The sequence below is a fragment of the Mycobacterium haemophilum DSM 44634 genome (assembly GCF_000340435.2).
GTDB lineage: Bacteria > Actinomycetota > Actinomycetes > Mycobacteriales > Mycobacteriaceae > Mycobacterium > Mycobacterium haemophilum.
This window is the reverse complement of sequence record NZ_CP011883.2, coordinates 1,958,877-2,189,562: the sequence shown is the minus strand read 5'-3', so window position 1 is coordinate 2,189,562 and position 230,686 is coordinate 1,958,877. Positions and strand designations below refer to the sequence as shown.

Below are 230,686 nucleotides of genomic sequence, written 5' to 3'. Positions count from 1 at the left end.
GTACTGAGCGATGAATCGCCGGATCTCACCGTCAACGCCCGCGAGAATGCGCAACACTTCGCCGCGGATGGACTTAGACGACACGTTGACAGTGATATCGGACGGCCGCGGCTTCGCGACGTCGACGATGAGCAGCAGCGGGTTGGCGGCGCGTGCGGTTGCCCGCAATGCGATGTCACCGGCAACGACAAACCGCTGCTTATCGAGCCGAAGGTCGACGAGTAGATCGATCGAAAGCGGAATGTGAATGACGAACGTGATGCTGTCGCCGAGGCGCCGCGTGACCCGAGGTTCTTTGATCTTGACATTGGCGCTGACCTTGGCGATTTTGCCAGGCCCCTGAGCAATCGGCTCCATCGCGAACTCGCTGCCCGCGATATCGGCGAATGCGGCGGCAACCCGGTCCGGTGTGACAGCGACCTCGAAGAATTTACGGCCGAACTCTTCGTAGGTGAGATAGTCGTAATTTTGCATAGGCTCCTACCGTACGTCACCTGCCAAAACGACCGTTGATCTGCTCGCATCGCAGAAAATCGCGGTATCAGGGCCCCAGCACGCGCCGGGTGTAGTCGTTAAGAAAGACGCGGTCGGGATCGAGGCGGTCGCGGACGGCGGCGAAACGATCCCATCGGGGATACCGCTCGCGAAGCGTACCGGCGCTCTGATAGTGGCGCTTGCCCCAATGTGGGCGGCCGGCATACTCATCCATGATTGCCTCGACGGCACGAAAGTAGGTCTCGAATTCCATCCCGGTGTACTGATGGACGGCGATGTAGCAGCTGTCACGCCCATGCGCAGTAGATAGGAAGGCGTCATCGGACGCCGCGAAGCGCACCTCGAGCGGGAACATGATCGGCAAGTTGCGACGGCGCACGAGGTCGATGACCCGCTGGATCGCGACACGTGCGTGCTCGCGAGGGATCGCATACTCCATCTCGGTGAACTTGACCTTGCGCTCGGTCGCGTACACCTTGTAGGCGCGGTCGGAGACCGTGGAATTCGAGATCACCTTCGTCATCAAGCGATTGAGGGTCGGTGCGGCAGGTGGAAACCGTCGGCCGGTCCGGCAAATCACGCCGAATCCCCCGTTTTCCACCTGCTCGTGAAGCCTGCGCTTCCACCTCGGCGTCGGCGTAGGTTCCTCGTCGCTGCGGCGGGTGGTGCGCGTCAAAGCCGTATCCGCGTAAGGAAATACGAAGAACTCGAAGTGGTCGTTGCCGTCGACATAGTCGTCGAGGTTTTCCAGGGTCTCAGTCAGTGCACGTCGTTCGTCGCGGCGATTTAGCGTGTACAGCGGCACCGTTTGGATCGTGACCTGCGAGATCACCCCTAGCGCACCCAGCGACACCCGCGCCGCCAGGTAGGCGTCATCGTTGCAGTCTTCCGTCAAAGTCAGCACGTCACCGGTTGCGGTGACGAGCCGCATCGCTACGATCCGCGCCGACAGGTTCGGAAAGCGCGCACCGGTCCCATGCGTCGCGGTGGCGGTGGCGCCGGTGATCGACTGCGCGTCGATATCACCCTGGTTCTCCAACCCGAGTCCGCGCTCGGCCAGCTGCGGGCCGAGGGCATGTAACTTCGCGCCACCCTCGATCGTCACCAAACCGGTTGCGGGATCTGCGCTTATGACCCGCTGGAGGCCGGTCATGTCGATCATCACTCCGTCGGTACACGCGCAGTCGGTGAACGAATGCCCGGTGCCCACCGCCCGTACTGGTTCGCCACGCTGCGCTGCCCGCGTGACCGCCTCAACCAGTTCTGCCTCCGAGGTGGGCCGGACGATCGCCGACGGTGCGCAGAATTGTTCACCAGCCCAGTTGCCCCACTTGATGCTCACCGCGTCAACTCCCGCACCACCGCTTCAGCGACAGTGACCGCGTGCATTACCGTCTCGTAGACCAGGTTCTCGGGTGTGTCGGACATCTGGTGATAGTTCGAGAGTGCCTTATGGCGGTCGATGGACGAGAAGCACGCGGTCGGATAGCCCGCGCGACTCATCAGCACGGCGTCGGTACTGTTGCGCGCCCGCATGCCTCGACGTAGCGGCGCGTCGGCATGCTCGGCGGCCCGTACCACCTGATCGCGAAATGGTCGGTGGTAGTAGTCCTCCATAATCGTGGTGCCCTCGCCCTCGAGCATGATCAGCTCGGGCGAGCCGATCGTGTCGAAATTCAGAAAGTATGTTTGGTCGCGGTCGAGCTCGGATTTGTGACGCGCCATGAAGCCGTAGATACCGCCCTGCAGCTGTTCCTCGGCGCCAAGAGAAACCAGCAGCACCCGCACACCCTGCACCGGCCGATTACGCAGCCGCTCGGCCAACGCGACGAGCAGGGCGACGGCAGAGAGGTTATCGTTGGCCCCCGGAACGATCGGGCTGCGAGCGATGTCGGCGAACAACGCGGTTGCGATCGCGCTCATTACGGCGCCGGTAACCATCATTTTGCGACTGCCGCGCAGCGTGCCGACGCCGGCGATTACGGGTGCAAAAATCGCTGGCCACCAGTTCGGCAGCGAAGTGTCGATGCGCTCAACGATCCCGGGAAATCGATCCACTATTGCCTCGTGAAAGCCGGCCTCAAAGAACTTGCCGCTATGCGCGGCATCGTGATGAGCACACACCACAACCGTCTGCTTGCCGGCGAGATCGCCGGCCTCGGCCACTACGTTCCACGTCGTCCGGGGCTTCTGCACTGTCCTGCGTACCACCCGCGCACCGTTCGAACAGTCGTCGGCGATCGCCAGTCCCGCACTCAGCCCCGCCACGGCGGCTGGGCCCCGCAAGCGGCGGCTAACCAAGCCCGCGACGCCGGCCACAACCCCGACCGCGGTCAGCTTTGCGTGCAGCCGCGGGTAGCCGTCGTAGAACTGCTCCTCTTCGACGCGGGCATTGTGCGCGCCCGCAGCACCCAAGCGCTCAACGATCCATCTGGCCGCCTGCTGCTCGCCCGGCTGACCGGCGGCACGTTCGATCGGCGCGAGCGCCTCGACGACCTCGCGCATCGTGTCCAGCTCAGTCGGCAACGCGGTGATTGCGGTCATGGCAGCTCCTTTTGTGTGCCTTGGATTGTGCTCGCAAAGTTCCACAAGTTCCGCATCACAGAAATGTGCGGCCCTCACCGCGGTACGTCGGCACGGTGTCAACGATCTGCGCGCCCCGGACCAAATGCAGACGATCGAACCGCTCACACATCTCGCCGGCCTTCGTGTGGCGGAAATAGACCTTGTCACCAACCTTTAGCCGACGGGCCGCGTCGCCGTGCAACGGCGTTTGAACCTCGCCGGTGCCCTCCATCGGGTCGAGTCGCAGCCCCGCCGGCAGGTACGGCGTCGGCATACGGTCCTTCGCACCGACTCCGCTAGCCAGGTAGCCGCCTCCAAGCGCGGTGACGGTCTTCGCGCCGGGCCGGCGCGACACGGGTAGGGCGAACATTGCCGCCGGCTGCAAGGAAAAGGTGGAGTACGAGTCGAACAGCGTCGGCGCGTAGAACCCCGAGCCAGCGGTCGCCTCGGTGATTGCCGGCTCCTGGGCGACGAGTTGGAGGTCGCCAGTGCCGCCGGCGTTGACGATCTTGAGGTCGGCGACCTCGCGTACGAGCTCAACAGTGCGTGCACGACGTTCACGCAGCTCCGCGATCGACTGGCGCTGCATGCACCTGACGACGGCGTTTTGGATGCGCTTGCCGGCCACCTTGTCGCCGAAGCCCGCGATGTGGCCCTCGTAGGACATCAGCGCCACCAGCTTGAGCGTCGGCCGTCGCGCGATCTCCACCGCCAGCGCGCGCACCTGCTCCGGTGTGTGCAGTGGCGAACGCTTCGGGCCGATCTTCACGCACCCCTTGGCGCGCCAATACCCAGCATCAAGGTCCAGACACAGTCGCACTGGGTTACCGGTCGCATTCTCGATCACGTCGAGGTGCTCAACGCTGTCGACCATCACGATTGGCGCCCTGTCTGGGTCGTCGGCGGTGATCGCACCGAGCTCGCGCAGTGCCGCCCGGTCGGTCGTCGGGTAGGCGAGCAGCAGATTCGAAAAACCGTGCCCCGCAAGCCAGAGTGTTTCGGGGAGGGTGAACGTCATCAGGCCATCGAACCGCTCACTGGCATCGAGGATTTCCCGTTGCAGCGGCCGACAACGCAACGATTTCGACGCCACCCGGATCGGCTTGTCGCCTGCACGCGTGAGCATTTGCTTGGCGTTGCCCCACATCGCTTCGAGGTCGATAAACGCGAATGGCGCATCGTGGTCGGCGAATGCCTCCTCATAGCGGCGCAGTCGGCTGTCGGGGTCCAGCCCGACCGCACTGCCCGAACGTCGCGCGTGACCGGCCAACTCGTGCACGCCGTCACCTTACTCAACACGACTCAATACGGGCGCAGCTGGCATTGCCAGCAGAGCTGCCGACGTTCGCGGTGTGCTAGCGGTCGGCGAGGATTTCACGGATGACGTGGCGAGCGCTGTCCGCGAGCCGTGGGTTGGTGGTCCTTGTAGTACGGGAGTGCGATGAGCGAGCCCGACAGCGCCCAGCCGCGACCGCGTGCCAGGCGCCGTCATCGACCTTCAGCGCGGTGCGAAACTGCTCTCGCGCGAGTGGGGGCAGCAGACTCCACGCGGGGATCAGGTCGATGCTGGGGTCTCCGACGCTCATGAGACCGAAGTCGATGACGCCAGCCAGTCGACCCGGACGGTCAGGAGGTTGAACGGGGATAGGTCACCGTGGAACCACATCGCGGGGCCCGCGTACACCGGGACCCGTAGGGCTTCCTCCCAGGCGAAGGTCGCCGCCCGGACGTCGATGAGCCCGTCCAGGGCCGGCAGCGCGGCGCGGACCTCCTCGTCCTGCACTGCCAGTGGCGAGCCCCGATGCGCCGCCGACCCGCCGGTGGGGTCGACGGCGCGCAGGGCAGCGATGAAGGCGACGAGATCCTGGGCGAGCCCGGTGGGGTCGGTAAGTCGGCCGGCCGCTGGGTTCTCTTCGTCGACCCAGCGGCAGATGGACCAGGGCCATTCAAAGTCCTCCGTCGGGGTGCCCAGGCCCACCGGGATGGGGCTGGGCACCGGCAGGTGCGGGGCGATCCGGGGCAACCAGTGCTGTTCGGTCCGCAGGCTCTCGACGGCCCAGTGGATCCTGGGGATCCGGACGGCGAGGTTATCGCCGAGCCGGTACATGGCGTTGTCCGTCCCTGCGGAGCGGACCGGGGTGAGGGGCAGGTCGGCCCAATGGGGGAACTGATCGCTCAGCAGGCGCCGCACCAGGTGTTCGTCAATGTCCACTTCGTCGTCGTGCATCTTGCCGACGACGGGTGTCGCGCAGCGCTTTTCGAAGCGGATGCTGCCGTCCGGCAGATCTCCCACCGCTGTCTAGCCGAGCCTGCGATAGAAACCGGCAGCGCGGCTGGAGGCGTCGATGGCCAGCCGTTGCCACGTGCCGACCTCGGCGATCCACCGACAGGGGGCTCGGCCTCGTCGGCCATCCTGACCACCAGCCCCGGGACGAGGGCTCGCTCATAGCGGTCGAAGACCGTGCCGTTCTGTTCTCGGATCCGACCGGCGTAGGTGAAGCCGGTCCGTAGCGCGACTCGGGCCGACGCCGCGTTCTGCGGTTCCACCTTCACCACTGCGGTACTCACACCGTGTTCGGCCACGTACTGGCACGCCAGGTCGACAGCGCGGGTCGCCAGCCCACGCCCTGGCGCGGGCGTGGATGGCGAAGGCCCGCAGCGGACCGCTGGTCGCCCACTGCTGCTGGACCAGCTGCTCGTCCTCCCCGGCCAGATGGGCCACTGCGTCATCCACACACAGCGGGGACAGCGTGAGGGTGCCGTCGGACAGGCTCAGATCGCGCATCCTGCGATTGTCACGGCCGAAATGCGTCCCGACGGTGGACACCTACCTGGCCGCACGCTGGCTAGGGTCATCAGTGATTTCAAAATCCGCCTCGAGCCAAACTTATAGTGAACGACTGATGATCTCCTTCATGATTTCGCTTGTGCCACCATAGATCTTGGTCACCCGCGCCGCCGCATAGGCCCGCGCAATGGGGTACTCCATCATGTAGCCGTAGCCGCCGAAAAACTGTAGGCACCGATCGACGACATCAACGGTCTTATCGGCGGCGATCAGCTTGGCCATTGACGCGGTGGCCGGGTCGTTATGGCCGTCGATGTACTGCTGGATGCAATAGTCGACCGTGGTCTTGATGGACAGCGTCTCGGCCTTGAGCTGCGCGAGTTCAAATCGGTTGTGCTGGAACTTGATCAGCGTGCGGCCGAACGCTTCTCGTTGCTTGGTGTAGCGGACCGCCTCCAGCACCGCGCTTTCGGCCAGGCCGACGCACAGCGAAGCGATGATCAGCCGCTCGCGCGCCAGCTGTTCCATCAGCTGATAGAAGCCCAGCCCCTCGCTGTTTCCGAGCAGGTTCGCCGTCGGCACGTGCATATCGGAGAAGAACAACTCGCGGGTGTCCTGACCGTGCTGGCCGATCTTGTCCAAAACTCGCCCGCGCTCGAAGCCGCCCAGATTGTCCTTTGTTTCGGCCACGATCAAAGAAATTCCCGCCGATCCTGCTGCGGGATCGGTCTTGGCGACAATGATCAGCAGATCGCAATGGGTTCCGTTGGAGATGAACGTCTTTGATCCGTTGACGACATAGTGTGAGCCGTCGCGAACCGCGGTGGTGCGTATGTTCTGCAGGTCAGAACCGGCACCCGGCTCGGTCATCGCGATGGCAAGGACCGCATCCCCACTGATGATCCTGGGTAGCCAACGCTGCTTTTGTTCCTCGGTTCCGTAAGTGTTGATGTAGTGCGCGCCGATCGGCGAATGCACGGCCCAGCCGGATGCGGTGTCGTTCGCCAACGCCTGTTCTTCGGCGACAACGGCCGAAAAGCCAAAGTCACCATCGGCGCCACCAAACCGCTCAGGCAGGTCCAGCCCGAGCAGCCCCGCATCGCCCAGCTTGTTCCAATACTCGCGGTCGACCTGGTGTTGGCGGGCCCACCGTTCCTGGTTCGGAGTGGCTTCCTTGAGCATGAACTCTGCCGCGTGTTTGCGCAGTTCGCGATGCTGGTCTGTCTCCCAGCTCGCTCGGTACGCGGGAAAAAGCTCGGACAATGCTGCCCCCTGGCTTATCGACCGAATGCCGGCTCAGGCTCGCATAGTTTCCCCACCCCGCGGGCCTAGTCCGGCAGCTACGTGATGGAAAGCATAGACGGGCTCAAGACAGGTGCGTGGCGTTGACAGCAGACACGAGCTGTATTTGGGTGAGCACCAGACTGTGCTACGGCGTCACGACAAGGAACGGAGTTCTGATGACGACTCCTTTGCACCGGGTAGCCCACCTGGACTTAGTGGCTCGGCTTAAGTCCTCCTACCCGGAACTTCCCGACGCACCCACACCCGATCTCATCGACCACGACCGATTCAGCGCCTACGTCAAGACTCCCCACGACGTCGGCGGCGAACCGGATGCTCCCCTCGAATTCGAGAACAAGCAGTACGAGACCTGGGAAGAAAACACCTACGTCATGTGCGAGGTTCTCGGCTGGCGCGGAATATGGTTGTCCGAGGAACGCCGCCGGATCGGCAACGTCGACCTCGGCCGCACGATCTATCTCGGACTTCCCTACTACGGACGCTGGCTGCTGGCGGTGGCACGCATCCTTGTCGAGAAGCACCACATTGGCCTGAGCGAATTGGCGGAGCGCATGGCGGAGGTCAACGCCCGCTATGCGGGCGGACTGCAGGGAAAGCCCTTGATAGCTACGCCCAAATTCGAGGGCGACCCGTCGAAGGTGAAACGCAACCAGCATCACACACACGCGGTCGGTAAAGGTGATCCGCAAGTGTTTGCGGGCCAGGCCGGCGAGCCGAAGTTCAAGGTCGGGGACACAGTCATGGTGCGGGAGCTCCCTGTCCTGTTCTACACCCGCACCCAGGAGTACGTACGAGGCGCGAAAGGCAAGATCGCGGTGGTCTCGTACGAAAGCCCCGCCGCCGAGGACGAGACCTGGGATGGCCCCGACCAAAAGCCCGAGTGGTTCTATATCGTTCGGTTTAACCTCTCCGAACTCTGGCACGGCTACACCGGACCAGCCAAGGACACGCTGCAGACTGAGATTCCCGAGCGGTGGCTCGAAGCGGCGGGCTAGCCGCCAGCTTTCAGTCATTGACTTCGTCGCGAAAGGACCTCAGCATGACCGACCACGACCACGACCGGACCGCCGCGCCCATGGTGGATGAGATCACCGACTTCGAAGTCCTCGAGATCGCCCTTCGCGAATTATGCATCGAAAAAGGGATTTTCACCGCGGAGGATCATCGCCGCTTCACCGAATTCGCTGAACAGATCGGCCCGGCTCCCGCCGCACGCATGGTGGCCCGGGCTTGGCTTGATCCGGAGTACAAGAAGCTGGTGCTCACCGATGCGCTCGCTGCTAGCCGCGAAGTTGGTGTCGACTGGCTGCAACCCACCGGTTTCGGAACGCCCAGCGACTTCACCGCGCTGCATGTGCTTGAAGACACGCCCACGCTGCACCACGTCATTGTCTGTACGCTGTGCTCCTGCTATCCGCGTCCGATTCTGGGTAATTCACCTGAGTGGTACCGCACGCCTAACTATCGGCGTCGCATCGTGCGCTGGCCGCGCCAGGTGCTCGCAGAGTTCGGACTGTACCTGCCAGAGGAAGTCGAGATCCGAGTGGAGGATTCCAATCAGAAACATCGTTTCATGGTGATGCCGGTACGCCCGGATGATACCGAGGGCTGGGGCGAAGACCAGCTAGCCGAAATCATCACTCGCGATTGTCTTATCGGCGTCGCATTGCCCAAGGCCGGTGTGACGACGAACGTGATCACCAAGACCCGCCCGGCCATCCACCCGGTCGAGCACTGAGCTACGAGGGCACAAATGAGCACCTCGGACAGTCTGAACTCAGTCGCAGGCGTTACGATCGCGCCACTGGCGAAAATTGTTGCCCGCAACCAAGTCTGGAGCCGCATGGCGGCTAAGCATGGGGTCGATAATCCGACGCCGCCGTGGAAAACGAGCCTTGACGGAATCTGTGACGCACTCGACCAAAGTATGTGCGGTACACAGATACTCAATTTTGTCGACCGACGCACCGAAGAGGACGCGCTGTCCGCAACCGTTTATTCTGGCCTGCCCTATCCGGAGAACCGGCTGGTTGCACTGGCGCACTCGTTGGTGGTGCGTGGTGTCATCGATGAGGCCGAGCTGGCCGAACGGCTCGCGGCTGTGCGGGCCAGGCTGGAAGCCTAACTGTCAGGCTCGCGCTAGCAGCCATGCGCAACCTTGGCCCTCGCCGGCGGCCACCAGATTGAGTTCGGCGAACGCAGCGGTGAGTTCGCCGGGCGACGTGCGAAACCGACCTCGGGCGGCGTCGACGTCGCTCAGCGCGGCGATTGCCAGCAGCCCGCCCGGCGCCAGACGCTCGATGATCGCCTGGTCGAGGCCGCGGTCGCGGAACTTGTGACAGAGAATGAGGTCGACCGGTGGCCCGGTCGGCAGGCCCGCGTCGAGGTCGAAGACGTCAAACCGGCAACGATCGCTGACGCCGGTGCGCCGGGCCAGATCCCGCGCCTGACTAATGGCCACCGCAGAGACATCCAACCCCAAAACATCCAAGCCGCGGCGGGCCAGCCAAACGGTGCCGCATCCCTGGCCGCAGGCGAGATCAAGGGCTCGTCCCGCAGTCGGGAACACCTCCACGTGCGCCGCCAAGACAGCGGGCGGTGCAACCGCACTGACCCGCGCCGGGCCCCGGCCGGCATAGCGTTCATCCCAGCGATGCCGATCATGTTCGGTCACAACCGCGACCCGTTCTGGCTGGACCGCGCCAAAACTAGCGTCCTGGTGGTCGCCCCTCCGACTCAGTTGCCTGGAGCCGACTCGCCGCGAAATCTGCAGCCTGCTCGACCATCCCGTCGTCGACGTACGAGTTGTGTGCGGCCCAGTCCCCTCCTCCAGAGCAGACTGGGTCGCCCGAGGCGCATAACTGCGTGGTTCTGGGCGCATACAGCGGGCCGATCGCGATCGGCGGCGCACCGATCGAGTTCATAAACCCCTCGGACGGCATGCCGAAGAGGACGACCGCGGCGACGTGATCTGCAATGTCGGGTGGCATCGGTTTGGGTGCATCCGAAGGTGCTCCATCCGGTATGGCGGCCGAAGTCACAAAGCCCATCACGGCCGCGCCTTGGGAGAAGCCGCCGAGCACCATCTTGGTGTTGGGGCAACCCGCAGCCATGTGCTCAACATGGGAGCCCGCGTCATCGATACCGGACATGGCGGTTAGGAAATCAGTGGACGCCGGGTAATTGACCCCATACACAGTCATCGATTTCCCGCCGACTTTCGAGCGCAGCGAATCGACGAATGTCTGTCCGATGCCACCCACGCCAGGTGGCTCACCGGTACCGCGGGCGAACACCACCTCGATATCGGGGCACGGCCCAGCAGTTACCGATGGGGCAGCAGATGCCGATGGGACGGATGCGGTCAGCAATGCACACATCATGGCTACCACAGCGCCGCTAGACCGAATAAGAATGGTTGCGCTCACGCGTCAATGATGCCTGTTTGTTACGCTCGCGATCCGACAGGGTCCGCTAAGCGGCATCGTCGCGGCACAGACATCTGCCATCCCATGCGTGCCGCGCCATCCGGGTTGATAGTTCGAGTTGTCCGTATGGGCGCCACCGTAGTCGCGGCGACTCATGCTCGCCGCGAAGCACTTTCGGCCGCGGTGCCAATTTGGGCCAAAAATGATCCCTGCTCTTGCTTTGTCGTGCCGCCCGACCTTCGAACCGATCGGGGACCGGGCTCGTTTCATCTCATGTCGGTGTCGTTGCGCATGTTCCTAAGTGGCAATGGGCCCGATCGCGTGCGGGTGACGGCACTCGCTCACGGTAATGCGCCCTCGCGGGAGGATCATGACCACACCAGTCGCTATCTCCTGGGGGGCCGCGCGGGCCCTGACCGTCGAGCTCCGCGACGTGATGCGTGAGTACCGCGTCGGCGGCCAACCGGTGCGGGCACTCACCGCGATCAACCTGCGGCTCGAGGGCGGGCGATTCGTTTCGATCGTCGGGCCGTCGGGCGCCGGCAAGAGCACATTGCTGCATCTGCTCGGTGCATTGGACTCCCCCGATTCCGGATCGATCAGATTCAACGACGACGAGATCGGCTGCCTGAGCGACCAGCAGCGGTCAGCGTTCCGCCATCATCACGTCGGGTTCATTTTCCAGTTCTTTAACCTGCTACCGACCCTGTCGGCGTGGGAGAACGTAGCAGTCCCCAAGCTGCTCGACGGTGTCCGACTGGGCAAAGCCAAACCAGATGCCATTCGGCTGCTGGATCGGGTCGGGTTGGGTAACCGGGCCCAGCACCGACCGGCCGAACTGTCCGGCGGGCAAATGCAACGGGTCGCGGTGGCGCGGGCATTGATGATGAACCCACCGCTGATCCTCGCCGACGAGCCAACCGGAAACCTCGATTCCGCAACGGGTGCCTCGATCTTGACACTGCTTGCCGAGGTGGCACACGACGCTGGCAGCGGTCGGCTGGTGGTGATGGTGACCCACAACTCGGAGGCCGCGGCGGCCACCGATCGGGTGATCACCATGCAGGACGGTCGGGTCAGTTCCGACGAGCTGTCGGTGGTCGGCTGGTGAGACTGGGCTCAGCGCTAATGGCGGCGACAAGCCGTCTGCGGTTGTTGAGCTTGCGCGAACTTGGCGTGCATCGTCGCCGTACGATCGCATCGATCGCCGTAATGGCAGTATCCACAATGTATCTGGTTGGGGTATTCGGCATCTTTGGGTCGATCGCTGGCTCGGTCCATCGGCTCGCCGATGGGATCGCCGGCATCGCGGCGCTCGAGGTGTCTGGTATCACCGACGCGGGATTTCCCGACACGATAACGGCCGATGTAGCCGCGGTTCCCGGCGTCGCAACCGCGGCACCGATGATCCGAATGTCTGCGCCGATGGCGGCGGGGCCGGTTCTGCTGTTCGGTGCAGATCCCAGCATTGCCGCGTTGGGTGGCGCGTTGCAGGATGCCTTGAAAGATGGGGCGGCAGCACAGCAGCTAACCAGTCCATCCGGGCCCGCGAACGGGGTCCGTGTTGGGCCAGGTGTCGGTCACGCCAACGGCGAGACGTTCCAGCTTGGCTCGCAGACGGTCACGGTCACCGAGGTACTCAGCGGCAAGCGGCTCGCGGATCTCAATGGCGGACACTATGTGCTTGCCCCACTTGCCTTGGCGCAGCACATTGCCGGGCGGCAGGGCCAGCTGGACTCGATTCTGATCACCACCAAACCTGGCGCTGATCTTGCTCAAGTTCGCGCCGCGATCACCACCGCGGTCAACGGCCGAGCCATCGTGGCGGATCCGAGTCTGCGAGCAACGCGGGCCGGTGATGGTGTCAAGATGATGAACTACATGGCCCTGATGGGCGCGGTGGTTGCCCTGGTGGTCGGCGCGTTCCTGGTCTACACCACCATGACCATGGCGATCACCCAGCGCCGGCCGGTCATATCGATGCTGCGCGCGATCGGCGGCCGCCGCGTCACGATCGTTCGCGACATGCTGGCGGAGGCGGCAATCCTCGCAGTGATCGGCGGGGCCATCGGGTCAGGCATCGGAATAGGCCTGGGCCGCAGTGCGATTGGCCGACTTCCCGCCGCTATGACCCAAGGTCTGGAAGCCCGCGTCGAGTACTTTCTGCCTGGCTACGCGATACCAGTTGCGGTCGTAGCCACGGCACTGACCAGCGTGGCGGCGTCGGCGATGGCAGTGCGGCAGGTGTACAAGGTGTCACCGATCGAGGCGTTGGCGCCGGTCGGGGTTTCGGCCGCAGACCGCGTGCCGCGATGGCTCCGGATTGGGAGTGGGGTGGGAGCCATCGCTGTGTTCGTAGCGTCGATCCTGGTGGTCGTCAACCAACGAGGCGTCTTGGCCTTTGTCGCGATGTCGGCGGTGTTTGGCACCGAGATCGCAGTTGGCTTCGCGCTCACTGTGGCCATCGTCAAAACCACCGCCGCAACGGCCCGAGTATTTGGTGCTGCCGGCGCCCTTGCGGCAGCCACCATCGAGCGAGCTCCGCGACGAGTGTGGGCGACGGTGATGACAGTGCTGATCGCGGTTGTCACGACCGTCGCGATTACCGGTACCAACGCCGATATGATCCGCTCGGCACGGGGCATCTTCGCGCCAGTCGCCGATGCCGCCGTGTGGGTGAGCGCAGATCCTCCCGACAGCTACCCGACTAACGCTCTGCCGCGAGGTCTTTCAGACATGCTGACCGTGCTGCCCGGCGTCGCACACGTCGTCGAGGGCGCGTTTGGGTTCGCCGAGATCGGTGGCACGCGCGTGATGCTCGACGGGTTTTCCGCCGGAACCGCCGATGCGCTCTACCGGGCACTCGACGAACAGGTACGCAACGAAGTACTCGCTGGTCGGGGCGTGGTGCTCTCGAAAAACCTGGGCAACACGCTGCACGTCGGAGTCGGCGATCAGCTGCGCATGCAAACACCGCATGGAGCCCAGCAGACAACTGTGCTGGCCCTGGTGCCCTATTTCGCTACGGTCATCGACACCGTCGGGATAAGCCTCGATCAGATGCGGGCGTGGTTTGACCGCCCGGTCGCGACCACACTCCAGATCACGGCAGCACCTGGTACGAGTCCGAATCACTTATTGACCGACGTCCGCGCCGTGGTGCCCGCCCCGAACTACGTCTACGACGGTCGCACCAAGTTGGCTGGCCTCGAGGCCCCGATGAAGCAGAGCATGTTCATCGCCAACGCCGTATGGATCATCGTCGTGTTCGTGGCCGCCGTGGCATTACTGAACACGTTGACGCTCTCCGTGCTTGAACGTCGCCGTGAAATTGGCGTGCTGCGGGCGATGGGATCCAGCCGTCGGTTCACATTGCAGATGGTGCTGGCCGAGGCGGCGGGCATCGGTGTCATCGGCGGCGTTTTGGGGCTGGTGTTCGGGTGTGCGGACCAGTGGCTGTTCAGTCTCGTCAGCGGCGACATGATGAATTTCCACGTCGACTTCCAGCCCAGCTCGATGGCGCTCGTGTTCGCTATTGGGGCGCTGGCGACCAGCCTGCTGGGTTCGGTGCCACCCGCGCGACGTGCAGCGCGACTGAACATCATCCAGGCTGTCGGCGTCGAGTGAGCTCCCCACCCGTGGACGGTGCCCTCAGAAGCCCAGCGGAAGAAGTGCAGTAAATAACGGGGCCAACGGATCCGTGACGGGAACGGCGATGGTGTTATTCAAGAACGGAAGGACCGGACTTTGGAATGTGTTGATTGTCTGCCCGGGCGCCCCCAGCCCTAGTGTGGGTTCAAACCCCGAAGTCAATGTATCAGTAAAGAGTGGGGTCGTGAAAATAGTCGCAACGAAATTATTGTCGTCGGGATCGGCAAGCGACGTGTTGGTGAGCGGACCAAAATTGGTGGTTTGACTCATTAAATCTGGGTCGCTGGCCACGGGATTGGTGACGGGGCTAAGGCCCAGTGTTGCGGCCAGCTTGCCGGCCAAGTGGTGTAGCGATTGCTGCCACGGCGCTAGCTGCCCGGCGGCCGCTGAGGCCCCGGAATGATAGCCAACCATTGCGGCCACATCCTGCGCCCACATCTGCTCGTACTGAGCCTCGGCACCGGCGATCGCTGGGGCGTTTTGCCCAAACAGGTTCGAAACCACTAGGGACACCAGTTGATTGCGGTTGGCCGCAATCAACGCGGGATGGACCGTGGCCGCCAGCGCCGACTCAAACGCGGAGGCCACCGTTTTGGCCTGCGCGGCCGCGCCAGCGGCTTGGGTGGCCGCCGCGTTGAGCCAGCCCGCGTAGGGGGCGGCCGCGGCCGCCATCGCCGTTGACGCCGGGCCTTGCCATGGCCCGCCCACTAGCCCGGAGGTCACCGACCCGAATGAGGCCGCCGCCGAGCCTAACTCGCCAGCCAACGCGTCCCAGGCCGCTGCCGCCTGCAACAATGGCCCGGATCCCGCACCGACATACATCCGCGCCGAATTAATTTCCGGTGGCAACACTGAAAAATTCATGAGCATAGTCCCCTCGTAACTGGCTTTCGAAACCCCGCCGCAGCCATATTCCGCCGCGTTTATCACCGTACTGGCTGAGCGTATATCTCGGCAGAAGAAATATGTCAATGTTTGGATAAACTGGATGCGTTCAAGTAAGGTTCGATACGGCTCGACTCGATGCCGATCTCAACCATCGTGATTGACGTTGCCGACCAGAGTGGCGAATCCTTGAAGATGGGGTTTGCACGGGAACGGCACTGGGGTTCGGGGAATGCTGCGCAGTCCTCCGGTATCGAATCCGGCTGCGGCAATGGAGTCGACGGTTCGGCGATTCGGTTCGCAACCGGCAGCCACCCATGACCAAGGCTTTGCGATCAGGTCCTGGAACCGACCCACTGCGCCCTCCCCGCGGACATGCTCAAGGACGACCAACCTCCCTCCGGGCACCAGCACACGCCGGATCTCGCGGAGGGTAGCGGCCACATCCTGGACCGAGCACAACACCAGCCCGATATGCACGGAGTCAAAACTGCTGTCCGGGAACGGAATCGACTCCCCAGTCCCATCAACGATGTCGACCGCAATCCCGCGGCTGCGAGCCCGAGCGGAAGCCATGCGTCGGAACGCGGCCACCGGCTCCACTGCGGCCACCGACGTCACCGCGGGCGGAAGAAACATCAAATCGGTTCCAGGGCCGAGACCCACCATCAGCAGCCGGCCGATGGCATTGGTCATCGCCTCTCGACGATACCGGTTATAGAACAGTCGTTCGAAAATCGGCATACCGAGTCGATACGCGTACGGAAACAATGGATTAGCGCGCGTTATTGGCTTCCTAGGTCCAGTCGGAACGGCGGATAGTCGTCGCTCATCAAGGAGACGTACACGGCTACACGATAACGCCATCGAACGATCCCCATGAGGAGCTCAAACATTCCTTGCGGGATCATGCCGGTGACTAGTAACGACACCGCCGCCACGACGCACAACACCTGCAGCAGGGGCTCCATCGCCCAGCACAGAAGAATTTGAGGCAGCGCCAGCAGCCACCACTTCACCAGTACCGCCCAATTCGTGAGCTGCTCTGGATAGTCGACTTCGAGATCACCTGGATAATCGGGCCGAGAAGCCAGCGTGAAAGGCGGGTACTTGTCAGTGCTGTTCATCGGAAACCGGTAGTTCATAACTCGCCACGACCAGCGCAGCACCCCGACATTGAAGTCAAAGAGGGGACGCGGATACCGTCCGGTGAACAGGATCGCGACACCGGCAACGATCGTCAGCAGCGGATACACCAGGTACAGAAGTATCAATATGGGGTAGTGCGGCACGGCCAACACGCACCACTTGACCAACCAAAGCCAACGCGAGGGCGCGTCGATACCGCCTCGTACGCGTACGGTGTCACGCGGGCCGTTCATCGCCATGCTCAAGACGGGGCCGGCACTGTTGCCGCGATGGTCCGGCTGATCTCCGCCGACATCCGGCGATGACTTGTCCAACGCAGAAACGTCATCAGCGCCCAGGTCTGGAACCGGTCCGAGACAAACGTTGCCGGCCACAGCACAGCCTCACCGTGACACACCTGTAGCGAAGCCACTCGGGACACCGCCTGGACCTTACGCCGCCTGGTCTTCTCATACCAGCGCAGCGCGCTCGAGAGATCGCCGAAGTTACCGTTGGTTCGCTTTTGGAGATCCGAAAGTGCCTTGCACAACACCATTGTGTCAAGCAGCGCTTGATTGGTTCCTTGTGCGAGGGTGGGCGGCATCGTATGCGCAGCGTCGCCCAGCAATGTCACCGCTTGCTGGCCCATCCGGGGAATCGGATGCCGAAAGTGCGGGTACGGGGAGCGGGCCAGATCATCGTCGGTCAACTTCGCAAGGACCCGATCGACCGAGTCGGACCATCCGGTGAAGTTAGACCGAATTACCTCGATCGGACGTTGTGGTCTGACGAAGTTGTGGGACCACGGCAAATCGAACCACCACTGCAGCTCGGAGCCGCCGGCTGGCCACAGCCCGGTATTTCCGTGTTCGCCGATGATGATCATTGCGTCCTGGTTGTGGGTAAGGCCTGGTAGCGTGATCAGCCCCTGCCAGCTGCACCACCCGGTCGGCTTCGCGTCATGCGCTCCGACGACATCTCGGATCACCGAATGCAGGCCATCGGCACCGATTAATAGATCTCCTTCGGCGAAGCTGCCGTCTTCGAATTCGACCCGCACGCCGTTGCGGGTGGTCACGACACCAACCGCCCGGGAGTTACATCGGATGCGATAGGTCGGAAAGCCGTCCAGCAGCCTTTCCAGCAGGACCCGACGTGGAACCATCCGAACAGGTGCACCCAGCCGGTTCACCACCGCGGTCACGTCCAAGGTGACCAGCCGGCGACCCTTCGATGTCATCACCTGCACGCTAGACAGCAGTTGACCAGCCCGATCCATATCGACCCCTAGCTGCCGCAGCACCGTCTCGCCATTGGACCAAATGGTCACGGCGCCGCCGCCGGCCTGCACGTCCGACCGTTGGTCGAAGACGGTGACATCATGTCCGTCCCGCAGCAGTCCGCGAGCAACCGAAATGCCGCTCACCCCGGCGCCCACCACAAGCACCCGAAGCGTCCGCGCCGGAAGCGCTGGAGCTACCGACAGCACCTGGGACACCGCGCTTCGGCTCCTCACTCTGTTGGATACGTAAGCGCGCGAGATTCGGTTCAAACAACACAGACCTGTTGACACTTGGCGGTGTGCGGACCCGTGGTTGGAGTGTAACTGTCAACCCAAACGGCGATCCCGTGACGCGCTTCCTCGCAGGTACCGAAGTGATTGTCGCGCAATAACTCCCACTCCAAGCGCTGAGTTCGAGTATCCCTCCAAAGACCGGGATCGAATTCCGTTTGCCTACCCGATTCGGGCAGGCAAACGCGCAGTCACCGGCACGGTGTCGATGAATGGGCGCGGCCACCAGAACCAGCGTCCCAGCAAGACCATGATTGCCGGCAGCACGAAGCTGCGCACCACCAAGATATTCAAGACCAGACCGATGCCAACGGTGACGCCGATCTGTGCCACGCTCAGCATGCCAATCGTGGCCAGCGCAAGCATTGTTGCCCCGAACGCGATTCCGGCGGTCGTCACTACCTCACCTGTCGCGGTCAACCCTCGGATGATACTGATGCGCGGCCCGGTACGAAGTTCCTCGCGGATGCGTAGCGCCAACAACAGGTTGTAACCCGAGCCCACGGCCACTACGAGGATAAACGCGATCGGCGGCACCGACCAATGCACGTTATGGCCAAGCAGATGTTGCCAAATCAACACACTGGCACCAAGCGCGGACGCATACGACATCGCGACGACACTAACGACGACGAACCCGGCTACCGGGCTTCTCAGAAGTAAGGAAATGATCCCGTAGACAACTGCGAGAGCTATAGCTACCAGCAAGGTCTCATAACCACGCACCATATCCTGCAGGTCCCGGGTGGCCGGTCCAACGCCCGCGAGTTCAACGGCGGTTGGAATGAGTGTGCCCTCGCTCGTCGCGTCACGTACGGCAGCCGCGATGACGCGCGCACGTTGGGCGCCGTCACCGGTCCACTCATCGCGGTCGCCGTAGACGAGCAGTCGGGTGGCACGTCCGTCCGGTGACATGAAATTGTCAAACACGGGCCGGGTATTCGGGTCAGTTATATCCTTGCCAGCGGCCGAGAAACCGGTGTTGGGGCCCCCCTGGAACACACCAGCGAGGTCGTGTAGATAACGGGATACTTGGAGCATTGGCGGGCCGACATTGTTCATCAGCGCTCGGTAGTTTGCAGCGGCAGCTTGTGCCTGCTGCAGCTGGCCGGCGGCATCATTCAAGCCCGGTATGCCGTTTAACGCCCCCGCGAATGCCCCAGCACCGTCAGCAAGCTGTCCTGCAGCATCGGCAAGTTTCACGGAGCTGACAACGACGGTGTCTATCCATCGCACCACGTCTTGGACAGCTAAACAGAATGGGTTCGTTCGGCAGTCCCGAGTGTGGCCGGTGAAACTTCGTAGCGGGTCGAAGATTTCGGAGACGTTACCAACGCTGCTCCGAAGCTTGGGTATCGCGTTCTGCATCTTCCTGACGGAAGAATTCACTTCCCCAATCCCTGCGGTGCCGTGTAGCAGCCCATCCTGGATACCATCCAACGCGGTCACTATTTCACCGAGCGCGCCCTCGACATAGCTAAACACTGCCTGACCGGATGTGAGTTGGTCGAACGCTTCGTCGAGCCGATCGCTGAGATACCCCCCTTGAATGGTTGCGGAAGTGTTCTGGGGTGGGGCGGCATTGGGACGACTCGCTGACTGGACCATGCGCACACCGGGTATTGCCATGACCGCGCCGGTGATTCGTTCAACGGCGATCAGACCAGCAGGATTGCGGATGTCGTGGTCGGTTTCGACTGTGACGACGTCGGGCAGCAGTTGGTTCGCGCCGAAGTGGTTGTTGACTATCTGATAGCCACGGCTGGATTCAGCTTTAGCCCGGGTGGCCGCGGCTTCGTCCCAACCGATTCGGATACCAAGCAGTGGTGTTGCCAGAACAAGTGCCAAGGCGCTGCCGCCTACCAAGATCGACCCGGGCCGACGTGCCACAGCGACGCCGATGCGCCGCCAGCGACGTGGTACCCCCTGACGCCGCGGTTTCAGCACATCAGCGCGGTACGCGAGCGCGATGAGCGCTGGCGTCAACGTCAGCGCTGCCAGCATCTCTGTGAGAACGCCAGTGAAGCAATGGATTCCGGTCGTGCGGAGCATACTGATTCGAGAGAAACTCAGACATCCCAGCGCTGCGGCCACAGCAAGTGCGGAGCCCACGATGCCTGGCGTCATGCTGCGATATGCGGCTGCTAAAGCCGGCGCCGAGGCGATATTTTTCCGACGCTGTTCGTGGTAACGCCCGATCAGGAAAATCGTGAAGCCCGTTCCGGCGCCGAGCACCACCGCGTCGCCAAGCGCAACGGAAAACATTGAAACCGCGGTGGAGTCGCTGCCGCCTTGGACAGCAACAATCAGCCTGGCGACCGCTGCGGCCAGGCCGACCGACAGCATCGGAACCATCGCCACAATCAGAGACCGGTAGGCGATCAGAAACGGCACGAGGAGCGCCGCGAGCATCGCCGCCCTGGTGACTTGCAACTGTCTGTCACTAACCGCGAACTCGTCCGCAATGGTGGCGCCGGGGCCGGTGACCAAGACGTGCAAACCGTCGGGGGCGTGACTTCGTGCCACTATGCCCCGCGCGGCGGTTATTGCCTCCTTGGCTTGGGACGTTCCGAGCATGCCTGATAGGTGCATGATCGCCGTCACTACCTCGCGGTCCCTGCTCAGAGCCGCATCAGCGATCCCGGGGACGCTCCACCAGTCCACTACTTGGATAACATGACGGGAATCGCTGCGCAGCGCCGCGATCAGCTGGTTGTAGAACGCCTGGTCGCCGTCAGTGAGCGGCCCGCGCCGTTCGAGTACTAGGTATCCGACGTTGTCGGTGGTTTCTTGGGAGAACGCCGATCCTGACCGTTGCGCGGCAAGCGAACTGGCGGCGCTGGACGGCAGGTACGGGCGATCTTGGGCTGCGATCGCCTGCTCAAATTGTGGGGCAACGCTATTGGCGATGTAGCCAGCGAGAAGCCAGATGCCAATGATCCATAGCGCATAACGATGCGCAAATCGCGCAATGCCGGTTACCACATCATCCTCGGTAGTTAATGCCGTTCAACCGGTGCATCACCTTCGTCCCGTCTGGCATCTGTGATATATCGACTTCGCTGGCTCATTCAATCACCTCGAGCACCAGATCGACAGGGGTTTCCCTTGGTTTTCGCCTGTTCGCTGGTTAGGACAACGCGGAGCCATTCCGTGCCACGCTGGTCAGCGATCAGCAACGAGGGTCCGTGATCACCGCGGGGCAGCCAAATAACTACCCCACCGCGAGTCGGCCAAACGTGCCATCCGCGAAGCGATGTACTGTGCGATTCGGCGACAACGTCACCTAACAGCAGTCTTGGAAGAAGGACAACGCAATGAGGAGTTCTCAGACGCTGGTCACCGGCCTAGCGGCCGCAATAGCGGTGGCGGTGTCGGTGGCAGGCTGCGGCAGCAATCAATCGTCGACGGCAAAGTCAGGGTCAGCCACCTCGGCCGCGACCACCGGCAGCTCGGCGCCGACTTCTTCGGCTCCGGCACAGTCGACCGACTACAGCGGGCTGCTGATCCAGGCGACCGACATCGACGCGCCGGTATCCTTCACAGCAAGCCCGCCGACAAACAATCCGAACGGCCAACCGGGCGTTGCAACGACGTTCAGCGCGCAAGACGACATCCACGTCATTCACGACACTATCCAAATCTTGGCGGATCCTGCCGCTGCGACGAACGCGCTGAACTCGGCAAAGACCGGGCAAGCTAACGCCGTCAAAAACCCAGCCACGAACCCGGCCAACGTCGGCACCGACGGAACGGTGCTGACCGGGTTGTCTCCGGACGGCACGAAAGGTGTGACAATACTGCTGTTCACCGAGGGCAAGGCCCTCGTCACGCTGGAATTCGATGGCCCGCCGCAGTCGCTTGCGCCGCCGGACTTCGTCACTGACGTCGGTCAAAAGCAAGACGCGGCCGTCAAAAAGGGACTCGCCGGTTGATGTGGAGGTTGAGCTCCTCACATCACGCTGACGGCGACGCGAGCCCACGCGTTGTTGCCGTATCCTCGCGGATTCCACAGGGACGCCGCTGATTCCGGCTGAAGAGCACCGGTGTCGTCCCAGGCCCGCGCGATGATGCTCAATGGCCCCGACTGGACTTCTGATTCGCCCCGGACGGTAAGTGACCATTGCCGCCACGCCCATTTACCGGGCGCGGGGTGAAGATTGGCTTGTCGCCAGGTCAGCCCGTCGTCGAGAGAGACGTCGACGCGCTCGACGCTGCGGTCATCACCGGCGATCCCATAGCCGCGGATGGTTAGCTCCCCCGGCGGTACTTCGTCGCCGTCGGTGGGGTCGAGGATGTCGCAGTTGAGCGCCAGCGAGGACAACGAAATTCCTTCGCCCGGCGCGACGGTGTCCGGATCGACGTCCGGCGGCAAAATGCGGTAATCGTGGGCCTGAAAATAGTTTTCCGATGGACCGCGTTGCACGGTGACAGCGGTGACCCACTTGACGCTGCGGGCGCCGACATACCCGGGCACTACCACCCGAACTGGGCCACCGTGGGCACGCGGAAGCGGTTGGGAGTTCATCTGCCACGCCAGCAGCACTTCCTGCGACATCGCCTTACTCAGCGGAATCGAACTGCCGTAAGCCTGAACGGGCCGAGCCTCCTGGGCTATATCCGGGGCTTCGAAGGCAACATGCAGCTCATCCCCGCCGCGTACTCCCGCAGCCGCGAGGATGTCCGCCAGACGGACACCGTGCCACTCCGCGGTCGAAATCGCCCCGTGGGCCCACGGGTCTTTGCCGGCTATCGGTCGGACTTGTAGCATCTCGGCGCGCCGATTACCGGCGCACGCTAGCGTCGCTATCACGCTGTGCTGGGCGAATTGAGTGGTCAACTGGTGGTAGGTGATGGTGACCGGCTTGTCGACGAGGCCGTCGACCGTCAGCCGCCACTGCCGCGGTGTGATCTCCGGAATCGGGCCGTGGTTGCGGGCATAGAACGCATCGACTGGAGTGATGTCGCTGCTGGCCAACACCGCTGCCGGGGGCTCGGCGTTGAACGGTAGGTGGCCACGGACGATCATGTCGTCGCGCTTACCCCACCTCGCAACGGTCTGTGCGATCGCTCTCATGCTAGACATCGTTCGCCAATTGCCGAGCTAACACTAGAGGGTTCGGTCTTGTGTACCCACAAGCTTTACTTGTGTCTCATCGGGATCACACCCGGCTGCCATGTAGGCTGGCCGGCAAAGGAGCAAAATGCCGCCCCTCAGCGCTCGTATGCCCGACTTGTCGGCGTGCGAAATCTTCTTGGCGATCGCCCGGACAGGCAGTCTGGGTGCCGCAAGCCGAGAGTTTGGGCTGACACAGCAGGCGGTATCGGCTCGATTGGCCTCAATCGAGGAACAAACCGGCGTGGCATTAGTCGTCAGGACCCCACGCGGATCGCGGCTGACGCCTGCCGGAGTCGTTGTCGCCGAGTGGGCCGAGAGATTGCTCGACGTCGCCCACTACGTGGACGCCGGGCTGGCCTCGCTGCGATCGGAAAGACGCAAACGCGTCAAGGTATCGGCGAGCCTCACAATCGCCGAACAGCTCATGCCGCGCTGGTTGGTGTCGCTGCAGGTTGCGGCGAATAGACAGGGCACCATCACGCCCGAAGTCATCATGACCGCCACCAACAGCGATCAAGCGATTGCCGCCGTACGCGATGGAGCAGCCGATCTCGGATTTATCGAAACACCCTATCTGCCAGCAGGCTTGCGCCATCGCGTGGTTGCCCGCGATGAGCTGGTGGTCGTCGTCCCGGCTGACCACAAGTGGACGCGCCGCCAGCGCCCACTCAGCGCAGCAGAACTAAGCCAAACGCCACTGGTCACACGCGAAACCGGTTCGGGGACACGCGATTCGTTGACCGCTGCGCTACAGCAAGCGTTGGGGGGTTCCTCGTCGCAAGTGCAACCGGTGCTCGAACTGTCCTCTGCTGCTGCGGTGCGCGCTGCCGTTGTCGCCGGCGCAGGACCCGCGGTGATGAGCCGACTGACGGTTGCCGACGACCTTGCGATCGGACGTCTACGCACGGTAGCCGTCCCGGAATTGAACTTGGCACGGGAGCTTCGAGCAGTTTGGGTGGGCGGACGTACTCCACCTGCCGGAGCAGCCCGAGACCTGCTTACTCACATCGCAAGCAACGACTCGCGTTTACCCTGAATCTGCAGTAGACCTGCACACCGGCCCCCCGACCGTCGCATTGTTGCTCAGTTTGTCGGGGAAGCCGGCTGCACTACAAGCACCTAATATCGGTGTTCTCAACCATGGTGCCATTGATGTTCCGCAGGCGTAAACCCACCACCGCCCCTGGAATTCGTGGCGCCTCGCTTGGTTGCGGCGTCGGCTATGGCGTCCAAATCATGAGGTCTTCCATGCCGTTGTTCATAGTGATGGTGGTCGGCGGTGGACCGGTGACGTCGAAGTGGATTTTTCCGGTCGATTCTGCGCCTTGGGGAATGGTGGCGCCGCTGATGTTGACCGGGCTGGCGACTTGCCACAGAACCCGGTAAGCGGCTTGGTTGGGGGCGACGGCGTTGAACTGCGAGATGGCGGGGGTGACGGAGCCCCGAACTGCATTGACGGTGGCGGTGGCCTCCCACAGATCGCCGGCTACGGCGTAGCCGGGCATCACGTCGGTGCTGGGCTTGAGCCCGCTGACCTGCCAGCTAAGGACGACCTGACCAACGGTGTCGGTCATCGTCAGTGGGCTACCGAGTTTGCCTACGATCGGATAAGCGGCTGACGCGATCGGCGCACTGGCGATACCGACCGCGGCCGTGATCACGCTTGCCAATGCCGTCACGATCATCCTCGTGATTTTCACTGTGCCCTCCCAGTTCGTTCGAATGACGATCTGTTAACTAATACCCTAAATACCCCTTGACGAACCCGACATGAGTAAAAACGCACCTTGAGCGACCTAATTCCCTGGTGCATGAGGCCCCTTGAGGATCGTAGCGGTGCGCTACTCTCGCCGCCCAGGATTTGGACTACATCCCTTTGCTGTCCAATTGCTCAGCATTGCTACGACGGTCGCCGACCTGGCGCGACGTTTCACCCCCGTTGACCTGGCCGCCAGCTCTTTGCCGACCTCGCCGCCAATTAAATAAATTGCTTGAATTAATCCTGATTGGTGTTCACTGAGGCAGGTATGCCGTGTCCTCGCCCAGGTCGGGTGCGCCGCGGACAATCCGCGCTTGGGCGCGCGCCATCGGCCACGACGGTCCCAGTATCGGACGCTGACCTTCACGGTGATCGGTAACGAACCGATACAGCTCGCGATCCCATAACTGTTGATCACCAATCACATCGACTGATGTGGCGATCTTGTTCGCCGGCAGTCCCGCCACGCGGAGCCGGTGCGCGAGATCCTCAGCAGATGGCTCAATCCCTTGGCCCCGTCATCAGCCAATGGATCGCCGCATCACAGAGGTCGCGGCGACGCTCGGCAGAGTTAGGCTTTCGTCGCCAGGCTGCGGCGGGCAGATCGGGCCATCAGTAATAGCTTTCGTGGCGACGGACGTGGATCCGTTACGTTGGACCACGAGGCTGCTCTACATTTGTAGTGCGAGCAAAACCTCACCGTCCCAACCGAATGTCGCGTCGAAGAAAGAATCGGCTACGTGGCATCTGCTGTGCAGCGTAGCGGTGTTCGTCACCTGTTTGGCCTGCTAGCCCGCGACGCTCTGCTGAACCAACCTGGTCTCGTTGGTGATCTGCGGAGGCTGCTCCGGACGAGGGCAAGCGGCCACTTCTCATACGGACCCGCGCCGTCATAGATGTTGGCGGAGTTAGTCTCCGGTAGTAACGCTCCGAAGTACATCTCTTTGCTCCTTCCGGCTGGTAACGACTGTTGCGACCGCCCGGGGCGCGAGCGAAGAGGGCCTGCTCGGCAGCATGGATCGATGACGAAACCTGGATACGTAAAGTCAGGCCACCCACCATCAATTGGGCTCCGGCGCGCAAAAGCTACGATCGACGGCCTCCGCCCATGCGCCCAGGCCGCACGCCGGTTGTTTTAGAGATCTCTACAGGATCCAGCAATTGCTGACGGCGCCAATCACTTTCAGTTCATTCAGCTCGGCTCGCGTAACGGGAGACCGGCGGCGCGATAGATCGCATCGATCACGGTCATGTTCTCGACCGCGTCCTGGGGCGTTGTTTTGACCGGTTCGCCGCGTAATACTGCTGCGGCGAAAGCATCGAGCTGATACGCGTATGAGGCGCGGCGCGACAATCGCTCCACACGCCTGCCATCGGCCGATCGGACCGAAAGCCGGTGAAAATACCCGGGCGCGACCGGATTGAGCACGCGGACTTCACCATAATCGCCAATTACCTTGGCGCTGACCTGCAGCAGATCCGACGACCACATCGAGCACCGAACCCGTCCGGTGTACCCGCCGGCAAACCGCAACTCGGCCGTCATGGCCCGGTCGATCCGCGGATCGCGCAGTTTCGCCTGCGCTGAAACGACTTCCGGGGTTGAACCACCGAACGTGCGGACCATGTGGACTGCATAGCATCCGGCGTCCATTGTCGCGCCGCCCGCCAAGGAGTAGTCGTAGCGGATATCGGAGAACTTCGGTAACGGGAAGCAGAGGGCCGCTTCCACCCTCTTAAGCGTCCCCAGTTCGCCCGACGCGATGATTTGTTCAACACGCAACGTCAATGGGTGGTAGCGATAGTGGAACGCCTCCATCACCACCCGGTCGGACTGCGTGGCCAGGTCGGCGATCTCACGGGCTTCGGCGGCATTGGCGGTGAATGGCTTTTCGCACAGCACGTGCTTGCCGGCGGCCAGTGCTGCTCGGGTCCACCTGCCATGCAACGCATTCGGCAGCGGGTTGTAGATAGCGTCGAGGTCCGGATCGGCAATCAGCGCCTCGTAGCTTTCGTGCACTCGGGCGATGTTGTGTTTCGCGGCAAATGCCCGCGCCCGCGACACATCCCGTGCGGCCACCGCCGCCGCTATGACCTCGACGCTTTCCTTGGCGGGTTTAATGAGCGCCAACGGTGCGATGCGGGCCGCGCCCAGGACGCCGATTCGGAGGAGAGCTGCATGTTCAGACACCGACTCGACGCTAGCAGTTGCCTCGGCCCGAGTCGCGACGCGCGAATGCGGGGGCATGCTCAGGCAGGATGCCAACGCCCACAAGGTAGGCGGGCACAACGGAGAGCCACGGCAGCCTCTCGACCGCCGTCAGCAGCGCCGCCGGCGGGGCGAGTTCCTCGCCGCGAAGAAGCGGGCCGAGCAGCCCTCGCTGTAGCACCCGCTGCAACGCTTGCGTCACCACGGTGGGGAAAACGCGGCGCCGGCGGACCGCCGCCAGATCGCGATCGGTGACCCGATGTCGCCGTAGGGGCTCAGCCAAGATGGTCGCGGCCGCCACTGCATCTTGGACCGCCAGGTTGATGCCGACTCCCCCCATCGGAGACATCGCGTGCGCAGCATCGCCGATGCACAGCAGCCCATTGGTGTGCCAGCGCCGCAGCCGATTCACCCGGACATCGAGGTGCTTGACGTCGTCCATGGACGTCAGCGCCGCCACCCCGCCCGCCGCTTCGGGCACTAGTGCGCCGATGTCGCGACGAAATGCGTCAATACCTTTCGCGCGCAACTGAGCGTCGGTGCCTTTGGGCCCGAGGTAAGCGATCTGGAAGTAACCTTCGCGGGGGATCACGGCAAGCGCCTTGCCCGGTGCAACGCGAGGCAAGAACGAGAATTCCGCAGCGGCTTCGTGCGGCAGCTTGAACCACCACACGTCGAACTTTATTGGGTATTCCCGTGTCTTGAGTCCGGCGGCACGACGAGCGATCGACCACCGGCCGTCGCAGGCAACGGTCAACTCGGCCCGCAGCTCGCCCGCGCCCTCGGATCCTTGGTAACGCACTCCGACAACTCGGTCGGCTTCCCACAGTAGCCCGGTGACTTCGGTGTTCATCCGCAGCGTGAAGCTCGGCTCAGCTTGGGCGGCCTCGGCCAGCAGGTTCAACAGGTCCCATTGCGGAACCATTGCGACGAACGGATGGTGTTGGCGCAGACGCTCAAAGTCGATGTATGTCACCGAGCGTCCGCCCGATTCAAATGTCGCCTTGCGAACCTCGCTATAGGGCAACGCCGAAAAGCGCTCCCACAAGCCCAGTTCGTCGAGCAGCCGCATCGTGGTCGGATGTACCGTGTCGCCACGGAAGTCACGCAGGAAGTCGCCGTGCTTCTCCAATAAGGTGACGGCTACGCCTGCCCGAGCCAACAAGAGCCCGAGCACCATCCCGGCCGGGCCGCCGCCGACAATCGCGCACGTGGTTGTCTCAGCCATTAGCGCTCAGCATAGGGTCCGCAAACTGGTTTGGCGGCAGCACGTGGTCGGACGCCCAGTCCGGACCTGGATTGCTGTGCTGGAGAGACGGCATCCTCCGGTGAAACGCACGACTGAGTTTGTCTTAGCAGCAGCGACGAGTATTGGCCAGCATGCCAGCCAACGCGTCCAAGACGTTGGGCACCAGGCGGTAGTAAGCCCACTTGCCACGCTGCTCACGGTCTAATAGCCCGGCGTCGACGAGGACCTTTAAGTGGTGGGAGACGGTCGGCTGGGACAGGCCCACCGGATCGGTCAGATCGCACACGCACGCTTCGGCGCCCTCATGCGCCGCGATTAGCGACACCAGCCGCAGCCGGGTCGGCTCGCCGAGCGCCTTGAGCACCCCAGCCAACCGCTCGGCGGCCGCAATATCGAGCAGCGCACCTGTGATTGGGCTGCAGCACGTCGCTAGGTCGGTGAGCAGCTGAGCGTTCGCCGGGGGCACAGTGCCTATCTTGCCATACGTATTGACAGACATCGATGGATAGGCCAGGCTATATCGCATCGATGATTGTCGATGTAAGGAGTGGCAGGATGACGGACAACGATCAGCTACGCGAGCAAGTGCGGGCTCGCTACGGCGCAGCGGCCAGGGCGGTGGCCGCGGGCACCCGTAACGGTGATGTGCTCACCGCCCAAAGTTGCTGCGGGTCGAACGGCCCGATCCAGGTCCATGACAGCTTCGGCGCCGCGCTCTACGGCGCTGGTGAACAGTCCGAAGTGCCAGCCGAGGCACTGGCGGCGAGCCTTGGTTGCGGCAATCCGCTTGCGGTGGCCGACCTACAACCGGGCGAACGCGTACTCGATCTGGGCTCCGGCGGCGGGATTGACGTTTTGCTCTCGGCCCGCCGGGTCGGCCCGAGAGGATTTGCTTACGGCGTTGATATGACTGATGAAATGCTCGCTCTTGCTGCGGCCAACAAGGCCAAAGCCGGTGTGACCAACGTCGAATTCCGCAAAGGCACCATCGAGGACATTCCGCTGCCCGACGCCAGCGTCGATGTGGTGGTTTCCAACTGTGTGATCAACCTGTCGGCGGACAAGCCCACTGTGCTCGCCGAGATGTTTCGCGTGCTGGTCCCCGGCGGACGGATCGGGATTTCTGACGTTGTTGCCGAAGACCATCTCACCCCGGCCGACCGAGCCGAGCGTGGCTCCTATTTTGGCTGCATCGCCGGAGCCCTGTCCATGCAGGAATACCTCGATGGGCTGGCTGCGGCCGGATTCGCCGATTCCTCAGTCACTTTCACGCACCGGGTCGCCGACGGATTGCACGCCGCGATCATCCGCGCCACCAAGCCGGCGGCGAACAGCCCGACCTCTGGCGGCAGTGCTACGGAATTGGACAGACTATAAGTGTCGCGGCGACTGGACTTCGACAGCAAGGAGTTATGCCAGCTAGAAGGAAAAACGCTCTCCTGCACAGGTGCGCATCGAGGATGACCGGTCGCATTCACTTATCTCGCCGCAGCGCCGCCGCCCCAACGTGAACCGGACGCCCCCAAGACCCTCGAAGCGATCGACCCCGGAGTCGCCCGCGCGGGCGCAGCGGTAACCGCCCGTCGTGAAGAACTCAAGTTGGCACAACGCCATTTGGCCCGCAACGGAATTGTGAATGCGGGTGCGCTGATCGACTTTGAGAAGGGCCGACGCTGGCCACGCAGGGCGACCCTGGCCAACTCCGTGCGGGCCCCACTGATGGCCGAGGCCGTTGAAGTGGCGCTCACCACCATCAACAACGCAATCGAGTTGTTGCCTGCGGCGTCTGAGGCAGACTTCGGCCGCCGTGCTGCCAACATTCTCACGGATTTGCGGAAGCTGGAGACGGTCGCCGCTGGCGCGGCACGCAGCGCCAAAGGGGCGCCCGAGGTCGCGCTGGTCCTCAGCGCGGTCCGTAGGTGCTACACGGATTTGATGCTGCGCGCGGCGCGCGCCCCCGGGGCCACGCTCGGGCAGCGACTGTATGCGGCCAGGCATCGCGCCGAGCTCACCGCCGCAGAAACCGCCAATGCGGCCGGCGTGTCGCCGTCGACGTGGTTATCGCCGCCGAAGCAGAGGTGCCACTTGACGGCGACACGGTGGCCGCGTTGTCGGCAGCGCTGACTTCGCTTTCGCGACGCTAAAGGCGCTCAAGCAGGGCTCGAGCTGAAGTCAACTTTGCCTGTCGCCGCGACGGTCCAGCTCCGCATCGGCCACGGTAATCCTGCTCCATGGAGTCCTTGCCACCGCTAAGCGCATACGATGCCAAGATGCCCAACCCGGAAGATCTCGAAGCCCGCATCGCGGCCATGGAGGCGTCCCTGGCCGACGCGCTCGGAGTGATTAAGACTGTTGGAGCTACTCAAAGTGTGCTTGGTGACGCGCTGAGGGAGTTCATCACCCGGCTCGGCTCGGCCGAATCCATCGCCCAAAACACCAACCAGCGCATTAGTGCACTCGAAAAATCCGCCGCCGAGATCAAAGCGCTCCTCTTGAAGTCGCTTGACGGCTGACCACCACCTGACCCAAAGAGTTGTCAGGTTCCGAGTCCGATTGGCACAGCATAATTTTCGACGCCGTTTGGGTTTTCCGATATCTGCGGGATGTTGGGCGTTCCCACACCCCTGGGCCACCGATTCAGTGCGACCGCGGGACGTACATGATGATGCTGACTCCGAATAAGCAGACCAGCGCACCGATGACATCCCAGCGGTCGGGACGGAATCCATCGAAGGCCATCCCCCAGCCAAGCGAGCCAGCGACAAACACCCCGCCGTACGCGGCAAGAATCCTGCCGAAATGGGCGTCGGGTTGCATGGTGGCGACAAACCCGTAAGCACCCAGCGCAATAACACCGAGGCCAGCCCACAGCCAGCCACGATGCTCGCGCACACCTTGCCAGACCAGCCAGGCCCCACCGATTTCGAACAATGCTGCAACCACGAACAGAACAATCGACTTGGCAACGGTCATGACAGTTCACCGTTGCAGGAGCCGCCGGTGAGGTCCGCGACGATCTGCTGGGCATGTTCGGGAGCGGTGAGTGTCTCAGTGCCGCCTCGGTGCCTCACGCCGTCCAGCGAACTGGTAAGCGAGAGCGTTTTGTTATCGTGGAGAAAGGTGCAGTCGGGATCGCATCGGTGGTCACGATCAGGCAAGTCATCCAACCGCGATCGTGCGGCGACCAGTTGGTCGCGTAGCAGTTTCAGATCGGCGATGGCGGAATCGGCCTCGGCAATACGATCGTCGAGAGCGGGACGCAACTGGCCCTTGACCGAGCGGCAGGTGTCTGATTCCCACACGGCCAGTAGTTCGCCGATTGACGATAGCGACAACTTGAGACGTTTCGCCGCCTCGATGAACATTAGTCGCTGACGAGCATGCTCGTCGTAGAGCCGGTAGCCCGCAGGGGTCCGTTCCGTAGCTGGCAGCAAACCAACATCCTCGTAGTACCGCAGTGTCGAGGCCGGCACCCCGCATTGCCGGGAAAATTCCGAAATACGCATCACCGTCACCCTTCGACGGTAAACCTTCGACCCGACCTAAAGGTCAACCGTGATAGGTGGATTGCGGCGGAGTCGCCGTGCCGCACGGCGGCCCGATCACCGCGCAGCAACCCGATGCTAGCTAGTTGTTCCGCTAAAGCACTTGCTGAATAATCGAATTCACGCCAGCTCAACGATATGCTGGGATGCTCGGTGCGCAGTGGCGGGACGCCAGCGGGCGCCTACCGGCGACAACCGGAGAATGCGATGGCAGGGATGCCGCTGTGCGTGGCGAAACAGATGCCCATTCGAGCTTCCTCCCGCACGATGACCCTGACACCTCCCTGGGCTTCTACCGCGACACCCTCGGCTTCGACGTGCGCCTTGACGTCAGACACGGCAAGATGCTGCTGGCCACCAAAGACCTCGACGACACCTTCGAGCGAGTGCAGGCCGGCTCACAAAACAGCCAATCCGCATACAGCAGCTGCGCTAACGCTGGGAGGAACGGTGGGACAGATTGCCGACAGCCACGATCTGATCCGCGTGCACGGTGCGCGCGTGAACAACCTGAAAGATGTCAGCGTCGAGATCCCGAAGCGCAGGCTGACGGTGTTCACCGGGGTATCCGGCTCAGGCAAGAGCTCGTTGGTGTTTGGCACCATCGCCGCGGAGTCACAGCGGCTGATCAACGCGACCTACAGCACCTTCGTGCAGGGCTTCATGCCGACCTTCGCACGACCCGACGTCGACGTACTGGATGGGCTGACGACGGCGATCATCGTCGACCAGGAGCGGATAGGTGCCCACCCCCGCTCCACGGTCGGCACCGCCACCGACGCCAATGCGATGCTACGCATCCTTTTTAGTCGACTCGGCAAGCCACACATCGGCTCTCCGCAAGCGTTCTCCTTCAACGTCGCATCGATAAGCGGAGCGGGCGCGGTCACCCTGAAACGGGGCGGCAGGACCGTCAAGGAGCGTCGCAGCTTCAGCATCACCGGCGGCATGTGCGCACGCTGCGAAGGCCGGGGCGCGATCACCGACATCGATCGGTCCGCGCTGTACGACGACAGCAAATCGCTCAACGAGGGTGCACTCACCGTCCCCGGCTACAGCATGGACGGCTGGTACGGCCGCATCTTCACCGGATGCGGCTTCTTCGATCCGGACAAGCCGATCCGCACGTTCACAAAAGGGGAGTTAAACGATCTCCTCTACAAGGAGCCGACCAGGATCAAGGTCGACGGCATCAACCTCACCTACGAGGGCCTGATCCCGAAAATGCAGAAGTCGTTTCTGTCCAAAGACATTGACGCGTTGCAGCCGCATATCCGCGCATTTGTGGAGCGAGCGGTGACCTTCATGACGTGCCCCGAGTGCGACGGCACCCGGCTCTCAGAGGCGGCCCGATCGTCGAAGATCAACAAGATCAACATCGCCGACGCCTGCGCGATGCAAATCAGCGACCTCACGGAATGGGTGACAGGGCTGGACGAACCTGGGGTCGCACCGCTGCTGGCGGCCTTACAACGCACCCTTGACTCGTTCGTCGAGATCGGGCTGGGCTACCTCAGCCTGGACCGCCCGTCAGGCACGTTGTCCGGCGGCGAGGCGCAGCGCGTCAAGATGATCGGCCACCTTGGATCCTCGCTCACCGAAATCACCTACGTCTTCGACGAGCCGACAATCGGACTACACCCCCACGACATCCAACGGATGAATGACCTGCTGCTGCGACTGCGCGACAAGGGCAACACCGTGTTGGTTGTGGAGCACAAGCCGGCGATGATCGCGATCGCCGACCACATCGTTGACCTGGGACCCGGCGCTGGTCCGGCCGGCGGCGAGGTGGTCTTCCACGGGACCAGCGAGGAGCTGCAAACCAGCGGCACCATCACCGGCCGCCATTTCGGCGACCGGGCTTCCCTTAAGGAGACGGTGCGGACGCCGTCGGGTGTGCTGGAGGTACGCGGCGCGAACACCCACAACCTGCGCAATGTCGACGTCGACATCCCGCTGGGGGTGCTGGTCGTGGTCACCGGGGTGGCGGGCTCGGGCAAGAGCTCGTTGATTAACGGATCGGTGTCGGGGCGGGACGGCGTGGTGGTGGTCGACCAGGCCCCGATCCGCGGCTCGCGGCGGAGCAACCCGGCGACCTATACCGGACTGCTCGATCCGATCCGCAAGGCGTTCGCGAAGGCCAACGCCGTAAAACCGGCTCTGTTTAGCGCAAATTCCGCGGGCGCATGTCCGCGCTGCAACGGCGCCGGCGTGATCTACGCCGATCTGGCGATGACGGCGAGCCCTTATGTTGAAGCGACCACCTGTGAGGAGTGCGACGGAAAGCGGTTCGACGCATCGGTGCTCGAGTACAAGTTCGGCGGCCGCGACATCAGCGAGGTGCTTGCGATGCCGGTGACCGAAGCGTTGGCGTTTTTTGGTACCGGCGCGGCGCGTACACCTGCCGCACATATCATCCTCGACCGGCTCGTCGACGTCGGGCTCGACTACCTCAGCCTGGGCCAGCCGCTCACTACGCTGTCCGGCGGCGAGCGGCAGCGGCTTAAGCTGGCCACCCGATTGGGAAACACGGGCACCGACATAGGGGAAGCAAAAGCGGATGTCTACGTCCTTGACGAGCCGACCAGTGGCCTGCACCTTGCCGATGTCGAACAACTGCTCGGCCTGCTCGACCGACTCGTCGACTCCGGCAAGTCAGTGATCGTCATCGAGCACCACCAAGCGGTCGTGGCGCACGCCGACTGGATCATCGATATGGGGCCGGCCGCGGGGCATGATGGCGGCCGTGTCGTTTTTGAAGGAACACCGCGGACCCTGGTCAATGCGCGCTGCACGCTCACCGGCGAACACCTCGCAACCTACTTGGGCATTTGCCACGTTAGGTAGCTAACCCTCAGGAGGCAGTCGCAATGAAAACCGCACGGATTGCCCGAATTTGGCCGGGCGTACTGAGCGGTGCTGCCGCCGGCGCCGCGGGCACCACTGCGCTCAATGTGATTGGCTACCTGGACATCGTGGTGCGGGGCCGGCCGACAAGCACAACGCCAGAAAGGACCGTACAGGCCATGGCCACGTTGTTCGGCCTCACCGTCCCAGGGGCCGGTGACATGCTGGCGAATCGACTCTCGGGCCTCGGCGCGCTCACCGGGTTTGCTGCCGGTATCGGGATGGGCATGCTACTTGGGCTAGCCTATTCGTTCGGTTGGCGACCGGGGTTACCCCTCGCCACGTTGGTCGCAACGGCCATTGCCCTGATTGGCACCAATGGACCGATGACCGTGCTGGGCGTGACCGACCCGCGGACCTGGGGCGTCGTGGGGTGGATCAGCGATCTGGTTCCCCACCTCGGTTATGGGGTGGTCACCGCGCTGGTGTTGCACTACCTCTACCCGTCACGTCGGTCAACCGACGAGGTCCGCCGCTGCACCAATGGAACTCGGCGCAGGTCGGACGACTAGGGTCTATGTGTGCTCATCGGTTTGCTGCTCGCGCTGGGCTGCTCGATGTGTTTTGGCACGGCTTCGGTGTTGCAGGCGGCGGCAACGCGATCGGTGGAAGCCGGCAGCGGCTCGGGCCTCGACACGGTATTGCTGATGCGCGCTGTTCGGCAGTGGCGCTATCGAGCCGGCATTGCGCTTGACGGCCTCGGCTTTGTGTTGCAAATCGCGGCGCTGCGCCTGGTACCGATCTATGTGGTCGCGGCCGCGTTAGCCGCCTCGATCGCAGTCACCGGGATGGCAGCCGCCTGGATGCTGTCGGCGCAACTGTCACGCTCAGAGTGGACGGCCGTGGGTGTGGTGTGCCTGAGTCTCGCGATGCTCGGCGTTGCCGCCGGACCGGAGGGTTCCCGGCCCGGCCCGACCTGGCTCGGCTGGGCGCTGCTGGGCGTGGTCGCCGCAGTATTTTTCGCCGGTGCGGGTGCCGGCCAGATGAGCGAACGCCCGCGCGCACTCGTCCTGGGGATTGGCAGCGGAACCGGCTTCGGCGTGATCGAAGTCGGCGTGCGTCTGATCGATGTGCTCGATCCCACCAAGGCCACGTTCTACACCAACCCGGCCCTCTACGCGGCAGCCGGAGGCGCCGGCGTAGGATTTCTGCTGCTCACATCGGCGTTACATCGGGGATCCGTGACCAGCGCCGTCGCCGGGATGGTGCTTGGTGAAACGGTCGCGCCCGCACTCATCGGAGTGGTGTGGCTGGGTGACCGTACCCGCGACGGCCTGGGTTGGATGGTTTTCGTCGGATTCGTTGTCGCAGTTGCCGCCACACTGTTATTGGCCCGACTCGGCGAAGCCACTGCTGCTCCCGAACCTCGTGTGATCAACCACCCTTGAGGCGGATCTTCCAGCGTACGAAGCCGAGGTAGCAGATGCTGATGAATGCGAGCATGGCCATGTCAAACCACCAGGTGCCGGCCGTGTGATGCCAGTGTGAATCCTTCGGCGTCAGCGGGCCGGGCACCAACTTGATCAGGTCGACGGTAGCAGCCGACGTCGCGAAACCCCATCTCGCTGGTGTGGCCCAAGACATTTGGTCCAGGCCGAGGCGCGCGGTCACGGGGATCATCCCCCCGGAGAACACCAGCTGCGACATGACCGCCACCACCAGCAGCGGCATGATCTGTTCGTTGGACTTGGCTACCGCCGATAACGCCAACCCGAGCATCGCCGACGCGACGCAGGTGGCAGCGACATCGGCGAACAGCTCCAGACCCGGCTTGCCCAAGGCCACGGCGCCTTGGGTCGGACCGCCCTTGCCTAGTAGCGCGATGATGGTCACGATCGCCGACTGAACGACCGCGAACACGGTGTAGACACAGACCTTCGCCAATAAGTACGCGCTGGTGGACAGGCCAACCGCCTGCTCCCGCTTGAAAATGGCGCGCTCACCGATGAGGTCGCGGATGGTCAGCGCGGTGCCCATGAAGACCGCACCGACATTGAGCAACACCAGGATCTGCCCGGGCTCGTTGGGCGCGTCACCGAGTGGGTTCGGGACACCGAAACCGACGTTGCCGGGCACCGACATCGACAGCGCACCCATTATGAACGGCAACATCGCCAGGAAGACAAAATAGCCGCGGTCGGAGACGATCAACCGCAGCTGCCGCCTGGCGATCGTGGAAAACTGCCGCAACAGGCTGGTGTGCGCGGGATCACCCAGCTCGGCGGGTTGCTCGACTGGCGGCGGTGGCGGGGTAGGACCGGTCAGGGCTAGGTATCGAGCCTTGGCGCCGTCAGGATCGTCGGCGACCGAGCTGAAGATATCGGCCCAGTTCGTTGTCCCCATCGCCGCGCCGATCTGGCTAGGCGGCCCGCAGAAGGCAGTCTTACCGCCGGGGGCCAGCAGCAGAACCTGATCGCAGACATCCAGGTACGTCAGCGAGTGGGTGACCACCAGCACCACCCGACCTGCATCGGCCAACTGCCGCAGCATGGTCATGACCTGCCGGTCCAGCGCCGGGTCCAGACCGGACGTCGGCTCATCGAGGATCAGCAGCGACGGACCGGTGAGCAGCTCCAGCGCCACCGACGCGCGCTTGCGCTGACCGCCGGACAACTTGTCGACTCGAGTTTGAAGATGCTGCATCATCTCGAGTTCCTCGAGCACCCTGGCTACCACCTGGGTGCGGTCAGCCTTGGTGGTGTCCGGCGGCAGCCGCAGTTCAGCCGCATACAGCAGCGCTTGGTTCACGGTCAGCTGACCGTGAACCACGTCGTCTTGCGGCACCATGCCGATCCTGCTACGCAGCGACGCGTACTCGGCGTGAATGTTGTGGCCCTCGAACGCCACCGTGCCATCGGTCGGGTGCGTGTACCCGGCCACCAACCTGGCGAAGGTCGATTTGCCCGCACCCGACGGACCGATGACGGCGGTCAACATTCCGGGGCGCGCAGTCAACGAGATACTGTCCAGCAACATCTTGTTGTTTTCGATCGTCCACGTCACCCCACGCACATCGAGGCCGCCGGTGCGCGTTGCGGTCGCGGTTTCGTCGCGGCGTGCCAGCGTGCCGCCGGCGAAGACCAAGTCGATGTTGCCGATCGTGACGATGTCGCCGTCGCACAGCAGCGCTACATCGACGCGGGAGCCGTTGACGAAGGTGCCGTTAATGCTGCGGTTGTCGTGGATCTCGGTACCGTTGGGCGTCGGGAGCAGGGTGGCGTGGTGGCGTGATGCCAGCACCTCGGGGATGACGATATCGTTGTCGTTGGCCCGGCCGATCTTGACGGCGCCCGGCGTGGACGACACCGCCGATCGACTCGGCCGCAGGATCTTCATCATCGATGTCGCGATGTTTCCGGTGTCCCCGCTGGCACGGTCGGTCGCCGGAGCCGGGGCGGTGGGTGGCCGATAGATCTGCGGCGCCTGCTGCGATCCGGTCGGCGAGCGGACTGGTTGCGGCCCGCTGGCCGGTTGCCGCAGCAGTGGCCCCGACGGGTAGCCCGGCTGCGGTCCGGTGGGCGAATATGGCTGGTGCGGCCAGGACGGGACGGCCTGCGGCGGGCCCTGGGTCGGCAATGATCCACTGGGCTGGCTGATCAAGGGTATCGACGTCGTCGCGGGCGGCCGGCCTGCTGAACCCCGATACCGACCGACCTCGAAGACCAGCGCCGGACCGTCCGGGTTGCCGATATTGACCTGCTGGCCGTCCCGGATGTCAACACCTGGCACGCGACGGTTGTTGACATACAGCCCATTGAGGCTGTTGTTGTCGACGGCGATCCATCGGCCCTGGTCGAATCGCAGCACCAGGTGTACCCGGGAAATCAACGGGTCCGCGACGCGGACGTCCGCCCGCAGGTCACGACCAATGACGACATCGTTGCCAGCTGCGAAGGTGCGCTCAGATCCGTCATACCGCACGGTCAGCACAGGTGGGGCTGTTCGGCTCATCAGGACCAACTGTATCGGTATCGGCGCTACTGCACGCCATTCCGGCGGCTTAGCGTGTTAAACCGCGGCATCTCCCCCGCTAACCCGGGGGTCCAACGCCTGTTGATTCGTTATTGCCGTCCTGCTGTCGCCGTCCTTTGCACGCCGCCCGCCGCGCCATATTCGCGAGTGTCTTGTCCGGCGGTGACCTCTTTGACGAAATCCCCGATGTATCGAATGGCTCGCCTCCCCTCGGGCAAGATGTCGGCCGCCAGGGGAAAGTCGTGAATTTGCCCGTCCCACAGGTGGAGATCACAGCGGATTCCCGTTGCATTCAGACGTTTCGCCATGAGCTCGGCGTCTGGGAGCAACAACTCGTCGGAACTTGCGTGAATGGTTACTGGCGGCAGCAAGGACAAATCTGCGTCCACCGGAGAGACAATACGACCCGAGGTACCCGTTGCGTCCGAAAGCTGCGCCTCGCCAAGGTATCGAGCAAACATCGACAACGCCCCGCGGGTGAACATCGCGCACCGGCGCGCGTTGCGGTGTCTGAGTTTCCGAGACGGATCCGCATCGGTGAAAGGAGAGACCGTCGCAACTCCGGCTGGCTTCGCAAGGTGGGTGCGAATGGCAGCGAGCGTTGTCATGAACGCGAGGTATCCGCCGGCAGAGTCACCGGCGACCACTATTTGGTCGTCGTCGTATCCCCGCTGCTGCAACCAGCGAAGTCCGCTCATTCCGTCGTTGATCGCGTCGACTATCTGATGCGATGGCAGCTTTCGATATCCGACGGTAAGCACGCCGGCGTCCGCCGCCTTCGACAAGCGTGTCACCAGCGAGCGGTGGGTGTTGAGGCCGCAGGAGAGGAACGCGCCGCCATGCAGGTAGAGGACCGCACGCGCCAAAGACGCGCCAGGCACACGAATCCATTCGGCAGTGCAGTCCTCGAGCCGTATTGGTTCGATCTGTACTCTCGACCGGAAACGTGGCAGCAAACCTGCCAGACCGTCCACGTACTCGAACGGCCAGCGCAGATTCGGCTGCATGCTCCAGGCACGCACCGCATTCTTTACGATTAATCGGCTCGCCCAGGACACGGCAACCGATTGTGCACTATGACCATGATGAATACGCCGATCAATCGCCTTACGCGGTAATGACTTGCGCGGTAATGAGCGGTATGCGTCTACCTTCGTAGCCATTTACGATCAACTCCCTATGCGCCAGCGAGTACCCGTTATCTGGGCTGCCAAACCGCAGCTCACGTGTTCTGCCAGCGTTGGGTTTGTCACGTTTACAACCAAGATTAAACGGGTATAAGCACTCCCAATTTAAATCGTCCCAAAGACGTTTGACCCTGGTCGCGATTAAACACGCCATCGCGGTGTTGATTCCCGGTGCATCACGCGCACCACGTGTGGTCGCAGGCTCAGCGAACGAGGTCCGGCTGCGCTTCGAGAACTGCTCGCGCTGCCGCCCGCCCAGCCGCCACGGCGGCATCCAACTTTTTGAAGTCCAGCACGCCGATCGCTGAAACGTCCGGCTCGATGATGGCCGCAATTCGCGGGAAATCGCGCAGATTCGCCGTGGAGGCCGCAAGGTCAAGAGCGCGAAGCATGGTCTCTTGCAGCGGGGGTAGGGCGACATCCGTGCCAGTTAACAACCGCCGAACGAACCCGGGCGGCTGAAAGATTGGCGGCAGCAGGCCAAAGCTCTTCGACGGCGTGAACTTTCGACGCAGATCGACGCAGATGACTTCGCCATCTGAGTCTGCGCACATCACGTCGGCCGGAAGGTTGTTCAAGATTCCCCCGTCGACGAGAAGCTGCTCGCCCTGTCGCACTGGCGGTATGAGACCGGGGATCGAGATCGATGCACGCACGGCCAGTGACAGCGGTCCACGCCGATGAATGACCTGATCGCCGGTGACAAGATCCGCAGAGACGGAGAAGAACTCTCGTGCCAGATGCTCGATCAAGGTGCCGCCGAAGACGACCTCAACCAGATGATCAACGCGTGCACCTCGAATGAAAGCGACCGCCGGGACCGTGTAGTCGCCGAGTACGTTGCTATCGGCAAGGTACCGTCGTGCCGTCGCGATGCCCTCCGGGGCGTCCATCCCCAACGCGAAGGCTGCCGCCGCAATCGCACCGGCACTCGTTCCAGCAAACCGATCGATGACGACGCCTGCCCGAGTGAGCTCATCGTAAACACCGAAATGCGCGAGTCCCCAAGCCCCGCCACCGGCCATCACGAGGCCAAGGGATCGGCCGGCGATTCTGCGGGCTAGCGCACCGATGCCTTCGTCGCTGAGCGGGTGATGCGAGAGTGGCTGCAGCAGATCCCACCAACTCGTATCCGGCTCGGCCATGCATGCCACCAGGTGGACCGGCCGTTGAGCAATAAGCGAATCGAACCCGTTCGGTGGATAGGGTTCATCCACAAGGACCACGAGCCGATCGCTTTGCGCAGCAACAAATCGCCGCCATAGGTCGCCTGATCCTCGGTCGGCCACCAGCAAGACCCAATCGTTGCTTCGCTCTGCTCGATCAAGGATCTCGCTGAATGCTTCGACAAGCTCACCGTAACCGCTGACATCAGCCGTTGTGTCGACCGGCGGAGCGACCACGGTCGTCTGGCCGTGGACACTCAGTTGAGTCGCGATCGCGTCAACAATCGGCAGCGCGGCGGCATCCCCCGTTGACAGCACACCGATGACCCGGGGACGCCTGGAGACGTTCGCAGATCGCGACTCGCGAAGCATGGTCGCCATCGCTTGCAGCATCACCGATTGCAGTTTCGGAGTTGTCGTGAGGACCTCGGTGAACGAGTCAGCAGCGATCCTCCACACGACGCTGTCGCGAAGCGCTCGTACGCTCGCCGAGCGACCAGCACCGGCGATCACGCCCAGTTCTCCGATTGAGTCACCGGATCCCATCTCACGAATCAGCTGTCCATCGGCACCAACGGCCGCGAACCGCCCCGAGTCAACGATGTAGATGGAGTCTGATGGGTCGCCTTCCCGGAAAAGCCACTCGTCAGCCGGGACGTGGCGACGATCTACAACGCGCGCAAGCTGATCGAGATGTTCATCGTCGATGTCAGCGAGTATCGGAACATTGCGGAGCACGGTTCGCTCGTCGGCCTTACGCCCCTGCCGTTTTGCGGTCATGAACCGAGGCTCACGGATTTCCGAAGCGGACTAGTTTAATGCTCCACCGGCCCGCATGCTGGTTCGCTGAACGCATGGTTGTCCCTCCGCGGCGCTCCCTAACGATTGAGGTAGTTCAGTCGGCAGCTTATCCGGCGACCGACGTTCCAGACGGATCTTGCGCACCGCCTGCAGCTGGGGTGCGAAGCGGGCGGTGCACCGGTCCACCGAGCAGGACGCCGACGTCGCGACAGCGGAGGAGAATCGGCATGGCAGCGGCTTCGCGTTGAGTGGTCTGAGCGCGGCAACGGCTAGCAGCGAGGCACTAAATGACCCCTTCTATCGAGGTGTTCGGACGACAGCCCGACGAGCCCCTGGGCTACCTTGCCCGCGCGGTACCGCAACCGATCAAAGGCGGCGACGAAATCCGGATCGGCGATGTGGCGCTGACCTTCCGCTCGCATCGATTCACCGCCGTCGCAATCATGTCCCCGGGCCCCACGGTGACCCGGATCAGCCAGGCTGCCATGGTGATTGGTGGTCGGCGACATCGTGAACTACTCGATGATCTCTGAGGCGACGGATGAAGGGTCATCGCGCAAAGCCTCAGCACGCTGTGGCATGAGCTGGGTGGTGTCTTACATGCTCATCACGGCACGCTCTCGCGCTCGCTGCTAATCGGCGGGTAGCAGAACTCGGGCCCGAGTTGCCGTTGCGTGACCCTGATAACTCGCCGATTCGCATGAGTTGGGGCGTTCCGATTGGCCGGTCTCGCCGGCCGCGACGGGCTGGCGGCGGTGATGGTAACCAGCGGCGTGCGCCAGGCGGCTCGGACGCATTACACGTGGGGCGATGGCCAAAAGGTCAAGATCAAGAGCCGGCGTGGTATCGAGACCATATTTCCGGTTATCGCCCGCCAGCCCCACCCGACAGCTTCGCCCGGTGAAACCCACGACCACCCGAGACGGGCCGTCGCTGACCTAGAAGGTAACGGCACGTGATGCTTGGGCGCCGGTGCCGACAGACGACGCGAGGCCGGCCACTTACCCGACGAGTCTGAGTTTCGTGCGCGGACGCCACCGACTGCACGGTAGGTTCGATGATGTGACAGTTGCGTGGGCCTTTCTCGCCGAAGCGGCTGCGACGGTAGACAACAAGCTCAATCTGTCGGGCGGTGTGCTGTCCAGATTTGCGGTGGGGCCAGACCGACTAGCCCGGTTTGTACTTGTGGTGTTGACCGAGCCTGATGCCGATGGTTCGGACCGGCAGGTTGACGTGGAAATCAGACCACCAACGTTTGACGAGCCGGTGCGCAAACGGTTCCAGGTGCCAGCGGCCGCCATTGGCAAGTTCCCCGGTTTCGCGTTCTTCGATATCGACGTAATCCTGCCCGTTGATGGCCGCTGGGTGATTTTGGTGTCCGGCGGTGCGGGAACGATCTCGATTCCGCTGGTCGTCGGACGAGATGAGGTCGAATGGGATTCCCAGTGAGCGACCACCCCATACGTGGCTGACAGCGAACTGGCCGACGGTGGGTAAATACGGACTTTTCGGTTTCATTCGGTTTCAGAAGACGGCCAGCTTACGAATCGGAAGCGCCCGCCTCCTGTGTCAGCCTGTCGCGCAGACTCTTTGGCCGTATATCGGTCCAGTTTTGTTCGATGTAGTCGATGCAGGCCGCCCGGGTCGCTTCACCGTAGACCACCCGCCAGCCGGCCGGAATATCAGCAAACACCGGCCACAGGCTGTGTTGCTCCTCGTCGTTGACCAAGACGAAAAAGCTACCGTTGTCGTCGTCAAACGGATCGATGCTCATTCGATTCCAAACCACCTACTCGAGATGGGTCGAGGGCCGGACCAGCGGGCCCGCAACCGTTCACAGAGCTTAGCTCACAGCGTGCCACAGCAAGCAACCAGGAGATAACGAAGCTCGCCACACGCGTCGCACACGACACTAAAGTGCTCTTCGTGGGCACAGTCGTGTTAGCCAACGGTCGGGGCCGCTGGCTGGCAATCGCCGTCTCACTTGTCGTGTCTGCGGCCATGCTGTACGCCCAAAGCACAGAGCATCCGTGTTGCGCTAAGACCCCGACAATAGCCCGGCCGCGCCCGGTGCCTGCGCCAGCTGGCGCGCCGCCCATCGCCAGCCCCGCCGAGGCGGACTCGTTGGCGGCAAACGCACCCGTCGCTGCCCAGCAGTTCCTGGTCGCATTGCCTCGTGGCGTCGCGTCGGAGGAGAGGTTGCAGATGAAAACCATCTGGGCGGCGCGCGCCATCAGCGTGCTGTTTCCGCAGATCGCCACCATCTACGGGTTCCGGCAGGATCCGTTGAAGTGGCATCCCAACGGGTTGGCGATCGACGTAATGATCCCCAACCACGACACGCCCGACGGTATCGAGCTCGGCAACCAAATCGCCGGGTATGCCTTGGCGAATGCGAAACGGTGGGGTGTGCTGCATGTGATCTGGCGGCAGAAAATTTACCCAGGCATCGGCGCACCGAGCTGGACCGCGGACTCCGGCTCAGAAACGGCTAACCACTACGACCACGTTCATATCGCCACCGACGGCGGCGGATACCCTACTGGGCACGAAACCTATTACATCGGATCCATGAGCTCTACGCCGGCAGCGTGATCAATTGCTCAAATAGTCGAAGCGCAAGGTGCACCCGGCGGACTCCGGGTTTTGTCAACAGAGCTTTCGTGTTAGCGGTGATCCCGAATCATAAACAGATGACAAAAATGGTCGGCGTTGTAATGGGGCTATCGCTTGTTATGTCACCGACAGCCCGCTAGCGACGCCTAAACATACCAATGGGCTGGTGCAACATCGCACCAGCCCACGATTGGGTTCGGGTCAGCTAGACCCCGGTCACGCCGACGGCCTGAGGACCTTTGGGTCCTTGCTCGACCTCGAACTCGACACGCTGATTTTCTTCGAGCGTCCGAAAGCCGCTGCCACGGATCTCGGAGAAGTGAACGAAGACATCCTTTGACCCGTCGTCAGGAGCGATAAAGCCGAAGCCCTTGTCACCGTTGAACCATTTCACAGTTCCCTGTGCCATTTTCTTACTTCTCTCATTTATAGCGGATGTACCAAAAAACATCCCCGCGCAGTCTAACAGGATTAATGATGGACAAAAAGTCATTCGCGCGCTGGCGAACACGTGGTCATGCGGCGGCATCCTGTCGAGACTCGTCCCTAGTGTGCGGGAGCCGCCACCTACCGAGGACTCCGTTGTGGGCGACGGCGCCGACGTCGGCGCCTGACACCGCTCGGCTCGCGATGCTGCGACGGTTGCGGCTGGGCAGCCTTGGGAGCCGAAACCCGGTACGGGGCAATCTCACCGACCAGCGCATGCACTTCGGCTGAGTCGGCGGCTACCTCCAGCGGAGTGACACAGATGCCGGCCTTCTGCAGCAATGCCTGGGTGTCCGTGCGCTGCTCGGGCAGCACCACGGTGACCACGTTGCCCGCGTTTCCGGCCCGCGCCGTGCGCCCGGAGCGATGCAGATAAGCCTTGTGCTCGCTGGGCGGATCGATATGGACCACCAACTCGACCTGGTCGACGTGCACGCCGCGCGCGGCGATATCGGTTGCTACCAGAACCCTGGCCTCACCCGCAGTGAACGCGGCGAGATTGCGATCGCGCGCAGGCTGAGACAGGTTGCCGTGCAAGTCAACTGACGGTATCCCCGATTCAGTGAGTTGCCTGGCCAGCTTGCGGGCGTGATGTTTGGTGCGCATGAAGAGGATCCGGCGCCCGGCGCCGGAGGCTAGCCGGTGCACTAACTCCTTCTTGGCCTCGGCGTTGGCGACATGGAAGACGTGGTGGGTCATCGCGGGTACCGGCGCGTTGAGTTCATCGACGGAGTGCAACACCTGATTGCGGAGGAACCGTTTAACGAGTTTGTCGACGCCGTTGTCGAGTGTTGCGGAGAAGAGCAGCCGCTGGCCGCCCGCCGGTGTCGCGGCCAGGATGCGGGTGACGCCGGGCAGAAATCCGAGATCGGCCATGTGATCGGCTTCGTCGATCACGGTGACCTCGACGGAGTCGAGGCTGATCAAGCGTTGTTTCATCAGGTCCTCGAGCCGACCCGGGCAGGCCACCACGATGTCGACGCCGGATTTGAGCGCAATCACCTGCCGGTTCTGCGACACGCCGCCGAAGATGGTGGTAACCCGCAAGTTGTAGGCGGCTGCTAACGGTTCCAACGTCGCGGTGATCTGGGTGGCCAGCTCACGGGTTGGTGCCAGCACCAGACCCGACGGTCGTGACGGGGATCGCTTGCTTGCCGAGAGCCTACTGACCAACGGAATCGAGAAAGCGAGCGTCTTTCCGCTGCCAGTCTTGCCGCGACCGAGGACGTCTCGGCCGGCGAGCGTATCGGGAAGTGTCTGGACCTGGATCGGGAACGGATGGGTAATGCCGGCTGCGGTGAGCACGCCGACCAGTGGTGTGCCCACACCGAGATCGGCGAAAGTCTTGTCGGTAATCACTTTTCGGCGCCTTTCGGGCATCGGGTGTGCCGGATCGTCGCGACCGTTCGCGCGCTTAATCGGCACATGCTGGCGAGATTGCCGGTGGGCAAAATCGATCGCCGCGAGACGGTAATGCTAGATCCATCGATCATCTGAACACGGTGCTTCCGCCACAAATTTCAGGCTGGCACCGGTGCGATGAAGGAGCGTTCCACGACGTGTTGGCAGCTGTTGCATGACGCCAACATTGCCGTCAGTGTATCCCACTGCCGAGCGCTGCCCTAGACAGGGCGGCGATGTTCGACCGCAGCGGCGGCCAGCACGGACTCGAATGGACCCTCGCGACATAGCCAGATAGCTAGAACTGCAAAGATCGTCCGAATTCTCCTGGGCAGCAACTACTTCACTTTGTCCGTGTCAGTGTCTGGCGTTTGCGGTCGACCTCGGGGTGCCCAACAGCGAGCAGAAAGCGCCCATCGTCGATGCCGATCACCGCGGGAATGGTCATAACCTGAACGACGGCGGCAACCCGGATCGGCGTTACCATCATCTGCTGCAAGCCCCGTCTGGGTGCAGGTTGCCAGACATTGCGGGAATCGGTACGTATGATCCAAAATGGCCCCGTAATCTCACGTTGCTTGACCACCAATTAAACGATGGACAAATTTGACTGTGCCACAATGGCTTTCGAAACAAGTCCGACCAATCAAAACCGTACCAGGCCGTCCCCCAGAGTTCTCAACTAGCTGTGACAACTCCACTGATGACGACTCGGCGACCGGATTGGAAGAACCCTGTCGAGTCAAAATCAGAGCCAGCCGGTGCGGGCCGCCGCAACCGGCTCCGTGGGGGCCGGAGCCAATTCCCCATCCCGCACCCCGTCGAGCATCCGCTTCACAACAGCGACAATCTCCGGGGCCGCCTCTGCGAGTCCGGTCTTATCGGCTTCGGTGACTAGATCACTGTCGACGCCTGCCCGGGCCAGCACGGCGGCCGGATTGGCCAGCTGATCGACCAACCAGGACAGCGGGTCGGCTGACAGTTCGGCGACGAAATGCCGGGGCCCGGGTTCCCAACCGTCGAAGCGGGGGTGGTGATGGGCGCGGTCTAGCGTCCCAGGCGGGCTCTCCGTGGAGCCGAAAAGGTCCACCCGCCACACCGGCCGGGTGAACGCGATTGGGATGCCAGCGTAAATCGACCCTTGGGGCTCGGCTCGATCGACGAGGCGGAGTTCGAGTCTGACTCCCCGTTCCGGGGTTTCCTGGCCGGCGAGCGGAACCGGGTCGATGAAATACATGTCCCCGACGACCACACCTAGCGCTTCGAATCCGAACGCTGCGAACATCGCATACCTTCCTTGTCCCTCGCTGAGCGTAGACGGAAGCAGGGCCCCTCGCACCGGCCGGGAGCGCGTTCAACGGCAGCCGGCAGCACTCGGCCGGCTAACCTGCGCCCTCTACGGTTGCGAGCTACACACCGAGCGTTTTGCCAGATTTTTGCTCGGCCGACCTCAAGGGGCCGGAGACGTAGGCGAGTTCGAATAGCCGCTTTTAGTCGGGCTGACAGGATTTGAACCTGCGACCACTTGACCCCCAGTCAAGTGCGCTACCAAACTGCGCCACAGCCCGTCGTGCTAAGTGTCGCCGGTTGACCGACGGCAGGTCGACAGCCTACCGCAGCTGAACCCTATGCCCGGCTACCGCCTACCGCCCACGGGAGTCGCAAGCCGCCGCTCCGCGCACCCAGCCACAACAACGATGGACACCTACGGCAGCTGCCACCGGCCGTCGCGGTTTGAACTGGCCTGATCGCCCTGCGCATCCTGTTCTACACGTTCTCCAACCAGTTGTTGACCTTTTCGACCCAGGCCAGCAGGGCCTGAGCAAGTTCGGATTCTCGGCCGTAGAACCGCTGCGCCGGAACCGGCACGCTGACCGCCGCCATTTGCTCGGTTGCCGCTTGCACCACCGCGCCCACCGCGCAGATGCCTTCGCTTTGTTCCTCGCGGTCATAGGCGACGCCTTCGACCCGGATGCGATCGAGCTCCTTGTGCAGCACCGCCCGGGTCGTGATGGTGTTCGCGGTGAGCCGAGTGAGTCGACTGGGCAGCGCTTGAGTCCGCTGGACAGGCGGCAGGCTGGCCAGCATCGCTTTGCCATTGGCACAGCAGTACAGCGGGAACGATTCGCCCACCGCGCTGATGGCCCGCAGGCGGTGCGGCGCGATGACCTGATCGACGAAATTGGCGCGGTCCCCATCGAGCATCGACAGGTCCACCGTTTCCTGCAGCTCGCGAGACAGCTCCTCGAGAAACGGATGCAGATCCATCACCAGGCTCAGTCGCACCGTGCGGGCCATGCGCGCAATCTCCGGGCCAAGCCGAAACCGACCCCGGGCCGCACCCGCGGTCACCAGACCTTCGTCATCTAGGGCGTTGAGAATCCGACTCACGGTGGAGCGCGCCATTCCCAGCCGCTCGCTGATCGCAGCCTGGTTGAGCCCGCCGGGATGAGCCTGTAGCAGCCGCAATATCTCGGCCGCGCGAGCAATCACCTGGATACCGCCGCCGCGCGCGTCGTGTTCTTCGGCGTTGACGGTCATTGACGATCTCCCAGCGAGTTCAGCAGGGCTTCGGCAAGACGGATCGTATGCGACGGAAGCCTGGGCCTGTCAGCATCGGCCGCGATGGGTCCGGCGGATGCAACGGTCCTGATGACGCTCACGCCGGCCTGGGCCGGTCGCGCGGATCTGCAGCTGTAGCGTGATGGTGTCACGGCGGCCCCGCGGCGGGATTGGACTCGCGTGTCAGGTTGATCATTACGCCGCCGTCTCAATGCGGTAGGTGCCGGTGGGATCGACGATCGCCACGAGCCGCACGATGCATCCGTCGCCGCCGACCCAGCGCCAGGGGAACGCGGCGAAGGTGACGCGGCTGTTGGTGACCTTTTCCAGCTCACCGCCAACGTTTTCGAAGCCGTAGATGCCTTTCGACAGAATCGCTCGGTGACACGGCTCCCATTCCGGGAAGTCATCGAGCACCTGATGGCCGGTCTGGTCCTCGTATTCGCGCACCGCCCACGGCAGCAGGCCACCCACGTGTTCGCCGGGACCGTGCGGGCCGAGTGCGGTAGCCATCGGGTGGTCCAATGCCGGGGTGTCAGTGCCGAGCGCTTTGACACCCTTGGCCACGAACCACTCGCCGGCTTCCTTGCAGAATCCCGGAGAATGGGCGTAGTACGCGGCGCTGTCGGCGTATTTGTGGTGCCACCCGGTGTTGACAATGACGATGTCGCCGGGCCGGATGTCAGGTGCGGCCTTCTCGAGATCCTCGACGGTGACGACTTCCCACTTGCCCTTCGGGATTGACACGACCACGCCAGTGCCGAAAAACGCGCTCAATGGCATCTCGTGCACGCAGGGCGTGCCTTCAAACACATGCACAGGCGCATCAATGTGCGTACCGGAGTGCATCACCGTGGTGATCTTCTGGGTCAAGACCCGGCCCCTGGCCATGTTCTGCAACCGCTCGATCTTGACGTCTTCGCTGTACGGCGACGCCGGCACCCCATGCCCCCACGGATGCGACAAGTCATAGAACTGCAACTTTGCTTCGGCTTCGCCGATAGGCCAGGTGAAACTCATACGCTATTTCTTCCTTTCGTTTTCGCCTCTTTCGACGGCGTTGCACGGGTGGACTGGCTCGGCCAGCCGCTCGCCGGTCTGCCATGTGGGTGGTAATTGAGCCTCAGGATCACCGCTTGGTAGCTAGCCAGGTGGGCAGAAGCGATGTCGTCGACGACAAGCTATCCCATAAATCCCGCTATACGGTCTTTAACATCCGCGATACGAGACGATAGACCAGTATTTAAGACAAAGTCAATAACTAAGATGCGGCGATCTGCAACCGCATCATGGGATAAACGTCAGCAACACGTCAAATCATCGGGTTGTCAAGCAAGAAATTGCCGCCTGTGAATGCTTTCGCTGCGCGTGGATAGCGCTCGCGCCACATCACACCGTATTGCCTCACGTCAAGATGCGCGCGAAGGTGGATTCGTTGCCTCACGTAAACGGGCATAGGAGCATCCATGTGGACGAGTGGGCCGCCGGCGGACTGACCAACATTGACTGACAAGCTGACATTCGGTTGTCATCCGCACCATAAGTTGCATGAGATGGGTTGGCGGACCAGGAAACTCCCGGATGGGAAGACCGAGTGGAGCCCTCCGCCGCACCTGCCAATGCCAAGTGGCACCAACGACTTTCACCATCCGGAGCGCTACCTGCCAGACGGCGACGCGGCCTAGTCGCAGTGCGACCAGCTAGCGGCGCTTGGTTCCCCGTTTTTCGCGCACCCGCACGTTGATCCGGATCGGACTGCCCTCGAACCCGAACGTCTCACGCAGCCGACGTTCCAGGAAGCGTCGGTAGCCGGCCTCCAAGAAACCGGTCGTGAACAGCACGAACGTCGGCGGCCGAGCGGTCGCCTGGGTAGCGAATAGAATGCGCGGCTGTTTGCCACCGCGCACTGGGGGTGGCGTCGCCGCCACCACTTCCTTGATCCAGGTGTTCAGCGGGCCAGTCGCAATCCTGGTGTCCCAGGATGCCAGCGAACTTTCCATCGCCGGCACCAGCTTCTGTACCGCCCGGCCCGTCTTGGCGGAGATGTTGACCCGTTGCGCCCAGCGGACCTGCACCAGCTCACGATCGATCTCGCGCTCCAGCAAATCGCGCCGGTCTTCGTCGACTCGATCCCACTTATTGAAGGCCAGCACCAGCGCGCGGCCGGCCTCGATGACCATGGAGAGCACCCGCTGATCCTGTTCGGTCAGCGGCTCCGATGCGTCGATCAGCACGATGACCACTTCGGCCGAATCGATGGCCCCATGAGTGCGCACGGACGCGTAGAACTCGTGCCCGCTGGCCTGACCGACCTTTCGACGCAAGCCCGCGGTGTCGACGAACCGCCAGACCTTGCCGCCCATTTCGATAAGCGAGTCCACGGGATCCACGGTCGTCCCTGCAACCTCGTGGACTACCGAACGTTGGTCGCCGGCCAGCTTGTTCAGCAATGAGCTCTTGCCCACATTGGGCTTGCCAACCAGCGCCACGCGCCGAGGACCGCCGCCAAGCGATGTCGATTCGGCCGCGTCGGGCAGTGCGGCCAGTACCTCATCGAGCAGGTCGGCCACGCCGCGACCATGCATCGCGCTGATTGCGTGCGGCTCACCAAGTCCCAGCGACCACAATGCCGACGCGTCCGATTCGCTCTTTTCGCTGTCCACCTTGTTGGCGGCCAAGAAGACTGGCTTACCCGAGCGGAGCAAGATCCGGGCTGCGGCTTCGTCGGCGGCGGTGGCCCCGACGCCGACGTCGACCACAAGGATCACCGCGTCGGCGGTGCGCATGGCCACCGACGCCTGCTCCGCCACCAGCTGTTGCAGGCCTTTGGCGTCGGGTTCCCATCCCCCGGTGTCCTGTACGACGAACCGGCGTCCGGTCCACAGCGCGTCGTAGGAGACTCGGTCGCGGGTCACGCCGGGAACGTCCTGCACCACCGCTTCGCGCCGGCCCAGGATTCGGTTGACCAGTGTCGACTTGCCGACGTTGGGGCGGCCTACCACCGCCACTACCGGCGCCGGCCCGAACTCGGCTACATCCGAATCATCAAGTCCCCAGTCGCTTTCGTCGCTCCAGGTGCCATCCTGGCTCACCGTACCGCCCCACTTCGCTGCTTCACCAAGTCCATTAGGTGGGCGATCACCTCGGCTTCAGTCATCTCGCTGGTGTCGACGATCACGGCGTCTTCAGCCGCACGCAACGGCGACACCGCACGGTTGGAATCGAGGTGGTCGCGGCGGCGCACATCGGCCAACACACCTTCATAATCGTCGGCCAGACCTGACGCGACATTCTGGTCATTGCGACGCCGCGCGCGGGTTTCGGCCGATGCCGTCAGAAAGATCTTCACCGGCGCATCGGGTAATACGACGGTTCCAATATCGCGGCCCTCTACAACGACACTGCCTCGCCCTTCAGCCATCTGTCGCTGCAGACCGACAAGCCGAGCGCGCACGGCAGGAACCGACGACACCGCAGACACCGCCTGAGTGACCTCCTCAGCACGTATCTCAGCTGAAACATCCTCTTCGGCAAGGAAATAACGATCACCATCGGAGCGCATCTGCACTTTCCAAACACTCGCCCCGACCGCTGCAGCATCTTCCGGGTCAATTCCGGCGCGCAGCATCGCCAGTGTCACCATCCGGTACATTGCCCCGGTATCCAGGTAGCGCGCCCCCAGCTCACGCGCTAATCCCCTTGACACGGAAGACTTTCCGGTCCCCGCCGGGCCATCTATGGCGATAACGATATCGGTCACAGGCCCACCGCTTTATACAGTTGTCCGATCTCGTCACGGCGCAAAGCACGGAGGCTGCCTGGACGCTGATCTCCCAGCGACACCGCACCGATATCGGTGCGCACCAGCGCCTCCACCGGGAAGCCCGCGGCTGCCAGTAGCCGGCGCACAATGCGCTTACGTCCTTCGTGCAACGTCAACCGCACCAACGTCTTACCTGGGATCGCATCCACCACCGCGAAATCGTCGACATGTGCGGGGCCGTCGTCCAACTCAAGCCCCGCGCGTAGCTTCTTGCCTAACCCGCGCGGAACCGACCCTTTCACCGTCGCCAAATACGTCTTGGGCACCTCATGGGACGGATGCATCAACCGGTGTGCCAACTCACCGTCGTTGGTCAGCAGGATCAGCCCTTCGGTATCGGCGTCTAACCGCCCCACGTGAAACAGCTTCTTGTTGCCTCGCACCCGGCGCTCGATCAAGTCGCCGACGCACGGCCGGCCGCGGTCGTCCGACATGGTCGAGTGCATGCCGCGTGGCTTGTTCAGCGCCAGATACACCAGTGAGTCGTCGATCACCACCCTGGTCCCGTCGACCCGAACCACCGAGACATCCGGGTTGACTCGGGTACCCAACTCCGTCACTAGCTGACCGTCCACTTCGACGCGGCCATCGATGATTAACTTCTCAGCGGCCCGCCGCGACGCAATCCCGGCCTGAGACAACACCTTTTGCAGGCGGACCGCCCCAGTCCCCCGGTCCTTCCTCGAATCGTGGATTTCGACCATCAATCCTGGTCCACGTCGAACGACAGTGGCTGCTCGGGCACTTGGCCGCCGGTGAGTTTGATGAAACGTGGCTCGTTGTCCAGGGACTCGCTCAGGTCTTCGATGGTGTCGACGTCGGGAAGCAGCGGTGCGATGTCCGGCAACTCGCCCAGTGAGGTCAACCCCAAGCGCTCCAAAAACAGCTCGGTGGTCGCGAACATCACCGCGCCGGAGTCGGGGTCGGGACCAACCTCGGTGATCAGGCCGCGTGCCAACAAGGTGCGCATGACGGCGTCCACATTGACACCACGAACCGCACTCACCCGCGCCCGCGTCACGGGCTGACGGTAGGCCACCACGGCCAGTGTCTCGAGCGCGGCGCGGGTCAGCTTGGTTCGCGCGCCGTCCAGCAGCAGCCTCTCGACATAGGGTGCAAATCGGGCACGGGTGTACAACCTCCAGCCCTCAGCTGAGTGCCGCAGATCGATGCCGCTGTCGCGTTCGGCGAGTTCATCGGCTATCAGCCGCAGTTTCGCAGCGATCCGGTAGACAGGTTGCTCGGTGGCCGCAGCCAGTGCCTCGACGGTCACCGGGGTGTCCACCACTAACAACAGCGCCTCCAACACACAGCCGAGTTCGTCGGCATCGAGCTCCGGCGCCTCAGCGATATCAGGGATTCCAGAGTCCAGGTCGAGATCGGGCATTTCGTGAGTCAAGCGCCGCTCCTCCTCATCGCTGCGCTCTGCATCGTCGTCGGCGCGGGTCATGATTCGTCTTGCACTTCTACCAAGGCTTCGCGGGTCACGAGCGCCGCTCCTCCTCATCGCTGCGCTCTGCATCGTCGTCGGCGGTGCCTAGGCGCCACTCCTCTTCATCGCTGCGCTCTGCATCGTCGTCGGCGCGGGTCGGCCGTTCCCCGGTCCAGGAAACCTGGAGCGCGCCAAGTGGCTCGGACTGCTCGAATGCTACCGCCCGAGCCCGATATAGTTCGAGCAGCGCCAGGAAGCGCCCGACGACCTCGATCGGCTCCTGGCAGTCGGCGACCAATTCAGAAAATGAGGCCCATTGGCCGCAGCCCCGTGCTTCAAGCATCGCTAGCAATCGTTTGGCCTGCTCGGGAACCGAGACTTTCAGCTCGTGCAAGTGCCCGGTGTCCACAATCGGTACCGGCCGGGGAGTGAACGCGACCGCGGCGATCTCAGCGAACCGCTCGGCGTCGACGCCGAGCATCACCTCGGGAAGTAGACTCGCGTACCGCTCTTCCAGCGAAACCGCGCGCGGATAGCTGCGCAGCGCGGTGGCCTCCAGTTCGGCGAAGATCTGCGCGACATGCTTGAACGCGCGGTATTGCAGCAGTCGGGCGAACAGCAGGTCGCGAACTTCCAGTAGCGCCAGGTCCTCTTCGTCCTCGACCTGCCCGGCCGGCAACAGCCGGGCCGCTTTGAGATCGAGCAGGGTCGCGGCGATCACCAGGAACGCTGTGGTCTCCTCGAGGCCCAGCTGGGAGCCGATCTGACGGGTGTACGCAATGAAGTCGTCAGTGACCTGGTGCAGCGCGACCTCGGTGACATCGAGGCGGTGCGCGAAGATCAGCTGCAGCAGCAGATCGAACGGCCCCTCGAAGTTGGTGAGCCGGACTTGAAAACCGTTCGGACAGCCGTTCTGCTGTACCGCCTCGCCATTAACTGTGCCGTTCACGCGCCGAATCGGTCGATGAACTCGCGGGCCAACGCGCGGTAGGCCATGGCGCCGCCCGATTTCGGCGCCCAGGTGGTGATGGGTTCACCCGCAACACTGGTCTCGGGAAAACGGACCGTACGAGTGATCACGGTGTCAAAGACCAGGTCGCCGAACCGCTCCACGACGCGCGCCATGACTTCGCGTGCGTTGACGGTGCGCGGGTCATATCGAGTGATCAGAATGCCGCTGATTTCCAGCTTCGGGTTGAGCCGATCGCGCACCTTGTCGACAGTGTCGGTCAGCAGCGCCAGCCCGCGCAGCGAGAAGAATTCGCACTCCGTCGGGATAACTACGCCCTCCGCGCACGCCAGCCCGTTAACGGTGAGCAGGCCCAACGAAGGCTGGCAGTCGATCAGCACATAGTCGTAGCGGTCCAGCACCGGGTGCAACGCTCGCGCCAAAGTCTGCTCCCGCCCCACCTCGTTGACCAACTGGATCTCGGCGGCCGACAGGTCGATATTGCTGGGTATCAGATCCAAGTGCCTTACCCGGGTGTGGATCAGCACGTCGTCGATCGATACCCGTGGCTCCACCAGCAGGTTGTGGATCGTCCGGTCCAGTTCGTAATGCGGTACGCCAAGGCCCGCCGACAGTGCGCCCTGCGGGTCTATGTCCACCAGCAGCACCCGCCGGCCGAATTCAGTGAGAGCGGCGCCCAGGTTGATCGTCGATGTGGTTTTCCCGACGCCGCCTTTCTGGTTGCACATCGCGACGACCTTCGCCGGACCGTGTGAGCTGCGCGGCCTGGGCTCTGGGATGGCTCGCGGCGGCCGTCCGGTCAGGCCGATCTCGACGACGCTGTCGGCGTGATCGGTCATTGCCGGTTACGACTCGTCGGGATAGGCATCACAGTGGGCATCGCAGGAAGTCTAACGTCTGTCCGCGCCCGAGCTGGGAGACCCGCAGGCAACCTAGCCAGTTGGTCCTGACGGCGGCCTGCGCCCAGCACGACGAGGCGTGTCTGGAGCTGTCGTGGTTTGGCGGGTCACAGTGCATGAACCGTCGTTGGCCGCCATGATCCCCTGGCCGAATGGACAGCCGACCGGTTCGGCACCAAACGCCAAACATCGCTCTAGTCATCATCTTTCGAGTAACACAGGACTGCATGAGCGATGGTAGCCCACGCGATCGGTCAGCATGACCTTCATCGCTGCCTGGTGAGTGGGTCATCTCGCGAGCTGTGGACCGGGCCGGTTAGGAGGTCCTCAATATTGATTGCTTGGCGTAGTTGTGAGACAGTCGATTTCGAGATCGCGTCCTGATCCTGCGCGTCTTTTGTACCGCGTCAGGACACGACCCACTTAGGCAGCTTGTCCCGTTTGTACCCCTGTCCACCAAACAGGGTCAAACCCAAACCACTCAAAGACATACGGTGGGATCCAATACAGCATCTGCCCAAGAAGGCCACTTAGCACAGATAGCAGCGTCACCTGCGACTGGCCCCAGTAGAAATGTAGCCCCGGGTTTATCGACGGGACCCACGGGTAGCTGGTCGGGAACCACTCCGGCCCAATCAACCCGGCCTGCACCCCTATGTCCACCGCGGCACCATAGGCTGCTTGTAAGCCCCCTTTGATCAGGTAGTAGGTGACAGCGAACGGATCGGGGATCGCTAGTAGACCGGCCGGGGTGGGGATATCGGCATAGTTGCCGCCCGGACCGAAGTCGGCGTAGCCCAAGTCGACGAGCACTCGCAGCTGTGGCTGGAGCAGGTCGGCGATCGGCGGACCGATATACGGGATGGCACGAATCGGCTGGAGCAGCGGCAGGTCCTGGGTCAAGAACATGTAGTAGTTGGTATTGCCCGTATAACCGGGAGATGTCGGCAACGGCACCGCGTTGGCAACCTGGTCCGCCAAGAGATTCGGATAGTCCATGTGCACCGAGAAATAACCCATGACGGCGTTGATGTCTGACAGCACGTTGAGTGGGAATTGTGGGGCGTGGGCGATGCCGTCGTACTGGGCCGTGTAAATGGATGTCTGATACGGAATATTTGCCGACGTCGCACCATTGAACGGCACGTCCAGGAATGGGATGTGAAAGCCAGGAAAGCGCGAGAGCAGCCCGCCGACCGGGTTATTGGGACTGCCCACCATCATAAAGGAGATGTCATCGGGATATGGCGAACCCACCGCAACCAGCGAATTGATGTAGTTGTGGGCTATCGTCGCGCTCTGCGAGTAGCCGAAAACGACGGCCGGATTTCCCGACGACAATTCCGTGTCGACTGCGGTGTCTAGCAGACGTACGCCTTCGGCGACAGACCGATTGAACGTCAGGTTACCGAGGTGGGGAGTAACCGGCCAGAATTGTTCAGGGGTGAACACGCCTCGCGGGACGGCCCCTGGAAAGCCGGTCTGGATAAAGGCGTTGTTGATCTGCCTCACGTACCCGGCATCAGGTAGCGGGTTCATGGTGCCGCCCATGATCAACGCGGTGACCTCATCCTCGGCCAACAACGTCGATATCGAAGTCAGGCCCCGACCGCTAACCCTAGTGGCGCTCAACGGCGCACGCCCTAGCGGCGGCTGCAGCGCCAAAACGTTCGCTTCTTCGCTTTCCGCGTATGAACCGCCCGAAACAGATAGTGTGTCAACGAATTCCTCATAAAGCGTCACCGCTTGAGTGCTGACCGACTGATAGACCTGCCCATGCTCGTTGAACAGCGCGGCCAGTCGTGTCGACACCGAGTCAGCGGCCGGAGGCAACACCATCGTGGTGGCCGGCGCCGCCCTAGTGCTAGCCGATTCGATCGTGGAAACAACACCCGACAAATCCTCGGCCGCCGTTTCCACGGCGTCCGATGCGACAGTTACAAACGACATAACCCTCCCCCGACCGGCCAAAGACCGTCACACACACAACCAGCGCAATTTACTCACGCACCAGACGCGAAAACCCGGGAAAAACGCATCGCGGTCGGTATTAAATCCAACTGGTATCACCCCAGAAAATCCTCACCGCAAAACGACCACGACGGCGGTACCGACATCATGCCGCCCAACGAACGCGCCCGCCCCACCGCCGCCGACACTGCACCCGCCAGCGCCGACGACAATGTCGCCGACACACTTTCACCACCAAATAAGTTCGCTGTCTCTGGCCCCACCGGGGGCGGTGCTTGGGACGGCGGTGGGTTAAACGGCCGCACCGCCGCTTCCAGCGCGTCCACCTCAGTCTCGTAGCGCATCATCGCCGCCACATTCTGAGCCCACATTTGCCCGTACTCAGCATCAGTAGCCGCGATCGCTGGACTGTTTTGACTCAGCACATTGGTCGCCACCAACGACATCAATAGCTCGCGATTCGTCGCCACCACCGCCGGAGGCACCGTCGCCGCCCGTGCGGCCTCAAATACCTCGGCCCCCATCCGGGCGTTAACTGCCAACTGTTCAGCACACGCCGCTGTCGTCATCAACCAACCCAAATACCGCCCCGCAACCGCTGTCATCGCGACAGACGCCGGCCCCAACCACAATCCACTCGCCGACAAGCCCTCAATCACCGACTTGAACGACGCCGCCGACAACTCCAGGTCTGCAGCCAAACTGTCCCACGCCGCCGCCGCGGTGAACAACGATCCCGACCCCACCCCGGTGAACATCCGCACCGAATGATCTTCCGGCGACAACGCCAGAAAACTAGTCACCAGACGCCCCCATCCACCAATCCCGACAATCCCGACTGGGTAAGTACGATCGATACAACGAAACACCAAGCCAACTCGGTGTTTGCCCCACCCACCCCCGACGGGAGCGTATCGGATTGTGGCGTCGATTCCTCGCAAGGTCATACTCATCCCGGCGTCCGGCCAACCCAACTAAGGTGGTGCTCGATGAACCTCAAAGGACGTATCGCTCCGCTGCGATGGTCGGTCTGGCGCATGGCTGCCGGGATTCGCAATATCACCACGACGGGCCAGATCGGTGACGGACGCGAGGCAGCGGCCGTCGACTTCGTGCTGCGCAACGCCCGCGTGGGCGACATCGATGACGTGCTAGCCACCATCGACCGGTTCGCCTATGAAAAGTCGATGCTGATCAACGTCGGCGACGAGAAAGGGCCCCTGCTCGATGCTGCAGTGCGGCGCGCCAACCCAGCACTGGCGTTGGAGTTGGGCACCTACTGCGGCTACGGCGCCCTGCGGATCGCCCGCGCCGCCCCTAACGCCAAGGTGTACTCCGTCGAGTTGGCCGAAGCCAACGCCGCCAACGCCCGACAGATATGGGCACATGCCGGCGTGGCCGACCGGGTGACGTGCGTGGTCGGCACCATCGGCGACGGCGGATACACCCTGAACGCGTTAGCGTCGAAGCACGGATTCGCCACTGGCACTCTCGATTTCGTGTTCCTCGACCACGATAAGAAGGTCTACCTTGACGACCTACAAAGCATTGTCGATCGCGGCTGGCTACATCGAGGCTCGATCGTGGTCGCCGACAATGTCATGGTTCCCGGCGCACCGAAGTACCGCAAATACATGCGCGAGCAGCAAGGCGCGCAGTGGAACACCACCGAGCACAAAGCGCACCTTGAATATCAGACGCTGGTGCCCGACTTGGTGCTGGAATCCGAATACCTGGGCTAAAACGCAGAACTATTTGGCCCTCGGGTGGGCTCCGGCCCACACTTCGCGTAGCGCGTGGACAGTGACCAACGTGTAGATCTGCGTTGTCGTGACCGAGGCATGACCCAGTAGTTCCTGCACGACCCGGACGTCGGCGCCACCTTCGAGTAGGTGGGTGGCAAAGGAATGCCGCAGCATATGCGGCGACACACCCGAGGTGATACCGGCACGTTCGGCGGCATCCTGCAGAACTTGCCATGCGCTTTGACGCGATAACCGGCCGCCGCGCGCATTGAGGAAGATAGCTGGCGTTGCGAGCGTTCCGGTCCCTCGGCGTGCCAGCTCGCAGCGTCCCCGCACCAGATAGGCGTCCAGCGCTTGCACAGCCGGGCGCCCCACCGGTACTAACCGCTGCTTGCTGCCCTTACCCTGCAACAACACCGTCCTGGCCTGGGTGTCGACGTCGTCGACGTCAAGCCCGACGGCTTCAGAGATCCGGGATCCGGTGGAGTACAACAATTCCAGCAGCGCCCGGTTGCGCAGGGTCAGCGGTCCGTCGGCGGGACTGTCACCGCCCGCACCCTCCAGCAAAGCCAGCACCTCGTCAATCGTCAGGCTCTTGGGCAGCCGACGGCCCGGCGTGGGCGGTCGAACCGCTCGCGCAACATCCAATTCGGCCAGCCCTTCGGCGGCGGCGAACCGATGCAAACCGCGCACTGCGATCAGCGCCCGCGCCGCCGACACCGCAGACAGCGCGGCCGCGCCGGAGTCGGGATCCCCGCGGCGCAGTGCCACCAGGAACTCGCTAACGTCGTCCTCACCGACCTTGGCCAGATCGTGAATTCCACGATCGGACAGGTGCTTGGAATAGCGGCGCAGGTCGCGGCGATAGGAGCTCAGCGTGTTTGCCGCTACACCGCGCTCGATGGTCAGATGGTCGAGGTAGCCCTGCAGCTGTGTCTGAAGCGCAAGCGCCGTCACTGGGCGGCCTTTCGGGCCGCGAACGCCGTTGGCTTGTCGATCCACCGGCTGTCCAGCGGGCGCGGTTGCGCGAACCCGGTGGTCACCGCATGGGCGGCTAAAACCCCGGCAATAGCAATGGAATTGACGATTTCGCCACTGAACACCCGGCGGGCTGCCTCATCGATGGGATACCAGCGCATGGTCATGTCGGCCTCTTCATCATGCGCTTCGGGTCGCGCCACTTCAGTCAATCCGGTGGCCAGATAGATCCGCACCGATTCGTCACTGAAACCCGGCGCAGTGTTGAGGTCGACCAGCACCTGCCAGGTGCTGGCTTGCAGGCCGACCTCTTCCTTGAGCTCGCGGACGGCACTGAGGTGCGGCGGCTCGCCTGCCACGTCGAGCAATCCCGCCGGCAGTTCCCACAGCCGTCGACCGTAGGTGTGGCGGTACTGATAGATCATCGGGATGTTGTTGTCGTCGTCCATCGCCACAATGGCGACCGCTCCGTAGTGCTCGACGACCTCACGCACCACAGTGCGGCCACCAGGCATCCGCACCTGATCGCGGCGCAGCGCGAAAATGTTGCCGCGATGCACCGTTTCGGACGAAGTCGTCTCGAATGTGTGTTGGGGGACACCCCCCAACCCCCGAGGTTGCTCAGCCACGAGCCGCAGGCTCAGGGAGCGACCGCTCGACGCCATCTCGATGTTGGTTGCCTTTCGGCACGCGCTCAAGGTTTTCCGGGATGGCAGGGATCTCGGGGATTTCAACGGGTAACAGCTCCGCCGACTTGTAGTCGATGGCCGCCCCGACGAAAGCGGCGAACAGCGGGTGCGGCCGGGTGGGCCGGCTCTTCAGTTCAGGGTGGGCCTGGGTGCCGACAACGAAGGGATGCAGGTCGGCCGGGTATTCGACGAACTCCACCAGATGGCCGTCGGGCGAGGTTCCAGAAATCCGCAGCCCACTGTCGGCGATCCGATCGCGGTAGGCGTTGTTGACCTCGTAGCGGTGCCGGTGTCGCTCGGACACCTGCGTTGTGCCGTACGCTTGGGCCACGATCGAATCCGGCTGCAAAACAGCGGGATAGGCGCCAAGCCGCATCGTGCCGCCAAGATCCGCTTCGCCGGCCACGATCTCTTCTTGATCGGCCATCGTTGAGATCACCGGATCTGGTGTGGCCGGTTCGAATTCGGCGGAGTTCGCCTGCGCGAGACCCACCGAGCGGGCGGCCTCGATCACGATGCATTGCAGGCCCAGGCATAGGCCAAGCACCGGCAGCCCCCGCGCCCGGGCGTACCGAATGGCGCCGATTTTGCCTTCGATTCCGCGGATGCCGAACCCGCCGGGAATCAGCACACCATGCACGTCGGCCAACGCCGCCGCGGCGCCAGTGGCTGTCTCACAGTCGTCGGAAGCCACCCAAGCTATCTCAACCTTGGCGTGGTGTTTGAATCCGCCGGCGCGGAGCGCTTCGGTGACCGACAGATAGGCGTCGGAAAGGTCAACATACTTGCCTACCAGAGCAATTCGCACAGTCCCGTGCGGTTCGTGAACGCGGCGCAGCAAGTCGTCCCATTCGGTCCAGTCCACGTCGCGGAACGGCAGGTTGAGCCGGCGCACCACAAAGGCGTCGAGTTCCTCACGGTGCAACACCTTGGGTATGTCATAGATTGAGGGTGCGTCCGGGGTGGAGATGACTCCGTCGATATCGACGTCGCACATCAGCGCGATCTTGTTCTTCAACGCTTCGGGAACATCCCGGTCGCAGCGCAGGATCAACGCATCCGGGGTAATGCCGATGCTGCGCAGCGCGGCCACCGAGTGCTGGGTGGGCTTGGTTTTGAGTTCGCCCGAAGGCGCCAGGTAAGGCACCAACGACACATGCAGAAAGAAGACGTTCTCCCGACCGAGATCGTGGCGGACTTGCCGCGCCGCCTCCAAAAAGGGTTGCGACTCGATATCACCCACGGTGCCGCCGATTTCGGTGATGACGACGTCTGGGCGGTGGCCGCCGGCGTCGGGCTGAGCCATCGCCATAATGCGCTGCTTTATTTCGTCAGTGATGTGCGGGATCACCTGGACGGTGTCACCGAGGTATTCGCCACGTCGTTCCTTGGCGATCACTGTCGAATACACCTGCCCGGTAGTGACATTCGCTGAACCGGACAGATCGCGATCCAGGAACCGCTCGTAGTGGCCGACGTCGAGGTCGGTCTCGGCGCCGTCCTCGGTCACGAAGACCTCCCCGTGCTGGAACGGGTTCATGGTGCCTGGGTCGACGTTGAGGTACGGGTCAAGTTTCTGCATTGTCACGTGCAACCCGCGAGCGGTCAGCAGTTGCCCGAGGCTGCTCGCGGTGAGTCCCTTGCCGAGCGAGGAAGCGACGCCACCGCTGACAAAAAGGTGCTTGGTAGCGGATTGCGGGTGCTTACGCACTAAGGCGACCTCCGTGAAGACGGGCAGCGCATGTTTTTCCAGGACTCTGCCAAGATGTTTCTGGCCGTTGCCAGCTGGGCCTGCCAACCCACGGAAACCCACCTTAACACCCAGCACGCTGTGGTGCGGCAAACACGCCCTACACCGAACTTACTGGGGCACGGTGATCGAGGTAGCCCCGTGACCGGTGCCGTACTGCCCAGCATGGCCGCCGCTGAGCAGGTCGTGCAGGCCCAGGATCGCGGTGATCCGCCCAGGCTCGGCATCGACGTTATCGACGGTGCTGATCGCGGCGGCCATGCCGGCATCGGCGCGGGCCACCGCCACCGCGGCGGCTCCCGTCGCCGAACCGTCCCGGCCGGCGAGCAGGGTGCCAGAACCGTGCGGGGCGAGGGCGGCGGCGAACCGGGCCACACTGACCCCTTGATTGCCGGCATCTTGGGGTAGTGAGCCACCGGTAACGACCAGCGCGGCGTTCGCCGCCCCCGGGTGATCGGCCACCTGGTAGGTGATAAAGCCGGTGTCGCGCAGTGCCGCCAGGACAGTACCGCGCGCAGCGTCTCCGACATCACCGACGGCCGGGTTGGCGTTGATCAGCAACGCGATCCCCAGCAGGTCGCCGGCCTGCGAACCTTGGTCGACGAGCTTGGTGCTCAACTGCGTACCGGCGGGCAGGACGGACGAGTTCACCACGGTGCGCAGTTTTTCCGCGGAGTTGGCATCGACGAATTCCTGCGTCAGCGACACCGTTCCGGTGACCGTACCGCCGGCCTGGCCCACGATTTTCGACACCGCCGTGACATCGTCATCTTTTGCATCCGGGGTGCGGAAGACCACCACCGACTTGCCCACAAGCGCGTCGTGCACGATCCGACCTAGCAACTGGTTATCGAAATTATTTGCTGCACTGAGTTTCTCGTTCAGCACGTTCTTCTGGTCGTTGAGCCCGCTGATCTGCGTGTATAGGTCCCGCTTCTCGGCACGCAGGCTGGACAACAGGGTGTCTGACAAAAAGCCGGAACCCAGCACAACTCCCACGGCCAGCGCCAGGAAAACTGCAGCCAGCGAGAACGCATGTTGGCGTAACGAGATCATGAGTGCACGTCCTCGGGAAATTAGGCGACCAGGTGCTGTATCCAAAGGGAAAAGCGGTTCCAGTAGTCGACAACCCAGTGCAGCACCACACCGTCGGTGCGCGACACCCACAACGCGACAATGACCGCAATCAACATTGTCATCGCCAGCAGCGCAATAGCACCAGCCGAAATGTGGTTGCGGTAGAGGGTGGCAACCGCTTTGGCGTCCACCAGCTTCTCCCCCACCCGAAGCCTGGTGAGGAAGGTCGACGGGTTGCTTTGCGTTCGGGTGCGGTCGAAGAACGTCTCGATATTGGCGGTGTGGCCGGCCGTGACTAGCAGCGCCGCGCCATGATGATCGGCCAGCAGCAGTGCCAAATCGGTGGCCGAGCCAGCGGCTGGAAACGTCATCGCCCCGACCCCGAGATCCTGAATCCGTTCCAGGCCGGGCGCATGGCCGTCAGCGTCAGCGGGCAACACCACGTGAGCACCACACTTGAGGGCTTCGGTGCTGATCTGCTCGGGGTCGCCGACGATGAGTTGAGGGCGATAGCCGGCCTTGCGCAATACATCCGCGCCGCCGCTGACGCCAACAAGCACCGGCTGGTACTCCTTGATGAATGGCTTGAGAGACTTCAGATCATCGGCGGCGCTAGGCTCGTCGGCGACGATTACTACATGCCGACGACGCAGGTCGACGTCGATGTCGGGGATACCGATGCCGTCGATCAATAACGGGCTTTCGCTTTTGATGAATTCAATGGTGTTGCCGGCGAAGGCTTCCAAGTGGGCGGCTAGCCCGCTTTTGGCCTCCCGCATCAGATCGGCGATGTCGTGGTCGGTGCGCTCGGTACCGCGGATCAGCCGGCGGTCGCCGGCGTACACGCCGCCTTCGTGAAGGCGAATCTTGGCACCGTCCTTGATCTTTTTAAAGACTTCAGGTCCGGTTTCGTCGATCAGCGTGACCCCGTTATTGACTAAAACCTCCGGACCCAGATTCGGGTAACGGCCCGAGACCGACGGTGATGCGTTAACGACGGCAGCGATATCGGCCTCCACCAGCGCATCAGCCGTGATCCGATCTAGATCCAGGACGTCGAGGACCACGATGTCGCCCGGGCAGACTCTACGGAGCAATCGGTCAATATTCCGGTCGACTCGGGCGGTGCCGACCAGCCCCGGCCGGGAGGTATTGCGGGAAAGCAGCGCTGACATCCTCATAGCGGCGATTCTGTCGGTCAAGTACGGCTAGGTTCGGGAGGCGCGCCGTAACACTAACCTCAGAAGTTTCTCCAGTCACAGCTGTCACAGGCTCATAACGACTTGATCGCGCGAGGGTGCGTAGTTGTACGCCCCACGCGGCGGGTCGTCCCCCGCAAGCGGGAGGTGCCCTCAGTACAGACACGCACGCTCGCGGCAGAAGGACAGGTTAGATCTCATCGTTCTGCGCGGCGTCCAACAGTTCACGGGCGTGCGCGCGGCCACTATCGGACTCGCCGAGCCCCGCCAGCATCCGCGCCAGCTCAGCCACCCGGTCGTCGCCGGCCAGGCGGCGCACTGCACTGGCACCGTCGGGCCCGGCGCTATGCACCACCAAATGCACATCGGCGTAGGCCGCAACCTGTGGCAAATGCGTCACCACAATGACTTGGTGGGTGCGCGCCAACCGCGCCAGCCGACGTCCGATCTGCACCGCGGCCCAGCCTCCAACGCCGGCGTCGACCTCATCGAACACCATCGTGGTGCCCACTGAGCACTTTCGCGAGGCAGCTAGCACTACCTCTAGAGCGAGCATCACCCGCGATAGCTCGCCTCCAGATGCGCTCTTCGCCAGCGGCAGCACCGTCATACCGCGGTGCGCAGCAAAGCCAAACTCGATCTGGTCGACGCCATCGGCGCCGGCTCGGGCCACTTCGCCCGAGGGCAGCGTGACGGCGGCGGAATCATTGTGGTCGGCAGGCAGTATGCGATCGGTGGTCACGCTAATGGTGAATTCGGCGTCGGCCATCGCCAAGGCGGACAGCTCCGCGGTCACCTCTTTGGCCAATCGATTGGCCGCCTTGCGTCGAATCTTGCTGAGATCGACTGCGGCTTGTGATAATTCGTGTGCGAGCTCATCGACACGAGATTGAATGCCTGCCAACCCTTCAGGGGAGACGTCAAGTTGCGCCAGCCGTTCGCGTGACTCGCTTGCCCACTGCAAAACTCCGTCGATATCCGCAGCGTACTTGCGGGTCAGTGTGCGCAGTTGGGCTTGACGGGCCAGCTTGGACTCCAGCGCGCTGGCATCGACCGGCAGCTCCTCCAGATAGGAGCCAAGTTCGCGGCCCGCGTCGACGACCACAGTCAGCGCTTCGCCGATTTGGTCGGCGAACGCCCGCAGCGTTGCGTCATCGGTCGATTCCAACGCAACCTTCGCCTGCCCAAGACGGTCGACAGCATTCGAGCCTGACACGTCCGCATCGTCAAGCGCCCCGGACAGCGCCGCGCGTGCATTAACCGCGGCTTCGCGCAGCGTGTCCAGTTCGGAGAGCCGGACGATGTCGGCGACCAACGCGTTGTCCTCGCCGGGTTGCGGGCCAACGCGATCGATCTCGCTCAGCGCGAATTTCAGCCGATCCGCCTCTTGGGCAAGTTCCCGCGCCCGGTTGCGGCGGTCGATCAGGTCGCGCCGCGCCGACAGCCAGGCATCCCGGAGTTTGCGGTAGCGTTCGCACATAGGCCCAGCGGCCGCGTAACGGTCTAGCGCGGCGCGTTGCTCGTCGGGCCGCATCAACCGCAGCTGATCGTTCTGCCCGTGCAGGGCCAGTAGCTCGGTGGTGAAACCGCTCAGTGACTTGGCTGGCACGCTGCGACCGCCGAGATAAGCGCGGGAAGGTCCGTCGCGGCTGACCGAGCGCAGCGCGATCACGCTGCCATCCTCGTCGCGCTCTGCTCCTGACGCGTCCAGCATCCCGTCCAGCTGCGCGACCACCATGTCGTCGAGATCGGTCGTCGTGAACCGGCCCTCGACAACCGCACGGTTAGCTCCTGATCGGACGCGGCTTGCGTCGGCGCGAGCCCCGCCGAGCAAGTGCAGCCCGGTCACCACCATGGTCTTGCCGGTACCGGTCTCGCCGGTCAGCACGGTCAGACCCCGATCGAACTCAGCAGTCGCAACGCTGATAGCGCCCAACGACTCGATTCGTATTTCCGTCAGCATTCAGTACGCACCAGGCAATGCCATCACTTCCCGCGCCAACCAGTCACCGGCAACCGGAACTTGCGCACCAAGCGGTCGGTGAACGGCGCGCTATCCAGGCGCGCCCATTTCACTGGTGTGGCACAACGAGTCACCTCGAGCCGTCCGCCGGCCGGTATCAGCATTTCGCGGCGGCCGTCGCAGAACACCAGTGCGGCGTTGCCGTTCGCCTCTATCTCGATTGCCACGGTGGCATCAGGGCTGGTGACCATCGGCCGGCCGAACAGCGCGTGAGCGTTGTTGGGTACCACCAGGATCGCTTCGAGGTCCGGCCACAGCACCGGACCGCCAGCGGAGAACGCGTAGGCGGTGGATCCCGTGGGCGTCGATACCAACACCCCGTCACAGCCGAACGTCGACACCGGCCGCCCTTCGATTTCGACGACCACCCCGAGCACTCCCAGCCGCGGGCCCTTTTCCAGGCTGGCTTCGTTGAGCGCCCACCCTCGATCGATGATGCGCCCGCCGTGGCGCACCACGATGTCGAGCGTCAAGCGCTCCTCCACCCGGTAGTCCCGCGCGATGACGTGCTCCAGCACAACGTCGATAGCCTCCGCTTCGGCCTCCGCCAGAAAGCCGATCCGGCCCAGGTTGACGCCAAGCACCGGGATGCTGGCAGTGCGAGCCAGCTCGGCGGCCCGCAGAAAGGTGCCATCGCCGCCGAGCACCAGCACCAGTTCGCAGCCCTGGGCAGCGTGCGGGTCGGCGTCGACCACCTCGATGTCGACACCCACTGCACGCATATCGTCGGGAGCAAGATGCAGCGATCCTCTATCGACCGCCTCAGCAGACAGCACCCGAAGTGCAATTCCGTTGTCGCCCAAAACTTTCTCTACGCGCCGAGCCGTCTCGGTTGCTTCGTCACGTCCGGTGTGGACGACCAGCAGCACGGTCCGTTGCTTCTTTTGCGGAGTCACTGCGGGCCTTCCGCAATGGCGCGTTGCACGGCTGTCTCCAGCCCCTCAGCCAAGAGCCCCTGATCGGTCTGAGCGCGCAGCCACAGGAAGTATTCGACATTGCCCGACGGACCCGGTAGCGGGCTGGCAGTGACATCCATGGTGCGCCAACCGAGCTCTATCGCGCGGCGCGCGACGGCCAGCACCGAATCGGCCCGCAGTCGCAGGTCGCGAACCACCCCGCCGGGACCAACCTGGCCCTTGCCCACCTCGAACTGCGGCTTCACCATGGGAACGATATCCGCGCTCGGTAATGCGCATCCAGCCAGCGCCGGCAACACGGTAGCTAATGAAATGAACGACAGGTCAGCCACCACCAAATCAACCGGCCCGCCGATCAGCTCGGGTGACAGGTCGCGCGCGTTGGTCCGTTCGACCACGATCACCCGCGGATCGCAGCGCACCGACCAGGCCAGCTGGCCGTACCCCACATCCGCGGCTACCACTTCAGCGGCTCCGCGATCTAGCAGAACTTCAGTGAATCCACCCGTGGACGCGCCAGCGTCAAGGCAGCGGCGCCCCGCAACCGGGATCCCGAAGGTGTCGAGCGCACCCATAAGTTTGTGCGCTCCGCGCGACACCCAACTGCGTTCGCCCTCGTCGGCAACGGTCAGGGCCGCGGTGATGGCCACGGCGGTGCCCGGCTTGACCGCTGGCAAACCGTCGATGCTCACCTTGCCGGCGCTGATCAATTCCGCGGCCTGCTGACGTGATCTCGCGAGGCCGCGCCGGACCAGCTCAACGTCAACGCGGGCACGTCGGGCCACAACGCACTCAGCCCTTCTCCGCCGACTCCAGGGCCGCCAGCAACACGTCATGCGCCTCGGAAAGACGCAGCGCTATCTCTTCGAGCTGGGCCAGAGATGGCCCACTTACCGAGTCTTCCGAGTCGACGGAGTCAGGCAGCTGGGCAAGCAGGGCGTCGATTTCGGCGCGAATCTGATCAGGATCGATAGTCATTGCGCTCCTACGCTAGTCGACTAGTCGTGCCGTACCAGCGACCAGCGGTGCAGCGCGTCGCGGGCCCGGTCGTCGCCGGCCTCGATGCGCAACGGCCGTCCCTGCCATCGCGCATCCCATAGCACGCTCGCGGTAGCGCGAACGATGGAGAGCCCGTCATCTTTGTTTTCGGAGTCCCGGCCGTCGCCGTTACCGCTGACCGTTACCGACCCATCGCCGATGTCGACGCGCCAGGCCGGCTGCGGCCCCACCGCGAGCAGTTCACGAACCTGATGCAACGAACGCAAATCGTGGCCGATGTAGGTGGGCCGATGGGCGGGTTCGGCGTACACCGCGTCCCGCGCGGTGTTGACCCCAGTGAGCACCATCAGGCTGGGCAGCCCCGCGGCGTTAGCACCCTCGATGTCGGTGTCCAACCTGTCGCCGATCACCAAGGGCGCGCGAAAATCGCCTCGGGCCACCGCGTCTGTCAGCAGTCTGGGCGCTGGCTTGCCCGCCACCCGGGGTTCCACGCCGGTGGCCGTTCGCAGAGCGGCCACCATGGAGCCGTTACCGGGTAGCAGGCCTCGCTCGGTGGGCAGGGTGGGGTCGATGTTGGCCGCCACCCATCGGGCGCCGGCCCGGATGGCCAGCGCGGCCTCGGCAAGGTCAGACCAACTGGTGGTAGGCGAATGTCCCTGAACCACCGCGACAGGCTCATCCTCCCACCGTCGGACGGCACGCAGCCCGACGGTGACAATTTCTTTAGCCAGCGACTCGGTGCCCACGATCAGCACCGGCGCACCCGGCGGTAACTCTTCGGCTAGCAGATGGGCTGCGCTCTGGGCACTGGTCACCACGTCGTCACCGGTGGCGGTGAAGCCGAGTTCGCACAAATGCGCGGCTACCTCATCAGCGCTACGGGACGCATTGTTAGTGACGAACAGCGTGCGGCTTGCCACCTCGCCTAACGACTGCACCGCACCGTCGGTGGGCTGGTGGCCGCAAAACACCGTACCGTCCAAATCGATCAGCAAGCAGTCATGTTCCTGCGCAATACTTTTCATACCCATCAGCTTGTCACTCAGCCCAGCTCGCTGACCCGATCTTCGGCGTCGGTGACGCCTTCGACATCCGCGGCCGCGGACCGCAGGAACCAGTGCATCGCTTCGTCGCCGCGGCCGAGCGCTAGCAGCGTGTCGGCGTAGGCGTAGAACAACCGCGCAGCCGTGGTGCCGACGCGGCCCGGGTCCAGCTGCGGCGTGGACAACACCGTCAGCGCTTGCTCGAGCTGCCCAAGATCGGCTCGGGCGCCGGCGACGACGATGCGTAACTCGTCAGCATCATCGTCGCTGAGCTGGGCGGCTTCGGGCCCGCGCGCCAACTCGATCGCCCGCTGCGGACGGCCAAGTCCACGTTCGCAGTCGGCGATCAACGCAAGCAATGCCGACTTGCTGCCCATTCTGCGGGCAGCGCGCAACTCAGCCAATGCCTGCGTCCAATCGCCGCACTGGTAGGCGGCGATTCCGACGGCCTCGCGAATCGCGGCGATCCTGCTGGCGCGGGCCCGGGCCGCGCGGGCGTGGCTTAGGGCGGCTTCCGGATCGTCGTCGAGCAGCTCACCGGCAGCGACCAGGTGACGTGCCACCGCGTCAGCGGTGGCACGGTCCAAGGTGCTCAGTTCGCGGCGAATCTCAGGCGCCAGTTGCCTGGCGTCCACACCAGGCGGTATCGCAGGCCCGCCTTCGGCTATACGTTCACCACCGGGGGCGGTGCCTTGCGGCTGGACTGGACGCGCACGGCCTGACCAAGGAACGTCCCGCTCGCCGGGTGGCCTACCCCGCTGCGCGCCGCCAGATTCCGAGCGCGATCGTCGCGCACCGCTGCGACCATGCCTGTCGTCGACCACTCGTGCCGTTCACCTCAATCGCTGCTGGGACTTTGCCCTAGAGGTTACGGGCCCAATTTCGCTGGAGCCATTGAGGCCGGCAGCCGATCAGGCCGGAGCGGTGCGCCGGTGTTGCGCAAAATCACTGCAAAAGACCGGCGGTCACCGATTGCGGGCCGTTGTCCCCCAATCGGAGGACAACGTGGTCCCCCGGATGGGGGACTCGAATTTCCTCCCGTCCCCCAGCCATTCGTGGGATAGCAGCCCGGCGGAAAAGCCCGAAAACTATGTCTCGAGACGGACATCCAGCAGAATCCCAATTCCGCTCTCGTGTCGCGGGATAGGGATAGGAGGCATCGACCGCTTCGGTAGTGCGAGCTCGAGACTGCGAACACCTCTCAGTTGATATATAGGCCCCAGCGGGGGTCTCGTCACCCCTCCCCCCAATCCCAGATGGGACCCCCGCTGAGTCTGCTGGCCACGACCAACGACTAATCGCCCGGCGAACTTTGCAGTCTGCTAACGCGCCGGCGCCCAACTCAGTTAGCGTAAATTCCCATGTCGGACTTCCACCGACTCGCCACCACTGAGCCAGTGGGCCCGAATTGGTCGCACTGGCCAGCACGCATATTGGGCAATGCCGACCCCACGAGAATTGCCCACCGATCGGGCACCTACCGCATCAGACGGCTGGCATCACCAGAGCCGCCGATCTAACCTGGCTCGACGATCTCGGAATCCCCACCGTGCAAGCCGTACGACCCGCCTCGCTAACCTTGTCGGTCAGCCAGGGGAAGGCAACCAGCTACCGCGCAGCCCAAGTCTCCGCCGTCATGGAATCCATGGAGAACTGGCACTGCGAGAACATCACACCCGATCTATTAGCCACGGCCACAACGGATCTCGAATCCACCCTAACCTACGACATCGCCACACTGCGCCGCCCGGCGAAGAGCCTTTTCCACCCTGGCGCCAAGATCGACTGGATGGTGGCCACCACGTTGCTGACCGGCCGCCAAACCTGGGTGCCATGGACCGCCGTCTCGGTCAATATCGCGGTCAGCGACGGGTGGGGACCGCCGATGTTTTCGATGGACACCACAGGATTGGCCTCGGGCAACAGCTACCACGAGGCGACCCTGCACGCCCTGTACGAGATCATGGAGCGCCACGCCGTGGCCATCGGCGCGCCGGGGTCGGGCCGGAAGCCAGCTTCAGATCGCCCGAGTCGACACCTGGGACGGCTTCTACTGCTTCGCGGTCGAACTGACCTCACCAATGATTGAAGTGCCCTTTACCGGCAGCGGACTACACCACGACCCCAATGTGGCGTTGTCGCGCGCGATCACCGAAGCCGCCCAGTCACGCCTGACGGCCATCAGCGGGGCCCGCGAAGATCTACCGTCCGTGCTTTATCACCGATTCGCCCGGGTGCATACCTACTCCGCGGCACAGCAAACGATCCGCCAGCTGCCCGCCGCGCAGCCAATATCCTGGGAGGTCCCGGACGCCGGCTCGCTCAACGAGCTTGTGGCGGCTGCGGCCACGTCGGTGGCGGCCCACGCCGGCACCGAGCCGCTGGCAGTTGTATGTGACTTCGCCGACGGCTGCGTTCCGGTCGTGAAGGTTATCGCCCCGGCCCTACTATCCTCGATCTCATCGCCGATGCGAGTCCCGCTCGAAGAGTCGACATGACCACCCCGCCACGGATCATCGTCACCGCGGGCCCCACCATTAGTGTCGCCGACATCCGGGCGATTGTGCCCAATGCCGAAGTGATGCCACCGATTTCGTTCGGCCAGGCATTGTCGTACGGCTTGCGGCCTGACGACACCCTGCTCATCGTCGACGGGCTCTTCTTTCAGCACCCTTCGGTGCGGCACAAGGAACTGCTGGCCCTGATCGCCGACGGAGTGCGGGTTGCCGGTTCGTCCAGCATGGGTGCGCTGCGTGCCGCTGAGCTGCATCCGTTCGGGATGGAGGGCTACGGCTGGGTCTACGAGGGATACCGCGACGGGTTGCTGGAGGCCGACGACGAGGTGGGCATGGTGCACGGGGATCCCCAAGACGGCTATCCGGTGTTCGTCGATGCGCTGGTGAATATCCGCCAAACGGTGGCGCGAGCCGTCAATTCCGGTTTGCTGTCAGCATCTTTGGCCGACGAGCTTATCGAAACGGCCCGCACCACACCGTTCACCATGCGGACCTGGAACAGGCTGCTAGACGCTGTCGGCGCACCGAATAGCCGCGGCCTGACCAACCAGCTGCGATCGGTGCGGGTCGACATTAAGCACGCCGATGCGGTGCTCGCCCTGCATGCGATCGTCAGTGGTCAGCGGGCTGTTGCGGTGCGAACCGGCCCACCTCCGACGGTCTGGTCGGAGCGGTGGCGCCAACGGTGGGCCCCACCAACTCCCGTTGCCATAGCAACCCCCGACGGTGGCGAGTCCCTCGTCGACGTCGTCGACCTGGATGTGTTGTCGATGCTGAGCGTATGCGCGATTGACCGGTGGGCGTACCTGCCAGCGCTCGAGCAGGTTGCTGCCTAGTACTGGACGCTGAAGCACCCCGACGAGCCCGGCACCGTTCGACAGCGCGCCTCCCGAGCCGTCGCCGAGGTCACCGCCGCCAGCTACCAGCGTGCGTTGGAGATCGTTGCTCACCACTACGCGCTGGCCACCGGCATTATCGAGGATTCCGGCTTTCCCGAAACCGTCAGGGCGCAGTGGCTTACGGCCGAGGAAAACGAAAGCCTGGCCGACGACCCCGTTGCGATCTCGGCACGGCTCACCACCCGCACACTCGTGTTCACCCGGTCGCTGCCCGGCATCCAGCACTTCCTCGACCTGCTGCGCGACGACCCGAGACTGCCCCAATGGCGCGCCATGACCGCCCCGGCACTGGCGTTGCGCGACCACCTCGCTCGCGATAAGCCGCAACTCAACGTGCGACGACCCGACGCTACTCAACTCAAGCACCTGTTCGGCGCGCGATGGGGGCCCCGGTGGACCGCATAGAGATGGCTCAGCGTGGCCTGATGACCGAGGACTCGTTCTACGCTGCCGCCGCCCCGTTCGCAGTCGCCGCCGTGGACGAGCAGCTGCCGACCATCGAGGTTGGCCATCTGGGTCCTAGCAACTAGTGATCGCAGCTTGTGATCACCCAACCCACGCTATACCCGTTCTATGCCGGCGATATTCCGCTTGCCGCGGCGCAGCACCAGCCAGCGGCCGTGCAGGAAATCCGATGTCTGCGGCGCCCATTCCTCGCTCTGGATGCGAATGTTGTTGACCGACACCCCACCTTCACCGATCGTGCGCCGTGCCGCACCCCTGCTGGCGGACAGACCGCTGGCCACCAACAGATCGACAATCCCGTCGGGACTGCCGGGTTTCAGCTCGGCGGTCGCCGTCTCCCGCAATGCCGCCGCCAGTGTCGCCTCGTCAAGGCGGGTCAGTTCGCCCTGACCGAACAATGCCCGGCTGGCATGCTCAACCGCCTGGGCTGCCGCCTCACCATGCACCAAAACCGTGAGCTCGGTAGCAAGTCGACGTTGTGCGGCGCGTTCGGCCGGGCGTGAGGCCGTGGTCTGCTCCAGCTCGGCCAGTTCGTCGGGCGATAAAAAGGTGAACCACCGCAGGTACCGAATGACATCGGCGTCTGCGGTGTTGATGAAGTACTGGTACCAGGCGTACGGGCTGGTCATCTCTGGATCCAGCCATAAGCTGCCGCCTCCGGTGGATTTGCCGAACTTGGTGCCATCGGCGGCGGTCACCAGCGGAACGGTGAGCGCATGCACTGTGGCACCGAGCTTTTGGCGCACCAGGCGAACCCCGGCGATGATGTTGCCCCACTGATCTGAACCGCCGACCTGCAGCGTACAGCCGTGGCGCTGATGCAACTCGACGTAGTCGTTGGCTTGCAGCAGCATGTAGCTGAATTCGGTGTAAGAGATTCCTTCGCCGTCCAACCGTCGCCGGATCGTGTCTCGATCTAGCATCACGTTGATCGAGAAGTGCTTGCCGACATCGCGCAAGAACTCGATCGCCGACATTGGGCTCGTCCAGTCCAGGTTGTTGACGACGATGGCGCCGGTCGGCGACTGCGCGGCATCGTCGAAATCGACGAAGCGTTCCAGCTGTCCGCGGATTCGTTCGGCCCATTCGGCGACGGTGTCCGCCTCGTTGAGGGTGCGCTCACCGATATCGCGCGGATCACCGATCATGCCGGTGGCGCCGCCCGCGAGCACGATCGGCCGGTGGCCGGCGCGTTGAAAGCGCCGCAACGCCAGCAGCGGCACCAGGTGTCCGGCATGCAGGCTCGGCGCGGTGGGGTCAAAGCCGGCGTAGACCGTCATCGGTCCGCGCCGCAGCTCGGCGGCGAGCGCATCGAGGTCGGTGGACTGCGCGACCAAGCCGCGCCAGCCCAGCTCGTCGAGGATGCTGGAAGACATCCAAAAGAGGCTAGTCGCTAGCGCCGGGAGCCGGCGCCCGGGGACTTCGGCGATAGGCCGAGACCTCGGGTCGGCCCGCCAGCCACAATCGCCAGGGCCGGTCGGCGGCGTAACTGATTCCAACACGTGGACCCGACATCGCACCCTGGGCGTCATTGAGGACCAATTGCACCGGGCTGTCAGCAGCAAATACGTCAATCCCGTTGTCAGCCATAGTAATTCCTAAGGCAGAGCACAAATTTCCGGGACCACGCGCCAACGCGACGGTACGGACCGACGCACCGCGTCGGGACCGGGCGACATCGGCGCCGTTCTCGAGAGCGCCGGCCCGGATCAGGACTGCGGCAGCCGTCCCATCGGGTCCGCACGAGATATTGGCGCAGACATGGATGCCGTGGCTGCGGTAGGTGTAGAGCCGGCCGGGCGGCCCAAACATCACGGCGTTGCGGCCGTTGCGGCCGCGGTAGGAGTGGGCGGCGGCGTCGGGCCAAGGACCGTCTGGAACCCCGCCGTACGCCTCCACCTCGACGACAATGGCGCACACGCCCCGGCTGGTGATGGTGGCGCCGAGAAGTCGATGCGCGGCCGCGACCGGGTCAACAGCCAAGAGGTCAGCGCTCACGGCACAGATTGTGCACCCCCGTGGTGATCGCCAGCGCAGCGGAGCTGCGCGCAGCGGGTCACCACCATCAAGCCCCGTGGTGATCGCCAGCGCAGCGGAGCTGCGCGCAGCGAGATTGCCGTGGTGGTCGCGATCGGTGCCACAATCGCAGCCTTCACGGCAATCTCGGCACAGTCGAATAGGTGGTTGACCGCGCAGCGGGTCATTGCCGCTTGACAACTCGACGCTAGGAGCGAAGAATTCATCACATGATGAGTTCATCGCATGGTGAATTAATGTCAGGTGGCGCAGCGCCAGTCATCAGCATCAAGCACCTCCGGGTGATTCGCGGCAAACGTCCAGCGCTGCACGACTTCTCGGTGGACATCGCCCAGGGCAGTATCATCGGCCTGCTCGGTCCATCCGGCTGCGGTAAGACCACACTGATGCGTTGCATCGTCGGCACCCAGATCGTGACCGGCCGCTCCAAGGGAACCGTCACCGTGCTGGGCAAACCGGCCGGGTGCCCGGCATTACGCCGTCAAGTCGGATACATGCCGCAGGACCCGACGATCTACAACGACCTGCGCATCATCGACAACGTGCGCTACTTCGCCGCGCTGTATGGCTTCGATGGCCGCGCCGCCGATGTCGCCATCGAGCGGGTTGGGTTGACGGATCATCGAACGGCCTTCTGCGGCAACCTCTCCGGCGGTCAGCGCACTAGGGTGTCACTGGCGTGCGCCCTCGTCTGCCAGCCCGCGCTGCTCGTGCTCGATGAACCGACAGTGGGCCTGGATCCCGTACTGCGGGTGGATCTTTGGGAGCAGTTCACCGAACTGGCCCACGCCGGCACCACGCTGCTGGTCTCCAGCCATGTGATGGATGAAGCCGACCACTGTGGTGACCTGTTGCTGATGCGCGACGGCCATCTGATCGCCCACACCAGCCCAACTCGACTCAGAGAGGACACCGGATGCACATCACTGGAGGAAGCGTTTCTGTCCATCATCAAACACAGCACCGCGCCCCAAGCCGGATAGGATCCGTCAAGGCCCACGCCGCCACCACGACGCGGATTCTGCGGCAACTGGCCGCCGACCACCGCAGCGTCGCGATGATCTTGTTGGTGCCGGTCCTGGTCATCACGTTGATGTACTTCATGTTCGAAAATGCCCCGCAGCGCCCGGGCAGCCCGTCGCCGTTTAACAACGCCTGCCTGATCCTGCTGGGCCTTTTCCCACTTTTCGTGATGTTCATCATCACCTCGATCACGATGCAACGAGAACGTGCCTCGGGAACGCTGGAGCGCATCCTGACCACTCCGCTGCGCCGGCTCGACCTGCTGCTCGCTTACGGGACCGCATTCTCGATTGCTGCGGCTACCCAAGCTGTCGTGGCGTGCATCGTGTCATTTTGGTTCCTCGGCTTTGATACCGCGGGCAGCCCGGTATGGGTATTCGTGATCGCGATCGTCAACGCGATGCTTGGTGTCGGCCTGGGATTGTTGTTCAGCGCATTTGCCCGCACAGAGTTTCAGGCCGTGCAGTTCATCCCGTTGGTGATGGTTCCCCAACTGCTGTTGGCCGGCATCATCGTGCCGCGAGCGTTGATGGCGCACTGGCTGCAATGGATCAGTAATGTGATGCCGGCCAGCTACGCGTTGGAGGCCTTGCAGCAAGTGGGTGCACATCCAGAACTGACCCACATCGCGGTGCGCGACATCATCGTGGTGATGGTTTTCGCGCTAGCGTCGTTGTGCCTAGCTGCGGCAACCCTGAGGCGACGGACGCCGTAGCACGTTGGCCACCGACCCAAACCGCAGGCGGCCAGGGCGACCGGCCGGAGGTTCCGATACCCGTAAGCGCATCTTGGCTAGTGCTCGAGAGCTGTTTGCGCACAACGGTATTGATCGGACATCAATACGGGCGGTGGCCGCGGCCGCTGGAGTCGATGCCGCCCTGGTGCATCACTATTTCGGTACTAAGCAGCAGCTGTTCGCCGCCGCGGTCCACCTTCCGATCGATCCCATGACGGTGATCGTGCCAATGCGGGAGACCCCCATCGAGGAACTCGGATACAAGTTGCCGTCCTTGTTGCTGCCAATCTGGGATTCCGAATTGGGTGCGGGGCTAATCGCCACGTTACGGTCGTTGATCTCGGGCTCCGAAGTGAGTTTGGCGCGCTCGTTTCTGCAGGAAGTGGTCACCGTGGAAGTAGGTGCGCGGGTTGACAACCCGCCGGGGACCGGAAAAATCCGCACCCAGTTCGTCGCGTCGCAGTTGATGGGCGTGGTTATGGCTCGCTACATCGTCAAGATCGAGCCGTTCGCGTCGCTGCCGGCCGAACAGATCGTGCAAACCATCGCACCGACCCTGCAGCGCTACCTCACTGGGGATCTGCCGGAGGCGCTTGCGCCATAAACCGGGCGTGCTCGTCGTCGTCGACGGCGCGGGCCTCATCGACCAACAGCACCGGAATGCCGTCGTCGATGCGATAGGCACGCCGCAGTCGCGGGTTGTAGAGCACTTGGCCGCCTGACCCATCGCCGTGGTCGACCAGCACCAACGGCCCCCGGTCAGCCGGGCACACCAGAATGCTCAGCAGTAAATCGTCAAGCATGGGTGTGCGTGTGCTTGCTGGCTAGCTCAGCCCGTACCCCTGGAGTCAACCGCCTGAATTGGTTACTGGCGGAATCGAAATACCAAACCTGGCGTCCCGCTTTGGGAATCCCGGCCGTGCGCAGGGCACCGACGATTGGACGGTAGGTCGCGCTCAGCGTCAGCCCTGGCACCACGTGCACAATGTCGGGCCCCAGTCCGACGGGCATGCTGGCAGCGGCTTCGGTCAGGTCGGCCGCCGTGATGGTCGCTCCGGGCAGCAGCGTCACTGCCGACACCGCCAACTCATGGTCACCCACCGTCACACTGTAGGTCGCAGCGAGGTCGACCCCAGTGATGAGGCCGAGCGCGTCGGTCACCGGCTCGGCATAGACCAATCCGCGGGCGGTGCGAACCACCGAGCCGCGTCGACCCGCCAGCCAGTAGTCCCCATCGTCGTCGCGGCGGAACAAGTACTCGGTCGATATCCAGGTGTCGGCCGGAGCAAAGACGCCGCGCTTGACAGACGCGGTCGGATCGATCGGTCCGCGAGACGCAGCAAGTAGCACACCGATCTGGTTGACGTCGGCGACCTGGACGAAGCCGCGGTCGTTTTCCAGGATCAGGTCCTGTTCGGCATCGTAAGCACCCAGCTCGACATGCCCAGCACCGGGCAGCGGACGACCTTTGCTGCCAATCTTCGCGCCCGACACGTTAGCCAGCACAGCCTGTCCGTCGGTGGTAGCGAAGAACTCGACGACATGAGCGGGCGCGAACGCTTCGACGACCCGCTCCCATAGTCCAGTCGGCATACCCGAGCCGATGAACAGCCGCACCGGATGATTGCCGTGCAGTACAAACGCGGGGTCGTCGACAAGTTCGCGCAGCATGGCCCAGGTGTAGGAGACGACGGTGACGCCGTATTGCCGCACCTCGTGCACAAACCGGTCCGGGCACAAACCGCGCGACAGCGCGATGCGGGCACCACCCACGACCGCGCCGCCCAGGCTGACCAGCAGCGCGGACTCGTGATGCAGCGGCGTCAAGCAGTACACCGTGTCCCTGCGATCGAGGGCGGCCGTTGAGGCAGTTCCGAAGGCTGAGACCGCCCACCGGTAGTTAGTGATTTGCTTGGCGACCAGCTCGCCGCCGACCGTGCTGAACGCGATGAACGCCAGGTCCCGAGCCAATCCCGGGTTGGGCCGATACCAGGCCGGCAGCTCGACAGCATCCGGGTCGATCTTTTCCATGTCGATGACTTGGCGTTGCTGCAAGGCGTCCTCCGGCAGGTGCAGATCGCGCGACTCACCACCACCTAGCACCAGTACCTGCCCGGTCAGCTGACGCCCGTAAGCAAGCACGGCATCAAGATTGGCGGGGTCGGTCAAGATCTCGGTCGCGCCCCCCAGTCGGACCGCCGCGGCCAAATCGGCATCTGGCCGCATCATCACGGCAACTGCACCCAGCCGAGACAGCGCTGCGATGGCGACCAGTGCGCTAGGTCGGGTCTCCATCAGCACACCCACGCGGTCACCCTGCCGCACCCCGACTTCGATCAGGCCTCGGACGACGTTGTTGACTCGGCGGTCGACAGCCTCGTAGGTATGCACGCGTCCGTCGAACAACAGGAATTCGCCCCGCGGGGCATCGTGGGCCTGTTCACCGATGATGCGGCCCAGCGAGATCCGAGTGTGATCGTTGAGCTGTCCGAGCCGGGCCAAACGCGGCAGCGTCCGGACTGTCTCCACAGCCAGCGTGCGCACGGATCTGTTAGCCGCGACAACCGCGTCGGCCGCGCCGCGCGCCAGCGCCAGCGCCGCCTCGGAGACCTCCCCCAGGCCGTGCGCGAGCCGAGAACGCATCGCGACCCCGCTGGCGGTGTGTTCGGCCGGCTGGTCCGGCATCGGATGGATATTCGCCGGCTTGTCGGCACCGGTGGATAGCCAGCGCACCCATTCGGCGACGGTCGGCCAGCTCTGCTGCGCCGCCCTGGACCCCACGACCAGGCCGAAATGTCCTGTCCGGATCAGAGATTCGTAGACCTCGGCGTTGGGCGCTGCCCGCCGAATGCCGCGCACCGACGCCGGCTGGCCAATGTCGTCAACCTCGCCAACGAAAGCCAGCACCGGACAGGTGATATCGGTGAGCGTCACCAGCTGCCCGTTGACAGCGAAACCGCCCGTCATCATTCGGTTGTGCGCGATGAACTGCTTAAGCAACTCGGAGATCGCCGGACCAGACCACGCGATCCACCCTTCGGATTCAAGAAATCGGCGCTGCTGTTCACGCGGCAGCAGAGCCTCACGATCGTGCAGCTGACGCACGAAATCGACCCTGGCCTTGGCGGTTTTAAGCGGGTCCAACATCTGAAAACCGGTGCGCGCCAACCAGCTTGGGACGTCCAAGCGGTTAAAGACGTGATCTGCCATGAAATTGGCAAGTGCCACGCCGAAGTTTGGTGGGATACCCATGGGCAGCGCGGCCAGGGTGTCAACTGGGGAGCCAAACGCCACGATGCTGGCGATGTTCTTCGAACGCCGGTATGCGGCAGCCTGGTAGCAGAACATGCCACCCTGCGAATACCCGACCAGGTGCACATCGTCGCCGGTGGCGTCCTTGACGGTGTCGACCGCCTCACTGAGGGCCACGATGTGGTCGGCCAGATTCCGACGCATTCCACCCTCGACCTTGTCGGGTGAGCCGAAGTCGATGACCCAGGGATCCAGTCCGCTGGCGTGCAGGATCCCTACCGCGCCCTCCTCCCGGGTGACGTCCCACATATCCGCCGACATCATCATCGGGTGCACCATCAGCACGGGCGAGCCCACCGGCGGTTGCCCGGGCCGGTTATCGGGCGGAAAATACCGTCGGAGCTTGTACATCGGCACGCTCTCGACGATCTGCGACGGCGACGGAACGCTGCCGGTTTCTAACCCCCCCAACCGTAAGACCTCCAGGCCATTTTGTGCCGTAGCGACCAGGCGCTCGACCGGTCGTGTGACCATCGAAAAATTGAGATCCACTGCTGCTCCCTGACTCTTGACAGCTTGGACATCATGGCACATCGCTGGGCTGGCAGTTTTGGTCACACTGTTTAGTTGGCTCCGGTGCGGGCCTGCTGTGACCCGGCGGCTGGCCGAATCGGTTAGCTGTGGCGCGCCGCTTCTTGCGCGAGTTGGACGCGCGAGTTAAGCCTGAGTTTGGCGTAGACGTGGGTGAGGTGGGATTGCACGGTGCGCGGCGAAACGAACAGCCGTGTCGCGATTTCTTTGTTACCCAGCCCTTCACCCACCAACCGCGCCACGTTGCGCTCGGCAGGGGTTAATGACCCCCAGCCACCGCTCCAACGTTTGCGTTTCCCGCGACCGCGCTGCGCGTAGCGGATCGCCTCGTCGGTGGACATCGCGGCGCCGTCGGCCCAGGCGGAGGCGAAATCGTCGCCACTCATCGCATCACGAAGCGCCGCCACCGAGGCCTGGTAGTCGGCCTCCCAGACCTGGAAGCGGACCTCCTGGGTCCGCTGTCGCAGGGCGGCCGCCGCGCCAAAAAGGCGCGCCGCGGCACAATGACTGCCCGACTCACCGTTCAGTGCGGCGAGGAGCTCAATGGCATCCGGCACGCCTACACGCGCGCCCAAGTCGGTTGCGCACACCAGAGCTGCGTGCGCGTCATTGCGTGCTGCATCGCGTTCCTCGTGGGCGATCGCAACGCGCGCCCGCGTTATCAACGCCACCATTCGGTGCCATCCGCTCGTCGACGCGACGGCGTCGTCGGCGTAACATCGTGCCACACTCGCATCGCCGCGCACCAGGGCTAACTGCGCCATTAGTTCGCGGTGCAGATCTAAGTGAGCACAATAATTTCGCTGATCCGCCGCACTGGTATCGATCGCCGAAACATTGCCCGTGGCTAGGGCCGCACAAGACGCCGCCGCATAGCTACAACCTTCGTATACCCCGCCCAACTCTGCCGCTGCGGCGATGCACGCAGCCGCCGCGGCCTCGGCGGCGCTGGCGTCCAGATGCGCTAGCGCCAGGGCCTGGATGTATAGGCCGAGAGCGGTTGTGACCACGTCGTTAGCCGCCTCAGCTTCGGCCGTAACCTCGCGAAGTCGCGCAATCGCACCATTCAGATCGCCTTCCCACATGTGCGCCGCGCTGCGCCACAAGCGGCATTGACGTGAAACGAACCGGTCCCCGATGCTTTCGGCGAGCTCTTGGGCTTCGTCGGCAGCGGCTCGCACCGCACGCGGATCACCCGTCATGCAGGTCCCCACCAGCCGCCAATACAGGATTTGGCTCAATGTCCATTTATCATCTAGGGCGCGGGCTAGCTCGATAGCTTCGCCGAGGTAGGCCTGAGCTGCTTCTGGCTGGTAACCGCTACTGCAACCGCAGGCGGTGAGGGCCCGAACTAACACCGTGGAGTCATCGATATCGCGTGCTATCGCCAGGGCTTGTCCAGCCCGAGCGATAATGTCGGGGGCGCCCACTGGGCTCGTGGCCAGCAAGGTGCTGAGCATCACTTTGTCCGCGAGCGCGCGCGCCCAGACACCGGCTGATACCGCAAACTGATCGGCATTACCGTTTTCCAAGATCGAATCAAACCAGGCCAAACCCTCGCGCTGGCGGCCACGCCCAAACCAAATCGGTTGCAGCCAGGACGCGAGCTGTAATGCGGCTACGCCATCGTTGTTTTTACGGTTCCAGGTGAAGCAGGCGCGCAGGTTGTCGATCTCAAGCTCAGCCTGCTCCACCAGCTCAAGGTGGTCGCATTGCCCTGGCGCGTCCAGCCTGGAAGCCAAAGCCTTGTAGTAGTCGCAGTGACGAGCCGGCAGGTCGGTTTCGCCGGATTCGTCCAGCTTTCCTAGTGCGTACTCACGTACCGTTTCCCGCAGCCGGTACCGGGTACGCCCCTGGACGTCTTCAACGACTACCAACGACTTGTCGACGAGCAGCGTCAACTGATCGAGGATTTGATAGATCTCCAAGTCATTGCCGGCCACAGCTCGCGCTGCAGCCAGGTCGAACGTACCCGGGAAGACCGCCAGTCGGCGAAACAAGGTCCGTTCGCTCTCGGTCAACAGCGCATACGACCAATCCATCGATGCGCTCAGTGTCTGTTGGCGGCGCACCACGCTGCGCGCACTACCCGTGAGCAGCCGGAACCGGTCGTCTAAGCTCTCGGCGATCTCGACTGGCGACAACGACCGGACCCGTGCGGCGGCAAGCTCGATGGCCAGGGGTATGCCGTCCAGCCGCTGGCAGATCTCGCGCACCGCCTCGGCGTTAGCGCTAACGACCCGGAAAGCGGGCTGGACCAGGCGGGCGCGATCAACGAACAATTCGATTGCCTCGTCGGCTAGCGACAACGACGGTACCCGCCAGGTGATCTCACCAGCGACCCCGATCGGCTCGCGGCTGGTCGCCAAAATCGTCAATGCCGGGCAGGCACCCAAAAGCGCAACGACCAGCTCGGCGCAGGCATCGAGAACGTGCTCACAGTTGTCCAACACCATGAGTTGGTGGCGGCCGTCGATAAAATGCGTAATTGCGCCAATCGTCGAGCGGCCCGGCTGATCGGTCAAGCCCAGCGCGCGAACCACGGCAATCGGTAAAATCGCGGGATCGGTCAGCGGGGCCAGCTCAACGTACGATAAATCGTCACCAAACCCCGATGCTGCCGCAACCTGGATCGCCAGCCTGCTCTTGCCCACACCGCCCTCACCGGTCAGCGTCAGCAGCCGGTTGTCCGCCAAGAGCCTTTGCACAGCTTTCGTCCGTGCATCGCCGCCGATAAAAGTCGTGACCTGAACGGGAAGTTTTGATGCGGGAACGTGTTTCGGTGTGCGCAGCGCCGGAAAGCTGTTCTGAAGGTCGGGGTGACACAGCTGCATGACCCGTTCAGGATGCGAGAGATCGCGGAGCGTCTGGCTACCGAGATTGATCAGCCACGCATCGGCCGGGAGGTTGTCAATGACCAAATCACCTGTGGTAGCCGACATCACAGTCTGGCCCCCATACGCCAGGTCCCGCAGACTCGCAGTCCGATTAATCGTGGGACCGGCATAACTGCCTTCATCGCGCAACTGCACCTCGCCGGTGTGAAGACCGATGCGCAGCTTGATCGGTGCGAGCTGGGCGCGCTGCAGATCCAGTGCGCAACCCGCGGCATCGCTGGCACGATCAAACGCGACGACGAAACTGTCACCTTCGCCTTGTTCGACCGACCGCACCCCGCCGTGGGCGGCGATGGCTTCCGATACCGCGCGATCCAGACCCGCGATGGCGGCCTCCATCTGCTCAGGTTGCAGCTGCCATAGCCTCGTTGAGTCTTCAACATCGGCTAACAGCAGCGTCACCGTGCCCGACGGCCGCGGTACGCTCACGCCCGAGTCGCGGTGGTGCCGCCGGGACGTACCAGCACTTCGTCAACTGGTATCCGATTCATACGCGTCGCACTGATGCACAACCTCAGCCGAGACATGCTACGCATTCTAGCCGATGGTTTTCCCAATTAAATTGCTACAGTTCGGTCTAACCATTGAATAACCATTGAATAACCATTGAAATGGCCCAATCCCGTTGATGTTATGACTTCGTCGTGAAAGACGCTGTGGCCCCATGCTCGGCCGCAGCACGCCGCGGCTGGCAAGCCGCCGTCGTATACGGTGTGTGGCGGCCGCCGGAGCCCAGCGCGTAGGGATTGGCAGCAAGTCACCGGTTGCTAACCTGCGTTTCCGCTGCTCGCAGGTGGCGTACACTGGCTCGGCGGCACTCACGAGCTTTACCGTTCCTCGGGCCCTTTGATGGCGGGGATGATCGGCGATACGCAAAAGCGGAAAATCTGCGACCCTGCAGCGTCAAATCTACGCATCATGGCTGATGGTTTTTGCTCCTCGATGCCGCACACTCGATCTCGCACAGTTGACTAATCATCGGTTGATTGCAAGGGGGTTCGTGTGACAAGCACGATCGAAGTCGATACCGAAGCTAGCTCCGCGGTCGCGGCGAGCAGACCGCGGCGCGTCGGCAGGGCTTCGCGCGATACCTTCGATACCGAAGTGCGCCTGGACTGGGGGACGAAGACCGCACCGACAGTAGTAACACAGCCGCCGATCTCGAGCACCGAGACAGATCTCTTGAACGCCGCAGCAGCCGCGCCGGCGCGGCCAAAAGCTATCCGCTGGCTGCCCAAGCCAATTGGAGTGGCACGCGCTGGCGTGGGCTCAAAGTTGATGTTATTAACGCAAATTCGTCTGCGGCAACATCGCCATTGGCCGCGACGCTACCCAACGCGTCTTGAGTTTCTCGGACAGTCTCAAATGGCACGCGAGATGCGTCGCCTATGAGCGTCCACGTGCACGTTTGGTGATCGATCAGGCACGGTTGTCTAGCTCTTGAGCGAGTTGGACGCGGGAAGTGAGACCGAGTTTAGCGTAGACGCGGGTCAGGTGGGTTTGCACGGTCCGAGGTGAGATGAAAAGCCGCGTTCCAATCTCTTTGTTGCTTAGCCCCTCGCTAACCAGGCGCGCGACGTCAAGCTCGGCCGGCGTAAGCGCCGCCCAACCGCTATCCGGCCGTTTGTGACGACGCACGCTACGTTGCCCGTGCTCGATCGCTTCCCTGATCGACAATGCGGCGCCTTCAGCCCAAGCGACGTCGAAGTCACTTTCCCCCATTGCATCTCGCAGGCTTGACACCGACGTCTGATATCCCGTTTCGTGGATCACGAAGCGGACCACACCGATACGCTGCCGGATAGCCTCGGCCGCGCCAAAAAGCCTCGCCGCTGCCTGGTAGCCGCCGGCGTCGCCGGCGAGGCCGGCGACGCATTCCAGCACGTCTGGAAGATCCAGGTAGGCCTCACAGGTGGCTAGCTGGACGAGTGCGTTCTGAGCGTCGCATTGGGCGTCCTCTTGTTTGCCTTCAACGACCGCGATCCGAGCACGCGTCGTCAGCGCCATCACCAGATGCCGCCCAGTCGCTGTTTGCACCGCCTCGTCGCACCAACAACGGGCCGCAGTGACATCACCCGCCGCCAGCGCTACCTTGGCACTGAACATGCGCTGTACGGCTGCCGACTGGGGCGTAGCCAAACTCATCTTGCGCCAAGCCGTCTCGCTCGCGTTAAACGCCTTTGCGAGGTCACCGGCGGCCAGCGCGGCAACGGCTGATGCCGAGTAGCCGATGCCCGCGAAGTACTCGCCCAGGCCGACGGTCTCTAGAGCTGCGTCGGCCGCGGCTTGCGCCCCGCTCACGTCGCCGTGGTACGCCAGGGCATACGCCAAGGCATGGAGGCTGGTTGCCTTGTGTAAGACGTCGTCAGCCGCCTCGGCTTCCTCAGCAATCTCACCCAGTTGTCCAATGGCTCCGACTAGATCGCCACGCATCCACTGCGCGTACCCAAGGCAGCAGCGACTCCACAGCGAAAATGACTGATCACCGATTGCATTCGCCAGCTCGCGCGCCTCTTCGGCTGCGGTACACGCGAGGACCGGGTGGCCCCTGGCCACCGCATCGAGTGCCTGGAAAGTAAGGATCTGGCTCAGCCTCCACCGATCGTTTGAGGCTCGGGCGAGACCAATCGCCTCGGTAAAGTAGCGGTCGGCCGCGTCGTCGCCGGCCATCACAGCGCTTAACCCGCATGCCGTGAGTACCCGGGACAACAGGGCGGGGTCGTCGACATCACGCGCAATCTGCAGGGCCTGCTGGGCATGGTCAATGCCCGCGGCGACATCGACGAAGATGTCGAGCACAGCTTTGTCGGCAAGCGCCCTCGCGCACATCACCGGCGGCAGCCCAAGTTGGCCGCCATCCTCGCCACGCAGAACGGCGTCAAACCAGGCTCGCCCCTCGCTAATGCGGCCGCGGGTCAGCCATACGGGCTGCAGCGAAGACGCCAGCACCAGTGCGAGTTCCGTGTCGGAGCTCGCGCAGGTCCACGCAAAGGCGGCGCGCAGGTTGTCTATTTCAACCTCTGCCTGTTCGATGCACTGCCCATAGTCGGTGTCATCCGAGGCGTCGAGCAGGGCGGCCAGCCTCACGTAGTAGTCGCGGTGCCGCAGCCGCACAGCGTCCATCTCCCCAGACTCGTCAAGTTTCTCCAGCGCGTACTGACGCACCGTCTCCGACAGCCGATAGAACGTTCGACCGCCGCTATCGTCGGCGACCACCAACGACTTGTCGACGAGCAGCGTGAGCGCATCGAGTACTTGATAGCGCTCCACTTCACCACCACCCGCGACGGCTTCCGCAGCATCAAGGAAAAAGCGGCCCACAAACACCGCCAACCGGCGGAACAAGACCCGTTCCGGCCCGCTCAACAGCGCGTGGGACCAGTCCACCGAAGCCCACAGAGTCTGCTGGCGGGCCACCACCATGCGGGCACTGCCGGTCAGCAACTGGAAACGGTCACCCAAACCGTCAACGATCTCAGCCGGTGACAGCGCCCGAACTCGGGCCGCCGCTAGCTCGATGGCCAATGGCAAACCGTCCAGGCGCCCGCAGATCTCCGTCACGGCCGCCGAGTTGGCTTCGGTAAGTCGGAAATCCGGCCGCACCCGCCGGGCCCGGTCGCAAAACAATTCGACGGCCTCATCGCTTACGGACAGTGCCGGCACCCGCCAGCTCACCTCGCCCGCGAGACGAAACGGTTCGCGACTGGTCGCTAGAACCCTCACCCGTGGACACGCGTCCACCAGGCGCGACACCAACGCCGCGGTAGCCTCCACCAGATGTTCACAGTTATCCAGCACTAGGAGTGCTTGACGCCCGGCCAGGAAATGCAGCACCACGTCCACGGTGGAGCGGGCGGGTTGGTCGCGCAGACCCAGCGCACGGGCGACCTTGGTCGGCACCAGATCGGGATCGCTGATTGGTGCCAAATCCACATACCACCCGCCGCCGACCTCACCGGCAAGCTGGGCCGCAACCTGCAGCGCTAACCGGGTCTTGCCCACACCACCGACACCGGTCAGGGTGACCAGCCGATTACCGGCCACCAACTGCTGAACCTCGCTGAGCTGGTCGCGGCGCCCAACGAAATTCGTTAGCTGCACAGGAAAACCGTGGGTTAGCAGGTCATCAGTGGCCCGCAGCGGCGGGAACTCGACCGGCAAATCGGCATGACACAGCTGCACCACCCGCTCGGGCCGGGGCAGCCCACGCAGCCGGTGAGTCCCCAGATGGGTAAGCCAGGCCCCGCTGGGGAGCCCGTCAACCACCAAGTTCTCGGTAGCACTCGACAGCAAGGTCTGGCCGCCATGCGCTAAATTGCGCAGACGCGCGGTCCGGTTGACGGTCGGACCAACGTAGTTACCCTCATCACGCAGCCGCACCTCCCCGGTGTGCACCCCGATTCGCAACCGGATCGGCCCCAGCTGAGCTCGCTGCAAGTCCAAGGCAGCAGCCACGGCATCCGAGGCACAAGCAAAGGCAATCACGAAGCTGTCGCCCTCGCCCTGCTCGACCGGCCGCACTCCGTGATGGATTGCTGTCACGTCGGATACCGTTTGGTCCAGATGTGCGACTGCAGCGCTCATATCCTGGGCCCGCTTCTCCCACAGCCGAGTCGCATCCTCCACATCGCCCAGGAGCAAGGTGACCGTGCCCACCGGCAGGGGCTTGGTCACGGCCGCATCGCAGGAGTCGTCCGCGCGCACCTCTACCGACGCTCAGCCGTGACGAAGTCAGCGAACTCATCCTTGTTGGCTATCGGCACGCCATCAATCCAGCGGCCTAGTCGGCGCATCTCATCCAGCGAGCACTGTGCCCTCGCCCGCCAGCCGTGCGCGTTGAGCCAATCCACGACGATCGCTCGGTCCTGGTCGTGGTACATCAGATCCTGCAGGTATACGCGCTGTTCGAGGGCGAGTTCATCGGCCGCCTTCCGGAACCGCTCCCGGAGCTGCGCGCGCCGCTCGCCGGAGTAACTGGCGGCGGTTTCTACCGCAATCCTGCTGCCGGGCGAGCTCAGCTCGGTGATCTGCTCGAAGAGCCGATCGTGAACGTCGGCGGGCAGGTAAATCAATAGGCCTTCAGCCAACCAGGCTGTCGGCGTCGTTGCGCTGAACCCCTCGTCGCGGAGCGCGGCCGGCCAGTCGTGGCGTAGGTCGATGGGCACCTCGCGGCGGTCGACGGTGGGTTTGACACCGTGCGCGGCCAGCGTCGCGGATTTGTAGTCAAGTACTTGGGGTTGATCGATCTCATAGACGGTGCATTCAGCCGGCCAGTCCAACCGGTAGGCCCGAGAATCCAGCCCGGACGCCAGGATCACCACCTGCCGGACTCCGCTGTTGACTAGGTCGGCGAAGTAGCTGTCGAAGAAGTGCGTCCGAACTGCTTGATAGCGGCGCACGTAGTCGATCACTGCGGAGGTCGCGGGATCAGCGGACTGTAATTTGGTGAACATTGACTCGTCGCGCATGGCGTTCCATAGACCGATAGCGGCGTTTGCCGTCAGGAGCCGCGCGTATGGGTCGCGGATCAGTGGATCTGGCTGGTCAGTTTCAGCGGCTCGGGCGGCAGCCACCACGATGGCGGTGATGCCGACACCGGCTGTGATATCCCAGGTGTCGTCATGGGTACGCAGTGTGCTCAATGTGTTCCCTCTATTCCAAGTGCTCCCTCTGTTCCAGCTGCTGGTCGGTGGTCGGCGCTGGATCGACATGCCACTGCTCGTTACAGAAGTCATCCACCGTTTGAGCGACTACGTCGGCGCCGGTCAATGTCACCACCTGGTTGTCAGCCAAGAGCTGCGGCGCAGAATTCGTTTCGACCTCGCGGCCAACAAAACGGGTCGCGTGGCTTGGAAGGTACGGGATAACCATGTTCGTTAGCGGATAATCAGCGTGAAATACGGTTCGTCGAAAGCATTACCGCGGGATTGCGGCGCAGCTCCTGGCATCGACGAATACTGGTGGCCGCTTCTCGATGCGTGCGGCAGCCGCTTCTTCGAAGTTGCTGGTATGCAACGCTATGAAGAGCTGCGCGAGGCTCTCGCTTTGCATGTGCGTCTCCAAACTGGCGGCGTCCAAGCCACCCCACAAAGCCCGCTTCGTCAACTCAGTTCCAGGCCGCGAGAACGCCGCCATCCGCGCGGCGATGGCGTAGCAAGTGTCCAGCAGCCGATCCTCGGGCACCCGATATGACACCAGCCCGATCTGCTCGGCTTCCTCCGCGCCGACGTCGCGACCGCTAAGCATGATTTCAAAGGCCCGCGACGATCCGACGGCCCGAGGCAGCAGATAACTCAGCCCCAGCTCGCTGGCACTAAGCCCATTGTTGATGCCCGCGGCCCGAAAGTAGGCCCTGGTCGAAGCCACCCGGACATCTGCGGCCAACGCCAGACACAGCCCACCTCCGATGGCCGGACCATTGACCGCGGCGATCACAGGTTGGTGCAATCGCCGCAGCGCCAGGATGACGTCTTCAAGAAGCTCCATGGCACGCATCGCACGGACCGGCTGTGTCAACCCCTCGACATGTGGCGCAGCTGCCGTGGACTTTTGATCTGCACCCGAGCAGAACCCTCGACCCGCGCCGGTTAGCACGACCACCCGCACCGAGTTGTCGTAGGTAACCCTTTTGAGGACCTGCTTGAGCGACTTCATGAGGTCGAGAGCCATGGAGTTCATCCGGCCGGGCCGATTAAGGGTGATCAACGCGACCTCGGGTCGCGGGAAATCCAGCACGACCAAGTCCGTGACGGATCGGTAGGGCAGCTCGGCTATGGTGCACGACGCATCAATCTGGCTCACTCAAGCAGCCTGCAGCCGTTATGGCCGGAAAACATCGGCTGAAACGCGTACAAATGCGCGGAGCAACGCGTATAGGTGCAGCGCACATAGACATAGCGGGTCACTGCAAGAGGCAGCGCGTGCGCGCCCTGCTCGGATAAGTCTCGGTTAAGTCTCGGATAAGTGAGGCGCTGGGGTCTGAAACGCGTAACGCCGGCGGGCGTGCGACCGCCTTGGCGACCCGCACCTCGGTGCTCAACACGTAATCCCTTGTCGCACAACATGATCAAACTGTCCACGGATTCGCTGACAAGCTGACACGGGTTGCAGACTACCTCAAGCACATTGAATCGCCCGACCGAGCTAAGGTCGGCCCGGTGGCGCACCTATTGGGAACTGAGGCCGTACATCTGGAATATCCGGCGCAAGTGGTGTTCGAGTCGGTCACACTCGGCGTGGGTGATGGCGCGCGCATCGGCATCGTCGGGCGTAATGGCGACGGAAAATCCAGCTTGCTGGGTTTGCTAACCGGTCGGCTGCAGCCGGACTCCGGCCGGGTGACCCGGCGCAGCGGATTGCGGGTCGGCGCGTTGAGCCAGGCCGACACTCTCGACCCGCAGCGCACTGTCGGTTGGACGCTAGTCGGCGACCAGGCCGAACACCAGTGGGCAAGCAACGCGCGTATCCGCGATGTGGTCAGCGGGCTGACCTCCGACATTGCTTGGGAGACAACCATTTCCACGCTCAGCGGCGGCCAACGTCGACGGGTGCAACTGGCCCAACTGCTGGTGGGCGATTGGGATGTGATCGCTCTTGATGAGCCCACCAATCACCTGGATATAGAGGGCATCACCTGGCTGGCCAGCCATCTGCAACAACGCTGGGCACGCAACGCCGGCGGGCTGCTGCTGGTGACGCACGATCGCTGGTTTCTCGACGAAGTCGCCACCACAACATGGGAAGTGCACGACGGAATCATCGAACCGTTCGAAGGCGGGTACGCGGCGTATGTGTTACAGCGCGTCGAACGAGACCGGCTGGCCGCCACGGCCGAGGCCAAGCGGCAGAACCTGATGCGTAAGGAGCTGGCCTGGTTACGCCGGGGCCCACCGGCCCGCACCTCGAAGCCGAAGTTTCGGATCGAGGCCGCCAACCAGCTGATCGCCGACGTACCACCGCTGCGCAACACCGTCGAGTTGGCCAGGCTGGCAACCGCACGGCTCGGGAAGGACGTCATCGATCTGCTGGACGTGTCGGTCTCGTTTGACGGCCGTCCGGTACTCCGCGATATCGAATGGCGGATTGGCCCGGGTGAACGCACCGGCATCCTCGGAGCCAACGGCGCCGGAAAGTCGACGCTACTGGGATTGATCGCCGGCACCGTTGCGCCCGATGCCGGGCGTGTCAAGCGCGGCAAGACCGTCCGGCTAGCGGTGCTCGATCAGCAGGGCGATCAGTTGACACCGTTTGCCCGCGACCGGATCGCCGAGGTGTTGGGCAGACTATGCGGCAGCTATCAGGTCGAGGGCCGTGAGGTCACCCCTGCTCAGCTGTTGGAGCGACTCGGCTTTGCCCGCGAGCAGTTGTCCGCGCGAGTCGCTGAACTCTCCGGCGGTCAGCGGCGGCGGTTGCAGCTCATGCTGACCTTGTTGTCCGAGCCGAACGTGCTGCTTCTCGACGAGCCCACCAACGACGTCGATACCGACATGTTGACCGCGACCGAGGACTTGCTCGATTCCTGGGCGGGCACCTTGATCGTCGTCTCGCATGACCGGTACCTACTAGAGCGTGTCACCGACCAGCAGTACGCGATTCTCGACGGTCGGCTGCGGCATCTGCCCGACGGCGTTGACGAATATCTGCGGCTAGCGCGTCCGCCAAGTATCCCGGCTATCAAGGCCGCGGCGCCACCGCGACAGGCGATGTCGGGCGCGCAGCGGCGCGCCGCCGAGAAGGAGTTGGCGTCGATCGATCGCCAACTCGCCCGCCTCGCTGACCGGATCGCGGCGAAACACTCCGAACTCGCCGAGCATGACCAGTCCGACCACGTCGCCGTGACTCGGCTGACACGGGAGTTACGCGCCCTTGAAGACGAGGTCGCCGCCAGGGAAAGCCGCTGGTTGGACCTTTCAGAAATCGTCGAGTAGCGGCAGCGTCAACTCAATGCCAGCGCAGTAGCACTAGTTCTGCGCAGAATCCGGGGCCCATCGCGATCATCAGCCCTGGGCTCCCACTGGGCGGCGGCTTGGCGATGGTGTCGCGCAAGATGTGCAGCACCGACGCCGACGAGAGGTTCGCGATCTCGCTCAACGAGCGCCAGGTCAACTCGAGCGCCTCGGGGGGCAATTGGAGGCTCTTGGTGATCGCATCGATGACCTTGGGACCACCGGGATGGCTAACCCACGCACCGATGTCGTCCTTGCTAATCCCATGCGAGGCGAGGAAGCCCGTGACGTCATCGGCCAGGTACCGCTCGACAACACTCGTCAGCTCCGGCGACAGCTCCAGCTGCAGGCCAGCAGAACTGACATTCCAGCCCATGATATGTAGCGATTCGGGGTAGAGACGGCTGCGCGAATCGAGGATGTCCGGCCCGCTGGCGCGGACCTGTACGTCTTTGGCGCGGCGTTCGCCGACGGCCACCACCGCGGCTGCGCCGTCACCGAACAGCGCCGTCCCCACCAGTCCCGACACAGTTGGTTTGACCGCGGGGTAGGTGAGCGAGCAAAGCTCGACCGATACCAGGACCGCGACGTCGTCGGGCGCACCACGCAAGTAGTCGTGCAACCGGCCCAGCCCCGCCGCCCCCGCCACGCAACCCAAGCCGAACAGCGGCATTCGGCGAACGTCCGGGCGCAGGCCGAGCCGTCCAGCGATCCGGGCATCCAGCGAAGGCACTGCGACGCCGGTGACCGTCGTGGTAACGATCGTGTCGACATCCCCGGGTTGCAGGCCTGCCTCATCAAGCGCACCCACTAGCGCGTCACAACCAAGTTCCACAGCGTTTTCGATGAAGATCTCGTTCGCCTCGCCGAAGTCGGTCAGCGATGCATACTTCTCCAGTGGCAGCACCAGATGTCGACTGTTGACCTTCGCGCCGGCATGCAGACGCCGAACAATCTCCTCGTACTCCTTCAATCCGGGAAACTCAACAAACGAATCGGTAATCTCGCTCTGGCTATATCGATGCGGCGGCAACACACCGAATACACCTGCGATGACGCTCATGCCCTGCCCCTCACATCCCACTTACCGAAAATTACGATTCTCAGCCTAGCGACTTAAATCAATATTCGAAGTTTTATGAAACTCTTTAATATTCAACATCTGTCCAATTTTCAGCGCTGACGCTTTCGCGTAATCCGATCCGCGAGCACCGGTTTCGTCATGCAAAAGTTAGGCGTCAGGGCCCGAGTTCGTCGTCCAAGATCGCAAAGAGTTGGCCTTCAGTGGCGGTATTGAGGTCGTCGAAGGTGTCGATGGGATCGGGGGGAGACATCGTCGTCAGGGCAGTTAGCATGTTCTGCAGGCGAGCGGTCAGACGTTGTTTATCTTCGGTATTCCAGTCAGGCTGATCGATCAGCGTTTGGAGTTCGCGGGCGACGTCGTTGAAGCGAGCCATCCGGTCCGGCGGATCATTGGTGGTACCGGCGCCCAGTTGGGTCTCGAGGTGTTCGGCCAGGGCGGCGGGCGTGGGGCAGTCGAAGATTACGGTGGGCGAAAGAGTAAGCCCAGTAGCAGTTTTCATACGATTGCGCAACTCAACAGCGGTCAGCGAGTCAAACCCGAGGTCTTGGAAAGCGTGTTCGGCGTTGATGTCTGACGCGCTATGTCCGAGCACCACGGCGGCATTACTGCATACCAAGTCCACCAACTCGCGGTGTCGCCGCTCGACAGTCAGGCTCGCTAGCCGCGCCCGCAAGCCCGTCACCGATGCGTTCGTCATGTCGGCGTGGTCGATGACCCGTCGTGCGGGGCGGCTCGCTAATTGACTCAACAGCGCGGGTAAGGCGGCCCGGTTGCTGGTGAGTGCGGCCGTATCGAGATGGGTGGCCACCAGCACGGGATGCTCGACCGCCAGTGCGGTATCAAACAATTCGAGCGCTTGCTGGTTGGACAACGGTGCCAACCCGACCCGGCGCATTCGGGCTTTGTCGCGCTCGTTGAGGTGCTGTGTCATCGCCGACGCTTGGTCCCACAGCCCCCAGGCCACCGATAATCCGGGCAGGCCGCCGGCACACCGACGCTCGGCAAGGCCGTCAAGGAAACTGTTGGCGGCCGCGTAGTTCCCTTGCCCCGGGGCACCCACGATTCCGGCCATCGACGAAAACATCACGAACATCGACAACCCCATGCCCTGGGTCAGCTCATGCAGATTCCACGCCGCAGCTACCTTGGCCCGCAACACCGTATCCATCCGATCGGGCGTCAATGACCCAATCACCGCATCATCGAGTACCCCGGCGGCATGAATCACCCCGGTCAACGGATACAGCTCGGGCAGCGTTGCCAACAACTCCGCCAGCGCCGCACGATCAGCGACATCACAGGCCACCACCTGTACCTGGGCGCCGGCTTGCACCAGATCAGCCACCAACTCATCGGCACCCTCGGCTGCCTGGCCACGCCGACTGGCCAAGACCAGGTGACGCACCCCGTACTGATTCACCATGTGACGAGCCAAGAGCCCGCCCACCATCCCGGTACCACCGGTGATCAACACCGTGCCCGCCGCCAGCCCACCGCCGGACCTATCGGGCAGGGTCAACACCACCTTGCCGACATGACGAGCCTGACTCACAAACCGGTAAGCCTCAGCGGCGTGACGCACATCCCAGACCTTCAGCGGCAGCGGATGCAATACCTCGGCCTCAAACAACCCGACCAGCTCAGCCAACATGTCCTGGATATGTTGCGAGCCGGCCTCCATCAGATCAAACGCCTGATACCGCACGCCAACATGCTCGGCGGCGATGGCCCCGGGATCGCGAAGATCGGTCTTGCCCATCTCAATGAAACACCCACCGTTAGCCAGCAATCGCAATGATGCATCGGTGAATTCGCCAGCCAGCGAGTTGAGCACCACGTCGACCCCGGCCCCGCCGGTAACCGACAAAAACTTCCGCTCAAATTCCAGCGTCCGCGAGTCGGCGATATGGTCATCGTCAAAGCCCATTGACCGCAGCGTATCCCACTTGCCGCGACTGGCAGTAGCGAAAACCTCTGCACCCCAATGCCGCGCCAGCTGCACCGCGGCCATCCCCACGCCACCAGCGGCCGCGTGCACCAACACCCGCTGCCCGGCCCGAAGACCCGCCAACACCGACAACCCGTACCACGCCGTCAAAAAGACCACCGGCACACCCGCCGCCACCGCGAACGACCAGCCCGGCGGCTTCGGCACCACCAGCCGCGCATCAACCACGGCCTCAGAACCGGCCAGCCCCAAAATTCCCAGCACCGCATCGCCGACGGCCACCCCGGTCACCTCCGGGCCGACCTCGACAACCACCCCGGAACCCTCAGCTCCCAGCTGTGCGGCACCCGGATACATGCCCAACGCCACCAACACATCCCGGAAATTCACCCCGACCGCAGCCACCGCCACTCGCACTTGCCCGGCGGTCAGTTCGATGTGCGGGCACGTCTGCACGATCACGTCCTCTAGCGTGCCCCCGCTACCGGCCGCCAAGCGCCACTGCGCTGCCGGCAGCTCCAGCACCGAACCCGACCGCACCGGATTCAACCGGGCGCGATAGGCCATGCCCTTGCGCACCACCAATTGTGGTTCACTACAACCGATTACCCTATCAACATGCAGAGATCCGTCCGAGTCGACCAACACCACCCGACCCGGGCACTCAGCCTGTGCTGACCGCACCAAACCCCACACCGCGGCCCCGGCCAAATCCGTGACGTCCTCACCGGGCAATGCGACGGCCCCGCGTGTCAACACCACCAGCACGCCAGCCCGATCCCCGGCCAACCACGACTGCAGCACCTCCAGCAGCTCATGGGTGGAGGCATGCACCGCGTCCAGCACACTAGGATGCTGAGCGCCCGGCTCCCACACCACCACGCCATCGCTAACATCTGAGCTGTTGTTGCACAACGGCACCGGTGACCAGACCACTTCGAACAGCCCGACACCAACTGGCCGAGCCGCAGCCGCCAACAACTGCTCAGCCAAGACTGGGCGAACCATCAACTCCCGCACCGACAGCACTGGCAAGCCGGTGGAATCGGCCAACTCCACCGACATGGCATTCGCTCCCGCCGGCGCTATCCGGACCCGCACCCGCGACGCCCCCGCCGCGTACAACGAGACTCCTTGCCAGAAAAATGGCAATACGGCCTGGCCTGCCTGGGGAGTTTGGACCTGCTCGCCGGCCATCCCCAGCGCGTGCAGCGACGCATCCAGGACCACCGGATGAATACCAAACCCGCCCAGGGTCACCCCGGCGTCCTGTGGAACGGCAACCTCGGCAAAGGTCTCAGGTCCGCGGCGCCACACCGACCGCAACCCGCGAAACGCCGGACCGTACTCGTAACCGCGCCCGGCCAACTCGTCATAAACTCCGGCCGCATCTACCGCTATCGCACCCACCGGCGGCCACACCGATAGATCCGTGGCCGGCGCAAGCGACGCCGGACTGAGCACGCCCTCAGCGTGTAACGTCCAGTCCGATTCCTGGTGAGCAGCAGACGAATACACCGACACCGCACGGGAGGTCGGTTCTCCCGCGTCAGCGGGCGGTACCCCCACCGCGGCGCCCACGACCACCTGCACCGCCACCTTGCCCGTCGCGGGCAGCACCAATGGCGCCGACAAGGTCAACTCGTCGATCACCGAACAGCCGACCTCATCGCCGGCCCGCAATACGAGCTCCACAAACCCGGCCCCGGGAAACAGAATCGTCCCACCCACGGCGTGATCGGCCAGCCACGGCTGCGCAGCAACCGACAGCCGGCCGGTCAGCACCACCCCGCCGGAATCAGGGCGCTCCACCACCGCGCCCAGCAGGGCATGCTCGGCGGCCACCACGCCCAGGCTGCCCGCATCGCCGCCCGACCCCACCATCTCGGCCGGCAGCCAAAAGCGCCGGTGTTGAAAGGCGTACGTGGGTAGCTCGACGCGCTGGGCGCCCAGACCGGAAAACGTCGCGGCCCAATCGACTGGCACTCCGCTGGCGAACAGCCGTGCGACCGCAGCAAGCAACGACTCGGCCTCCGGACGGTCGTGGGGCATGGTGACCACCGCCATCGCCTGATCGCCGGCCAGGCTCTGTTCCACCGAGGCCGTCAACGCCATACCGGGACCCACTTCGACAAAAGCCGCCGCCCCCCATGACTCGGCGGCGCGTACCCCATCGATAAATCTGACTGGCGCGCACACGTGGTCGAGCCAATACCGTGCCGACCCGTATCCCGGCGACGCCAACTGACCTGTCACGGTGGAGACCAAGGCAATCCGCGGCTCGGCGACCTCAACCCCGGCTACCACGTGCGCGAACTCTTCGAGCATCGGCTTCATCAGAGGCGAGTGAAAGGCATGCGAGACTGCCAGCCGATGCTGCCGCCGACCCTGCTGCGCCAACTGCTCTGCCACCGCATCCACCGCGGCCTGCGCACCGGACAACACCACCGCATGCGGGCCGTTGACCGCCGCGATAGCCACCCCCGGAGTGAGCAGCCTGCTCACTTCGTCCTCGCTGGCAGCGACCGCCAGCATCACCCCGCCCACGGGCAGCTCCGCCATCAGCCGGCCCCGTCCCGCGACCACCTTGGCCGCATCCGGTAACGACAGCACCCCCGCCACGTACGTCGCGGCGATCTCCCCCACCGAATGCCCCATGACAATATCGGGCATCATGCCCCAGGACTGCAGAAGCGCCGCCAACGCCACCTCGACGGCAAACAATGCCGGCTGGGCAAACTCCGTGCTTTCCAACAGCTTTGCGTCATCACCCCACATCACCTCGCGCAGCGGGATCCGTAAGTGGCGATCCAACGCGGCGGCGGCCTCATCAAAAGCCTGCGCGAACACCGGAAAACGGCCGGACAGCTCAGCACCCATGCCTAGACGCTGCGAGCCCTGGCCGGAGAACACCCACGCCGTCTTGCCGACCGACCGGGCCCTCCCCACCACGGCCGCACCCGGCTCGCCACCAGCTAGCGTCGCCAATCCGTTGATCAAGGTGTCGCGGTCGGCGCCCACCAGTACGGCCCGGTGCTCAAACGTCGATCGGGTCGCGGCCAGCGACCATCCCACATCTAGCACCCGCGTGGCCTCGTCAGTGCCTAGCCGGGCCGCCAACCGCTGCGCCTGATCGACCAACGCCCGCTCGGAACGGGCCGACACCACCCACGGCACCACCGGCGTCGAGTCATCACGTTCCGCCGTCGTAGGCTCCCCCGCCGGCGCCTGCTCGATGATCACATGCGCATTCGTCCCGCTGATCCCGAACGACGACACCCCGGCGCGGCGTAACCCGACCCCCTGCGGCCACGGCTGCGGCTCAGTCAGCAACGACACCGCCCCAGTCGACCAATCCACGTGCGGCGTCGGCACATCCACATGCAGCGTCTTCGGCAGCACCCCATGCCGCATGGCCTGCACCATCTTGATCACCCCGGCAACGCCGGCCGCCGCCGAAGTGTGACCGATATTGGATTTGATCGATCCCAGCCACAACGGACGGTCAGCCCGGCGGTCCTGCCCATAAGTCGCCAAAAGGGCTGCCACCTCGATCGGGTCGCCCAACGTGGTCCCTGTTCCGTGTCCTTCCACCACATCCACGTCGGCCGCGGTCAACCCGGCGTTGGCCAGGGCCGCCCGAATCACCCGCTGCTGCGACGGCCCGTTGGGTGCTGTCAATCCGTTGGAGGCGCCGTCCTGATTGACGGCCGAACCCCGCAGCATCGCTAACACTGGATGCCCCAACCGCCTGGCGTCGGCTAGCCGCTCCAGCACCAGTACTCCCGCGCCCTCAGCCCATGACGTCCCATCGGCAGCACCGGCATACACCTTGCACCGACCATCCGGCGCCAGCGCCCGTTGGCGGCTGAACTCCACAAATCCAGCGGGGGTGGCCATCACCGTGACGCCACCAGCCAGCGCCAGATCACACTCACCCGAGCGCAACGACTGCGCCGCCAGATGCATCGACACTAACGACGACGAGCACGCCGTGTCCACCGACACCGCCGGGCCTTCCAATCCCAGCACGTATGAAACCCGGCCCGAGGCCACGCTCAGCGTTGAGCCGGTGAACCCATAGCCCTCCAGCTCGCCCTTGACCTCGCCGCCGTAGCTGGCGTGGATGACTCCTGTGAACACTCCTGTCGCTGAACCTCGCAACTGAGTCGGGTCAATTCCCGCCTGCTCCAATGCTTCCCAGGAAATCTCCAACATCAACCGCTGCTGGGGATCCATCGCCAAGGACTCGCTGGGACCAATACCGAAAAATGCGGCATCGAAATCGCCTGCGTTCGCCAAAAATGAGCCGTGTCGGACGTACATTTTGCCCGCGGCGTCGGGATCGGGGTCGAACAAACCGTCGATGTTCCAGCCGCGATCCGCCGGGAATTCGGACACCGAATCGCGGCCGTCAACTACCAACTGCCACAATGCTTCAGGCGAATCAACCCCGCCCGGATAGCGGCAGGCCATACCGACTACGGCCACCGGCTCGGATTGCTTGGCTTCCAACTTAGCGAGACGTCGCCGGGTGCGCCGCAGATCTGCCGTGAGACGCTTTAGGTAATCAACATGCTTGGCGGTGCTCGGCATTGTTACTCCTTGCCGGGGCGTCAGTGCCCGAGTTCTTCGTCGAGGATCGCGAAGAGTTCGCTTTCGGTGGCGGCCGCAATGTCGTCGTCGAGGTGTTCATTATCGGGTTGTTCGGTAGCGCTGAGGGTCATCAGCAAGTTGTGGATCCGCGTAGACAGGTGCGCTTTGTTGTGCGAGTTCCAGTTCGGCTGGCGCAGAAGCGTTTCCAGCTCTCGGGCGATGTCGTTGAACCGGGCCATCACGTTGGGCTCACCACTTGGAATGGCTAACTGGGCGTCGAGGTATTCAGCCAGCACCGCCGGGGTGGGGTAGTCGAAGATCAGCGCGGATGAAAGAGTAAGTCCGGTCGCAATTTTCAGCCGGTTGCGCAGTTCCACGGCGGTCAGTGAGTCAAACCCCAGATCTTGGAACGTGCGCTCCGGGTTAATGTCTGCGGCGCTATTCCCCAGTACGGTGGCGGCGTTGCTGCAGACCAGACCTACCAGCGTGTGATGGCGCTGTTCAGCGGAAAGACCTTGCAGGCGCGCGACCAGGCCTGCCGTGGAGGCGGCGGTGGCCTCAGCCTCAGCGTCATCGATCACGCGTCGTGCCCGACGGGTGCTCAACTGGTGCAAGAGCGGGGGCAGCGCGGCAGCGTTGTCGGACAATGCGGCTCGATCCAGCTGGGCGGCCACCACCAAAGGAATCTCACCCAGCAAGGCGGTGTCGAACAGTTCGAGTGCCCGCTGGGTGGATAATGGGGCGAGTCCAACCCGGCTCATCCGCGCCTTGTCGCGATCGGCGAGGTGGGCGGTCATTGTCGAGGCTTGTTCCCACAGCCCCCAGGCCAGCGATAAACCCGGCAATCCACGTGCCTGTCGGTAGGCGGCCAGCCCGTCGAGGAAACTGTTGGCTGCTGCGTAGTTGGCCTGGCCCGGGGTGCCGACGATTCCCGCCATCGAGGAAAACATGACGAATGCCGATAAGTCCCGATCTTGGGTCAGTTCATGCAGATTCCAGGCACCATCGACTTTGGCCCGCAACACCGCGTCCACGCGCTCGGCAGTGAGCGACGAGGTCAGCCCGTCATCGAGAATCCCGGCAGCATAGATGATTCCGCGGAGTGGATAAGTCGTGGGTATCCGTGCGAGCATCGCTGCTACCGAATCGCGATCGGCCACATCGCAAGCCGCCACCGATACCTGTGCGCCGCCCTCTTGCAGTTGGCCGACCAACTCCGCGACGCCGTCGACGTCGGCACCAGCCCGGCTGAGCAGCACTACATGGGCCACCCGATAGCGGCTGACGAGATGGCGGGCCAGTGCCGAACCGGCCATGCCTGTGCCCCCGGGGATCACCACGGTGCTCCCGGCCAGCCCGCCACATCCACTGAGTATCTCGCCGGGCCCACCTGGAATCGTCAGCACGACTTTGCCGATATGGCGGGCCTGACTGACAAATCGATACGCCGCCGAGGCACACCGCACATCAAAGGTCTTGACCGGCAGTGGGTGTAAGGTGCCGCCCTGCAGCAGCTCCATCAATTCGGCCAGCATCGTAGCGGTACGATCTGGCCCCACTTCGATCAAATCGAACGCCCGATATTCCACCCCGCGATGCTGTTCGGCGATTTCACGCGGATCGCGAAGATCGGTTTTGCCCATCTCGATGAAACGCCCGCCCCGGGGCAGCAGCCGCAATGACGCGTCAGTGAGCTTTCCGGCCAGCGAGTTGAGCACCACGTCGACCCCGGCCCCGCCGGTGGCCGACAAAAACTTCTCCTCGAATTCGAGAGTCCGCGAATCACCAATATGGTCATCGTCAAAGCCCATTTCCCGCAGGGTATTCCACTTGCCGCGACCGGCAGTGGCAAAGACTTCGGCGCCCCAGTGCCGGGCCAGCTGTACCGCGGCCATCCCCACCCCGCCGGTGGCGGCGTGCACCAACACCCGCTGCCCAGCCCGAAGATCCGCCAACGCCGATAGCCCGTACCACGCCGTCAAAAACACCACCGGCACAGCTGCGGCGTCCACCAGCGACCAACCCGCCGGCACCGTGGTTACCAGCAGCTCATCAACCACCGCCTCAGAGCCCACCACCCCTAGCAACCCCAGGACGGCATCGCCGACAGCCACCCTGGTCACGCCGCGGCCGACCTCGACAACCACCCCGGCGCCCTCGACCCCGAGCTCTCCGCCGCCGGGATACACGCCCAACGCCACCAATACATCCCGGAAATTCACTCCGACCGCAGCTACCGCCACCCGTACTTGCCCGGCAGCCAATTCCGTCCGCGGACACGGGCCCACCAGCAAATCGTCTAGCGTTCCGCCTCCGCCGGCGGCCATGCGCCATCTTCCGGACGGCAGCGTCAAGACCGAGCCCGCCCCGGCTGGCACCAATCTGGCGCCATACACCACGCCGTGGCGAATCACTAATTGTGGTTCACCACAACTGATTACAGATCCAACATCGACCGATCCGTCCGAATCGACCAGCACTACCCGATCCGGGTGCTCGGCCTGTGCCGACCGCACCAAACCCCACACCGCCGCCGCAGCCAAATCCGTGACCTCGGCACCGGCACATGCGACTGCCCCACCGGTCAGTACCACCAACACCCCTGGTTGGTCACCGGCTAGCCACGACTGCAACACCCCCAACGCCGCAGTGGTGGCCGCGTGCACCGCTGCCACCACGTCCCCACTGGCAGCCGTCGGCTCCCACACGACCACGCGATCGTCACCGTGACCGCTACTACCGTCGCCCGCCAACGCCATCGGTGACCACGCCACCTGCCACAGACCGCCACTGTCTGGACGAGCCACCGCCGCGGCTAACTGCTGTGCCGACACCGGCCGCATGGTCAACGACCGCGCCGTGAATACGGGTAACCCTGTTGCGTCGGCCATGTCGACCGACACCGCCCTGGCACCTGCCGCTGCGATACGCACCCGCGCCCGCGATGCACCGGCCGCGTGTAAAGACACGCCCCGCCAGTTAAACGGCAGGACGATCTGGGTGTGCTCATCAGCGTCTCCCCCGGCCATCCCCATCGCATGCAATGCCGCGTCCAACAACACCGGATGAATGCCGAAGCCTCCCGCCGTCGCTGCAGCGTCCTGCGGGACAGTAACTTCGGCGAACAACTCGCTCCCCCGTCGCCACATCGCCCGCAGTCCGCGGAAGGCCGGGCCATACTGATAGCCACGCCGCGCCAAGCTGTCGTAGGCACCGGTGACATCCACCGCTACCGCGCCTACGGGCGGCCAGACCGACAGATCCGTGCTCGGTTCCACCGACGTGGGGCCCAACACACCCTCCGCGTGCAGCAACCACACCGAACCTGGCTGGGCGTCAGCCGAATACACCGACACCGACCGCAAGCCCGAATTTCCGGCGGCACCGACGAGCACCCGGACCGGCACCCCGCCCGCCGTCGGCAGCACCAGTGGGGCCAACAACGTCAGCTCCTCGATCACCGGGCAACCGACCTCATCACCGGCCCTGCTGGCCAACTCCACGAATCCTGTCCCCGGGAACAACCCCACCCCGGCGACCGCATGGTCGGCCAACCACGGCTGGGCCGCTGACGACAACCGGGCTGTCAGCACCACCCCACCGGAATCGGGCAGCTCTACTACGGCGCCCAACAAGGGATGCTTAGCCGCGGCAACTCCCAAATCGCCCACAGCTTCCGGGCCTCCTGACCCACCCGGTAACCAAAAACGCCGCCGCACAAACCCATAGGTCGGGAGTTCCACCGGCTGCCCGCCCCGATCCGCGAAGGCCGCCCGCCAATTTACAGCTACGCCCGCAACATGAGCCTGCCCCACCGACAGCCAAAACCGTTCCAGGCCACCGTCGTCGCGGACCAGTGACGGGATGACCACAGTGTTGTCGGCACTATCGCGCCGGCAATCGGTGAGGGTTTCGTCGATCCCGGCAATCAGTACTGGGTGCGGACTGGACTCGATGAACACTCGATACCCGGCATCGTACGCACGACGCACTGCCTGCTCGAACTGCACCGTCAACCGGATGCTTCGATACCAGTAGTCAGCACCCAATTCTGCGGTATCCATGCGATCACCGGTCACCGTAGAGAAGAAATCCGCTGAGGCAACATGGGGTTCGATGCCGGCTAGCGCCTCGATGAGAGGCGCGCGAATCGCATCGACCGCAGCCGAGTGCGAAGCGTAGTCGACATCGATCCGGCGGGCGCGAACGTTGTCGGCCGCACAACGTCGCATCAGCTCCTCTAGCGCGGGCACCTCTCCGGACACAACTACCGCCGAAACGCTGTTGACAACAGCGATATTCAGCCGCCCTTCGTACTGTGACACCAGCTCGTGGGCTTGCGGCAGCCCACAAGCCAGTGAAACCATGCCGCCGGCACCCGATAACTGCAGCAGCAGTCGGCTACGCAGTGCGACCACCCGGGCGGCGTCCTCCAGCGTCAACGCTCCCGCCACGTATGCCGCCGCGATTTCGCCTTGCGAATGGCCGATGACGGCGTCGGGCACCACGCCGACTGAGCGCCACAGCTCGGCCAGCGACACCATCACCGCCCACAGCGTCGGCTGCACCACATCGACCCGGTCCAGACCCGGCGCACCTGTCGCTCCGCGGATGACGTCGGTCAGCGACCATTTCACGTACTCGCTGAGCGCTTTGTCGCACCGGAGCATCTGGTCAGCGAACACCCTTGAAGTATTGAGCAATTGGGCTCCCATGCCGACCCATTGCGAGCCCTGCCCGGGAAACACGTAGACCGTCTTGCCCACCGAGCGGGCGCGCCCCACGACCGCACCCGCACCCGGTTGGCTGGCGGCCAACCCCGCCAGCCCCGCCAACAACTGCCCTCGATCGGCACCCACCAGCACCGCCCGATGCTCGAACACCGACCGCGTCGTGGCCAGCGACCACCCCACATCGATAGCGCTCAAGCCCTCGTCGGCGCCAACCCATGCCAACAATCGCTGCGCTTGGTTGACCAGCGCCGCAGACGAACGACCCGACAATACCCACGCCGCCGCCGGCGTAAGCTCCACCGCAATGTTTTCCGCGGCCGACGAGGAATCCGCCGGGGCCTGCTCGACAATCAGATGCGCATTCGTCCCACTGATCCCGAACGATGACACCGCGGCCCGCCGCGGTCGATCCGTCACCGGCCACGGTCGCGGATCGGTCAGCAAGGACACCGCCCCCGCCGACCAATCAACTTTCGGCGTGGGCACATCTACGTGCAGTGTCTTCGGCATCACCCCGTGCCGCATCGCTTGCACCAATTTGATCACGCCAGCGACGCCGGCCGCTGCCTGAGTATGACCCATGTTCGATTTCATCGACCCCAGCCACAACGGCCGATCCGCCGGGCGGTCCTGGCCATACGTCGCCAAAATTGCCTGGGCCTCAATCGGATCCCCCAACTGGGTCCCAGTTCCGTGGCCTTCCACCAGGTCCACGTCGGCAGCACTCAACCGCGCATTCGCCAACGCCGCCCGAATCACTCGCTGCTGCGAGGGCCCATGAGGTGTCGCCAGTCCAGCGGAGGCGCCATCCTGATTGACCGCCGATCCCCGCACCACAGCCAACACCGGGTGCCCCCGCCGACGGGCATCCGGCAACCGCTCCAACACCAACATTCCAACGCCTTCGGAAAACCCAGTCCCGTCGGCGGCGCCGGCATAGGCCTTACACCGGCCGTCAGCAGATAGCGCGCGTTGGCGGCTGAAGTCGACGAATATCGCCGGGGTGGCCATCACGGTCACACCTCCGGCTAGCGCCAAGCTGCATTCCCTAGAGCGCAGCGACTGCACCGCCAGGTGTATCGCCACCAGCGACGACGAACACGCCGTATCGATCGACACCGCCGGACCTTCCAAGCCCAACGCATAGGCCACCCGACCCGAGGCCACACTCAACGTCGAACCACGCAGGCCGTAGCGCTCTAGATCCCCGGGAACACGGCAAGCACCGCCGTAGGAACCATGGAAGACGCCGGCGAACACACCGGTCGTCGAACCGGACAACGTCGTCGGGTCAATCCCGGCGCGTTCCAACGCCTCCCACGACACCTCCAGCAACAGACGCTGCTGCGGTTCCATCGCCAGCGCTTCGCTGGGCGCAATCCCGAAGAAAGTGGCGTCGAAGTCGGCGACATTCGTGAGAAAGCCGCCGTACCGACTGTAGGACTTCCCTACCGCATCAGGGTCTGCATCAAATAGCTCCGTCAAATCCCAGCCACGGTCCGTCGGAAAGTCCGACACCACATCGCGGCCCTCTGCCACGACTTCCCATAACCGCTCCGGCGAATCCACTCCACCCGGATACCGGCAACCAATTCCCACCACCGCCACCGGTTCCGTGCTGTCCATCAGCGGCAAATCAGTGCCAGCGCAGCAGTACGAGTTCGGAGCAGAACCCGGGGCCCATCGCGATCATCAACCCCGGGCTATCGCTTGGCGGTGGTTTTGCGATGGTGTCCCGCAGCACATGCAGGACCGAAGCCGACGACAGGTTGCCGATCTCACCAAGCGAACGCCAGGTCAGTTCGAGGGCCTGCGGTGGCAGGTCGAGTGTTTCGGTGATCGCGTCGATGATCTTGGGACCACCGGGATGGGTGACCCAAGCGCCGATGTCGGTGGTGGTCAGGCCGTGCGTGGCCAGAAAGTCGGCGACGTCGTTGCCCAGGTACTGCTCGACAACGGCCGCTAGGTCCTTCGACAGGACGAGCTCGAATCCGGCGGCACCGACGTCATAGCCCATGGTGCGCAGCGAGTCTGGGTAGAGATGGCTGCGCGAAGCAACAATGTCCGGCCCGTCGGCGCCAATCTGTTCGGCGCGTCGCTCTCCGACCGCGACTACCGCAGCTGCTCCGTCAGCAAATAGTGCACTGCCGACTAGACCTGCCAGAGATGGCTTGTACCCCGGGTAGGTGAGTGAGCACAGCTCGACCGCGATGAGGACCGCGACAGCGTCCGGCGCGCCACGCAGATAGTCGTGCAGCCGGGCTACCCCCGCCGCGCCCGCCACACAGCCCAGGCCAAACAATGGCACCCGCCGCACATCGGCGCGCAGCCCGACACGGCACGCGATCCGCGCATCCAGGGACGGGACTGCGAGACCGGTCACCGTTGCCGTCACGATCACGTCGACGTCCTGTGGATGCAGGCCCGCCTCGTCAAGCGCGCCGAGTAGCGCCTCGCAACCAAGGTCCACCGCATGTTCGATGAAAATCCGGTTTGCCGCGCCGAAATCTGTCAGCGTCGGATACCGCTCCAGCGGCAAGGTCAGATGACGACTATTCACCTTTGCGCTGGCGTGTAGCTGCCGAACTATGTCCTCGTAACCCGCGAAATCCGGGATGTTGAGGAAAAAATCGGTGAGCTCTTGCTGTGAATAGCGGTATGGGGGCAACGCACCGAAGACACTTGCGATGACGCTCATTGGTCCCACCCCTTGGTCACGAAAACCGAGGACGAACGGTTCAACCCGATCGCTTAGAGCCCGAAGTTTAGTCCGCGGACAACCGCCCGGCAAAGAGTCGGTGATAGCTCATCTGGGCGGCCGCTAACTGAGCCGGTCCCGCAGCGCATCGCAGGACGCCAACACTAGATTCAGTTGGTCCGCTACCTGAGTTGGCGCGGTACCGCCACGGGCAGCTCGCGACGACACCGAGCCCTCAACCGTCAGCACCTCGCGGACCTGCGGCGTCAGCTCGGGGCTGATGGCAGCCAGTTCGTCGTCGGTTAGTTCCTCGAGTCCGACGCCGCGATCCTCGGCGACCCGCACCGCAGCACCCGCGGACTCATGCGCGGATCGAAACGGAACACCCTGTCGCACAAGCCATTCAGCGATATCGGTGGCCATGGTATAGCCGGCCGGAGCTAGGGCGGCCATCCGCTCGACATTGAACGTCAAGCTGGCTACCAGCCCAGCCATCGCCGGCAGCAGCAGCTCCAGCTGGGCCACCGAATCGAACACCGGCTCCTTGTCTTCCTGCAAGTCGCGGTTATAGGCGAGCGGCTGGGCTTTCAGCGTCGCCAGCAACCCAGCCAGGTTTCCGATCAGCCGCCCGGACTTGCCGCGAGCCAGCTCGGCGATGTCCGGATTCTTCTTCTGCGGCATGATCGAGCTGCCGGTGGACCACGAATCATGCAGCGTGACATAACCGAATTCGGTGGAACTCCACAAAATGATGTCTTCGGCGAGCCGCGACAGGTCGACGGCGATCATGGCGAAGACGAACGCCGCCTCGGCCGCAAAATCGCGGGCGGCGGTCGCGTCGACGGAATTGTCGGCGGCGGCCACGAACCCCAGGTCATGGGCGATCATGTCCGGATCCAGGCCTAACGACGACCCGGCCAATGCTCCCGAACCGTACGGGGACACCGCGACCCGCTTGTCGACGTCGATGATCCGGTCCACATCACGCAGCAACGGATGCGCGTGCGCGAGCAGATGGTGTGCCAGCAGGATCGGCTGGGCCGCCTGCAGATGGGTTTTACCAGGCATGATGACGCTCGGGTGCGCGGCCGCCTGACTGGCCAGCGCACCGACGAGCTCGAGCGCTCCGGCAGCGACCCGCCGCACCGCGTCGCGTAGCCACATCCGGAACAGCGTGGCCACTTGATCGTTACGCGACCGGCCGGCCCGCAGCCGGCCGCCCAGGTCGGGGCCGACCCGATCAATGAGCCCGCGCTCCAACGCTGCGTGCACGTCCTCGTCGGTGACCAGCGGGCCGAAACTGCCGTCGGCAACGTCCTGTGCGAGGCTGTCCAACCCAGCCAACAACCCGTCGCGCTGCTCTTCATTGAGCAGCCCGGCCCGGAATAGCACGTTCGCGTGCGCCCGGGACGCGGTGATGTCGTACGGAGCCAGCGCCCAGTCGAAGTGGGTGGACTTGCTCAGCGCGGCCAACGCCTCCGAAGGGCCGGCGGCGAACCGCCCACCCCACAACGCGCTCACTTTTTTGCCCCGAGCGTGAATCTGACGACGCCTTGTCGGCGTGTCGCGTCGCTCAATTCACACTCGTGGCTCACCGTAAGTCCCTACGTGCCGCGAGCTTCGACGACAACCCGTGCACGTAGACGAAGCCGCGGGCCGCGGACTGATCGAAGGTGTCGCCCTCGTCGTAGGTGGCCAAATTGAAATCGTAGAGGGATTCCGCGCTGCGCCGTCCATTCACCGCAATATGGCCGCCATGCAACACCATTCGGATTTCACCGGAAACGTGCTCCTGGGTCTTGGCAACAAAACTCTCCAGCGCGGCCTTCAGCGGCGAGTACCACAGTCCGTCATACACCAGTTCGGCCCAGCGCTGATCGGTCTGACGCTTGAAGCGTCCCAACTCGCGCTCCAACGTGACGTGTTCGAGTTCGGCGTGTGCAGTGATGAGCACCATCGCCCCGGGCGCCTCGTAGATCTCGCGGCTCTTGATGCCCACCAACCGGTCCTCGACCACGTCGAGACGCCCGACGCCCTGCGCGCCAGCGCGGCGGTTGAGTTCCTCGATGGCGCCCAGCATTGACACCGGATTGCCGTCAATCGATACCGGCACTCCCCGCTCGAACCCGACGATCACCTCGTCGGGTGTGTTCCAGTTGACGGTTGGGTCGTCGGTGTAGGAGTAGACGTCTTTGGTGGGCGCGTTCCACAAGTGTTCCAAGAAGCCGGTTTCCACTGCGCGGCCCCACACGTTCTGGTCGATCGAGAACGGTGAACGCTTCGTGACATTGATGGGGATGGCATTCTCTTCGGCGAACGCGATCGCCTTCTCTCTCGTCCATGCGTAGTCGCGCACCGGCGCCAGTACTTCGAGATCCGGTGCCAACGAAGCGAATCCGACTTCGAAGCGGACCTGGTCGTTGCCCTTGCCGGTGCAACCGTGCGCGACGATGCCGCCGCCGTGCTCACGCGCGGCCGCCACCAGGTGCTTGACAATCAGCGGCCGGCTGATCGCGGACACCAGCGGATACCGATCCATGTACAGCGCGTTGTTCAAGACGGTGGGCAAGCAATAGCCCTCGGCGAACTCGTCGCGGGCATCGACAACGACGGCCTCAACGGCGCCGCAGTCCAACGCCCGCTGACGTACCACCTCCATGTCCTCGCCGCCCTGGCCGAGATCAATCGCTACTGCCACGACCTCACGGCCGGTCTCCTTGCCGATCCAGCTGATCGCCACCGAGGTATCCAGCCCCCCCGAATACGCCAGGATGACGCGTTCTGACATCAACCAATCTCCTTATCTACTTGAGGCTTTCGAGAACAGTGGCCAGCTCAGAGCCAGTCATTGGCTCGCGGGCAGCCACGAAGACGGTGTCGTCGCCGGCGATGGTACCGACCACGTACGGTAGCGCTGCGCGGTCGATCGCACTGGCCAAGTAGTCAGCCGCACCGGGTGGAGTGCGCAGCACGGCGAGGTTTGCGCTGGAGTCGGCGGATACCAGCAGCTCGCTTAGCAGCCGGGACAGTCGCCCGGTACCGCCGGACACGCCGCGCACCGGGCTGCCATCCTCGGGGACAACGTAGACCCCGACGCCACCATCGGCGCCGCGCAGTTTCACCGCGCCGAGTTCCTCGAGATCTCGCGACAACGTGGCCTGGGTGACATCGATGCCCTCATCGGCGAGCAACGCCGCTAGTTCGCTTTGACTGCGCACCGATGCCGATGACAGGATCGCCACGATGCGGGCCTGTCGACCCGCCCGGGTGGTGCTGACCTCGGGTGCGGCTTTGGCATCTGGGCTAGTCATTTGATGTGCGCCGCTCCAGCAGCCACACCAGCAGCGCCTTCTGCGCGTGCAGCCGGTTTTCGGCCTCATCCCAGACCGCGCTGGTCGGTCCGTCCATCACCTCGTCGGTGATCTCGTCACCGCGGTGAGCTGGAAGGCAGTGCAGCACAATAGCTTCCGAGTCAGCCAACCCCACAAGTCGGGCGTTGACCTGAAACGGCCAAAACGGCTTGATCCGGTCCAGCCCGTCGTTTTCCTGCCCCATCGACGTCCAGGTGTCGGTGACCAGGACGTCGGCGCCCGTGGCGGCCGTATCCGCGTCGACGGTCACGGTCACCGAGGCGCCGGTCACCTCCGCACGCTGCCTGGCCGCGGCCAGCACTGACGGATCCGGCGTAAAACCTACTGGGGCGGCGACGGTGACGTGGATGCCTGCGGTGACCGCACCGAGCATCAGCGAATGAGCCATGTTGTTGGCCCCATCTCCGAAGTAGGACAGCCGCAAGCCGTTCAATGAGCCCTTGCGCTCGGCGATGGTCTGCAGATCGGCCAACACCTGGCACGGATGGAACTCGTCGGATAGCGCGTTGACCACCGGCACCATCGCGGTCGCGGCCATGGCGTCTAGCCGGTGTTGTCCGAAGGTTCGCCAGACGATGGCGTCGACGTAGCCGGACAACACCCTTGCCGTGTCCTGCAGGGTCTCCTCGCGGCCCAGTTGGGTGCTGCGCCCGTCGACCACAACGGCATGCCCACCGAGCTGCGCAATGCCCATCTCGAACGAGAACCGGGTACGGGTGGAGTTCTTGTCGAAAATGACTGCGACACCACGCGGCCCCTCGAGGGGACGGCGGCTGAACGGGTCCTTCTTCAGGTCCGCAGCGAGCGCCAGCACATCGGCCTGCTCGGCCGGCGACAGATCGTCATCACGCAGAAAATGCCTAGTCAACTGCGCCGCTCCTCCTCATCGCTTCGCTCTGCATCGTCGCCGGCGCGTCATGCTGCGGCTCCGGCAGCGTCCAGGATGCCCGGCAGGGCGGCGATGAAGCTGTCAATCTGGGATTCGGTAATGATCAGCGGCGGGGCCAACCGGATGACCCCGGGTGCTGCGGCGTTGACCAAAAACCCAGCGTCGCGCGCGGCCGTCTCGGCGTCTTTGGCACAGGGCGCGGTCAACACGATGCCCACTAGCAAGCCGCGGCCGCGCACCTGGTCGATCAGCGGGTGACCGAGTGATTCGATGCCGCTGTGCATCGACTTGCCCAACACCTCGGCACGCCGCACCAGGTCCTGGGCCGCCAGTACCCGCAACACCGCAAGTGCCGCCGCGGTGCAGACCGGGTTGCCGCCAAAGGTGCTGCCGTGCAGACCCGGCGCCAACAAATCCGCGGCCGGCCCGGTGGCCAGGCACGCCCCGATCGGCAGTCCGCCGCCGAGGCCCTTGGCCAGGGTCACCACGTCCGGGATGATGCCGTCGTGTTGGTGGGCGAAAAAAGTACCGGTACGGCCCATCCCGGTCTGCACCTCGTCGAGCACCAGCAAGGCGCCGTGCCGCGTGGTGATATCCCGGGCAGCGGCAAGGTAGCCCTCGGGCGGGACGACGACACCGCTCTCCCCCATGATCGGCTCCAGGAACACCGCGGCGGTGTCGTTGTCGACCGCGGCAGCCAGGGCGTCGACCTGACCATAGGACACGTGTGTGACGTGGCCCGGCAGCGGCTCAAACGCCGCCTGCTTAGCGGGCTGACCGGTCAACGCCAGCGAACCCATCGTCCGGCCGTGGAAAGCTTCTTTCGCAGCAACCAGTTTCGTGCGCCCCGTGAGCCGGGACAGTTTGAAGGCGAGCTCGTTGGCTTCGGTACCGGAGTTGCAGAAGAACACTCGCGTCTGTGTCTCGGCGCCCAGGAGGGCGACCAGTTCTTCGGCGAGCGCGATACCCGGTTCGGTGGCATACAGGTTGGACGTATGCCCCAGGGTGGCCATCTGATGCGTGACGGCCTCGATAACCGCGGGGTGGCGATGGCCGAGAACGTTGACCGCGATGCCGCCGAGCAGGTCCAGGTAGGTATTGCCGTCCACGTCGGTGACCATGGCGCCGTCACCGCTGGCCAGAACTACCGGTGGGGTGCCGTAATTGTTCATCATCACGGTTTCCCACCTGGCCCGCATCGTGGTCGTATTCGACTGAGCGTGGGTCATGCGGGTCATCTGCGCCGCTCCTTCTCATCGCGTCGCTCTGCATCGTCGCCGGCGCGCACCACCTTGGTGCCGGTGCCCTCATCGGTGAACAACTCCACCAACACACAGTGTTTGACCCGCCCGTCGATGACGTGCGCGCTGGGCACGCCGCCGGTGACGGCCCGCAGACACGCTTCAACCTTGGGAATCATGCCCGCCTCCAATGTGGGTAGCAGTTGCGCCAATGCGGCAGAGTCGATTTCGCTGACCAGCGAATCCCGGTCTGGCCAGCGGGTGTACAAGCCCTCGACATCGGTGAGCATCAACAGTTTTTCGGCTCCCAGAGCTTCGGCCAGCGCCGCGGCAGCGGTGTCGGCGTTGATGTTGTGCACCACGCCGTCGCCAGCTGGCGCCAGCGTCGACACCACCGGGATACGGCGGGCGGAAATCAGATCGAGCACCGCGGCGGTGTTGACCTGATCGACGTCTCCAACCAGGCCGATGTCGGTCGCCACGCCGTCGACAGTAACGCTGCGCCGCACGGCAGTGAAAAGTTGTGCATCCTCGCCGGTGATGCCCACCGCGTAGGGCCCGTGCGCGTTGATCAGGTTGACCAGTTCGCGGCCCACCTGCCCGAACAACACCATCCGCGCAACGTCGAGCACTTCCGGTGTGGTGACCCGGAAGCCACCCTTAAAGTCACCTTCAATGCCCAGCCGGCGCAGCATGGCGGTGATCTGTGGCCCGCCACCGTGCACGACGACCGGATGGATACCGCAGTTACGCAGAAACGCCATGTCGGCGGCGAACGCATGCCGCAGCGTGTCGTCGGTCATGGCGTTGCCGCCGTATTTAACCACGACGACCTTGCCGTGCAACTGCTTCAGCCAGGGCAAGGCTTCGGCCAAGACCTGCGCCTTAACCTGGGTGGGCAGCGCGTCGGCTTTGCTGGTCACGAGCTGTAGGCCGAATTCTCTTCGACGTAGGCGTGCGACAGGTCGGTGGTGCGGATGGTGGCAGAGGCGTCGCCGACGCGGAGGTCGACGGTAATATCGATGTCCGCTGCTGAGAGGTCCACCTCACGCGCACCCGGAGCACCGACTCCGTCTATGCACACCGCAGAACCGTTGAACGACACACAGATTCGATCAGGGTCGAGGATGACCGGTGCCGTACCGACGGCCGCGAGTACCCGCCCCCAGTTGGGGTCCGACCCGAACACCGCGGTCTTGACCAGGCTGTCGCGGGCGATCACCCGAGCGGCGGCCAGCGCATCGTCATCCGTGGCCGCGCCGGTCACCGTCACGGTGACGCGCTTGGTGACGCCCTCGGCGTCGGCTTGTAGCTGAGCGCACAGATCATCGCAGACCCGCAGCACCGCGTCGTCGAGATCAGCCTGCGGCGGGGCGATCCCGCTGGCGCCCGACGCCAACAGCAGCACAGTGTCGTTGGTGGAACAGCAGCCATCAATGTCGAGTCGGTCAAATGTGTGGGCGGTGGCGCAGCGCAGCGCCTGATCAAGTGCCGCCGGCTCGACGACCGCGTCGGTGGTGAGCACACACAGCATGGTGGCCAATGACGGCGCCAGCATGCCCGCACCTTTGGCCATTCCGCCTACCGTCCACTCGTTGCGATGGTGCAGCGCAACCTGTTTGGGCACGGTGTCGGTGGTCATGATGGCGTGGGCGGCGTCATCACCTCCGGTCAGCCCGCCAGCCATCTCGTGCACGATCGCACGGACACCAGCGAGCACTTTGTCCATCGGCAACCGGTCGCCGATCAGCCCGGTGGAGCAGACGGCAACCTCGATCGCCCCGGTCTCGGTTCCCCAATCCGACAATGCTGTGGCCACGGCCTCCGCGGTGGCGTGCGCGTCCTGGAAGCCCGCGGGTCCGGTGCAGGCGTTAGCGCCACCGGAATTGAGGATCACCGCGCGCAGCTGACCGGTGCTCAGCACCTGCTGTGTCCACAACACCGGCGCAGCCTTGACCTTGTTGCGGGTGACTACTCCGGCGGCCGCATAGTCGGGGCCCTCGTTGAAAACCAGGGCAAGGTCGGGGGCCCCCGATGCCTTGATCCCGGCAGCGATGCCGGCGGCCCGAAAGCCCTCAGGGGCGGTGACGCCCTGTGCACGGAGCAGCCGCGTCTCATTGGCTATTTCCGTCACGGCGCCACCCCAACCACTGAAAGCCCCTCTGTTTCCGGCCAACCCAGGGCTAGGTTCATCGACTGCACAGCGGCGCCAGCGGTGCCCTTGACGAGATTGTCGATCGCCGAGATCGCGATGAACGTCTCAGCCACCTCGTCTACCGCGACAGCGATATGCGCCGCATTGCTGCCGATCACCGCGCCGGTACGGGGCAGCTGCCCCTCGGGCATCAGGTAGACGAACGGCTCTGCGTGGTAGGCCTTTTCGTACGCTGCGCGCAGCTGCGAGAGCGGCGAGGAGGTGCGCGCGGTGCAGGTGGCCAGGATGCCGCGGGAGGCAGGGATGAGCACCGGGGTGAAGGACACAGTGACCGCGCGGTCGGTCACCGTCCGCAGCCCCTGCGCGATCTCGGGGGTGTGCCGGTGGGTGCCGCCAATGTTGTAGGCCCGCGCCGACCCGATGACCTCTGAGCCGAGCAACTCGGTCGTGGTCGCGCGGCCGGCTCCGGAGGTGCCACTCACCGCCACCACTGTCACGGCGGGTTCGATAAGGTCCTCAGCCATCGCGGGTAGCAACGCCAGTAGTGCGGCCGTCGGATAGCAGCCGGGAACCGCGATGCGGCGCGCCCCTTGTAGCCGCTCCCGGCCGCCGGGCAGCTCCGGCAACCCGTATGGCCAACTGCCGGCATGCGGGGAGCCGTAGAACCGACCCCAGGCGTCGGCGTCGGTGAGCCGGAAGTCCGCACCGCAGTCGATGATCAAGGTTTCTGGGCCCAGTCGTTCGGCCAACGCCGCCGAATGTCCATGCGGCAAGCCAAGAAAAACCACGTCGTGGCCAGCCAGCACGGTCGGCTCGGTAGGTTCGAGTACTCGCTGAGCCAGCGGCGTCAGGTGCGGATGGTGCTCGCCAAGCATGTCACCCGAACTGGCCGCGGCGGTCAGCGCGCCGATCGTCAGCCGGTCGTCGGCGTACGCCGGATGCCCGAGCAGCAGCCGAAGGATCTCGCCGCCCGCGTAACCACTGGCACCGGCAACCGCCACCCTTATCACGTGGGCCATTTCGTCGATTCTGCATGATTATGCATAAGTTTGCAAATCCATTCCGCCCGGTCGCGGAGCTCGGATCGCCGTTCGAGCGGCCAAGCCGCGATCCGGTACGCGGCCGTCTGCGGACGACTGCCGGCCTAGAACCCTAATGCTGCGACAGCATCATCCGCGGCCATCTTGACGTCGCCGACAGCCTGAACAACATGAGCACCGGCGATCTGCAACGTCGCTAACCCGGGGGCAGCGTCCTGCCCAGCCAACATCAGGTAATTAACCCCCTGAGAAAAGCTGGTATAGGCACCCTGCAGCGCAACGAACCCCGTAGTAACAGCCGGCGCAACCGCTAGCAAGTTGTTAACACCAAGCACAAACTCAACACCGGCGGTCCCCAGCAGACCAAGTCCACCCAGGGCACTCGGAATAGCCAACCCAATGGCGGGCGAAAAGAGCTGCACAACCGCGCCGCCCAACAGACCAAGTCCAGACACCGCGCTCACCCCAGCCAGCGCAACGAATCCGGTACCTTGAACGAGGTTAACAGCGGCGCTCTGCAGCGCAGTGAGCCCAGTAACAGCACCCGTCCCAGCCGACGCGAAGGCACTGCCGGCCTGCATAAGGTCGACAACGACGGGTTGCAGCTGTATGACCCCAGCAAAAGCGATCTGCCCAGCCGTCGCCAACTCACTAGCAGCCTCAGCGAGCGCAGGCTGGGCGGCCTGTAGCGCGCCCGCAAGCCTGGCGGCCACATCCTGTCCGAACGCCACAAGGTCGGCGCCACCTTGAACCAGCCCTGCACCGGCGTTCTGCAGCACAGCAAGCCCAGCTGCAACGCTGGCGGCTTCGGTGCTGAGATAGGCGTCCACGCCAGCCTGCAACAACTTGACAAACTCATCATGAAACGCGGCCGCTTGGGCGTTGAGAACTTGAAACTCTCGGCCGAAGTCGCCGAACAGCGTCGCGATCGCAGCCGATATCTCGTCCTCGGCAGCAGCGACCAGCGCTGTCGTGGGTGCCGCGGCAGCCGCGGACGACTCGGCCAGCGCCGAGCGAATACCTACTAAACCTTGAGCCGCAGACTCGATCTGCTCCGGCATCACACTCAGGAACGACATATCCAGTTCCCCTCGACTCACTACGGCTATCACCCGACGGCAATCAAGGCATACTGACAGTAAATGAAATGTCTCGCTTCGCGCAGGAAAACCAGCATTAAGGCTGGGTTATTAAGGCTGGGGGTGTAGCCCGAGCACGCCGCGCCAACGCGCGGGCGACGCGAACCCGCAAAGAGCGCGATTTTAGGTGCGCAATACCGCGCCGACCCGCTCGGCGGCGCGTCGTACCGCGGCATCGCGGGCTGCGCTGGCGTCGTCTTCAGTCAGCGTGCGATCAGGCGCGCGAAACCGCAGCGCAAATGTCAGCGACTTGCAGTCCTCGCCGATCTGCGGACCGGTGAAGACATCGAACAATTGAATGTCCTCGAGCAATTCGCCGGCACCCTCGCAAACGGCGTCCTGCACCTGCTGAGCGGGAACCTGCGCGGACACCACCAGGCTGACATCCTGCAACACAGCCGGAAACGGCGACACCCGAGGTGCCGGCAACACCTCGACGATAGGAATGGCAGTAAGGTCCAGCTCGATCGCGCAGGTGCCCTTCGGCAGACCGGCGCGTTCAATCACGGCCGGATGCAGCTGCCCGGCATGGCCGACGGGCGTTTCACCAACCAACACCTCAGCGCACCGACCCGGATGCCACGGCAGATACTGGACCGCCCGGAACATCACGTCGACTCCGCTAGCCCGCGCGATGATACGCACCGCCTCGAAAGCGTCGGCGGCCTCGGCTCGACGGCCAGGGCCCCACGGACCCCGCAGCTCCCGCAGCCCAGCCAACACCGCGGCGACATGCTGCGGCTGCCGGGGCAAGGACGCGTCCAGCATGGCGATTTCGGCATCGGTCGGTCGACGGTGGACGGGGATGGATCCTACGCCACCAGTCCGCTCGGTCGGCTCGACCACCTGCGCGACGGCGAACAACGCGACATCGACAAGACCTCGAGATACGTTGCGTCCCAACGCTTCCAGTAGCGCCGGCAGCAGTGTGGTGGCAAGCTGCGGACGGTCGGACTCCAGCGGGTTGAGCACCCGTGTCGTCGTCCGTCGCGGGTCATCGGCCGGCAATCCCCAAAGGTCGAACACGTCGGCGGGCAAAAACGGTGTCGGCAAGATCTCGACGTAGCCGGACTGCGCCAGCACCTTGCCGATCGCACGGTGACGCTTCTGCACCGCGGTGAGTCCCCGGCCCGCGGGTGCGGGCGGCAGCACCGATCCGATGACCTCTAGCCCTTCGAGCCGCAGCACCTCCTCGACAAGATCGGCGGGTTGCAGTAGATCGGGGCGCCAACTCGGCGGAGTAACAGTCAGCGTGTGTCCTTCCGGGGACACCGCGTCGGCAATCACAGCGCCGATCTGGGTCAGCCGCCTGGCGGTTGCGCCTTGGGGATAGGCCACCCCGGCGATCCGGTCCGGCAGGTCGACGGCGATCCGGACCGGCGGCCCAGCCCAATCGGCGACCGAGTTGCCCACTGGCGGGTCGCCCCGCCAATCGGTCAGGGTCTTCGAAACTGTTCCCCCGGCGATATCGGCGAGCAGCGTCGCACACCGGTCTAGGGCGGCCACCGAGATGGCCGGATCCACTGCCCGTTCATAACGGCGGGCGGCCTCGCTAGGCAGGTGCAGCCGCCGCTGGGTGCGCGATATCCCGGCGGGGTCCCACACCGCGGCCTCGAGTAGCACGTCGGTGGAATCGGAGCGCACCTCGGTACTTGCGGCACCCATCACGCCACCGATTGCCGTGGTCGCGACGTCATCGACGATGAGGACATCGGCGGGATCGAGCCGACGCTCGATGTCATCAAGGGTGACGACGGTCTCGCCAGGCCGAGCAAATCGCACGGTGAAGCCCCCGGTAATGCGGTTGCGGTCGTGGGCGTGCAGCGGGTGGCCGAGTTCCAGCATCACATAGTTGGTGACATCCACTGCCGGTGAGGTCGCGCGGATACCGGATAGCAGCAGCCGGCGCTGCAGCCACCACGGCGACACGGCGGCAGGGTCGATCCCGGTGACCGGACGCAGGGCGAACCGCCGAACTCCCGTTTCGGGCTGCACCGTCAACGGCCACGCCTGCCCCTCAACCGGCAACGGAGGCACCACCTGGTCGCTGGCCGGGTCGACGAAGTCCAGGTCGTAGGCGCATGCGATCTCACGGGCCAAGCCCCGCACCGACATGCAGTACCCGCGGTCGGGGGTGATCGCCAAATGAAAGACCACATCGTCCAATCCGAGCACGTCGACGCCGTCGGCACCTGGCACGGCGGTTCCCGGCGGCAACACTAGGATCCCCGAATGGTCTGTGCTCAAACGGAGCTCGGCCGCCGAGCAGATCATTCCAGCAGAGTTACGACCGTAGGTCTTGCGCGCCGTGATGGCGAACCCGCCGGGCAGGGTGGCGCCGGGAAGTGCTACCACCACCAGATCGTTAACGGTGAAATTTGTTGCACCACAGACAATCTCGCGCGGCTGCCCGTCTCCGACGTCGACCACACAGGCCCGGATCGGCTTTTTGAACCCGGCGAGCTCCTCGATATCGGTGACCCGCCCCACGGTCAGCGGGCCATCGACCGGGCCGAGGGTGATCACCTCTTCGATCTCGTGGCCGATGCGTACCAGCGTCTGCTCGAGATCGCCCGCGGCGACATCCCAGCCCGGGGCACCGGCCGTAACCACTTCGCGCAGCCAGCTATACGGAACGCGCATCAGGCACCCACCCCGAACGGTAACGAGAACCGGACGTCCCCTTCGACCATGTCGCGCATGTCAGGAATGCCGTTGCGGAACTGCAGGGTGCGTTCCAGGCCCATCCCGAATGCGAAACCGGAGTAGATATCTGGGTCAATTCCCGCGGCCCGCAACACGTTTGGGTGCACCATTCCGCAACCACCCCACTCCACCCAGTCAGCACCGCCCTTTTTGTTCGCAAACCACACATCGACCTCGGCCGACGGTTCGGTGAACGGGAAGAAGTGCGGCCGGATCCGGGTGCGCGCCGACGGCCCGAACTCGGCGCGCGCGAAGGCGTCCAGCGTTCCCCGCAGATGCGCCATGGACAGACCGCGGTCCACTGCCAGGCCTTCGACTTGATGGAAGACGGGCGTGTGGGTGGCATCGAGTTCGTCGGTGCGGAAGGTACGACCGATCGAGATGATGTAGACGGGCGGCTCGCGCTCAAGCAAAGTCCGCACCTGCACCGGTGAAGTATGGGTTCGCAGCAACTGCCGTGAACCGTCCGGCGCAATGTAGAAGGTGTCCTGTTCACTGCGCGCCGGGTGGTCCGCGGGAAAGTTGAGGGCGTCGAAGTTGAACTGCTCAGTCTCGACCTCGGGCCCGTCGGCCAATTCCCATCCCATCGCAATGAAGGTATCGGCGATGTGCTCGGCTAAGACCGTGACCGGGTGCCGTGCGCCGGTCGGCTGCCGTGTGGACGGCAAGGTGACGTCGATACCTTCGGCGACCAGCACAGCGGCGTCGCGCTCGGCCCGCAGCGTCGCCAGTCGTTCGTCGTAGCCGCGCTGGACCTCGCCGCGGGCGATGTTGACGCGCTTGCCGACGTCGGCCCGGTCATCCTTGGGCACGCTGGCCAGCGCTTGTCGCGCAAGCGCCAACGGCGAGCGGTCGCCGAGGTGCTCGGTCTTGGTGCGCGCCAGCTCGTCGAGATCGTCGGCAAGCACGATCGCTTGGCGGGCGGCGTTGACGGCCTTGGCCAGTGCTTCCGACGACAACATCGACAGATCGACGGGTTGATCACCCACGCGGCGACACTCTCCTTGCTGGCGAGGCTGGTCGGACTGCCCACATCGGCGCTGAGTTGGGCTGGACTTGCGCGGCTTCTCCTCGGTCCGCTGCATAGGCCTGACGCAAGTGCCGATCATAAGTGATGAGACCAATGACCTTCGCGACCGCTTGCGATCGCGTGGCGCGACCGACACGCGCCGAACGCAAGATCAGACAGTGACCACCGGCTGGGGACTGGTCAACGTGTCCGCCGGCAACGGAGTACGCGCTGCGATCAGCCGGACTGACCAGTGGGCCAGCACGGCACCCAGCACACCGCATGCTAGCGCAGCAGCCATTGACCCCCAGTGATGAGCCAGCACCAGGAATCCGAACCCGGAGGACGCCGCCAGCATCAGACACCGCATCGGTGTCCAGTGGATCGGTCGACGGAACCGGACCGCCACCAGCACCCCCAGTATCACGGCGACGGCGTGCCCGGCATTGGTGAAATCGGCGCACATGAGCCCAGCGGCGACCGCCGCAGCTATCCACCAACCGATCCACGCCGCCCGCCACCGCCGCGGAATCGCCGCCGCCAGTGCTCCGAGGGCTGCGAGGGCGCCATAGCTCATCCCGACGTCACTGGCCCGGGTGATCGACACCGGCAGCCAACCGAACTCGACCGCCGCCGCAAGAACAGCGACCACCACTAGCGTCGCGCCGACATGGCCGACCAGAAACGCCACCATCAGCCGGATGGTGCGCAAATGCAGTTCTGCGAGCGCCAGCAGACACGTCAGAAAGGGCATCCAGAAATACAGCGGACCGGCATCGACGACAAACGCGCTGTCCAACAGCGTCCCTAGGTGTCCGTGGGACAGGTTGTGCACGTTGGTGCTGGAGCGCGCAATGACCAATTCCTGCGCGTGCGGACCAAGGGTCAAGATTACGAAGCTGACTGCGGCCAGAATTGTCACATACCCAACGGTGAACCGAACCAGAGCGAGCCGGGACACGATGCCGTAAATCATCGACATCCATTATGGCAGCGAATTTGCTTCGGCTGTCTCATCTGACGCTGTCAACTCCCTACGAGTCTTGAGGCGATAAATCGCCATGTCCTGGGGAATACCGGTGAGTTTGCTGGCGAACATGGGTCGACGGACGCGCCTGGCAATAACACCCAGTTCGTCCAGCTCGCTTTGTGGTATCAGGTCCAGGGTGGGGCCGGACACCATGATGCCACCTTTTGTCGCACGCTCCATCACCCGCGCGGCGATATTGACGTCGACACCGAGCCAGTCCGCGGCCAGCCGCTGCGGCCGGCCAGTGTGTATTCCGACCCGGATTCGCGGTGTGTAGCCGTCAACCTCGACCGATTTCATGGCTTCCGTGGCGGCCAGTACGGCCTGTACGGCGACTGTCGGATCGCGGAACACCGCCATGATCCCGTCGCCCATCCGCTTGACGATATGCCCGCCGGCGTCGAGCAGCGGCGGCTCAACAGCGCGCGCTACCCGTCGCAGCAGCGCCAGGGTCGCCTCGTCACCAGCTTGCAACGACCACTCGGAGAAGCCGACCAGGTCGGTGAATACCAGCGTCACCTCCTGATTTGCCGGCCGTCGGGAAACGGCCTCGGTCAACGCCTGCCACAGTTGCAGCACACTCAGACTCACCTCACGCGACGCCGCACCGCGATCCCCCAGCAGCCGGTCGGCAGCGCGTGCCGCGGCACGCGGGCCGCCCTCGCCCGCGGTAGACAGCGGGTCGCCGAAGTCAGGATCGCCGGGTAACAGTCGTCGCGCTCGCCGGACCATCGCCACCAGCCTGGGGCTGCGATTTGTGGTGTGCAGCCACTGCGCCGCACCGTGCATCGCCCCCGGAGAACGTCGTACGGAGGCCGGCGCCAGCGCGGTGACCGTATCCTCGTCCGGTTCCCGAGGCGCGGCCGGGGTCCCATCGCGAGGCGCGCCTTCCACGTGGCCAGGGTAGGTGGATTTTGCGGACGGGGGCAATGGCGTTTGTGTCACAACGCACGACAAACGACCTGATCACGCCGTTGCGACACCAATGTGAACAATCGATAACTCCCCGTATCGACAGGTGCCGTCAATGTAGACAACGTGTGTTGTCAAAATTTATTGTGAGCGCAATCATTGCGTAGTTTTCCTAGGAGGCCGTGATGACTGCTACGTCGAAGACATCCGCCGAGCCGCTCGGGCCTGACTCACTCACCTGGAAGTATTTCGGTGATTTGCGCACCGGAATGATGGGTGTGTGGATCGGCGCGATCCAGAACATGTATCCGGAGCTCGGTGCTGGGGTCGAAGAGCATTCGATCCTGCTGCGCGAGCCGTTGCAGCGGGTGGCCCGGTCGGTGTATCCGATCATGGGCGTGGTCTACGACGGCGATCGAGCGGCCCAGACCGGCCAGCAGGTCAAGAGCTACCACAACACGATCAAGGGCGTGGACGCCGCCGGGCGTCGTTATCACGCGCTGAATCCGGAGACGTTTTACTGGGCGCACGCGACGTTTTTCATGATGGTCGTCAAGGTGGCCGAATATTTTTGTGGCGGCTTGACCGAGGCCGAAAAGCGGCAGCTGTTCGACGAGCACGTGCGGTGGTACCGGATGTATGGGATGAGCATGCGGCCGGTGCCCGAATCGTGGGAGGAGTTTCAGCAGTACTGGGACCGGGTCTGCCGCGAGGAGCTGAAGATTAACCAGGCCACCCTGGACATCTTCGCGATGCGGATTCCCAAACCAAAGTTCGTGCTCATGCCAACACCGATCTGGGATCAGCTGTTCAAGCCGTTGGTGGCGGGTCAGCGCTGGATCGCGGCCGGACTATTTGACCCGGCCGTTCGCGAGAAAGCGGGAATGCACTGGACGCCAGGCGACGAGGTGCTGCTGCGGCTATTCGGCAAGTTGGTCGAGGTGGCATTCTTGGCGGTTCCCGACGAAATCCGGCTGCACCCGCGCGCGCTGGCCGCCTACCGCCGGGCGCAAGGGCGACTGCCTAGCGACGCTCCGTTGGTCGAAGCGCCGGGCTTCATGGGGCCACCACGCGACCGCCGCGGGCTGCCGATGCACTACTTTCCTCCGGAGTCCCGCCGCTACCGCCGCCCCTTCAGCCACCCGGCTCGGAGCTTGCTGGAGCGTGCCGGATCGCTGGTGCATACCACCCTGTCGCTGGCCGGCCTACGGCCGGTGCGGAGCCTCAGAAAAGCGGCCTAAGACGGCTAACCGCGTAGCGCGCGCGAACTCTGATACAGGCAGATCGCTGCGGCCGCGGCAACGTTCAGGCTCTCCGCACCGCCGACCATCGGAATACGTACCCGATAGTCCGCCGCTTCCGCGATTTCGGTTGACAAACCGTGTGATTCGGGCCCGAAAAGCCAGGCGGTCGGCTTGCCAAGCAGCGGCTCGGCTTCGTCGAGGGACGTCTCACCGTCGACCGTGGTGGCCAGCACTTGCAGCCCGGCGGCGCGCAACTCGGTCACGGCGGCGTAGGCATCAGGCGCCACGACAACCGTTATCGAGAAGATACTGCCGGCAGAAGAGCGCAGACATTTGCCGTTGTACGGGTCCACGGTGTGCCCGCCGAAGATCACAGCCGCGGCACCCATGGCATCGGCAATGCGAATTACGGTGCCCGCATTGCCCGGCTCGCCGATCTCGACAGCGGCCACCACCAGCCGGGGTGAGCCAGCCAGCACCGTCGCTAGCCGGGTCGTCGGCATTTCGCACACCGCGATCAACCCCGTCGGAGTGACCGTGTCGGAAAGCGCTTTTGCGGCACGCTCGCTCACTGGGTGGACCGGACACTCCAGCGTGGCCAGCACCGCGGCGTGCCGTTGGGCGGCGACTTCCGTGACGAATACGTCCCGAACCAGCCCGCGTACCGCGGCGGCCTCGACGAGATTAGGGCCTTCAACGAGAAACCGTCTGGCGCGCCGCCGCGCGACTTGGCGATGCAACTTGACCGCCGCGGCCACCCGGGCCGAACGCTCGGTGAGCACCGGAGACAGCAGGCGCTGATCGCGGGCTACGCAGCTTCTCCCGAGGGGGCGTTGACATCGTCGGGCAGGGCGGCGCGGGCGACCTCAACCAGCGCGGTGAACGCCGCCGGATCGCTGATCGCAATATCGGCGAGGTTCTTGCGATCCACGTCGACACCCGCAGCCTTCAAGCCCTGGATCATCCGGTTGTACGTGATGTCATTGGCGCGCGCAGCCGCGTTGATCCGCGAAATCCACAATTTGCGGAACTCGCCCTTACGCGCGCGGCGGTCGCGGTAGGCGTAGCCCAACGAATGCAGCTGCTGCTCTTTGGCCTTGCGATAGAGCCGGGATCGCTGGCCGCGATAGCCTTTCGAAGCCTTCAGGACGGTGCGCCGCTTTTTGTGGGCGTTGACTGCCCGCTTTACGCGTGCCATGGATATTTCCTACTCTCGTTCGTACGTACCTGGTCATGGGCCGACGCACCTGGTCAGCCGTTCAGCAGCGAATTGACCCGTTTGGTGTCGTTGGCTGAAACCGTCGTGCGGCCGTCCAGCCGCCGGGTGCGAGTGCTCGGCTTGTGCTCGAGCAGATGCCGACGGTTGGCTTTCTGGCGGACGATCTTCCCGGTACCGGTGCGCCGGAACCGCTTCGACGCCCCACTGTGGGTCTTGGCCTTGGGCATGTTTCCTCAGTTCTGCTGTTTCTACTGTTCAGCTGTTCTTGCTGTGCTGGCTAGCGAGCTAGTTCGGTGAACCGGCGGTATCGCCGGTTGCATCGACATCCTGTGCTGGCCCAGCCTCCGGTGCTTCCGGATGCCGCGCTCTGGCGCGAGTCTTCGCGCCGCGGTGCGGTGCCAGCACCATCGTCATGTTGCGCCCATCCTGTTTGGCCGACGTTTCGACGAATCCGTAATCGGCGACGTCCGCGCCCAGCCGCTGCAGCAATCGGTAGCCCAGCTCGGGCCGCGACTGCTCACGTCCGCGAAACATGATGGTGACTTTGACCTTGGATCCCGCCTCTAGGAAGCGGACCACGTGGCCCTTTTTGGTCTCGTAGTCATGATCGTCGATCTTTGGTCGCAGCTTTTGTTCTTTGACGACGGTCTGTTGCTGGTTGCGACGGGATTCGCGCGCCTTCTGCGCCGCCTCGTATTTGTACTTGCCGTAGTCCATGATCTTGCAGACCGGTGGCCTGGCATTCGGGGCAACTTCGACAAGGTCGAGATCGGCGTCCGCAGCGACGCGAAGTGCGTCTTCGATCCGCACGATGCCTACCTGCTCTCCCCCTGGACCGATCAACCGGACTTCAGGGACGCGGATGCGCTCGTTGACGCGGGTCTCAGTGCTGATGGGGCCTCCCTTGTTGGGCCATGGTGGGCGTAATAGTCATCTACTTAGCCATCCTCCAGGTTGTCTTCCGGCCGCGGCCAGTGCCTGGCTCGATCGGAATCAGCAGCAGCACCACACCATCAGCAAAAAAGCCCTGCACAAGCAGGGCCCAATGCCGACCGATCACGGCTTGAAACAATTCAAGCCGCCCGCGTCACGCGCGGAACAGGCACTACGAGATGCCTGTGACCGGACCGCTCAACCTTGAAAATAACCTCGTGGCTAGCGGTGGGAGTGGGACTCCACTTACTGTTCCCGACCTTCGCCGGAATGGTCGCAGAGGTCAGTTTAGCAGCCACGAGGCGTCGCCCGGCACGTCGAGGCGAGGGTCAGGTCAACCGGCCTCTGACGCGCGAGTTGCGCCGGTCCGGTAGGTGATCATCACTCTTGACCACTGTTGGCGCTTCGCCAGGCATTTCACGGTTTGAAGGAATATCCTCGCGGTCTGTGACAGTCGCTACACCTCGTTCCGGGCCTCGCACGGGCAGCCGGTCGCACTCCCTGTATCGCTGGGTACCGGCGGCGGCCGGCTGGACCGTCGGCGTGATCGCCACGCTGTCACTGATAGCAAGTGTGTCACCGCTGCTCAGGTGGCTCATCAGGGTCCCGCGCGAATTCATCAACGACTACCTCTTTAACTTTCCGGACACCAGCATCGCCTGGTCGTTCGTGCTGGCGCTGTTAGCCGCCGCGCTCACCGCGCGCAAACGCATCGCCTGGCTGTTGTTGCTCGGCAATATGGTGCTCGCCGCCGTGATGAACGCGGCGGATATGGCCGCGGGCAACAACACCCCAGCCGAGACGTTCGGCGAAAACTTCGGGTTCGCAGTGCACGTCGTCGCGATCGTGCTGCTGGTTTTGAGCTATCGGGAATTCTGGGCCAAAGTCCGCCGAGGCGCGCTGTTCAAAGCGGCCGCGGTGCTGGTTGCGGGAGGCGTGATCGGGATCCTGTTGTCTTTGGGACTGGTCGAGCTGTTCCCCGGATCGCTAGCACGGCAGGACCGCCTGCCGTATGTAGCCAACCGGGTGGTCGGATTCGCGCTTGCCGACCCCGACCTGTTCACCGGCAAGCCGCACGTCTTGCTCAACGCAATCTTCGGCTTGTTCGGCGCCCTCGCGTTGATCGCGGCCGCCATCGTGCTGTTCCAGTCCCAGCGTGCGGATAACGCCCTGACCGGCGAGGATGAGTCCGCGATCCGCGGGCTACTCGAGTTATATGGCAAGAACGACTCGCTGGGTTACTTCGCCACCCGGCGCGATAAGTCGGTGGTCTTTGCGCATAGCGGCCGCGCGGCCATCACCTATCGAGTCGAGATCGGGGTCTGCCTGGCCAGCGGTGACCCGGTGGGCGACCCCAGGGCGTGGCCGCAGGCCGTCCACGCGTGGTTAGGGCTTTGCGAGACGTACGGCTGGGCGCCCGGTGTGATGGGCGCCAGTTCGCGCGGCGCCCAGGTATTTCGTGAGGCCGGCCTCAATGCTCTAGAGCTCGGCGATGAAGCGATCTTGCGGACCGCCGATTACAAGCTTTCCGGTCCCGACATGCGCGGGGTGCGCCAGGCGGTGACACGGGCGCGGCGGGCCGGACTGACCGTACGCATCAGACGGCACCGCGACATCTCCGCCGACGAGATGGCAGACACCATCGCGCGCGCTGACGCCTGGCGCGACACCGAATCCGAACGTGGCTTTTCGATGGCGCTGGGCCGGCTCGGCGATCCGGCTGACTCGGACTGCCTGCTGGTCGAAGCAGTGGACCGAGACGGCCATGTCGTTGCGATGCTGTCGCTGGTCCCGTGGGGAACCACCGGCGTCTCGTTGGACGTGATGCGCCGTTCTCCGCAATCGCCCAACGGCACCATCGAACTCATGGTCAGCGAGCTAGCCCTCAACGGTGAGACCCTTGGCATCACCCGTATTTCGTTGAACTTTGCGATGTTTCGCGCCGCGTTCGAACAAGGTGCTCAACTCGGCGCCGGCCCAATTGCGCGGTTGTGGCGGGGGCTGCTGCTGTTCTTCTCACGGTGGTGGCAGTTGGAGACGCTGTACCGCTCGAACATGAAATACCTCCCCGACTGGGTGCCCCGCTACGCCTGCTACGAGGATGCCCGGTTAATTCCGCGGGTGGGGGTTGCCTCGGTGATCGCCGAGGGCTTCCTCGTGTTGCCGTTCAGCCGACGCGACCGGGTGCACACCGGCCATCATCCGGCTGTGCCAGCGCGGCTAGCGGAATCCGGGCTGCTACATCACGATGGGTCGACCCCAGACGTCAGCGGACTGCAACCCGCGGACGCCGATGTGGAAGTGGCGAATTCCCGCCTCCCCGAACAGGTCCGAGTGCGCCTAGCCAAACTTAAGACGTTACAGCGCAACGGTATTGACGCCTATCCGGTGGGACACCCACCGAGTCACACGATTGCCCAGGCCCTGGACGCGAACGACCAAGACACCGTCTCGGTGTCCGGACGCATATTGCGGATACGTGATTATGGTGGCGTGCTGTTTGCCCACGTGCGTGATTGGTCGGGCGAAATGCAAGTGCTGCTGGATAATTCACACCTCGAGCGCTGCTGCACCGCGGATTTCACCGCAGCCATTGATCTGGGCGATCTCGTCGAAATGACCGGGCACATGGGCTTCAGCAAAAACGGGACCCGCTCGCTGATAGTCCGCAACTGGCGGATGATCGGTAAATGCCTGCGGCCGCTACCGAACAAATGGAAGGGGTTGACCGACCCGGAAGCCCGGGTACGGACCCGCTATGTCGATCTGGCGGTCAATACCGACTCCCGCGACCTGATCATGGCTCGCAGCAGCGTGTTGCGCTCGGTCAGGGAGACGCTGTTTGCCAAGGGATTTGTCGAAGTCGAAACCCCAATCCTGCAGCAGATTCACGGCGGTGCCGCCGCCCGGCCGTTCGTCACTCACATCAACACCTATGACATGAATCTGTTCCTGCGCATCGCCCCAGAGCTCTATCTCAAGAGGCTGTGCGTCGGGGGCGTGGAGCGGGTCTTCGAGCTGGGCCGGGCCTTCCGCAACGAAGGTGTGGACTTCAGTCACAATCCGGAGTTCACCTTGCTGGAGGCCTACCAGGCGCACGCGGACTACCTGGTGTGGATCGACGGCTGCCGTGAATTGATCCAGAATGCCGCCGAAGCCGCGAACGGTACACAGACCGTGATGCGGCCGCGGACCCACGAGGCGAGCGGAACCGCTAACCGCCTCGAGCCGATCGACATCTCCGGAGTCTGGCCGGTGAAGACCGTGTACGAAGCGGTATCCGAAGCGCTCGGAGAATGCGTCGACACCACCACTGACCTGGCCGCGCTCCGTAAGCTGTCCGACGCCGCACACATCCCTTATCGGGCACACTGGGATGCCGGCGCGGTGCTACTGGAGCTCTATGAACACCTGGTTGAGGACCGGACCGAGCAACCGACGTTCTATATCGACTTTCCTACTTCGGTGTCGCCGCTAACCCGGCCACATCGCAGCAAACCGGGCGTCGCCGAGCGCTGGGACTTGGTGGCCTGGGGCGTGGAATTAGGTACCGCCTACAGCGAGCTCACCGACCCGGTGGAGCAGCGGCGCCGCCTGCACGAGCAGTCGCTGTTGGCCGTCGGCGGAGACCCCGAAGCGATGGAGCTCGACGAGGACTTCCTGCAAGCCATGGAATACGCGATGCCACCCACCGGCGGCCTGGGAATGGGCATCGACCGGCTCGTAATGCTGATCACCGGGCGCAGCATCCGCGAAACACTGCCGTTCCCCCTGGCCAAGCCGCATTAACTAGCTTGCAAACCATTGCCACTCAACACTTTTAAGTAGTATGTAATGGTCAACTATTCGTCGGCGACCCGCTGTCAAGGCGCGCTGCGCTTCGCGCAGATCAGGAGTCCAACGCCAGCTGTTCATCCTGTGCGAACATCTCTTTCCAGCGAGGAAGCGCCTGCAACGCCTCCTCTACGCGACGCGTATAGATGTGCATCGCGGTGGCGTCGTTGCCCCAGAACCGGTCATATTCGAGATCGAGAAACGCGATCTTGTCATCGTGTAGTCCGAATGCGTTGTCCGCCGCCAGCTCCGCCCGCAGTTCGCGGTTCGACTCGACCCGCTCCGGGCGCACCGACATATTACGCGCCTCGGTAAAGGCCTTCGCGATATTAAAGATCTGAACGGAATCCTCCTTGAGCTGCTCGGAAAGCTCATCGAGCCACCGCATAAACCACCAGACCGCCTCGCTTACCTCTCCCGCCGCTGCACCTGGCCAAATACCTTGTAGCCGCGTGCGCCATTCCCCCAACGACGAAGCTGTGCGAAATACATCCTCAGACAACTTCTTCCAGTGCCAGGCGGCGTTTTCTAGGGACTTTTCGCCAAAGCCGTTATATATGTTGGTAGAGTTCACCTCCGGCGGCTGGGTGCCGTACCAAATGTCCCAGTTACCGGAATTAATGCCATATTCGCGACTGTCCTGGTTAAATTGTGCTGGTCCTTGGTAAGGCATTTCGTTGTTTCTTTCGGTTGGTAACGACTGCTGTCACACTTGGTCGACTTTGCAGTACTGGTATCGCCTTCAGCTAGCGGTGCAACGGTTAGATACTGGTAGCGTCGGTTTGTTGAAGGGCTTTGGTGTTGTCGGCCTCGGTGCTCGAATACGCAGCGGCGGCACGTTTCAACTCGACCACCCATCGCTCAAGCATCTTCGTGGCCTTAAAGAATTTCTCGTCGAACCTGCTCGCGTACATGCCGAGGACCCACGCCGCGTTCGCCGACATGAGGTCCATACCCGGGGGCTTAACACCATTTATCTCCGGAAATGCCGCAGCACAGAAATTCCGCATATCGATAATAATCGCCGTCAACGCCACAGCCGCGTCATTCAACTGGTCGGGGTTTACGGTCAACCTCGCCGGTACGGCGGTCGTATAAGACATGCCAACTCCACTTCATAACAAAGAAACCCAGCAACGTATGGGGATGATCAACAAAACCGGTCGGTTCGGATCATCATCGGCCCGTCTGTGGGCAGGTTTAGCCCGATATGCCAGGCCAGCAAAGCCATGGCGGTCGAGATTAATAGGTACAATACGCGGTCGACGCGTACATATCCATCGAACATGTTGCGTAACAAGGGGTTTACCCGCCTATCGCGATGATTGCCCCGACGAGGGGGCGACAATCACGGTCGATGTACGCAGCGTCGCCGCAAGCGGGGTCTCGTGAGCCTAGGCCCGGGGGACGCTTTTCCCTAACGTTTCCCCCTGTTCGTCGGTTGGTACTTGCCGCACCCAGAGTCACTGCACGTACAGGTGGTGGATTTGCAGCGGCATGGTCCGATGTTGTTCACGACATACACCATACCCCCCTATAGTATCAACGTCAAGTCTCGGCTCGATTCAAACCCGTTGCTTTTCCATCGAAACGCGCTGCTCCGCCGTTTGGCGCTAGCGAGGCGCTAATGCTTAGCGGATCCCCGTGAAGTCGATCGCCCGGCTAATACTCGTGCCGGTGTGGACGCGACGATGGAGCCATGCCGCGTTGATCGGGCTGTGATTGGCGTTGAATCCATTCGTGTTCGGCAAGCCAAGACATCAACGCGCCTGGTCGACTTGAGCAATGCTGGGTGAGGAATTGTGGATCACGCATCGGCCCCGAGATGCGGTGGCGCTGACATTGCAACAACCGCCAACGCTGTAACGCCCGGTGTAGCCAAGGCGTCGACGCGGGAGTCAGCGAAACCGTTTGCCCAGCGTGACCCTGGGTATGACAGCGCGGGCGCACCGACCTTCGAATCCGTCCGCAAGAAGACCGAATCCAGGTATGCGACGGCGCTAGGTGCCGCCGAACTCGACGCCGAGACGTCCCACGGCCGAACCGTCGAAGAGCAGTACGAAGAACGCCAACGCAGAGCCGCCGAACGTTTAGCGCAAATCCGCGAGGCGATGCGTTCCGACGAGAGTTAACGCGCTGAGCCGTGCGGAGTTTCAGGGTCCGCGAGAGATAAACCACGCACAGGCTTTTCGGCGCGTCGTATGCGTAGGTTAGGTGTCGCGGGCAAGTCAAGCGCTAACTTTTCGCCGGCGCCTCGGTGCGCGTGCGGGCGCGCGCCCGGCGCCGACGACCTCGGCGAGAAACTTCCCGGTGTAGCTTTCCGGAACCGCGGCGACATCTTCTGGAGTGCCCTCAGCGACAACGGTTCCACCTTCGGCACCACCCTCGGGACCCATATCGACGATCCAGTCCGACGTCTTGATCACGTCCAGGTTGTGTTCGATCACGATGACCGTATTGCCTTTGTCGACAAGGCCGTTGATGACGTTGAGCAGCTTGCGGATGTCGTCGAAATGCAGCCCGGTGGTGGGCTCGTCGAGAATGTAGATGGTGCGCCCGGTCGAGCGCTTCTGCAACTCGGACGCCAACTTGACCCGCTGCGCCTCACCACCCGACAACGTCGGCGCGGGCTGGCCCAGTCGGACATAACCTAGGCCGACATCGACCAGCGTGCGCAGGTAGCGGTGAATACCGCTGATCGGCTCGAAGAACTCCGCCGCTTCCTCGATCGACATGTCCAGCACTTCGGAGATGGTCTTGCCTTTGTAGTGCACCTCGAGGGTTTCCCGGTTGTATCGGGCGCCCTGGCACACCTCACACGGCACATACACGTCCGGCAAGAAGTTCATCTCGATCTTGATGGTGCCGTCACCGGTGCACGCCTCGCAGCGACCACCCTTGACGTTGAACGAGAATCGGCCGGGTTGGTAACCACGGACTTTCGCCTCGGTGGTGGCGGCGAACAAGGTCCGGATCTTGTCGAACACCCCGGTGTAGGTGGCCGGGTTGGATCGCGGCGTGCGGCCGATCGGCGACTGGTCCACCCGCACCAGCTTGTCCAGATGGTCCAGCCCGGTCACCCGGGTATGGCGACCAGGGACTTGCCGAGCGCTGTTGAGGCGATTGGCCAAGACCGCCGCCAGGATGTCGTTGACCAAAGTCGACTTGCCGGAGCCCGACACACCGGTCACCGAGGTCAACACACCAAGTGGAAACGACACGTCAATACCGCGCAGGTTGTGCTCGCGAGCCCCGACGACGGTGAGCTGACGCTTCCGGTCGACGGGACGCCGCCGGGTGGGCGTGGCAATGCTTTCCCGGCCCGACAGATAGGCGCCGGTGATCGAGTTCTGGTTGCGCAGCAGCTCCCGATAGGTCCCGCTGTGCACGATCTGGCCGCCGTGCTCGCCGGCGCCCGGGCCGATGTCGACGATCCAGTCGGCGTGCGCGATAGTGTCCTCGTCATGCTCGACGACGATCAGCGTGTTGCCCAACGCCCTTAACCGCGTGAGGGTTTCGATGAGTCGGCGGTTGTCGCGCTGGTGCAGCCCGATGGATGGTTCGTCGAGGACGTAGAGCACGCCCACCAGACCCGAGCCGATCTGGGTGGCCAGCCGAATGCGTTGGGCCTCACCGCCGGACAGCGTCGCGGCTGCCCGGGACAGCGAGAGGTACTCCAGCCCGACGTCGAGCAAGAAGCCGAGCCGCGACTGGATTTCCTTGAGCACCTGGCCCGCGATCGCCTGCTCGCGCGCACCAAGGGTGAGCGCGTTAAGAAAATCCGAGCAATCCGAGATGGATAGCTCGCAGACCTCGGCGATGGACTTTGCGCCACGCTCCCCTGCGGCCAGCGTCACCGCCAGAATCTCTGGCTTGAGCCGGGTCCCCTCACACACCGGGCAGGGCACGTCACGCATGAAGCCTTCGTAGCGTTCCTTCATCTGCTCGGATTCAGTCTGCTCCATCTTGCGCTGTAGGAACGCCAGCACACCCTCGAAATCGGCGTAGTACGAACGGGTTCGGCCGTACCGGTTGCGATACCGCACATGGACCTGATGATCGGAGCCCTCGAGAATTGCCTTGCGGGCCTTGGCCGGAAGTTGGCGCCAGGGCGTATCGACGTCGAATCCCAGCTCCTCGCCAAGCCCGGCCATCATCCGAGTGAAGTACTCCGCGGTGTGCCCCGCCGACCACGGCGCCACCGCGCCCTCGGCCAGGGTGCGATCCGGATCAGGCACCACCAGATCCGGGTCGACCTCTTTGCGGATTCCCAAGCCCACACATTCAGGACAGGCGCCGTACGGCGAGTTGAACGAGAACGAGCGCGGTTCCAGGTCGTCAACAGCCAGGGGGTGCCCGTTGGGGCAGGCCAGCTTCTCGGAGAAACGTTGTTCGCGCGGGTGACCGTGTTCGTCGTGATCGTCGGGAAACTCCAGCACCACGATGCCGTCCGCCAGGTTCAGCGCGGTTTCCACCGAGTCGGTGAGCCGCTGCTTGGCGGCGGCCTTGACGGTAAGTCGGTCCACCACCACTTCGATATCGTGCTTCTCCTGCTTTTTCAGCTTCGGCGGATCGGCCAGCGGGTGCACCACACCGTCGACCCGCACCCGGCTGTAGCCCTGCGCGTTGAGCTTGTCGAACAGGTCCGCGAACTCGCCCTTGCGGGTACGCACCACCGGAGCGAGCACCAAAAATCGGGTGCCCTCCGGCAGCACCAGCACCTGATCGACAATTTGCTGCGGGGTCTGACGGGCGATCCGCTCGCCACAGATCGGGCAGTGCGGTGTGCCCGCCCGCGCATACAGCAGCCGCAGGTAGTCGTACACCTCGGTGATCGTTCCGACGGTCGATCTTGGGTTGCGGTTCGTCGACTTCTGGTCGATGGACACCGCCGGGGAAAGACCCTCAATGAAGTCGACGTCCGGCTTGTCCATCTGCCCCAGAAATTGGCGCGCGTAGGCCGACAGTGACTCCACGTAGCGGCGCTGGCCCTCGGCGAAGATGGTGTCGAAGGCCAGTGACGACTTGCCCGATCCGGACAGCCCCGTGAAGACGATCAATGAATCGCGCGGCAGGTCAAGATCGACGCCTCGCAGGTTGTGCTCACGGGCACCCTTGACGATCAGGCGGTCAGCCACGCTGCCCCTCTCACTAAACTCTTGCTCACCTAACGGCGGTTACTGCGCACGGCGCATTCCATGCTAGGTGCCCACACCGACAAACAGCGGACCTAGTCCCAGGAGCAGTAACCTGGCCGCTATGACAGCCTCGATCGAGCCAGCTGATTTCCCGGCCAACTACACCGGGCACGTCGACCCGGGTACCGCGGCCCGCCGGACCCTACCCGGCGCCACGATCCTGAAGGCGTCGGTGGGCCCGATGGACAACAACGCCTACCTGGTGACGTGTTCGGCCACTGGAGAAACACTTCTGATTGACGCCGCCAACGACGCCGAGGTGCTGATCGATCTGATCCGGCGCTACGCCCCGACGCTGTCGCTGATTGTGACCAGCCATCAGCACTTCGATCACTGGCAGGCACTGGAAGCGGTGGCTGCGGCCACCGGGGCGCCGACCGCCGCGCATGAGATGGACGCCGAACCGCTGCCGGTCAAACCGGACCGTTTGCTGGCCCACGGTGACTGCGTGCAGATCGGGGAGCTGACGTTCGACGTTATCCACCTGCGCGGGCACACTCCTGGATCGATCGCGCTGGCGCTCGGTGGAGCCGCCCCCGGCCCCGAAACTGGCGGGGTCACGCAGTTGTTCACTGGCGACTGTCTGTTCCCCGGGGGCGTTGGCAAGACGTGGCAGCCCGGTGACTTCACCCAACTGCTCGACGACGTCACCACCCGAGTGTTCGACGTGTACCCGGACGCTACGGTCATCTACCCCGGCCACGGCGACGACACGGTACTCGGCGCGGAACGCCCGCACCTCGCGGCCTGGCGCCAACGCGGCTGGTAGTGCCGTGGCGGGCGGTTCAGTGCCTTACAGCGTGGTGTGCACGATCAAGACGTCGATCTTGGCCCGACGCGAGACGTTGGCCGGCACCGATCCCAGCAGCCGGCCCGCAATCGTGCTCAGACCGACATTGCCAACCACCAGCAGATCGGCCTTTGCTTCCTCGGCGAGGTTGACCAGCGCGTCGACCGGAGCGCCGACGACCGGTCGCTCCTCGACGTTCTTCGCACCGGCGGCGTGCGCCCGCTCCTTCGCGTCGTGCAGGATCTCATAGATCGGGGCGGTGCCCGTCACTTTGTAGCTTTCGTCCTTCAGGATGTCGGCGGCCCGAGCGTCGTCATGCTGGGGCAGGTAGGCCGACGCGATGATCAGCTTGGCGTCCGACCCGGCAATCTTGCCAGCCCGGTCCACCGCGCGCAACGACGAATCCGAGCCGTCGGTCCCCACCACCACGGTCTGATAGGCGCCCATTTACCCTCCCAGTGTCGGTTGCTCAGCCCAAGACAGTATCGCGTTGCTCGATGCCGATGGGTGAGATTACCGACTCAGCAGCAACGTGGCGCGACCGGTCCCGCGATGGCACGACGCTCCACTGCTCATGCCCAACATAAAAAGCCTTGCTGTGCAGAGCTTTTCATGACTCACAGGCACCGAGTGCGGACAATCCGGGCCGACGCCGTGCTGGCTACGCCCGGCCGGCGGGACCGCTGGTGACCAGGCTCATCGCGGCACTTTAGGGTGACAAGCATCATGTCTGTATCGGCACTTGAGCAGCGCGCAACGGACGTCGGTGACAATTCGGCGCGTCAACGTGCGCGCGGCGCGCTGCTCGACCCATGCGCGATTGCGGTGCTGGCCACCGTTATCAGCGGGGCCTGGGCTAGTAGGCCTTCGCTCTGGTTCGATGAGGCTGCGACGATATCGGCTTCAGCGAGCCGCACTGTGCCAGAGCTATGGAAGCTGCTGAGCCACATCGATGCTGTGCACGGCTTGTACTACCTGCTGATGCACGGCTGGTTCGCGATATTTCCCCCGACCGAATTCTGGTCGCGGGTTCCAAGCTGTCTGGCAATTGGGGCCGCTGCTGCCGGCGTCACGGTGTTCACCAGGCAGTTTGCTACGCGGATCACTGCGGTATGCGCGGGCATCGTCTTCGCCATTCTGCCGCGCGTCACCTGGGCCGGTATCGAAGCACGCTCGTCTGCCTTGTCGGTGGCCGCGGCCATCTGGCTGACCGTGTTGCTGGTGGCCGCGGTACGACGCAACAGGCCACGGCTATGGCTGTGCTATGCGCTGGCATTGATGCTGTCGATTTTGCTGAGTCTCAACCTGGTCATGCTGGTGCTGGTTTACGCCGCGGTCCTGCCATGGCTGGCACCCAACAAACTTCGCAATTCTCCGCTGATCTGGTGGGCGGTTACCTCGGTCGTCGCACTCGGGATCATGACGCCGTTCATCTTGTTCGCTCATGGCCAGGTATGGCAGGTCGGCTGGATCTTCCGGGTCAGCTGGCATTACGCCTTCGACATCACGCAACGGCAGTATTTCGACCACAGCGTTGCGTTCGCGATTATCACGGCCGTTATCATCGTCGCCGCGATCGCGGCTCGACTAGCCGGCCTGCGGGCCTCGGCGGGCGACCTTCGCAGCCTGGTGATCATCTGCGCTGCGTGGATCGTCATTCCCACCGCCCTCCTGGTCAGCTATTCGGCGGTCATTGAACCGGTCTACTACCCGCGCTACCTGATCCTCACGGCACCGGCGGCAGCTATCGTCATAGCGGTCTGCATCGTCACGGTCGCCCGCAAGCCGTGGCCCATTGCCGGTGTCCTCGTGCTGTTCGCTGTTGCCGCCTTTCCGAACTACCTCCTCACCCAACGCGAGCGATACGCCAAAGAAGGCTGGGATTACAGTCAGGTAGCCGATGTGATCAGTTCCCATGCTGCGCCAGGGGACTGTCTGATCGTGGACAACACTGTGCCGTGGCGGCCCGGACCGATCCGTGCACTGCTGGCCGCTCGGCCGGCGGCCTTCCGATCGCTGATCGACGTCGAGCGTGGCTTCTACGGACCTCAAGTCGGTGCCCTGTGGGACGGCCATGTCGCTGTCTGGCTGGTGACGGCCAAGATCAACAAATGCTCCGCGGTGTGGACAATCTCCGACCGAGACAAGTCACTGCCCGACCATCAAACGGGGCAATTACTGTCACCAGGACTCATCTTGCGCCGTGCGCCGGCGTATCAATTCCCCAGCTACCTGGGGTTCCACATTGTCGAGCGGTGGCAATTCCACTATTCGCAGGTCATCAAGTCAACGCGGTGAACGGCGGTCGCGATGGGTCGCCCGGTAAGAGGCAATAAAACCGACCGCGGCCAGCACGGTAAAGACCGTGTAGAGCCAACGAGCCGCCGCCACTTCGCCGCCCTTGGCCGTGTTGACCACCACGCCGGCCAACCCTGCGCCGAAAGCCGCCGAAATCAGCTGCACGGTGTTGATCGCCGCGGCAGCCACACTGCTCTCAGCCGGGTCGTCGACACAGGCCATCGCGCGTGCGGCCAGATGGGGCCAGGCAGTCCCGATACCTGCCCCGGTGATCAACAACGCCAGCGCCCATAGCGCGACAATCCCGATCGGCGCGTTAGCGCGCTGGGTGATTGCGCCCAACGCCAGACCCGACGCCATCACCAGCGGCGCGGCCGCGACCACGTGCCCGATCACGCGAGGATTGCTCAGCGACGCGCTGACGATCTCACCGGTCGTCCAGCCGAACGCCAATGCCGCACCCAGAAACCCGGCGGCTACCGGACTCAGATGCCCCAGTCGCTGACCAAACAGCGGCACATACGTCGTGACCATGACCGCGACCATCGACACCGCCATGGTCAGGTAGATCCATTTCAACGGTCCAGAGCCAAATACGCTGGACGGCAACACCGCTGCGTGCATCCGCCAATCGACGACCACGAATATCCCGACTAGCAACGCACCGGCGGCGAGCAGGCCGGCGGTCGCCATCAAGTAACGCGGGAGCTCGGCGACGCTGACCGCCAGCGCGGCTGCACCCATCAGCAGCACTGACCACACTGGCACCTTGTGCGCAGGGGTCGACGGGGTTGCGCCGCTCCGTGAAGCCTGATTTGCGGGCAGTACCACCGGTACCAATACGGCCATCAGGGCGGTCACCATCGCCACGGCGCCAAATGCCCATCGCCACAACCCGAGCTGCGCGAAAACGCCACCCGTTGCGGGACCGACCAAAGTCGCGACACCCCACATCGCCGATACCAGTGCTGAACCGCGAGTCCACAGCGTCTGGGGCAAGGCAGAGTTGATCAGCGCGTAGCCCAAGCCGGCCAGCAGTCCGCCGGCCACACCTTGCAGGGTGCGTCCAGCTACCAGAATCTCCATGGTCGGCGCGCCCGCGCACACCAGGCTGGCGGCACCGAATACCGCCAGTCCCATCAGGAACGATGTGCGCGCCCCGACCCGCAGCAGCATCGGGCTGACCGCGGTCGCCGCGACGACCGACCCGACTAGGTACAGGGTGGTGACCCAGGCATACAGCCGGCTGCCGCCGATTTCAGCGATCGCGCTGGGGAGCAGACTGACAGTCAGGAACTCGTTGGTGGCGTACAGCCCGACACCACCGGCCAGCAAGATGGACGTCCCGAGATACTTGCCCAGCAGCTCCTGCCAACTGCCAGTATCGCTTTCCGTATCCGTCACTTGAGGCCGGCCGCGTCCATCCCACGCAGTTCCTTTTTGAGGTCTGCGATCTCATCACGGAAGCGCGCGGCCAGCTCGAATTGCAAGTCGCGGGCGGCGGCCATCATTTGGGCGGTGAGATCTTTGATCAGGTCGGCCAGTTCGGCACGCGGCATACCGGCGGTGTCGCGGCCCTGGAACACGCCGGCACTGACCGAGCGGCCGGGTTCGCCCTGGGCGCGCCGGCCGCGGGACACGTTGCGTCCCGATCCGCCGATCGGGACGGACTCGCTGGTATCAGTATCCGCGGCCTCGCGATAGACCTGGTCGAGGATGTCGGCGATCTTCTTGCGCAGCGGCTGTGGGTCGATGCCGTTGGCCTCGTTGTAAGCGATCTGCTTTGCCCGCCGCCGTTCGGTCTCATCGATGGCTTCGGTCATCGAGTCGGTCATTCTGTCGGCGTACATATGCACTTCGCCGGACACGTTGCGGGCCGCCCGGCCGATGGTCTGGATCAAGCTGCGCGACGACCGCAGGAAGCCTTCCTTATCGGCGTCCAGGATCGCCACCAGCGACACCTCGGGCAGGTCGAGGCCCTCGCGCAGCAGGTTAATGCCGACCAGCACGTCGTAGTCGCCAAGCCGCAGCTGCCGCAGCAGTTCCACCCGCCGCAACGTGTCGACCTCGGAGTGCAGGTAGCGCACCCGGATGCCCATCTCCAGCAGGTAGTCGGTGAGGTCTTCGGCCATCTTCTTGGTCAGGGTCGTCACCAACACGCGTTGGTCGGCGTCGGCGCGTTTGCGGATTTCACCAATCAGGTCGTCGATCTGCCCCTTGGTCGGCTTGACCACCACTTTCGGGTCGACCAGACCGGTCGGCCGAATTACCTGCTCGACGAACTCGCCGCCGGACTGGCTGAGCTCATATGGTCCCGGAGTCGCCGACAGGTAGACCGTCTGCCCGATCCGGTCGGCGAATTCCTCCCAGGTCAGCGGGCGGTTGTCGCACGCCGACGGCAAGCGGAACCCGTACTCGACGAGGTTGCGTTTCCGCGACATGTCGCCCTCGTACATGCCACCGATCTGCGGGACGGTGACATGCGACTCGTCGATGACGAGCAAGAAGTCCTCCGGGAAGTAGTCGAGCAACGTTGCAGGGGCTGAGCCGGCGGGCCGCGCATCGATGTGGCGGGAGTAGTTCTCGATACCCGAGCAAAACCCAACTTGCCGCATCATTTCGATGTCGTAGTTGGTGCGCATCCGCAGCCGCTGCGCCTCTAGCAACTTGCCTTGGCGTTCGAATTCGGCGAGCCGCTCGGCGAGTTCTTCCTCGATGGTGGAGATCGCCTGAGCCATCCGCTCGGGACCGGCCACATAGTGGGTGGCCGGGAAAATCCGCAGCGAGTCGACCTGACGGATTACCTCGCCGGTGAGTGGGTGCAGGTAGTACAGCGCCTCGATCTCGTCACCGAAGAACTCGATGCGAACCGCCAGCTCCTCGTAGGACGGGATGATCTCCACGGTGTCGCCACGCACCCGGAAGGAGCCGCGGGTGAAGGACAGGTCGTTACGGGTGTACTGCACATCAACCAACAGCCGCAACAGGCCGTCGCGCGGCACCTCGGTGCCGACCTCCAGCTCGACGGAGCGGTCCAGGTAGGACTGTGGTGTGCCCAGGCCATAAATACACGACACCGAGGCCACCACCACCACGTCGCGCCGCGACAGCAGCGACGACGTGGCGGAGTGCCGCAGCCGCTCCACGTCGTCGTTGATGGAGCTGTCCTTTTCGATATAAGTGTCGGTCTGCGCGATGTATGCCTCCGGCTGGTAGTAGTCGTAGTACGAGACGAAGTACTCGACCGCGTTGTGCGGCAACATCTCTCGCAGTTCGTTCGCCAGCTGGGCGGCCAGCGTCTTATTCGGCGCCATCACCAGGGTGGGCCGCTGCAACCGTTCGATGAGCCAGGCGGTGGTCGCCGACTTCCCGGTACCGGTGGCGCCCAGTAGCACCACGTCACGCTCCCCCGCCAGAATCCGCCGCTGCAGCGCATCGATGGCGGCCGGCTGGTCACCAGCCGGCGCGTGCGGGCTGACCACCTCGAAGCGGCCACCGACGCGCACCAACCCTTCCACGTCCGCTGCGGCTGGGCGGTATTCCGAATGCGCTACTACCGGATGCTCAGTGGCGAAGGCCATGCCCCCAGCGTAGAACCAGACACCGACAGGCTCTTCCCGCGAGTGTGCGCAGCAAGACGTTCTCAGCGGCGTGTCGCCGGACAAACTACGCACGCTCGCGCCGAGATAGCTCAGTCGGGGCTTTGGCCCAACTCGCCGAGGACAGCCACGGGTACTCGCACCACCGCTCCCTACGCGCCGCACTCATTGCTTCCTGCTGAGTGGCTCTGACCTGAGCGTTCGGCTGAACACAGGCCACCCGCTGCTGTACCGGACTGCCCTGCCAATATCCGCCCACAAAGCGCAAAATGTCGGTTTTGCCGCCATCGGTGCTGTTGACCCGAACCCTGGGGGCTTGGCCGCTAAGGGTCGGTAGGGTTCTCTAGGGGCCGTGAACCTCGAGAAGAATCACGAGAAGGTGACATCATCCATCCACCCAAGCATGAGACGTTCGACCTGATCGCCCGGACCAATACCGATCCTAAAGGGATTGTGCGGGCCGTCGACGAGTACACGGTCCAACCGTGGGGGCTCTATGTTGCTCGACCCACTCCCGGCCGGGCTCAATTCCATTACCTCGAGTCGTGGCTGCTGCCGTCGTTGGGCTTGCGCGCCACCGTTTTTCACTTCAACCCGGGCCACGAACGGGATCACGACTACTACCTCGATGTGGGCGAGTACACGCCCGGCCCGGCGGTGTGGCGTTCCGAAGACCATTACCTCGACATCGAGGTCCGTACCGGCGCAGCGGCGGGACTGGCCGATGTCGACGAGCTGCTGGATGCCGTCCGTCACGGTCTGCTGACCCCAGAGATCGCCGAGCAGGCGGTGCGGCGAGCCGTAACCGCGGTCGACGGCCTGGCTCGCAACGACTATGACCTGTCACGCTGGTTGGCCGCCGACGGCATGGAAGTCACCTGGCGCGGGAAATAGTCCGACTATCGCAGTGGTGAATCACGTAACAGCGCGCGATACCCCCCGTGGCCCTGTGACTCGCGATAGACACTGCGCGTAATCTCAGCAACTATGAGCTTCGGCAAGCGTAGGTGGATGCCGATCACCGCCGTCACGGTTATCACCGCTGGCTCCCAGTTAATCCCGGCGACTGCGCGGGCTGACCTCCACAACGTCACCTACATTGCCAGGATCGACGGGGTGACAACCGGGAGCCAGGCCGCCTTCGTGACCGCCGGTGGTCAGACGAATACCGCTGGCCTGAGCCCGATGCCCGGCAACGTATTCGAGGCCGACACGGTGCTGGCTGATCCGCAGCAAGCCGGCATGCAGATTTTGCTTCGTTGGCCCTACTCGGCGAACGTGCACTGCGAGATCGACGTGGACGACCACGTTTTCACCCAGGTCGACCAATTGGTTAGACCGGTGCTCGGAAATACCGATCCGATGAATGGTGTGCTGCGGTGCGGCGCGCCCTTGTCTACTTAGATCGCCGCTACAGCCGCCAACCCGTGGAGTCGGCCCACTCCCACGCGCGCCGGTAGGCGTCGAGGAACCATGGTTCCTTAGCGTCGGCGTAGCGGCGCATGTCTCCGTCGGCCAGCCGGTCCGCCGTGCGCTTGACGTCCAAGTAGTCGTCGCGCACACCGGGGTTGGCTTTCAGCCAGTCGACGAACAGCAAGCCGAATTGCTGATTGGGCCAGCCGTCCACCCGGATATGCACGTTTGTCGGCCGGCCAGGGTCAGCCGAGGCATGAAACCTCTTGTGCCATAAGCCTGGATTGCCACTGTGGTCGTAGCGATCTACGGCGCTGCGGGCATCGGGCTTGGCGACATCACCGGTGATGTGCTGCAGGCGCGGGTACCCGGCAGACAACAAGGGCTCGGCGAGTTCGTCGGCCACCGCGAGTGACTCGACGGTGATCTGAATGTCGATGATGTCTTTGGCTTGAAAGTCCGGGAATTCCGCCACCGCGGTCGAACCGATGTGGTCAACTCGCACCGCCCTGTGGCCGCACGTGGTCTTCAGCCGAGCAACAATGCGCTCCGCCTGCTCCGGCCAGGTCGGATCGGCCGGCACCAGTCTCGCCGGTACCTGCACCGCCTGACACTGACTCAGGTTGTGGGCGAACGGCAATATCCGGTGATACCACACGTCACGAGCCCGTTGGACCAAAACCTCTGGGGCACCTGAATTGTCCAGCCAGACGTCGGCAATGGCACGACGTTCCTCGTCGCTGGCCTGCGCAGCGATCCTGGCACGCGCGTCAGCTTCGGACATGCCGCGTTGCTCGACCAGCCTTCGCACGCGCAGTTCGACGTCGGCATGCACCACGACAACTAGCGGGAACAACGGGGCCATCCCAGATTCCACCAGCAGCGGAATGTCTTCGACCACAACAGCATCCTCAGCCACCGCTGCGATGATCTCCGCACGACGTCGGGCCACTAGTGGATGCACGATCCCGTTCAGCTTGCCGCGCGCCGCGTCGTCCCGAAAAGCCTTGGCAGCCAAAGCCGGCCGATCCAACGCACCGTCGGCAAGCAGGATGTCCTGACCAAATGCATCGACCAGCAAGGACAATCCTTCGGTGCCGGGCTGCACCACTTCGCGAGCCAGCACATCACCGTCCACGACGATCCCACCACACTGTGAGAACGTGCTGGACAGCAACGACTTCCCGGCGCCGATTCCGCCGGTGAGCCCGATGCGCAGCATTTACGCGAATGCGATCAGACCGGGGATTATGCGCTGCCGGCGAGCTTTTCCCGTAGAGCGGCCAGTTGAGCATCGCTAGCCAGCGACCCGCCCGCGGCCTTCTCCGACGGCGCACTGCCGGCCGGGACCTGCTCGCTGCTGCTGCTGCTGCTGTGTCCGGCCTCCTCGGCGGCAGCGAACTTCTCCATCTGGGTGGTGTGCATCTTGTGCCGACGCTCGGCTTCGGCGTAGCGGGCCTCCCATTCGGCGCGCTGGGTGTCGAAGCCTTCCAGCCACTCGTTGGTTTCGGCGTCGAAGCCCTCGGGGAAGATGTAGTTGCCCTGCTCGTCGTAGCTGTCGGCCATGCCGTACTTCGCCGGGTCGAACTCCTCGGTGTAGTCCTCGTTGGCCTGCTTCAGCGACAGCGAAATCCGGCGCCGCTCCAGGTCGATGTCGATGACCTTGACCATCGCGTCGTCGCCAACGGCAACCACCTGGTCGGGCACCTCGACGTGCCGCTCTGCCAGCTCCGAGATGTGCACCAGACCTTCGATACCCTCCTCAACACGGACGAAGGCACCGAACGGAACGAGCTTGGTGACCTTGCCCGGCACGATTTGTCCGATGGCGTGGGTGCGGGCGAAGTGCCGCCACGGGTCTTCCTGGGTCGCCTTCAGCGACAACGAAACCCGTTCGCGGTCCATGTCGACGTCGAGCACCTCGACGGTGACCTCGTCGCCCACCTGGACCACCTCGGACGGGTGGTCGATGTGCTTCCAGGACAGCTCGGAGACGTGCACCAGACCGTCCACACCGCCCAAGTCGACGAACGCGCCGAAGTTGACGATGGACGACACCACACCCTTGCGGATGGCGCCCTTCTGCAGCTGGTTGAGGAACTCGCTGCGCACCTCGGACTGGGTCTGCTCCAACCAGGCGCGACGGGACAGCACCACGTTGTTGCGGTTCTTGTCCAGCTCGATGATCTTGGCTTCGATCTCCTTGCCGATGTAGGGCTGCAGATCCCGGACCCGCCGCATCTCCACCAACGAAGCGGGCAGGAAGCCGCGCAACCCGATGTCGAGGATCAGACCACCCTTGACCACCTCGATAACGGTGCCCTTGACGGCCTCGTCCTTCTCCTTGAGTGCCTCGATGGTGCCCCACGCGCGCTCGTACTGCGCGCGCTTCTTGGACAGGATCAGGCGGCCCTCTTTGTCCTCCTTGGTGAGCACCAGAGCCTCGACCTCGTCGCCGACGGAGACGACCTCATTGGGGTCGACGTCGTGCTTGATGGAGAGTTCGCGGGCGGGGATGACCCCTTCGGTTTTGTAGCCGATGTCGAGGAGCACCTCGTCCCGGTCCACTTTGACGATGGTGCCTTCGACGATGTCGCCATCGTTGAAGTACTTGATCGTTTTGTCTATTGCGGCGAGAAAGTCCTCGCTGGAGCCTATGTCGTTGACGGCTACTTGCGGCGAGGTGACGGCGGGACTCGGCATATTGTTGAGTTGCTCCGGACAGGTTGGGTCGTAGGGACGATCGACATTGCTTACCCGCCATCCAGCACGGGCAGGTATCTGTCGAGGTTACTCGACTGTGTACATGCTGGACAAACCCGCATCCACCACTGCTGCCAAACATAGCGATAGCAAAACGGCTTGACTCGTTCGACATACTCCGGTCATGCAACATTTGGTCAACGTGCTGCCGGCGTTCCTGCTGGCATGCGTCATCCTCGCCGTTCTTCCCGGTCCCGCGACCGCGTTGTTCCTGCACCGCTCGGTCCGGGACGGTCGAGCGGCGGGTCTGGCAGCCGTGGTCGGCAACGAAATCGGGTTGTTCGGCTGGACCATGGCCGGCGGCGCCGGATTGTCGGTGTTGCTGATGGCCAACCACACGCTGTCGGTGGCGCTGCATGTCATCGGGGCAGCAATCCTGGTCTGGCTCGGCATCAGCGCGTGGCGTCACGCGAAGCACCCAGCCGATATCGAGGTCCTGATCGCGCCCCGCGGCAGAACGCCGGCGGCGGCATTCCGTGCGTCATTGGTGTCGATCGCCGCCAACCCGAAAGCGGCCACCTTCGGGATCGCGGTGCTGCCGCAGTTCCTGCCGTCCAGCGGGGCGGCACTGCCGACGCTTTTCGTGCTGGCGGCCATTCAGCTGGTGATTGACACCGCGTGGTGTTTGGGTGTTGTGCTCGCCGCGGACCGGGCCCGCGAAATCCTTGCCAGGGCGCATGTGCGCCGGCGCATCGAACGGACCCTCGGCGCCGTCCTGCTGGCCTTAGGCCTGGGCGTAGCCGCCGACGCCTACTAATTGAGCCGGCGCGTCAGAGATTGCCGCGCTAGTGCGCGGCGGCGTCCCACGAGCGGCCAAAGCCAACACTTACGTCCAGCGGCACGTCCAGGGGGTAGGCACTGCCCATCTGCTCGCGCACCACAGCCTCGATCTGCTCGCGTTCACCGGGCGCGACTTCGAACAGCAACTCGTCGTGTACCTGTAGCAGCATTCGCGACGCCAGCCCCGCGTCTTTGAGCGCCTTGTCAACCGCGATCATCGCCACCTTGATGATGTCGGCCGCACTGCCCTGGATCGGCGCGTTGAGCGCCGCCCGCTCGGCCGCCTCTCGTACCTGGCGATTACTGCTGTCCAGCTCGGGCAGGTAGCGCCGACGGCCCAACACGGTCGAGGTGTAGCCGTCCTTGCGGGCCTGCTCGACGACATCCATCAGATAGTCGCGCACCCCGCCAAATCGGGCGAAGTATTGCTCCATCTGGATCTTCGCCTCCTCGGTGGAGATTTTCAGCTGAGCAGCCAACCCGTACGCGCTTAGCCCGTAGGCCAGCCCGTAGGACATCGCCTTGACCCGGCGCCGCAATTCGGCGGTGACCGCCTCGATCGGCACGCCGAATGCCCGCGATGCCACAAACGAATGCAGGTCTTCCCCGGTATTGAAGGCCTCGATGAGGCCCTCATCCCGGGATAGGTGCGCCATGATCCGCATCTCGATTTGGCTGTAGTCGGCGGTCATCAGCTCGGTGTAGCCGCCATTACCCGAGCCGACGACGAACGCGTCCCGGATCTGCCGGCCGGCGTCGGTGCGGATTGGGATGTTCTGCAAGTTGGGTTCTGTCGAGGACAGCCGGCCCGTCGCCGCGATCGTCTGGTTGAACGTGGTGTGAATCCGGCCATCTGCGGCGACCGCATTCAGCAACCCGTCGACGGTGACTTTGAGCCGGGTGACGTCGCGGTGGGTGAGCAGATGCTGCAGAAATGGGTGCCCGGTTTTGTCGAACAGGGACTGCAAAGCATCGGCGTCGGTGGTGTAACCGGTCTTGGTCCGTTTGGTTTTCGGCATCCCCAGTTCGTCGAACAACACGACCTGCAGCTGCTTGGGTGAGCCCAGATTGATCTGCTTGCCGATGACGGCGTAGGCGGCCTCAGCAGCGTCTCGGATCTGATCGCCGAATTGGCTCTGCAACTCGGTGAGCAACCGCAAATCGACCGCGATACCCACCTTCTCCATGTCGGCCAGCACCTGTTGGACCGGCAGCTCCATCTCACTTAGCAGCGCGGTGGAGTCAATACGATCCAGCTCGGCGTCCAACGCAGCGGCGAGGTCTGCCACGGCCCGGGCCCGCAGTATCAGGGTCTGCGCGGCTTGCTCGTCCACCCCGCCCGACTCGTCCAAGTCATCGAGAAGCGAAAGCTGTTGCTGTTCAGTGGTTTCCGCGCGTAGCTCGCGACGCAGGTAGCGCAACGAGAGGTCGTCCAGAGTGAAGCTGCGTTGCCCCGGCCGCACCAGATAGGCCGCCAGCGCGGTATCAGACGTGATGCCGCCCAGCGTCCAACCACGGCCCGCGAGATCGTGCATGGCCAGCTTCGCCTCATGCAGCGCTTTGGGTTTGCCGGGATCGGCTAACCAAGCGGCGACTGCAGCTTCATCGTCGGGAGTCAACGTCGCGGTGTCGAGGTAGCCGCCGTCGCCGTCGGCGGCGGCGATGGCCACCGCGGTGGCGTCCCCGCCGTGCGGCAGATGCGTACCCACGACTGCCAGCCCAGACCTGCGTCCGTCACTGGCGTGCTCAGCCAGCCACCGCCGGACCGTGCCGGATTCCAGCACGCCGCCGCGGACGTCGAACCCCTCGTCGACCTCGGGCACCCGCCCCCCAGCGGCCGCCAGCGTGTCGAACAGCCGGTCGCGCAATACCCGGAACTCCAGGTCGTCGAAGAGCCGGTGAATGTGGTCGCGATCCCACGGCTGCAGCCGCAGCGTGTCCGGGGTTTGCACCAGCGGCACATCTTTGACCAGGTCGGTGAGCTCCCGGTTGCGCACCACGCTGGCCAGATGTGCCCGCAACGCGTCACCCACCTTGCCGCGCACCGACTCGACGTTGTCGACCAGCCCCTGTAGCGAGCCGTACTCGACGATCCACTTGGCGGCGGTCTTCTCCCCCACGCCGGGAATGCCGGGCAGATTGTCGCTAGGATCGCCACGTAACGCCGCGAAGTCGGGGTATTGCGCCGGCGTCAGCCCGTACTTCTCGACGACGGCCTCCGGGGTGAAGCGGGTGAGTTCGCTGACGCCCTTACGTGGATACAGCACCGTCACGTCGTCGCTGACCAATTGCAGCGCGTCGCGGTCACCGGTGACCACCAACACGCGGTACCCCTCGCTTTCGGCTTGAGTAGCCAACGTCGCGATGAGGTCGTCAGCCTCGAATCCCGCCTCCGCGAGCACCGTGATGCCCAGCGCGCCCAGGACTTCCTTGGTGATGTCGATCTGGCCGTGGAACTCATCGGGGGTCGATGACCGGTTGGCCTTGTACTCCGGATAGCGCTCGGAGCGAAACGTCTGCCGCGACACGTCAAACGCCGCGGCGATGTGCGTCGGAGCCTCGTCACGCAGCAGGTTGATCAGCATGGCGGTGAAGCCGTACACCGCGTTGGTGGTGAGGCCACCGCGGGTCTTGAAGTTCTCCGCTGGCAGTGCGTAGAACGCTCGGAATGCCAGCGAATTGCCATCCAGCAGCATCAGCGTCGGCTTGGCTTGGTCTTCGCAGGCTTTACTAGCGGTGGTCGCGGCACTCACGGCTCACACTCTAGGTATATGAGCAACGACCCGCCGCGCCCGGCTTCGCCACAGAACTGCAACACGTTTCAGTTCTGTGGTTCGGCTCGGTACGCTGGCCCGATGCCAGAGGTCACCCACCAAGCACCGGCGATCGAGGGTTGGTTCGCCACCGGCGATGCCGCCAACGAAACCGGCAGCCCCCATTTGATCGGCAGCAAGTGCCCCCAATGCGGCACCTATGTCTTCCCGCCTGTCCCATCAGGGGGGCAGAACAACTGCCCCAATCCAGCTTGCGCCAGCGACACACTTGAATCCGTTGCGTTGTCGACGCGGGGAACGCTGTGGAGCTACACCGAGAACCGGTACGCGCCACCCCCGCCCTACCCTTCCCCGGATCCTTTCGAACCGTTCGCCGTCGCCGCGGTCGAGTTGGCCCGCGAAGGGCTAATCGTGTTGGGCAAGGTGGTCGACGGCACACTGGCCGCCGACCTGAAGGTCGGCATCGAGATGGAGCTGACCACCATGCCGCTGTTCGTCGACGACGACGGTGTCGAACGCATCGTGTACGGGTGGAGGCGCGCCAGCGACGATGCAGTGGGGGCACCTCCCGCTTGCGGGAGACGAAGCGATGAGGAGGAGCGGCGCAGATGAGCACGCCTGAACCGGTGTACATCCTCGGCGCCGGCATGCACCCGTGGGGCAAATGGGGCAACGACTTCACCGAGTACGGGGTGATCGCGGCCCGCGGCGCGCTCGCCGAAGCCGGTTTGGACTGGCGGCAGATCCAGCTGGTGGCCGGTGCAGACACCATCCGCAACGGGTATCCGGGTTTCGTTGCCGGCGCCACGTTCGCGCAGAAACTCGGCTGGAACGGCGTGCCGGTCAGCTCGAGCTATGCCGCGTGCGCCAGCGGTTCGCAGGCGCTGCAAAGTGCGCGGGCGCAGATCCTGGCCGGTTTCTGCGATGTCGCGTTGGTCATCGGCGCCGACACCACGCCGAAGGGCTTTTTTGCACCGGTGGGAGGCGAGCGCCGCACCGATCCGGACTGGCAGCGGTTCCATCTCATTGGGGCTACCAACCCGGTGTATTTCGCGTTGCTCGCGCGGCGGCGGATGGATCTGTACGGAGCCACATTCGAAGACTTCGCCCAGGTGAAGGTCAAGAATTCCCGGCATGGTCTGCAGAATCCCAATGCCCGGTTCCGCAAAGAGACGTCGGTCGACGACGTACTGGCCAGCCCGGTGGTGGCCGATCCGTTGCGGCTGCTGGATATCTGCGCGACCTCCGACGGCGCGGCGGCACTGGTCGTGGCCAGCGCGAAATTCGCCCGCCAACACCTCGGCTCGTTGAACGGGGTGCCTTCGGTGCGCGCGATCAGCACCGTCACCCCGCGCTACCCGCAGCACTTGCCCGAATTACCGGACATCGCAACGGATTCCACCGCGGTTATGCCAGCACCGGACCGAGTGTTCAAGGATCAGATTCTCGACGCGGCCTACGCCGAGGCCGGCATCGGGCCCAACGACCTGAGCCTGGCCGAGGTTTACGACCTGTCCACCGCGTTGGAACTCGACTGGTATGAACACTTGGGGCTGTGCGCCAAGGGTGAAGCCGAGGCGCTGCTGCGCAGCGGCGCGACCACTCTGGGCGGGAAGATCCCGGTCAACCCGTCGGGGGGGCTGGCGTGCTTCGGGGAAGCCATCCCCGCCCAGGCGATCGCCCAGGTCTGCGAGCTAACCTGGCAGCTCCGTGGCCAAGCAACTGGCCGTCAGGTCGAGCACGCCAAGGTCGGCATCACCGCCAATCAGGGCCTATTCGGACATGGCTCGTCGGTAATCGTGGCGCGCTAGGGGCCTTCTCGCGCATTTGTCGCGCGAGAAGGCCGCCGACTGGCCTAGGTTTCTTTGGTGGTGTCTTTGGTGGTGTCTTTCGGAGTGTCGAGGGTTTCCAAGACGACTTCAGCTACCCGTTTCATCGTGGTCCGCCGATCCATGGCGGCACGCTGAATCCATTTGAACGCCTCAGGCTCGGTCATGCCTTGTTTGACCTGCAGCAGGCCTTTAGCGCGCTCGACAAGCTTGCGGGTCTCCAGCCGGTCAGCCAGCGTCCCCACTTCGCGTTCCAGCGCGGTGAGCTCGCTAAACCGGCTCACCGCCAATTCGATGGCCGGGATCAAATCGCTGATGGTGAAAGGCTTCACCAAGTAGGCCATCGCCCCCGCATCGCGTGCGCGTTCCACCAAGTCGCGCTGGCTGAACGCGGTCAGCACCACGATCGGCGCGATACGTTTGCTGGCGATCTCCGATGCTGCGTCGATCCCATCACGGCGCGGCATCTTCACATCCATGATCACCAGGTCGGGTTTATGGCGCTCCGCCAGCTCGACCGCTTCCTGGCCATCAGCGGCCTCGCCAACGATGTCGTAACCCTCATCTCGCAGCATCTCGGCCAGGTCGAGTCGGATGAGTGCTTCGTCTTCAGCAATCAGAACCCGGTGCGGCGTGGCGGCGTCGGCGTCGGTCGTGGGTCCGGTCATGACGACATTCTGACGTGGCCGCCAGCGGCCAGCGACCTCGGGGGCAGTGAGAACCCGTTGGAGGCTCCTCTAAGGTAGTTAAGCCGGGTAAAGCCCTCGTATCCCAACTGGCAGAGGAAACGGACTCAAAACCCGTCCAGTGTGGGTTCGAATCCCACCGAGGGCACCATCGGAGTCGCCGGCAAGTCACCGCCTACGCTCGGTAAACATCGAGCTCAGCGGTTAGGCTTTGGGCGTGGCCGCTGAGAAGTGCGGTGCCCCATCGGCAGGACCAGACGGCTCGGTGCGCCGCCCAGACTGTGTCGCGGCCATGCGGACGCAATCCCGCGACCGCAATCAGCACTACGCCGAAACCACCGCACGGCGGCAGCGCGTGCTCACCATCACCGCCTGGCTGGCCGTGGTGGTGAGCGCAAGCTTCGTGATTGTGCAGATTTTGGCCGACGCATGGTCCTGGCAGATCAGCTCGATCAACGTCGGCGCCGCGATAATCTTCGCGATTGTCCCGCTGCTGCACCGCTTCGGAGATTTGGTCGCGCCGCTGACCTTTATCGGCGCAGCCTATGTTTCGGTCTTCGCCAGCTGCTGGGGTGTGGGCACCGGTTCGGGCTCTCAGTTCTTCTTCCTCGTCGGCGCCTGCCTGGTGGTGCTGCTGCTGGGCATTGAGCGCATCGTGTTGGCGTCGGCACTAGCGGCACTTGCCGCCGGGCTGGTCATCGCACTGGAGTTCCTCGTTCCGCGTGACACCGGGCTACAGCCAGCCTGGGCCCAGTCGACAGGTTTTGTCCTCACCACAGTCTCGGCGTGCGTGATGGCGGTCGTGACGGTGTGGTTCGCCCTGCGCGAGACCGCGCGCGCCGAGGCGGTGATGGAAGCCCAGTACGACCGCTCCGAAGCCTTGTTAGCCAACATGTTGCCGGCCAGCATCGCCGAGCGGCTCAAAGAGCCCGACCGAACCGTCATCGCCGACAAATACGACGATGCCTCGGTCCTGTTCGCCGACATCGTCGGCTTCACCGAGCGCGCCAGCAGCACCGCACCAGCCGATCTGGTGCGGTTCCTAGACCAGCTGTACAGCGCCTTCGACGCGCTGGTAGACAAGCACTGCCTGGAGAAGATCAAAGTCAGCGGTGACTCCTACATGGTGGTCAGCGGGGTCCCACGGCCGCGTCCCGACCATGTGCAGGTGCTTGCGGACTTTGCCCTCGAAATGGCCGATGCTGCGGCCGGACTTGAAGATCCGCACGGCCTCGCGGTGCCGCTGCGGGTTGGGCTGGCCGCCGGCCCGGTCGTCGCCGGCGTCGTGGGTTCTCGGCGGTTCTTCTACGACGTGTGGGGCGACGCGGTCAATGTCGCGTCCAGGATGGAATCCACCGACTCGGTGGGACGCATCCAAGTGCCCGAAACGGTTTACCAACGCCTCAAGGACGAGTTTGTGCTGCAGGAGCGCGGTCGCATCGAGGTCAAAGGGAAAGGCACCATGCGCACGTGGTATCTCGTCGGCCGCAAAGCCATCAGCGATTCCAGCGGCCTGCCTGCCGAGGAATCGCGCACAGCCCACGTCTGAGCCGTCCCGTCCGCGCGAAATTGCCAGTAGCGCCGGCACGCGCTACCTACTACACTGCGTCGTAGCAAACCAATCAGCCCCGTAGGCTCGGGAGATGACCGATGAATGTCGTCGATATTTCGCGCTGGCAGTTCGGTATCACCACCGTCTACCACTTCATCTTCGTTCCCCTCACCATCGGCCTGGCTCCCCTGGTCGCCGTCATGCAGACGGTGTGGGTAGCAACCGGTAACACCGCGTGGTATCGACTGACCAAATTCTTCGGCAAGCTGTTCCTGATCAACTTCGCCATCGGCGTGGCGACCGGGATCGTCCAGGAATTTCAGTTCGGCATGAATTGGAGCGAGTACTCGCGGTTCGTCGGCGACGTCTTCGGCGCCCCGCTGGCGATGGAGGGCCTGGCCGCCTTTTTCTTCGAGTCCACCTTCCTCGGGCTGTGGATCTTCGGGTGGAGCAGGCTGCCTCGGCTGGTTCACCTGGCGTGCATCTGGATCGTCGCGATCTCGGTCAACGTGTCCGCGTTCTTCATCATTGTGGCGAACTCGTTCATGCAGCACCCGGTCGGCGCACACTACAACCCGACGACTCGGCGGGCCGAGTTGACCAGCATATCCGCGTTGCTCAGCAATAACACTGCGCAAGCAGCGTTTTCGCACGCGGTCGCCGGCTCATTGCTCACCGCGTCGACGTTTGTCGCAGCGGTCAGCGCCTGGTGGCTGGTTCGGTCTGGGAAGGACGCCGAGGCCGACCCCAATTCAACTGCCCGCACCCTGTATCGCCCGGCGACCATCCTGGGGTGCGGGATTGCGCTGGCTGCCACCGTCGGCCTGTTCTTCAGCGGTGACCACCAAGGCAAATTGATGTTCCAACAGCAACCGATGAAAATGGCGTCAGCCGAGTCGCTCTGCGACACCGAAACCGATCCGGACTTCTCAATCCTCACGGTTGGCACCCACAACAACTGCGAAAGCATTACCCGGGTGATCGAGGTCCCCTACGTTCTGCCGTTCCTCGCCAATAGCCAATTCAGCAATGTGACGCTGCACGGCGTGCGCGACATCCAGCAGGAGTACCAACAACGATTCGGGCCAAATGACTACCGGCCCAACTTATTCGTCACTTACTGGTCCTTTCGCGGGATGATCGGGCTGCTCGCGATTCCGGTGCTGTTCGCGCTGACGGTGCTGTGGCTCACCCGCGGCGGCCGGATTCCCCGTCGGCGGTGGTTCGCCCGGCTGGCGCTGCTGACCATTCCCACGCCGTTCCTGGCCAACAGCGCTGGCTGGGTGTTCACCGAAATGGGCCGCCAGCCCTGGATCGTCGCCCCTAACCCAACCGGCGACCCGCTGGTCCGGCTCACTGTCCACGAGGGTGTCTCGCACCATGCTTCCGGCCTGGTCATCACCTCGCTGGTGACGTTCACCCTGGTCTACGCGGTGCTCGCGGTCATCTGGTGCTGGCTGCTCACACGCTACGTCGTCGCGGGACCGCAGGAGCACGACGCCGAACCGGCCGCGCCCGCCGCGCCCGGCGGTGACGAAGTGGCGCCGCTGTCTTTCGCGTACTGACACCTAACCAACTCCCGAAAGGAGCTGAGCAGTGGGACTCCACGAATTGTGGTTCGGTGTCATCGCGGCGTTGTTCCTTGGCTTCTTCATTCTGGAGGGCTTCGACTTCGGCGTGGGTATGTTGATGGAGCCGTTCGCTCACGTGCGAACCGGCGATTCAGAAGCCCACCGGCGCGTCGCGCTGAACACCATCGGCCCGGTGTGGGACGGCAACGAGGTCTGGCTGATCGTTGCGGGCGCCGCGATGTTCGCCGCGTTTCCCGGCTGGTACGCCACCGTGTTCTCCACGCTGTACCTGCCGCTGCTGGCCATCCTGTTCGGCATGATCGTGCGCGCCGTCGCCATCGAATGGCGGGGCAAGATCGACGACACAAAATGGCGCTACTGGGCCGATTTCGGTATTGCGGCCGGGTCGTGGTTGCCCGCGGTGCTGTGGGGTGTAGCGTTCGCCATTTTGGTGCGCGGGCTCCCCGTGGACGCCACTAGTCACGTCAACCTGTCGATCGCCGACGTGCTCAACGGCTACACGCTGCTGGGCGGCTTGGCCACGGCCGGGCTGTTTTTGCTCTACGGCGCGGTGTTTGTCACGTTGAAGACCTCCGGCCCGATCCGCGACGATGCCTACCGATTCGCCGCCTGGTTGTCGCTTCCGGTGACGGGACTGGTTGCGGGCTTCGGGCTTTGGACGCAACTTGCGCATGGCAAGAACTGGACCTGGCTGGTGCTGGCCGTCGCGGTGGTCGCGCAGCTGGCAGCGGTGTTGTTGGTGTGGCGGCGCGCCTCCGACGGCTGGGCGTTCACCTGCACCGCAGTGGTCGTGGCAGCCGTCGTGGTGCTGTTGTTCGGCGTGCTATATCCAAACTTGGTGCCCTCGACGCTGAACACGCAATGGAGCGTGACAATCTACAACGCCTCGTCGACCCCCTACACTCTCAAGATCATGACGTGGGTGACGGCATTCTTTGCCCCACTGACAGTCGTGTACCAGACGTGGACGTATTGGGTTTTCCGGCAACGGATCTCAGCTGAGCGAATACCGCCGCCGATCGGCCTGACGAGGCGTACGTCCTGAGCGCAAAGAACTCGAACAGCAGAGCTCCCCTGGACCCGCGACTATGGGGGGCGTCCAGCGCGTTACGCCGCTTCCTGGTTACCACCGTGGGTTGTGGGGTGGTGATCTCGAGCTGCGTAATCGGCTCAGCAGTTCTGCTGGCCAGCATCGTCGCGCGGGTGATCACCGATCCCACAGCACGCGGCTTGCGCGGCTGGCTGGGTCCACTGTCAATCCTGTTGGGGCTGTGGGTCATCCGCACAGCGACACACTGGTTTCAGGCCCGCCTGAGCCAACGTGGGGCCAGCGCGATTATCGCCGATCTGGGCGGTCAGCTCCTGGCGGCGGTGACAGCCCGGCAACCCGGTGAACTGGCAGCGCAGCGCGACGCCGCCGCGGTAGTGGTCACTCGTGGCCTCGACGGCTTGCGTCCCTACTTCACCGGATACCTGCCAACCTTGCTGCTGGCCGTGATCCTCACCCCCGCAACCGTCACCGTGATCGCGTTCTACGACCTGAAATCGACTGCGATCGTGACGATCACACTGCCGTTGATACCAATTTTCATGGTGCTGATTGGGCTGGCGACGGCTGACCGATCGGCGGCCACGCTGGCCGCTATGACGACCCTACAAGCGCGGCTGTTGGATCTGATCTCTGGTATCCCCACCCTGCGAGCGCTGGGCCGCGGCTCGGGTCCGGAACACCGGATAGCCGAACTCGGTGCCGCCCATCGCCGCTCGGCGATGGCGACGCTACGGATCGCGTTCTTATCCGCATTGGTGCTTGAACTGCTGGCCACGCTCGGTGTGGCGTTGATCGCGGTCGGGATCGGTCTTCGCCTGGTGTTCGGCGAGATGAGCCTGATCACCGGTTTAACCGTCCTGTTGCTGGCGCCGGATGTGTACTGGCCGCTGCGTCGCGTCGGCGTGGAATTCCATGCGGCGCAAAACGGCAGGGCCGCTGCCGACAAGGCATTCTCGCTGATCGGCGAGGCCGCCCCGGCACCGGCTGGCCCAACTTCGCGGCAGACAGTCGCCGCGCATGGCGCAAAGATCCGCCTCGAAAGGCTCAGCGTGACCGGCCGCGACGGCCGCTCCCCTTGCGATCTCACCGCGGTGATCGAGCCCGGTCAAGTAACCGTGTTGACCGGGCAAAACGGCGCGGGCAAAAGCACCACACTGCAGGCGATCGCCGGACTAACCACGCCATCGTCAGGCCGCGTCACCGTTGCTGGCATCGACGTCGCCGACCTGAGCCCCGACGCTTGGTGGCGACAGTTAGCCTGGCTGCCGCAGCGCCCGGTGCTAATCCCGGGCACCGTCAGTGACAACCTGATTCTGCTGGGCGGTCTGGATAACCCCGGCGACCTTGAAACTGCTTGCGCTGTATCTGGATTCGATACCGTGCTGACCGATCTTCCGGACGGGATGGACACTATCGTCGGGCGCGGAGGCGTCGGGCTGTCGCTCGGACAGCGGCAGCGGCTGGGCCTGGCCCGAGCGCTCGGTTCAGACGCATCCGTGCTGCTGCTCGATGAGCCCACCGCACACCTGGATGCCCGCACCGAGAACCGGGTGTTACGAGCCATCGTGAACCGTGCGCGCGCCGGCGCGACCGTGGTGATCGTCGGCCACCGCGAGCACGTCGTCGCCATCGGTGACCGGGTTGTCGAAGTTGTTTCGGACGGTCAGGCACGTTATGCGCCGGTCTGATCCCGCGGCGATCGCAAGCGCGGCAAAGCCGGGTGCAGCGGGTCGCCGCCACAGGACCCTACTGGCCGCGTCGAGCCTGTTGCGGCCGCGGCTGCTCCGCATCCTGGCAGCTATCACAATGGGGGTGCTGTCGCTAGGCAGCGCGCTGGCACTGGCCGGGATTTCGGCATGGTTGATCACCCGGGCCTGGCAGATGCCACCCGTGTTGGACCTGTCCATTGCGGTGGTCGCGGTACGAACCTTCGCGATTTCACGCGGCTTGCTGCACTACTGCGAGCGACTGGTCACGCACGACACCGCGCTACGCGCAGCCAGCACCGCTCGCGTGCAGATCTATCATCGGCTAGCCCACGGACCGGCAGCGGCCGCCGCCCGGCTGCACAGCGGCGAGCTGGTGGCACGGGTCGGCGCTGACGTCGACGAATTGGCCAACGTGCTGGTTCGAGCCGTGGTGCCCATCGGCGTCGCAGTGGTCTTGTCGCTGGCGGCGACCGCGGTTGTCGCGGCTATGTCGTGGCCGGCCGCTGCGGTACTGGCGACCTGCCTACTAGTTACAGGTGTTGTGGCGCCGTGGCTTGCCGGCAAGGCCGCTGTGGCGCAGGAAGCTATTGCCCGGCAACATCATTCCGAGCGCGATACGTCGGCGATGACCGCGCTCGAACATGCGCCCGAGCTTCGCGTCGCAGGTGCACTGCCAGATGTCATCGCCGAATCGCAACGCCGGCAACATGCTTGGGGCGCCGCCCTCGACGCCGCGGCCAGACCAGCCGCGATCGCTGAGGCAATGCCGACCGCGGCGATCGGGGCCAGTGTGCTCGGCGCCGTGGTGTCCGGGATCGCCATAGCCCCAACCGTCGCGCCAACCACACTGGCCGTCCTGATGTTGTTGCCACTGTCCGCATTTGAAGCGATGACTCCGTTACCTGCGGCCGCCATCCAGTTGACGCGGTCACGGATCGCGGCGCGTCGCCTCCTCGACCTGGCCCCGTCAAGCCACCCATGGCGCACGGAGCCTAGGGCGACGCCACCGCTAGCTACCTGCACCAGCCGGCTATTCGCCGATATCTGTTCAGGACACGCCGATGCGACGCGGCAAGCCCAGGTGACCCTCGACCTGCCGCCCGGCGCCCGGCTGGCCGTCACCGGTGCCAGCGGCGCTGGTAAGACGACATTGCTGATGACGCTCGCGGGCCTGCTGCCGCCGCTGCGTGGACGAGTGATGCTGGACGGAGTCGATGTCAGCCAACTTGATGAAGGTCAATTACACAGCACTGTCAGCTTTTTCGCCGAGGACGCGCATATCTTCGCCACCACGATTCGAGACAACCTACTGGTCGCGCGCGGCGATTGCCGCGACGACGAACTGGCCGCGGCATTGGCCGAAGTCGGCCTCAGCGGCTGGCTCGCTAGCTTGCCGGAGGGTCTGTCGACCGTGTTAATCGGTGGCGCACAGGCGGTCTCGGCGGGCCAACGTAGAAGGTTGCTGCTGGCTCGTGCGGTACTCTCACCCGCCCGGATCGTGCTGCTCGACGAACCCACCGAACACCTCGACGCGATCGACGCCGAACGGGTGCTCGGTGAGCTGTTGGCCCCCAACTCCGCGCTGATGTCCAGCGACAGAACCGTCGTGGTGGCCACCCACCACCTGCCCCAAGACCTTCGCTGCGCCGAACTACGCATTGGCGCGGCGAGGTCGTCGCTTCACATCCCCGCCAGCCGGAGCAATCGACGGCTGGGCTGGGAAGATCCGGGTTGATTCGTCACCCGTCGAAGAACCCAATCGCGCGCCGTCGCGGGAAGCTGCGTCATCAGCGCTTGCTGCAACTTGTCGCCGGCAGCGATGAAATATCGGTCACGGGGCCGGCGCGCCGTCAGCGCCTTAACGACAACGGCGGCAACCTTCTCCGGCGGCACTGGCGCCGCTGTCATCTGCGACATGAGCGAGTTATTCAGGCCCGTGAAATGGCCTTCGTACAGTTCGCGGTGTTCCGCCGACAGCCTCGCCGCCGCGTCATCCAACATGTCGTGTCCATTCCGACACATGTCGGTGTCCGTCGCTCCGGCCTCGATGAGCGCAACGGCGATGTTCCACCGCTTCAGCTCCATGCGCAGCACGTCGCCCGCGGCCTCAAGTGCGAATTTCGACGCGCAGTATGCACCGATCAGCGGAAGCGCTACCTTGCCAGTGAGACTCGAGACGAGCACGATCCGGCCCTGTGCGCGCCGTAGCCGCGGCAGCACCGCCTGGGTCACCGCAATCTGGCCGAAAACGTTTACCTCGAATTGCCGCCGCAGCTCCGCTAGCGAAAGGGCTTCCAGCGGTCCGTAGACCAGGACGCCGGCATTGTTGACGACGGCATCCAGGCTCTCGGGAAGCGAACTGTCCAGTGCAGCAAGATGATCGGCATCGGTGATGTCGAGAATGACCGGCGTAATCGGATGGTTCATCGCGATCGCGGCCGCATCGTCATCGGTGCGGACCCCGGCGAACACCTCCCAGCCATTCGCCGCCAGGTGAATGGCAATAGAGCGTCCGATCCCGCGAGCGGCGCCGGTGATAAGGACCGATGGCATGCCCGCGATTTTAGACCCAGCCCAGCGCACGGTCGGGCTGTTTCACAATCGACAGGGCGGGCCGGCCGATTGGCCGCAGATACTCCTTAGAGGTGCCGGCGACGCGGCATGAACTCCAACGATAACAGCACGAACACCAAGGGAATGATCTGCGTGATCGAGATCAACGCGTAGCGTCGCTGGTCCAGCGCGTGAAACTTGCGCACATAACGGTATAGCGACTCAAGTGCGATCAACGGGTCTAGGACATGGATCAACCGGTAGCAGACGCGCTGCAACCGACCGGACTGCGCGCCGTCGAAGATCTCCGGGAAAGCCGCGAACGATAACGATATCCGCTGCGCCCCAGCCTCTTTGGCGGCCATCATCATGTCGATGCTAAGCCGTTCATCGATCCCGTTCGGGGCTCCGGGACGACGCCAAGGCACATCAAGGGTGATATCAGTACCGCCGCCGGCAGTCGCATACCGGTGAAAGCCCTGCACACGGCCCGCGGCGTCCCTGGCGATAATCAGCTGCATTCCGGGAAACCGTCCCTCCAGCACCCCATCGAGGTTCATGTAAAACCCGCGATCGGTGTGTGCTCCGCTGGGGGAGGCCCGCACTACGTCAGTCAGCTCAGCCAGCCGCTTATCGTCAAGTTCTTGTTCTGCCACGATCTCGGTTGTGATGCCGCAATTGTGGGTGCGCTGCACTGCCTGACGCAGGTTGCGGAACTTGCGCCCCACCATGTTGAAGCTCGACACGTCGATGACAACATCGCGGCCGATCGGTATTGCCCGCAGCGATTGCCGAAGTCTGACAGGATCACTCCATAGCTTGAGCCGCCGCTCGCTGCAGCCCACCACCGCGATCCGCCAGCCGTGGGTATGACACATGGCCGCGAAGTCGCTGACCAACTCGGGGAATTGCTCCTCGGCACCGATCGGGTCCCCGCCGACCACCGCATAGCCCATCCGCGTCCGGTATGCCAGCGCCGCGGTACCGGCGGTCGTGAAGTGATAGCTCTTGCCCGTCTGCATGGCGAACGGCGCCAGCGGATCCGCGCTGGTGGCATTGATCAACCTCCATGCACGCGGCAGATCCGCGGGCCACGGACGCGACGCTGTCGGCCACATCAACACCATCCCCGAGCTGGCGATCAGCACGTCACCGAGCAAATCGAAGGCCAGCACGTGCGCACCCACGCCTGCTAGCACACACAACGCCGCAGCGGTCGCGTGCATGGTCGTCACCGGACGCCCCAGGAAGATGCCACGAGCGATCAATGCCATCGCAGCCAGCACCGTCAGCGACCAGCCCAGCCGGCCGGCGGCGTGCCACTCCGGGTGAGGATCGCGGCGAGCAAGTAGCACGATCAGCCAGAGTGCGGCACAAAGCAGAGCCAAAGCACCGATCCAGCGAGCGGCGAACGAATCGACGTGAACCACGACACGTTCACGCACGCGGAGCCTCGGCACGACATCGACCGGCGGCCCGTTCACAGCTACCTCCCGATGTCGCTACTTCTCAGCGAAGCGGCTCACCCATCGCTGCCACCATCAAATACCACCTACCGAAACGCTACGCCTGATCAGGGCGGTGCTGAGCCGAAATCAGGCGGTTGTCTTGCGCATCTAGCTGCGGTCTATTGACGGGAAGCGGGAAAGTATTTCAGTACCCCTTCTTGGACCACCGTGGCAATGAGTTGCCCCGAGCGATCAAACAAATGCCCCGTACCTAACCCGCGAGAATCCGCAGCCACCGGCGACGACGTCGAATACAACACCCAGTCATCAAAGTTCACCTGCCGGTGAAACCACACCGAATGGTTGGCGGACGCAGCGAAAATGCGGTCGAAGCCCCAGGACAGCCCGTGGGTGGTGATGACCGAGTCCAACACGGTGGTGTCCGTGGAATACAGCATTGCCGCGGTGTGCAGCACGGGATCGTTGGGCAGTGCCCCCAGCGCCTTGACCCAAACCCGGTTGTGGGCAAGCCGTTGGCCTTTGTCACGCATCACCCAGGACGGGTCGTTGGTGTAACGCCATTCGATCGGCCGCAACGCGTTGACAAAGTGCGGCACGGTCTGCTCATAGCCGCGCAACAGCTCGCCGATCGGCGGCCGGGTATGGGGTTCGGCCACCTCCGGCGGCTCGACAGCATGCTCGAGGCCGCGACCACCGGACATGTACGAAATCATCGCCGAGGACAACAACATGCCGTGCTGCATCGCGTCGACACGACGATTAGCGAAGCGCCGCTCGTCACGCAGCCGTACCACGTGAAACTCGATGTCCTTGGCGGTATCACCACCGTTGATGAAGTGCACCGAGAATGCGCTGGGCGGCAGGTCGTCTCGGGTCAGCGTGCGGCTGCTCGCCACAAAGGACTGCGCCATGAGCTGCCCGCCGAATGTCCGCAGCGGGTTCTTGCTGGGATGAGATCCGATGAATAGGTCGTCGGCAACGCGGTTGAGATCCAATACCGCAAGCAGTTCCTCAAAGTCCGACAACTAGACGTCGTCCTCCCCGATCCGGTGCACATGGATCAGGTTGGTCGAACCTACTGTGCCAGGTGGCGCGCCCGCGACGATCACCACCAAGTCACCACGCTTGTAACGACCAAGTTCGAGCAGTGACTTGTCCACCTGGCGGATCATGCCGTCGGTGGACAGCATCTTCGGGACGAGGAATGTCTCGGTGCCCCAAGTCATGGCGAGTTGGCTACGCACCTCGGGCCACGCGGTGAAGGCTAGCAGCGGCAGCGGGGTATGGAGACGCGCCAGTCGCCGCACCGTGTCACCGGATTGAGTGAACGCGACCAGGGCCTTGGCGTCGAGTCGTTCACCGATGTCGCGGGCAGCGTACGAGATCACGCCCCGCTTCGTGCGAGGCACGTGTGTCAACGGCGGCGCAGCCGTGGAATTCTCCTCAACCGCGCACACGATGCGCGACATCGTCTTCACGGCCGCCAATGGGTACTTCCCCACCGACGTTTCCCCGGACAACATGAGCGCGTCGGCGCCGTCGAGCACCGCATTGGCGACGTCGGAGGCCTCGGCTCGGGTTGGCCGTGAGTTCTCGATCATCGAGTCGAGCATCTGGGTCGCCACGATGACGGGTTTCGCGTTCTCCCGGGCCATCTGGATGGCCCGCTTCTGCACCAGCGGGACCTCTTCCAGCGGCAGCTCGACACCCAGGTCGCCGCGGGCCACCATGATGGCATCGAAGGCCAGCACGATAGCTTCGAGGTTATCGACGGCTTCAGGCTTCTCCAGCTTGGCGATCACGGGAACACGGCGCCCGATGCGATCCATCACCTCGTGGACCAGCTCGACGTCAGACGGTGAGCGCACGAACGACAGCGCGACCAGGTCGACGCCGAGGTTCAGCGCGAACGTGAGATCCTCGATGTCCTTGTCCGATAAGGCCGGAGCAGACACGTTCATCCCGGGTAAGGACATGCCCTTGTTGTTGCTAACCGGGCCGCCTTCGGTGACAGTACAGACCACGTCGTCGCCCTCGATGGCCGAAACCACCAGTCCGACCTTGCCGTCGTCGACCAGAACCCGGTCACCGACCACCGCGTCCCTGGCCAACTTCTTGTAGGTGGTGGATACCCGGTCGTGGCTGCCTTGGCAGTCGGCCACCGTGATCCGTACCGTTTCACCGTCGGCCCAGTAGGTGGGCCCCGTGGCGAAGCGCCCCAACCTGATCTTCGGGCCCTGCAGGTCGGCGAGCACGCCCACCGCCCGGCCGGTGGCATCAGACGCGATGCGCACCCGGTCGTAGGCGGCTTTGTGATCGGCGTAATCGCCGTGACTGAAGTTCATTCGGGCGACGTCCATTCCGGCTTCGACCAGCGCCCGGATTAGCTCGTCCGATTGTGTTGCAGGGCCAAGGGTACAGACGATCTTCCCGCGTCTCGTCACGGCGACCCAGCATAGTCTCGCCACTAGCTATCGCGGACTTCAGGTACGTAAGGACGGCTAACTTGTCCCGGCGCACCGCGTGGCTACCCGCTGTAAACGGTCGGAACCAACGGGAACCCGGGCACGTTGCGCAGCACTGTCCACGCGATCGACGCGACCACGATCGTCAGCAACGCGGCTGTCGGCAGTGCTGACTGGCCACAGCGACGACGCAGCACCACCCAGCCGACCAACACCGGGATGCCGACCAACAGGAAGACATTGTCGTTGACGCTGGCCGCCAGGTCGCCGTGCAGCAGGTCATGCGTCAACCGAAGGCCACCACAAAGCGGGCAGTTCCAGCCCGTGAGCAGCTTGAACGGGCACAGCGGATACACCGAATCCGCGTTGTGCGGGTCGACCAGCCCGATATAGCCGAACGCACCGGCCATCAGCACGCCCGAACCGGCTACGCCGTAAAGACGACGACGCGGGCCCTGCTGACGACGCTGCCGTGCGGCTCGCAAGACCTGATTAGGTTCCATCGCGCAACGGGCGACCCGACGGGTCGCTGACCTTGTCGGTCAAAATCAACAGCGCGTCGACAATGCCCCAGATGACCGCGCCAAGCCCGCACGTGAAGATGCCCACCAGCAACTGCGCGATACCCAGCCCGGTGTAGCCGAGGTAGATGCGGCCGATGCCCACGATGCCGATGAAGCCAAGTAGCTGTAACAGACCTGCAACGATCTTCGATTTGTCGGAAAGCGGCTGCCCGGTCACCGGATGCCGACCCCAGGGTGCGGCCGGATCAAAGTAACCCCCAGGCCCCGGGTATTGCGGATACGACGGCGGATACCCAGATGGATAGCCCGGCGGCGGCTGCGGTGGTGGCGAGCCAGACCCCGCCGGATCGGACCACGGCTGATCAGTCACATTTTCAGCATGCCAGATCCACCGGGCTACCGACCCCTGATCCTCGGCCAAGCTGTCCATCGCCGCTGCGCCGCCCCAGCGTCGTCACCGGCCACAAGTTCCCCGGCCTGCTCAACAACGGATTCTTCCGGCTCGGCGTCGGTATCGTATTCAGCACCACACAGGGTTTCAGGGTCTTCGCGGCCCTTCGGCGCCAGAATGATGTAAACCACCGCCCCGATGAACACGAAAGTCGATGTGAACGAATTGATCCGGATTCCAGCGATGTGTGTGGCGGTGTCGTCGCGCAACAGCTCGACGCAGAACCGCCCGACGCAGTAGGCAGCGACATAGGTTGCAAACAGTCGCCCGTGGCCCAGCGTGAACCAGCGGTCCACATAGATCAACGCAACGAATACCAGAACGTTCCAGATCAGTTCGTAAAGAAATGTCGGCTGTACGACGAACGCCAACTGCCCAGTCGAAACACCATCGAGCGAATGTGGGTCCACATACCCCGTGGGATCTCGACGGTAGAAGATCTCTAACCCCCACGGCATCGTGGTTTCCCGGCCGTAAAGCTCCTGGTTGAAATAGTTTCCTAACCGGCCGATCGCCTGCGCCAAGATGATTCCCGGAGCCAGCGCGTCACCGAATGCCGGCAACGGAATTCCGCGACGTCGACACCCAATCCACGCGCCCACGCCGCCGAGAGCCACCGCACCCCAGATGCCCAAGCCGCCGTCCCAGATTCGCAGCGCCGCGCCGAGCCCGGCACCGCCCTGCCCGAAGTAGGTCCGCCAATCAGTGGCCAGGTGATAGAGCCTGCCGCCAACCAATCCGAAAGGCACAGCCCACAACGCGATGTCATAGATCACGCCGCGCTCACCGCCGCGGGCCCCCCAGCGCCGGTCGCCGATCACCAGCGCGGCGACGATGCCGACGATGATGAACAGTGCGTACGCCCGAATCGGTAGCGGCCCAAGGTGCCAGACCCCACGCGGCGGGCTGGGAAAATAGCTGGGCAACACCCTCGTCACACGGACGTCCTTTGGCGCACACCGGCGGCGAGTTCCTCGGTCAGAGCACGCAATCGAGGCAAACCGTCGCCCAGCGCCGACACCAACGCGGAGCCGACGATGACACCGTCGGCGTAGCCGCCGATCTGCGCAGCCTGCTCTCGTGATCGCACACCCAGGCCGACGCCGACCGCAATATCAGATACCGCCTTCACCCTGGCTACCAGTTCTGGTGCAACCTGCGACACCGCGTCACGCGCCCCGGTCACCCCCATCGTGGACACCGCATAGACAAATCCGCGTGATGCCTCGACCGTGGCCACCAACCGTTGCGGCGTCGATGACGGCGCCACCAGAAAAATGCGATCCAACCGATGTTCCTCAGATGCTGTGATCCACTGGCGTGCTTCGTCGGGAATGAGGTCGGGGGTGATCAGACCGTGCCCTCCAGCCGACGCCAGATCCCGCGCGAACGCATCAACCCCGTAGCGCAGCACCGGATTCCAGTACGTCATCACCACGGCGCGCCCGCCAGCTTGGCTGATCGCCTCGACCGCGGCCAACGTATCGCGAACTCGCACTCCCCCACGAAGCGCAGTCTCGGTGGCCCTCGCGATGGTTGGACCGTCCATGCCCGGATCCGAATACGGCACACCGACTTCAATGATGTCGCAACCGGATTCGGCGAGCGCAGTCATCGCGGCCACCGAAGTAGGCACGTCGGGATAACCGGTAGGCAGATACCCGATCAGTGCCGCGCGATTGTCCTTGCGGCACGAATCGAAAACCGGCCCCAGCCCGGTCATGGCTTATCCAGCAGGCCGAACCACTTCGCGGCGGTCTCGACGTCTTTGTCGCCGCGACCCGACAGGTTCACCACAATGACCGCACCCTTCCCCATTTCAGCACCCAACTTGAGGGCACCGGCCACCGCATGCGCGGACTCGATGGCCGGGATAATGCCTTCGGTGCGACACAGCAAACGAAACGCCTCCATCGCCTCGGAATCGGTAATGGGCCGGTATTCGGCACGTCCGGTTTCCTTAAGCCACGCGTGTTCGGGACCGACCCCCGGATAGTCCAAACCTGCTGAGATCGAATGGGATTCAATGGTCTGACCGTCCTCGTCCTGCAGCAGATAGGAGAACGATCCCTGGAACGCTCCGGGCGAACCGCCGGTGAATGTCGCCGCATGCCTGCCGGTCTCGACGCCATCGCCGGCCGCCTCGAACCCAACCAGTCGTACACCGGGATCATCGAGGAACGCGTGGAAGATCCCGATGGCGTTGGATCCTCCGCCGACACACGCCGTGACCGCGTCCGGCAACCGGCCCGCCTGATCCTGGATCTGCACGCGTGTCTCGAGGCCGATGATGCGCTGAAAGTCACGCACCATCGTCGGGAAGGGATGCGGTCCGGCCGCGGTCCCGAAGCAGTAGTAGGTGTTGTCGGCGTTGGTAACCCAATCCCGGAACGCGTCGTTGATGGCGTCCTTGAGCGTTTGCGAACCGGTCTCGACCGAGACTACCTCTGCACCAAGCAGCCGCATCCTCGCCACGTTGAGTGCCTGCCGGGCGGTGTCAACGGCACCCATGTAGATCACACACTGCAGGCCGAGCAGCGCGCAGGCCGTCGCCGTGGCCACCCCATGCTGACCGGCGCCCGTCTCAGCGATCACCCGAGTCTTGCCCATGCGCTGAGCCAGCAACGCCTGACCGAGCACATTGTTGATCTTGTGAGAACCAGTGTGGTTCAGGTCTTCTCGCTTAAGGAAGATGCGCGCCGAGCCGGCGTACTCGCTCAGCCGAGTGGCCTCATATAGCGGCGACGGCCGGCCGGCGTAGTTTGCCTGCAACTTATCCAGCGTGTCCAGGAAGTCCTGGTTGACGCGTTCTTTCTCGTAGGCCGCGGTGACCTCCTCGATCACCGCCATCAGCGCTTCCGGGACGTAGCGGCCACCATACCCATCGGGGCCACCGAAATGCCCACCCGAATCGGGGTCATGGCGAGTGGTTTCGGAGATGGCCGCGCTAAAACGCGGAAAATCCGGACGGGCAAGATCTGGCATCACCAGAGTCAAACAACTAGCGAGCCGGTTTTGGACATGACGGGTGAGTACCCGCGGTGACCAGATCGGCTACCGCTGCACGTGGGTCACCACTTTTCACCAGGCCTTCGCCGACCAATACGGCGTCAGCTCCCGCACCGGCATACGCCAACAGATCTGCGGTGCCACGCACCCCGGATTCGGCGATCCTGATCACGTTACTCGGCAGCCCAGGAGCGATTCGCGAGAAGCAATCCCGGTCCACTTCGAGCGTCATCAGATCGCGGGCGTTGACGCCGATCACCTTGGCCCCCGCCTTTAGGGCCCGGTCCGCTTCTTGTTCCGTGTGGACCTCCACGAGAGCGGTCATCCCCAGTGATTCGGTCCGGTCCAGCATCGACACCAGCGCCGACTGGTCCAACGCGGCAACGATAAGCAACAACATATCGGCGCCGTGCGCGCGCGCCTCATGGATCTGATATGGCTGCACCACAAAGTCTTTGCGCAAAACCGGCACTGAGACCGCGGCGCGCACTGCATCGAGGTCGTCGAGTGAGCCGTTAAAGCGACGTTCCTCGGTCAAGACGCTGATGATCCGCGCGCCGCCGTCCTCATAGGCCTGGGCCAGCTTTGCCGGGTCAGCAATGGTGGCCAATGAGCCCGCCGATGGGCTGGCGCGCTTGACCTCGGCGATAACACCAATACCTGGCTCGCGTAAGGCGGCCATCACGTCCAGCGGTGCGGGCGCCGCAGCGGCGGCCGCTTTGATCTCGGACAAGCCGATGCGGGCTTCGCGTGCGGCAACGTCGGCCCGGACTCCCTCTAGGATGGAGTCAAGCACGGTTGCCGGACACATGCGTGTCGTTTCCTTTCCCACTTCGCGCCCACCGCCACCGAACGGATACCGGACGGTCCCCCGCCGATTTCGACGACGTTCATGAAGGGTAGCGACCGTCGGCGCACGGCCCGTCACCGCCCCTCGGTGTCAGGCTCGCGGGGTCGGTCCGTCGGGTCTCGGCCCTCGTCAAGCGCATCCCAGATCATCCGCTCTGGCATTTCCGGGATCGCTGTGGCGGCGTCGTCGCGCCGCGCGATCGAACGGCGTTGCGCTGGGGCCACGTATTTTGATGTGCCCTGGCGGGCGGATCCGACGACGGAAGCCGACCGCATCAATAAAACAGCAGCAATGAGGGTGCACCCAGCAGCGGCCACCGCAACCCCTGCGCCCAGGTAGTGCCGTTGGCTTCCCACCAGCGACAGCAGCGAGACGTGTGCCAGCTCAGCGCCGCGCACCGCTACATCCGGCAGCACCCACAGGCTGACACCCAAATAGCCGACCAGGAAGCTAACCGCTGCCAGCAGCCCCGCCAACACCCGCAGCGGCCAACCGCGCACCGCGATCGCTGCGACGACCGTGGCCAGCATGAGCAGCGCTAACGGCAGCAACGCCGTCGACCACGACGCTCCGGAGAGAGCCACCTCCTTCGGCGGACCCAGCCCGTCGAACGACCGAATAACTACCCACGGCAGCCGTGCCGCCAGCCACAGCGCGCCGGCCGCAACCACCAGCAATAACTGCGCTATCCGGATCGTCAGCCGGCCAGCCCGGGCGCTCCTGGTATCAGCAGCCATCGCGGCCTCCTTTAATCGCCCGCCTCGCCCCCTGGCCGCTGCGCGGCCGACATCGTCGCCACGCCGAACTCCGGAGCGGTCAGCGTCTCGGCGGCGGCGATAGCGTTCAACACCGCTCGAGCCTTGTTGCTCGCCTCGGTGTACTCGTAGGGCCCATTCGAGTCGGCCACCACCCCACCGCCGGCTTGGACATACGCGATGCCGTCGCGCATCAGCGCCGTGCGGATGGCTATCGCGAAGTCAGCGTTACCGGCGAAGTCGAGATAACCGACCACGCCGCCATAAAGGCCGCGGCGCGTCTTCTCCACTTCTTCGATCAGCTCCATAGCCCGCACCTTGGGCGCACCCGACAGCGTGCCGGCCGGGAAGCAGGCGGTCACCGCGTCCAGGGCGGTGCGGCCCTCGCCGAGCAGCCCGGTGACCGTGGACACCATGTGCATGACGTGACTGTAATGTTCGATGTGGCTGTAATCCTCGACGCGTACGGTGCCCGGCGTACAGACCCGACCGAGGTCGTTGCGACCGAGATCGACAAGCATCAAGTGCTCTGCTCGTTCCTTCTCGTCGGCGAGCAGCTCTTTCTCCAGTAGCTGATCCTCTTCTTCGGTCTGCCCTCGCCAGCGGGTCCCGGCGATCGGATGCGTCGTCGCCCGGCCGTCCTTGACAGTCACCAGCGCCTCCGGACTGGATCCGACGATCGAAAAGCCAGTTGCGCCATCACTATTCGGCACATGCAGCAGATACATGTAGGGGCTGGGGTTGGTGACCCGCAGCATGCGATAGACGTCGATCGGATCGACATCGGTATCCACCTCGAAGCGCTGCGAGGGCACCACCTGAAAGGCCTCACCGGCCGCGATCTGGTCGACCAGGTGGTCGACGATCGCACCGTATTCCTCGATGGTGCGTTGCGCTCGGCGCCGAGGGTCGGGCCGGCTGAACGTGGCAACGGTCGACGGCAGCGGCTGGCCCAATGCTGCGGTCATGACGTCTAGGCGCGCGATCGCATCGTCGTAGGCCTCATCTACCCGCTCATCGGTGCCGTTCCAGTTCACGGCGTTGGCGATCAGGGTGATCGTGCCCTCATGATGGTCAACGGCCGCTACGTCGGTGGCCAACAGCAGCAGCATGTCGGGCAACTGCAGGTCATTGAGAGCCAGTTCAGGCAGGCGTTCCAGGCGCCGCACCATGTCGTAGGCGAAGAAGCCCACCATGCCGCCCGATAGCGGTGGCAGCCCGGGCATTGCCGCGGTGGCCAGTAGCTCGAGCGTGGCCTGCAGGGCGTGCAGCGGGTCGCCGCCGGTGGGCGCGTCCTGCGGCACAGTACCCAGCCACACCGCTTCACCGTCACGAACTGTCAAAGCCGACGGCGCCCCCGCGCCAATGAACGACCACCGGGACCAGGATCGGCCGTTCTCAGCCGACTCCAGCAAGAAGGTGCCCGGACGATTGGCGGCGAGCTTACGGTAAGCCGACAGTGGTGTCTCGCTGTCGGCCAAGACCTTGCGGGTTACTGGAACCACCCGGTGATCCGCCGCTAGCTGGCGAAAGTCCTCACGTGACGTGGTGGCGGCGAGGTGGGCATGCACCGATCCATCCTCGCAGATGGCGGTGTGCGGCTCGCGAGCGTAGCGTAGCTGCGCTTTTCCACGTCGAGATTCGCAGTGGCGTTTCCCGCAAGCGGGAGGTGCCCCAGCTCGCGGCAGAGGTCTGGGCTCCGGCGTAGCGTGGCGGCCATGAAAACTGGTGACACCGTGGCTGACTTCGAACTTCCCGATCAGACCGGAACGCCGCGTACGCTCAGCGCGCTGCTTGCCGAGGGGCCGGTAGTGCTGTTCTTTTATCCGGCGGCGATGACACCTGGCTGCACCAAGGAAGCGTGCCATTTCCGCGACTTGGCGAAAGAATTTGGCGCGGTTGGGGCTAGCCGGGTCGGCATCAGCGCCGATCCTGTTCACAAGCAAGCCAAGTTCGCCGACACCCAGAATTTCGACTACCCCCTGCTGTCGGACACCGACGGCAGGGTGGCCACCCAATTCGGCGTCAAGCGCGGCCTGCTTGGCAAACTCATTCCGGTTAAACGCACGACCTTTGTTATCGACACCGACCGCAAGGTGCTCAATGTGATCTCCAGCGAATTCAGCATGGACACCCACGCCGACAAGGCGCTCGAGACGCTGCGGGCCAACTCGACCGCGTAGATATTTACGCTTACGGGATGATCGCCAAAAATACGAAAGCGGCGAGCAGCACTAGATGCACCTCGCCCTGGAGTCGGGTAGCCCGCCCCGGCACCACGGTCAGCACGCTGATGACGACGGTCAGCGCCAGCAACACCAACTGGGTCGCGCCCAGGCCAAGTATCAGCGGTCCGGTAAGCCAAATGGAGGCCAGCGCGATGGCCGGGATGGTCAGCCCAATGCTGGCCATCGCCGAGCCGTAGGCCAGGTTCAGGCTGGTCTGGATGCGGCCTCGACGCGCCGCACGCACCGCCGCAAGTGTTTCTGGCAACAGCACCAGCGTGGCGATCACCACGCCAACGAAGGGCTGAGGGAATCCAACTGCTGTCACCAAATGCTCGATTGCCGACGACTGCAGTTCGGCCAGACCCACCACCGCGGTCAACGCAACAAGCAGCAGTGCGAGGCTGATCAGCGCCGACCGGGCGCTGGGCGGATCGGCATGGCTTTCATCCTCCTCGAACAGGCCTTTTTGGCCCTTCTGTGCGACCGGCAGAAAAAAGTCGCGATGCCGGATAGTTTGCGTGAAGACAAACAGCAGATACAGCCCTAGCGAAGCGACGGCAGCGAAGGCCAGCTGGCCAGGTGAGAACTCATTGCCGCGGTGACTAGTGGTGAAAGTGGGCAGTACCAGGCTTAGCGTCGCCAACGTCGTGAGCGTGGCCAGCGCGGCGCCGCTGCCGTGGGCGTTGAACAATGTCACGCCGTAGCGTCGGGAACCCAGCAGCAGCGACAAACCGGCGATCCCGTTCGTGGTGATCATGAGCGCGGCGAACGCGGTGTCCCTGGCCAGCGTCCATGATTCGTTCTCGCCAGAAGCCATGAGCGTGACGATGAGAGCCACCTCGATGACCGTCACCGCCGCAGCGAGCACCAACGACCCGAACGGCTCACCAACACGGTGCGCGACGACCTCCGCGTGGTGGACCGCGGCCAGCACCGCGCCGGTCAGCAATGCCGCCTGTAACGCGGTCACTACCGGACCGATCTCCCGGCCCCAGGTCAATGCCAGCACGGCCAGAGCACACAGCGGGACCAGCGCGGTCCAGGACATTCGTTTCAACATCGCCCGCCATTCTCATCGAAGTTATCTGCCGGCTCGGCAGCGGGGGCGAACGCGGAACCACGGTGGCCAGCATCCGACACAGGCGCTGGCCGCTGTCGCGTTGGTCGCGGTCGTGGGTGCCCGGTCAAGAACTTTGGCGTCCTCAAGCCAGTCGAGTGGACCAAAGATACCATGCGCGCCAACGGCTTTACCGCATGGGTGGGGCTCCGACTAGTCCTGAGGAGCCAACAGCACTGCGGCATCGAAGCAACTGTGGGCGCCGGTGTGGCAGGCTCCACCGACCTGGTCGACCGTCAACAGCACGGTGTCGCCATCGCAGTCCAGGCGCACCGAGTGGACATGCTGCGTGTTGCCGGAGGTCGCGCCCTTGACCCACTGTTGGGCACGGGATCGCGAATAGTAGGTGGCCTCACGGGTTTCCAGGGTGCGAGCCAGCGCCTCGTCGTCCATCCAAGCGACCATTAACACGTCGCCGCTGGAGCGCTCCTGCACGACGGCGGTGACTAAACCGTCGGCGTTGCGCTTGAGGCGCGCGGCGATGTCTGGGTCGAGTGTCATCGCACCGTGATCCCTGCTGCGGCCATGGCGGCCTTTACCTGCCCGATCGTCAGCTCTCGGAAATGAAAGACGCTGGCCGCCAAAACCGCATCGGCACCGGCAGCAACCGCTGGCACGAAGTGTTCGGTTGTCCCGGCGCCGCCGCTGGCGATGACCGGCACCGTGACCGCGGCCCGAACGGCCCGCAGCATCGCCAAGTCGAACCCGGCTTTAGTGCCGTCGGCGTCCATCGAGTTCAGCAGGATTTCCCCCACCCCGAGGTCGGCCCCGCGGGCCGCCCACTCGACGGCGTCGATACCGGTGCCGCGGCGACCGCCATGAGTGGTGACCTCCCACCCGGACGGTGTCGGTGCTGATCCGCCTGCCACCGTGCGCGCGTCGACAGATAACACGATGCACTGGGAGCCGAATTGCCTTGCCATGTCCGCCAGCAGCTCGGGGCGAGCGATTGCGGCGGTGTTGACCGCAACCTTGTCGGCTCCCGCGCGCAGCAACATGTCGACGTCGGCGACCGTGCGCACCCCACCGCCGACCGTCAGCGGGATGAACACCTGCTCGGCGGTGTGGCGCACCACCTCCAGCATGGTGGCCCTGCCCGACGACGATGCGGTCACGTCAAGAAAAGTCAGCTCGTCGGCACCTTCGGCGTCGTAGGCGGCTGCCAGCTCCACGGGATCACCCGCATCCCGGAGGTTCTCGAAATTGACCCCTTTGACCACCCGCCCGTCATCGACATCCAGGCAGGGAATCACCCGTACCGCAAGACCGTTACCCGAGTACATCTCGGTAATCCTCCGGTTCGCCCATGCCGTGCAGGATCTCGAGGATCTGGCTATGCACGCCGGGTGCTGCGGCTACCACGCACGGCGACGCGGGCGTCCACGGTTCACCGGCCAGATCGGTGACGACGCCACCAGCGGCCCGCACCAGCGCGACGCCCGCGGCATGATCCCAGACGTGGCAACCGAAACTTACTGCCCCACCAAGGATTCCGTGGGCAACATAGGCAAGGTCGGTGCCAGTGGAGCCATGCATACGCAACCGCGAACAGGCCCGGCTGAGATTTTCCACCACCGCCAACCGATAGCGTCCGGGGACCCGGCCCCGTGAGTCCGCATTGAACGTACCGACACCGACCAGCGCCTTGCCCAACTCACCGGGGGCCAATGACGGTTGCGGCACACCATTTTTCATTAGCGGGCCACCCGCAACAGCCGTGTAGCGCTCGCCGATGAACGGCATCCAGGTCAAGCCAGCCACTGGATCACCGTGATGCAGCAGAGCCAACAACATGGCGGCCATCGGCGATCCCGCCGCGTAGTTGAAGGTGCCGTCGATCGGGTCCAATACCCACACCCAAGGCGAGTCCGGGGCCGGACCCCCGAACTCCTCGCCGTGCACCCCGATGCCCGTGGTCTCGACCAATGCGTCGACAACCTGCCGTTCGATGGCAAGGTCGACTTCGGTGGCGAAGTCGTCGCCCTTCTTGCAGACCGCCGAATCGGCGCGGTGGCCGGCCAGGAACGGGCCCGCTGCAACATCAAGGATTGCCGACGCCTCGGCCATCAACGCGTGCAGATCCATTGCGGGGTTACACCTGCACCGCGGCCAGTGCCTGCGGCAAGGTGAACCGCCCGGCGTAGAGAGCCTTGCCCACGATGGCGCCTTCGATCCCGCGGCCGGTGAGCGCAGCGATGGCACGCAGGTCGTCCAGGCTGGAAACACCGCCGGACGCGATCACCGGGGCGTCGGCGCGATCGGCGACACTTGCCAGCAGGTCGAGGTTGGGACCGCCCAGCGTGCCGTCCTTAGTGACATCGGTAACAACAAACCGCGAACACCCTTGGCCATCAAGGCGTTCCAGCACGTCCCACAGGTCTCCACCGTCGGTTTCCCAGCCGCGTCCGCGCAATCGGTGCTCACCGCCGACGATTTGGACGTCCAGGCCCACGGCGACCTTGTCACCGTGCTCGGCGATCACCCGTGCGCACCAGTGCGGGTTTTCCAGGGCCGCCGTCCCCAGGTTGACCCGTGCGCAGCCGGTAGCCAGCGCCGCAGTCAGCGAGTCGTCGTCGCGAATACCGCCGGATAGCTCGACCTGCACATCGAGCTTACCCACCACCTCGGCGAGCAGTTCACGGTTGGAACCGCGGCCAAACGCGGCATCCAGATCCACCAGGTGAATCCAGTCGGCACCGTCACGCTGCCAGCCCAGTGCGGCGTCCAATGCTGAACCGTACTCAGTTTCGCTACCGGCCTTTCCTTGAACCAGGCGCACGGCGCGCCCCTCGACCACGTCGACAGCGGGTAAAAGTATCAGCGACATCACTGGCATCCTTTAAAGTCCCCCGACCCAATTGCTCAGCACGGCTGCCCCAGCGTCCCCACTCTTCTCCGGATGGAACTGGGTGGCAGCCAGTGGTCCGTCTTCCACCGCGGCCAAAAACGGTACTTGGTGCGTAGCCCATGTCAGCAGCGCCTCGGATGAGCCTTCCCAACGCTGTGCGGCGTAGGAGTGCACGAAATAGAACCGGGCACCAGCGTCTAAGCCCTTGAACAGCGCACTGCCGGGCGCGGAATTGACTACGTTCCAGCCCATATGGGGAATCACCGGGGCGTCGAGCCGGGTCACGGCGCCCGGCCACTGCCCACAGCCTGTCGTTTCTACGCCGAACTCGACACCGCGGGCGAACAAGATCTGCATGCCGACACAAACCCCTAACACCGGGCGTCCCGCGGCGATCCGCTCGGCGATGATCCGCTCCCCCGCGATTTTCCGCAGACCTGTCATGCACGCCTCGAACGCGCCGACGCCGGGCACCAACAGCCCGTCAGCGGCGGCGCTGGCAACTGAGTCAGCCGTAACGTCGACCTCGGCGCCAACCCGCTGCAGCGCGCGCTGCGCCGACCGCAAGTTACCCGAGCCGTAATCCAGAACGACAACCGATTTACTTCTCACAGAACACCTTTGGTTGACGGCACACCCGACACCCGAGGATCGGGTTCGACCGCCTGACGCAGCGCACGCGCGACAGCCTTGTATTGCGCTTCAGTGATGTGGTGCGGGTCGCGCCCGTACAAGACGCGCACATGCAGCGCGATGCGGGCGTTGGCCGCCAGGGACTCGAACACGTGCCGATTGATGACGGTGTAGTACGGCACCGAGCTGCCGGCAATAGTGGTGTGCTGCAGGTGATCCGGCTCCCCGGTGTGCACACAGTAGGGCCGGCCGGATACATCGACTACGGCGTGGGCCAGGGTCTCGTCCATCGGGATGAAAGCGTCGCCGAACCGGCGGATACCCTTCTTGTTGCCCAGCGCCTGCCCGAGCGCCTGCCCCAGCGCAATCGCGGTGTCCTCCACGGTGTGATGGGCTTCGATCTCCACGTCACCTTTAGTACACACGGTCAGGTCAAAGCGAGCGTGGCTGCCCAGCGCGGTCAGCATGTGATCATAGAACGGGACACCGGTATCGACGTGGACCTGCCCGGTGCCGTCGAGGTCGAGTTCGACGACGATATCGGATTCGCGAGTGCGGCGTTCAATGCGTGCGCGACGCGTTGCTTGCCCTACTTCGGTGTTGGTCACGGGGCTCCTACTGGGGTGGTTGGGGCCAATTCGGTGGCAGCGATCTGGGCGCTAGCTTTAAGGAACGCGTCGTTCTCTTCGGCTAAACCCGTGGTAGCGCGCAGGTAGCCGGGGATACCGACGTCGCGAATCAGCACCCCGGTGTCCAAGTAATGCTGCCAAGCGGCGGCCGCGTCGGCGAATTGTCCGAACAGTACGAAGTTTGCGTCGCTGGGGATTACCCGAAAGCCCATGCGGGTCAACGAATTTGTTACCCGTTCCCGTTCGGCGATCAACGCCGCGACACTACCCAGGGTGTCATCAGCGTGCCGTAGTGCCGCCCGGGCCGCCGCTTGAGTGACCGACGATAGGTGATACGGCAACCGCACCAGCAGCATCGCTTCCACCAGCGCTGGCGTGGCGATCAAGTATCCAAGCCGGCCGCCGGCGAAGGCGAACGCCTTACTCATGGTGCGGGTGACAACAAGTTTGGCCGGATATTCGCCGACCAGCGCCACCGCGCTGGGCCGCGAAGAGAATTCGCCATAGGCCTCGTCGACGATCAAGATCCCCGGCACCACGTCGAGCAGCCGCCGTAGATCGGCCAGCGAAATACTCTGTCCGGACGGGTTGTTGGGGCTGGCGATGAATACCACATCGGGCTTGCGGTCGGCGACGGCCGCGACAGCGGCCTCGACATCAAGGCTGAAGTCCTCGGCGCGGACGGTCTCTAACCACTCGGTGTGGGTGCCGTCGGAGATGATGGGGTGCATCGAGTAGGACGGGACAAAGCCGATCGCGCTGCGCCCCGGCCCACCGAACGCCTGCAGCAGCTGCTGCAGAATCTCATTGGAACCATTGGCAGCCCAAATGTTTTCGACACCAAGCCGAGTCCCGGTCTGCGCGGTGAGGTAAGCGGCCAGGTCGTGACGCAACGCCACCGCATCGCGATCGGGGTAGCGATGCAAGTCGACGGCCGCCTTTTGCACCGACCGCACGACATCGCCGACCAACGCCTTGGTGGGTGGGTGCGGGTTCTCGTTGGTATTCAGCAGCACTGGAACCGCCAACTGTGGCGCGCCATAAGGTGACTTGCCGCGAAGATCTTCGCGCAGCGGCAGATCGCCGAGTGTGGGCTCAGGCACGCTCATCGCTCGAACCTCCGCCGTATCGCCTCACCGTGCGCCGGCAGGTCTTCGGCCTTGGCCAGCGTGATCACATGCCCGGAGATGTCTTTGAGGGCCGCCTCGGTGTAGTCGACGACATGGACGCCGCGCAGGAAGGTCTGCACCGACAGGCCGCTGGAATGCCGGGCACAGCCCGCGGTCGGCAGTACGTGATTGGACCCGGCGCAGTAGTCGCCGAGGCTGACCGGCGCCCACGGGCCGATGAAAATTGCTCCGGCGCAACGTATTCGGCTGGCAACTCGTGGTGCGTCGGCAGTCTGGATCTCCAGATGCTCAGCTGCGTAGGCATTGATCACTTTGACGCCGGCGTCCAGGTCGTCGACCAGGATGATGGCCGACTGGCATCCCCCCAGCGCGGCCGCCACCCGTTCCCGATGCACAGTGGTCTGTAGCTGGGCACCCAGTTCGGCGTCGGTGGCATCAGCCAGATCCGTACTTGCGGTCACCAAGACACTGGCGGCCAGCTCGTCATGCTCGGCCTGGCTGATCATGTCGGCAGCCACATGCGCTGGATCGGCGGTGTGGTCGGCGAGGATGGCGATCTCGGTCGGGCCGGCCTCGGCGTCGATGCCCACCCGGGAGCGACATAGTCGCTTGGCGGCGGTGACGTAAATATTGCCGGGCCCGGTGATCATGTCGACCGGTGCCAGCTCGCGATCGTCACAATCGGTGCCACCGTAGGCCAGCAACGCCACCGCCTGCGCCCCGCCGACGGCCCAGACCTCGTCGACTCCCAGCAGCCGGGCCGCGGCCAGAATCGTCGGATGCGGCAGTCCGGGAAACCGGCCACCGGAAATAACCTGCGGCGGGCTGGCCACCACCAGGGACTCGACACCCGCGGTCTGCGCCGGCACCACGTTCATCACCACGCTGGACGGATACACCGCGTTGCCGCCGGGCACATACAGGCCCACCCGCTCGACAGGAACCCACCGCTGCGTGACCGTCGCACCGGGGCCGAGCGCGGTGGTGACGTCGGTACGACGCTGGTCAGCGTGCACGGCCCGGGTCCGCTCGATCATCACCTGCAGCGCGGCACGGACATCAGGGTCCAGGTCAGCCAGCGCGGCGTCTAGCGCGGCGCCGGGCACCCGGACGGTGGCGGGCCGCACCCCGTCGAACGTCGCCCCGAATTCCAGAGCCGCCTCGGCCCCGCGCTCAGCGACGGCCTGCACGATCGGCCGCACCGTAGGCAGCACGGCCTCCACGTCAGCGCCACCGCGCGGCAGCGCGGCTCGCAACTGGGTAGCCGTCAACTCCGCGCCCCGCAGGTCAATGCGGGCTATCAGGGGTGGTGGCGTGATGCTCACGATGACCTCACGAGGACCATTGTCCCAGAGCAGCTCAAGTCGATATCCAGCCGGTACAGTGCCGGTAACGGGCCTACACCGCGATTGCATCCGCGTTGAGGAAAGTCCGCTCAAGGGAGCCGCCATGTCCGCCAAGGATCACCCCAATAACGCCCCGGGCGTCCCGATGATATTCCCGCCCTGGTTCGAGCGCTTCCAGATCAAATACATGAACCCGGCGCTCAAACCAATCGCGCCGTACCTGCCAGGTACCGCTACCATCACCCACCACGGTCGCAAGTCCGGCAAGCCGTATCAGACCATCGTGACCGCCTACCGTAAAGGCGACGTGCTGGCGATCGCGCTGGGCCACGGCAAAACTGATTGGGTCAAAAACGTGCTGGCCGCCGGCGAGGCCAACGTGCACTTCACCCGGCGCGACGTGCATATCATCAACCCCCGGATTCTGCCCGCCGGCACCGACGGCCCGGACAGGCAGCGGTTGCCGTGGATCGTGCGTGTGCAGCTACGCCGGATGGCGGTCTTCGTCGCCGACATTGCCTGAGCCGGTGCCGGCCTACACCCTGGCGAAGACGGTCCTGCCCGTCATCGCCGGCGATCACTTCCCGTGGGGCAAGCAACAGTTGCGTCGAGTGTGCGTTGACGCGTCCACTGTGTGCACAGGGCGGAATTCAGGCGATTTTCCGCCCGGTACGCACACTCAAAGCCATGGGTGCACACTCAAACGCCGGCGGCAAGCAGTTACATATCCAAACCGATGTCGAGGACCCGCACCGAGTGGGTCAGCGCACCGACAGCGAGGTAATCCACGCCGGTGCCCGCGTAGGTTGCCGCGTTCTCCAGGCTCAGCCCGCCCGACGATTCGAGCAGAACAGCAGGCGCTCGGGTGTCCCGACGCTGCACCGCCGCTTGTGTCTGCCACACCGGGAAATTGTCCAGCAGGATCAGCTCGGGGGACTCGGCCAGCACGGCGTCAAGCTGCTCTAGTGAGTCCACTTCGACTTCACACGGCAGCTCCGGTGCAGCTGCCCGCACTGCCCGCAGCGCGTCGACCACCGATCCCATGGCGGCAACATGGTTGTCCTTGATCAATGCGACATCGCCGAGCCCCAGTCGATGGTTGACGCCGCCGCCGACACGCACCGCATACTTCTGCAGCGCACGCAGGCCAGGCAGCGTCTTACGGGTATCTCGGATCTTGGCTTTGGTGCCACGGACGGCGTCGACCCAGGCCGCCGTCACGGTGGCGATCCCGGATAGGTGGCAGACCAGGTTCAGCATGGTCCGCTCCGCGGTCAGCAGCCCCTGGGCCGCTGCCTGCACGGTCAGCAGCGGCTGGCCCGGCTGCACCCGGGCACCGTCCTTGACGCGGTCAAGCACCCGGTAGCCGTCGGCGCCGAGCACCTCGTCGAGGACCAGCAACGCGACATCCACCCCGGCGATCACGCCCGGCTCGCGGGGCACCATCGACGCCGTGGCGACCGCGCCGGCCGGCACGGTGGCCTGCGTGGTGATGTCGAGCCCGTACCTCAGGTCCTCATGCAGGGCGCGCCGAATGGTGTCTCGCGCCGCGTCGAGTTCGCCGTCGGACAGCATCCTCAACCCACCACCGCCAGCGCCTCCACCAGCACCGCGTTGTGGTCGTCAGCCAGCCGGAGCACGCTGCTGCGAGCGTGTTCCGGCACGGCGACCGGATACTCTGCGCGATGGTGACAACCCCGGCTTTCATTGCGCGCCAAGGCCGCCGCAGTCACCGCCCGGGCGGTCAGCGTCAACGCGACGTCTTCGAAATCGCGACGGCCGGTCACCTGGCGGACCGGCGCCTCATCCAGCGTGTCGGACAACCGCTGCAGGCCGGCGGCGTTGCGTAGCACCGCGGCGTCTCGACTCATCGCGCGCTGCAGCTCACGCCGCTTCGGCGCGGTATGGGTGACCGGCTCGAGCTTCGATGCGCATGACCGCCCAGCCGCCGCCGCATGTGCGGCCGCAGCCTTTCCGGCGCGGCCACCAACCACCAAGCCTTCCAGCAAGCTGTTGGACGCCAAACGGTTAGCACCGTGCATCCCGGTGCGGGCCACCTCGCCAGCGGCGAATAGCCCAGCCAGCTCGGTTTGGCCGTACGCATCGGTGACGATGCCGCCGCAGCTGTAGTGTGCCCCCGGAACAACCGGGATCGGTTCACGGACCGGGTCGATGCCAGCAGCCCGGCATGCGGCGGTGACGGTGGGGAACCGGACGGCGAAGCCGTCGATGCCGCGGGCATCGAGGTAAACGCACGAATCGCCGGTGGTCTTCAGCCGCGCGTCGATGGCAGCCGCGACAACATCGCGCGGCGCCAGATCGCCCATGGGATGCACTCCTGCTGTTACCGAATTGCCGTTGCTATCAAGCAATATCGCACCCTCGCCGCGGATGGCTTCGGTGACCAGCGGCCGCCGGCCGCCGGTGCCGGTACCCGCCGCGAAAAGCATGGTCGGGTGAAACTGTATGAACTCGAGATCGCTGACCGCCACACCAGCCCATAGCGCCAACGCGATCCCATCGCCGGTGGAGCCCTCAGGATTGGTGGTCGCGCCGTAGAGGTGCCCGAGCCCACCGGAGGCCAGGATCACCGAAGGCGCGTTGACAATGCCCCATCCGTCTGGGTTGAGCACCGACACCCCGTTCACCGCGGCGCCGTCGTGTAGTACCCGCAACGCCACGTGGCCAGTGCGGATGTCCAACACGTCGGCGGCGTGGTCGAGCGCCCGCTGCACCTCGGCGCCGGTGGCATCGCCACCCGCGTGCACGATGCGTCGCCGCGAGTGCCCGCCTTCGCGCGTCAGAGCCCACCGACCGGGAACCGATTCGTCGAAACGCGCTCCGGCACCGACCAATTCAGTAACCGCGCGGTAGCCGTCGGCGACAATCGAGTAGACGGCGTCGGGATCGCACATGCCTGCCCCTGCCGCCAGGGTGTCGGCGACATGGGCGTCGACAGAATCATCGGAGCCCGGCAATACCACTGCGATGCCGCCTTGCGCGTAGTGCGTCGCGGTCGCGCCGCGCTGCTGGTCGGCCTTGCTCAGTACGACGACGCTGCGGCCGGCGCGGTGGGCGGCCAGCGCGGCAGCCAAACCCGCTGCGCCGGTTCCGATTACCACCACATCGGCAGCGTGCCGCCACTGGGGACCGGCCATCATTCGCCGCCGCCCGGCTGCCCGATTCCGATCATCCGCTGCACACTGCGCTGGCCCGCCGCGGCGATTTCCGGGTCGACGTGAACTTCGTCGGCGCCCTCGACCAGACAGCGCAGCAGTGCACCGGGGGTGATCATCTTCATGTACTTGCACGACGCGCGGTCGTTGACCGCGCGGAAGTCGATTTCCGGTGCTGCCCGGCGCAGCTGATACAACATGCCGACCTCGGTGGCGACCAGAACTTTGCGGGACTGCGTCTGGCTGGCGGCCGCGAGCATGCCGCCAGTGGACAAAATCTTCACCCGGTCCGGCGGGAAGGCGCCGTCACCAGCGAGGTACAACGCCGAGGTCGCGCACCCGCATTCCGGGTGTACAAACAGCTCGGCGTCGGGATGTGCACGAGCCTGATCAGTGAGCTCGTCACCGTTAATCCCGGCGTGCACGTGACATTCCCCGGCCCACACATGAACGTTCTTGCGGCCAGTCACGCGACGGACGTGGGCGCCCAGGAATTGGTCTGGGCAGAACAGCACCTCGCGACTGGGGTCGATGGACTCGACCACGTCCACCGCATTCGACGAGGTACAGCAGATATCGGTGAGCGCCTTCACCGCCGCCGTGGTGTTGACATAAGACACCACCACGGCGCCAGGGTGCTCGTCCTTCCAGGCGCGCAGCTGGTCGGGGGTGATCGAATCGGCCAGGGAACAGCCCGCCCGCTGGTCTGGGATGAGCACGGTCTTGTTGGGGCTGAGGATTTTGGCAGTCTCGGCCATAAAGTGCACGCCGCAGAACACGATGGTGTCCTCGGGCGCCGCGGCGGCGATCCGCGACAGCGCCAGCGAGTCCCCCACGTGGTCAGCGACATCCTGGATGGCGGGCAGCTGGTAGTTGTGCGCAAGCACAGTGGCGCCACGTAATCGCGCCAGCCGGCGAATCTCGGCGGCCCAGTGCTCGTCCCCGTCCACGCCGGCGTAGCCGGCCGGTGAATTGGTGATGCCGGCAACCATGGCAGTCATGTCGCCGGCGAGCGGCTCCATGCCATTCAGCACCGTCACGGCGGCTCCTTTCGGCACCGGAGGTTTTCGACTTATAATCGAAAACATGGCCCATGGTAGCACCGCGCACGAAGTGCTCGCGGTCGTGTTCCAGGTTCGCCGAGTTGCCGAGCAGGTGAAGGAAGCCCCGCAACCGGAAAAACCGCAGCTTAACGTGCTGTTATGGGAACGTGCCCGGGATCCGCAACGGGGTGCGTGGTCGCTGCCGGGCGGACAACTGCGCAACGACGAGGACATGACCAACTCGGTTCGGCGCCAACTGGCCGAAAAAGTCGATCTTCGGGAGCTCGCACATCTGGAGCAGCTCGCTGTGTTCTCCGAACCTGACCGACTACCGGGCACTCGGATGATCGCGTCTACCTTTCTGGGATTGGTGCCCTCCCCCGCCACCCCCGAGTTGCCGCCAGACACCCGCTGGCACCCGCTGAGCACGCTGCCACCGATGGCCTTCGATCACGGCCCGATGGTGACTCACGCACGCGCCAGACTGGTCGCCAAAATGTCTTACACAAACATCGGATTCGCTTTGGCTCCAAAGGAATTCGCGTTATCAACGCTGCGTGACATTTACGGGGCCGCGCTGGGGTATCAGGTCGACGCGACGAATCTGCAACGGGTACTGGCCCGCCGCGGCGTCATTACCCAGACCGGCACCATCGCGCAGTCCGGCCGCAGCGGCGGACGCCCGGCCGCGCTGTACCGATTCACCGACTCGCAGTTGAGGGTTACTGACGAATTTGCCGCGCTGCGGCCGCCCGGGAATTAGCCACGCGGTAGTAACTGGGGCACCACCAGTGTGAGCTCGCTAACCACACGGCCCGATGGTTTGGTCACCGGCCGTTCATGCGGAAGAATGCCGCATGGCCACGAATGCCGGACGGCCACGAAGGGAGCCTCGATGGTGGAGCTCGGCAATCTGGCGGGGACGAGCAGCGCGGAGTGGATCGGCCGCGCGCTGCACGAGACGTTGCAGCGCAAGGTACGCCCGCTGCTGCCGTCGGACGACCCGTTCTACCAGCCGCCGCCTGGCTATCAGCACGCCACCCCCGGGACCGTGCTGCGCTCCCGTGACGTCGAGGTGGCGTTCCTGGGCCTGATCCCGCAACCCTTCACCGCGACCCAGCTGCTCTACCGGACGATGGACATGAACGGCAAGCCGGAGGCGACGGTGACCACGGTGATCCTCCCGGCCGAGTTTGCTCCCGGCCAGACCTGCCCGCTGCTGTCGTATCAATGCGCGATCGACGCCATGTCGTCCCGCTGTTTTCCGTCCTATGCGCTGCGCCGAAAGGCCAAGGCCCTCGGGTCACTGACCCAGTTCGAGCTTTTGATGATCATCGCTGCCCTCGCCGAGGGATGGGCGATCTCGGTACCTGACCACGAGGGCCCCCACGGATTGTGGGGCGCGCCCTATGAGCCTGGCTACTGCGTGCTGGACGGCATCCGGGCCGTCCTGAGCTCTGAGCGCATCGGATTGTCCCCAGCGACGCAGATCGGGCTGTGGGGATATTCCGGCGGCGGGCTGGCCAGCGCGTGGGCTGCCGAAGTATGTGCCGAGTACGCACCTGAGCTGAACATTGTCGGAGCGGTGCTGGGATCGCCGGTCGGCGACCCAGGCCACACCTTCCGCCGGCTCAACGGCGGCTTTCTTTCAGGTCTGCCCGCGCTGGTAGTGGCCGCACTCTCACACACCTACCCTGCCCTGGACAAGGTCATCAAAGAGCACGCTAACGACGAGGGACGCGCCCTGCTGGCGCGGCTGGAGCAGATGACCACGGTGGGCGCGGTCATCAAGATGGCGGGAAAGGACATCGGCGACTATCTCGACGAACCGCTCGAAGAAACCCTGTCCAGACCGACGGTTGCGCATGTCTTCGACAACATCAAGCTGGGCTCCGGGGTGCCCACCCCACCGGTCTTGATCGTGCAGGCCATCCACGACTATCTCATCGACGTCCACGACATCGACGTGCTGGCCGACGCCTATTCGGCCGGCGGTGCCAACGTGACCTATCACCGGGACCCGTTCAGCGAGCACATGTCCCTGCACCCGCTGTCTGTCCCGATGACCCTTGGCTGGCTCGCGGACCGATTCGCCGGCCGACCACTGACCGATCATCTGATCAGGACCAGCTGGCCGACGATGCTCAATCCGGCGACCTACGTCGGCCTAATACGACTGGCGGTGATCGCGGCCAAGGTCATCACCGGCAGGAAAGTGCGTCGCCACCAGCCCTGACGGCCGCTACGGCACGGAGGCTTCGGGCTCCATGGGTAGCGCCTTCGACGACTTATCAACGACCGGTTGACCGCCCAGATCGTCGCGTCCGTTCGCGGCCGCAAGCACCGCATACACCAGCGCGGCGATGCCCGCCGGCCAGAGCACGGTGGCCGCTACCTGTAGCGGTCCGTGCGCGAAAAACACCGGCGGTGCCTGAATGACGTGCGCCACCTTGTGGTCGTCTGACAGCGATACTGCGTCGAAATTCACGGCACCGTAGCGCATCCAAACCAACAGCGCCCCCACCGCTGTCGCGGTAGCGGCGCAGGTCATCAAGCCGATCGCGAGCCCGATAACCATCCCCGGCCCACGGCGCTCGCGCCACTGCCACGCCAGCACCGACACCATCACCGCCACCACCGTCAGCAAGCCCAACATCAGGCATGGCGCGACGAAGAAGTGCTCGGACTCGTTGCCAAGGTAGTCGTGTACTCGCTCGCCCGTCCGGGTGAGCGCCACTACCGCATGGATCGGTGGGGCAATCCAGGCCCACAGCCCGCCGATCAACACACCAGTCACCGCAAGACCCAGCACCACCCCGACCATCACACGCCCCAGCGGCGGGCAGCTGACATCAGAAACCCCCGGCGCGCAATGGTCGGTCACCGCTGTGCCTCCATGTCAGCCGAGTCCACCTGTCCGTGCCGCGAGCACTTCGCCCGCCAGCCGTCGGGACGAACCTGCACAACCATCCGCCGTCCGCATTCCGCACAAAATCGAGGAGGCTCCAGGCCCAACCGGGCCGTTGTGGGCGTCGCAGCGCCCGCCGGTTCCCCGGTGTAGACGTTATAGACGCCCGCACCAATCGGAGCAGGAAGATCCCGAACCACAGTCCTTAATTTCTACAGGCTGGCTTACAAGCTGGCATTGAGTGCCTTGATGGGCATTTGCAGATCGTCGAGCAATTCCAGATCGGCTTCGGCGGGCCGGCCCAGCGTGGTCAAGTAGTTCCCCACGATCACCGCGTTGATTCCGCCCAACATGCCCTGCTTAGCGCCCAGGTCGCCCAGGGTGATCTCGCGGCCGCCGGCGAAGCGCAGGATCGTGCGCGGCAACGCCAGTCGGAACGCGGCCACCGACTTTAATGCTTCGCTGGCCGGCATCACCTCGAGGTCGCCAAAAGGGGTACCGGGCCGCGGGTTGAGAAAGTTCAACGGCACCTCATCGGGACCGAGTTCGGCCAGTTCAGCAGCGAATTCCGCGCGCTGCTCCAGTGTCTCCCCCATGCCGAGGATGCCGCCACAGCACACCTCCATGCCGGCGTCTCGCACCATCGATAACGTTTGCCAGCGCTCTTCCCAGGTGTGGGTGGTGACGACGTTGGTGAAAAACGAGCGGGCAGTCTCGAGGTTGTGATTGTAGCGATGCACGCCGATACCCGAGAGCTGCTCCACCTGCTCGGCGGTCAGCATCCCCAACGAGCAAGCGATGTTGATCTCGACTTCGTTGCGAATCGCCTCGATGCCGGCCGCAACCTGGGCCATCAACCGCTCATCGGGCCCGCGTACCGCCGCCACGATGCAGAATTCGGTGGCACCTGACTTGGCGGTCTGCTTGGCTGCCTCGACCAGGCTGGGGATATCCAGCCAGGCGCTGCGCACCGGCGACGCGAACAATCCAGACTGCGAGCAGAAATGGCAATCCTCTGGGCAGCCACCGGTTTTCAGACTGATGATGCCCTCGACCTCGACCTCTGGGCCGCACCAGCGCATCCGCACGTCGTGGGCTAGCGCCAACAGTTCCTCGAGTCGGTCGTCGGGTAGCCGCAGCACCTGCAGCACCTGATCCCGGCTCAGACCCTCACCGCGCTCTAGCACCTGCCGGCGGGCCTGAGTCAAAATGTCAGCCGCGATGTCAGTGTTTTCGGTATCCCCATCACCATTAGTTGGCCGAGTCGCCGCCTGAGTCACTCAGTACTCCTTCACGTCTTAACTGGGTCCGAGCTTGCGGACACCGAAGCGGTCCACCAGGCTCTTCGCGGCCTGACATGAACGGTGTTCACGTTAGGGTAGCCGTTTGCACCTGAACAAACTCGATGCCGTCAGCCAGTGACAGCTTCGCCGGCGCGCCGCGGGGTTGGGTCCGCCGTCTCGTAGTGAAGCGTCGCGATCTTGTTGCCGCACCACCAGGTCAACTGATCAGGTATTCGATGCGCTTGTTGCCGTCCCAGCGGCGCAGGCCGGCGAAGCGGCCGTCGATCTGTGACGGCCGACCCGCAATACGCAGCGCCCGCCCGAGTTGAGCACCACCGACCCGACGGGCCAACGTGACATGTGCGGTCCACTGGCCGGGCCGGATGTTGGACAGCGGCGCAACCACCGTGGGCAGAGTGCTTGGAGGGCCCGGAAAGCACAGCCGATGCACCTCGGCGTGCAGGACTAACAAATCGCTGGTCGGCACCACGAGTCGGGCGAACACCACGTTGGCTCGGCCGAACAGCACCGGCGCACCGATCGTGGCGCCCAGCGGCAGCCGCTGGCTCACCGGACCTAGCAGCTCATCGACCTCGGCGCCGATATGTTCAGCAACGGCCAACGTCACGTGCGGACGGCTGGCTGGCGCCTGGCTGGGTATTCCGGCGCTGGCCAGCTGGTCCCAGATGCGACGGATCGCCGACTCGGTGTCGGGGTCGAAGACCAGCTCGATCGAATGCACCATCAGCGGACCAACGTGGTTACCCAGTCCCGGTCGAAGACCGCCGCGCTCAACGCCGCGAAGTCCGTGGCGTGCATCGATCCGGCCCCGGCGGGCAGCGTGGCCCGCAGTGGAGCCAGCCGGGCCAGCGCAGACCGATTGGATGTCTGCGCCGCACCGGGCCGCTCCGGCCAGCTGCCGATCACCAAGCCGGCGCACGAAACCCCTCGGGTGGCCAGCGCCTCCAGAGTCAGCGCGGTGTGGTTGAGGGTGCCCAATTCCACGCTGGCCGTGACCAGTGCCAACGCACCTAGCTCGACAGCGAGATCACGCAAGGTGGAGCCCGCGTCGGCGAGTTCGACCAGCAGGCCGCCGGCGCCTTCTACCAAAGTCAAGCGTCCGGGGCGATCCAGGCCGGCGATGAGCTCCAGTAATTGCTCGCGGGTGGGTAAGGCCATCCCGACGTGTTCGGCGGCGGCGGCCGGCGCCAGTGGCTGCGGGTATCTCGCCAGGCCGGTGAGTTCGGTAATCCCAGATAATCGGGCCACCTCGGCGAGGTCGTCGTCTCCGATCTGAGTTCCGGTCTGAACCGGTTTACACACCGCCACGTCGAGGCCAGCCTGACGCGCGTGACACGCCAGCGCCGCACAGGCGACCGTCTTGCCGACGCCCGTGCCAGTACCGGTAACGATGACGACGGTCAACGGCGCACCACAGAGCGGCCACCAAGAACGTCCGTCAACACCTGCCGCGCCACCTCCAGCTCGGCGCTGTCGAGAGACGCGCGCGCGGTCAACCGCAGCCGTGACGTCCCGGCGGGCACGGTCGGCGGCCGGAAGCAGCCCACCCGCACGCCGGCGTCCAGGCAGGCGGTCGCGGCGGCCAACGCTACCTCCGGATCGCCCAAAACCACCGAGACCACCGCCGACTGCGGCAGCTTGGGCACATCGCAGATGGTGGCCAGGGTGCGGGCGTGCCGCAGCACCGCCTCCGGACGCCACGTCTCGGCCTTCAGGATTCGCAGCGCGGCCCGCGCAGCGCCTACCGCTGCGGGTGCCAGCCCGGTGTCGAAGATGAACGGACGGGCGGTATTGATCAGATGAGCGCGCACCGCCGACGGCCCGAGAACCGCACCCCCCTGACTGCCGAGCGCCTTGGACATGGTCGTCGTGATCACCACGTCGGGCGCACCCGCCAGCCCGACCTCGTGGACCAGCCCGCGCCCACCACCACGCACACCGAGGCCGTGCGCCTCATCGACGAGGAGCAGCGCGCCGCGCCGACGGCACACATCATGCAACTCCGAGATAGCGGCCAGCACACCGTCGGCGCTGAACACCGAGTCGGTGACGACGACCGCACGCTCCTCGTGGCGTGACCTCAGCGCGGCGTCCACGGCGTCGACGTCGCGGTGCGGTGTCACCACCACCCGCGCACGCGACAGCCGGCAGGCATCCACCAGGGACGCGTGCGAATGGGCATCGGAGACGATCAGCGAGCCCGGGCCGGACAAACCGACCACCGCCCCCAGGTTGGCGGCGTATCCGGAAGAGAACAGCAGGCCGGCGGCGGCGCCGACAAATTCAGCGAGCTCGGATTCCAATTCGTGGTGCAGTGCGGTATCGCCGGTGACCAGGCGAGATCCGGTGGCGCCGGCACCCCAGACCCGCAGCGCGGCAACACCCCCGTCGATAACGTCGGGATGTTGGGAGAGGCCCAGATAGTCGTTGGAGGCCAGATCCAGCTCGGTGGCAACGGCTGGGCGCGGCCGCAGCGAGCGGCGCAGCCCGGCCCCGCGGCGCTGTTGCTCCACTGCCTCCAGCCAGGCCAGCGGTGACGTCTCGATCGGGGCCTTCATCGGCCTTCAGCCTACGAGTCCCGCGACCTCGACCATCGCGGAGGTGATCTGGGCGATCTCGACGGGCGGGCAGATGTAGGGCGGCATCGCGTACACCAGGTTGCGGAACGGGCGCAGCCAGACACGTCGGTCCAGCGCCGCCGGGGTGGCAACGGCCAGGTCAACTGACCGGTCGCATTCGATAACACCGATAGCACCGCACACACGCACATCAGTCACACCGGGTAAGCCCCGGGCGGCTTCGAGCCCGGCCGTCAGGCCAGCCGATATTTCGGCAACACGGGACCGCCAGTCCTGGCCTAGCAACACCTCGACGCTGGCCACCGACACGGCACAGGCCAGCGGATTGGCCATGAACGTGGGCCCATGCATCAGCGCGCCGGCCGCACCGGCGCTGATGGTGTGTGCGATATCGGTCGTGCACAGGGTGGCGGCCAGGCTCAGGTATCCGCCGGTGAGGGCTTTGCCGACACACATGACGTCCGGGCTCACCGCGGCGTGGTTGGCGGCGAAAAGCTCACCGGTACGCCCGAAACCGGTCGCGATCTCGTCGAAAATCAGCAGCACGTCGTGCCGCCGGCAGATGTCGCGCACATCACACAGATACCGCGGGTCGTGGAAACGCATCCCGCCGGCGCCCTGCACCACTGGCTCGACAACCACAGCCGCAAGTTCGGCGGCGTGCTGCGCCAGTTGCGTCTCGAACGCCGTGCTGTAGGCGGGGTCGTAGTCGCGGGGCACCTGCGGGGCGAACACTTGCCGCGCCAAAATGTCGGTCCACAGCGAGTGCATGCCGCCGTCGGGGTCGCAGATGCTCATCGGCGTGAAGGTGTCCCCGTGGTAGCCGCCACGCCAGGTCATCAGGCGCCGCTTGGCCGGCTGGCCGCGGCTGCGCCAGTACTGCAACGCCATCTTCACCGCGACTTCCACCGAAACCGACCCGGAGTCGCTGAAGAAGACCGTCTCCAAACCCGCCGGGGTGATGTCCACTAGGAGCTGCGCTAACCGGGCCGCAGGTTCGTGGGTCAATCCGCCGAACATGACGTGATTCATCGCACCCAGTTGAGTGGTCAGCGCCGCGTCCAGCACTGGGTGACCGTGACCATGGATCGCGGTCCACCAGGAGCTCATCGCGTCGAGCACCTCGATCGGCTTGCCGTCGCGGATCAGCGTCAGCCACGCGCCGCGAGCGGCGACCGCGACCACGGGTGGTAGCACCCCCGTGCCTTTAGAGCCGGTCGCAGCACCGATGGTGCTGTAGGGATGCCACAGATGGGCGGCGTCGATCGCGCCGATCTGCTCGGGCGTCAACCCGGGACCCCGACCCGAAACAGTCCCAGACATAGAGATCGAGGGTAAAGCAAGAGGGCGGATTCGCCGGCGCCACACTCGGCCGTCTCGGGCCGTCCTACTGTGGGTCGCGCAAACCCCGACCATCGGGGAGCATTGGACGGCATGGCTGCGCCGCATCAGCCCCAAGACCCCTTTCCGGCTGATGACTGCAACGACCAGCCAGCACGGACACTCCGGTTGCGGGTGGCCGTCTGGGACCTGACCTGCACAGTCGCGCTATTGACGCTGCTCGTCGTGCTGGCCACAGCGACAGATTGGCCGGTACGGCTCTTCGGTTTCGTCACGACGGTGTGCCCGGCAGGTACGTGCGGACCGGTGCCATACGGAATCGATATGTGGATCCTTCCGGTGGTGTGGGGCGGTATCGGTGCAGCGATCGCCGCGGCCGGCATCGGGCCGTTCGTATCCCTCTTGAAGGGTTGGTACCTGTCCTTCTGGCCGGTCTTGTCGCTCACCATCCTGATAGTCAGCGCGGTGACAGGCTCCCTGATCACCACCTTCAGCGAACGTTATTGGCTCTGACGGCGCCACCGTGGTGGTTCACCGCACGGTGCGACAACACGTGTGCGGATGGTGAAACCGAAATCACAGCTGTGCAACCACGATTGGGCGCACCAGTCACCGTCCGGTCACGTTACGACAAAAAATCCTTGGTGGACGATGTGAGCTATGGGCCACCGGCAATTTCTGCTGTAAAAGTTACTGCAGTGACTGATGTGACTCAGCGGTGATTCACGTTCCCCAGTGGCATGCGGCGGCGCTCGGCCCCAGCGAGTAGACCTCGTGTGAGTCATGAAATAGCGGCCGATGCGCAACGGCACCGCGCTGAGGCCCAAAAACGCCCTTGAGGGCCAAGAAGATTGGTATCCAAATGAATCGCATCTACGCCTTCGTGATCGGCCTGGCACTGCTGGTGACGCCGATGCTCACCTGCGGTCTCGCCTCCGCTGACTCGGGCACCAGGCCGATGGACTACCAGCAAGCCACCGACATCGTCGTCACGCGCGCTCTCGCGCAGCGCGGCGTGCCGTTCTCCTGGGCCGGCGGCGGTGTTAGCGGCCCCACTCGCGGCACCGGTACCGGTATCAACACTGTCGGATTCGACGCCTCGGGCCTGATCCAATACGCCTACGCCGGCGCCGGACTTAAGCTGCCACGTTCCTCCGGCGAGATGTACAAAGTCGGCCAGAAGGTGCTACCGCAGCAAGCACGCAAGGGCGACCTGATCTTCTACGGTCCCGAAGGCACCCAAAGCGTCGCGATGTATTTAGGCAACGGGCAGATGGTCGAGGTCAGTGACGTCGTCCAAGTATCGCCAGTGCGCAGCAACGGCATGGCGCCTTACCTGGTCCGGATTCTCGGGACCCAACCGGCGCCAGTGCCGCAAGCACCCCTGCAGCAGCCGCCAACCCTGCCAGCACCGCAGCAAGCGCCACCGCAGCGGGCACCCTTGCAGCACATGCCTTTGCAGGTGCCAGTGCGACCCGCTCCGGTCAGTACCGCGCGGTAGCCCTTCCCGGGACTTGCTCGGCCCGCCGAACACCGCCACCTGCTCCCTCGCTGACGGCATCGATGTTCAGCGAATCCGATGAGCCGCCTCGCCCGGAGCGCGCGCAGTCAGGAGCAGGTGGCGGTCTTCGGTAAATTGGCGGTCAATCATGCAGACCCTGTCACCGCCTTCGCCACCGGTCGCCACCGCGAAGCCCGTTACTCCAGCAGCGCGCGCTGCGGGGCCCTCGGGGTTCTATCGCCACGATCTCGACGGCTTACGCGGTATCGCGATCGCGTTGGTCGCCATATTCCACGTCTGGTTCGGTCGGGTTTCTGGCGGCGTGGACGTGTTTCTGGCGCTGTCCGGGTTCTTTTTCGGCGGCAAGATCCTTCGCGCCGCGCTCAACCCGGTCCCCTCGCTGTCGCCGGTAGCCGAAACGATCCGGCTGGTCCGTCGGCTGCTTCCGGCTCTGGTCGTGATGCTCGCCGGCTGCGCGTTGCTCACCGTCGTGGTGCAACCACAGACTCGCTGGGAGACGTTCGCCGACCAGAGCCTAGCCAGTTTGGGCTACTACCAGAACTGGGAGCTGGCCGGCACGGCGTCCAACTATCTGCGGGCAGGCGAGGCCGTCAGCCCGTTACAGCACATCTGGTCAATGTCCGTGCAGGGGCAGTTCTACATCGCCTTCCTGCTGCTTGTTGCCGGATGTGCCTACCTCTTTAGGCGCCCACTGGGTACCCAGCTGCGGACCATGTTCGTGGCGCTGCTGGGCGCGTTGACGATCGCGTCCTTCGGGTACGCAATCTTTGCTCATCAGGCTTACCAAACCACGGCCTACTACAACAGCTTCGCGCGCGCGTGGGAGTTGCTGCTGGGAGCGCTGGCGGGCGCGGCGGTGCCCTATATTCGCTGGCCGGCCTGGCTACGCACGGTCGTCGCCACCGTCGCGCTGGCGGCGATCCTGTCCTGCGGGGCCTTGATCGACGGTGTCAAGGAATTCCCCGGCCCGTGGGCATTGGTGCCCGTCGGGGCCGCGATGCTGATGATCCTTGCCGGGGCCAACCGGCAGGGTCCCGGTACCAGCGACAACATGCCGCTACCCAATCGATTGCTAGCGACCGCGCCGCTGGTGGCGTTGGGTGCGATGGCGTACTCGCTGTACTTGTGGCACTGGCCGCTGCTGATCTTCTGGCTGTCCTATACCGGCCACCACCACGCCAATTTCGTCGAAGGCGCCGCGCTGCTGCTGGTGTCCGGAGTGCTGGCGTACCTGACCACCCGGCTGGTCGAGAACCCGCTGCGGTACCGCACACCCGTCAGCACCGAATGCCCGTCGCCCGCCCGGGCCGCCGGCTGGCAGTTGCGCCTGCGCCGGCCGACGATGGCGTTGGGATCAATGGTGGTGTTGCTGGGCGTCGCGCTGACCGCAACCTCATTCACCTGGCGCCAGCACGTCGTCGTTTTGCGCGCCGCCGGCAAGGAGCTCAGCGCCCTCAATGCCCAGGACTATCCGGGTGCGCGTGCCCTGACCACCGACGTGCGGGTACCCACCCTGCCGATGCGACCCACTGTCCTGGAAATCAAGGACGACCTGCCGGCCTCCACCAAGGACGGCTGCATCAGTGACTTCGTCAACCCGGCCGTGGTCAACTGCACCTACGGCGATCTCACCGCCAGCCGGACCATCGCGCTGGCGGGCGGGTCGCACGCAGAACACTGGCTACCTGCGCTGGACCTGCTTGGGCAGCTGCACCACTTCAAAGTGGTGACCTATCTCAAAATGGGCTGCCCGTTGTCCACCGAGCAAGTCCCGCTGATCATGGGCAACAACGCGCCGTACCCGCAGTGCCGCGAGTGGGTGCAAACGACGATGACCAAGTTGCTCTCCGACCGTCCCGACTACGTGTTCACTACATCGACCCGACCGTGGAACATCAAAGCCGGCGACGTGATGCCGGCGACCTACCTGGGGATCTGGCAAGCGTTGTCCGACAACAACATTCCTATCCTCGGCATGCGCGACACCCCGTGGCTAGTCAAAAATGGCCAACCGTTCAATCCAGCGGACTGCCTGGCCAAAGGCGGCAACGCGGTGTCGTGCGGCATCAAGCGTTCCAACGTGTTGGCCGATCGCAATCCCACTCTGGATTTCGTCGAGCAGTTCCCGCTCCTCAAGCCACTTGATGTGTCTGACGCAATCTGCCGCCCGGATATCTGCCGCGCGGTCGAAGGGAACGTGCTGATCTACCATGGCGCTCACCACCTGTCGCCCACCTACGTGCGCACCCTGTCCGACGAGCTCGGCCGGCAGATCGCAGCGAACACGGGTTGGTGGTAGCTAGCGCACCCAGGACCCACCCCAACGCGGATAAGGTCGAGTGATGTCGTCGAACAATCCAGCTACGGCTTCGACACGTTCGGACGCCGCGCGTGAGCCGACGTTACCTAACGTGTGGCCGGGCACTGCTTATCCGCTGGGGGCGACCTATGACGGCGCTGGCACCAACTTTTCGCTATTCTCCGAAATCGCCGACAAGGTTGATTTGTGTCTGATCGCCGACGACGGCAGCGAGTCGCGGATCCCTCTCGACGAGGTGGACAGCTATGTCTGGCATGCCTATTTGCCGAACATCGCCCCGGGCCAGCGTTACGGATTTCGTGTTCACGGGCCCTTCGATCCGCGGGCCGGCCATCGATGTGACCCAAGCAAGCTGCTGCTCGACCCGTACGGGAAATCATTCCACGGTGATTTCACGTTCAGCCAGGCGCTGTTCTCCTACGACGTGGACGCCGTTGACCCGCACGGCGACTCGGCAGACCCCGGCATTCCCCCGATGGTCGACTCACTCGGCCACACCATGACCAGCGTGGTGATCAACCCGTTCTTCGACTGGGCGTTCGACCGGGCACCACTCATCCCGTACCACGAGACCGTTATCTATGAAGCCCATGTCAAGGGCATGACACAGGCACACCCGGGCATCCCCGAAGAACTCCGCGGCACCTACGCCGGGTTGGCCCACCCGGCGATCATCGATCATCTCAAGTCGCTCAACGTCACCACTCTTGAGCTGATGCCGGTACACCAATTCCTGCACGACCAGCGACTGCTACAGCTAGGCTTACGAAACTACTGGGGTTACAACACATTCGGGTTCTTTGCTCCGCATTATCAGTACGCATCGAATCTGCAGGCCCGCAGTGCGGTAGCCGAGTTCAAGACCATGGTGCGCAGCCTGCACGAAGCCAATATCGAGGTCATCCTCGACGTGGTCTATAACCACACCGCCGAAGGCAACCATCTAGGCCCGACAATCAACTTCCGCGGCATCGACAACGCCGCCTATTACCGGCTTGTCGACGACGACCTGCGGCTGTACAAGGACTTCACCGGGACCGGCAACAGCCTCAATGCCCGTCACCCGCACACCCTGCAGCTGATCATGGACTCGCTACGCTACTGGGTACTCGACATGCACGTCGACGGGTTCCGGTTCGACCTGGCGTCCACGTTGGCCCGGGAGTTCTACGATGTCGACCGATTGAGCGCGTTCTTCGATCTGGTGCAACAAGATCCGGTGGTCAGCCAGGTCAAGCTGATCGCCGAGCCGTGGGACGTCGGCGAAGGTGGCTACCAGGTAGGCAATTTCCCCGGGCTATGGACCGAATGGAACGGCAAGTACCGCGACACCGTGCGCGACTACTGGCGGGGCGAGCCGGCCACCCTCGGTGAGTTCGCCTCCCGGCTGACCGGGTCCTCGGACCTCTACGAGGCGACCGGCCGGCGCCCCAGCGCCAGTATCAACTTCGTGACCGCGCACGATGGATTCACGCTGGGCGACTTGGTGTCATACAACGAGAAACACAACGAAGCCAACGGCGAAGACAACCGCGACGGAGAAAATCACAACCGCTCGTGGAATTGCGGCGTCGAGGGACCCACCGACGACCCCGAAATCCTGGCGCTGCGCGCTCGCCAAATGCGCAACATGTGGGCCACCTTGATGGTCAGCCAAGGAACGCCCATGATCGCGCACGGCGACGAGATCGGACGTACCCAACTGGGCAATAACAACGTGTACTGCCAAGACTCCGAATTATCTTGGATGGATTGGTCATTGGTTGACAAGAATGCCGACTTGCTTGCTTTTGCGCGCAAAGCGACACACTTGCGCAAGCAGCATCCGGTGTTTCGTCGCCGCCGTTTCTTCGAGGGAGAACCAATCCGGAGCGGTGACGAAGTCCGCGATATCGCCTGGTTGACACCGGCCGGCCAGGAAATGACACACGAGGATTGGGGCAGGGGCTTCGATAAGTGCGTGGCGGTGTTTCTGAACGGCGACGCCATTACCGCGCCCAACGCCCGCGGTGAGCTGGTGGTCGACGACTCATTTCTGTTGTGTTTCAACGCTCATGATCATGGCATGGAGTTCGTCACGCCGCACACAGACTACGCGCAAGAGTGGACCGTGGAGCTGGACACCAACGACCCCGTCGGTGATGCCGACCTGACGGTGACAGCCGAGCAAAACATCTTAGTGCCGGCGCGATCGCTGCTGGTGCTCCGTAAGACCGCCTGACACATGGCTTTTCCGGTGCTTTCCACCTACCGGTTGCAGCTGCGTGGTCCGTCCAGCGGATTTGGGTTCACCTTCGCTGACGCCGAAGACCAGCTGGACTATTTCGACGAGCTCGGGGTGACGCATCTGTACCTATCCCCGATCATGACCGCGGTCCACGGGTCCAGCCACGGGTACGACGTCACCGACCCGACGACGGTGTCCGCAGAGCTCGGCGGTCCCGATGGCCTGGCGCGGCTGGCGGCCGCGGCGCGGGCGCGCGGTATGGGCCTGGTCGTCGACATCGTGCCCAACCACGTCGGAATCGACAAGCCCGGACAAAACCCGTGGTGGTGGGACGTCTTACAGCACGGCCGGAATTCCGCCTACGCAACGTTCTTCGACATCGACTGGGACCTTGACGCGCAGGGCCGAATCGTGCTGCCGCTGTTGGGTTCCGACGATGATATCGGCGACTTGAAAGTTGACGGGGACTTGCTGCAGCTGGGCGATCTAGCGTTGCCGATCGCCCCCGGCACCGGCCCCCGAACCGACACTGACAGCGGCGCGCAGGTGCACGACCGCCAACATTACCGGCTGGTGGGGTGGCGGCGCGGGGTCTGCGGTTATCGCCGTTTCTTTTCGATCACCTCGCTGGCCGGGCTGCGACAGGAAGATCGCGCGGTGTTCGACGCTAGCCACGCCGAAGTCGCGCGCTGGTTCACCGAAGGACTCGTCGACGGCGTGCGTATCGACCACCCCGACGGTTTGTCAGATCCCTACCGGTATTTACATTGGTTGCGAGAGCTGCTCGGCCCGAACGCCTGGATCGTGATCGAGAAGATCCTAGCCGTCGACGAGGCGCTGGAGCCCAGCCTGCCGGTCGCCGGCACCACCGGCTATGACGTGCTGCGAGAAGTGGGCGGAGTCTTTATCGATCCGACTGGGGAGCCTGCGCTGACGGCGCTCGTTGGGTCCGCCGGCGTGGATTATCACGCTATGCCAAAAATGTTGGCGGAGCTCAAGCTCCGCGTGGCTACCGACACTCTGGCCAGTGAGCTGCACAGGTTGCGACGCTGCATCGCCGCGGCATCGGACACCGATCATCCGTTACTGCCCGACGCGGTGGCCGCACTGCTCAGTCATATCGCGGCATACCGCTGCGATTATCCTGGCCAGTCGACGATGCTTTCCGCTGCCTTCGCCGAAACATACGTGACAACACCACAATTGGAGCCAGCATTGCAGGTGATCGCCACTGCCTTGGCGCGCGACGGTGAGCCTGCCGCGCGCCTGCAGCAGCTCTGCGGCGCGGTGACCGCCAAAGCGGCCGAGGATTGTTTGTTCTACCGTGACGCCCGGCTGGTATCACTCAACGAAGTGGGCGGTGCACCACAGCGGTTTGGTGTCGGCGCCGCAGAGTTTCATCACAGCGCCGCCACCCGCGCCCGATTGTGGCCGCAGACGATGACGACGCTGTCTACGCACGACACCAAGCGTAGCGAGGATGTGCGAGCGCGAATCGGCGTGCTGTCCCAGGTGCCGTCACTGTGGTCAGAGTTCCTCACACGCGCCGAGGCCCTTGCCCCCTCCCCCGATGTCGCAACCGCACAGTTTCTCCTGCAGAACATCTTCGGGGTGTGGCCGGTGAGCGGAGAGGTCAGCGGCCAGCTGCGGGAACGACTGCACGGCTACGCCGAAAAGAGCATCAGAGAAGCGGCCTGGCACACCTCATGGAACGGCCCCAACGTCGCTTTCGAGGACAAGGTGCACCGGTGGCTCGATACTGTCCTCGACGGGCCGCTGGCGAACGCGCTGACTGAGCTTGTTGTCCAACTTCATTCGCACGCCGAAAGCGATGCGCTCGGCCAGAAGTTGCTCGCGCTGACCGTGCCCGGTATACCCGATGTCTACCAGGGCTGTGAGCTGTGGGACGACAGCTTGGTCGACCCGGATAACCGCCGCCCGGTCGACTACGCCGCTCGGCGGGCGGCACTGAAGGCAATGCAGCATCCCAAGATTCGGGTCGTCACCACGGCGCTTCGGCTACGGCGCCGTCGTCCGGACAGCTTTCTGCGTGGCCGATATCTTCCGGTACTGGCGACCGGCTCAGCCCGCGATCACATAGTGGCGTTCCGCCGCGGCGCGGACATTCTGGTCGCGGTGACCCGCTGGACGGTGCGGTTGACCGAAACGGGCTGGGGTGACACCCTGCTGCCGATACCCGAGGGCCTGTGGACCGATGCCCTCACCGGCGCGCGGGCTAGTGGGCCGACACCGGCTAACCAGTTGTTCGCGGACCTGCCTGTCGTCGTCTTGGAGCGCACGCATGGCTGAATTCCGGGTCTGGGCACCTAAACCCGAGCTGGTGCGGCTCGACGTCGACGGCGCGGTGCACACGATGAGGCGCTCTGATGACGGCTGGTGGCATACGACCGTCGCGGCGGCACCTGAGGCTCGCTACGGATATCTGCTCGACGATGACCCGGCCGTCCTGCCCGATCCGCGATCGGCCCGCCAACCTGACGGGGTGCACGCCCGCTCGCAGCTATGGTCGGCGTCGGATGGAGCCTGGACCGATAGCGGATGGTCGGGCCGGTCCGTCGAAGGCGCGGTGATCTACGAGCTCCACGTCGGCACCTTCACCCCGGTTGGCACCTTCGAGTCAGCCATCGAAAAGTTGGACTACTTAGTCGATCTCGGGATCGACTTCGTCGAGCTGATGCCGGTCAATTCCTTTTCGGGCAGCCACGGCTGGGGATACGACGGTGTGCTGTGGTACAGCGTGCACGAGCCCTACGGCGGCCCCGAGGGCCTCGTCGCATTCGTTGACGCCTGCCACACCCATGGTTTGGGCGTCTTGATCGACGCAGTGTTCAACCACTTCGGTCCGTCGGGCAACTACCTGCCGCGGTTCGGCCCATACCTCTCGTCGGCTAGCAACCCGTGGGGGGAAGGCGTCAACATTGCCGACGCCGACTCCGACGAGGTGCGCCGCTACATTATCGGATGTGCGCTGCGCTGGATGCGCGACTTTCACGCCGACGGCCTACGGCTGGACGCTGTGCACGCCCTGGTGGACACCACTGCCATTCATATCCTCGAGGAACTCGCCACCGAGACCCGCTGGCTGTCAGAACAGTTGGGTCGCCCGCTGTCGCTGGTCGCCGAAAGCGACCTCAACGATCCGCGGCTGATCACGTCGCCCGATCGAGGCGGTTACGGGATGACCGCGCAATGGGACGACGACATCCATCACGCCATCCACACCGCAGTATCCGGCGAACGTCAGGGATATTATGCGGACTTCGGCGCCCACTCTGACTCCTTGGCCACCTTGGCACACACACTGCGGCACGGCTTCTTCCACGCCGGCACCTATTCGTCGTTCCGACGGCGACGCCACGGGCGGCCGCTGGATACGACAGAACTATCAGGGATTCCGGCTAGCAGGCTCATCGTCTACACCTGTACCCATGATCAGGTCGGCAACCGCGCCCTCGGGGACCGACCATCGCAGTACCTGAACGCCGGCCAGCTGGCGATCAAGGCCGCGCTAGCACTCGGATCACCGTATACTTCAATGCTTTTCATGGGAGAAGAGTGGGGGGCGTCGACCCCGTTCCAGTTCTTCAGCTCACATCCCGAACCGGAGCTGGCGCTGGCCACCGCCGAGGGACGTAAAGCCGAGTTCGCCGAGCATGGTTGGCATTCCGACGAGATTCCCGATCCGCAGGATCCGCAGACATTCCAGCACTCCAAGCTGAACTGGGACGAGGTCGGCTCCGGCGAACACGCGCGGCTGCATAAGCTTTATCGCGATCTGATTGCCTTGCGGCGCAGCGAGCCTGACCTGGCCGATCCTTGGCTGGAACACCTCATCGTTGACTACGACGAAGACCAACGCTGGATCGTGATGCGCCGCAACCGGCTTGTGATCGCCTGCAATCTGGGCACCGAGGCAATTCGGGTGCCGGTCAACGGTGATCTGATACTGGCCTGGGATTCGCCGATCCTCGGTGCGACGAGCACGGCATTGCCTGCGCACTCGTTTGCGATACTGCGCGGTAAGTAACCCTTACACACTGGAATGGCCGATACGATGCACCGCCTCAGCAACTGCGTCGGTGATGCAGACCGTCTCGTCGGGTACCGGGATCCAGACGTTGAGCCCGCGGTCGTGGTGGGCGCCGCACGCGTAGTCGAAGACTCGGCCTTGACATGCCACTCGCCGGCCGTGAGCGCGCGTGTCTGCACGGCGACACGCCGTAAAGCGTGTACAACTGCGGACGCTCGCCGCCTAGAGCCGCCTACAGCAGCAGGTAGCGGTACGCCGGCGAACCGGGCTGCAGGGTTTCGACGTGAATTTCGGTTGCGTACATCCGGGCCAGCAGGCCGTCTAGGTCCGCGGCCGATCCCAGCTGGATACCCACCAGCGCCTCGCCGGTCTCTCGGTTGTTTCGTTTGACGTACTCGAACAAGGTGATGTCGTCGTTGGGTCCGAGCACCTCGTCCAGGAAACGGCGCAACGCACCGGGCTCCTGCGGGAAGTCAACCAGGAAATAGTGTTTGAGGCCGAGGTGGATCAGCGAACGCTCCAACACCTCGCCGTAGCGCAATACGTCGTTGTTGCCGCCCGAGATCAGACAAACCACGGTGGACCCGGGCTCAATATCGGTTTCCAGCAGCCCGGCTACCGACAGCGCGCCCGCCGGCTCAGCGACGATGCCCTCGTTCTGGTAAAGGTCGAGCATCGCGGTGCACACCGCTCCCTCGTCGACGGTGGTGATGGACACCATGTCACCGGCGGCAGCCAACGCGGCGTAGGTCAACGTTCCCGCCCGGTTCACCGCGGCGCCGTCCACGAACTGGTCGACGTAGTCCAGTGTCACCGGCTCGCCCGCGGCCAGCGCGGCCATCATCGCCGCGGCACCGGCCGGCTCGACACCGAGCACCGCGGTGTTCGTCGTCCGCTCGGCCAGGTAGGCGGTCATGCCGGCGATGCAGCCGCCGCCGCCCACCGGGACCACCACTAGGTCAGGCTCCCCAACGAGCGGGGCGAGTTGCGCCAGCACTTCGACGGCAATGGTGCCCTGACCCGCGATGGTGCGGGCGTCGTCATACGGCGGTACCAACGTCGCGCCGGTGCGTTCGACGTCGGCGATCGCCGCGGCAGCGGCAAGATCGTAGGTTGATCCCCCGATTATCAGCTCGATGAATTCCCCACCGTGGTAGCGGATCCGGTCCCGCTTTTGTTTGGGTGTCTTGGCGGGGACATAGACACGGCCGTGCACACCCAATGACCGACACGCATACGCGAAACCCTGCGCATGGTTACCCGCCGAGGAACACACCACGCCGGCGGCGATCTCCTCGGCGGTCAGCTGCACCAACAGGTTGTAGGCGCCGCGCAGCTTGTAAGAGCGCACCGTCTGCAGGTCTTCACGCTTGAGGTACACCGCCGCACCGGTGATCGCCGACAACCGATCGCTGAGCTGCAACGGGGTAGGCGTGACCACCGGCGCGATCCGCTTCGCCGCACCGTCAATGTCAACCGCAGACACCGGTGGGGTCCCGGGGCTTTTACTCAGTTCGGCGGACACCGGTCAATGGTGCCATGCCGTCCGACAAGCAATCAGCTCACCGGGGTCAGCACAAAGACCGGAATCTGGCGCTCAGTCTTGGTCTGGTAGTTGGCGTAGTCCGGCCAGACCTCGACGGCGCGCTGCCACCAGGTGGCCTTCTCGTCGCCGAATACCTCGCGCGCGTCGTAATCGCGACTGACGAGACCGTCCTGCAGCTCGACCCGCGGATTCTGCACCACGTTGTAGTACCAAACCGGGTGTTTCGGAGCTCCTCCTAGTGAGGCGACGATCGCGTACTGGCCATTGTGCTCGACGCGCATCAGCGGGGTTTTGCGGAGTTTGCCGGTCTTAGCGCCGACAGTGGTCAGCAACACCACGGGCTTTCCCTGCATGTCCGTGCCCTCGGTTCCGCCGGAGGCCATGTACTTCTCAGCTTGCTCGCGCGCCCAGTCGACCGGGCTGGGTGCATATTCTCCTGAAAGCGCCATGGCACTACCTTAGGCCGTCAGCCGTCCACCCCCTGAAATATTCGGGTTCCCGGAAAAAGAGTCCCGGGTATCCTTAACCTGTGACTGGCCCGGCCAAAACCTCGGAGGTGCTGGTCGCGGGTGTGCCGTGGCCGCGGCACAAGCTGTTCGCTGTGGTCGCCGGGTTCGTCACGCTGCTGCTGGTCGGGGTGTCGACTGCCAGTGCGGCACCGGCGGTGCTTGGCGGCGCCAGCGTTGCCGTCGTGGTCGGTTTGGTCCTCAAGGCGCTCTCCAAGCCCTCCAGGCACTAGAGCAACCCGTCCCCGCTTCGCGAAGACGGTGTTACTGACGCAATACGCCCCCGCGCGAGACCCAGTGGCCAGCGGTTTGCTAACCGCCCAAGCACCCGGGACCGAGTAGCGCCTTGAGGTCTCCCATTAGCGCCGGCGACGGTGTCACCCGTAGCGACTGGTCCAGCTCGAGCGTGGTGATACGGTCTCCGCTGATAAGCCGCAGATGCACCTGCGATGTTCCGGGGTGGCGCGCAAGCACCTGCTTGAGGGCACTTACCTTGTCGAAGGTGCACTGCCGCGTCGGCAAGCTAACCGCCAACGGCCGGTCCGCTTGCGCGTTGGAAAAGTCAGGCACAACAAGTTCATTGGCGATCAGTGCAATCCGGTCATCACGGACCGCTACCTTGGCGTTAACCAGCACAACGGCATCATCGATAATGTCGGCGCCGTAGCTGGAGTAGGTGTGCGGGAAAAACATCACCTCGATACCGCCGGTTAGATCTTCTAATTGCGCTGACGCCCAAGGCATTCCGTTTTTGTTGACACGCCGGTTCACCGCGGCCAGAATGCCACCCACCCGCACCTGAGTGTCATTGGAGACATCACCGTCGAGGATCGTCGGAATGGCGGTGTCCACCTGGGCAGCCAACAGGTGCGCCACCCCGTTGAGCGGATGCCCGGACACGTACAAACCCAGCATCTCCCGTTCCAGGGCTAACTTGTGTTTGTCCTCCCACTCGTCGTCGGGCACCTTGATGGTAAAAACCGCGTCAGTGCCGGCATCGGTCCCACCGAACAAATCGAACTGCCCGATCGCTTCCGCTTTCTTGGTGCCCAGCACCGAATCCACGGCGTCGGTGTGGACCAGGAACAGACCTTTGCGCGAATGCCCCAACGAATCGAAGGCGCCCGCCTTGATCAGCGATTCAGTGACCTTCTTGTTGCAGGCCGAAATGTCGATCTTGTTCAGATAGTCCGAGAAGTCGACGAACTTGCCCTTGTCACTGCGGGTCTTAATCAACGAACCCACCACGTTGGCACCGACATTGCGCACCGCACCCAACCCGTAGCGGATGTCAACGCCCACCGACGCGAAGTTCAGGCCGGACTCGTTGACGTCCGGCGGCAGCACCGTGATGCCAAGCTTGCGGCAGTCGGCCAGATAGACAGCCGCCTTGTCTTTGTCGTCGCCGACCGAGGTCAACAGGCCCGCCATGTATTCACCGGCAAAGTTGGCCTTGAGGTAGGCGGTCCAATAGGAGACCAGGCCGTAGCCGGCGGCGTGTGACTTGTTGAATGCGTAGTCGGCGAACGGCAGGATGGTGTCCCACAGCGCCTTGATGGAGCCGGCCGAAAACCCGTTGGCCTGCATGCCTTCCGAGAAGCCCTCGAACTCCTTCTCCAGCACCTCGCGCTTCTTTTTTCCCATCGCCTTACGCAGAATGTCTGCTCGGGCCAGCGAGTAGCTGGCCACCTTCTGCGCGATGCGCATGATCTGCTCTTGGTAGACAATGAGGCCGTAGGTCTCAGCGAGGATCTCGCGCAGCGGTTCCTCGAGTTCGGGGTGAATAGGCTTGATCGCTTGCCGATTGTTCTTGCGGTCGGCGTAGTCGTTGTGGGCGTTCATGCCCATCGGGCCGGGCCGATACAACGCCAGTACCGCGACGATGTCCTCGAATCCGGTCGGTTGCATGCGGCGCAGCAAGTCGCGCATGGGCCCACCGTCGAGCTGGAACACGCCCAGGGTGTCACCGCGGCCCAGCAGCTCGTAGGTGGCCTGATCGTCTAGTGGCACGGATTCCAGGTCGAGGTCAATTCCCCTGTTGGCCTTGATGTTTTCGATCGCGTCGCCAATGATCGTCAGGTTGCGCAAACCCAGGAAATCCATCTTCAACAGGCCGATGGCCTCACACGACGGATAATCCCAGCCGGTGATAATGGCCCCATCCTGTGGTCGCTTCCACAGCGGGATGGCCTCGGTCAGCGGCTCGCTGCTCATGATGACCGCGCACGCGTGCACGCCAGCGTTGCGGATCAGACCTTCCAACCCACGCGCGGTCTGGTAGATGGTGCGTACGTCCGGATCGGTTTCGATCAGGCTGCGGACCTCGGCCGCCTCCTTGAACCGTTCGTGGGCTGGGTCGGTGATCCCCGACAACGGGATGTCTTTGGCCATGATCGGCGGCGGTAACGCCTTGGTGATCCGGTCGGCCATCGCAAACCCGGGCTGCCCGTAGTGGATCCGCGCCGAATCCTTCAGCGCCGCTTTGGTTTTAATGGTGCCGAAGGTGATAACCTGGGCGACCCGGTCATGCCCCCACTTGTCGGCGGCGTAGCGCACCATCTCGCCGCGCCGACGGTCGTCGAAGTCGATATCGATGTCAGGCATCGAGGTGCGTTCGGGGTTGAGGAACCGCTCGAACAGCAGACCGTGCGGTATCGGGTCGATGTCGGTGATGCCCAGGGCGTAGGCGGCAAGTGACCCGGCGGCCGAGCCGCGGCCCGGGCCCACGCGGATCCCGACAGACCGGGCGTAATTAATCAGGTCGGCGACGATCAGGAAGTAGGCCGGGAAACCCTTGTCGCAAATGACGTCGATCTCGTAGGCCGCCCGCTCGACGTATCCGTAGGGTGGGCCGCCGGGGAATCGGCGACCCAGGCCGGCGTCCACCTCGTGACGCAGCCAGGACGCCTGGTCGTGCCCCTCGGGGACGGGAAAGACGGGCATCCGGTTGCGTGGTTCCCACACCTCGGCGTAGGACTGCACCCGCTCGGCGATCAGCAGCGTGGAGTCGCACGCCCCGGGAACTTGGTCGTCCCACAGCTGGCGCATCTCGGCGGCCGACTTGAGGTAGTAGCCGTCGCCGTCGAACTTGAACCGGTTCGGATCCGACAAGGTCTTGCCGGTCTGCACACACAACAACGCCTCGTGGTTGTGCGCGGCGTCGCGGGTGACGTAGTGGCAGTCGTTGGTGGCCAGCGGCGGAATGTTGAGCTTGCGGCCGATATCGAGCAGTCCTTCGCGGACGCGTTGTTCGATAGACAGGCCGTGGTCCATCAGCTCGAGGAAGTAATTATCGGGGCCAACGATCTCGCGCCATTTGGCGGCCGCCTCCAGCGCCTCCCGGTCGTGGCCGAGGCGAAGCCGGGTCTGCACCTCACCGGAGGGGCAGCCGGTGGTGATGATGATGCCCTCGGCATGTTCGGCGATGAGCTCGGCATCCATTCGCGACCACTTGCTCAGCTGCCCCTCGAAGGAGGCCAGCGAGGACAACTTGAACAGGTTGCGCAGGCCGGCCGCATTCTCGGCCACCATCGTCAAGTGCGTGTAGGCGCCGCCCGCCGAGACATCGTCGGCCTTCTGGCTGGGATCACCCCAGGTGATGCGCCGGGTGTCGAAGCGCGATCCAGGCGCGATGTAAGCCTCCACACCGATGATCGGCTTGATCCCGGCTTTGCTGGCCGTATTGTAAAACTCGCTGGCACCGAACATGTTTCCGTGATCGGTCATGCCGACCGCGGGCATCTGCAGCCGCTCCACCTCGGCGAGCATGGGCGTGATCTTCGCGGCACCGTCCAGCATCGAGTACTCGGTGTGGTTATGCAGGTGCACGAAGGAGGACTGATTCATAGCGACGCCAGTCTAGGGGCCAGGGCTGACGGTGCTTCGGCGTGTCGCCGCGTGTGTTCGATCCTCGTCAGGCGTACAGCTTCACGAACTGCTTGAGCGACTTCTCCACGTCCCCTTTGATCGCGCGTGCCGCCGCGGAACCCAGCGGACCGAACAGCGCGGGACCAGCGAGCAAGAGGCGCAGGCCAAGCGCCGATCCGCCGTTTTTGGGCCGCACCGTGAGCGTGACGCCGTACTTGGTGCCGCCCTTCCCAGCTCCTGAGAGTGCCAGCTCATTGGGCGGGTCCCATGTGGTGATCGTCCAGGTCACCCGGTTGCGCATCCCCTTGGCACGCGCCACACCCGCAATTTGGGTGCCTGCGGTCAGCTCCTTAGGGAGCTCGCTACGCCACCCCTCGTGCATGACGAGCCAATCGCCCAGCTCCGACAGCTCCGAAACTCGGTCCCAAGTGTGCTGGGGAGTCATCGGCACGTCGGCGGTCATGTCAACAGCAGCCATCGCCAGAGCGTAGCCGCGGCGACGATGCCGGCCGCAGCGGCTGGGTTAGCGGCCCTGCCCGCCGCGCAATCGGTTACCGATCCGGATCGCGGGCAACAACAGGCTGCGCGGTATATATCTGCCGCTAGTGCTGACGACCTTGGGCACCACGCCGGGCACCACGCTGCGCTTGCCAGCCAGCATCCCGCCGATCGCGGCTTCTGCAACGTCGTACGGTGAGACCTGCGCGATGGGAATGCTGAACCGTTCGGCATTGGCGATCTCGGCCCACTCGGTCGGAACCGGTCCCGGACACAAGACCGTGACCGACACTCCCGTGCCGTGCAACTCCTCGTGAATCGCCTCCGAGAATGTCTGGACAAAGGCCTTGGTGGCCGCATAAACGGCCATGTAGGGAATCGGCTGGAACCCGGCAATCGACGCGATGTTCATGACCGCGCCGGCACCACGCTCGACCATGCCTGGCAACACCGCATGCGTCAGTTCCATCAACACGAGTGAGTTGAGAGTCACCTCTTCGCTCTCACGTTCGAGTGGCAACGTGTAAAACACCCCGCTGGTGCCAAAGCCGGCGCTATTGCACAAACCGCCGATCGGTTCGTGGCGGAGCCGGTCCGCCAACTTCGCACGGGCCGCGGGGTCGCCGAGGTCGACAGGCATGACCTCGACTGCGACCGAGTATTTCTGGCCTACTTCGTTGGCAAGCTCGTCGAGGCGGTCGCGGCGCCGCGCGACCAACAGCAGTGGAAACCCGCGGCGTGCCAAGCCGCGAGCCAGTTCGGCTCCGATGCCTGAGGAGGCACCGGTGATGACGACGGTTGTCTCATTGTTCGGCTCCGGAAGGCTCATGATGTCACCAATGTATCCCGCGGGTCGCTTGGACGAATGTTTCGCTTCGTTTATCGAGCTCCTCGAACTTCGCTGTGCTAGCAGCGGATTCGCCGCCCTTGGCTGCGGCGGAATCCGTGAACATACCGAACGCGCGGTTGCGTACCCGGTCCATCACCGCAGGGTTAACCGCGTCGGCGACAGCAGCGAACTGGCCGAACGGCGAGCTGACCCGCCGAGGCCGGTGCAGGATCGCGTCGGCAATCACGTTGGCCGCTTGCTCTGGTGTCAGCGTCGGGAACTTGTCATACAGGGTGGTCGGGCTGATCATCGGCGTCCGCACCAGCGCCATGTGCACGGTCGTGAATCGAACGTTGTCCGTTACTGTCTCGGCTTGTAGCGCGTCACACAGGCTGTCCAGCGCGGCCTTGCTGGCGATGTAGGCGCCAAAGCGCGGCGCACGAGTCTGCACGCCAACTGACGAAACGTTGACGATCTGCCCGAAACCGCGTTCCCGCATCCCGGGGATGAACTTGAGGATGAGCTGAACCGCCCCCAGGTAATTCAGCTGCATCGTCCGCTGGTAGTCATGGATCCGCTCGTAGGACAGCGTCAACGACCGCCGAATTGAGCGCCCAGCATTATTGATCAGAATGTCGACGCCGCCGAGATCGGCGAGCACCTGATCAGCCATAGCGGCGATGGCATCCACGTCGGACAGGTCGCACGGGTATACGTGGGCGGTCCCGCCATTGCCACGAATATCGTTGGCGACCTTTTCCAGGTTCTCCAGGGTCCGCGCGACCAGCACCACCGTGCCACCTGCTGCCGCGATTTTTGCCGCCGCCGCCGCGCCAATACCCGACGAGCCTCCGGTGATGAGGATCGTCTTGCCCCCGACCACGTCGCTGAGTTTGCGACCCTGCACCGCATCGAGCAGGTTCCGCAGATAGAACGGCCGGTATCGCCCAGCGGAGTTAGGGGTGTTGACGATATTGGACATCGCCGCGAATGGCTTTTCGACGAGGTTCGTCAGGTCGCCAAGATTCATCGATCGTCGCTCCTGGTGATGTTCGTGAGACGGGTCATCAAGCCCAACCTAGGACATCACTGCATGAATCGATGGAGATTGCCGTCATGTTGCCCCAGCCCAAGCGCCGGGCCGACGACGGAATGTGCGGCTGAGAACGGGCAAGCGGCTTGTTACACAAGGTAATACGAACGTGATTGGATACTAACGGACTCGCAACAGCGCAGTGCTCGGCTGTCCCCATGAGAATATTGTCACGATTCGGCAGGCGCGAGCCCGCCAGCATCTACGACAGGATCGGCGGGTACGAGGCGATCGAAGTGGTTGTCGAGGACTTCTATGCCCGCGTTCTCGCTGATGATCAACTGTCCAGTTTCTTCGCCGGAACGAATATGAGCCGTCTTAAGGGCAAACAGGCTGAATTCATCGCGGCCGCTCTCGGCGGGCCGGCCCCCTACACCGGTGCGTCGATGAAACAGGTGCATCAGGGGCGAGGAATCACTATGCACCACTTCACCCTCGTGGCAGGACACTTGAGCGACGCGCTCACGACCGCCGGAATCCTCGCTGAGACTGTGACGGAAATACTCGGGGTCATCGCTGGACTGGCCCCCGACGTGGTGTCGGGCGAAACCACCACAGCACAGGTCTGACCAGGCTCGACCATAAAAAGAAGTTCCGCGCCGGTGCGCGTGTCGCATCGGCGGGCAACCGGCAGCCGGGTAGTCAGTTCGTATGCGACTGATCGCCATCATCGTGACAGCTCTTGTTTTGAGCGCTTGCGGGCCGACAACAAGCCATCCGGCGACAAGTTCGTCCGCGATATCGCTCGATTGCACAAAAACCTCAAACAATGCACAGCAGCTGGTATGTGGTGACCCGCACTTAATGGACCTCGAGCACCGGCTGCAGACCGCCTATCAGCAGGCGCTGGCCCGTCCTGGCGCGGACCAAGCTGGGCTGACGGCCGCACAAGACAGCTGGAGGACGGTCCGCGACGGCTGCGCACAAAACGCTGATGTGCGCACCTGCGTGGTAGAGGCCTATCAGACCCGGCTGGTCCAGCTGGCCATCGCCGACCCAGCCACCGTGACACCAGCCGTGATCACTTACCACTGTCCCCTAGGGTCCGGGCCGCTAACCGCGCAGTTCTACAACCAGTTCGACCCGGCGACCGCGGTACTCAACTGGAACGGCGACCAGGAGATCCTGTTCGTCCAACCGTCCGGCAGCGGCGCCCGGTACGGGCGCCAAGGCGTGGAATATTGGGAGCATCAAGGCGAGGTCAGGCTTGATTTCAACGGCAACAAGTTCGTCTGTACGACGCGGTAACGTCGATCAACGATTGATCGCAACGCTCGATCGACATCTGGGAATACCGGCAACGATCTGGCCCATTTTTGATGAGAATGTCTGTTATGCGGCGCACATTCGAAGATCTGGTGGCAGAAGCTGATTCGGTACCCGTCGACGGCTGGGATTTTTCTTGGCTGGACAGCCGTGCGACGGAGGAACGACCGTCCTGGGGCTATCAGCGGGCGTTGAGCCAGCGTTTGGCTAGTGTGTCGGCGGCGCTGGACCTGCACACCGGCGGCGGCGAGGTGTTGGCCGGCGCGACGCCGTTCCCACCCACGATGGCAGCGATCGAGACGTGGCCTCCGAACGCGGCGCGGGCAACCAAGCTGTTGCACCCGCTCGGCGTGGTGGTCGTGGCAACTCGGGATGAACCCCTGTTGCCGTTCGCCGACGGAGCGTTTGACCTGGTGACCGCTCGTCATCCGATCTCCGTGTGGTGGACCGAGATCGTTCGGGTGCTCCGGCCGGGCGGCACCTACTTTGCGCAGCAAATCGGGCCCGCGACGATGTCCGAGCTGGTCGAGTACTTCAGCGGGCCGCAACCCGAGAAATGGGCCGAGTGTCATCCCGACGTCGTGAGTGCGCAGGCACAAGCCGCTGGCCTACAGATCGTGGATCTGCGCATGGAGCGGCTACGAGCCGAGTTCTTCGACATCGGCGCCGTTATCTACTTCCTACGTAAGGTGATTTGGACGGTGCCGGACTTTACTGTGGACCGCTATCGCGACCGGCTGCGGGAACTTCATGAACGCATCGAGGCCGACGGGCTGTTCGTCGCGCACTCGACGCGGGTCCTCGTCGACGCCCGCAAACCCGACTGACCGCTGGTGCCGGTCACCCTTCAGCACGCAGCACGTCCAGTGCGTGCTGTAGATCGGGTGGGTAGGGGCTGACGATCTCGACCCGCCTACCGTCGGCCGGATGGGCAAATGACAGCGACCGGGCGTGCAGCCATTGACGTTCCAGCCCAAGCCTTTTCGCTAGCTTCGGGTCGGCCCCATAAACGAGGTCGCCACAGCATGGATGATGCAGCGCGGCAAAATGCACCCGGATCTGGTGGGTGCGACCGGTTTCCAGATGCACGTCAAGCAGGCTCGCAGCGACGAAGGCTTCCAGGGTGTCGTAGTGGGTGAGGCTATGCCGACCGTCTTTGGTGACCGCGAACTTCCAGTCGTGGCCACGATGCCGGCCGATCGGCGCGTCGATTGTCCCGCTGGACGGATCCGGGTGGCCCTGTACCAGCGCGTGGTAGCGCTTGTCGACCGTCCGGTATTTGAACGCCCGCTTGAGCACTGTGTAGGCGCGCTCGGAGATCGCCACCACCATCACACCCGAGGTGCCGACGTCGAGACGATGCACAATGCCTTGGCGCTCGTGCACACCCGAAGTGGTGATCCGGTAGCCGGCAGCGGCCAGGCCGCCGAGCACCGTCGGCCCGGTCCAGCCGACCGATGCATGCGCCGCCACCGCTGCCGGCTTGTCGACCGCGACGATGTCGTTGTCGGAATACAGAATTGTCATGCCCTCGATGTCGACCGGGGTGTTCTCCAGCGGCGCCGGCGTCTCGGGCAGGCGCACCTGCAACCAGGCACCTGATGTCAGCCGATCGGACTTTCCCGCCTGCACACCGTCCAACTCGACGCCGCCGCCTTCGGCGAGAGCAGCCGCGGCGGTTCGGGACAGCCCCAGCAGACGCGCCAACCCTGCATCAACACGCATGCCCGCGAGTCCCTCCGGGACGGGCATCGAGCGGTCATTCAAACGCACCGCTCCTCTCACCGCAAGCGGGAGGTGCCCCCACATCGCTCATTTGCTCTGCATCGTCGCCGGTGGCCATCAACGCTGACCGGCTTTGCGTCGACCGACAGTGTCGAAGTCGAAGCCAAAGATTGACAGAACAACCAGCAGGATGGCGCCACCCACCACCGACGGATCGGCGACATTGAACACCGGCCACCAGCCGATCGATAAAAAGTCAACGACGTGTCCCTGCAGCGGCCCGGGCGCCCGGAAGAAGCGATCAACCAGATTGCCCATCGCACCACCGAGGATCATTCCCAGCCCCAACGCCCACCACGGCGACACCAGCCGCCGCCCCATCCAGAAGATCCCGACCACCACACCCGTCGCGATCAGCGTCAACAGCCAGGTGTATCCGGTCGCCATCGAGAACGCGGCCCCCGAATTTCGCACCAAAGTCCAGGTCACCGTGTCACCGATGATCGACACCGGCTGCCCAGGGGGCAGCAACTTGACGGCGAGCACCTTCGTGACGATGTCCAGCGTCAGCACGACCGCCGCGACCGACAACAGCAGACGCAGCCGCCGTGGAGGACCCTGCGGCGGCGGAGCTTGAGCTTCCCCAGCCTCCCCAGCCTCCTCAGCTGGAGTCACCGGCTCAGCCGATCCTGTTGGTTCGTCAGGCACGCTCCCATCATCCCCCAATGGCGATACCGGCTTACCAGCCCCCGCGATCGGTCCGGGCCGACCAATCGTGCAGGATGATCCCACCATGGGCCGCCTCACCGTCATCGCCACCGGAGGGACCATATCGAACAGGACCGACCACGATGGGGTGCGCCGCCCCGCCTACAGCGGGACGGAATTGACTGCACGCGTGGCCGTCGATGTCGACGTGGTGGACCTGATGGCTGTCGACAGCTCACAGCTGATACCGACCGATTGGGATCGAATTCGCGCTGCCGTGAATGCAGCGACCGGGGACGGCGCCGGGGGTGTGGTCGTCACCCACGGGACCGACACCATGGAAGAGACCGCACTGTGGCTGGACCTCACCTACGCGGGGAACGTCCCAGTCGTCCTGACCGGTGCGATGCGCAGCGCCGATGCCCCCGACGCGGACGGCCCGACCAATCTGCGTGAAGCACTTGCAGTGGCGGCCAGCCCGGCCGCCCGCGGCAAGGGCGTGCTGGTGTCTTTCGCCGGCCGGGTGTTACAACCGTTAGGCCTGCGCAAGGCGGCTACGCAGGATCTGAGCGGCTTCGCCGGCGAATTGCTCGGCACCAGCTCCAGCGGTGTGGCACTGACGGCAGCCAAGACCCGCCCGTATCTCGGTGATCTGTGCGCTGCCGACGCACCGCGGGTCGACATTGTCGCGGCATACCTGGGCAGTGACTCGGTGGCGTTGGACGCCTATGTGGCCGCCGGAGCGCGCGCCGTCGTCGTGGAGGCGCTGGGCTCGGGCAATGTCGGGGCCGCGGTGGTCGACGGGGTGCGCCGCCATTGCCGCAATGGGATCGTGATCGCGGTGTCCACCCGGGTTCCCGGCGGTCGGGTCAGCGCAGGCTACGGTCCCGGCCACGACCTGGTAGCAGCCGGCGCTGTGCTGGTGCCGCGGCTGCCACCGTCTCAGGCCCGGGTGCTGCTGATGGCCGCGCTGGCCGCACAGCTACCGGTCGCCCACGTCATCGAACGCTGGGGCTGACACACCCGCCGACTCCTCGGCCCGCCACTTGGCGACATAGTCCGGCCAGTCGAGGCTGTCCAGCGGGTTGGCACGGGCGACATCGCAGGTGTCGACGGCGAACGTCCGGGCTTGCCCGGGGCCCGATCCGCGGGTCTCAAACCGCACGGTGACCACGCCGTGGCCCGCGCCCTGCACCCAGCCGTGCCCAAGGTCGCGGTGCTTGACGTCGTCGCCGATCCGCCAGGCCGCGCGGTCGGACACGGATGGCATGGCGGCTGGCAGGGGTGCGACGGAATCAACGGCCTCCGCAGGCTGGGCGGACAGCTCCACGTCCGAGAACAGCGCTCCCTGGCGCACCTCGCTCAATCCCGAAAAACCCACGCCGAGAAGGCGAATGGTCCCGATCTGCCGTGGATCCAGCAGTAGCCGACGAGCCACCGCAATGAGCTCGCCGGCCTCGGTCGTCGGGTAGGGCAGCGTCGCTGACCGAGTCAGTGTGCTCATGTCGGATTTCTTGAGCTTCACCGTGACGGTGCGCGCGCCGCGGCCGTCGCGCAGCAGGCGTTGATGCGCATGTTCGGCGATCGGCTCGATCGCCTCACGCAACTGCTCGAGGCTGGTCAGATCGACCGCAAAGGTGGATTCGGAGCTGATCTGTTTTGCTTCGGCACGCTCGGTGACCGGTCGGTCGTCGATGCCACGAGCTAGCCGGTGCAGCGCGGGCCCCAGTGTCGCGCCCAGAATGTTGGCCGCTTCGGCGTCGGTCAGTGCAGCGAGCTGTCCGATCGTCTCGATGCCAAGTCGATGCAGCTTCTCTTCAGCGACCGGGCCGATACCCCACAGCCGACGCACCGGCAACCCCCCAAGCAGCTGCTGCTCATCGGCGCGACGGACCACCCGAATGCCGTCGGGTTTCGCCAGACCGGACGCAATCTTGGCGATCTGCTTTCCTGATCCGGCACCGACCGAGGCGATCAAGCCAGTCTCGTCTCGCACCCGTCGCCGCAGGCCCGCACAGAACACCTCGACATCGGCGGCTGACGCCCCGACAAGTTGGGGCGGCTCGGCGAACGCCTCGTCAAACGACAGTTGCTCGACCACAGGCACCATGCTGCGGACTGCATCGATGACCCGCCGGCTGGCCACCGCGTATACCACACCACGCGGCGGCAACACCACCGCGGTCACCCCGATCAACCGGCGGGCCTGGTGCATCGGCATGGCCGAGCGAGCGCCGAACACCCGCGCTTCATAGCTCGCGCCGGCCACCACACCGCGGCCGCCCACACCGCCTACCAGCACCGGCCGCCCCCGCAGGGTCGGTCGAGTGAGTTGTTCGACGGAAGCGAAGAACGCGTCCATGTCCAGGTGCAGCACCCAACGGGACTCCACACCTGGCAATAATATTGGGGACTATAGACAATTAGTCTAACGTCCTTGAGTATGCCCATGAACCTCAGCCATCGGTTGTGCTGCAATTCGAACCACTGGGCCAAGGAAGTCGAGGGCCGGCTGTTGCCCTGGGTGCTCGCCGGCGTGGAGCTCGGCGACAACACCCTCGAGATCGGACCGGGGTACGGCGCATTTCTGCGGGTGCTGGTCGACAAGACGCCGAGACTCACCGCCGTCGAGATCGATACGCCGATGGCCCAGCGACTGCAACGGCGCTACGGCGAGCGGGCGCGGATCATCAACGCAGACGCAACCGATACCGGATTGCCGAACGACGAGTTCAGCTCGGTGGTGTCGTTCACCATGCTGCATCACGTCCCAACCGCCAACCTGCAAGATCGGCTGTTCGCAGAGGCTTTCCGGGTGCTTCGCCCCGGCGGCGTCTTCGCCGGCAGCGACAGCGTGACCTCGCTACCCTTCCGTATCCTGCATTTCCGCGACACCTGCAATCCGGTATCGCCGGAGGAGCTGCCGGATCGCTTGCGCGCAGCGGGATTTCATGACGTTGACGTTGACGTCTGGCACGGCGCGCAGCGCTGGCACGGCGCACAGCGCTGGCACGCGATTAAGCCTTAGTCGCGAAACTGCAACTACTGACGGTTCTGCTTGGGAAGCGGGTTGCCAGTTGCACTTTCGTAGTCAAAACGAATAGCCCGCGGCTAACAGGGCGTGGCGGACACGCTCGACGACGACGTCCGGCCGGTTTCGGAGCAGGTCAGCACCCACCCGGACCAGACGCCACCCCCTCCGCTCGAGTTCGGCGGTGCGGTCGATGTCTTTGGCGCGGATCCGCGGGTCGGTCCAGTGTTGGGGGCCGTCGTATTCGACCCCGACCTGCCACTCCTCCCAACCCTCCCCCGCAAGCGGGAAGTACCCCCAGTCGATGCGGGCCAGCACCCAATTCCATTCGTTGCGTACCACAATTTGGGTCTGCGGCCTGGGCAGGCCTGCTGCGATCAACACAAGCCTGGTCCTGGTCTCCTGCGGCGACTCCGCACCCGCATCGACCAGCGGTAGCGCGCGTCGCAACTGCTTTCATGCCGCGGGCGCCGCGGTGGGCAGCGATCAGCGGTTCAACCTCGTCGACCGTAAGCCCGGTAGCTCGCACTAGGGCATCAAGTCGGATGACCGCGGTCTGCAACCCAGGTCGACGAGCAAGGTCGAATGCGGTGCGGGCTGGTGATGTTACCGGCACGCCGTCGACCATCGTGGTCTCACCGCACAATAACGTCTCATTACGAGCGACGATCAGCGGCGGCGGCCGTTTGCAATCGGTGATGAGTTCCGCCGGCGCGTGCGGATCGACCCAGTCCGCACCGAGCAGCGCCGCCGCGGAGTTGCCTGCCACCACCGCATTCTTTCCCGACCACAGCCAAGCAGCCACGCCGCGGTCCTTCGCGGTCAGCTCGCTGCCGCGCCGCCGATAGACGTTGCGGTAGATCCGGGTACAGGATCGTCGCAACTCACGTTCGGTGAAGGTGCCCGCGAGCACCGCTTCGGTACCGACAAAAGGCACGCTCGTCCCCACTACCACAGGCTGCCATCACCGTCCGACATGCCGCGAAGGTGCAACTGCCGACGGACCTACCCGCAAATGCGTCGCGGAATGCACTTTCGCGACTCACGCCTTAGCGATCTTGACGCGGACGCCGTCGCCGATCGCGACGGCGTCCGGTCCTGGCTCGGCGAACTGGAAACTAGTAGCGAGTATCTCCCCCGCGACGAGTTTGGCGTGGGTGCGCGCCCAGTCGGCCCGCTCGGCCGGCACCGACATCAGCACCCGGATGCGATCGGAGACGTCCAGCCCAGTCGACTTACGCAACTCCTGCAGTTCGCGGATCCGGTCCTTGGCCCAGCCTTCCGCCTCCAGCTCGGGGGTCACCGTGCCGTCCAACACCACCAGACCGGCCCCATCGGGCAGCTCCGCGGTGAATTCCGGGTCGGCGGCCACCAACCGCGAGCTGTACTCGTCAGGTTGCAGCACGACCGGCCCGGCGGTCAGGGTGCCGTCGGGGTTGACGACACCTTCTCCCGCCTTGACCGCTTTGATGGCGGCCTGCACCTCCTTACCCAACCGCGGCCCGGCCGCTCGAGCGTTGACGGTGAACTCAAATCGGCCGTAGGTGTCGATCGCATCAGTCAGTGCTACCTGCTTAACGTTAAGCTCATCGCCGATCAAGTCAACGTAGGGCTTTAGACGCTGCGGACTATCCACTGCCACAATAAGTTTCAGAAGAGGCAAGCGCACCCGAAGCTTCTTAGCCTTGCGCAGCGACGACGCCGCCGAACACACTTCCCGGACCTGATCCATCGCGGCGACCAGGTCCGGGTCGGCGGGTAGCTCGTTGGCTTGCGGCCAGTCGGTCAGGTGTACCGAACGCCCACCGGTGACACTGCGCCAAATAACCTCGGTAATCAGCGGGAGCAGTGGCGCAGCCAGCCTGGCGGTCACTTCCAGCACGGTATGCAAGGTATCGATAGCATCAACATCTTCGTCCCAGAACCGCGAACGCGACCGTCGCACATACCAATTCGTCAGCGCCTCGGTGAACTGGCGAAGCTGTTCGCAGGCCCCAGAGATATCGCAGACCTCCATCGCATGACTGAGGTCATCACGCAGTACCGCCAGTTTCGCTAGAATATAACGGTCCAGCACATGCGACGAATCCGTACGCCAAGTACCGACTTTCGGCGCATAAAGGGCCAAAAAGCTGTAGGCGTTCCACAACGGCAGCAGCACCTGTCGCACGCCGTCGCGGATTCCGGGTTCGGTGACGATCAGGTTGCCGCCGCGCAGGATCGGCGAGGCCATCAAGAACCACCGCATGGCATCGGAGCCGTCGCGGTCAAACACCTCGGTGACGTCCGGGTAGTTGCGCAACGACTTGCTCATCTTCTGACCGTCGGAACCCAGCACAATCCCATGCGATACACAGGTTTTGAATGCCGGACGATCAAAGAGTGCGGTAGCCAGCACATGTAGTGTATAGAACCAACCGCGGGTCTGACCAATGTACTCGACGATGAAGTCGCCAGGGTAATGACCATCGAACCAGTCATCGTTTTCAAACGGGTAGTGCACCTGGGCATAGGGCATGGAACCCGAGTCGAACCACACATCGAGCACATCCGGGATCCGTCGCATGGTGCTCATGCCGGTAGGGTCGTCGGGGTTGGGCCGGGTGAGCTCGTCGATGTAGGGACGATGCAGATTCGTGGGACGCACCCCGAAGTCGCGCTCCAGCTCATCCAAGCTGCCGTATACATCGATTCTCGGGTGCGCCGGATCATCCGACTTCCACACCGGGATTGGGGTGCCCCAGTAGCGGTTTCGTGAGATGGACCAGTCGCGGGCGCCCTGCAGCCACTTACCGAACTGGCCGTCCTTGACGTGCTCGGGATACCAGGTGATCTGTTGGTTCAGTTCCACCATCCGGTCCCGGAATTCCGTCACCGTGACAAACCATGACGAGACCGCGCGGTAGATCAGCGGATTGCGGCATCGCCAGCAGTGCGGGTATGGGTGCTCGTAGGTTTCGTGGCGAAGCAATACCGCGCCGTTCGCCGCCGCCGGGCCACTCTGGCTCTTCAGGTCACGGATGATCTGGGCGTTGGCCGTAAAGACGTGTTGCCCTTGGTAATCGGGCACAGTGGCGTCGAAGCGGCCGTTAGCGTCGACCGGCGTGACCGGAACGATGCCGACCTGGTCGGCGGTCGCCATGTCGTCTTCACCGTAGGCAGGCGCCATGTGGACGATGCCGGTGCCGTCATCAGTGGTCACGAAGTCACCTGGGATCACCTGAAATGCCTTGGCGTTCCCTTTCTTTGGGTCCATGAAATACGGGAACGGCGGCAGGTAGTGCCTGCCCAGCAGGTCGGCGCCACGATAAGTGCCGAGCACCTCGGGTTCGTCACCCAGCTCTCGGGCATAGGCGGCCAGCCGCGCCTCGGCCAGCATGAAACGACGATCGCCGACCCGGACCTGGACGTAAGTGACGTCCGGGTTAACCGCAACGGCCAGGTTTGACGGCAGGGTCCACGGCGTCGTCGTCCACACCAAAAGGTAAGCGCCGACTAGGTCCTCATCGTCACCGCCCACCACCTTGAAGCCCACCGTGAGCGCCGGGTCCTGACGGCTTTGATAGACGTCGTCGTCCATCCGCAGTTCGTGGTTGGATAGCGGAGTTTCGTCGCGCCAGCAGTACGGCAACACCCGATAACCCTCATAGGCCAGGCCCTTGTCCCACAGCTGTTTGAACGCCCAGATCACCGACTCCATGTAGGACAGGTCGAGTGTCTTGTAGTCGTTATCGAAGTCGACCCAGCGTGCCTGGCGGGTCACATACGTCTGCCATTCGTCGGTGTAGCGCAATACCGATTCGCGGCAGGCTTCGTTGAACGCGGCAATGCCCATGGCGTCGATCTGGGATTTGTCGGTGATACCCAGCTGCCGCTCAACTTCGAGTTCGGCAGGCAGCCCGTGCGTGTCCCAACCAAAGCGGCGCTCCACCTTGTAGCCAGACATGGTGCGGTAGCGCGGCACGATGTCCTTCACATAGCCGGTGAGCAGGTGCCCGTAATGCGGGAGACCATTGGCGAAGGGGGGCCCGTCATAGAACACGTACTCGGGGGCGTCGTCGCGGCGGGCGATGCTGGCCCGAAAGGTGTCGTCGCTAGACCAATAATCGAGAACCTGGGCTTCCAGCGCGGGAAAATCTGGGGATCCGCCGCGCTGGTCGGCGCCCAGATCAGTGCGCGGGTAGGCGCTGTCAGTCATCCGTCTCCTGTGCCATATACGCAACTAGGCACGGGGACGACGACGCGCCGGGTGCGCGAGCGCCGCGGTACCACCCCGCTTGCCGCGCGCTGACGCACGGCCACTCATTCAAGGGCTGTAACGGGCCCACCCGTTCGGTTCTACTGGGCTGCTACTAGGACGTAGCGCTGTTCTTCCGAAGGCTAACCGGTGATGGCCGGATCGATGCCGTTGCAGACAATTCTACTGGTCCGCGCGGGTTGTGACACCACCGCCGCGGCGAGGCGAGACCAGGAAAAGTTAAATGCTCGCGAAACGCGAATCCAACGACCAAGAATCGTCTAGGCTCAGCTAAGTCTCAGGTAGCCGACGTCACTAGCTGGACAAACAATACGTACGGCGACGGTGCAGAAACCCTGCACCGACGGAGTCGAGTCGCGCCTTTTTGCGTGCGCGACCACTAACGACCACTAAAAGTGAAGAACGACCACTAATAAGGAAGGGGGATAGTGCACACCACAGTACCCGCCACACTCTGCGCGGTCACGACCGACGTTTGTCATCAGCTGGCTGCTGGCAGCGACTCGCCTCAATTGCTATCGCAGGGCCGGCGGCGTGATGAAGACGTGATCATGACAACTGCGATGACGTAGCGGCCGGCGGGCGAATGGCAATCGCTGAGCGACTTGGAGGAAAAGTGGTCAGAGTAGGGAAAGTGGAGGTTGCGCCACTCCAGGAATGGGTGCCGCAACCGGGCTCGCTCGTGTCCTGGCAACCGTCCCCTGCAACGATCGACAAAGCCAACCAAGCACCGGTAAGCACGGTGCCGGCCAGCTATATGCAAGCCCACCACCTTCGTAACTACCGCTCATATGCCGCCCGCGGTCTGGAAATGTCACGGATGCTTATTTCCGCCTGGGACATGCCCGGTCGCTGCGATATCCGCACCATGACGCACGTCATCAATGCGCACCTGCGTCGCCACGACACCTACCGCAGTTGGTTCGAACATACCGCCACCAGCCACTTCGTGCGGCGGACGATCAGCAATCCCAACGATCTCCAGTTTGTCCCAATTCGACATGGCGAGCTAAGCGGGCCAGGCGAATGGCGAAGCCACCTGTTGGCTACCCCGAACCCGCTGCAGTGGGATTGCTTCCGCTTCTCGATCATTCAGCACGCCGATCACTTCACCTTCTGCTTTGCGATTGACCATCTGCATTGCGACGCCATGTTCATCGGCGTCGCGTTCGCAGAAATCCATATGATGTACGTCGCGTTGGTCAGAGGCGGAGCGCCACTCCGGTTGGCAGAGGCGGGCAGCTATCACGATTACTGTGTCCGGCAGCACCAGCACGCAGCCACGCTCACCATAGATTCCCCCGCGGTACGCGAATGGGCCAGATTCTTCGAGGCTACCGACGGATCCCTTCCCGAATTCCCGCTGCCACTCGGTGATACCTCTGCGCCCTGCGAAATTATGGGCGTGCAGTTGATGGACGAGCGGCAGACCGCTGCATTCGAATCCGCTTGCTTATCTGTGGGCGCACGGTTCTGCGGCGGCGTGTTCGCGATCTCCGCCGTGGTCGAACACAAACTCACCGGAGCCGACACGTATTACGCGATCATCCCAATCGATATCCGCCGCAGTCCAGCTGACTTCATGACAACGGGCTGGTTCACCGGCTTTGTTCCGATCACGGTCCCCGCCACCGGATCGTCTTTCCGGGAGATCGCCAAGGCCGCCCAGACGTCGTTCGACTCCGGACGAGACGTCGCGGATGTGCCGCTGGACCGCGCATTAGAGCTGGTGCCGTGGTTGCGGCAGGGGCAGTGGGGAGCGCCCCTCCTGTTTTACCTGGACGCCGGCATTCCCCCGATTTCCGCTCTTGCCAACTCCCAAGTGGACGGTTTGCACTTCAGGATCTGCAACGACGGTGGGATGATGGGGCAAGTCGACATACGGGTGAATCGACTTGAGCACGAGACCCAATTGACGGTTTTGTTCCCGAGCAACCCGATCGCCCGCGAATCAGTTACCCGCTATATAGAGGCGATGAAATCCGCGTTTGTCCGCGTCGCTGAGGGCCACAGTTTGGTGGGAATTCCGCGCCGCAATGGGGCTCAGACGCACCCTTCGTTCAGTCGCCACTCGAGTTGCGAAGCCGCCACACCCGTACCCATCTTGAGCCGACGGCGCACCGGATAAAGCAAACGCGCGGCGCCCAAGCGGTTGCCGACCACGCCAATGACCTCGACACACGGGCCACAGCGCCTCGGCTACCCGTGTGAGAAGTGAAAGGTTAGGCGCACAATGGAACCTAGGCCAACTGGATCCTTGGCTAGGACGGACAACAGGCTTGCATTTCTTGATCAAGCGTCTTTTCTTCGGTTACGAGCGACGGGTGTTGAAACTGTAGGCCAATGGACGTGCCTTTACGATCGCGCCGTCGATATGGATGGTTTGCGCCGTTTCAACGAAAACCTTGGCCATGGACTGCTTGGGCGCCGAATTGAATGTTCGCCGTTGCCGTTTGGCCGACACCGTTGGGTCATGTGCCATGAACCACCGGATATCGACGTCGCTGCGTGGCCTCGGCCTCGTACCGACATCGGCACGTGGTTGGATGAACGCGCACAGATTCCGATCGATCCCGAGCACGGACCGTGCTGGCATATCGGAGTTCTCCGCCTCGAGGAGGGCGGGACCGCGGTCACTGTGGTGTTTTCCCATACTGTGGTAGATGGTGTGGGTTTTTGCGTCGCGGTGAACGAAGCCGTCAACGGCCGGACACGGGATTTCGGCTATCCACCCCCACGGTCGCGCAATCGACTACGAGCACTGCTTGTTGACGGCCTCGACACCCTCCGCGGGCTGCCCGCGGTCTTTAGGGCACTTATCGCCATCATAGTGATCGTGGTCAGGCGCGGCCGCGACACCGCGGGCCTATCCGAATCGCCCCCGTTCGCTGCACCGCAACCCGACGATGATGAACCCATAGTGTTGCCTGCCGTTACCGTTTTCTGCGATCTGGCCGAATGGGATGCTCGCGCAGTCGACCTCGGCGGGAACAGCAGTTCGCTTTTCATTGGGTTCGCCGCAAGACTCGCTGAACTATTAGGGCGAGTTAACGCTACCGACGGCGGCGTTACGATAACAGTGCCTGTCAGTGAACGTGCCCCGGACGATACGCGCGGGAATGCCCTGACATCGGTTACTTTTCGCGTCGACCCAACCCGTGCGACAGATTTGCCGGTTATCCGCAACGAAATGGCGCAGAGTCTTGCCGCCCTGCAGCAGGCCCCAAACGAACTCCTCAAATCGCTTCCACTGACGCCGCTGACGCCTAAATGGTTGGCCAGGAAGATGGAAGGCCTTGCTCTGGGCAATTCGGATTTGCCCGTCTGCTGTTCGAACATGAGAGATATGTATCCAGCCATGGCCAATATCGACGGCGCCGACGCTGACTACTGTTCCGGCGCGCTATTCAATCAAGGCGCCACTAGGCGAAACATCGAGGACGGAAACGGGCAGCTGTATATTTGTTCAGGACGAATCAATGGGAGGCTCTTCATTAGATCTATCGCCTACCAGCCCGGCATCGAAAACTCGAAGAAGTACTTGCGCGCAATGCTAGAACAAGCCCTTGCCGACTATGAATTGACTGCTGAAATAGAAGAATAGTTTGGACCTTGCGGACCGTCACATAAATCGGCAAGCGTTAGCGTTCAGTCAGAAAACGATATAGCCCATGCTTATGCACTATCGCAAGCGCGGCCTTGTTTGCCCAGATGTGACGGTTCCAGCCCCTAACGTCAATGTGGTGATGAACGACCTTGATAGCCGGATCGAACTGCCGCTTGATGCCCATCTTTTCCAAGCGTATCGCCAAGTCTTGAATCTCGTGTGACCGTAGCATCGGGTCATAGCCGCCAACCGATCTAAATAAGCCGGCATTAACCAACATATTTCCCTCGTGAACCCAGTAAGCCGGCTTGGGAATAGGGGGCTCAAGTATGTTCGGCCACCCCTTCGTGATCGGCGCAATCACTCGTTGCACGGCGCGGGCGAGCCGCGGTTTATCCCGCAAGCTGTAGATCATCCAAGGGAAGCCCGACGAGATGCTTCCCAATAGCGAAAACACCGCACCATAGTTGTGCGGTTCCTGAGTACCGTCGAGCCGACTGACTAACCCCCCAACCATACCGACTCCCCGATCGGCATAGCGCGCGAAAACTTCTCTCGCGACGGCGGGGGCGTCGGCTGTCTGCAAGTCCATATCAGCGTCAATGAAGTGAATGATGTTTTCATCTCCGACATGGTCAATTATCTGATTACGAGTGGCGCCCGCACCGCCGTTTTGAGGATTTCTTAGCAACTTTACTTCATTGCCAAACTCATTGACGACCTCAACACTTTGGTCGGTGGAGGCATCATCGAGCACAAAGATCCGATCATAGGGCTGCGCAAGTAATTGCGGCAGTAGCCGACGAAGGTTACCGCCCATATTGTAATTTGGAATGGCCGCAACAACTGGTGACCGCTTAGCCATGGTCCTCACTATCCGCTGAAGCAATAAGGGTAAAAAGCAGTTTACGCTACCCGGCGATTCCGGTCAGCCCCCGCCAGGAAGAAAAATTTGTTCCCAGTTGAAGGAGTGACCACAACACTTCGCAATAAGTAACCGTTGATGGCTAATCCGTGTAGTCTAGTTACGTGGCCGAGCGTGAGGTCATACAACATACGGGTACGTATCTTTATTGGCTGAAGAACCTACGGAACCGTAACCACTCGCGAACTATTAACACCATCTATAGTTACCAAAATCAATAGTCTGTACGTGCGGTTGCGCCCAGTCCGTTGGCCCAACCAACGCTTCGGCAGTGGCTAGCCGGCGAGATAGAGGCGAGGGGTATAAGTAGTGGCCCGAAGAGCGGTTCCTGAAGGTTTGACCGCGGCCGCGGCGTCCGTGACCTCGGGCGGTTTGATATGACGGCGCCCTGGATTGCCGTGCCGCCGGAAGTGACTTCGGCGTTGCTCAGCGCCGGCCCGGGCCCGGGTTCACTTCAAGCGGCCGCGGCAGCATGGACGTCACTGAGCACCGAATACGCTTTGACGGCAGCAGAACTCACTGCAGTGCTAGATGGGGTGTCGGCTGGGGCATGGGAGGGTCCGAGCGCGGAAAGCTACGTGGCCGCACATGCGCCGTATGTGGCCTGGTTGACTAAGACCAGCGCCGACTGCGCGGACGCGGCTGCTCAGCATGAGGCGGTAGCTACTGCGTATGTCGGTGCACTGGCGGCGATGCCGACGTTGCCGGAGCTGGCCGCTAACCATGTCACCCATGCGGTGCTGTTGGGGACGAATTTCTTTGGCATCAACACGATCCCAATCACCCTCAATGAGGCCGACTATGCGCGGATGTGGATCCAGGCGGCCACGACGATGAGCAGCTATGAGGCGGCCTCGAGCGCGGCACTGGCGTCGGCACCACGGACCACACCGGCGCCACTATTGCTCAACGCCGGCGTCGGCGCGGCCAGCGCCCCCGCTGCGGTGGCGGCACTACCCCCGATCATCGTTATCATCTTGGAGATATTGATTCAGATCATTCTGATATCGCTCGAGTTGCTGTTTGCAGTCGTGGCCTACACGATCATCATCGCGATCCTCCTGCCGTTCATTATCGTGGTAGAGGCGATCGTCTTCACGATCGTCGCGATCATCTTGAGCCCGGTGTTCCTCGTCCTCACACCGCCATTGCTGCTAATCGGCTCGGTGATTGGCGGGCCGATTGCGTTGGCGACGTCGTTGCCGACGTCCTTGCCGATCGGCATTAGCCAGTACCTCGCGGAGCAGGCGAGCGCGGTGCCTATCGAAGTGGCCGCATACGGAGGATCTGTTGCTGCACAACCCGCAGTGGCGCCGCTGCGAGGTGAGTCTGCTGGGGTGCGACCGGTGGCCAGTGAGCCGCCGGGGGCGAGGATGGTGTCGGCCGTGGCGTCGGCTCCGACGAACACATCGGCGTCGGTGGAGACTACTGACCGGGGTGCAGGCACCTTGGGCTTTGCCGGGACCGTTGGCAAAGAATCCGTTGGGCGGCCGGCCGGGTTGACGGTGTTGGGTGGTAGTGAGCTCGGCGGCGGCCCGCAAGTGCCGATGTTACCGGCTAGCTGGGGGCCGAACTTGGTGGGCGAGGCGAGTTAACGAGCATACGTCCGATCGAGCGACGCACGTTGCAACGATTTCCGCCAATCAAAGACTGATGGCCGCGTCGTCAACGCAGCCGACCGGCCGGGCACCCGTGCACCGACCGAGATTTGGTTGCTCCTGCTTCATTGGACTGGACCTGGATTTCGAGTAGCCCGATACGCAACAGCACCGCGTATAGGTGGCGCACCGGGATGCTCAACAAGTGAGCGGCGCCATCCACCAGCGGGTCGCCTCCGGCGCCGAACGGCTGGTCGTTAAGCCGACGCACCGCCTTCTTGGGCGCTCGGATCTGAGTCGAAGATGCAGCGCGCACCACCGTTAGCCTCGGCGCTGGCGCTGCGGTTACCACTTCGTCGTGCAAAGCTGCGGTCATGATCGCCTCCTAGACGGAATTCAACACGAGCACAAATGGACTGATGTGTCCCGTCCTGTCGTGGTTCCGATCCAAGAACGCTTGGCCGATAAGGCAATTAGCGTTGCCTACCCCATGTTCTGGGTGCGGCCACTCAGTGGTGAGTGGCGCGGCGGAGGCCGGATCGGGACGAAACACAGTCCGGATATCGCCCCGGACTATCACTGGAACTCATACGTCCCTCACCTCCTCACAATCGCGCCGCATGCGGGTATCCGCACGATCCATGCGCACCACCGGAGTACAGAACCGACGAACTGTCGGAAATCCGCACCCCACTCGTCAGAGCTTTGGCACCACACAACGTGTCCGGTAGATCCGGAAGCCACCTGGGCTCAACCCTTAAGCCGGGAGGAGCTGTCCTGACCCGGGGCGTCTTTCGACGTTCGGGGTCAGTGGCCTATATTTGCGTGGAAGCCTCACCTAACGAGGTGCTTACCTGACCGATGATGCATGACCAAGCACGAACCGGTCAATGTGGGCAGGGGGTGGTTCGTGATTTTTTATGCTTTCATTACGGGTCTACACAGGTTTTGGCCAGTTTCGGGCCACTGACCGGCGCCAACGCGTTAGCCCGCAGCCGACCCGGGCTCGCCCGGCAATACTCGCGGCCGCAGCCCGTCCAGCACGAGTGAAACGACGAAGTCGGCGACCTGAGGGGCGGTGACGCCGTCGTCGGTGCTCAGCCGTCGGTGCGCCAACTGCCCGACCAGCGCCGCCAGCGTGTATGCCGCCATCCTGGGCGGAGCGGCCACCACCTCGCCACGCTCTTGGCAGGCGACGATGACGGTCTCGATGTCGTCGATGAACCGCTCGTAGATGCCGCCGAGGTGCTTTTCGCATCG

184 protein-coding genes, 2 tRNA genes, 10 pseudogenes and 1 riboswitch (2 of these 197 only partly in view) are annotated in these 230,686 nt (G+C 63.9%); of the genes and pseudogenes, 58 read left to right on the top strand and 138 right to left on the bottom strand.

Annotated features, from left to right (window positions below; translation table 11 throughout):
* From B586_RS10320 to B586_RS10290, 6 genes and pseudogenes are all read right to left on the bottom strand, one after another.
* Positions 1-474 carry the 5' portion of a hypothetical protein gene (locus B586_RS10320; RefSeq protein WP_047316125.1) on the bottom strand. Its footprint begins 90 nt before the window's first position, so 474 of the gene's 564 nt are visible here — the first part of the coding sequence; its start codon is at positions 472-474; its stop codon lies off the left edge, out of view.
* Positions 475-541: 67 nt separating this feature from the next.
* Positions 542-1,837, bottom strand: a complete 1,296-nt coding sequence (locus B586_RS10315; protein WP_054880014.1) for a D-arabinono-1,4-lactone oxidase — start codon at positions 1,835-1,837, stop codon at positions 542-544.
* Positions 1,834-3,039, bottom strand: a complete 1,206-nt coding sequence (locus tag B586_RS10310; RefSeq protein ID WP_054880015.1) for a M28 family metallopeptidase — start codon at positions 3,037-3,039, stop codon at positions 1,834-1,836. The genes B586_RS10315 and B586_RS10310 overlap by 4 nt, the downstream gene beginning before the upstream one ends.
* Positions 3,040-3,094: 55 nt before the next feature.
* Complete coding sequence (locus tag B586_RS10305) at positions 3,095-4,339, bottom strand: amino acid deaminase/aldolase (protein ID WP_054880016.1); 1,245 nt, start codon at positions 4,337-4,339, stop codon at positions 3,095-3,097.
* 76 nt (positions 4,340-4,415) lie between these two features.
* Positions 4,416-5,845, bottom strand: a pseudogene (locus B586_RS21600) (GNAT family N-acetyltransferase).
* Between the two features lie 102 nt (positions 5,846-5,947).
* Positions 5,948-7,111, bottom strand: coding sequence for an acyl-CoA dehydrogenase family protein (locus B586_RS10290; protein ID WP_054880018.1), 1,164 nt, complete (start codon positions 7,109-7,111; stop codon positions 5,948-5,950).
* A 197-nt stretch (positions 7,112-7,308) separates the two neighbouring features.
* Here B586_RS10290 and B586_RS10285 point away from each other — a divergent pair, with 197 nt between their 5' ends.
* The 3 genes from B586_RS10285 to B586_RS10275 are packed head-to-tail and all read left to right on the top strand — an operon-like array spanning position 7,309 to position 9,278.
* The gene (locus tag B586_RS10285) at positions 7,309-8,148 is read left to right on the top strand and encodes an SH3-like domain-containing protein (RefSeq protein WP_054880019.1); all 840 of its coding nucleotides are present in this window, start codon (positions 7,309-7,311) and stop codon (positions 8,146-8,148) included.
* Positions 8,149-8,192: 44 nt separating this feature from the next.
* Positions 8,193-8,891 carry a thiocyanate hydrolase subunit gamma gene (gene scnC / locus B586_RS10280; protein ID WP_047316119.1) on the top strand — a complete coding sequence of 233 codons (699 nt, stop codon included), beginning with the start codon at positions 8,193-8,195 and terminating at the stop codon, positions 8,889-8,891.
* 15 nt (positions 8,892-8,906) lie between these two features.
* Positions 8,907-9,278, top strand: a complete 372-nt coding sequence (locus tag B586_RS10275; protein WP_047316118.1) for a hypothetical protein — start codon at positions 8,907-8,909, stop codon at positions 9,276-9,278.
* A 3-nt stretch (positions 9,279-9,281) separates the two neighbouring features.
* Here B586_RS10275 and B586_RS10270 read toward each other — a convergent pair whose 3' ends face one another.
* Together B586_RS10270 and B586_RS10265 are read right to left on the bottom strand one after the other, a co-directional pair.
* Positions 9,282-9,827 (bottom strand): class I SAM-dependent methyltransferase, encoded by a 546-nt coding sequence (locus B586_RS10270; RefSeq protein WP_047316117.1) that lies wholly within the window; start codon positions 9,825-9,827, stop codon positions 9,282-9,284.
* 34 nt (positions 9,828-9,861) lie between these two features.
* Positions 9,862-10,536 carry a cutinase family protein gene (locus B586_RS10265; protein ID WP_047316116.1) on the bottom strand — a complete coding sequence of 225 codons (675 nt, stop codon included), beginning with the start codon at positions 10,534-10,536 and terminating at the stop codon, positions 9,862-9,864.
* Between the two features lie 481 nt (positions 10,537-11,017).
* On the opposite strand from B586_RS10265, the gene B586_RS10260 reads away from it, so the two are divergent.
* Positions 11,018-11,692, top strand: a complete 675-nt coding sequence (locus tag B586_RS10260; protein ID WP_414738739.1) for an ABC transporter ATP-binding protein — start codon at positions 11,018-11,020, stop codon at positions 11,690-11,692.
* Positions 11,693-11,709: 17 nt separating this feature from the next.
* A complete protein-coding gene (locus tag B586_RS10255; RefSeq protein ID WP_054880020.1) occupies positions 11,710-14,208 on the top strand; it encodes an ABC transporter permease in 2,499 nt (832 codons plus the stop codon).
* A 357-nt stretch (positions 14,209-14,565) separates the two neighbouring features.
* Here B586_RS10255 and B586_RS22015 read toward each other — a convergent pair.
* From B586_RS22015 to B586_RS10230, 5 genes and pseudogenes are all read right to left on the bottom strand, one after another.
* Positions 14,566-15,096, bottom strand: a pseudogene (locus B586_RS22015) (PPE family protein); the annotation flags it as partial.
* 168 nt (positions 15,097-15,264) lie between these two features.
* Complete coding sequence (locus tag B586_RS10245) at positions 15,265-15,861, bottom strand: class I SAM-dependent methyltransferase (RefSeq protein ID WP_156406749.1); 597 nt, start codon at positions 15,859-15,861, stop codon at positions 15,265-15,267.
* A 41-nt stretch (positions 15,862-15,902) separates the two neighbouring features.
* Positions 15,903-16,499: a DUF4389 domain-containing protein gene (locus tag B586_RS10240; RefSeq protein WP_054880976.1), complete on the bottom strand. Its 597-nt coding sequence runs from the start codon at positions 16,497-16,499 to the stop codon at positions 15,903-15,905.
* An 8-nt stretch (positions 16,500-16,507) separates the two neighbouring features.
* The gene (locus tag B586_RS10235; protein WP_231584677.1) at positions 16,508-17,734 is read right to left on the bottom strand and encodes an FAD-dependent oxidoreductase; all 1,227 of its coding nucleotides are present in this window, start codon (positions 17,732-17,734) and stop codon (positions 16,508-16,510) included.
* A 246-nt stretch (positions 17,735-17,980) separates the two neighbouring features.
* Entirely contained in the window at positions 17,981-20,803 is a 2,823-nt protein-coding gene (locus tag B586_RS10230; protein ID WP_054880021.1) for an MMPL/RND family transporter, read from the bottom strand.
* Between the two features lie 332 nt (positions 20,804-21,135).
* On the opposite strand from B586_RS10230, the gene B586_RS10225 reads away from it, so the two are divergent.
* Positions 21,136-21,753 carry a hypothetical protein gene (locus B586_RS10225; protein ID WP_054880022.1) on the top strand — a complete coding sequence of 206 codons (618 nt, stop codon included), beginning with the start codon at positions 21,136-21,138 and terminating at the stop codon, positions 21,751-21,753.
* A 17-nt stretch (positions 21,754-21,770) separates the two neighbouring features.
* Here B586_RS10225 and B586_RS10220 read toward each other — a convergent pair whose 3' ends face one another.
* The gene (locus B586_RS10220; protein WP_047316111.1) at positions 21,771-22,895 is read right to left on the bottom strand and encodes a sulfite oxidase; all 1,125 of its coding nucleotides are present in this window, start codon (positions 22,893-22,895) and stop codon (positions 21,771-21,773) included.
* Positions 22,896-23,022: 127 nt separating this feature from the next.
* Between B586_RS10220 and B586_RS10215 the strand changes: the two genes are divergently transcribed.
* Positions 23,023-23,973, top strand: coding sequence for a LysR family transcriptional regulator (locus tag B586_RS10215; protein ID WP_211141478.1), 951 nt, complete (start codon positions 23,023-23,025; stop codon positions 23,971-23,973).
* A 184-nt stretch (positions 23,974-24,157) separates the two neighbouring features.
* Here the strand turns inward: B586_RS10215 and B586_RS10210 are convergent, their stop codons facing one another.
* From B586_RS10210 to B586_RS10190, 5 genes and pseudogenes are all read right to left on the bottom strand, one after another.
* Positions 24,158-24,637: an MPT63 family protein gene (locus B586_RS10210; protein WP_054880024.1), complete on the bottom strand. Its 480-nt coding sequence runs from the start codon at positions 24,635-24,637 to the stop codon at positions 24,158-24,160.
* A 313-nt stretch (positions 24,638-24,950) separates the two neighbouring features.
* Positions 24,951-25,190: pseudogene (locus tag B586_RS10205) on the bottom strand (CoA transferase); the annotation flags it as partial.
* A 698-nt stretch (positions 25,191-25,888) separates the two neighbouring features.
* On the bottom strand, positions 25,889-26,887 hold the full coding sequence (locus B586_RS10200; protein ID WP_054880977.1) for a Gfo/Idh/MocA family protein: 999 nt from the start codon (positions 26,885-26,887) through the stop codon (positions 25,889-25,891).
* Between the two features lie 10 nt (positions 26,888-26,897).
* Positions 26,898-28,133, bottom strand: a complete 1,236-nt coding sequence (locus tag B586_RS10195) for an FAD-dependent oxidoreductase (RefSeq protein WP_082607577.1) — start codon at positions 28,131-28,133, stop codon at positions 26,898-26,900.
* Between the two features lie 124 nt (positions 28,134-28,257).
* Complete coding sequence (locus B586_RS10190) at positions 28,258-28,653, bottom strand: ArsR/SmtB family transcription factor (RefSeq protein ID WP_047316136.1); 396 nt, start codon at positions 28,651-28,653, stop codon at positions 28,258-28,260.
* Positions 28,654-28,709: 56 nt separating this feature from the next.
* Between B586_RS10190 and arsM the strand changes: the two genes are divergently transcribed.
* The 3 genes from arsM (at position 28,710) to B586_RS10175 (ending at position 30,667) form a co-directional block, all read left to right on the top strand.
* Complete coding sequence (gene arsM, locus B586_RS10185; RefSeq protein WP_054880026.1) at positions 28,710-29,531, top strand: arsenite methyltransferase; 822 nt, start codon at positions 28,710-28,712, stop codon at positions 29,529-29,531.
* Positions 29,532-29,753: 222 nt separating this feature from the next.
* Positions 29,754-30,278 carry a hypothetical protein gene (locus tag B586_RS10180; protein ID WP_308207709.1) on the top strand — a complete coding sequence of 175 codons (525 nt, stop codon included), beginning with the start codon at positions 29,754-29,756 and terminating at the stop codon, positions 30,276-30,278.
* 146 nt (positions 30,279-30,424) lie between these two features.
* On the top strand, positions 30,425-30,667 hold the full coding sequence (locus B586_RS10175; RefSeq protein ID WP_156166553.1) for a hypothetical protein: 243 nt from the start codon (positions 30,425-30,427) through the stop codon (positions 30,665-30,667).
* Between the two features lie 124 nt (positions 30,668-30,791).
* Here B586_RS10175 and B586_RS10170 read toward each other — a convergent pair whose 3' ends face one another.
* From B586_RS10170 to B586_RS20890, 3 genes are all read right to left on the bottom strand, one after another.
* Complete coding sequence (locus tag B586_RS10170; protein WP_054880028.1) at positions 30,792-31,127, bottom strand: YnfA family protein; 336 nt, start codon at positions 31,125-31,127, stop codon at positions 30,792-30,794.
* Positions 31,124-31,660: a MerR family DNA-binding transcriptional regulator gene (locus B586_RS10165; RefSeq protein ID WP_082129605.1), complete on the bottom strand. Its 537-nt coding sequence runs from the start codon at positions 31,658-31,660 to the stop codon at positions 31,124-31,126. The genes B586_RS10170 and B586_RS10165 overlap by 4 nt, the downstream gene beginning before the upstream one ends.
* Before the next feature lie 221 nt (positions 31,661-31,881).
* A complete protein-coding gene (locus B586_RS20890) occupies positions 31,882-32,037 on the bottom strand; it encodes a hypothetical protein (RefSeq protein WP_156406748.1) in 156 nt (51 codons plus the stop codon).
* On the opposite strand from B586_RS20890, the gene B586_RS10160 reads away from it, so the two are divergent.
* Genes B586_RS10160 through B586_RS10150 form a run of 3 tightly spaced genes read left to right on the top strand, consistent with a single transcriptional unit; the run spans position 31,967 to position 35,997 of the window.
* On the top strand, positions 31,967-34,549 hold the full coding sequence (locus B586_RS10160; RefSeq protein WP_418001101.1) for an ATP-binding cassette domain-containing protein: 2,583 nt from the start codon (positions 31,967-31,969) through the stop codon (positions 34,547-34,549). The two genes, B586_RS20890 and B586_RS10160, sit on opposite strands and share 71 nt — an antisense overlap.
* 23 nt (positions 34,550-34,572) lie before the next feature.
* Positions 34,573-35,121: a hypothetical protein gene (locus tag B586_RS10155; protein WP_231584676.1), complete on the top strand. Its 549-nt coding sequence runs from the start codon at positions 34,573-34,575 to the stop codon at positions 35,119-35,121.
* A 9-nt stretch (positions 35,122-35,130) separates the two neighbouring features.
* Positions 35,131-35,997, top strand: a complete 867-nt coding sequence (locus tag B586_RS10150; protein WP_047316103.1) for a DMT family transporter — start codon at positions 35,131-35,133, stop codon at positions 35,995-35,997.
* On the opposite strand, the gene B586_RS10145 is transcribed toward B586_RS10150, so the two are convergent.
* From B586_RS10145 to B586_RS10135, 3 genes are all read right to left on the bottom strand, one after another.
* Positions 35,984-38,560, bottom strand: coding sequence for an FHA domain-containing protein (locus tag B586_RS10145; RefSeq protein ID WP_054880029.1), 2,577 nt, complete (start codon positions 38,558-38,560; stop codon positions 35,984-35,986). The two genes, B586_RS10150 and B586_RS10145, sit on opposite strands and share 14 nt — an antisense overlap.
* Positions 38,561-38,670: 110 nt before the next feature.
* On the bottom strand, positions 38,671-39,744 hold the full coding sequence (locus B586_RS10140; RefSeq protein WP_054880030.1) for an alpha/beta hydrolase: 1,074 nt from the start codon (positions 39,742-39,744) through the stop codon (positions 38,671-38,673).
* A gap of 227 nt (positions 39,745-39,971) precedes the next feature.
* Entirely contained in the window at positions 39,972-41,714 is a 1,743-nt protein-coding gene (locus B586_RS10135) for a patatin-like phospholipase family protein (protein WP_047316101.1), read from the bottom strand.
* 308 nt (positions 41,715-42,022) lie between these two features.
* Here B586_RS10135 and B586_RS10130 point away from each other — a divergent pair, with 308 nt between their 5' ends.
* Both B586_RS10130 and B586_RS10120 read left to right on the top strand, forming a co-directional pair.
* The gene (locus tag B586_RS10130) at positions 42,023-42,268 is read left to right on the top strand and encodes a hypothetical protein (protein WP_056936242.1); all 246 of its coding nucleotides are present in this window, start codon (positions 42,023-42,025) and stop codon (positions 42,266-42,268) included.
* 529 nt (positions 42,269-42,797) lie between these two features.
* A complete protein-coding gene (locus B586_RS10120) occupies positions 42,798-43,184 on the top strand; it encodes a hypothetical protein (RefSeq protein ID WP_047316098.1) in 387 nt (128 codons plus the stop codon).
* Between the two features lie 91 nt (positions 43,185-43,275).
* On the opposite strand, the gene B586_RS10115 is transcribed toward B586_RS10120, so the two are convergent.
* A complete protein-coding gene (locus B586_RS10115) occupies positions 43,276-43,509 on the bottom strand; it encodes an MbtH family protein (RefSeq protein ID WP_054880033.1) in 234 nt (77 codons plus the stop codon).
* Positions 43,510-43,621: 112 nt separating this feature from the next.
* Between B586_RS10115 and B586_RS10110 the strand changes: the two are divergent.
* Positions 43,622-44,330, top strand: a pseudogene (locus tag B586_RS10110) (VldE C-terminal domain-containing protein); the annotation flags it as partial.
* 226 nt (positions 44,331-44,556) lie between these two features.
* On the opposite strand, the gene B586_RS10105 reads toward B586_RS10110, so the two are convergent.
* The 15 genes from B586_RS10105 to B586_RS10035 form a co-directional block, all read right to left on the bottom strand.
* Positions 44,557-44,760: a cold-shock protein gene (locus tag B586_RS10105; protein WP_047316097.1), complete on the bottom strand. Its 204-nt coding sequence runs from the start codon at positions 44,758-44,760 to the stop codon at positions 44,557-44,559.
* 158 nt (positions 44,761-44,918) lie between these two features.
* Positions 44,919-46,196 (bottom strand): DEAD/DEAH box helicase, encoded by a 1,278-nt coding sequence (locus B586_RS10100; protein WP_054880981.1) that lies wholly within the window; start codon positions 46,194-46,196, stop codon positions 44,919-44,921.
* Between the two features lie 385 nt (positions 46,197-46,581).
* A complete protein-coding gene (locus B586_RS20885; protein WP_156406746.1) occupies positions 46,582-46,728 on the bottom strand; it encodes a hypothetical protein in 147 nt (48 codons plus the stop codon).
* A gap of 258 nt (positions 46,729-46,986) precedes the next feature.
* Positions 46,987-47,523 carry a hypothetical protein gene (locus tag B586_RS10090; RefSeq protein ID WP_054880035.1) on the bottom strand — a complete coding sequence of 179 codons (537 nt, stop codon included), beginning with the start codon at positions 47,521-47,523 and terminating at the stop codon, positions 46,987-46,989.
* A gap of 209 nt (positions 47,524-47,732) precedes the next feature.
* A tRNA-Pro gene (locus tag B586_RS10085) sits at positions 47,733-47,806 on the bottom strand.
* A 199-nt stretch (positions 47,807-48,005) separates the two neighbouring features.
* Positions 48,006-48,779 carry an IclR family transcriptional regulator gene (locus B586_RS10080; protein WP_054880036.1) on the bottom strand — a complete coding sequence of 258 codons (774 nt, stop codon included), beginning with the start codon at positions 48,777-48,779 and terminating at the stop codon, positions 48,006-48,008.
* Between the two features lie 216 nt (positions 48,780-48,995).
* Positions 48,996-49,820, bottom strand: a complete 825-nt coding sequence (locus B586_RS10075; protein WP_047316921.1) for a cyclase family protein — start codon at positions 49,818-49,820, stop codon at positions 48,996-48,998.
* A gap of 680 nt (positions 49,821-50,500) precedes the next feature.
* The gene (der, locus tag B586_RS10070) at positions 50,501-51,892 is read right to left on the bottom strand and encodes a ribosome biogenesis GTPase Der (protein ID WP_047314001.1); all 1,392 of its coding nucleotides are present in this window, start codon (positions 51,890-51,892) and stop codon (positions 50,501-50,503) included.
* Positions 51,889-52,560, bottom strand: a complete 672-nt coding sequence (gene cmk / locus B586_RS10065; RefSeq protein WP_047314000.1) for a (d)CMP kinase — start codon at positions 52,558-52,560, stop codon at positions 51,889-51,891. The genes der and cmk overlap by 4 nt, the downstream gene beginning before the upstream one ends.
* Positions 52,557-53,327 carry a pseudouridine synthase gene (locus B586_RS10060; protein WP_047313999.1) on the bottom strand — a complete coding sequence of 257 codons (771 nt, stop codon included), beginning with the start codon at positions 53,325-53,327 and terminating at the stop codon, positions 52,557-52,559. The genes cmk and B586_RS10060 overlap by 4 nt, the downstream gene beginning before the upstream one ends.
* Positions 53,327-54,022, bottom strand: a complete 696-nt coding sequence (scpB, locus tag B586_RS10055; protein WP_047314038.1) for an SMC-Scp complex subunit ScpB — start codon at positions 54,020-54,022, stop codon at positions 53,327-53,329. The genes B586_RS10060 and scpB overlap by 1 nt, the downstream gene beginning before the upstream one ends.
* An 85-nt stretch (positions 54,023-54,107) precedes the next feature.
* Entirely contained in the window at positions 54,108-55,004 is an 897-nt protein-coding gene (locus B586_RS10050; RefSeq protein WP_054880037.1) for a segregation/condensation protein A, read from the bottom strand.
* A complete protein-coding gene (locus B586_RS10045) occupies positions 55,001-55,864 on the bottom strand; it encodes a ParA family protein (protein WP_047313998.1) in 864 nt (287 codons plus the stop codon). The genes B586_RS10050 and B586_RS10045 overlap by 4 nt, the downstream gene beginning before the upstream one ends.
* Positions 55,865-56,347: 483 nt before the next feature.
* Positions 56,348-57,874 carry a PE family protein gene (locus B586_RS10040; RefSeq protein ID WP_047313997.1) on the bottom strand — a complete coding sequence of 509 codons (1,527 nt, stop codon included), beginning with the start codon at positions 57,872-57,874 and terminating at the stop codon, positions 56,348-56,350.
* A 116-nt stretch (positions 57,875-57,990) separates the two neighbouring features.
* Complete coding sequence (locus B586_RS10035) at positions 57,991-58,698, bottom strand: PPE family protein (protein WP_052915647.1); 708 nt, start codon at positions 58,696-58,698, stop codon at positions 57,991-57,993.
* Positions 58,699-58,884: 186 nt separating this feature from the next.
* On the opposite strand from B586_RS10035, the gene B586_RS10030 reads away from it, so the two are divergent.
* A complete protein-coding gene (locus B586_RS10030; protein ID WP_054880038.1) occupies positions 58,885-59,637 on the top strand; it encodes an O-methyltransferase in 753 nt (250 codons plus the stop codon).
* Between the two features lie 9 nt (positions 59,638-59,646).
* Here the strand turns inward: B586_RS10030 and xerD are convergent, their stop codons facing one another.
* The 11 genes from xerD to B586_RS09975 all read right to left on the bottom strand — a co-directional run bounded on the left by xerD (position 59,647) and on the right by B586_RS09975 (position 71,139).
* Positions 59,647-60,597, bottom strand: a complete 951-nt coding sequence (xerD, locus tag B586_RS10025; protein ID WP_047313995.1) for a site-specific tyrosine recombinase XerD — start codon at positions 60,595-60,597, stop codon at positions 59,647-59,649.
* Positions 60,594-61,226 carry an NUDIX domain-containing protein gene (locus tag B586_RS10020; RefSeq protein ID WP_054880982.1) on the bottom strand — a complete coding sequence of 211 codons (633 nt, stop codon included), beginning with the start codon at positions 61,224-61,226 and terminating at the stop codon, positions 60,594-60,596. Before B586_RS10020 ends, xerD begins: the two co-directional genes overlap by 4 nt.
* 13 nt (positions 61,227-61,239) lie before the next feature.
* Positions 61,240-63,018: a CTP synthase gene (locus tag B586_RS10015; RefSeq protein ID WP_047314034.1), complete on the bottom strand. Its 1,779-nt coding sequence runs from the start codon at positions 63,016-63,018 to the stop codon at positions 61,240-61,242.
* A gap of 150 nt (positions 63,019-63,168) precedes the next feature.
* The gene (locus B586_RS10010; protein WP_054880039.1) at positions 63,169-64,113 is read right to left on the bottom strand and encodes a copper transporter; all 945 of its coding nucleotides are present in this window, start codon (positions 64,111-64,113) and stop codon (positions 63,169-63,171) included.
* A gap of 20 nt (positions 64,114-64,133) precedes the next feature.
* Positions 64,134-65,315, bottom strand: a complete 1,182-nt coding sequence (gene steA / locus B586_RS10005; protein WP_047313993.1) for a putative cytokinetic ring protein SteA — start codon at positions 65,313-65,315, stop codon at positions 64,134-64,136.
* 208 nt (positions 65,316-65,523) lie between these two features.
* Positions 65,524-67,296 carry a DNA repair protein RecN gene (gene recN / locus B586_RS10000; RefSeq protein ID WP_054880040.1) on the bottom strand — a complete coding sequence of 591 codons (1,773 nt, stop codon included), beginning with the start codon at positions 67,294-67,296 and terminating at the stop codon, positions 65,524-65,526.
* 23 nt (positions 67,297-67,319) lie between these two features.
* Entirely contained in the window at positions 67,320-68,252 is a 933-nt protein-coding gene (locus B586_RS09995; protein ID WP_047313991.1) for an NAD kinase, read from the bottom strand.
* Complete coding sequence (locus tag B586_RS09990) at positions 68,249-69,058, bottom strand: TlyA family RNA methyltransferase (protein WP_047313990.1); 810 nt, start codon at positions 69,056-69,058, stop codon at positions 68,249-68,251. The genes B586_RS09995 and B586_RS09990 overlap by 4 nt, the downstream gene beginning before the upstream one ends.
* Before the next feature lie 7 nt (positions 69,059-69,065).
* The gene (locus B586_RS09985; protein ID WP_047313989.1) at positions 69,066-69,251 is read right to left on the bottom strand and encodes a hypothetical protein; all 186 of its coding nucleotides are present in this window, start codon (positions 69,249-69,251) and stop codon (positions 69,066-69,068) included.
* Positions 69,252-69,271: 20 nt separating this feature from the next.
* Entirely contained in the window at positions 69,272-70,297 is a 1,026-nt protein-coding gene (locus B586_RS09980) for an HAD-IIA family hydrolase (protein WP_047313988.1), read from the bottom strand.
* Positions 70,298-70,314: 17 nt separating this feature from the next.
* Positions 70,315-71,139, bottom strand: coding sequence for a tetratricopeptide repeat protein (locus B586_RS09975; protein WP_156166346.1), 825 nt, complete (start codon positions 71,137-71,139; stop codon positions 70,315-70,317).
* A 725-nt stretch (positions 71,140-71,864) separates the two neighbouring features.
* On the opposite strand from B586_RS09975, the pseudogene B586_RS09970 reads away from it, so the two are divergent.
* A pseudogene (locus B586_RS09970) lies at positions 71,865-72,735 on the top strand (YcaO-like family protein); the annotation flags it as partial.
* 74 nt (positions 72,736-72,809) lie between these two features.
* Positions 72,810-74,260: pseudogene (locus B586_RS09965) on the top strand (TfuA-like protein).
* A 30-nt stretch (positions 74,261-74,290) separates the two neighbouring features.
* On the opposite strand, the gene tyrS reads toward B586_RS09965, so the two are convergent.
* On the bottom strand, positions 74,291-75,571 hold the full coding sequence (gene tyrS, locus B586_RS09960; RefSeq protein ID WP_054880041.1) for a tyrosine--tRNA ligase: 1,281 nt from the start codon (positions 75,569-75,571) through the stop codon (positions 74,291-74,293).
* A gap of 10 nt (positions 75,572-75,581) precedes the next feature.
* Positions 75,582-76,193 carry a DNA-3-methyladenine glycosylase gene (locus tag B586_RS09955; RefSeq protein WP_047313984.1) on the bottom strand — a complete coding sequence of 204 codons (612 nt, stop codon included), beginning with the start codon at positions 76,191-76,193 and terminating at the stop codon, positions 75,582-75,584.
* Positions 76,194-76,441: 248 nt separating this feature from the next.
* Between B586_RS09955 and B586_RS09945 the strand changes: the two genes are divergently transcribed.
* Genes B586_RS09945 through B586_RS09935 form a run of 3 tightly spaced genes read left to right on the top strand, consistent with a single transcriptional unit; the run spans position 76,442 to position 78,595 of the window.
* Positions 76,442-77,215 carry an ABC transporter ATP-binding protein gene (locus B586_RS09945; protein WP_054880043.1) on the top strand — a complete coding sequence of 258 codons (774 nt, stop codon included), beginning with the start codon at positions 76,442-76,444 and terminating at the stop codon, positions 77,213-77,215.
* Entirely contained in the window at positions 77,149-77,970 is an 822-nt protein-coding gene (locus B586_RS09940) for an ABC transporter permease (RefSeq protein WP_168162525.1), read from the top strand. The genes B586_RS09945 and B586_RS09940 overlap by 67 nt, the downstream gene beginning before the upstream one ends.
* Positions 77,971-77,974: 4 nt before the next feature.
* Positions 77,975-78,595, top strand: coding sequence for a TetR/AcrR family transcriptional regulator (locus tag B586_RS09935; RefSeq protein WP_047313981.1), 621 nt, complete (start codon positions 77,975-77,977; stop codon positions 78,593-78,595).
* On the opposite strand, the gene B586_RS09930 is transcribed toward B586_RS09935, so the two are convergent.
* The 7 genes from B586_RS09930 to B586_RS09895 form a co-directional block, all read right to left on the bottom strand.
* Positions 78,561-78,794 (bottom strand): Trm112 family protein, encoded by a 234-nt coding sequence (locus tag B586_RS09930; RefSeq protein WP_054880044.1) that lies wholly within the window; start codon positions 78,792-78,794, stop codon positions 78,561-78,563. The two genes, B586_RS09935 and B586_RS09930, sit on opposite strands and share 35 nt — an antisense overlap.
* The gene (locus B586_RS09925; protein WP_156406886.1) at positions 78,787-81,837 is read right to left on the bottom strand and encodes an acyl-CoA synthetase; all 3,051 of its coding nucleotides are present in this window, start codon (positions 81,835-81,837) and stop codon (positions 78,787-78,789) included. The genes B586_RS09930 and B586_RS09925 overlap by 8 nt, the downstream gene beginning before the upstream one ends.
* A gap of 80 nt (positions 81,838-81,917) precedes the next feature.
* The gene (locus B586_RS09920) at positions 81,918-85,160 is read right to left on the bottom strand and encodes a helix-turn-helix transcriptional regulator (protein WP_054880046.1); all 3,243 of its coding nucleotides are present in this window, start codon (positions 85,158-85,160) and stop codon (positions 81,918-81,920) included.
* Positions 85,161-86,150: 990 nt separating this feature from the next.
* Entirely contained in the window at positions 86,151-89,405 is a 3,255-nt protein-coding gene (locus B586_RS09910) for a helix-turn-helix transcriptional regulator (protein ID WP_054880983.1), read from the bottom strand.
* Between the two features lie 32 nt (positions 89,406-89,437).
* Entirely contained in the window at positions 89,438-90,373 is a 936-nt protein-coding gene (locus tag B586_RS09905) for a class I SAM-dependent methyltransferase (RefSeq protein WP_047313976.1), read from the bottom strand.
* Positions 90,374-90,383: 10 nt separating this feature from the next.
* On the bottom strand, positions 90,384-90,602 hold the full coding sequence (locus B586_RS09900) for a hypothetical protein (protein ID WP_047313975.1): 219 nt from the start codon (positions 90,600-90,602) through the stop codon (positions 90,384-90,386).
* Positions 90,603-90,647: 45 nt separating this feature from the next.
* Entirely contained in the window at positions 90,648-91,532 is an 885-nt protein-coding gene (locus B586_RS09895; RefSeq protein ID WP_047313974.1) for an enoyl-CoA hydratase, read from the bottom strand.
* A gap of 356 nt (positions 91,533-91,888) precedes the next feature.
* Between B586_RS09895 and B586_RS09890 the strand changes: the two genes are divergently transcribed.
* A complete protein-coding gene (locus B586_RS09890; RefSeq protein ID WP_054880048.1) occupies positions 91,889-93,658 on the top strand; it encodes an ABC-F family ATP-binding cassette domain-containing protein in 1,770 nt (589 codons plus the stop codon).
* A gap of 13 nt (positions 93,659-93,671) precedes the next feature.
* Here B586_RS09890 and B586_RS09885 read toward each other — a convergent pair whose 3' ends face one another.
* From B586_RS09885 to B586_RS09805, 17 genes and pseudogenes are all read right to left on the bottom strand, one after another.
* Positions 93,672-94,739, bottom strand: coding sequence for a type III polyketide synthase (locus B586_RS09885; protein WP_047313972.1), 1,068 nt, complete (start codon positions 94,737-94,739; stop codon positions 93,672-93,674).
* 175 nt (positions 94,740-94,914) lie between these two features.
* Positions 94,915-101,304 carry a type I polyketide synthase gene (locus B586_RS09880; protein WP_054880049.1) on the bottom strand — a complete coding sequence of 2,130 codons (6,390 nt, stop codon included), beginning with the start codon at positions 101,302-101,304 and terminating at the stop codon, positions 94,915-94,917.
* Between the two features lie 20 nt (positions 101,305-101,324).
* Complete coding sequence (locus B586_RS09875) at positions 101,325-107,663, bottom strand: type I polyketide synthase (RefSeq protein ID WP_082607575.1); 6,339 nt, start codon at positions 107,661-107,663, stop codon at positions 101,325-101,327.
* Positions 107,664-107,673: 10 nt separating this feature from the next.
* Positions 107,674-108,735 carry a type III polyketide synthase gene (locus tag B586_RS09870; protein ID WP_054880050.1) on the bottom strand — a complete coding sequence of 354 codons (1,062 nt, stop codon included), beginning with the start codon at positions 108,733-108,735 and terminating at the stop codon, positions 107,674-107,676.
* Between the two features lie 123 nt (positions 108,736-108,858).
* Positions 108,859-110,256, bottom strand: coding sequence for an argininosuccinate lyase (argH, locus tag B586_RS09865; RefSeq protein ID WP_054880051.1), 1,398 nt, complete (start codon positions 110,254-110,256; stop codon positions 108,859-108,861).
* Between the two features lie 70 nt (positions 110,257-110,326).
* Positions 110,327-111,523 carry an argininosuccinate synthase gene (locus B586_RS09860; protein WP_047313968.1) on the bottom strand — a complete coding sequence of 399 codons (1,197 nt, stop codon included), beginning with the start codon at positions 111,521-111,523 and terminating at the stop codon, positions 110,327-110,329.
* Between the two features lie 16 nt (positions 111,524-111,539).
* Positions 111,540-112,046, bottom strand: coding sequence for an arginine repressor (locus tag B586_RS09855; protein WP_054880052.1), 507 nt, complete (start codon positions 112,044-112,046; stop codon positions 111,540-111,542).
* Positions 112,039-112,974, bottom strand: coding sequence for an ornithine carbamoyltransferase (gene argF / locus B586_RS09850; RefSeq protein WP_054880053.1), 936 nt, complete (start codon positions 112,972-112,974; stop codon positions 112,039-112,041). Before argF ends, B586_RS09855 begins: the two co-directional genes overlap by 8 nt.
* Positions 112,975-113,021: 47 nt before the next feature.
* On the bottom strand, positions 113,022-114,224 hold the full coding sequence (locus B586_RS09845) for an acetylornithine transaminase (RefSeq protein WP_054880985.1): 1,203 nt from the start codon (positions 114,222-114,224) through the stop codon (positions 113,022-113,024).
* A gap of 5 nt (positions 114,225-114,229) precedes the next feature.
* Positions 114,230-115,159: an acetylglutamate kinase gene (gene argB / locus B586_RS09840; protein WP_047316957.1), complete on the bottom strand. Its 930-nt coding sequence runs from the start codon at positions 115,157-115,159 to the stop codon at positions 114,230-114,232.
* The gene (argJ, locus tag B586_RS09835) at positions 115,156-116,370 is read right to left on the bottom strand and encodes a bifunctional glutamate N-acetyltransferase/amino-acid acetyltransferase ArgJ (protein WP_047313964.1); all 1,215 of its coding nucleotides are present in this window, start codon (positions 116,368-116,370) and stop codon (positions 115,156-115,158) included. Before argJ ends, argB begins: the two co-directional genes overlap by 4 nt.
* Positions 116,367-117,426: pseudogene (gene argC / locus B586_RS09830) on the bottom strand (N-acetyl-gamma-glutamyl-phosphate reductase). The gene argJ and the pseudogene argC overlap by 4 nt, the downstream one beginning before the upstream one ends.
* 109 nt (positions 117,427-117,535) lie before the next feature.
* A complete protein-coding gene (locus B586_RS09825) occupies positions 117,536-118,510 on the bottom strand; it encodes a PE family protein (RefSeq protein WP_054880054.1) in 975 nt (324 codons plus the stop codon).
* A 183-nt stretch (positions 118,511-118,693) separates the two neighbouring features.
* The gene (gene pheT / locus B586_RS09820) at positions 118,694-121,213 is read right to left on the bottom strand and encodes a phenylalanine--tRNA ligase subunit beta (RefSeq protein WP_047313961.1); all 2,520 of its coding nucleotides are present in this window, start codon (positions 121,211-121,213) and stop codon (positions 118,694-118,696) included.
* Positions 121,213-122,265, bottom strand: a complete 1,053-nt coding sequence (pheS, locus tag B586_RS09815; RefSeq protein WP_054880055.1) for a phenylalanine--tRNA ligase subunit alpha — start codon at positions 122,263-122,265, stop codon at positions 121,213-121,215. Before pheS ends, pheT begins: the two co-directional genes overlap by 1 nt.
* A 192-nt stretch (positions 122,266-122,457) precedes the next feature.
* Positions 122,458-123,261, bottom strand: a complete 804-nt coding sequence (locus B586_RS09810; RefSeq protein WP_054880986.1) for a rhomboid-like protein — start codon at positions 123,259-123,261, stop codon at positions 122,458-122,460.
* 9 nt (positions 123,262-123,270) lie between these two features.
* On the bottom strand, positions 123,271-124,245 hold the full coding sequence (locus tag B586_RS09805) for an adenylate/guanylate cyclase domain-containing protein (protein ID WP_047314028.1): 975 nt from the start codon (positions 124,243-124,245) through the stop codon (positions 123,271-123,273).
* Positions 124,246-124,412: 167 nt separating this feature from the next.
* Here B586_RS09805 and B586_RS09800 point away from each other — a divergent pair, with 167 nt between their 5' ends.
* The gene (locus B586_RS09800) at positions 124,413-125,468 is read left to right on the top strand and encodes an oxygenase MpaB family protein (protein ID WP_054880056.1); all 1,056 of its coding nucleotides are present in this window, start codon (positions 124,413-124,415) and stop codon (positions 125,466-125,468) included.
* A 5-nt stretch (positions 125,469-125,473) separates the two neighbouring features.
* Here B586_RS09800 and B586_RS09795 read toward each other — a convergent pair whose 3' ends face one another.
* From B586_RS09795 to infC, 4 genes are read right to left on the bottom strand one after another with little or no spacing between them, the layout of a single operon-like run.
* Entirely contained in the window at positions 125,474-126,253 is a 780-nt protein-coding gene (locus B586_RS09795) for a TrmH family RNA methyltransferase (RefSeq protein WP_047313958.1), read from the bottom strand.
* 26 nt (positions 126,254-126,279) lie between these two features.
* A complete protein-coding gene (rplT, locus tag B586_RS09790; RefSeq protein WP_047313957.1) occupies positions 126,280-126,669 on the bottom strand; it encodes a 50S ribosomal protein L20 in 390 nt (129 codons plus the stop codon).
* Between the two features lie 53 nt (positions 126,670-126,722).
* Positions 126,723-126,917 (bottom strand): 50S ribosomal protein L35, encoded by a 195-nt coding sequence (rpmI, locus tag B586_RS09785; protein ID WP_047313956.1) that lies wholly within the window; start codon positions 126,915-126,917, stop codon positions 126,723-126,725.
* A gap of 58 nt (positions 126,918-126,975) precedes the next feature.
* Positions 126,976-127,584 (bottom strand): translation initiation factor IF-3, encoded by a 609-nt coding sequence (infC, locus tag B586_RS09780; protein ID WP_082129468.1) that lies wholly within the window; start codon positions 127,582-127,584, stop codon positions 126,976-126,978.
* A gap of 486 nt (positions 127,585-128,070) precedes the next feature.
* Between infC and lysX the strand changes: the two genes are divergently transcribed.
* Positions 128,071-131,412 carry a bifunctional lysylphosphatidylglycerol synthetase/lysine--tRNA ligase LysX gene (gene lysX, locus B586_RS09775; RefSeq protein WP_082607574.1) on the top strand — a complete coding sequence of 1,114 codons (3,342 nt, stop codon included), beginning with the start codon at positions 128,071-128,073 and terminating at the stop codon, positions 131,410-131,412.
* 100 nt (positions 131,413-131,512) lie between these two features.
* Here the strand turns inward: lysX and B586_RS09770 are convergent, their stop codons facing one another.
* Both B586_RS09770 and B586_RS09765 read right to left on the bottom strand, forming a co-directional pair.
* Positions 131,513-132,130: a PPE family protein gene (locus B586_RS09770; protein WP_054880057.1), complete on the bottom strand. Its 618-nt coding sequence runs from the start codon at positions 132,128-132,130 to the stop codon at positions 131,513-131,515.
* Between the two features lie 88 nt (positions 132,131-132,218).
* The gene (locus B586_RS09765) at positions 132,219-132,560 is read right to left on the bottom strand and encodes a PE family protein (protein WP_054880058.1); all 342 of its coding nucleotides are present in this window, start codon (positions 132,558-132,560) and stop codon (positions 132,219-132,221) included.
* 738 nt (positions 132,561-133,298) lie between these two features.
* Between B586_RS09765 and B586_RS09760 the strand changes: the two genes are divergently transcribed.
* On the top strand, positions 133,299-133,589 hold the full coding sequence (locus tag B586_RS09760; protein ID WP_054880987.1) for a hypothetical protein: 291 nt from the start codon (positions 133,299-133,301) through the stop codon (positions 133,587-133,589).
* Positions 133,590-133,685: 96 nt separating this feature from the next.
* Here the strand turns inward: B586_RS09760 and uvrA are convergent, their stop codons facing one another.
* Complete coding sequence (uvrA, locus tag B586_RS09755; protein WP_047313952.1) at positions 133,686-136,595, bottom strand: excinuclease ABC subunit UvrA; 2,910 nt, start codon at positions 136,593-136,595, stop codon at positions 133,686-133,688.
* A 121-nt stretch (positions 136,596-136,716) separates the two neighbouring features.
* Here uvrA and B586_RS09750 point away from each other — a divergent pair, with 121 nt between their 5' ends.
* Complete coding sequence (locus tag B586_RS09750) at positions 136,717-137,424, top strand: MBL fold metallo-hydrolase (RefSeq protein ID WP_047313951.1); 708 nt, start codon at positions 136,717-136,719, stop codon at positions 137,422-137,424.
* Between the two features lie 24 nt (positions 137,425-137,448).
* Here the strand turns inward: B586_RS09750 and B586_RS09745 are convergent, their stop codons facing one another.
* Positions 137,449-137,892, bottom strand: a complete 444-nt coding sequence (locus B586_RS09745) for a universal stress protein (protein WP_047313950.1) — start codon at positions 137,890-137,892, stop codon at positions 137,449-137,451.
* Between the two features lie 279 nt (positions 137,893-138,171).
* On the opposite strand from B586_RS09745, the gene B586_RS09740 reads away from it, so the two are divergent.
* Positions 138,172-139,743 carry a mannosyltransferase gene (locus B586_RS09740; RefSeq protein ID WP_054880059.1) on the top strand — a complete coding sequence of 524 codons (1,572 nt, stop codon included), beginning with the start codon at positions 138,172-138,174 and terminating at the stop codon, positions 139,741-139,743.
* Here B586_RS09740 and B586_RS09735 read toward each other — a convergent pair.
* Together B586_RS09735 and uvrB are read right to left on the bottom strand one after the other, a co-directional pair.
* Positions 139,732-141,147 carry an MFS transporter gene (locus B586_RS09735; protein WP_054880060.1) on the bottom strand — a complete coding sequence of 472 codons (1,416 nt, stop codon included), beginning with the start codon at positions 141,145-141,147 and terminating at the stop codon, positions 139,732-139,734. The two genes, B586_RS09740 and B586_RS09735, sit on opposite strands and share 12 nt — an antisense overlap.
* On the bottom strand, positions 141,144-143,324 hold the full coding sequence (uvrB, locus tag B586_RS09730; protein WP_054880061.1) for an excinuclease ABC subunit UvrB: 2,181 nt from the start codon (positions 143,322-143,324) through the stop codon (positions 141,144-141,146). The genes B586_RS09735 and uvrB overlap by 4 nt, the downstream gene beginning before the upstream one ends.
* Before the next feature lie 471 nt (positions 143,325-143,795).
* Here uvrB and B586_RS09725 point away from each other — a divergent pair, with 471 nt between their 5' ends.
* Together B586_RS09725 and B586_RS09720 are read left to right on the top strand one after the other, a co-directional pair.
* Entirely contained in the window at positions 143,796-144,236 is a 441-nt protein-coding gene (locus B586_RS09725; RefSeq protein WP_047313947.1) for a ribonuclease FAU-1 family protein, read from the top strand.
* A 93-nt stretch (positions 144,237-144,329) separates the two neighbouring features.
* Positions 144,330-144,746, top strand: coding sequence for a hypothetical protein (locus B586_RS09720; protein ID WP_054880062.1), 417 nt, complete (start codon positions 144,330-144,332; stop codon positions 144,744-144,746).
* A 7-nt stretch (positions 144,747-144,753) separates the two neighbouring features.
* Here the strand turns inward: B586_RS09720 and coaE are convergent, their stop codons facing one another.
* Positions 144,754-145,977: a dephospho-CoA kinase gene (gene coaE / locus B586_RS09715; RefSeq protein WP_054880063.1), complete on the bottom strand. Its 1,224-nt coding sequence runs from the start codon at positions 145,975-145,977 to the stop codon at positions 144,754-144,756.
* 26 nt (positions 145,978-146,003) lie between these two features.
* Entirely contained in the window at positions 146,004-147,458 is a 1,455-nt protein-coding gene (gene rpsA / locus B586_RS09710; protein WP_054880064.1) for a 30S ribosomal protein S1, read from the bottom strand.
* 184 nt (positions 147,459-147,642) lie between these two features.
* On the opposite strand from rpsA, the gene B586_RS09705 reads away from it, so the two are divergent.
* Positions 147,643-148,275: a LysE family translocator gene (locus B586_RS09705; protein WP_054880065.1), complete on the top strand. Its 633-nt coding sequence runs from the start codon at positions 147,643-147,645 to the stop codon at positions 148,273-148,275.
* 28 nt (positions 148,276-148,303) lie between these two features.
* On the opposite strand, the gene polA is transcribed toward B586_RS09705, so the two are convergent.
* Positions 148,304-150,994, bottom strand: a complete 2,691-nt coding sequence (gene polA, locus B586_RS09700) for a DNA polymerase I (RefSeq protein WP_156406884.1) — start codon at positions 150,992-150,994, stop codon at positions 148,304-148,306.
* Positions 150,995-151,153: 159 nt separating this feature from the next.
* Here polA and B586_RS09695 point away from each other — a divergent pair, with 159 nt between their 5' ends.
* Together B586_RS09695 and B586_RS09690 are read left to right on the top strand one after the other, a co-directional pair.
* On the top strand, positions 151,154-151,684 hold the full coding sequence (locus B586_RS09695; protein WP_054880988.1) for a Zn-ribbon domain-containing OB-fold protein: 531 nt from the start codon (positions 151,154-151,156) through the stop codon (positions 151,682-151,684).
* Positions 151,681-152,883: a lipid-transfer protein gene (locus B586_RS09690; RefSeq protein WP_054880067.1), complete on the top strand. Its 1,203-nt coding sequence runs from the start codon at positions 151,681-151,683 to the stop codon at positions 152,881-152,883. The genes B586_RS09695 and B586_RS09690 overlap by 4 nt, the downstream gene beginning before the upstream one ends.
* A 44-nt stretch (positions 152,884-152,927) precedes the next feature.
* On the opposite strand, the gene B586_RS09685 is transcribed toward B586_RS09690, so the two are convergent.
* Positions 152,928-153,569 carry an ANTAR domain-containing response regulator gene (locus tag B586_RS09685; RefSeq protein ID WP_047313940.1) on the bottom strand — a complete coding sequence of 214 codons (642 nt, stop codon included), beginning with the start codon at positions 153,567-153,569 and terminating at the stop codon, positions 152,928-152,930.
* Between the two features lie 92 nt (positions 153,570-153,661).
* On the opposite strand from B586_RS09685, the gene B586_RS09680 reads away from it, so the two are divergent.
* The 6 genes from B586_RS09680 (at position 153,662) to cydC (ending at position 161,226) form a co-directional block, all read left to right on the top strand.
* Positions 153,662-153,738: transfer RNA gene (locus B586_RS09680), tRNA-Leu, on the top strand.
* Between the two features lie 66 nt (positions 153,739-153,804).
* Positions 153,805-155,136, top strand: a complete 1,332-nt coding sequence (locus B586_RS09675; protein WP_054880068.1) for an adenylate/guanylate cyclase domain-containing protein — start codon at positions 153,805-153,807, stop codon at positions 155,134-155,136.
* Between the two features lie 101 nt (positions 155,137-155,237).
* Positions 155,238-156,704, top strand: a complete 1,467-nt coding sequence (locus tag B586_RS09670) for a cytochrome ubiquinol oxidase subunit I (RefSeq protein ID WP_054880069.1) — start codon at positions 155,238-155,240, stop codon at positions 156,702-156,704.
* Between the two features lie 31 nt (positions 156,705-156,735).
* Positions 156,736-157,776, top strand: a complete 1,041-nt coding sequence (gene cydB, locus B586_RS09665; protein WP_054880070.1) for a cytochrome d ubiquinol oxidase subunit II — start codon at positions 156,736-156,738, stop codon at positions 157,774-157,776.
* A gap of 74 nt (positions 157,777-157,850) precedes the next feature.
* Complete coding sequence (gene cydD, locus B586_RS09660; protein WP_156406745.1) at positions 157,851-159,470, top strand: thiol reductant ABC exporter subunit CydD; 1,620 nt, start codon at positions 157,851-157,853, stop codon at positions 159,468-159,470.
* Positions 159,457-161,226 carry a thiol reductant ABC exporter subunit CydC gene (gene cydC / locus B586_RS09655; RefSeq protein WP_054880072.1) on the top strand — a complete coding sequence of 590 codons (1,770 nt, stop codon included), beginning with the start codon at positions 159,457-159,459 and terminating at the stop codon, positions 161,224-161,226. The genes cydD and cydC overlap by 14 nt, the downstream gene beginning before the upstream one ends.
* Here the strand turns inward: cydC and B586_RS09650 are convergent.
* From B586_RS09650 to B586_RS09595, 12 genes and pseudogenes are all read right to left on the bottom strand, one after another.
* Positions 161,172-162,044 (bottom strand): SDR family oxidoreductase, encoded by an 873-nt coding sequence (locus B586_RS09650; protein WP_047314023.1) that lies wholly within the window; start codon positions 162,042-162,044, stop codon positions 161,172-161,174. The genes cydC and B586_RS09650 overlap by 55 nt on opposite strands.
* Positions 162,045-162,130: 86 nt before the next feature.
* Complete coding sequence (locus B586_RS09645) at positions 162,131-163,528, bottom strand: bifunctional lysylphosphatidylglycerol flippase/synthetase MprF (RefSeq protein ID WP_054880073.1); 1,398 nt, start codon at positions 163,526-163,528, stop codon at positions 162,131-162,133.
* A 143-nt stretch (positions 163,529-163,671) separates the two neighbouring features.
* Complete coding sequence (locus tag B586_RS09640) at positions 163,672-164,538, bottom strand: acyl-CoA thioesterase II (RefSeq protein ID WP_054880074.1); 867 nt, start codon at positions 164,536-164,538, stop codon at positions 163,672-163,674.
* Positions 164,539-165,957: a pyruvate kinase gene (pyk, locus tag B586_RS09635; RefSeq protein ID WP_047313932.1), complete on the bottom strand. Its 1,419-nt coding sequence runs from the start codon at positions 165,955-165,957 to the stop codon at positions 164,539-164,541.
* 83 nt (positions 165,958-166,040) lie between these two features.
* Entirely contained in the window at positions 166,041-166,481 is a 441-nt protein-coding gene (locus tag B586_RS09630) for a DUF2752 domain-containing protein (RefSeq protein WP_047313931.1), read from the bottom strand.
* Positions 166,471-166,872 carry a TM2 domain-containing protein gene (locus tag B586_RS09625; RefSeq protein WP_231584576.1) on the bottom strand — a complete coding sequence of 134 codons (402 nt, stop codon included), beginning with the start codon at positions 166,870-166,872 and terminating at the stop codon, positions 166,471-166,473. The genes B586_RS09630 and B586_RS09625 overlap by 11 nt, the downstream gene beginning before the upstream one ends.
* An 89-nt stretch (positions 166,873-166,961) precedes the next feature.
* Positions 166,962-167,891, bottom strand: a pseudogene (gene lgt, locus B586_RS09620) (prolipoprotein diacylglyceryl transferase); the annotation flags it as partial.
* Positions 167,888-168,676, bottom strand: coding sequence for a tryptophan synthase subunit alpha (trpA, locus tag B586_RS09615; RefSeq protein ID WP_047313929.1), 789 nt, complete (start codon positions 168,674-168,676; stop codon positions 167,888-167,890). The gene trpA and the pseudogene lgt, both read right to left, overlap by 4 nt.
* Positions 168,673-169,938, bottom strand: coding sequence for a tryptophan synthase subunit beta (gene trpB / locus B586_RS09610; RefSeq protein ID WP_047313928.1), 1,266 nt, complete (start codon positions 169,936-169,938; stop codon positions 168,673-168,675). Before trpB ends, trpA begins: the two co-directional genes overlap by 4 nt.
* 16 nt (positions 169,939-169,954) lie before the next feature.
* A complete protein-coding gene (gene trpC / locus B586_RS09605) occupies positions 169,955-170,773 on the bottom strand; it encodes an indole-3-glycerol phosphate synthase TrpC (RefSeq protein WP_047313927.1) in 819 nt (272 codons plus the stop codon).
* 113 nt (positions 170,774-170,886) lie between these two features.
* Positions 170,887-171,549 (bottom strand): TIGR02234 family membrane protein, encoded by a 663-nt coding sequence (locus B586_RS09600; RefSeq protein ID WP_047313926.1) that lies wholly within the window; start codon positions 171,547-171,549, stop codon positions 170,887-170,889.
* A gap of 11 nt (positions 171,550-171,560) precedes the next feature.
* Positions 171,561-173,138 (bottom strand): anthranilate synthase component I, encoded by a 1,578-nt coding sequence (locus B586_RS09595; RefSeq protein WP_047313925.1) that lies wholly within the window; start codon positions 173,136-173,138, stop codon positions 171,561-171,563.
* 147 nt (positions 173,139-173,285) lie between these two features.
* Between B586_RS09595 and B586_RS09590 the strand changes: the two genes are divergently transcribed.
* The gene (locus B586_RS09590; protein WP_047313924.1) at positions 173,286-173,750 is read left to right on the top strand and encodes a peroxiredoxin; all 465 of its coding nucleotides are present in this window, start codon (positions 173,286-173,288) and stop codon (positions 173,748-173,750) included.
* A 10-nt stretch (positions 173,751-173,760) separates the two neighbouring features.
* Here the strand turns inward: B586_RS09590 and B586_RS09585 are convergent, their stop codons facing one another.
* From B586_RS09585 to hisD, 9 genes are all read right to left on the bottom strand, one after another.
* Positions 173,761-174,855 (bottom strand): calcium:cation antiporter, encoded by a 1,095-nt coding sequence (locus B586_RS09585; RefSeq protein WP_047313923.1) that lies wholly within the window; start codon positions 174,853-174,855, stop codon positions 173,761-173,763.
* 210 nt (positions 174,856-175,065) lie between these two features.
* On the bottom strand, positions 175,066-175,413 hold the full coding sequence (gene hisI, locus B586_RS09580; protein ID WP_047313922.1) for a phosphoribosyl-AMP cyclohydrolase: 348 nt from the start codon (positions 175,411-175,413) through the stop codon (positions 175,066-175,068).
* Positions 175,410-176,195 carry an imidazole glycerol phosphate synthase subunit HisF gene (gene hisF / locus B586_RS09575; protein ID WP_054880075.1) on the bottom strand — a complete coding sequence of 262 codons (786 nt, stop codon included), beginning with the start codon at positions 176,193-176,195 and terminating at the stop codon, positions 175,410-175,412. Before hisF ends, hisI begins: the two co-directional genes overlap by 4 nt.
* Complete coding sequence (locus B586_RS09570; RefSeq protein WP_047313920.1) at positions 176,182-176,997, bottom strand: inositol monophosphatase family protein; 816 nt, start codon at positions 176,995-176,997, stop codon at positions 176,182-176,184. The genes hisF and B586_RS09570 overlap by 14 nt, the downstream gene beginning before the upstream one ends.
* Before the next feature lie 7 nt (positions 176,998-177,004).
* The gene (gene priA / locus B586_RS09565) at positions 177,005-177,742 is read right to left on the bottom strand and encodes a bifunctional 1-(5-phosphoribosyl)-5-((5-phosphoribosylamino)methylideneamino)imidazole-4-carboxamide isomerase/phosphoribosylanthranilate isomerase PriA (RefSeq protein ID WP_156406744.1); all 738 of its coding nucleotides are present in this window, start codon (positions 177,740-177,742) and stop codon (positions 177,005-177,007) included.
* A gap of 9 nt (positions 177,743-177,751) precedes the next feature.
* On the bottom strand, positions 177,752-178,372 hold the full coding sequence (hisH, locus tag B586_RS09560; RefSeq protein ID WP_054880076.1) for an imidazole glycerol phosphate synthase subunit HisH: 621 nt from the start codon (positions 178,370-178,372) through the stop codon (positions 177,752-177,754).
* Positions 178,369-179,001, bottom strand: coding sequence for an imidazoleglycerol-phosphate dehydratase HisB (gene hisB / locus B586_RS09555; protein WP_047313917.1), 633 nt, complete (start codon positions 178,999-179,001; stop codon positions 178,369-178,371). The genes hisH and hisB overlap by 4 nt, the downstream gene beginning before the upstream one ends.
* Positions 178,998-180,131, bottom strand: coding sequence for a histidinol-phosphate transaminase (locus B586_RS09550; RefSeq protein WP_047313916.1), 1,134 nt, complete (start codon positions 180,129-180,131; stop codon positions 178,998-179,000). The genes hisB and B586_RS09550 overlap by 4 nt, the downstream gene beginning before the upstream one ends.
* Positions 180,128-181,456: a histidinol dehydrogenase gene (gene hisD / locus B586_RS09545; protein ID WP_156166351.1), complete on the bottom strand. Its 1,329-nt coding sequence runs from the start codon at positions 181,454-181,456 to the stop codon at positions 180,128-180,130. Before hisD ends, B586_RS09550 begins: the two co-directional genes overlap by 4 nt.
* Before the next feature lie 145 nt (positions 181,457-181,601).
* Between hisD and B586_RS09540 the strand changes: the two genes are divergently transcribed.
* On the top strand, positions 181,602-182,021 hold the full coding sequence (locus tag B586_RS09540; protein ID WP_047314021.1) for a nitroreductase family deazaflavin-dependent oxidoreductase: 420 nt from the start codon (positions 181,602-181,604) through the stop codon (positions 182,019-182,021).
* A 197-nt stretch (positions 182,022-182,218) separates the two neighbouring features.
* On the opposite strand, the gene nadC is transcribed toward B586_RS09540, so the two are convergent.
* The 3 genes from nadC to nadA are packed head-to-tail and all read right to left on the bottom strand — an operon-like array spanning position 182,219 to position 185,696.
* Positions 182,219-183,073 carry a carboxylating nicotinate-nucleotide diphosphorylase gene (gene nadC, locus B586_RS09535; protein ID WP_054880077.1) on the bottom strand — a complete coding sequence of 285 codons (855 nt, stop codon included), beginning with the start codon at positions 183,071-183,073 and terminating at the stop codon, positions 182,219-182,221.
* Between the two features lie 2 nt (positions 183,074-183,075).
* Complete coding sequence (locus B586_RS09530) at positions 183,076-184,656, bottom strand: L-aspartate oxidase (RefSeq protein ID WP_231584578.1); 1,581 nt, start codon at positions 184,654-184,656, stop codon at positions 183,076-183,078.
* A complete protein-coding gene (gene nadA / locus B586_RS09525; protein WP_211141620.1) occupies positions 184,656-185,696 on the bottom strand; it encodes a quinolinate synthase NadA in 1,041 nt (346 codons plus the stop codon). Before nadA ends, B586_RS09530 begins: the two co-directional genes overlap by 1 nt.
* A gap of 64 nt (positions 185,697-185,760) precedes the next feature.
* Between nadA and B586_RS09520 the strand changes: the two genes are divergently transcribed.
* Together B586_RS09520 and B586_RS09515 are read left to right on the top strand one after the other, a co-directional pair.
* Entirely contained in the window at positions 185,761-186,480 is a 720-nt protein-coding gene (locus tag B586_RS09520; RefSeq protein ID WP_047313912.1) for an NUDIX hydrolase, read from the top strand.
* Positions 186,481-186,612: 132 nt separating this feature from the next.
* A complete protein-coding gene (locus tag B586_RS09515; protein ID WP_054880990.1) occupies positions 186,613-187,953 on the top strand; it encodes a lipase family protein in 1,341 nt (446 codons plus the stop codon).
* Positions 187,954-187,959: 6 nt separating this feature from the next.
* Here the strand turns inward: B586_RS09515 and B586_RS09510 are convergent, their stop codons facing one another.
* From B586_RS09510 to B586_RS09485, 7 genes are all read right to left on the bottom strand, one after another.
* The gene (locus tag B586_RS09510; RefSeq protein ID WP_054880079.1) at positions 187,960-188,601 is read right to left on the bottom strand and encodes a DUF2567 domain-containing protein; all 642 of its coding nucleotides are present in this window, start codon (positions 188,599-188,601) and stop codon (positions 187,960-187,962) included.
* Positions 188,598-188,825, bottom strand: a complete 228-nt coding sequence (gene bsaP, locus B586_RS20070) for a biotin synthase auxiliary protein BsaP (protein ID WP_082129463.1) — start codon at positions 188,823-188,825, stop codon at positions 188,598-188,600. Before bsaP ends, B586_RS09510 begins: the two co-directional genes overlap by 4 nt.
* Positions 188,826-188,849: 24 nt before the next feature.
* Positions 188,850-189,905: a biotin synthase BioB gene (bioB, locus tag B586_RS09505; RefSeq protein WP_047313910.1), complete on the bottom strand. Its 1,056-nt coding sequence runs from the start codon at positions 189,903-189,905 to the stop codon at positions 188,850-188,852.
* 220 nt (positions 189,906-190,125) lie between these two features.
* Positions 190,126-190,653 carry a 2'-5' RNA ligase family protein gene (locus B586_RS09500; RefSeq protein WP_054880080.1) on the bottom strand — a complete coding sequence of 176 codons (528 nt, stop codon included), beginning with the start codon at positions 190,651-190,653 and terminating at the stop codon, positions 190,126-190,128.
* Complete coding sequence (gene bioD / locus B586_RS09495) at positions 190,653-191,333, bottom strand: dethiobiotin synthase (RefSeq protein WP_047313908.1); 681 nt, start codon at positions 191,331-191,333, stop codon at positions 190,653-190,655. The genes B586_RS09500 and bioD overlap by 1 nt, the downstream gene beginning before the upstream one ends.
* Positions 191,330-192,487 carry an 8-amino-7-oxononanoate synthase gene (locus B586_RS09490; RefSeq protein WP_054880081.1) on the bottom strand — a complete coding sequence of 386 codons (1,158 nt, stop codon included), beginning with the start codon at positions 192,485-192,487 and terminating at the stop codon, positions 191,330-191,332. The genes bioD and B586_RS09490 overlap by 4 nt, the downstream gene beginning before the upstream one ends.
* Positions 192,488-192,493: 6 nt before the next feature.
* Positions 192,494-193,831 (bottom strand): adenosylmethionine--8-amino-7-oxononanoate transaminase, encoded by a 1,338-nt coding sequence (locus B586_RS09485; RefSeq protein WP_054880082.1) that lies wholly within the window; start codon positions 193,829-193,831, stop codon positions 192,494-192,496.
* 111 nt (positions 193,832-193,942) lie between these two features.
* Between B586_RS09485 and B586_RS09480 the strand changes: the two genes are divergently transcribed.
* From B586_RS09480 to treZ, 6 genes are all read left to right on the top strand, one after another.
* Positions 193,943-194,362 (top strand): hypothetical protein, encoded by a 420-nt coding sequence (locus B586_RS09480; RefSeq protein ID WP_047314018.1) that lies wholly within the window; start codon positions 193,943-193,945, stop codon positions 194,360-194,362.
* A 349-nt stretch (positions 194,363-194,711) separates the two neighbouring features.
* Complete coding sequence (gene ripD, locus B586_RS09475; RefSeq protein WP_047313905.1) at positions 194,712-195,350, top strand: NlpC/P60 family peptidoglycan-binding protein RipD; 639 nt, start codon at positions 194,712-194,714, stop codon at positions 195,348-195,350.
* A 148-nt stretch (positions 195,351-195,498) separates the two neighbouring features.
* Positions 195,499-197,670 (top strand): acyltransferase family protein, encoded by a 2,172-nt coding sequence (locus B586_RS09470; RefSeq protein WP_047313904.1) that lies wholly within the window; start codon positions 195,499-195,501, stop codon positions 197,668-197,670.
* Positions 197,671-197,713: 43 nt separating this feature from the next.
* Complete coding sequence (gene glgX / locus B586_RS09465; RefSeq protein ID WP_047313903.1) at positions 197,714-199,912, top strand: glycogen debranching protein GlgX; 2,199 nt, start codon at positions 197,714-197,716, stop codon at positions 199,910-199,912.
* Positions 199,913-199,915: 3 nt separating this feature from the next.
* Positions 199,916-202,228, top strand: coding sequence for a malto-oligosyltrehalose synthase (gene treY, locus B586_RS09460; protein WP_054880083.1), 2,313 nt, complete (start codon positions 199,916-199,918; stop codon positions 202,226-202,228).
* Entirely contained in the window at positions 202,221-203,966 is a 1,746-nt protein-coding gene (treZ, locus tag B586_RS09455; protein WP_054880084.1) for a malto-oligosyltrehalose trehalohydrolase, read from the top strand. Before treY ends, treZ begins: the two co-directional genes overlap by 8 nt.
* A gap of 3 nt (positions 203,967-203,969) precedes the next feature.
* On the opposite strand, the gene B586_RS21380 is transcribed toward treZ, so the two are convergent.
* From B586_RS21380 to B586_RS09445, 3 genes are all read right to left on the bottom strand, one after another.
* A complete protein-coding gene (locus tag B586_RS21380; protein WP_168162484.1) occupies positions 203,970-204,119 on the bottom strand; it encodes a hypothetical protein in 150 nt (49 codons plus the stop codon).
* Positions 204,120-204,201: 82 nt separating this feature from the next.
* Positions 204,202-205,494, bottom strand: a complete 1,293-nt coding sequence (gene ilvA, locus B586_RS09450) for a threonine ammonia-lyase (protein WP_054880085.1) — start codon at positions 205,492-205,494, stop codon at positions 204,202-204,204.
* A 32-nt stretch (positions 205,495-205,526) separates the two neighbouring features.
* Positions 205,527-205,964 carry a nitroreductase family deazaflavin-dependent oxidoreductase gene (locus B586_RS09445; RefSeq protein ID WP_047313899.1) on the bottom strand — a complete coding sequence of 146 codons (438 nt, stop codon included), beginning with the start codon at positions 205,962-205,964 and terminating at the stop codon, positions 205,527-205,529.
* 80 nt (positions 205,965-206,044) lie between these two features.
* Between B586_RS09445 and B586_RS09440 the strand changes: the two genes are divergently transcribed.
* Entirely contained in the window at positions 206,045-206,254 is a 210-nt protein-coding gene (locus tag B586_RS09440; protein ID WP_047313898.1) for a hypothetical protein, read from the top strand.
* A gap of 79 nt (positions 206,255-206,333) precedes the next feature.
* On the opposite strand, the gene dnaE is transcribed toward B586_RS09440, so the two are convergent.
* The 4 genes from dnaE to B586_RS09420 form a co-directional block, all read right to left on the bottom strand.
* Complete coding sequence (gene dnaE, locus B586_RS09435) at positions 206,334-209,867, bottom strand: DNA polymerase III subunit alpha (RefSeq protein WP_054880086.1); 3,534 nt, start codon at positions 209,865-209,867, stop codon at positions 206,334-206,336.
* 67 nt (positions 209,868-209,934) lie between these two features.
* Positions 209,935-210,366 carry a type II toxin-antitoxin system Rv0910 family toxin gene (locus B586_RS09430; protein ID WP_047313896.1) on the bottom strand — a complete coding sequence of 144 codons (432 nt, stop codon included), beginning with the start codon at positions 210,364-210,366 and terminating at the stop codon, positions 209,935-209,937.
* A 45-nt stretch (positions 210,367-210,411) separates the two neighbouring features.
* Entirely contained in the window at positions 210,412-211,215 is an 804-nt protein-coding gene (locus tag B586_RS09425) for an SDR family NAD(P)-dependent oxidoreductase (protein WP_047313895.1), read from the bottom strand.
* A gap of 4 nt (positions 211,216-211,219) precedes the next feature.
* The gene (locus B586_RS09420; RefSeq protein ID WP_047313894.1) at positions 211,220-212,245 is read right to left on the bottom strand and encodes an SDR family NAD(P)-dependent oxidoreductase; all 1,026 of its coding nucleotides are present in this window, start codon (positions 212,243-212,245) and stop codon (positions 211,220-211,222) included.
* A 221-nt stretch (positions 212,246-212,466) separates the two neighbouring features.
* Here B586_RS09420 and B586_RS09415 point away from each other — a divergent pair, with 221 nt between their 5' ends.
* The 3 genes from B586_RS09415 (at position 212,467) to B586_RS09405 (ending at position 214,401) form a co-directional block, all read left to right on the top strand.
* On the top strand, positions 212,467-212,877 hold the full coding sequence (locus B586_RS09415; RefSeq protein WP_054880087.1) for a group I truncated hemoglobin: 411 nt from the start codon (positions 212,467-212,469) through the stop codon (positions 212,875-212,877).
* A gap of 82 nt (positions 212,878-212,959) precedes the next feature.
* Complete coding sequence (locus B586_RS09410) at positions 212,960-213,556, top strand: lysozyme inhibitor LprI family protein (protein WP_047313892.1); 597 nt, start codon at positions 212,960-212,962, stop codon at positions 213,554-213,556.
* Between the two features lie 86 nt (positions 213,557-213,642).
* Positions 213,643-214,401, top strand: coding sequence for a class I SAM-dependent methyltransferase (locus B586_RS09405; RefSeq protein WP_047313891.1), 759 nt, complete (start codon positions 213,643-213,645; stop codon positions 214,399-214,401).
* Positions 214,402-214,414: 13 nt separating this feature from the next.
* Here the strand turns inward: B586_RS09405 and B586_RS09400 are convergent, their stop codons facing one another.
* Both B586_RS09400 and lspA read right to left on the bottom strand, forming a co-directional pair.
* On the bottom strand, positions 214,415-215,341 hold the full coding sequence (locus B586_RS09400; RefSeq protein ID WP_054880991.1) for an RluA family pseudouridine synthase: 927 nt from the start codon (positions 215,339-215,341) through the stop codon (positions 214,415-214,417).
* Between the two features lie 75 nt (positions 215,342-215,416).
* Positions 215,417-216,007 carry a signal peptidase II gene (lspA, locus tag B586_RS09395; protein WP_054880088.1) on the bottom strand — a complete coding sequence of 197 codons (591 nt, stop codon included), beginning with the start codon at positions 216,005-216,007 and terminating at the stop codon, positions 215,417-215,419.
* Positions 216,008-216,092: 85 nt separating this feature from the next.
* Between lspA and B586_RS09390 the strand changes: the two genes are divergently transcribed.
* Complete coding sequence (locus tag B586_RS09390) at positions 216,093-217,025, top strand: asparaginase (RefSeq protein ID WP_047313889.1); 933 nt, start codon at positions 216,093-216,095, stop codon at positions 217,023-217,025.
* On the opposite strand, the gene B586_RS09385 is transcribed toward B586_RS09390, so the two are convergent.
* Entirely contained in the window at positions 216,990-218,369 is a 1,380-nt protein-coding gene (locus tag B586_RS09385) for a DNA polymerase IV (RefSeq protein WP_454561429.1), read from the bottom strand. The genes B586_RS09390 and B586_RS09385 overlap by 36 nt on opposite strands.
* 81 nt (positions 218,370-218,450) lie before the next feature.
* Between B586_RS09385 and B586_RS09380 the strand changes: the two genes are divergently transcribed.
* A complete protein-coding gene (locus B586_RS09380; protein WP_054880090.1) occupies positions 218,451-219,035 on the top strand; it encodes a class I SAM-dependent methyltransferase in 585 nt (194 codons plus the stop codon).
* Between the two features lie 63 nt (positions 219,036-219,098).
* On the opposite strand, the pseudogene B586_RS09375 reads toward B586_RS09380, so the two are convergent.
* A pseudogene (locus B586_RS09375) lies at positions 219,099-219,987 on the bottom strand (DUF559 domain-containing protein).
* Positions 219,988-220,080: 93 nt separating this feature from the next.
* Positions 220,081-223,236, bottom strand: coding sequence for an isoleucine--tRNA ligase (ileS, locus tag B586_RS09370; protein WP_054880091.1), 3,156 nt, complete (start codon positions 223,234-223,236; stop codon positions 220,081-220,083).
* A 646-nt stretch (positions 223,237-223,882) separates the two neighbouring features.
* Between ileS and B586_RS09365 the strand changes: the two genes are divergently transcribed.
* Both B586_RS09365 and B586_RS09360 read left to right on the top strand, forming a co-directional pair.
* Positions 223,883-225,424 carry a condensation domain-containing protein gene (locus tag B586_RS09365; RefSeq protein ID WP_156166342.1) on the top strand — a complete coding sequence of 514 codons (1,542 nt, stop codon included), beginning with the start codon at positions 223,883-223,885 and terminating at the stop codon, positions 225,422-225,424.
* Between the two features lie 105 nt (positions 225,425-225,529).
* Positions 225,530-226,900, top strand: coding sequence for a condensation domain-containing protein (locus tag B586_RS09360; protein ID WP_054880092.1), 1,371 nt, complete (start codon positions 225,530-225,532; stop codon positions 226,898-226,900).
* Positions 226,901-226,937: 37 nt separating this feature from the next.
* On the opposite strand, the gene B586_RS09355 is transcribed toward B586_RS09360, so the two are convergent.
* Entirely contained in the window at positions 226,938-227,768 is an 831-nt protein-coding gene (locus B586_RS09355) for a glycosyltransferase family 2 protein (RefSeq protein ID WP_054880093.1), read from the bottom strand.
* A 437-nt stretch (positions 227,769-228,205) separates the two neighbouring features.
* Between B586_RS09355 and B586_RS09350 the strand changes: the two genes are divergently transcribed.
* Positions 228,206-229,423 (top strand): PPE family protein, encoded by a 1,218-nt coding sequence (locus B586_RS09350; protein WP_054880094.1) that lies wholly within the window; start codon positions 228,206-228,208, stop codon positions 229,421-229,423.
* 142 nt (positions 229,424-229,565) lie between these two features.
* Here the strand turns inward: B586_RS09350 and B586_RS09345 are convergent.
* Positions 229,566-229,802, bottom strand: a pseudogene (locus B586_RS09345) (Rv1535 family protein); the annotation flags it as partial.
* Between the two features lie 306 nt (positions 229,803-230,108).
* A riboswitch (M-box (ykoK) riboswitch) is annotated at positions 230,109-230,279 on the bottom strand.
* 131 nt (positions 230,280-230,410) lie between these two features.
* On the bottom strand, positions 230,411-230,686 hold the 3' portion of the coding sequence (locus tag B586_RS09340; RefSeq protein ID WP_054880992.1) for a TetR/AcrR family transcriptional regulator. Its footprint extends 399 nt past the window's final position; 276 of the gene's 675 nt are visible here — the last part of the coding sequence; its start codon lies beyond the right edge, outside the window; it ends in the stop codon at positions 230,411-230,413.

Coding starts and splice junctions, on each gene's coding strand:
- B586_RS10310 (WP_054880015.1), bottom strand. CDS start 3,039: ATGACCGCAATCACCGCGTTGCCGACTGAGCTGGACACGATGCGCGAG.
- B586_RS10285 (WP_054880019.1), top strand. CDS start 7,309: ATGACGACTCCTTTGCACCGGGTAGCCCACCTGGACTTAGTGGCTCGG.
- scnC (WP_047316119.1), top strand. CDS start 8,193: ATGACCGACCACGACCACGACCGGACCGCCGCGCCCATGGTGGATGAG.
- B586_RS10275 (WP_047316118.1), top strand. CDS start 8,907: ATGAGCACCTCGGACAGTCTGAACTCAGTCGCAGGCGTTACGATCGCG.
- B586_RS10265 (WP_047316116.1), bottom strand. CDS start 10,536: ATGATGTGTGCATTGCTGACCGCATCCGTCCCATCGGCATCTGCTGCC.
- B586_RS10260 (WP_414738739.1), top strand. CDS start 11,018: ATGCGTGAGTACCGCGTCGGCGGCCAACCGGTGCGGGCACTCACCGCG.
- B586_RS10255 (WP_054880020.1), top strand. CDS start 11,710: ATGGCGGCGACAAGCCGTCTGCGGTTGTTGAGCTTGCGCGAACTTGGC.
- B586_RS10245 (WP_156406749.1), bottom strand. CDS start 15,861: ATGCCGATTTTCGAACGACTGTTCTATAACCGGTATCGTCGAGAGGCG.
- B586_RS10240 (WP_054880976.1), bottom strand. CDS start 16,499: ATGAACGGCCCGCGTGACACCGTACGCGTACGAGGCGGTATCGACGCG.
- B586_RS10225 (WP_054880022.1), top strand. CDS start 21,136: ATGAGGAGTTCTCAGACGCTGGTCACCGGCCTAGCGGCCGCAATAGCG.
- B586_RS10220 (WP_047316111.1), bottom strand. CDS start 22,895: ATGAGAGCGATCGCACAGACCGTTGCGAGGTGGGGTAAGCGCGACGAC.
- B586_RS10215 (WP_211141478.1), top strand. CDS start 23,023: ATGCCGCCCCTCAGCGCTCGTATGCCCGACTTGTCGGCGTGCGAAATC.
- B586_RS10195 (WP_082607577.1), bottom strand. CDS start 28,133: ATGGCTGAGACAACCACGTGCGCGATTGTCGGCGGCGGCCCGGCCGGG.
- B586_RS10190 (WP_047316136.1), bottom strand. CDS start 28,653: ATGTCTGTCAATACGTATGGCAAGATAGGCACTGTGCCCCCGGCGAAC.
- arsM (WP_054880026.1), top strand. CDS start 28,710: ATGACGGACAACGATCAGCTACGCGAGCAAGTGCGGGCTCGCTACGGC.
- B586_RS10175 (WP_156166553.1), top strand. CDS start 30,425: ATGCCCAACCCGGAAGATCTCGAAGCCCGCATCGCGGCCATGGAGGCG.
- B586_RS10170 (WP_054880028.1), bottom strand. CDS start 31,127: ATGACCGTTGCCAAGTCGATTGTTCTGTTCGTGGTTGCAGCATTGTTC.
- B586_RS10165 (WP_082129605.1), bottom strand. CDS start 31,660: ATGCGTATTTCGGAATTTTCCCGGCAATGCGGGGTGCCGGCCTCGACA.
- B586_RS10160 (WP_418001101.1), top strand. CDS start 31,967: ATGACCCTGACACCTCCCTGGGCTTCTACCGCGACACCCTCGGCTTCG.
- B586_RS10155 (WP_231584676.1), top strand. CDS start 34,573: ATGAAAACCGCACGGATTGCCCGAATTTGGCCGGGCGTACTGAGCGGT.
- B586_RS10145 (WP_054880029.1), bottom strand. CDS start 38,560: ATGAGCCGAACAGCCCCACCTGTGCTGACCGTGCGGTATGACGGATCT.
- B586_RS10140 (WP_054880030.1), bottom strand. CDS start 39,744: ATGGCTACGAAGGTAGACGCATACCGCTCATTACCGCGCAAGTCATTA.
- B586_RS10135 (WP_047316101.1), bottom strand. CDS start 41,714: ATGACCGCAAAACGGCAGGGGCGTAAGGCCGACGAGCGAACCGTGCTC.
- B586_RS10130 (WP_056936242.1), top strand. CDS start 42,023: ATGACCCCTTCTATCGAGGTGTTCGGACGACAGCCCGACGAGCCCCTG.
- B586_RS10115 (WP_054880033.1), bottom strand. CDS start 43,509: ATGAGCATCGATCCGTTTGACGACGACAACGGTAGCTTTTTCGTCTTG.
- B586_RS10105 (WP_047316097.1), bottom strand. CDS start 44,760: ATGGCACAGGGAACTGTGAAATGGTTCAACGGTGACAAGGGCTTCGGC.
- B586_RS20885 (WP_156406746.1), bottom strand. CDS start 46,728: ATGATGGTAACGCCGATCCGGGTTGCCGCCGTCGTTCAGGTTATGACC.
- B586_RS10090 (WP_054880035.1), bottom strand. CDS start 47,523: ATGTTCGCAGCGTTCGGATTCGAAGCGCTAGGTGTGGTCGTCGGGGAC.
- B586_RS10080 (WP_054880036.1), bottom strand. CDS start 48,779: ATGACCGTCAACGCCGAAGAACACGACGCGCGCGGCGGCGGTATCCAG.
- B586_RS10075 (WP_047316921.1), bottom strand. CDS start 49,820: ATGAGTTTCACCTGGCCTATCGGCGAAGCCGAAGCAAAGTTGCAGTTC.
- B586_RS10060 (WP_047313999.1), bottom strand. CDS start 53,327: ATGGTCGAAATCCACGATTCGAGGAAGGACCGGGGGACTGGGGCGGTC.
- B586_RS10045 (WP_047313998.1), bottom strand. CDS start 55,864: ATGACCGATCACGCCGACAGCGTCGTCGAGATCGGCCTGACCGGACGG.
- B586_RS10040 (WP_047313997.1), bottom strand. CDS start 57,874: ATGTCGTTTGTAACTGTCGCATCGGACGCCGTGGAAACGGCGGCCGAG.
- B586_RS10030 (WP_054880038.1), top strand. CDS start 58,885: ATGAACCTCAAAGGACGTATCGCTCCGCTGCGATGGTCGGTCTGGCGC.
- B586_RS10010 (WP_054880039.1), bottom strand. CDS start 64,113: ATGATCTCGTTACGCCAACATGCGTTCTCGCTGGCTGCAGTTTTCCTG.
- steA (WP_047313993.1), bottom strand. CDS start 65,315: ATGAGGATGTCAGCGCTGCTTTCCCGCAATACCTCCCGGCCGGGGCTG.
- recN (WP_054880040.1), bottom strand. CDS start 67,296: ATGCTGACGGAAATACGAATCGAGTCGTTGGGCGCTATCAGCGTTGCG.
- B586_RS09985 (WP_047313989.1), bottom strand. CDS start 69,251: ATGACTATCGATCCTGATCAGATTCGCGCCGAAATCGACGCCCTGCTT.
- B586_RS09980 (WP_047313988.1), bottom strand. CDS start 70,297: ATGAAAAGTATTGCGCAGGAACATGACTGCTTGCTGATCGATTTGGAC.
- tyrS (WP_054880041.1), bottom strand. CDS start 75,571: ATGTCTTCCAGCATCCTCGACGAGCTGGGCTGGCGCGGCTTGGTCGCG.
- B586_RS09945 (WP_054880043.1), top strand. CDS start 76,442: ATGATGAGTTCATCGCATGGTGAATTAATGTCAGGTGGCGCAGCGCCA.
- B586_RS09940 (WP_168162525.1), top strand. CDS start 77,149: ATGCACATCACTGGAGGAAGCGTTTCTGTCCATCATCAAACACAGCAC.
- B586_RS09930 (WP_054880044.1), bottom strand. CDS start 78,794: ATGCTTGACGATTTACTGCTGAGCATTCTGGTGTGCCCGGCTGACCGG.
- B586_RS09925 (WP_156406886.1), bottom strand. CDS start 81,837: ATGTGCCATGATGTCCAAGCTGTCAAGAGTCAGGGAGCAGCAGTGGAT.
- B586_RS09900 (WP_047313975.1), bottom strand. CDS start 90,602: ATGGTTATCCCGTACCTTCCAAGCCACGCGACCCGTTTTGTTGGCCGC.
- B586_RS09885 (WP_047313972.1), bottom strand. CDS start 94,739: ATGAGCGTCATCGCAGGTGTATTCGGTGTGTTGCCGCCGCATCGATAT.
- B586_RS09880 (WP_054880049.1), bottom strand. CDS start 101,304: ATGCCGAGCACCGCCAAGCATGTTGATTACCTAAAGCGTCTCACGGCA.
- B586_RS09875 (WP_082607575.1), bottom strand. CDS start 107,663: ATGGACAGCACGGAACCGGTGGCGGTGGTGGGAATTGGTTGCCGGTAT.
- B586_RS09870 (WP_054880050.1), bottom strand. CDS start 108,735: ATGAGCGTCATCGCAAGTGTCTTCGGTGCGTTGCCCCCATACCGCTAT.
- B586_RS09860 (WP_047313968.1), bottom strand. CDS start 111,523: ATGTCAGAACGCGTCATCCTGGCGTATTCGGGGGGGCTGGATACCTCG.
- B586_RS09855 (WP_054880052.1), bottom strand. CDS start 112,046: ATGACTAGCCCAGATGCCAAAGCCGCACCCGAGGTCAGCACCACCCGG.
- B586_RS09845 (WP_054880985.1), bottom strand. CDS start 114,224: ATGACCCACGCTCAGTCGAATACGACCACGATGCGGGCCAGGTGGGAA.
- B586_RS09825 (WP_054880054.1), bottom strand. CDS start 118,510: ATGTCGTTCCTGAGTGTGATGCCGGAGCAGATCGAGTCTGCGGCTCAA.
- pheT (WP_047313961.1), bottom strand. CDS start 121,213: ATGCGCGTTCCGTATAGCTGGCTGCGCGAAGTGGTTACGGCCGGTGCC.
- B586_RS09810 (WP_054880986.1), bottom strand. CDS start 123,261: ATGATTTACGGCATCGTGTCCCGGCTCGCTCTGGTTCGGTTCACCGTT.
- B586_RS09800 (WP_054880056.1), top strand. CDS start 124,413: ATGACTGCTACGTCGAAGACATCCGCCGAGCCGCTCGGGCCTGACTCA.
- rplT (WP_047313957.1), bottom strand. CDS start 126,669: ATGGCACGCGTAAAGCGGGCAGTCAACGCCCACAAAAAGCGGCGCACC.
- rpmI (WP_047313956.1), bottom strand. CDS start 126,917: ATGCCCAAGGCCAAGACCCACAGTGGGGCGTCGAAGCGGTTCCGGCGC.
- B586_RS09770 (WP_054880057.1), bottom strand. CDS start 132,130: ATGCCTTACCAAGGACCAGCACAATTTAACCAGGACAGTCGCGAATAT.
- B586_RS09765 (WP_054880058.1), bottom strand. CDS start 132,560: ATGTCTTATACGACCGCCGTACCGGCGAGGTTGACCGTAAACCCCGAC.
- B586_RS09750 (WP_047313951.1), top strand. CDS start 136,717: ATGACAGCCTCGATCGAGCCAGCTGATTTCCCGGCCAACTACACCGGG.
- B586_RS09745 (WP_047313950.1), bottom strand. CDS start 137,892: ATGGGCGCCTATCAGACCGTGGTGGTGGGGACCGACGGCTCGGATTCG.
- B586_RS09740 (WP_054880059.1), top strand. CDS start 138,172: ATGTCTGTATCGGCACTTGAGCAGCGCGCAACGGACGTCGGTGACAAT.
- uvrB (WP_054880061.1), bottom strand. CDS start 143,324: ATGGCCTTCGCCACTGAGCATCCGGTAGTAGCGCATTCGGAATACCGC.
- B586_RS09720 (WP_054880062.1), top strand. CDS start 144,330: ATGAGCTTCGGCAAGCGTAGGTGGATGCCGATCACCGCCGTCACGGTT.
- coaE (WP_054880063.1), bottom strand. CDS start 145,977: ATGCTGCGCATCGGGCTCACCGGCGGAATCGGCGCCGGGAAGTCGTTG.
- rpsA (WP_054880064.1), bottom strand. CDS start 147,458: ATGCCGAGTCCCGCCGTCACCTCGCCGCAAGTAGCCGTCAACGACATA.
- B586_RS09705 (WP_054880065.1), top strand. CDS start 147,643: ATGCAACATTTGGTCAACGTGCTGCCGGCGTTCCTGCTGGCATGCGTC.
- polA (WP_156406884.1), bottom strand. CDS start 150,994: ATGCTGCTGGATGGCAATTCGCTGGCATTCCGAGCGTTCTACGCACTG.
- B586_RS09695 (WP_054880988.1), top strand. CDS start 151,154: ATGCCAGAGGTCACCCACCAAGCACCGGCGATCGAGGGTTGGTTCGCC.
- B586_RS09690 (WP_054880067.1), top strand. CDS start 151,681: ATGAGCACGCCTGAACCGGTGTACATCCTCGGCGCCGGCATGCACCCG.
- B586_RS09685 (WP_047313940.1), bottom strand. CDS start 153,569: ATGACCGGACCCACGACCGACGCCGACGCCGCCACGCCGCACCGGGTT.
- B586_RS09670 (WP_054880069.1), top strand. CDS start 155,238: ATGAATGTCGTCGATATTTCGCGCTGGCAGTTCGGTATCACCACCGTC.
- cydC (WP_054880072.1), top strand. CDS start 159,457: ATGCGCCGGTCTGATCCCGCGGCGATCGCAAGCGCGGCAAAGCCGGGT.
- B586_RS09650 (WP_047314023.1), bottom strand. CDS start 162,044: ATGCCATCGGTCCTTATCACCGGCGCCGCTCGCGGGATCGGACGCTCT.
- B586_RS09630 (WP_047313931.1), bottom strand. CDS start 166,481: ATGGAACCTAATCAGGTCTTGCGAGCCGCACGGCAGCGTCGTCAGCAG.
- trpA (WP_047313929.1), bottom strand. CDS start 168,676: ATGACCGGGCTGGGGCCGGTTTTCGATTCGTGCCGCAAGGACAATCGC.
- trpB (WP_047313928.1), bottom strand. CDS start 169,938: ATGCCAGATCTTGCCCGTCCGGATTTTCCGCGTTTTAGCGCGGCCATC.
- trpC (WP_047313927.1), bottom strand. CDS start 170,773: ATGTGTCCGGCAACCGTGCTTGACTCCATCCTAGAGGGAGTCCGGGCC.
- B586_RS09600 (WP_047313926.1), bottom strand. CDS start 171,549: ATGGCTGCTGATACCAGGAGCGCCCGGGCTGGCCGGCTGACGATCCGG.
- B586_RS09590 (WP_047313924.1), top strand. CDS start 173,286: ATGAAAACTGGTGACACCGTGGCTGACTTCGAACTTCCCGATCAGACC.
- B586_RS09585 (WP_047313923.1), bottom strand. CDS start 174,855: ATGTTGAAACGAATGTCCTGGACCGCGCTGGTCCCGCTGTGTGCTCTG.
- hisI (WP_047313922.1), bottom strand. CDS start 175,413: ATGACACTCGACCCAGACATCGCCGCGCGCCTCAAGCGCAACGCCGAC.
- hisF (WP_054880075.1), bottom strand. CDS start 176,195: ATGTACTCGGGTAACGGTCTTGCGGTACGGGTGATTCCCTGCCTGGAT.
- B586_RS09570 (WP_047313920.1), bottom strand. CDS start 176,997: ATGGATCTGCACGCGTTGATGGCCGAGGCGTCGGCAATCCTTGATGTT.
- B586_RS09550 (WP_047313916.1), bottom strand. CDS start 180,131: ATGAGCGTGCCTGAGCCCACACTCGGCGATCTGCCGCTGCGCGAAGAT.
- B586_RS09540 (WP_047314021.1), top strand. CDS start 181,602: ATGTCCGCCAAGGATCACCCCAATAACGCCCCGGGCGTCCCGATGATA.
- nadC (WP_054880077.1), bottom strand. CDS start 183,073: ATGCTGTCCGACGGCGAACTCGACGCGGCGCGAGACACCATTCGGCGC.
- B586_RS09530 (WP_231584578.1), bottom strand. CDS start 184,656: ATGGCCGGTCCCCAGTGGCGGCACGCTGCCGATGTGGTGGTAATCGGA.
- nadA (WP_211141620.1), bottom strand. CDS start 185,696: ATGGAGCCGCTCGCCGGCGACATGACTGCCATGGTTGCCGGCATCACC.
- B586_RS09520 (WP_047313912.1), top strand. CDS start 185,761: ATGGCCCATGGTAGCACCGCGCACGAAGTGCTCGCGGTCGTGTTCCAG.
- B586_RS09515 (WP_054880990.1), top strand. CDS start 186,613: ATGGTGGAGCTCGGCAATCTGGCGGGGACGAGCAGCGCGGAGTGGATC.
- B586_RS09500 (WP_054880080.1), bottom strand. CDS start 190,653: ATGGTGCATTCGATCGAGCTGGTCTTCGACCCCGACACCGAGTCGGCG.
- B586_RS09490 (WP_054880081.1), bottom strand. CDS start 192,487: ATGAAGGCCCCGATCGAGACGTCACCGCTGGCCTGGCTGGAGGCAGTG.
- B586_RS09485 (WP_054880082.1), bottom strand. CDS start 193,831: ATGTCTGGGACTGTTTCGGGTCGGGGTCCCGGGTTGACGCCCGAGCAG.
- B586_RS09480 (WP_047314018.1), top strand. CDS start 193,943: ATGGCTGCGCCGCATCAGCCCCAAGACCCCTTTCCGGCTGATGACTGC.
- ripD (WP_047313905.1), top strand. CDS start 194,712: ATGAATCGCATCTACGCCTTCGTGATCGGCCTGGCACTGCTGGTGACG.
- B586_RS09470 (WP_047313904.1), top strand. CDS start 195,499: ATGCAGACCCTGTCACCGCCTTCGCCACCGGTCGCCACCGCGAAGCCC.
- glgX (WP_047313903.1), top strand. CDS start 197,714: ATGTCGTCGAACAATCCAGCTACGGCTTCGACACGTTCGGACGCCGCG.
- treY (WP_054880083.1), top strand. CDS start 199,916: ATGGCTTTTCCGGTGCTTTCCACCTACCGGTTGCAGCTGCGTGGTCCG.
- treZ (WP_054880084.1), top strand. CDS start 202,221: ATGGCTGAATTCCGGGTCTGGGCACCTAAACCCGAGCTGGTGCGGCTC.
- B586_RS09445 (WP_047313899.1), bottom strand. CDS start 205,964: ATGGCGCTTTCAGGAGAATATGCACCCAGCCCGGTCGACTGGGCGCGC.
- dnaE (WP_054880086.1), bottom strand. CDS start 209,867: ATGAATCAGTCCTCCTTCGTGCACCTGCATAACCACACCGAGTACTCG.
- B586_RS09430 (WP_047313896.1), bottom strand. CDS start 210,366: ATGGCTGCTGTTGACATGACCGCCGACGTGCCGATGACTCCCCAGCAC.
- B586_RS09425 (WP_047313895.1), bottom strand. CDS start 211,215: ATGAGCCTTCCGGAGCCGAACAATGAGACAACCGTCGTCATCACCGGT.
- B586_RS09420 (WP_047313894.1), bottom strand. CDS start 212,245: ATGAATCTTGGCGACCTGACGAACCTCGTCGAAAAGCCATTCGCGGCG.
- B586_RS09415 (WP_054880087.1), top strand. CDS start 212,467: ATGAGAATATTGTCACGATTCGGCAGGCGCGAGCCCGCCAGCATCTAC.
- B586_RS09410 (WP_047313892.1), top strand. CDS start 212,960: ATGCGACTGATCGCCATCATCGTGACAGCTCTTGTTTTGAGCGCTTGC.
- B586_RS09405 (WP_047313891.1), top strand. CDS start 213,643: ATGCGGCGCACATTCGAAGATCTGGTGGCAGAAGCTGATTCGGTACCC.
- B586_RS09390 (WP_047313889.1), top strand. CDS start 216,093: ATGGGCCGCCTCACCGTCATCGCCACCGGAGGGACCATATCGAACAGG.
- B586_RS09385 (WP_454561429.1), bottom strand. CDS start 218,369: ATGGACGCGTTCTTCGCTTCCGTCGAACAACTCACTCGACCGACCCTG.
- B586_RS09380 (WP_054880090.1), top strand. CDS start 218,451: ATGCCCATGAACCTCAGCCATCGGTTGTGCTGCAATTCGAACCACTGG.
- ileS (WP_054880091.1), bottom strand. CDS start 223,236: ATGACTGACAGCGCCTACCCGCGCACTGATCTGGGCGCCGACCAGCGC.
- B586_RS09365 (WP_156166342.1), top strand. CDS start 223,883: ATGGCAATCGCTGAGCGACTTGGAGGAAAAGTGGTCAGAGTAGGGAAA.
- B586_RS09360 (WP_054880092.1), top strand. CDS start 225,530: ATGGAACCTAGGCCAACTGGATCCTTGGCTAGGACGGACAACAGGCTT.
- B586_RS09355 (WP_054880093.1), bottom strand. CDS start 227,768: ATGGCTAAGCGGTCACCAGTTGTTGCGGCCATTCCAAATTACAATATG.
- B586_RS09350 (WP_054880094.1), top strand. CDS start 228,206: ATGACGGCGCCCTGGATTGCCGTGCCGCCGGAAGTGACTTCGGCGTTG.